This window comes from Allobranchiibius huperziae (assembly GCF_013410455.1).
In the GTDB taxonomy this organism is placed as follows: Bacteria; Actinomycetota; Actinomycetes; order Actinomycetales; family Dermatophilaceae; genus Allobranchiibius; species Allobranchiibius huperziae.
The window spans coordinates 3,191,173-3,416,973 of the sequence record NZ_JACCFW010000001.1; the positions used below are offsets into that span (position 1 = coordinate 3,191,173).

229 protein-coding genes, 1 pseudogene and 1 riboswitch (2 of these 231 cut by a window edge) are annotated in these 225,801 nt (G+C 69.7%); of the genes and pseudogenes, 94 read left to right on the forward strand and 136 right to left on the reverse strand.

Annotated features, from left to right (window positions below; genetic code table 11):
• Positions 1–652, reverse strand: the 5' portion of a protein-coding gene (locus tag HNR15_RS15150; protein ID WP_179483149.1) for an alpha/beta hydrolase. 203 nt of this gene lie to the left of the window's left edge; 652 of the gene's 855 nt are visible here — the first part of the coding sequence; the start codon lies at positions 650–652; its stop codon lies beyond the left edge, outside the window.
• A 53-nt stretch (positions 653–705) separates the two neighbouring features.
• Between HNR15_RS15150 and HNR15_RS15155 the strand changes: the two genes are divergently transcribed.
• Positions 706–1,749 (forward strand): S66 family peptidase, encoded by a 1,044-nt coding sequence (locus HNR15_RS15155; protein WP_179483150.1) that lies wholly within the window; start codon positions 706–708, stop codon positions 1,747–1,749.
• Between the two features lie 57 nt (positions 1,750–1,806).
• On the opposite strand, the gene HNR15_RS15160 is transcribed toward HNR15_RS15155, so the two are convergent.
• From HNR15_RS15160 to HNR15_RS15185, 6 genes are all read right to left on the reverse strand, one after another.
• Positions 1,807–2,241: a heat shock protein transcriptional repressor HspR gene (locus HNR15_RS15160; protein WP_179483151.1), complete on the reverse strand. Its 435-nt coding sequence runs from the start codon at positions 2,239–2,241 to the stop codon at positions 1,807–1,809.
• A gap of 5 nt (positions 2,242–2,246) precedes the next feature.
• Positions 2,247–3,236: a DnaJ C-terminal domain-containing protein gene (locus tag HNR15_RS15165; protein WP_179483152.1), complete on the reverse strand. Its 990-nt coding sequence runs from the start codon at positions 3,234–3,236 to the stop codon at positions 2,247–2,249.
• Between the two features lie 117 nt (positions 3,237–3,353).
• Positions 3,354–4,091, reverse strand: coding sequence for a nucleotide exchange factor GrpE (locus HNR15_RS18900; protein WP_179483153.1), 738 nt, complete (start codon positions 4,089–4,091; stop codon positions 3,354–3,356).
• Entirely contained in the window at positions 4,088–5,977 is a 1,890-nt protein-coding gene (gene dnaK, locus HNR15_RS15175) for a molecular chaperone DnaK (RefSeq protein ID WP_179483154.1), read from the reverse strand. The genes HNR15_RS18900 and dnaK overlap by 4 nt, the downstream gene beginning before the upstream one ends.
• 312 nt (positions 5,978–6,289) lie before the next feature.
• Complete coding sequence (locus HNR15_RS15180; RefSeq protein WP_179483155.1) at positions 6,290–7,525, reverse strand: cysteine desulfurase-like protein; 1,236 nt, start codon at positions 7,523–7,525, stop codon at positions 6,290–6,292.
• Between the two features lie 47 nt (positions 7,526–7,572).
• Positions 7,573–8,046, reverse strand: coding sequence for an iron chaperone (locus tag HNR15_RS15185; RefSeq protein ID WP_179483156.1), 474 nt, complete (start codon positions 8,044–8,046; stop codon positions 7,573–7,575).
• Between the two features lie 232 nt (positions 8,047–8,278).
• Here HNR15_RS15185 and HNR15_RS15190 point away from each other — a divergent pair, with 232 nt between their 5' ends.
• From HNR15_RS15190 to HNR15_RS15200, 3 genes are all read left to right on the forward strand, one after another.
• Complete coding sequence (locus HNR15_RS15190) at positions 8,279–8,734, forward strand: nuclear transport factor 2 family protein (RefSeq protein WP_179483157.1); 456 nt, start codon at positions 8,279–8,281, stop codon at positions 8,732–8,734.
• Between the two features lie 35 nt (positions 8,735–8,769).
• Positions 8,770–9,909, forward strand: coding sequence for an epoxide hydrolase family protein (locus HNR15_RS15195; protein WP_343048615.1), 1,140 nt, complete (start codon positions 8,770–8,772; stop codon positions 9,907–9,909).
• A 96-nt stretch (positions 9,910–10,005) separates the two neighbouring features.
• Complete coding sequence (locus HNR15_RS15200; RefSeq protein ID WP_179483159.1) at positions 10,006–10,440, forward strand: VOC family protein; 435 nt, start codon at positions 10,006–10,008, stop codon at positions 10,438–10,440.
• A gap of 21 nt (positions 10,441–10,461) precedes the next feature.
• Here HNR15_RS15200 and HNR15_RS15205 read toward each other — a convergent pair whose 3' ends face one another.
• Positions 10,462–11,316 carry a PRC and DUF2382 domain-containing protein gene (locus HNR15_RS15205; RefSeq protein WP_179483160.1) on the reverse strand — a complete coding sequence of 285 codons (855 nt, stop codon included), beginning with the start codon at positions 11,314–11,316 and terminating at the stop codon, positions 10,462–10,464.
• A gap of 154 nt (positions 11,317–11,470) precedes the next feature.
• Between HNR15_RS15205 and HNR15_RS17970 the strand changes: the two genes are divergently transcribed.
• Complete coding sequence (locus tag HNR15_RS17970) at positions 11,471–12,568, forward strand: hypothetical protein (RefSeq protein WP_218883752.1); 1,098 nt, start codon at positions 11,471–11,473, stop codon at positions 12,566–12,568.
• Positions 12,569–12,580: 12 nt separating this feature from the next.
• Here the strand turns inward: HNR15_RS17970 and HNR15_RS15215 are convergent, their stop codons facing one another.
• The gene (locus HNR15_RS15215) at positions 12,581–13,153 is read right to left on the reverse strand and encodes a hypothetical protein (protein WP_179483161.1); all 573 of its coding nucleotides are present in this window, start codon (positions 13,151–13,153) and stop codon (positions 12,581–12,583) included.
• A gap of 132 nt (positions 13,154–13,285) precedes the next feature.
• On the opposite strand from HNR15_RS15215, the gene HNR15_RS15220 reads away from it, so the two are divergent.
• Positions 13,286–14,851, forward strand: coding sequence for a nucleobase:cation symporter-2 family protein (locus tag HNR15_RS15220; RefSeq protein WP_179483162.1), 1,566 nt, complete (start codon positions 13,286–13,288; stop codon positions 14,849–14,851).
• Positions 14,852–14,885: 34 nt separating this feature from the next.
• Here HNR15_RS15220 and HNR15_RS15225 read toward each other — a convergent pair whose 3' ends face one another.
• From HNR15_RS15225 to idi, 9 genes are all read right to left on the reverse strand, one after another.
• Entirely contained in the window at positions 14,886–15,212 is a 327-nt protein-coding gene (locus HNR15_RS15225; protein ID WP_179483163.1) for a lycopene cyclase domain-containing protein, read from the reverse strand.
• On the reverse strand, positions 15,205–15,567 hold the full coding sequence (locus HNR15_RS15230) for a lycopene cyclase domain-containing protein (RefSeq protein ID WP_179483164.1): 363 nt from the start codon (positions 15,565–15,567) through the stop codon (positions 15,205–15,207). Before HNR15_RS15230 ends, HNR15_RS15225 begins: the two co-directional genes overlap by 8 nt.
• A 90-nt stretch (positions 15,568–15,657) precedes the next feature.
• Entirely contained in the window at positions 15,658–16,536 is an 879-nt protein-coding gene (locus tag HNR15_RS15235; protein WP_179483165.1) for a phytoene/squalene synthase family protein, read from the reverse strand.
• Positions 16,533–18,014: a phytoene desaturase family protein gene (gene crtI, locus HNR15_RS15240; RefSeq protein WP_179483166.1), complete on the reverse strand. Its 1,482-nt coding sequence runs from the start codon at positions 18,012–18,014 to the stop codon at positions 16,533–16,535. The genes HNR15_RS15235 and crtI overlap by 4 nt, the downstream gene beginning before the upstream one ends.
• Positions 18,011–18,700: a DUF998 domain-containing protein gene (locus HNR15_RS15245; RefSeq protein ID WP_179483167.1), complete on the reverse strand. Its 690-nt coding sequence runs from the start codon at positions 18,698–18,700 to the stop codon at positions 18,011–18,013. Before HNR15_RS15245 ends, crtI begins: the two co-directional genes overlap by 4 nt.
• Complete coding sequence (locus tag HNR15_RS18905) at positions 18,697–19,818, reverse strand: cytochrome P450 (protein WP_179483168.1); 1,122 nt, start codon at positions 19,816–19,818, stop codon at positions 18,697–18,699. The genes HNR15_RS15245 and HNR15_RS18905 overlap by 4 nt, the downstream gene beginning before the upstream one ends.
• Positions 19,815–20,894, reverse strand: coding sequence for a glycosyltransferase family 2 protein (locus tag HNR15_RS15255; RefSeq protein ID WP_179483169.1), 1,080 nt, complete (start codon positions 20,892–20,894; stop codon positions 19,815–19,817). The genes HNR15_RS18905 and HNR15_RS15255 overlap by 4 nt, the downstream gene beginning before the upstream one ends.
• Entirely contained in the window at positions 20,891–21,547 is a 657-nt protein-coding gene (locus HNR15_RS15260; protein WP_179483170.1) for a 1-acyl-sn-glycerol-3-phosphate acyltransferase, read from the reverse strand. The genes HNR15_RS15255 and HNR15_RS15260 overlap by 4 nt, the downstream gene beginning before the upstream one ends.
• A complete protein-coding gene (gene idi, locus HNR15_RS15265) occupies positions 21,544–22,170 on the reverse strand; it encodes an isopentenyl-diphosphate Delta-isomerase (RefSeq protein WP_179483171.1) in 627 nt (208 codons plus the stop codon). The genes HNR15_RS15260 and idi overlap by 4 nt, the downstream gene beginning before the upstream one ends.
• Positions 22,171–22,377: 207 nt before the next feature.
• Here idi and HNR15_RS15270 point away from each other — a divergent pair, with 207 nt between their 5' ends.
• Positions 22,378–22,884 (forward strand): tetratricopeptide repeat protein, encoded by a 507-nt coding sequence (locus tag HNR15_RS15270; RefSeq protein WP_179483172.1) that lies wholly within the window; start codon positions 22,378–22,380, stop codon positions 22,882–22,884.
• A 151-nt stretch (positions 22,885–23,035) separates the two neighbouring features.
• A complete protein-coding gene (locus tag HNR15_RS15275; protein ID WP_179483173.1) occupies positions 23,036–23,443 on the forward strand; it encodes a COX15/CtaA family protein in 408 nt (135 codons plus the stop codon).
• A gap of 21 nt (positions 23,444–23,464) precedes the next feature.
• Here the strand turns inward: HNR15_RS15275 and HNR15_RS15280 are convergent, their stop codons facing one another.
• Positions 23,465–24,040 carry a GNAT family N-acetyltransferase gene (locus HNR15_RS15280; protein WP_179483174.1) on the reverse strand — a complete coding sequence of 192 codons (576 nt, stop codon included), beginning with the start codon at positions 24,038–24,040 and terminating at the stop codon, positions 23,465–23,467.
• Positions 24,041–24,156: 116 nt separating this feature from the next.
• Here HNR15_RS15280 and HNR15_RS15285 point away from each other — a divergent pair, with 116 nt between their 5' ends.
• The 4 genes from HNR15_RS15285 to HNR15_RS15300 all read left to right on the forward strand — a co-directional run bounded on the left by HNR15_RS15285 (position 24,157) and on the right by HNR15_RS15300 (position 27,943).
• Positions 24,157–25,290: an ABC transporter permease gene (locus HNR15_RS15285; RefSeq protein ID WP_179483175.1), complete on the forward strand. Its 1,134-nt coding sequence runs from the start codon at positions 24,157–24,159 to the stop codon at positions 25,288–25,290.
• A gap of 111 nt (positions 25,291–25,401) precedes the next feature.
• A complete protein-coding gene (locus HNR15_RS15290) occupies positions 25,402–25,710 on the forward strand; it encodes a DNA cytosine methyltransferase (protein ID WP_179483176.1) in 309 nt (102 codons plus the stop codon).
• 1,236 nt (positions 25,711–26,946) lie between these two features.
• Positions 26,947–27,510, forward strand: coding sequence for a hypothetical protein (locus HNR15_RS15295; protein ID WP_179483177.1), 564 nt, complete (start codon positions 26,947–26,949; stop codon positions 27,508–27,510).
• A 106-nt stretch (positions 27,511–27,616) separates the two neighbouring features.
• Positions 27,617–27,943, forward strand: a complete 327-nt coding sequence (locus tag HNR15_RS15300) for a hypothetical protein (RefSeq protein ID WP_179483178.1) — start codon at positions 27,617–27,619, stop codon at positions 27,941–27,943.
• A gap of 6 nt (positions 27,944–27,949) precedes the next feature.
• Here HNR15_RS15300 and HNR15_RS15305 read toward each other — a convergent pair whose 3' ends face one another.
• Positions 27,950–28,132 (reverse strand): hypothetical protein, encoded by a 183-nt coding sequence (locus HNR15_RS15305; RefSeq protein ID WP_179483179.1) that lies wholly within the window; start codon positions 28,130–28,132, stop codon positions 27,950–27,952.
• A gap of 616 nt (positions 28,133–28,748) precedes the next feature.
• Between HNR15_RS15305 and HNR15_RS15310 the strand changes: the two genes are divergently transcribed.
• From HNR15_RS15310 to HNR15_RS15320, 3 genes are all read left to right on the forward strand, one after another.
• The gene (locus HNR15_RS15310) at positions 28,749–29,264 is read left to right on the forward strand and encodes a hypothetical protein (RefSeq protein WP_179483180.1); all 516 of its coding nucleotides are present in this window, start codon (positions 28,749–28,751) and stop codon (positions 29,262–29,264) included.
• Between the two features lie 627 nt (positions 29,265–29,891).
• The gene (locus tag HNR15_RS15315) at positions 29,892–30,326 is read left to right on the forward strand and encodes a hypothetical protein (RefSeq protein WP_179483181.1); all 435 of its coding nucleotides are present in this window, start codon (positions 29,892–29,894) and stop codon (positions 30,324–30,326) included.
• A 12-nt stretch (positions 30,327–30,338) separates the two neighbouring features.
• On the forward strand, positions 30,339–30,929 hold the full coding sequence (locus HNR15_RS15320) for a hypothetical protein (RefSeq protein WP_179483182.1): 591 nt from the start codon (positions 30,339–30,341) through the stop codon (positions 30,927–30,929).
• A 117-nt stretch (positions 30,930–31,046) separates the two neighbouring features.
• On the opposite strand, the gene HNR15_RS15325 is transcribed toward HNR15_RS15320, so the two are convergent.
• A complete protein-coding gene (locus HNR15_RS15325) occupies positions 31,047–31,535 on the reverse strand; it encodes a MarR family winged helix-turn-helix transcriptional regulator (RefSeq protein WP_179483183.1) in 489 nt (162 codons plus the stop codon).
• 99 nt (positions 31,536–31,634) lie between these two features.
• Between HNR15_RS15325 and HNR15_RS15330 the strand changes: the two genes are divergently transcribed.
• On the forward strand, positions 31,635–32,183 hold the full coding sequence (locus tag HNR15_RS15330; RefSeq protein ID WP_179483184.1) for a YceI family protein: 549 nt from the start codon (positions 31,635–31,637) through the stop codon (positions 32,181–32,183).
• Between the two features lie 85 nt (positions 32,184–32,268).
• Here HNR15_RS15330 and HNR15_RS15335 read toward each other — a convergent pair whose 3' ends face one another.
• The 4 genes from HNR15_RS15335 to HNR15_RS15350 all read right to left on the reverse strand — a co-directional run bounded on the left by HNR15_RS15335 (position 32,269) and on the right by HNR15_RS15350 (position 34,468).
• Positions 32,269–32,892 carry an MSMEG_1061 family FMN-dependent PPOX-type flavoprotein gene (locus HNR15_RS15335; protein ID WP_179483185.1) on the reverse strand — a complete coding sequence of 208 codons (624 nt, stop codon included), beginning with the start codon at positions 32,890–32,892 and terminating at the stop codon, positions 32,269–32,271.
• A 100-nt stretch (positions 32,893–32,992) separates the two neighbouring features.
• Positions 32,993–33,331: a tetratricopeptide repeat protein gene (locus HNR15_RS15340; protein ID WP_179483186.1), complete on the reverse strand. Its 339-nt coding sequence runs from the start codon at positions 33,329–33,331 to the stop codon at positions 32,993–32,995.
• Positions 33,332–33,377: 46 nt separating this feature from the next.
• The gene (locus HNR15_RS15345) at positions 33,378–33,899 is read right to left on the reverse strand and encodes an OsmC family protein (RefSeq protein WP_179483187.1); all 522 of its coding nucleotides are present in this window, start codon (positions 33,897–33,899) and stop codon (positions 33,378–33,380) included.
• A gap of 38 nt (positions 33,900–33,937) precedes the next feature.
• Positions 33,938–34,468: a MarR family winged helix-turn-helix transcriptional regulator gene (locus HNR15_RS15350; RefSeq protein WP_179483188.1), complete on the reverse strand. Its 531-nt coding sequence runs from the start codon at positions 34,466–34,468 to the stop codon at positions 33,938–33,940.
• Between the two features lie 49 nt (positions 34,469–34,517).
• Between HNR15_RS15350 and HNR15_RS15355 the strand changes: the two genes are divergently transcribed.
• Complete coding sequence (locus tag HNR15_RS15355; RefSeq protein WP_343048558.1) at positions 34,518–35,390, forward strand: dioxygenase family protein; 873 nt, start codon at positions 34,518–34,520, stop codon at positions 35,388–35,390.
• Positions 35,391–35,411: 21 nt separating this feature from the next.
• On the opposite strand, the gene HNR15_RS15360 is transcribed toward HNR15_RS15355, so the two are convergent.
• Both HNR15_RS15360 and HNR15_RS15365 read right to left on the reverse strand, forming a co-directional pair.
• Positions 35,412–36,950, reverse strand: coding sequence for a S53 family peptidase (locus HNR15_RS15360; protein WP_179483189.1), 1,539 nt, complete (start codon positions 36,948–36,950; stop codon positions 35,412–35,414).
• A gap of 108 nt (positions 36,951–37,058) precedes the next feature.
• Complete coding sequence (locus HNR15_RS15365) at positions 37,059–37,862, reverse strand: DeoR family transcriptional regulator (protein WP_179483190.1); 804 nt, start codon at positions 37,860–37,862, stop codon at positions 37,059–37,061.
• 312 nt (positions 37,863–38,174) lie between these two features.
• Here HNR15_RS15365 and HNR15_RS15370 point away from each other — a divergent pair, with 312 nt between their 5' ends.
• The 4 genes from HNR15_RS15370 to HNR15_RS15385 all read left to right on the forward strand — a co-directional run bounded on the left by HNR15_RS15370 (position 38,175) and on the right by HNR15_RS15385 (position 42,857).
• Positions 38,175–39,257 (forward strand): ABC transporter substrate-binding protein, encoded by a 1,083-nt coding sequence (locus HNR15_RS15370; RefSeq protein WP_208052626.1) that lies wholly within the window; start codon positions 38,175–38,177, stop codon positions 39,255–39,257.
• Between the two features lie 71 nt (positions 39,258–39,328).
• On the forward strand, positions 39,329–40,885 hold the full coding sequence (locus HNR15_RS15375) for a sugar ABC transporter ATP-binding protein (RefSeq protein ID WP_179483192.1): 1,557 nt from the start codon (positions 39,329–39,331) through the stop codon (positions 40,883–40,885).
• Positions 40,882–41,856, forward strand: a complete 975-nt coding sequence (locus HNR15_RS15380) for an ABC transporter permease (RefSeq protein WP_179483193.1) — start codon at positions 40,882–40,884, stop codon at positions 41,854–41,856. Before HNR15_RS15375 ends, HNR15_RS15380 begins: the two co-directional genes overlap by 4 nt.
• On the forward strand, positions 41,853–42,857 hold the full coding sequence (locus HNR15_RS15385) for an ABC transporter permease (RefSeq protein ID WP_233766051.1): 1,005 nt from the start codon (positions 41,853–41,855) through the stop codon (positions 42,855–42,857). Before HNR15_RS15380 ends, HNR15_RS15385 begins: the two co-directional genes overlap by 4 nt.
• A 16-nt stretch (positions 42,858–42,873) precedes the next feature.
• Here the strand turns inward: HNR15_RS15385 and HNR15_RS15390 are convergent, their stop codons facing one another.
• A complete protein-coding gene (locus HNR15_RS15390) occupies positions 42,874–44,163 on the reverse strand; it encodes an MFS transporter (RefSeq protein WP_179483808.1) in 1,290 nt (429 codons plus the stop codon).
• Between the two features lie 102 nt (positions 44,164–44,265).
• On the opposite strand from HNR15_RS15390, the gene HNR15_RS15395 reads away from it, so the two are divergent.
• Entirely contained in the window at positions 44,266–44,922 is a 657-nt protein-coding gene (locus HNR15_RS15395; RefSeq protein WP_179483194.1) for a hypothetical protein, read from the forward strand.
• A gap of 89 nt (positions 44,923–45,011) precedes the next feature.
• Positions 45,012–45,548: a hypothetical protein gene (locus HNR15_RS15400; protein WP_179483195.1), complete on the forward strand. Its 537-nt coding sequence runs from the start codon at positions 45,012–45,014 to the stop codon at positions 45,546–45,548.
• A gap of 101 nt (positions 45,549–45,649) precedes the next feature.
• On the opposite strand, the gene HNR15_RS15405 is transcribed toward HNR15_RS15400, so the two are convergent.
• Positions 45,650–47,917, reverse strand: a complete 2,268-nt coding sequence (locus HNR15_RS15405) for a heavy metal translocating P-type ATPase (RefSeq protein WP_179483196.1) — start codon at positions 47,915–47,917, stop codon at positions 45,650–45,652.
• 145 nt (positions 47,918–48,062) lie between these two features.
• Between HNR15_RS15405 and HNR15_RS15410 the strand changes: the two genes are divergently transcribed.
• On the forward strand, positions 48,063–49,739 hold the full coding sequence (locus HNR15_RS15410; RefSeq protein ID WP_179483197.1) for a fatty acid--CoA ligase: 1,677 nt from the start codon (positions 48,063–48,065) through the stop codon (positions 49,737–49,739).
• Between the two features lie 85 nt (positions 49,740–49,824).
• Here the strand turns inward: HNR15_RS15410 and HNR15_RS15415 are convergent, their stop codons facing one another.
• The 6 genes from HNR15_RS15415 to HNR15_RS15440 form a co-directional block, all read right to left on the reverse strand.
• Complete coding sequence (locus HNR15_RS15415) at positions 49,825–51,291, reverse strand: FtsX-like permease family protein (protein ID WP_179483198.1); 1,467 nt, start codon at positions 51,289–51,291, stop codon at positions 49,825–49,827.
• Positions 51,288–52,022, reverse strand: coding sequence for an ABC transporter ATP-binding protein (locus HNR15_RS15420; protein WP_179483199.1), 735 nt, complete (start codon positions 52,020–52,022; stop codon positions 51,288–51,290). The genes HNR15_RS15415 and HNR15_RS15420 overlap by 4 nt, the downstream gene beginning before the upstream one ends.
• Positions 52,019–52,555 carry a PadR family transcriptional regulator gene (locus tag HNR15_RS15425; RefSeq protein ID WP_179483200.1) on the reverse strand — a complete coding sequence of 179 codons (537 nt, stop codon included), beginning with the start codon at positions 52,553–52,555 and terminating at the stop codon, positions 52,019–52,021. The genes HNR15_RS15420 and HNR15_RS15425 overlap by 4 nt, the downstream gene beginning before the upstream one ends.
• Positions 52,556–52,658: 103 nt before the next feature.
• A complete protein-coding gene (locus HNR15_RS15430) occupies positions 52,659–53,078 on the reverse strand; it encodes a DoxX family protein (RefSeq protein ID WP_179483201.1) in 420 nt (139 codons plus the stop codon).
• Between the two features lie 146 nt (positions 53,079–53,224).
• Positions 53,225–54,709 (reverse strand): putative sodium/potassium/calcium exchanger, encoded by a 1,485-nt coding sequence (locus HNR15_RS15435; protein WP_179483202.1) that lies wholly within the window; start codon positions 54,707–54,709, stop codon positions 53,225–53,227.
• A 167-nt stretch (positions 54,710–54,876) separates the two neighbouring features.
• Complete coding sequence (locus tag HNR15_RS15440) at positions 54,877–56,073, reverse strand: S53 family peptidase (protein WP_179483203.1); 1,197 nt, start codon at positions 56,071–56,073, stop codon at positions 54,877–54,879.
• Positions 56,074–56,311: 238 nt separating this feature from the next.
• On the opposite strand from HNR15_RS15440, the gene HNR15_RS15445 reads away from it, so the two are divergent.
• Complete coding sequence (locus HNR15_RS15445) at positions 56,312–57,106, forward strand: thioesterase family protein (protein WP_179483204.1); 795 nt, start codon at positions 56,312–56,314, stop codon at positions 57,104–57,106.
• A gap of 45 nt (positions 57,107–57,151) precedes the next feature.
• On the opposite strand, the pseudogene HNR15_RS18430 reads toward HNR15_RS15445, so the two are convergent.
• The 4 genes and pseudogenes from HNR15_RS18430 to HNR15_RS15460 form a co-directional block, all read right to left on the reverse strand.
• A pseudogene (locus HNR15_RS18430) lies at positions 57,152–58,135 on the reverse strand (phosphatase PAP2 family protein); the annotation flags it as partial.
• A complete protein-coding gene (locus HNR15_RS15450) occupies positions 58,101–59,108 on the reverse strand; it encodes an ABC transporter ATP-binding protein (protein ID WP_179483205.1) in 1,008 nt (335 codons plus the stop codon). The pseudogene HNR15_RS18430 and the gene HNR15_RS15450, both read right to left, overlap by 35 nt.
• The gene (locus tag HNR15_RS15455; protein ID WP_179483206.1) at positions 59,108–60,766 is read right to left on the reverse strand and encodes an ABC transporter permease; all 1,659 of its coding nucleotides are present in this window, start codon (positions 60,764–60,766) and stop codon (positions 59,108–59,110) included. The genes HNR15_RS15450 and HNR15_RS15455 overlap by 1 nt, the downstream gene beginning before the upstream one ends.
• Before the next feature lie 10 nt (positions 60,767–60,776).
• A complete protein-coding gene (locus HNR15_RS15460) occupies positions 60,777–61,838 on the reverse strand; it encodes a thiamine ABC transporter substrate-binding protein (protein WP_343048560.1) in 1,062 nt (353 codons plus the stop codon).
• A gap of 17 nt (positions 61,839–61,855) precedes the next feature.
• Positions 61,856–61,959: riboswitch (TPP riboswitch) on the reverse strand.
• 88 nt (positions 61,960–62,047) lie between these two features.
• Between HNR15_RS15460 and HNR15_RS15465 the strand changes: the two genes are divergently transcribed.
• On the forward strand, positions 62,048–62,368 hold the full coding sequence (locus tag HNR15_RS15465; RefSeq protein ID WP_179483207.1) for a DUF4235 domain-containing protein: 321 nt from the start codon (positions 62,048–62,050) through the stop codon (positions 62,366–62,368).
• 12 nt (positions 62,369–62,380) lie between these two features.
• Here HNR15_RS15465 and HNR15_RS15470 read toward each other — a convergent pair whose 3' ends face one another.
• The 10 genes from HNR15_RS15470 to hutH form a co-directional block, all read right to left on the reverse strand.
• On the reverse strand, positions 62,381–62,686 hold the full coding sequence (locus tag HNR15_RS15470) for a hypothetical protein (RefSeq protein WP_179483208.1): 306 nt from the start codon (positions 62,684–62,686) through the stop codon (positions 62,381–62,383).
• Between the two features lie 39 nt (positions 62,687–62,725).
• Complete coding sequence (locus tag HNR15_RS15475) at positions 62,726–63,616, reverse strand: oxygenase MpaB family protein (RefSeq protein WP_179483209.1); 891 nt, start codon at positions 63,614–63,616, stop codon at positions 62,726–62,728.
• Positions 63,617–63,686: 70 nt separating this feature from the next.
• Positions 63,687–64,502, reverse strand: coding sequence for a hypothetical protein (locus HNR15_RS15480; RefSeq protein WP_179483210.1), 816 nt, complete (start codon positions 64,500–64,502; stop codon positions 63,687–63,689).
• A gap of 262 nt (positions 64,503–64,764) precedes the next feature.
• Positions 64,765–65,934, reverse strand: a complete 1,170-nt coding sequence (locus tag HNR15_RS15485; protein ID WP_179483211.1) for a serpin family protein — start codon at positions 65,932–65,934, stop codon at positions 64,765–64,767.
• Between the two features lie 214 nt (positions 65,935–66,148).
• Positions 66,149–66,529 (reverse strand): ankyrin repeat domain-containing protein, encoded by a 381-nt coding sequence (locus tag HNR15_RS15490; RefSeq protein WP_179483212.1) that lies wholly within the window; start codon positions 66,527–66,529, stop codon positions 66,149–66,151.
• Positions 66,530–66,550: 21 nt separating this feature from the next.
• Complete coding sequence (hutI, locus tag HNR15_RS15495; RefSeq protein WP_179483213.1) at positions 66,551–67,714, reverse strand: imidazolonepropionase; 1,164 nt, start codon at positions 67,712–67,714, stop codon at positions 66,551–66,553.
• On the reverse strand, positions 67,711–69,030 hold the full coding sequence (locus HNR15_RS15500; protein ID WP_179483214.1) for a formimidoylglutamate deiminase: 1,320 nt from the start codon (positions 69,028–69,030) through the stop codon (positions 67,711–67,713). Before HNR15_RS15500 ends, hutI begins: the two co-directional genes overlap by 4 nt.
• Positions 69,027–70,199, reverse strand: coding sequence for an allantoate amidohydrolase (locus tag HNR15_RS15505; protein ID WP_179483810.1), 1,173 nt, complete (start codon positions 70,197–70,199; stop codon positions 69,027–69,029). The genes HNR15_RS15500 and HNR15_RS15505 overlap by 4 nt, the downstream gene beginning before the upstream one ends.
• Positions 70,200–70,238: 39 nt before the next feature.
• Positions 70,239–71,894 carry a urocanate hydratase gene (hutU, locus tag HNR15_RS15510; protein ID WP_179483215.1) on the reverse strand — a complete coding sequence of 552 codons (1,656 nt, stop codon included), beginning with the start codon at positions 71,892–71,894 and terminating at the stop codon, positions 70,239–70,241.
• A gap of 52 nt (positions 71,895–71,946) precedes the next feature.
• Complete coding sequence (hutH, locus tag HNR15_RS15515; RefSeq protein ID WP_179483216.1) at positions 71,947–73,506, reverse strand: histidine ammonia-lyase; 1,560 nt, start codon at positions 73,504–73,506, stop codon at positions 71,947–71,949.
• A gap of 112 nt (positions 73,507–73,618) precedes the next feature.
• On the opposite strand from hutH, the gene HNR15_RS15520 reads away from it, so the two are divergent.
• On the forward strand, positions 73,619–74,386 hold the full coding sequence (locus tag HNR15_RS15520; RefSeq protein WP_343048561.1) for an IclR family transcriptional regulator: 768 nt from the start codon (positions 73,619–73,621) through the stop codon (positions 74,384–74,386).
• Between the two features lie 88 nt (positions 74,387–74,474).
• On the opposite strand, the gene HNR15_RS15525 is transcribed toward HNR15_RS15520, so the two are convergent.
• Positions 74,475–74,843 (reverse strand): DUF427 domain-containing protein, encoded by a 369-nt coding sequence (locus HNR15_RS15525; protein ID WP_179483218.1) that lies wholly within the window; start codon positions 74,841–74,843, stop codon positions 74,475–74,477.
• A gap of 56 nt (positions 74,844–74,899) precedes the next feature.
• The gene (locus HNR15_RS15530) at positions 74,900–75,367 is read right to left on the reverse strand and encodes an SRPBCC family protein (RefSeq protein ID WP_218883754.1); all 468 of its coding nucleotides are present in this window, start codon (positions 75,365–75,367) and stop codon (positions 74,900–74,902) included.
• A 120-nt stretch (positions 75,368–75,487) separates the two neighbouring features.
• On the opposite strand from HNR15_RS15530, the gene mobA reads away from it, so the two are divergent.
• Positions 75,488–76,060 (forward strand): molybdenum cofactor guanylyltransferase, encoded by a 573-nt coding sequence (gene mobA / locus HNR15_RS15535; protein ID WP_179483220.1) that lies wholly within the window; start codon positions 75,488–75,490, stop codon positions 76,058–76,060.
• Positions 76,057–77,034: an NAD(P)H-quinone oxidoreductase gene (locus tag HNR15_RS15540; protein ID WP_179483221.1), complete on the forward strand. Its 978-nt coding sequence runs from the start codon at positions 76,057–76,059 to the stop codon at positions 77,032–77,034. Before mobA ends, HNR15_RS15540 begins: the two co-directional genes overlap by 4 nt.
• Before the next feature lie 25 nt (positions 77,035–77,059).
• Here the strand turns inward: HNR15_RS15540 and HNR15_RS15545 are convergent, their stop codons facing one another.
• From HNR15_RS15545 to HNR15_RS15555, 3 genes are read right to left on the reverse strand one after another with little or no spacing between them, the layout of a single operon-like run.
• Positions 77,060–77,572: an NUDIX domain-containing protein gene (locus HNR15_RS15545; protein ID WP_179483222.1), complete on the reverse strand. Its 513-nt coding sequence runs from the start codon at positions 77,570–77,572 to the stop codon at positions 77,060–77,062.
• Positions 77,573–77,575: 3 nt separating this feature from the next.
• On the reverse strand, positions 77,576–78,760 hold the full coding sequence (locus HNR15_RS15550) for an AI-2E family transporter (RefSeq protein ID WP_179483223.1): 1,185 nt from the start codon (positions 78,758–78,760) through the stop codon (positions 77,576–77,578).
• Positions 78,761–78,788: 28 nt separating this feature from the next.
• A complete protein-coding gene (locus HNR15_RS15555; protein WP_179483224.1) occupies positions 78,789–80,456 on the reverse strand; it encodes an FAD-binding dehydrogenase in 1,668 nt (555 codons plus the stop codon).
• Between the two features lie 100 nt (positions 80,457–80,556).
• Between HNR15_RS15555 and HNR15_RS15560 the strand changes: the two genes are divergently transcribed.
• On the forward strand, positions 80,557–81,390 hold the full coding sequence (locus tag HNR15_RS15560) for a hypothetical protein (protein WP_179483225.1): 834 nt from the start codon (positions 80,557–80,559) through the stop codon (positions 81,388–81,390).
• 27 nt (positions 81,391–81,417) lie between these two features.
• Here HNR15_RS15560 and HNR15_RS15565 read toward each other — a convergent pair whose 3' ends face one another.
• The 3 genes from HNR15_RS15565 to HNR15_RS15575 all read right to left on the reverse strand — a co-directional run bounded on the left by HNR15_RS15565 (position 81,418) and on the right by HNR15_RS15575 (position 83,921).
• Complete coding sequence (locus HNR15_RS15565) at positions 81,418–82,233, reverse strand: hypothetical protein (RefSeq protein ID WP_179483226.1); 816 nt, start codon at positions 82,231–82,233, stop codon at positions 81,418–81,420.
• A gap of 208 nt (positions 82,234–82,441) precedes the next feature.
• Positions 82,442–82,969: a hypothetical protein gene (locus HNR15_RS15570; protein WP_179483227.1), complete on the reverse strand. Its 528-nt coding sequence runs from the start codon at positions 82,967–82,969 to the stop codon at positions 82,442–82,444.
• A gap of 46 nt (positions 82,970–83,015) precedes the next feature.
• A complete protein-coding gene (locus tag HNR15_RS15575) occupies positions 83,016–83,921 on the reverse strand; it encodes an alpha/beta fold hydrolase (protein WP_179483228.1) in 906 nt (301 codons plus the stop codon).
• 28 nt (positions 83,922–83,949) lie between these two features.
• Between HNR15_RS15575 and rraA the strand changes: the two genes are divergently transcribed.
• Positions 83,950–84,426, forward strand: a complete 477-nt coding sequence (gene rraA / locus HNR15_RS15580) for a ribonuclease E activity regulator RraA (protein ID WP_179483229.1) — start codon at positions 83,950–83,952, stop codon at positions 84,424–84,426.
• 76 nt (positions 84,427–84,502) lie between these two features.
• Here the strand turns inward: rraA and HNR15_RS15585 are convergent, their stop codons facing one another.
• Positions 84,503–85,156, reverse strand: a complete 654-nt coding sequence (locus tag HNR15_RS15585; RefSeq protein WP_179483230.1) for a histidine phosphatase family protein — start codon at positions 85,154–85,156, stop codon at positions 84,503–84,505.
• Positions 85,157–85,304: 148 nt separating this feature from the next.
• On the opposite strand from HNR15_RS15585, the gene HNR15_RS15590 reads away from it, so the two are divergent.
• Both HNR15_RS15590 and HNR15_RS15595 read left to right on the forward strand, forming a co-directional pair.
• Positions 85,305–85,595: a hypothetical protein gene (locus HNR15_RS15590; RefSeq protein WP_179483231.1), complete on the forward strand. Its 291-nt coding sequence runs from the start codon at positions 85,305–85,307 to the stop codon at positions 85,593–85,595.
• Between the two features lie 65 nt (positions 85,596–85,660).
• Positions 85,661–86,356: a histidine phosphatase family protein gene (locus tag HNR15_RS15595; RefSeq protein ID WP_179483232.1), complete on the forward strand. Its 696-nt coding sequence runs from the start codon at positions 85,661–85,663 to the stop codon at positions 86,354–86,356.
• 21 nt (positions 86,357–86,377) lie between these two features.
• Here the strand turns inward: HNR15_RS15595 and HNR15_RS15600 are convergent, their stop codons facing one another.
• Positions 86,378–88,150, reverse strand: coding sequence for a long-chain-acyl-CoA synthetase (locus HNR15_RS15600; RefSeq protein WP_179483233.1), 1,773 nt, complete (start codon positions 88,148–88,150; stop codon positions 86,378–86,380).
• 266 nt (positions 88,151–88,416) lie between these two features.
• Between HNR15_RS15600 and HNR15_RS15605 the strand changes: the two genes are divergently transcribed.
• From HNR15_RS15605 to HNR15_RS15620, 4 genes are all read left to right on the forward strand, one after another.
• On the forward strand, positions 88,417–89,997 hold the full coding sequence (locus HNR15_RS15605) for an ABC-F family ATP-binding cassette domain-containing protein (RefSeq protein ID WP_179483234.1): 1,581 nt from the start codon (positions 88,417–88,419) through the stop codon (positions 89,995–89,997).
• Positions 89,998–90,088: 91 nt separating this feature from the next.
• Positions 90,089–90,970: a multinuclear nonheme iron-dependent oxidase gene (locus tag HNR15_RS15610; protein WP_218883755.1), complete on the forward strand. Its 882-nt coding sequence runs from the start codon at positions 90,089–90,091 to the stop codon at positions 90,968–90,970.
• A complete protein-coding gene (locus HNR15_RS15615) occupies positions 90,954–91,418 on the forward strand; it encodes an SCO6045 C-terminal-like domain-containing protein (RefSeq protein WP_179483235.1) in 465 nt (154 codons plus the stop codon). Before HNR15_RS15610 ends, HNR15_RS15615 begins: the two co-directional genes overlap by 17 nt.
• Complete coding sequence (locus HNR15_RS15620; protein ID WP_179483236.1) at positions 91,415–91,732, forward strand: hypothetical protein; 318 nt, start codon at positions 91,415–91,417, stop codon at positions 91,730–91,732. Before HNR15_RS15615 ends, HNR15_RS15620 begins: the two co-directional genes overlap by 4 nt.
• Before the next feature lie 15 nt (positions 91,733–91,747).
• Here the strand turns inward: HNR15_RS15620 and glmS are convergent, their stop codons facing one another.
• Both glmS and HNR15_RS15630 read right to left on the reverse strand, forming a co-directional pair.
• Positions 91,748–93,568, reverse strand: coding sequence for a glutamine--fructose-6-phosphate transaminase (isomerizing) (glmS, locus tag HNR15_RS15625; protein ID WP_179483237.1), 1,821 nt, complete (start codon positions 93,566–93,568; stop codon positions 91,748–91,750).
• A 12-nt stretch (positions 93,569–93,580) separates the two neighbouring features.
• Positions 93,581–93,841, reverse strand: a complete 261-nt coding sequence (locus HNR15_RS15630; protein WP_243757915.1) for a hypothetical protein — start codon at positions 93,839–93,841, stop codon at positions 93,581–93,583.
• A gap of 143 nt (positions 93,842–93,984) precedes the next feature.
• Here HNR15_RS15630 and ligD point away from each other — a divergent pair, with 143 nt between their 5' ends.
• Complete coding sequence (gene ligD / locus HNR15_RS15635) at positions 93,985–94,959, forward strand: non-homologous end-joining DNA ligase (protein ID WP_179483239.1); 975 nt, start codon at positions 93,985–93,987, stop codon at positions 94,957–94,959.
• On the opposite strand, the gene HNR15_RS15640 is transcribed toward ligD, so the two are convergent.
• Together HNR15_RS15640 and HNR15_RS15645 are read right to left on the reverse strand one after the other, a co-directional pair.
• On the reverse strand, positions 94,960–95,814 hold the full coding sequence (locus HNR15_RS15640; RefSeq protein WP_179483240.1) for a dolichyl-phosphate beta-glucosyltransferase: 855 nt from the start codon (positions 95,812–95,814) through the stop codon (positions 94,960–94,962).
• Between the two features lie 37 nt (positions 95,815–95,851).
• Positions 95,852–97,942, reverse strand: a complete 2,091-nt coding sequence (locus HNR15_RS15645; RefSeq protein WP_179483241.1) for an ArnT family glycosyltransferase — start codon at positions 97,940–97,942, stop codon at positions 95,852–95,854.
• A gap of 238 nt (positions 97,943–98,180) precedes the next feature.
• On the opposite strand from HNR15_RS15645, the gene HNR15_RS15650 reads away from it, so the two are divergent.
• Positions 98,181–98,585 (forward strand): hypothetical protein, encoded by a 405-nt coding sequence (locus tag HNR15_RS15650; protein ID WP_179483242.1) that lies wholly within the window; start codon positions 98,181–98,183, stop codon positions 98,583–98,585.
• 58 nt (positions 98,586–98,643) lie between these two features.
• On the opposite strand, the gene HNR15_RS15655 is transcribed toward HNR15_RS15650, so the two are convergent.
• The 6 genes from HNR15_RS15655 to HNR15_RS15680 form a co-directional block, all read right to left on the reverse strand.
• Positions 98,644–99,519 carry an SDR family NAD(P)-dependent oxidoreductase gene (locus HNR15_RS15655; RefSeq protein ID WP_179483243.1) on the reverse strand — a complete coding sequence of 292 codons (876 nt, stop codon included), beginning with the start codon at positions 99,517–99,519 and terminating at the stop codon, positions 98,644–98,646.
• A 30-nt stretch (positions 99,520–99,549) separates the two neighbouring features.
• A complete protein-coding gene (locus tag HNR15_RS15660; RefSeq protein ID WP_179483244.1) occupies positions 99,550–99,855 on the reverse strand; it encodes a DUF1905 domain-containing protein in 306 nt (101 codons plus the stop codon).
• Positions 99,856–99,872: 17 nt separating this feature from the next.
• Entirely contained in the window at positions 99,873–103,133 is a 3,261-nt protein-coding gene (locus HNR15_RS18910; RefSeq protein ID WP_179483245.1) for an SNF2-related protein, read from the reverse strand.
• A 136-nt stretch (positions 103,134–103,269) separates the two neighbouring features.
• Entirely contained in the window at positions 103,270–103,767 is a 498-nt protein-coding gene (locus tag HNR15_RS15670) for a hypothetical protein (RefSeq protein ID WP_179483246.1), read from the reverse strand.
• On the reverse strand, positions 103,751–105,796 hold the full coding sequence (locus HNR15_RS15675) for an NAD(+) synthase (protein WP_179483247.1): 2,046 nt from the start codon (positions 105,794–105,796) through the stop codon (positions 103,751–103,753). Before HNR15_RS15675 ends, HNR15_RS15670 begins: the two co-directional genes overlap by 17 nt.
• 196 nt (positions 105,797–105,992) lie before the next feature.
• The gene (locus tag HNR15_RS15680) at positions 105,993–106,547 is read right to left on the reverse strand and encodes a DoxX family protein (RefSeq protein ID WP_179483248.1); all 555 of its coding nucleotides are present in this window, start codon (positions 106,545–106,547) and stop codon (positions 105,993–105,995) included.
• A gap of 188 nt (positions 106,548–106,735) precedes the next feature.
• Between HNR15_RS15680 and HNR15_RS15685 the strand changes: the two genes are divergently transcribed.
• Positions 106,736–107,953, forward strand: coding sequence for an MFS transporter (locus tag HNR15_RS15685; RefSeq protein ID WP_179483249.1), 1,218 nt, complete (start codon positions 106,736–106,738; stop codon positions 107,951–107,953).
• Positions 107,954–107,989: 36 nt separating this feature from the next.
• Entirely contained in the window at positions 107,990–108,487 is a 498-nt protein-coding gene (locus tag HNR15_RS15690; protein WP_179483250.1) for a GNAT family N-acetyltransferase, read from the forward strand.
• A gap of 69 nt (positions 108,488–108,556) precedes the next feature.
• Here HNR15_RS15690 and HNR15_RS15695 read toward each other — a convergent pair whose 3' ends face one another.
• From HNR15_RS15695 to HNR15_RS15720, 6 genes are all read right to left on the reverse strand, one after another.
• Positions 108,557–109,117, reverse strand: a complete 561-nt coding sequence (locus HNR15_RS15695; protein ID WP_179483251.1) for an NUDIX domain-containing protein — start codon at positions 109,115–109,117, stop codon at positions 108,557–108,559.
• Positions 109,114–109,905, reverse strand: coding sequence for a crotonase/enoyl-CoA hydratase family protein (locus HNR15_RS15700; protein ID WP_179483252.1), 792 nt, complete (start codon positions 109,903–109,905; stop codon positions 109,114–109,116). Before HNR15_RS15700 ends, HNR15_RS15695 begins: the two co-directional genes overlap by 4 nt.
• A 4-nt stretch (positions 109,906–109,909) precedes the next feature.
• Positions 109,910–111,184 (reverse strand): low temperature requirement protein A, encoded by a 1,275-nt coding sequence (locus HNR15_RS15705; protein ID WP_218883757.1) that lies wholly within the window; start codon positions 111,182–111,184, stop codon positions 109,910–109,912.
• Positions 111,185–111,223: 39 nt separating this feature from the next.
• On the reverse strand, positions 111,224–111,673 hold the full coding sequence (locus HNR15_RS15710) for a cysteine dioxygenase (RefSeq protein WP_179483253.1): 450 nt from the start codon (positions 111,671–111,673) through the stop codon (positions 111,224–111,226).
• A gap of 224 nt (positions 111,674–111,897) precedes the next feature.
• On the reverse strand, positions 111,898–112,512 hold the full coding sequence (locus HNR15_RS15715; protein WP_179483254.1) for a nitroreductase family protein: 615 nt from the start codon (positions 112,510–112,512) through the stop codon (positions 111,898–111,900).
• Between the two features lie 9 nt (positions 112,513–112,521).
• Positions 112,522–113,280 (reverse strand): dienelactone hydrolase family protein, encoded by a 759-nt coding sequence (locus HNR15_RS15720; RefSeq protein ID WP_179483255.1) that lies wholly within the window; start codon positions 113,278–113,280, stop codon positions 112,522–112,524.
• Positions 113,281–113,390: 110 nt separating this feature from the next.
• Between HNR15_RS15720 and trxA the strand changes: the two genes are divergently transcribed.
• Positions 113,391–113,747, forward strand: coding sequence for a thioredoxin (gene trxA / locus HNR15_RS15725; protein ID WP_179483256.1), 357 nt, complete (start codon positions 113,391–113,393; stop codon positions 113,745–113,747).
• A 6-nt stretch (positions 113,748–113,753) separates the two neighbouring features.
• Here the strand turns inward: trxA and HNR15_RS15730 are convergent, their stop codons facing one another.
• The 9 genes from HNR15_RS15730 to HNR15_RS15770 form a co-directional block, all read right to left on the reverse strand.
• Complete coding sequence (locus HNR15_RS15730; RefSeq protein ID WP_179483257.1) at positions 113,754–115,349, reverse strand: APC family permease; 1,596 nt, start codon at positions 115,347–115,349, stop codon at positions 113,754–113,756.
• Positions 115,350–115,563: 214 nt separating this feature from the next.
• Positions 115,564–116,115: a type 1 glutamine amidotransferase domain-containing protein gene (locus HNR15_RS15735; RefSeq protein ID WP_179483258.1), complete on the reverse strand. Its 552-nt coding sequence runs from the start codon at positions 116,113–116,115 to the stop codon at positions 115,564–115,566.
• A 76-nt stretch (positions 116,116–116,191) separates the two neighbouring features.
• The gene (locus HNR15_RS15740; RefSeq protein ID WP_179483259.1) at positions 116,192–117,283 is read right to left on the reverse strand and encodes a CaiB/BaiF CoA transferase family protein; all 1,092 of its coding nucleotides are present in this window, start codon (positions 117,281–117,283) and stop codon (positions 116,192–116,194) included.
• Positions 117,284–117,312: 29 nt separating this feature from the next.
• Positions 117,313–117,651: a DUF2599 domain-containing protein gene (locus HNR15_RS15745; protein ID WP_218883759.1), complete on the reverse strand. Its 339-nt coding sequence runs from the start codon at positions 117,649–117,651 to the stop codon at positions 117,313–117,315.
• 106 nt (positions 117,652–117,757) lie between these two features.
• Complete coding sequence (locus HNR15_RS15750; RefSeq protein WP_179483261.1) at positions 117,758–118,369, reverse strand: class I SAM-dependent methyltransferase; 612 nt, start codon at positions 118,367–118,369, stop codon at positions 117,758–117,760.
• On the reverse strand, positions 118,369–119,430 hold the full coding sequence (locus tag HNR15_RS15755; RefSeq protein WP_179483262.1) for a prenyltransferase: 1,062 nt from the start codon (positions 119,428–119,430) through the stop codon (positions 118,369–118,371). The genes HNR15_RS15750 and HNR15_RS15755 overlap by 1 nt, the downstream gene beginning before the upstream one ends.
• Positions 119,427–120,137: a class I SAM-dependent methyltransferase gene (locus HNR15_RS15760; RefSeq protein ID WP_179483263.1), complete on the reverse strand. Its 711-nt coding sequence runs from the start codon at positions 120,135–120,137 to the stop codon at positions 119,427–119,429. Before HNR15_RS15760 ends, HNR15_RS15755 begins: the two co-directional genes overlap by 4 nt.
• Positions 120,134–121,384, reverse strand: a complete 1,251-nt coding sequence (locus HNR15_RS15765; RefSeq protein WP_179483264.1) for a glycosyltransferase — start codon at positions 121,382–121,384, stop codon at positions 120,134–120,136. The genes HNR15_RS15760 and HNR15_RS15765 overlap by 4 nt, the downstream gene beginning before the upstream one ends.
• A 90-nt stretch (positions 121,385–121,474) precedes the next feature.
• Positions 121,475–122,977: a flavin-containing monooxygenase gene (locus tag HNR15_RS15770; RefSeq protein ID WP_281373897.1), complete on the reverse strand. Its 1,503-nt coding sequence runs from the start codon at positions 122,975–122,977 to the stop codon at positions 121,475–121,477.
• Between the two features lie 187 nt (positions 122,978–123,164).
• Here HNR15_RS15770 and HNR15_RS15775 point away from each other — a divergent pair, with 187 nt between their 5' ends.
• Complete coding sequence (locus tag HNR15_RS15775; RefSeq protein ID WP_179483265.1) at positions 123,165–124,292, forward strand: geranylgeranyl reductase family protein; 1,128 nt, start codon at positions 123,165–123,167, stop codon at positions 124,290–124,292.
• Between the two features lie 17 nt (positions 124,293–124,309).
• Here the strand turns inward: HNR15_RS15775 and HNR15_RS15780 are convergent, their stop codons facing one another.
• The gene (locus HNR15_RS15780) at positions 124,310–124,987 is read right to left on the reverse strand and encodes an alpha/beta hydrolase (RefSeq protein ID WP_179483266.1); all 678 of its coding nucleotides are present in this window, start codon (positions 124,985–124,987) and stop codon (positions 124,310–124,312) included.
• 113 nt (positions 124,988–125,100) lie between these two features.
• Between HNR15_RS15780 and HNR15_RS15785 the strand changes: the two genes are divergently transcribed.
• From HNR15_RS15785 to HNR15_RS15810, 6 genes are all read left to right on the forward strand, one after another.
• Positions 125,101–125,781 (forward strand): NADPH-dependent F420 reductase, encoded by a 681-nt coding sequence (locus HNR15_RS15785; RefSeq protein WP_179483267.1) that lies wholly within the window; start codon positions 125,101–125,103, stop codon positions 125,779–125,781.
• Between the two features lie 85 nt (positions 125,782–125,866).
• Positions 125,867–126,355 (forward strand): GNAT family protein, encoded by a 489-nt coding sequence (locus tag HNR15_RS15790; RefSeq protein ID WP_179483268.1) that lies wholly within the window; start codon positions 125,867–125,869, stop codon positions 126,353–126,355.
• 153 nt (positions 126,356–126,508) lie between these two features.
• Entirely contained in the window at positions 126,509–127,996 is a 1,488-nt protein-coding gene (locus HNR15_RS15795) for an FAD-linked oxidase C-terminal domain-containing protein (RefSeq protein WP_179483269.1), read from the forward strand.
• A gap of 6 nt (positions 127,997–128,002) precedes the next feature.
• The gene (locus HNR15_RS15800; RefSeq protein ID WP_179483270.1) at positions 128,003–129,202 is read left to right on the forward strand and encodes an FAD-binding protein; all 1,200 of its coding nucleotides are present in this window, start codon (positions 128,003–128,005) and stop codon (positions 129,200–129,202) included.
• Positions 129,203–129,265: 63 nt separating this feature from the next.
• The gene (locus HNR15_RS15805; RefSeq protein WP_179483271.1) at positions 129,266–130,648 is read left to right on the forward strand and encodes a heterodisulfide reductase-related iron-sulfur binding cluster; all 1,383 of its coding nucleotides are present in this window, start codon (positions 129,266–129,268) and stop codon (positions 130,646–130,648) included.
• 58 nt (positions 130,649–130,706) lie between these two features.
• On the forward strand, positions 130,707–132,488 hold the full coding sequence (locus HNR15_RS15810; protein ID WP_343048562.1) for an L-lactate permease: 1,782 nt from the start codon (positions 130,707–130,709) through the stop codon (positions 132,486–132,488).
• Positions 132,489–132,557: 69 nt separating this feature from the next.
• On the opposite strand, the gene HNR15_RS15815 is transcribed toward HNR15_RS15810, so the two are convergent.
• Entirely contained in the window at positions 132,558–133,043 is a 486-nt protein-coding gene (locus HNR15_RS15815; RefSeq protein ID WP_179483273.1) for a GNAT family N-acetyltransferase, read from the reverse strand.
• Between the two features lie 191 nt (positions 133,044–133,234).
• Here HNR15_RS15815 and HNR15_RS15820 point away from each other — a divergent pair, with 191 nt between their 5' ends.
• Positions 133,235–134,248: a hypothetical protein gene (locus HNR15_RS15820; protein ID WP_179483274.1), complete on the forward strand. Its 1,014-nt coding sequence runs from the start codon at positions 133,235–133,237 to the stop codon at positions 134,246–134,248.
• A 20-nt stretch (positions 134,249–134,268) separates the two neighbouring features.
• Here the strand turns inward: HNR15_RS15820 and HNR15_RS15825 are convergent, their stop codons facing one another.
• The gene (locus tag HNR15_RS15825) at positions 134,269–134,928 is read right to left on the reverse strand and encodes a Type 1 glutamine amidotransferase-like domain-containing protein (RefSeq protein ID WP_179483275.1); all 660 of its coding nucleotides are present in this window, start codon (positions 134,926–134,928) and stop codon (positions 134,269–134,271) included.
• A gap of 155 nt (positions 134,929–135,083) precedes the next feature.
• Positions 135,084–136,022, reverse strand: a complete 939-nt coding sequence (locus HNR15_RS15830; RefSeq protein WP_179483814.1) for a zinc-binding dehydrogenase — start codon at positions 136,020–136,022, stop codon at positions 135,084–135,086.
• A gap of 250 nt (positions 136,023–136,272) precedes the next feature.
• Between HNR15_RS15830 and HNR15_RS15835 the strand changes: the two genes are divergently transcribed.
• Entirely contained in the window at positions 136,273–136,671 is a 399-nt protein-coding gene (locus HNR15_RS15835; protein ID WP_343048563.1) for a MerR family transcriptional regulator, read from the forward strand.
• Between the two features lie 60 nt (positions 136,672–136,731).
• On the forward strand, positions 136,732–137,556 hold the full coding sequence (locus HNR15_RS15840) for an SDR family NAD(P)-dependent oxidoreductase (RefSeq protein WP_179483277.1): 825 nt from the start codon (positions 136,732–136,734) through the stop codon (positions 137,554–137,556).
• Positions 137,557–137,638: 82 nt separating this feature from the next.
• Here HNR15_RS15840 and HNR15_RS15845 read toward each other — a convergent pair whose 3' ends face one another.
• The gene (locus tag HNR15_RS15845) at positions 137,639–139,036 is read right to left on the reverse strand and encodes a glucose-6-phosphate dehydrogenase (RefSeq protein ID WP_179483278.1); all 1,398 of its coding nucleotides are present in this window, start codon (positions 139,034–139,036) and stop codon (positions 137,639–137,641) included.
• A 75-nt stretch (positions 139,037–139,111) separates the two neighbouring features.
• Entirely contained in the window at positions 139,112–139,879 is a 768-nt protein-coding gene (locus tag HNR15_RS15850) for an alpha/beta fold hydrolase (protein ID WP_179483279.1), read from the reverse strand.
• A 205-nt stretch (positions 139,880–140,084) separates the two neighbouring features.
• Between HNR15_RS15850 and HNR15_RS15855 the strand changes: the two genes are divergently transcribed.
• The 3 genes from HNR15_RS15855 (at position 140,085) to HNR15_RS15865 (ending at position 143,945) form a co-directional block, all read left to right on the forward strand.
• Positions 140,085–141,107: a 6-phosphofructokinase gene (locus HNR15_RS15855; RefSeq protein ID WP_179483815.1), complete on the forward strand. Its 1,023-nt coding sequence runs from the start codon at positions 140,085–140,087 to the stop codon at positions 141,105–141,107.
• 175 nt (positions 141,108–141,282) lie between these two features.
• A complete protein-coding gene (locus tag HNR15_RS15860) occupies positions 141,283–143,253 on the forward strand; it encodes a S53 family peptidase (protein WP_179483280.1) in 1,971 nt (656 codons plus the stop codon).
• Between the two features lie 131 nt (positions 143,254–143,384).
• Positions 143,385–143,945 carry a dienelactone hydrolase family protein gene (locus HNR15_RS15865; RefSeq protein WP_179483281.1) on the forward strand — a complete coding sequence of 187 codons (561 nt, stop codon included), beginning with the start codon at positions 143,385–143,387 and terminating at the stop codon, positions 143,943–143,945.
• 10 nt (positions 143,946–143,955) lie between these two features.
• On the opposite strand, the gene HNR15_RS15870 is transcribed toward HNR15_RS15865, so the two are convergent.
• Positions 143,956–144,528 (reverse strand): GNAT family N-acetyltransferase, encoded by a 573-nt coding sequence (locus HNR15_RS15870; protein WP_179483282.1) that lies wholly within the window; start codon positions 144,526–144,528, stop codon positions 143,956–143,958.
• Positions 144,529–144,557: 29 nt separating this feature from the next.
• A complete protein-coding gene (locus HNR15_RS15875; RefSeq protein WP_179483283.1) occupies positions 144,558–145,934 on the reverse strand; it encodes an NAD(P)/FAD-dependent oxidoreductase in 1,377 nt (458 codons plus the stop codon).
• Positions 145,935–146,034: 100 nt separating this feature from the next.
• Between HNR15_RS15875 and HNR15_RS15880 the strand changes: the two genes are divergently transcribed.
• Positions 146,035–146,358 carry a histone-like nucleoid-structuring protein Lsr2 gene (locus HNR15_RS15880; RefSeq protein ID WP_179483284.1) on the forward strand — a complete coding sequence of 108 codons (324 nt, stop codon included), beginning with the start codon at positions 146,035–146,037 and terminating at the stop codon, positions 146,356–146,358.
• A gap of 18 nt (positions 146,359–146,376) precedes the next feature.
• Here the strand turns inward: HNR15_RS15880 and HNR15_RS15885 are convergent, their stop codons facing one another.
• Positions 146,377–146,973, reverse strand: coding sequence for a LysE/ArgO family amino acid transporter (locus tag HNR15_RS15885; protein ID WP_179483285.1), 597 nt, complete (start codon positions 146,971–146,973; stop codon positions 146,377–146,379).
• A 57-nt stretch (positions 146,974–147,030) separates the two neighbouring features.
• Between HNR15_RS15885 and HNR15_RS15890 the strand changes: the two genes are divergently transcribed.
• The gene (locus HNR15_RS15890) at positions 147,031–147,669 is read left to right on the forward strand and encodes a nucleoside/nucleotide kinase family protein (protein ID WP_343048564.1); all 639 of its coding nucleotides are present in this window, start codon (positions 147,031–147,033) and stop codon (positions 147,667–147,669) included.
• Positions 147,670–147,671: 2 nt separating this feature from the next.
• Here the strand turns inward: HNR15_RS15890 and HNR15_RS15895 are convergent, their stop codons facing one another.
• Complete coding sequence (locus HNR15_RS15895) at positions 147,672–148,151, reverse strand: nucleoside deaminase (protein WP_343048565.1); 480 nt, start codon at positions 148,149–148,151, stop codon at positions 147,672–147,674.
• A 1-nt stretch (position 148,152) separates the two neighbouring features.
• Positions 148,153–149,619, reverse strand: coding sequence for a cytosine permease (locus HNR15_RS15900; protein WP_218883767.1), 1,467 nt, complete (start codon positions 149,617–149,619; stop codon positions 148,153–148,155).
• A 76-nt stretch (positions 149,620–149,695) separates the two neighbouring features.
• Here HNR15_RS15900 and HNR15_RS15905 point away from each other — a divergent pair, with 76 nt between their 5' ends.
• Together HNR15_RS15905 and HNR15_RS15910 are read left to right on the forward strand one after the other, a co-directional pair.
• On the forward strand, positions 149,696–150,478 hold the full coding sequence (locus HNR15_RS15905; RefSeq protein WP_179483286.1) for a PIG-L family deacetylase: 783 nt from the start codon (positions 149,696–149,698) through the stop codon (positions 150,476–150,478).
• 142 nt (positions 150,479–150,620) lie between these two features.
• Entirely contained in the window at positions 150,621–150,770 is a 150-nt protein-coding gene (locus HNR15_RS15910; RefSeq protein ID WP_179483287.1) for a GPGG-motif small membrane protein, read from the forward strand.
• Between the two features lie 88 nt (positions 150,771–150,858).
• On the opposite strand, the gene HNR15_RS15915 is transcribed toward HNR15_RS15910, so the two are convergent.
• Positions 150,859–151,683: a transglutaminase-like domain-containing protein gene (locus tag HNR15_RS15915; protein ID WP_179483288.1), complete on the reverse strand. Its 825-nt coding sequence runs from the start codon at positions 151,681–151,683 to the stop codon at positions 150,859–150,861.
• A 126-nt stretch (positions 151,684–151,809) separates the two neighbouring features.
• Positions 151,810–153,399 carry an MFS transporter gene (locus HNR15_RS15920; RefSeq protein ID WP_218883768.1) on the reverse strand — a complete coding sequence of 530 codons (1,590 nt, stop codon included), beginning with the start codon at positions 153,397–153,399 and terminating at the stop codon, positions 151,810–151,812.
• A gap of 125 nt (positions 153,400–153,524) precedes the next feature.
• On the opposite strand from HNR15_RS15920, the gene HNR15_RS15925 reads away from it, so the two are divergent.
• Both HNR15_RS15925 and HNR15_RS15930 read left to right on the forward strand, forming a co-directional pair.
• On the forward strand, positions 153,525–154,103 hold the full coding sequence (locus HNR15_RS15925) for a TetR/AcrR family transcriptional regulator (protein WP_218883769.1): 579 nt from the start codon (positions 153,525–153,527) through the stop codon (positions 154,101–154,103).
• A 20-nt stretch (positions 154,104–154,123) separates the two neighbouring features.
• Positions 154,124–154,870, forward strand: a complete 747-nt coding sequence (locus HNR15_RS15930) for a Type 1 glutamine amidotransferase-like domain-containing protein (protein ID WP_179483290.1) — start codon at positions 154,124–154,126, stop codon at positions 154,868–154,870.
• Positions 154,871–154,972: 102 nt separating this feature from the next.
• Here HNR15_RS15930 and HNR15_RS15935 read toward each other — a convergent pair whose 3' ends face one another.
• From HNR15_RS15935 to HNR15_RS15945, 3 genes are read right to left on the reverse strand one after another with little or no spacing between them, the layout of a single operon-like run.
• Entirely contained in the window at positions 154,973–155,551 is a 579-nt protein-coding gene (locus HNR15_RS15935) for a HutD family protein (RefSeq protein ID WP_179483291.1), read from the reverse strand.
• Positions 155,548–155,850 carry a cold shock domain-containing protein gene (locus HNR15_RS15940; protein ID WP_179483292.1) on the reverse strand — a complete coding sequence of 101 codons (303 nt, stop codon included), beginning with the start codon at positions 155,848–155,850 and terminating at the stop codon, positions 155,548–155,550. Before HNR15_RS15940 ends, HNR15_RS15935 begins: the two co-directional genes overlap by 4 nt.
• A gap of 35 nt (positions 155,851–155,885) precedes the next feature.
• Positions 155,886–156,503, reverse strand: a complete 618-nt coding sequence (locus HNR15_RS15945) for a TetR/AcrR family transcriptional regulator (protein ID WP_343048566.1) — start codon at positions 156,501–156,503, stop codon at positions 155,886–155,888.
• A gap of 70 nt (positions 156,504–156,573) precedes the next feature.
• Between HNR15_RS15945 and HNR15_RS15950 the strand changes: the two genes are divergently transcribed.
• Both HNR15_RS15950 and HNR15_RS15955 read left to right on the forward strand, forming a co-directional pair.
• Positions 156,574–156,756 carry a hypothetical protein gene (locus tag HNR15_RS15950; RefSeq protein ID WP_218883770.1) on the forward strand — a complete coding sequence of 61 codons (183 nt, stop codon included), beginning with the start codon at positions 156,574–156,576 and terminating at the stop codon, positions 156,754–156,756.
• On the forward strand, positions 156,756–157,676 hold the full coding sequence (locus HNR15_RS15955; protein WP_179483293.1) for an LLM class flavin-dependent oxidoreductase: 921 nt from the start codon (positions 156,756–156,758) through the stop codon (positions 157,674–157,676). Before HNR15_RS15950 ends, HNR15_RS15955 begins: the two co-directional genes overlap by 1 nt.
• Here HNR15_RS15955 and HNR15_RS15960 read toward each other — a convergent pair.
• A complete protein-coding gene (locus HNR15_RS15960; RefSeq protein WP_179483294.1) occupies positions 157,658–158,158 on the reverse strand; it encodes a GNAT family N-acetyltransferase in 501 nt (166 codons plus the stop codon). The genes HNR15_RS15955 and HNR15_RS15960 overlap by 19 nt on opposite strands.
• 107 nt (positions 158,159–158,265) lie before the next feature.
• Between HNR15_RS15960 and HNR15_RS15965 the strand changes: the two genes are divergently transcribed.
• On the forward strand, positions 158,266–159,222 hold the full coding sequence (locus HNR15_RS15965) for a quinone oxidoreductase family protein (protein WP_179483295.1): 957 nt from the start codon (positions 158,266–158,268) through the stop codon (positions 159,220–159,222).
• A gap of 73 nt (positions 159,223–159,295) precedes the next feature.
• Here the strand turns inward: HNR15_RS15965 and HNR15_RS15970 are convergent, their stop codons facing one another.
• Positions 159,296–160,258, reverse strand: coding sequence for an SGNH/GDSL hydrolase family protein (locus HNR15_RS15970; RefSeq protein ID WP_179483296.1), 963 nt, complete (start codon positions 160,256–160,258; stop codon positions 159,296–159,298).
• A gap of 157 nt (positions 160,259–160,415) precedes the next feature.
• On the opposite strand from HNR15_RS15970, the gene HNR15_RS15975 reads away from it, so the two are divergent.
• Together HNR15_RS15975 and HNR15_RS15980 are read left to right on the forward strand one after the other, a co-directional pair.
• Positions 160,416–160,922, forward strand: coding sequence for a DUF1203 domain-containing protein (locus tag HNR15_RS15975; protein WP_179483297.1), 507 nt, complete (start codon positions 160,416–160,418; stop codon positions 160,920–160,922).
• Positions 160,919–161,539: a maleylpyruvate isomerase N-terminal domain-containing protein gene (locus HNR15_RS15980; protein WP_179483298.1), complete on the forward strand. Its 621-nt coding sequence runs from the start codon at positions 160,919–160,921 to the stop codon at positions 161,537–161,539. The genes HNR15_RS15975 and HNR15_RS15980 overlap by 4 nt, the downstream gene beginning before the upstream one ends.
• Before the next feature lie 40 nt (positions 161,540–161,579).
• Here the strand turns inward: HNR15_RS15980 and HNR15_RS15985 are convergent, their stop codons facing one another.
• The gene (locus tag HNR15_RS15985; protein WP_179483299.1) at positions 161,580–162,152 is read right to left on the reverse strand and encodes a DinB family protein; all 573 of its coding nucleotides are present in this window, start codon (positions 162,150–162,152) and stop codon (positions 161,580–161,582) included.
• Between the two features lie 120 nt (positions 162,153–162,272).
• Here HNR15_RS15985 and HNR15_RS15990 point away from each other — a divergent pair, with 120 nt between their 5' ends.
• Together HNR15_RS15990 and HNR15_RS15995 are read left to right on the forward strand one after the other, a co-directional pair.
• Positions 162,273–163,259: an aldo/keto reductase gene (locus HNR15_RS15990; protein ID WP_179483300.1), complete on the forward strand. Its 987-nt coding sequence runs from the start codon at positions 162,273–162,275 to the stop codon at positions 163,257–163,259.
• Positions 163,260–163,400: 141 nt separating this feature from the next.
• Positions 163,401–164,807 carry a hypothetical protein gene (locus HNR15_RS15995; RefSeq protein WP_179483301.1) on the forward strand — a complete coding sequence of 469 codons (1,407 nt, stop codon included), beginning with the start codon at positions 163,401–163,403 and terminating at the stop codon, positions 164,805–164,807.
• A gap of 77 nt (positions 164,808–164,884) precedes the next feature.
• On the opposite strand, the gene HNR15_RS16000 is transcribed toward HNR15_RS15995, so the two are convergent.
• Positions 164,885–165,790 (reverse strand): LLM class F420-dependent oxidoreductase, encoded by a 906-nt coding sequence (locus tag HNR15_RS16000; protein ID WP_179483302.1) that lies wholly within the window; start codon positions 165,788–165,790, stop codon positions 164,885–164,887.
• A 233-nt stretch (positions 165,791–166,023) separates the two neighbouring features.
• On the opposite strand from HNR15_RS16000, the gene HNR15_RS16005 reads away from it, so the two are divergent.
• From HNR15_RS16005 to HNR15_RS16025, 5 genes are all read left to right on the forward strand, one after another.
• Positions 166,024–167,271 (forward strand): GAF domain-containing protein, encoded by a 1,248-nt coding sequence (locus HNR15_RS16005; RefSeq protein WP_179483303.1) that lies wholly within the window; start codon positions 166,024–166,026, stop codon positions 167,269–167,271.
• A 136-nt stretch (positions 167,272–167,407) separates the two neighbouring features.
• A complete protein-coding gene (gene adh, locus HNR15_RS16010) occupies positions 167,408–168,931 on the forward strand; it encodes an aldehyde dehydrogenase (RefSeq protein WP_179483304.1) in 1,524 nt (507 codons plus the stop codon).
• Between the two features lie 162 nt (positions 168,932–169,093).
• Positions 169,094–169,429, forward strand: a complete 336-nt coding sequence (locus HNR15_RS16015; protein ID WP_179483821.1) for a DUF779 domain-containing protein — start codon at positions 169,094–169,096, stop codon at positions 169,427–169,429.
• A 45-nt stretch (positions 169,430–169,474) separates the two neighbouring features.
• The gene (locus tag HNR15_RS16020) at positions 169,475–170,095 is read left to right on the forward strand and encodes a class I SAM-dependent methyltransferase (RefSeq protein ID WP_179483305.1); all 621 of its coding nucleotides are present in this window, start codon (positions 169,475–169,477) and stop codon (positions 170,093–170,095) included.
• Positions 170,096–170,164: 69 nt separating this feature from the next.
• Complete coding sequence (locus HNR15_RS16025) at positions 170,165–171,280, forward strand: YihY/virulence factor BrkB family protein (protein WP_343048568.1); 1,116 nt, start codon at positions 170,165–170,167, stop codon at positions 171,278–171,280.
• Positions 171,281–171,339: 59 nt separating this feature from the next.
• On the opposite strand, the gene HNR15_RS16030 is transcribed toward HNR15_RS16025, so the two are convergent.
• On the reverse strand, positions 171,340–172,332 hold the full coding sequence (locus tag HNR15_RS16030; protein WP_179483307.1) for a TIGR03557 family F420-dependent LLM class oxidoreductase: 993 nt from the start codon (positions 172,330–172,332) through the stop codon (positions 171,340–171,342).
• 131 nt (positions 172,333–172,463) lie between these two features.
• Here HNR15_RS16030 and HNR15_RS16035 point away from each other — a divergent pair, with 131 nt between their 5' ends.
• Complete coding sequence (locus HNR15_RS16035) at positions 172,464–172,901, forward strand: SRPBCC family protein (protein WP_179483308.1); 438 nt, start codon at positions 172,464–172,466, stop codon at positions 172,899–172,901.
• Positions 172,902–172,954: 53 nt separating this feature from the next.
• Here the strand turns inward: HNR15_RS16035 and HNR15_RS16040 are convergent, their stop codons facing one another.
• The 4 genes from HNR15_RS16040 to HNR15_RS16055 all read right to left on the reverse strand — a co-directional run bounded on the left by HNR15_RS16040 (position 172,955) and on the right by HNR15_RS16055 (position 176,582).
• Positions 172,955–173,527 (reverse strand): LOG family protein, encoded by a 573-nt coding sequence (locus tag HNR15_RS16040; RefSeq protein WP_179483309.1) that lies wholly within the window; start codon positions 173,525–173,527, stop codon positions 172,955–172,957.
• Between the two features lie 81 nt (positions 173,528–173,608).
• Positions 173,609–174,511 (reverse strand): oxidoreductase, encoded by a 903-nt coding sequence (locus tag HNR15_RS16045; protein WP_179483310.1) that lies wholly within the window; start codon positions 174,509–174,511, stop codon positions 173,609–173,611.
• A gap of 13 nt (positions 174,512–174,524) precedes the next feature.
• Positions 174,525–175,283 (reverse strand): cupin domain-containing protein, encoded by a 759-nt coding sequence (locus tag HNR15_RS16050; protein ID WP_218883771.1) that lies wholly within the window; start codon positions 175,281–175,283, stop codon positions 174,525–174,527.
• A gap of 198 nt (positions 175,284–175,481) precedes the next feature.
• On the reverse strand, positions 175,482–176,582 hold the full coding sequence (locus tag HNR15_RS16055; RefSeq protein WP_179483311.1) for a transferase: 1,101 nt from the start codon (positions 176,580–176,582) through the stop codon (positions 175,482–175,484).
• Between the two features lie 48 nt (positions 176,583–176,630).
• Here HNR15_RS16055 and rfbC point away from each other — a divergent pair, with 48 nt between their 5' ends.
• Positions 176,631–177,191 (forward strand): dTDP-4-dehydrorhamnose 3,5-epimerase, encoded by a 561-nt coding sequence (rfbC, locus tag HNR15_RS16060; protein ID WP_179483312.1) that lies wholly within the window; start codon positions 176,631–176,633, stop codon positions 177,189–177,191.
• 13 nt (positions 177,192–177,204) lie between these two features.
• Here rfbC and HNR15_RS16065 read toward each other — a convergent pair whose 3' ends face one another.
• From HNR15_RS16065 to HNR15_RS16080, 4 genes are read right to left on the reverse strand one after another with little or no spacing between them, the layout of a single operon-like run.
• Positions 177,205–178,224 carry an NAD-dependent epimerase/dehydratase family protein gene (locus HNR15_RS16065; protein WP_179483313.1) on the reverse strand — a complete coding sequence of 340 codons (1,020 nt, stop codon included), beginning with the start codon at positions 178,222–178,224 and terminating at the stop codon, positions 177,205–177,207.
• Between the two features lie 43 nt (positions 178,225–178,267).
• Complete coding sequence (locus HNR15_RS16070; RefSeq protein WP_179483314.1) at positions 178,268–178,921, reverse strand: PIG-L deacetylase family protein; 654 nt, start codon at positions 178,919–178,921, stop codon at positions 178,268–178,270.
• A complete protein-coding gene (locus HNR15_RS16075; RefSeq protein ID WP_179483315.1) occupies positions 178,921–179,733 on the reverse strand; it encodes a glycosyltransferase family protein in 813 nt (270 codons plus the stop codon). The genes HNR15_RS16070 and HNR15_RS16075 overlap by 1 nt, the downstream gene beginning before the upstream one ends.
• Positions 179,730–181,043 (reverse strand): class I SAM-dependent methyltransferase, encoded by a 1,314-nt coding sequence (locus HNR15_RS16080; protein ID WP_179483316.1) that lies wholly within the window; start codon positions 181,041–181,043, stop codon positions 179,730–179,732. Before HNR15_RS16080 ends, HNR15_RS16075 begins: the two co-directional genes overlap by 4 nt.
• A 408-nt stretch (positions 181,044–181,451) precedes the next feature.
• Between HNR15_RS16080 and HNR15_RS16085 the strand changes: the two genes are divergently transcribed.
• Together HNR15_RS16085 and HNR15_RS16090 are read left to right on the forward strand one after the other, a co-directional pair.
• Positions 181,452–182,330 carry a glycosyltransferase family 2 protein gene (locus HNR15_RS16085; protein WP_179483317.1) on the forward strand — a complete coding sequence of 293 codons (879 nt, stop codon included), beginning with the start codon at positions 181,452–181,454 and terminating at the stop codon, positions 182,328–182,330.
• On the forward strand, positions 182,327–183,349 hold the full coding sequence (locus HNR15_RS16090) for a glycosyltransferase (RefSeq protein ID WP_179483318.1): 1,023 nt from the start codon (positions 182,327–182,329) through the stop codon (positions 183,347–183,349). Before HNR15_RS16085 ends, HNR15_RS16090 begins: the two co-directional genes overlap by 4 nt.
• A gap of 7 nt (positions 183,350–183,356) precedes the next feature.
• Here HNR15_RS16090 and HNR15_RS16095 read toward each other — a convergent pair whose 3' ends face one another.
• From HNR15_RS16095 to HNR15_RS16130, 8 genes are all read right to left on the reverse strand, one after another.
• Complete coding sequence (locus HNR15_RS16095) at positions 183,357–183,542, reverse strand: hypothetical protein (protein WP_179483319.1); 186 nt, start codon at positions 183,540–183,542, stop codon at positions 183,357–183,359.
• 97 nt (positions 183,543–183,639) lie between these two features.
• Entirely contained in the window at positions 183,640–184,698 is a 1,059-nt protein-coding gene (gene alc, locus HNR15_RS16100; RefSeq protein WP_179483320.1) for an allantoicase, read from the reverse strand.
• Positions 184,695–186,092, reverse strand: coding sequence for an allantoinase AllB (gene allB, locus HNR15_RS16105; RefSeq protein WP_179483321.1), 1,398 nt, complete (start codon positions 186,090–186,092; stop codon positions 184,695–184,697). The genes alc and allB overlap by 4 nt, the downstream gene beginning before the upstream one ends.
• A 2-nt stretch (positions 186,093–186,094) precedes the next feature.
• Entirely contained in the window at positions 186,095–187,222 is a 1,128-nt protein-coding gene (locus HNR15_RS16110) for a glycerate kinase (RefSeq protein ID WP_179483322.1), read from the reverse strand.
• Entirely contained in the window at positions 187,222–189,003 is a 1,782-nt protein-coding gene (gene gcl / locus HNR15_RS16115) for a glyoxylate carboligase (RefSeq protein WP_179483323.1), read from the reverse strand. The genes HNR15_RS16110 and gcl overlap by 1 nt, the downstream gene beginning before the upstream one ends.
• Entirely contained in the window at positions 189,000–189,884 is an 885-nt protein-coding gene (locus tag HNR15_RS16120; protein WP_179483324.1) for a 2-hydroxy-3-oxopropionate reductase, read from the reverse strand. Before HNR15_RS16120 ends, gcl begins: the two co-directional genes overlap by 4 nt.
• Positions 189,881–190,744 carry a hydroxypyruvate isomerase family protein gene (locus HNR15_RS16125; protein ID WP_343048570.1) on the reverse strand — a complete coding sequence of 288 codons (864 nt, stop codon included), beginning with the start codon at positions 190,742–190,744 and terminating at the stop codon, positions 189,881–189,883. Before HNR15_RS16125 ends, HNR15_RS16120 begins: the two co-directional genes overlap by 4 nt.
• Before the next feature lie 121 nt (positions 190,745–190,865).
• On the reverse strand, positions 190,866–192,113 hold the full coding sequence (locus HNR15_RS16130; protein WP_179483326.1) for a DUF6986 family protein: 1,248 nt from the start codon (positions 192,111–192,113) through the stop codon (positions 190,866–190,868).
• A 200-nt stretch (positions 192,114–192,313) separates the two neighbouring features.
• On the opposite strand from HNR15_RS16130, the gene HNR15_RS16135 reads away from it, so the two are divergent.
• The 11 genes from HNR15_RS16135 (at position 192,314) to HNR15_RS16185 (ending at position 205,425) form a co-directional block, all read left to right on the forward strand.
• On the forward strand, positions 192,314–193,078 hold the full coding sequence (locus HNR15_RS16135) for an IclR family transcriptional regulator (RefSeq protein WP_179483327.1): 765 nt from the start codon (positions 192,314–192,316) through the stop codon (positions 193,076–193,078).
• Between the two features lie 139 nt (positions 193,079–193,217).
• Positions 193,218–193,730 carry a 2-oxo-4-hydroxy-4-carboxy-5-ureidoimidazoline decarboxylase gene (uraD, locus tag HNR15_RS16140; RefSeq protein ID WP_233765645.1) on the forward strand — a complete coding sequence of 171 codons (513 nt, stop codon included), beginning with the start codon at positions 193,218–193,220 and terminating at the stop codon, positions 193,728–193,730.
• Positions 193,727–194,062, forward strand: a complete 336-nt coding sequence (uraH, locus tag HNR15_RS16145) for a hydroxyisourate hydrolase (protein WP_179483328.1) — start codon at positions 193,727–193,729, stop codon at positions 194,060–194,062. The genes uraD (HNR15_RS16140) and uraH overlap by 4 nt, the downstream gene beginning before the upstream one ends.
• Positions 194,063–194,069: 7 nt before the next feature.
• On the forward strand, positions 194,070–194,972 hold the full coding sequence (gene pucL / locus HNR15_RS16150; protein ID WP_179483329.1) for a factor-independent urate hydroxylase: 903 nt from the start codon (positions 194,070–194,072) through the stop codon (positions 194,970–194,972).
• Positions 194,973–195,199: 227 nt separating this feature from the next.
• Positions 195,200–197,116, forward strand: a complete 1,917-nt coding sequence (gene uraD, locus HNR15_RS16155; protein WP_179483330.1) for a 2-oxo-4-hydroxy-4-carboxy-5-ureidoimidazoline decarboxylase — start codon at positions 195,200–195,202, stop codon at positions 197,114–197,116.
• Between the two features lie 214 nt (positions 197,117–197,330).
• The gene (locus tag HNR15_RS16160; RefSeq protein WP_179483331.1) at positions 197,331–198,839 is read left to right on the forward strand and encodes a xanthine dehydrogenase small subunit; all 1,509 of its coding nucleotides are present in this window, start codon (positions 197,331–197,333) and stop codon (positions 198,837–198,839) included.
• Positions 198,836–201,289, forward strand: coding sequence for a xanthine dehydrogenase molybdopterin binding subunit (xdhB, locus tag HNR15_RS16165; protein WP_179483332.1), 2,454 nt, complete (start codon positions 198,836–198,838; stop codon positions 201,287–201,289). Before HNR15_RS16160 ends, xdhB begins: the two co-directional genes overlap by 4 nt.
• Positions 201,290–201,294: 5 nt before the next feature.
• Positions 201,295–202,128 (forward strand): xanthine dehydrogenase accessory protein XdhC, encoded by an 834-nt coding sequence (gene xdhC, locus HNR15_RS16170; protein WP_179483333.1) that lies wholly within the window; start codon positions 201,295–201,297, stop codon positions 202,126–202,128.
• On the forward strand, positions 202,125–203,402 hold the full coding sequence (locus HNR15_RS16175) for a guanine deaminase (RefSeq protein ID WP_179483334.1): 1,278 nt from the start codon (positions 202,125–202,127) through the stop codon (positions 203,400–203,402). Before xdhC ends, HNR15_RS16175 begins: the two co-directional genes overlap by 4 nt.
• A 248-nt stretch (positions 203,403–203,650) precedes the next feature.
• Positions 203,651–204,466, forward strand: a complete 816-nt coding sequence (locus HNR15_RS16180; RefSeq protein WP_179483335.1) for a CHAP domain-containing protein — start codon at positions 203,651–203,653, stop codon at positions 204,464–204,466.
• 17 nt (positions 204,467–204,483) lie between these two features.
• Positions 204,484–205,425, forward strand: coding sequence for a peptidase inhibitor family I36 protein (locus tag HNR15_RS16185; protein ID WP_179483336.1), 942 nt, complete (start codon positions 204,484–204,486; stop codon positions 205,423–205,425).
• A 91-nt stretch (positions 205,426–205,516) separates the two neighbouring features.
• Here HNR15_RS16185 and HNR15_RS16190 read toward each other — a convergent pair whose 3' ends face one another.
• From HNR15_RS16190 to HNR15_RS16200, 3 genes are all read right to left on the reverse strand, one after another.
• A complete protein-coding gene (locus HNR15_RS16190) occupies positions 205,517–206,038 on the reverse strand; it encodes an FBP domain-containing protein (protein WP_179483337.1) in 522 nt (173 codons plus the stop codon).
• 118 nt (positions 206,039–206,156) lie between these two features.
• Positions 206,157–206,813 (reverse strand): flavin reductase family protein, encoded by a 657-nt coding sequence (locus HNR15_RS16195; protein WP_179483338.1) that lies wholly within the window; start codon positions 206,811–206,813, stop codon positions 206,157–206,159.
• 26 nt (positions 206,814–206,839) lie between these two features.
• Positions 206,840–208,162 (reverse strand): purine-cytosine permease family protein, encoded by a 1,323-nt coding sequence (locus tag HNR15_RS16200; RefSeq protein WP_425484550.1) that lies wholly within the window; start codon positions 208,160–208,162, stop codon positions 206,840–206,842.
• Between the two features lie 295 nt (positions 208,163–208,457).
• On the opposite strand from HNR15_RS16200, the gene HNR15_RS18915 reads away from it, so the two are divergent.
• Positions 208,458–209,111 carry an FCD domain-containing protein gene (locus tag HNR15_RS18915; protein ID WP_179483339.1) on the forward strand — a complete coding sequence of 218 codons (654 nt, stop codon included), beginning with the start codon at positions 208,458–208,460 and terminating at the stop codon, positions 209,109–209,111.
• Positions 209,112–209,160: 49 nt separating this feature from the next.
• Here the strand turns inward: HNR15_RS18915 and HNR15_RS16210 are convergent, their stop codons facing one another.
• Complete coding sequence (locus HNR15_RS16210; RefSeq protein WP_179483340.1) at positions 209,161–210,081, reverse strand: MBL fold metallo-hydrolase; 921 nt, start codon at positions 210,079–210,081, stop codon at positions 209,161–209,163.
• Positions 210,082–210,241: 160 nt separating this feature from the next.
• Between HNR15_RS16210 and HNR15_RS16215 the strand changes: the two genes are divergently transcribed.
• Positions 210,242–211,903, forward strand: a complete 1,662-nt coding sequence (locus tag HNR15_RS16215) for an alkaline phosphatase family protein (RefSeq protein WP_179483341.1) — start codon at positions 210,242–210,244, stop codon at positions 211,901–211,903.
• Between the two features lie 88 nt (positions 211,904–211,991).
• Here the strand turns inward: HNR15_RS16215 and HNR15_RS16220 are convergent, their stop codons facing one another.
• From HNR15_RS16220 to HNR15_RS17975, 3 genes are all read right to left on the reverse strand, one after another.
• Positions 211,992–213,482, reverse strand: a complete 1,491-nt coding sequence (locus tag HNR15_RS16220; RefSeq protein ID WP_343048572.1) for a phospholipase D family protein — start codon at positions 213,480–213,482, stop codon at positions 211,992–211,994.
• Positions 213,483–213,714: 232 nt separating this feature from the next.
• A complete protein-coding gene (locus HNR15_RS16225) occupies positions 213,715–214,809 on the reverse strand; it encodes a DNA glycosylase AlkZ-like family protein (RefSeq protein ID WP_179483343.1) in 1,095 nt (364 codons plus the stop codon).
• Positions 214,810–214,842: 33 nt separating this feature from the next.
• The gene (locus HNR15_RS17975) at positions 214,843–215,343 is read right to left on the reverse strand and encodes a DUF2853 family protein (protein ID WP_218883780.1); all 501 of its coding nucleotides are present in this window, start codon (positions 215,341–215,343) and stop codon (positions 214,843–214,845) included.
• Positions 215,344–215,494: 151 nt separating this feature from the next.
• Between HNR15_RS17975 and HNR15_RS16235 the strand changes: the two genes are divergently transcribed.
• Positions 215,495–216,256, forward strand: a complete 762-nt coding sequence (locus HNR15_RS16235; RefSeq protein WP_179483344.1) for a GNAT family N-acetyltransferase — start codon at positions 215,495–215,497, stop codon at positions 216,254–216,256.
• Between the two features lie 159 nt (positions 216,257–216,415).
• Complete coding sequence (locus HNR15_RS16240; protein ID WP_179483345.1) at positions 216,416–216,841, forward strand: hypothetical protein; 426 nt, start codon at positions 216,416–216,418, stop codon at positions 216,839–216,841.
• Positions 216,842–216,859: 18 nt separating this feature from the next.
• Here the strand turns inward: HNR15_RS16240 and dnaB are convergent, their stop codons facing one another.
• The 3 genes from dnaB to HNR15_RS16255 form a co-directional block, all read right to left on the reverse strand.
• The gene (gene dnaB, locus HNR15_RS16245) at positions 216,860–218,227 is read right to left on the reverse strand and encodes a replicative DNA helicase (protein ID WP_370639669.1); all 1,368 of its coding nucleotides are present in this window, start codon (positions 218,225–218,227) and stop codon (positions 216,860–216,862) included.
• A gap of 624 nt (positions 218,228–218,851) precedes the next feature.
• The gene (locus HNR15_RS16250; RefSeq protein ID WP_179483347.1) at positions 218,852–219,820 is read right to left on the reverse strand and encodes a C40 family peptidase; all 969 of its coding nucleotides are present in this window, start codon (positions 219,818–219,820) and stop codon (positions 218,852–218,854) included.
• Positions 219,821–220,346: 526 nt separating this feature from the next.
• Entirely contained in the window at positions 220,347–221,063 is a 717-nt protein-coding gene (locus tag HNR15_RS16255) for a C40 family peptidase (RefSeq protein ID WP_243757924.1), read from the reverse strand.
• A gap of 370 nt (positions 221,064–221,433) precedes the next feature.
• On the opposite strand from HNR15_RS16255, the gene HNR15_RS16265 reads away from it, so the two are divergent.
• Positions 221,434–222,762: an MATE family efflux transporter gene (locus HNR15_RS16265; protein WP_218883782.1), complete on the forward strand. Its 1,329-nt coding sequence runs from the start codon at positions 221,434–221,436 to the stop codon at positions 222,760–222,762.
• Positions 222,763–222,869: 107 nt separating this feature from the next.
• Complete coding sequence (locus HNR15_RS16270) at positions 222,870–223,448, forward strand: TerD family protein (protein ID WP_179483349.1); 579 nt, start codon at positions 222,870–222,872, stop codon at positions 223,446–223,448.
• A gap of 157 nt (positions 223,449–223,605) precedes the next feature.
• Here HNR15_RS16270 and rplI read toward each other — a convergent pair whose 3' ends face one another.
• The 5 genes from rplI to HNR15_RS16295 all read right to left on the reverse strand — a co-directional run.
• Positions 223,606–224,055, reverse strand: coding sequence for a 50S ribosomal protein L9 (rplI, locus tag HNR15_RS16275; protein ID WP_179483350.1), 450 nt, complete (start codon positions 224,053–224,055; stop codon positions 223,606–223,608).
• Between the two features lie 17 nt (positions 224,056–224,072).
• Positions 224,073–224,309, reverse strand: a complete 237-nt coding sequence (gene rpsR, locus HNR15_RS16280; RefSeq protein ID WP_013494395.1) for a 30S ribosomal protein S18 — start codon at positions 224,307–224,309, stop codon at positions 224,073–224,075.
• Positions 224,310–224,464: 155 nt separating this feature from the next.
• The gene (locus HNR15_RS16285) at positions 224,465–225,055 is read right to left on the reverse strand and encodes a single-stranded DNA-binding protein (protein ID WP_179483351.1); all 591 of its coding nucleotides are present in this window, start codon (positions 225,053–225,055) and stop codon (positions 224,465–224,467) included.
• A gap of 47 nt (positions 225,056–225,102) precedes the next feature.
• Entirely contained in the window at positions 225,103–225,390 is a 288-nt protein-coding gene (gene rpsF, locus HNR15_RS16290; protein WP_179483352.1) for a 30S ribosomal protein S6, read from the reverse strand.
• A gap of 215 nt (positions 225,391–225,605) precedes the next feature.
• On the reverse strand, positions 225,606–225,801 hold the 3' end of the coding sequence (locus HNR15_RS16295) for a hypothetical protein (protein ID WP_179483353.1). Its footprint extends 1,148 nt past the window's final position; 196 of the gene's 1,344 nt are visible here — the last part of the coding sequence; its start codon lies beyond the right edge, outside the window — the gene reads right to left on this strand; the stop codon is at positions 225,606–225,608.

Consider the following 225,801-nt stretch of genomic DNA (forward strand, 5'->3'; position numbering starts at 1 on the left):
TGTTGCGGTCGAAGTCCGCGGCGTCGTCGAACGCCCCGGCCGGGGTCTGACCCGCGGACAGCCACAACGCCGGTGACGCCGACGCGACGGCACGCACCATGGTCGGGTAGCGGGTGGCGAGCAGCATCGCGCCGTACCCGCCCATCGACAGCCCGTAGAGCCCGACCCTGCCTGTCGACATCCCGCGCTGCGCGAGATGCGGCAGCAACTCCTGCATGACCATCGCGCCGGCGTCGGTGCCGTCCGCGCGTCGGTGGAAGTAGCCGTCGGCACCGCAGTCGACCGTGACCAGAGCCAGCGGCCGGCGGGCCGAGGCGGACGCGGTGTCGACGGCGGCCTGCGCGTGCAGGCCGACGATCGAGGTGTGGTCGCCGCCGCGCCCGTGCAGACCGATGACCACGCCGGCCGCAGCGATCGAGGTCAACTTCGAGGGCAGCACGATCTGGTAGGTCGGTGTCGACTTCAGGTACGTCGAGGCGAAGCGGCCCTGCAGGGCGAACGTCGTCCGGCTGGTGCCACTGCTGCTCAGCACCCGCGCGGTGGGCGTCGATCCGGTTGCGCCGGAGGAGCATCCGGCGAGCGCCGCGACGGCTGCGCCGCCCAGCAGACCACGTCGGGTGAGGCGGGACGAGACGTGTGCAGGCGCCGGCATGTCCGCATTGTGCGTCATGAGAATCCGGTGGACGCGGCTTATAGCGTTCCGGCATGGACATCACCTCGCCGCGCAAGGCCGGCCCGGGGGAGAAGATCGCGGTGCTGTCGCCGTCGTTCGCCGCCCCGGCCGTCGCTCCCGCGGTGCACGAGCAGGCTCTGCAGCGTTTGCAGTCGGTCACCGGCCTGGTGCCCGTCGAGTTTCCGACGACCCGCCGCCTCGGCGCACCGGCCCGCGAGCGGGCCGATGATCTGAACGCCGCGTTCGCCGACCCGCAGATCCGCGCCGTGATCGCCACCATCGGCGGCGACGACCAGATCACGGTCATCCCGCATCTCGACGCCGGGCTCGTCACGCGCGACCCCAAGCCGTTCCTCGGATACAGCGACAACACGAATCTGCTGAACTGGCTCTGGACCCACGGCGTCGCCGGTTACTACGGCGGCTCCACGCAGATCCACCTCGGACCGGGGCCCGGGGTCGACCCCATCCACGAGGCGTCCCTGCGGGCGGCGCTGCTGACCGGGGACCGGCTGGAGCTCATCGATCCCGGAGAGTCCGAGGACTTCGGGTACGACTGGAGCGACCCTCGCGCCCTCACGCAGTACGGCGATCGCGAACCGACCGAGCCGTGGGCCTGGTCCGGGCCCGCACGCTCGGTGACCGGCCGCACCTGGGGCGGGTGCATCGAGGTCGTGCAGTGGTTGCTGACAGCCGGCCGATTCCCGACGGACGCCTCCGTCCTCGACGGCGCGGTCCTGCTGCTCGAGTCGTCGGAAGAGCTCATCCCGGCGCGCGAGTTCGGTTACATCGCCCGGTCGCTCGGCGAGCGAGGGATCCTCGCGGCGGTCGACGCGGTCGTCGTCGCCCGGCCGCCCACGTCGGACTTCACCACACGGCCGTCGGCCGACGAGCGGCGCGCGAAACGCGACGAGCAACGCGACACGATCATCGGCGTCGTGCGCGACTACAACCCGGATGCGATCGTCGTGGTCGGGCCGCCCTTCGGGCACACCCGGCCGCAGTGGATCCTCCCGTACGGCGGCCACGTCACGGTCGGCGGCGCCACCCGGCGAGTGTTCGCGGACTACAGCTGAGTCCGGCGCCCGGCGGCTGCGCGATCGACGGCGCGCAGCCCGCCGACGCCAGGAGTGTCAGGTGCGCTGGCCCCAGACGACCAGGGACGTGCCCGACCGCGGGCGGTCGGCGCGCTGCCCCGGACGCAGGGCGACGATCTGACCGTCCGGCCCCACGGCGAACGTGCGGGCCTGCGCCACGACCCGCGCGTCGTCCAAACGCTCGGTGAGCTGATCTACCTGCCGCTGAAGGGTCTCGACCTGTTCCTCCAGCTCCAGGATCCGGGCGATGCCGGCGAGGCTGATGCCCTCCTCCTGCGAGAGCCGCTGCACCTCCCGCAGGAGCGCCACGTCCCTGCTGGAGTAGCGCCGGCCACCGCCACCGGTGCGTGACGGGGTCACCAGACCGAGCCGGTCGTACTGGCGCAGCGTCTGCGCGTGCATGCCCGCCAGCTCGGCGGCGACCGAGATGACGTAGACCGGGGTGTCCTCACCCGGACGGTTGGATGCCATGACGGTTAAGCGCGGGCCTTCGCGAACAGCTCCGCGCGCGGGTCGCCGTCGGCGTCCGTGGCGAGCGTCTCGATGGCGGCCCGGGTCTCGTCGGTGAGCGTGGTCGGTACGACGACCGAGACCGTGGCGATCAGGTCCCCGGTCGTGGACGAGGTCTTCACGCCGCGGCCCTTGACCCGCAGCTTGCGGCCGGACGGCGTCCCCGCGGCGACCTTGACCTTCACCGGTGCCCCTTCGAGCGTCGGCACGGAGACCGTGGCGCCCAGCGCCGCCTCCGCGAACGTGACCGGCAGGTCCACGGTCAGGTTGTTGCCGTCCCGGCCGAAGACCGGGTGCGGCTCGACGGTGACCCGCAGCAGCAGGTCCCCGGCGCCCGCCTCGCCGGGCTGGCCCTTGCCGCGCAGCCGGATCGTCTGGCCGTCCTTCACCCCGGCGGGGATGCGCGTCTTGATGGTCGCGCCGTCCGCCGCCTGGAGCGAGACGGTCTGGCCCTCGGCCGCGGACCGGAAGCTGAGCGTCGTACGCGCCTCGAGGTCGGCTCCGCGGCTGGGTGCACCGAAGCCGCCGTACCCGCCACCGCCGAACGGCGATCCACCCCCACCGAACCGGCCCAGGATGTCGTCGAGGTTGATCTGCTGGCCCCCGGCGCCACCACCCGAGGTGCGGGCACCGCCGAACTGGGAGAAGAGGTCCTCGAAGCCGCCCGCTCCGCCGCCGGGCATCCCGCCCGGGCCGCCGGCCGTGAAGCGCGCGCCGCCACCGACCATCTGACGCAGCTGGTCGTACTCCTTGCGCCGATCGGGGTCGGACAGCACCGAGTTGGCCTCGCCGATGTCCTTGAACTTCTGCTCGGCCGCGGTGTCACCGGGGTTCTGGTCCGGGTGCCACGTGCGCGCCAGCTTGCGGTAGGCCTTCTTGATCTCCGCGTCCGACGCGTCCTGCGAGACGCCGAGAATCGCGTAGAAGTCCTTTTCCAGCCAGTCCTGACTCGCCATCCTCAGCGCTCTCCTTCCGTTGTCTGCTTCACCGAGCGGAGGGGTCCGGTCCCGAGTGGAGGGGTCGTGACCCCTCCGCCCGAGTGTGAACCCCTCCGCTCGACGGGGTGGGTGTTACTACTTCGGGTCGGCGACGGCGACCCGGGCCGGCCGGACGACGCGGTCGCCGATCCGGTAACCGGGCTGCATCACCTGGACGACGGTGGTGGCCGTGGTGCCGTCCGGAAGGTCGGCCTCCACGTTCATCAACGCCTCGTGCTGTGCGGGATCGAACGCCTCACCGGGCTCGCCGAAGCGCTCCAGGCCGTGTCGGCCCAGGGTCGTCTCCAGCTTGTCGGCGATCTTCTCGAACGGCGTGCCCGCCAGGTCACCGTGCTCACGCGCCAGGTGGAAGTCGTCGAGCACGGGCAGCAGGGACTCCACGATCCGCGCGGTCTGCGCGTCCCGCTGGGTCTCGCGGTCCCGGTCGACCCGGCGCTTGTAGTTGACGTACTCCGCCTGCACCCGTCGGACGTCCTCCAGCCGCTCCCGGGCGAGCACCGTGTCAGGGTGCTCGTCGGTCAGGGACGAGGCGTCGTCCGGCACGACGAATGACGGGTCCGTCGGCACGCCGGCGTCCTGCGGGGACGACGGCTGCTTGCCGCCGGGCAGGTCGTCGCCGACCGCGCCACCGAAGGCGCTGTCGCCGCCGGCAGTCTCTTCCGAGTCGTTACTCACTGAATCTCCCTGCGCTTGCTGACCGCCCCGCACCTCCCCCGTCTTCGGGTCGAAGCGACGCTTGTCGCGGATGACGACCGGCTCGTCCGGTCCGTCCTCCTTGCCGGAGGACGGACCCGGACGGTCCTGGTCGGTCACTTGGTCTCCTCGTCGTCGACGACCTCGGCGTCCACGACGTCGTCGTCGGCGCTGCTCGCACCGTCGGCGGCACCCGTGGCACCGGCGCCCTCGGCTCCGGTCGCGCCGTCGGCGCCCTCGGCCTGCGACGCGGCGTACATGGCCGCACCCATCTTCTGGGAGACCTCGGAGACCTTGGCGCTCTTGGCCGAGATGTCCTCCGCGGAGGCGTACTCGTCCTTCAGCGCGGCCTTGAGGGCGTCGTTGGCCTCGGTGACCTCGGTCTTGGTCTCGGCCGGGATCTTGTCGTCGTTGTCGGCGAGGAACTTCTCGGTGGAGTAGACCAGCTGCTCCGCGGTGTTGCGGGCCTCGGTCTCCTCACGCCGCTTCTTGTCCTCGGCGGCGTGCTCCTCGGCCTCCTTGACCATCCGCTCGATGTCCTCCTTCGGCAGGGCGGACCCACCGGAGATGGTCATCGACTGCTCCTTGTTGGTGCCGCGGTCCTTGGCGGACACGTGCACGATGCCGTTGGCGTCGATGTCGAAGGTGACCTCGATCTGTGGCACGCCACGCGGGGCGGGAGCGATGCCGGACAGCTCGAAGTTGCCGAGCGGCTTGTTGGCCTTCGCGATCTCGCGCTCGCCCTGGTAGACCTGGATCTCCACCGACGGCTGGTTGTCCTCAGCGGTGCTGAAGACCTCCGAGCGCTTGGTCGGGATCGCGGTGTTGCGCTCGATGAGCTTGGTGAACAGCCCACCCTTGGTCTCGATGCCGAGGGACAGCGGCGTCACGTCGATGAGCAGGACGTCCTTGCGGTCGCCCTTCAGCACACCGGCCTGCAGCGCCGCGCCGACCGCGACGACCTCGTCGGGGTTGACGGTCTTGTTCGGCTCCTTGCCGCCGGTCAGGTCCTTCACGACGCTGGCCACGGCCGGCATACGCGTCGAACCACCCACGAGGACAACGTGGTTGATGTCGGAGATGGAGACCCCGGCGTCCTTGATGACGTTGTTGAACGGCGCCTTGGTGCGCTCCAGCAGGTCCTTGGTCATCTGCTCGAACTGCGCGCGGGTGATGGTCTCGTCCAGGTGGATGGGGCCGTTCTCGCCCATGCTCAGGTACTGCAGCGAGACGTTGGTGCTGGTCGAGGAGGAGAGCTCCTTCTTGGCCTGCTCCGCCGCGTCACGCAGCCGCTGCATGGCGATCTTGTCCTTGGCCAGGTCGACACCGGTGGTGTTCTTCACCGTGGTGAGCAGGTGCTCGACGATGCGCTGGTCCCAGTCGTCGCCACCGAGCTTGTTGTCACCGCTGGTCGCCCGGACCTGGATGGTGGAGAAGCCGTCCTCGGGGTCCTTGCCGACCTCCAGGAGGGACACGTCGAACGTGCCGCCACCGAGGTCGAAGACCAGGATGAGCTCGTCCTCCTTGCCCTTGTCCAGGCCGTAGGCGAGCGCGGCGGCGGTCGGCTCGTTGACGATGCGCAGCACGTTGAGGCCCGCGATCTCACCGGCCTCCTTGGTGGCCTGACGCTCGGCGTCGTCGAAGTACGCCGGCACGGTGATGACCGCGTCGGTGACGTCCTCGCCCAGGTAGGACTCCGCGTCCCGCTTCAGCTTCTGCAGGATGCGCGCGGAGATCTCCTGCGGCGTGTAGGTCTTGCCGTCGATCTCGGTGGACCAGTCGGTCCCCATGTGGCGCTTGACCGACCGGATGGTCCGGTCGACGTTGGTGACGGCCTGGCGCTTGGCGATCTCGCCGACCAGCACGTCGCCGTTCTTGGCGAACGCGACGACGGACGGCGTCGTACGCCCGCCCTCGGCGTTCGCGATGATCTCCGGGTCGTTGCCCTCCAGGACGGCGACCGCGGAGTTGGTGGTGCCCAGGTCGATACCTACCGCACGTGCCATGTTCGGTGCTCCTTGTTGCTCGGTGCGACCGGCTCTTCCCGCGGTCGCGGTTTCGTCTGATGCGCCGGGTGCCCGGCGAGCGCTCAGCCCACCGGCTCCGGTGGGTTGACTGCCTCTGACTCAACTCCGCGGTGGCCCCTCTTGTCAACTCGGGGCTGCGTTAAGTTGCGTCTACTTGACTCAACCCTTCGGAGCGGCGTGATGTTCCCGCTGCAGGGCCCGTTCTGACGGGTGTTCCAGATGTCGGTTTCGGGGGGGGGGGGGTCGGTGGGTCCGCGGACCGTCTGAAACCGACATCTCGCCCGACAGCGATCAGCCGGCGGTCGAGGTCCCCGATGCGAGGTAGCCCGTGATGCCGTCGACGAGCCGGTCGACGTCGTTCTCGTCGTTGTACGGCGCCACCCCGATCCGCAGGCCGCCGGCGGCGCCGAGCCCGAGGTGGTGCGAGGCCTCCCACGCATAGAACGAACCCGCCGGCGCACTCACGCCGAGTCCGGCCAGGTGGGTGCTGATCGACGCGCACTCGTGGCCGTCGAACGTGACGAGGAGCGTCGGTGTACGCCGTGCGGCGCGGGAGTGGATCGCGACGCCGGGCAGCTCGCTCAACGCGCTCTCGAGGATGCCCCGCAGGCGGTCCTCGTGCAGCTCCATCGCGTGGGTGCTGCGCGCCAGCGCCTCGCGTCGGCTGCCCTCACCGGGCACCGCACCGGCGATGAAGTCGACCGCGGCCGTCGTGCCCGCCATCAACTCGTACGGCAGCGTGCCCAGCTCGAACCGCTCGGGCACTCGGTCCGCCGAGGGCAGCAGCTTGTCCGGCAGCAGCCCCGCCAGCAGGTCGGCCCGGCCGGTCAGCGCGCCGCAGTGCGGGCCGAAGAACTTGTACGGCGAGCACGCGAAGAAGTCCGCGCCCAGGGCCTCGACGTCCACGAACGAGTGCGCGGCGTAGTGCACCCCGTCGACGAACAGCAGCGCTCCTGCAGCGTGCACCAGGGCGGCGATCGCGGGGATGTCCGGCATCGTCCCGATCAGGTTCGACGCGGCTGTCACTGCTACCAGCCGGGTACGCGAGGTGAGCAGCGCACCGATGGTGTCGGGTTCGAGCTCCCCTGTGAGAGCGTCGAACCCGGCCCAACGCACCGTCACTCCCGCGGCGCCGGCCGCGAGGACCCACGGGCGGATGTTGGCATCGTGGTCCAAGCGGCTGACGACGATCTCGTCACCGGGCGACCAGGTGGCCGCCAGGGTGCGGGCCATCTCGAACGTCAGGGCGGTCATGCTGCGCCCGAAGATGACGGTGTCGCCCGGCACCCCCATCAGGTCACCCAACGCGGCGCGGCACTCCTGCACCACCCGGTCGGCCCGGCGCTCGGGGCCGGTGTTCGTGCCGCGGTTGGAGATGTCGCTGAGCATGGTCCCGGCGACGGCGCGGCCGACCACGTCCGGTGTCTGCGATCCGCCGGGCCCGTCGAAGTGCGCGGTGCCCTCTCGCAGCGACGGGAAGTGCGCGCGCAGGGCGGAGAGGTCGAGGTCTGTCGTCGTGGTCGTCACATCGCCACGCTAGCGAGCCACCTCCCCGCGCTGCCCGCGCCGGGCGGTCACTGACGCGTCGCGCGTTCGATGAGCTTGGTGAACTGCTTGATGTCGGAGTCGGTCAACCGGGTGACCGCGTACTCCGTGGGCCAGACGTTGCCGTCGTCGAGGGTCGCGACGTCGCTGAACCCGACCGTCGCGTACCGCGCGCCGAACTTCTCGGCCGGCTTGAAGAAGCAGATCACCTTGCCGTCCCGCGCGTACGCCGGCATGCCGTACCAGGTCTTGGAGTCCAGGTCGGGGGCCACGTCGGCGATGATCGCGTGGATTCGTTCGGCGAGCGACCGGTCGTCCGGGCCCATCTCGGCGATCTTGTCCAGGCAGGCCTGTGCCTCCTCCGCCTTCTTCTTGCCACCGCGCCCGCTGGATCGCAGCTCTTCGGCGCGCTCCTTCATGGCCGCGCGCTCGGCGGCGGTGAACCCGGACGCAGCCCCCTCGGTCGAGTCGGTCTTCTTCGTCGCTGCGGTCGTGTCGGCCATGCCGGCTCTCCTCGAATGTCGTTGTGATGGTGACGAACACGCTACTCAGCATCGATGACGCTGCTTCTCGATTCCTGACCGATTCGACATCCCGCCCGACGCGGGTCGACGGTGGCGAGCCCGGCAGCAGCGCGAGCGCCCGGCGCGAGGAAGGAGTCGGCGATCGCGTCGAACGGAGACGATCGTGGGCACCGTTCCTCCCGCGGTTGACGGCAGCGGCTACTTTCGACACATGTCGAGCACCGCCGGGACCGACCCAGGGGATCTGGAAGAGATCGACGAGATCGTGCGCGTCTACTTCGACGCGTTCACCTCGGGCCCGGACGTGGTGGCCCGCCTCGCACGGATGCGAGCCCTGTTGCTGCCCGAAGCGGTCATCGTGCGGACGTGCGGCATGACACCGGCCGTCTACGACGTCGAGGGCTTCATCGCTCCGCGACGCGAACTGCTGACGAGCGGCGCGTTGGTGGACTTCCGGGAATGGGAGGTGTCCGGCCGCACCGAGATCTTCGGTGACATCGCGCAGCGGTGGAGCACCTACGCCAAGGCCGGTGTGCAGGAGGGTGTTCCGTTCACCGGTCGTGGAGCGAAGACGCTGCAGTTCGTGCGGACACCGGACGGTTGGCGGATCAGCGCGGCCGCGTGGGACGACGAGCGAGACGGGCTTCGGCTCGACGAGGAGAAGTGACCGTGGATGCGAAGGTGACACTCGCACCGACCTCCGTGCGCTTCGACCCCGCTGTCATGACGGACCTGCGGAACCGGCTCGATCGCACCCGACGAGGCCCCGTGTCCGACGAGGACTGGGCCCGCGGCGTTCCCGGCACGTGGCTGGACGGCCTCCTCACCGAATGGCGCGACCTGGACGTGACCGCGCTGCAGGAGCGCCTCGCGCAGGTGCGTCACCTGCGCGCCGACATCGACGGTCGCGGCGTGCACGTGGTCATCGCGGAAGGTCGTGGACCGGACCCGTTGCCGTTGCTGCTGTGCAACGGATGGCCCAGCTCGTTCCTGGAGTACCTCGAGGTCCTCCCCCTGCTGACCGACCCGGGCGCGCACGGCGGCGACCCGGCAGACGCGTTCACGGTCGTCGCGCCCGCCCTGCCCGGTTTCGGTCTCTCCGACCCGCCGCCACCGGGCGGATCGGGTCAGGCGCAGACCGCGCAGCTGTGGCACGACCTGATGAGCTCGGGTCTCGGGCACCGCCGGTACGTCGCGCACGGCAGCGACCTCGGCGCCGGGGTCGTCATGCAGCTGGCACGTGCGCACCCGGACGCGGTCGCCGGCATCCACCTGGCGACACCGGGCCTGCCCCTTGCGGCGAAACCGTGGACGGAGGCCGAGGCGGACTATGCGCGCGCCGTGGAGTCGTGGACGGCCGCCGAAGGCAGCTACGCCCACCAGCACGCCACCAAGCCGAACACCGTCGCGGCCGCGCTGCAGGACTCACCGGCGGGCCTGGCCGCGTGGATCGCGGAGAAGATCGTGGCGTGGAGCCCGCAGACGAACGCCGGCGACACGACCTTCCCACGAGACCTTCTGCTCGCGACCCCGACCCTCTACTGGGCGACCGGCAGCATCGGCTCCTCGATGCTGCCCTACTGGAACTACATGCACGGCGGCCGCGTAATGCCCGACCCGGAGCAGCGGCCCGCGGTTCCGACGGCCGTGACCAACTTCGGCGGCGAGCGCCTCCCGTTGCCGCCTGCGCCGAGGGACCTCGCGGAGAGATACGTCGAGGTGTCCGACTGGCGCGAGTACGAGAGCGGTGGACACTTCCCCGCGGCCTGCGAACCACAGCTCTTCGCCGAGACCCTGCGCTCGGTGTTCCGCCCGGCGCGCACAGTCGCCACGCCGTCCTGAGTTTCGCCGAAGCTCGCACGTCGGCAGGGCGATGGGCGAGAGTGGTCGGCAGGGACACCCCTCCCACGAACTCACCCACCCACTCCAGGAGCACTCATGGCCATCGTCTCGTCCGACGGATTCGCCCACGTCCGACTGACCGTCACCGACATCGCACGCTCGAAGGCCTTCTACACGCAGGTCTTCGGCTGGCCGATCGCCGCGGACCAGTCGGACCGGGTGGACGAGCCGGGTGTGCGCGAGTCCCCCGAGCAGATCTACGGCGGGACCATCTTCTCGACCCCCTCGGGTGCGCTTCTCGGCCTGCGTCCGGTCGCCGCCGTGGGCGACACCTTCGACTCCGACCGCACCGGGCTGGACCACGTCAGCTTCATGGTCGCCTCGCGGGCCGACCTCGACTCGGCACGGGACGCCCTGGACGCGTTGGGAGCACCCCACGGCGAGGTCAACGAGCTCACCGATTTCGGCTTGGCGATCCTGTCCTTCTCCGATCCCGACGGCATGCACCTGGAGCTGACGGCGAAACTCTGAGTTTCGGACCCGGCGACGGCGTCAGTCGGCGTCGTCGCCGGCGAGGAACTCGCGTCGTACGTTCTCGCTGACCTGCTGATCGACGGTGACCGTCCGCACGCCGATGCGCACGGTCTCCACCGGTCGGCTCTGCATGATCACCACCGGCACCTCCTCGTGCAGCACGAGGACCCGAGGCGTGTCCGCGAGCGGGTGGACACCCAGACTCCCGTCCGCGCCACCGTCGGCCTCCGCGCCGCGCTCGGTCGCCGGCTCGTGCTCGACGACCAACTCCTCGCGACGAACGGCGACCGTGATCGTGCGCTCCTCGGTCACGACACGGGTGGTGATCCGCGTCCTGCCGGACACGCGTACGCGCGTTCCGACCACGAGGCGCTCCTCCAGGCACGTGGTCTCCACGGGTGCGACGTCGTCCTCGGGCGGAGCCGGGGGGCCCGGCAGCCGGGCGCGCTTCACACCGTCGAGGGGCGGCTTGTCCTCGCCGACCGAATCCGTCTGACCGGCATCAGGTCTCACATCTCCCGCGCGGGCGAACAGATCCAATTCGTCCGCATCATCCAGATCGTCGTACTCCACTCCGTAGTGGTCGTAGAGGCGACGCTCCTGATCGACGTCCAGGTGTTCGCCGGGCGCGAGTCTGGGCGCGCGTGAGATCTGGTCGTGGGTGTAGGGAAAGGCGATCTCGCCGTCGTCGACCCACGCCTCGTGCAGCGGCACGAACTGCGCGCCCGACCCCGACGCGGTCGCGACCGAGACCCAGGTCGGCGTACCGGTGCGGTCGTCGAGGTAGACCTCGCCGACCTCACCGACGACGTGGCCGTCCCGATCGACGGCATCCCTGCCGCCCCATGTCTGCACGTCATCGTCAGTGATCATCGGCCGCCGGTCCTCTACAACACTCACGCGAGCCGCCTTGCCGACGACCCGTATTCACCTCATCCGTCACACCGTCAACACGCGGTGCGACGGTCTCCTAAATATGATGCGCGCAAGGTGCCGTCGGGGTCCTTCGAATACTTATCTTCGAAAGATGCCTGCCAACGAAGACGGAGTGACCCGCCGCGGCGCGCTGGCCTTGGCCGGTGCCGGTGCGCTCACCGCAGCCGGTACGCCGGCCGCACTCGCCGCCAGCACGACGCTGCGCGGGCGCGAGGCCCCGAAGGTCGCGGACCCGGGGATCTGGCACGGCGACCTCTGGTATCCGTACGTCGCCAACGGCACGGTCTTCACCCGGAGCGTCTCCGCCATGCCGCTGGCGACGAACTCCGCGGCGATGGCAGCGCGGATGCCGAACCTGACCCAGAACTCCTACGGCGTGGTCACCTCGCTCAACACCACGTCGTACAACATCCCGACCTACGTCGTGGACTCGACGATCGCCGGGTGCCCGTTCACCACGATGACCGCCAGCAACGCCTCCGCCGGGAGCACCTTGGCGGCCCATGTGAACGGCCGGATCCCGTTGCCGCCGTATGCGACTCCGGCAGGTGGCGGCGACAGCTCGATGGCCGTCTACGACCGCGGCACCGGCATTATGCGCGAGTACTTCCTGTGCCGCAAGCAGTCCGACGGCACCTGGACGGCGGCGACGGGCGGTTACTACGTCGCCGCGCCGCGCTTCACCAACCTGCCCACCGCCAACTACTCGATGGAGCTGACCGAGGGTTCGTCGGCGGTCGTGGCGATGCTCAACCCGCTGATGCAGGTCGGGATCAGCGAGGCTCGCAACGGCGTGATCGGCCACGCGCTCGACTTCACGATCACGAACGCGCGCAGCGGCGTGGTCTCGTGGCCGGCCAAACAGTCCGACGGCACCGACTCCAACGTGGACACGCCCGCCGAGGGCCAGTGGTTCCGGTTCCCGCCGACCCTCGACCTGGACACGCTCGGCCTCCGGCCGTTCACGCTCCTGCTGGCACGGGCCGCTCAGAAGTACGGCGGGATGGCGGGCGACAAGAACCTGTTCTGCCACGCGTTCAACGTGGAGCACCCGGCCACGGAGATCCAACGCACCGGCAGCAACCCCTGGGCGACCGACATCCTGGCCAAGTACGGCTCCCTCGACGTCAACGACTTCCCGTGGGCGCACACCCAGTGGGCGCCGGTCGGGTGGGGCAAGCCCGCCTGAGCGGCTCGAGCCTCACCCCTCGGTCTGCCAGCCGGGGTGTTCGCGCCCCAGCACCACCCGCAGGTCGCGCCAGCCGGCCGCATCCGCAGTACGCAGCGGGAGGAGTCCCGCGGGCCGCCCGCCCGCGAGGCGGTAGCCCCACTGGAAGCCGCCGAGCGGTTGCAGGCGGCGCGTGCGGCTGACGTCGGGCAGTTGCACCAGGAACGTGTCGGCACTCCAGGTCACGTCCCGATCGCCGGGGTTGGCGGGGGCGTCCATAAACGTCGGCAGGTAACCGAAAGCGCAGAACGGCGCCATCCAGTCGACCGCATCGACCGCCCGGTGGATCTCGCCACGCTCGAGCCGCTGGGTCACCAGCTGCACCCACCCGAAGACCCCCGCCGGCCCGACGGCGTCCAGGTGAACCGATGCCGTGACGACCGGGAAACCCTGCAATGCAAGAGGTTCCACGTCGGGCAACAGGCGAGTGTGGCCGGACGCGACGGGATCCTGGTTGCGGTGGACGCCGACCTCGATCGACCCCTCCAGGCCGTGCGAAGTGAACGGCACGGTCAGTCGGGCGCCGGTGACCTCGTAGTCGCTCACGGGCTCAGCGTAGGCAGTGGCGTTGCCGGCCCGTTATCGGAAAGGAACGCCGTCGAAACACGCTGCCGCCATAGTCTCGTAGGTCTCACTTCACGCCCGACCCAGAGGTTGCCGCAGCGGAAAGAGGAACCGATGTCGATACGGACGACGCAGAAGACGGTGGACCCGGTCGACGAGGTGCTGCCCGCGCCGCGCCTGATCGTGCTCGGCCTGCAGCACCTGTTCATCATGTACGCCGGCGCGGTCGCCGTGCCGATCATCGTCGGCGCCGCCCTGGGGCTCGGCAAGACCGACATCGCGATCCTGATCAATGCCGACCTTCTGGTGTCCGGCATCGCGACGATCATCCAGTCCGTCGGCATCTCCAAGATCCTCGGTGTCCGACTGCCGGTGGTGGCCGGAGCGACGTTCACCGTGCTGAACCCGATGATCATCATCGCCACCCAGTACGGCACCAAACCCGGCGCGGACGGTCACATCAAGGGCCTGCAGGTCGTGTACGGCGCGATGCTCGTCGCCGGCGTCTTCGCGCTGATCATCGCCAAGCCGTTCTCGATGCTGGTGCGCTTCTTCCCGCCGCTCGTGACGGGCACCGTGATCGCCGTCATCGGTCTGTCGCTGATCGGCGCGGACGCCTCGCTGATCACCGGCAAGAACCCGACGACGCTGCCGTTCGGCGGTAACGGGGCCGGCATCACCGTCACCGACAAGGCCGAGGGCTTCACGGCCACGACCAAGGCGGGGTCCCAGGTCGTCGTACAGAACGGTGACTACGGCAAGGTCTCCCACATCCTGCTGGCCGGTCTCGTGGTGCTCGTGATCGTGCTCATCTCTCGCTTCTTCAAGGGCTTCATCGGCCAGATCGCCGTGCTGCTCGGCGTCATCGTCGGCACGCTGGTCGCGTGGCCGATGGGCCTGCTCGACTTCTCCAGCGTCGGATCCGCCGACTGGGCAGGGGTGTCCGAACCGTTCCACTTCGGGCCGCCGCAGTTCGCCGCGGCCGCGATCGTGTCGATGTGCATCGTGATGCTGGTGACCTACACCGAGTCCACCGCCGACATGCTGGCGGTGTCGGAGATGGTCGACCGGCCGCTGTCCACCAACGACGTGGCGCGCGGCCTCGCGACCGACGGGTTGTCCGCTGTGCTGGCGGGGTTCATGAACTCCTTCCCGGACACGGCGTACGCCGAGAACGTCGGCCTGGTGGAGATCACGAAGATCAAGAGCCGCTGGGTGGTCGCGGTCTGCGGCGGGTTCCTTGTGCTCCTCGGCCTGATCCCCAAGATGGGCGAGCTGGTCGCGGCACTGCCCGGGCCGGTCATCGGCGGCGCCGGCACGGTGATGTTCGCGATGGTCACCGCGGTCGGCATCCGCACGCTGGCGAAGGTGTCGTTCGTGGACAACCAGAACCTGCTGATCATCGCGGTGTCGTTGTCGATCGGACTGCTGCCGGTCATCGCACCGGACTTCTACCGCAACTTCCCCGACGGTTTCCAGACCATCTTCGGCTCGGCCATCACCTCCACGGTGATCGTGGTCTTCGTGCTCAACCTGATCTTCAACGAGTTCGGCGCGGGCGGGAAGGGACGCGAGAACGACCTGACCGGTGCCGCGGTCGACGCCGGCGCCATCAGCAACCAACCGGAGGACGGCGAGCCGTTGCGGCCCTTCGACGAGGACGACGGCGTACGCCGCTGAGCTCTCGATTGTCAGCGGATCCGTGGTGCCGGCATCAGGAATCCGCTGACAACCGGGCGTCGCGACGCTGCCACCGCACCCAACCGAGCAGCACCGCGGTGCACAGCACGAATCCGAACCCGAAGTCCTCGATCGGGATGCCCGGTGGGCACCGGATCCCGAGGTTCTGCGAATCGTCGTACGCGACAACGGGTCTCGACCCGCGGGTGAGCAGTCCGTCGACGAGCACCTGGAATCCGAGCACGATCGCCATGCTCACCCAGTAGCGCACCGACCGGAAGAGTCCGGTGCGCAACCACGCCAGCTCCAGCACCACCACGACCACCAGGCCGAGCACGACGGAGACGGTGTACTCAGGCATCGTGACCAGCGTCCACTCGCTCGGCCGGCTGCGCACCGCGGCCACGCAGGAGGCGCCCGCAGATGCCCACCGCCTCGAAGGTCAGCAGGGCGCACAGCGGCACCACCAGGAAGAAGAGCACCTCCTCCAACGGCAGCGACCCGAGGTGTACGCCGACCAGGTAGCGCGCGCCGTACGTCCACCAGCCGCGCGCCACTCCGATCAGGTCCCACCCGATGAAGATCAGTGCCGGCGGCACGATCGCGAGCGCCGCCCGCGTCGGCCGGCGCCACACCCGGGCACCGATCACGAACTCCAACGGCAGGGTGAGGACGACGCAACCCAGCAGGATCAGCAGGTAGGTGAGGTGTCGCACCGGGCCAGCCTCTCAGGGCCACCGCGAGTGTCCGCGGTCTCGTCCACCCGTCCGCGCGCATCTGCGGACACTCCGGCTCCCACTCCCGGGTCAGCGCAGCAACGCGACCGGTGTCACCAGCAGCCGCGCCGCCAGCCCGGCCTTGCGCCAGGTCGGGAGCCGCACGCGGGAGGAGAACACGTCGTAGTCGGCGTCCTCGATGAGGTCCAGGATGCGCGCGTAGAGCCGTCGCGCGATCACCACGCAGCGAGCGGACGCCGGCGGCAGGTAGCGCATCCCGGTGTCGGCATGCGCGTAGAGCGCGCGGGTGCGCTGGATCTCGAAGCGCATCAAGGCCTTCCATTCATCTGTGGCGCTCCGCTGGTCGGGGTCGACGCCGAAGCGATCCAGGTCCTCCAGCGGCAGGTAGTGCCGGTCGCGGTCGAGGTCCTCGTCGACGTCGCGCAGGAAGTTGGTGAGCTGGAAGGCCAGGCCCAGGTCGCGCGCCGGCGCGTACGCGCGCGGATCGGTGGGCTCGAGCACCGGCAGCATCATCTCGCCGATGACCGCGGCGGAGCCCTCCATGTAGCCCAGCAGGTCGTCGTACGTCGGGTACGACGTGACCGTCAGGTCGCTCGCCATCGCCCCGAAGAACCGTTCGAAGCACTCCTGGGGGATGTCGCGGCGTTCGGCGGTGTCGGCGACCGCGCTCAGCACCGGGTCGTCGCCGATCCCGGCCCGGTGAGCCCTGAACGAGGCGGCGAAGTCGGCGAGCCGGGTGCCGGTGTCGGCGCGGTGCTCACCGTCGGTGGCGTGGGGCGCGTCCACGATGTCGTCGGCGAGGCGACACAGCGCGTAGACCGAGTAGACGTCGCGGCGCTGAGCTGCGGGCAGGGTGCGGGCACCCCAGTAGTAGGTCGTGCCGTAGTCGCGGGTCAGCACCGCGCTGCGGGCATATCCCTCCTGCAGGACAGCAGGGTCGGCGCTCATCTCGACTCCTCACTCAACTGTGCCAGGGCACGTTGCGCAGCCAGCTTGCCGCTGACCAGGACCATGGGCACCCCCACGCCGGGCGTCGTGCCCGCACCGGCGAAGACCAGGCCGGGCGCGTCGCGCGCGACGTTGGTCGGACGGAAGGGCCCGGACTGGAAGAAGGTGTGCGCGAGCGCGAACGGAGTGCCGGCGGTCAGACCCTGGTCGGCCCAGTCGCCCGGGGTGACCAGCTGTTCACTCACGATGTCGGTCGGATATCCGCTCGTGGCGAGGAACTTCGTGAGTCGCTCCTTCATGGGCTCGCGCATCCGGTCCCAGTCCAGCGAGCCACCCAGGTGCGGCGCGGGCTCGAGCACGTACATCGTCGCGCCTCCCGGCCGGGCACGGGACGGGTCGGTCACCGACGGCACCGACACCAGTCGGGAGGGGTCGCGCATCAGCACGCGCTCGTCGAGCAGCTCATCGAAGGAGTGCGCCCACTCGTGCCCGAAGTGGATGTTGTGATGGCGCACGTCGTCCGGCGCAGGGTCGGCGGTGCCGAGGTGCCATACGACGGCCGAGGGTGAGTACCGCGGACGGCGCAACGGCAGCGGACGGCGTACCCCCGGCAGCAGCACGTCGTACATCGTGGGCAGGTCGCCGGTCGCGATGACCACGTCGGCGGCCACCACCTCGTCACCTGCGACGACGCCGCTGACAGCACCGGACGGCGTACGCCGCAGCCCCGTCACCTCCTGCCGCAGCCGGATCTGCACGCCGGCCGCCTCGGCGGCGCGGGCCAGCGCGCGGGGCACGGCGTGGATCCCGCCCTCGGGGAAGAAGACCCCGCGGACACTGTCCATGTAGGTGATGACCGCGAAGATGCCCATGGCCTGCTGCGGCGAGACGCCGGCGTAGAGCGCCTGGAAGGTGAAGAGCCGGTGCAGCCGCTCGTCGTCGAAACGGCTGCGGATCAGCGGATCGAGGTGGCGTAGCCCGCCCATCCGCAGCAGCTTCACCGCCGGCCCGGGAGGATCGGCGATCTGCCAGGGCCGGTCGAAGTTGCGGTCGATGAAGCGCGGCATCTCCAACTCGTAGAGCTCGCGCAACCACACCACGAACTTCTCGTAGGCCGCCGCGTCGTGCGCGCCGCACGCGGCGCGGATCTGGTCCGTCATCGCCGCGTGGTCGGCGAGCACGTCGAGGGTCGAACCGTCCGAGAAGCGAGCGCGGTACGCCGGGTCGAGCTGCCGCAGGGTCAACTCGTCGGCCAGGCTCGTCCCGGCGGCCCGCAACGCGTCGTCGATGAGGTCCGGCATCGTGAGCACCGTCGGCCCGAGGTCGAAGGTGTAGCCCTCGTCGTGCCGGACTGCGGCGAGGCCGCCGACGCAGCCGCCGCGCTCCAGCACCACCACCTCGTGGCCGCTGCGGGCCAGGTGGCACGCCGCCGACAGTCCCGCGAGCCCCGCTCCGACCACCACCACCCTGCCGGTCATGAGCGCACCGCACGAGTGTCGGCGTCGTGAGTGGACCGGGCCCACGCGTCGTGCCGCACGGCGCGAACGGTCCACGGAACGCTCGCGATCCACGCTGACACGAGCAGAATGCGCAACCTTTCGACCAGTCCCATGTCGACGTTCGCGAGCAGCAGGGCCAGGTCGGCGAGGCCGCACAGCCCGATGCCGGCGGCCAGGACGATGTGCACGCGCATCCATCCGGGGTGTGCGGGGTGGCTCGCCCGTGCGCAGCACGCGGCGCCGATGCCGGCCGCCGCGAATCCGGCCAGTCCACTCAGCGTGTGCCCCACGATCAGCTGGTGCAGCAGGCCGGGCACGCTGTGGTCGCCCAGGTCGCAGGTCGCGCCCGTCCCGGACGCACAGTCCATCGACGTGCTGCCGTCGAGCAGGGATCCGGCCCCGACCACGGCGACCATGACGCACGCCCAGCGCACCGCCGTACGGACGTGACGGTCCGGCCAGCACAGCCAGGCGATCACCAGCAGGGCGAGGCCGGCGAGCACGTCGGACGCGCGGTACCACTCGGCGTACGGAGCGCCGGGGAGTTCGAGCTGGCTGACGAAGTCGGCATGTTGCCCCCGGCGCACGACGTAGGACAGCAGAAACGAGCTGTAGAGGACGGCCGCGACCAGTGCGAGCGGCCAGGCGACCGTCCTGCGGGTCATGCCGCCACCAGTTCCAGCTGCTGCGGACCGGCCGGACTCAACGTGACGCCTGCTCGCATCGCCCCGTCCCCGTCGTGGAAGAGCAGGCGGCGATCGGCGAGCACCCGCAGCACCACGTGCAGCAGGAGCGTCGCGTAGTGCCGCCCGAGGCACGTGCGGGGGCCGGCGGCGAACGGCAGATAGCCCCAGGCGGGCACCTTGTCGGCGAAGCGGTCCGGGTCGAACTCCTGCGGCCGCTCCCACAGCGAGGGGTCGCGATGGGTGAGGAACGGGCTGTACATCACCAGACTGCGCGCGGGGATGGTGCGGCCCTCGAACTCGGCCGGGCGGCGAGTGACCCGGCTGCCCAGCCACCCTGCCGGGTAGAGCCGCAGCACCTCTCTCACGACGTGTCCGTGCCGCTCGGGTGCGAGGTGGGTGGGATCCAGCGCCACGTGTCGCAGCAGCCAGGCCAGCGTGTGCGCCGTAGTGTCGTACCCGGCACCGAGCGCGACCCGCATCTCCGGCACGCCGCCGTGGGCCGCGAACACCTCTGCCAGCGAACCACTTCGGGGATCACGCAGACGTTCGGCCAGCACGGCGTTCATCCGCCGGAAGCGCAGCGGCCGCGGCAGGAACGGCTGCGGCAGCGGCCTGCTCATCGGGTCCAGGAAGTCGTCGAGCACCGGGTGGGTGCCGCCGGTGCCGAGGAAGGTGCGCGACAGGACGGCGCGCACCAGCCGTGAGGACCACGCGACGGCGTCGAAGCGGCCGGCCGGCAGCAGCGTGCGGACGACCTGCTCCATCTGCTCGCTGAGGGAGGCCACCGCGGTCCGGGAGAACCCCGGGTTGAGCGCGGCGCGGCGGTCGGCGTGCTCGGGGAAGTCGGTCTGCACGATGCCGTCACTGAGGTACGGCGACAGGCGGCTCATGCCGCCGCGGCTGCGGAACGTGTCGAGGTCGCCCAGCACCAACCTGTTCCACGCGGGGCTGAACCCGACGTACGCCGTGCGCCACAGCCGCAGTCGGAAGACCGGCCCCAGCGCGGCACCCTCCTGCATCAGGGCCAGCGGGTCGGTGCCCCACCGGCCCAGGTGCCCTGCGACCGGCTCGGTGCGCGGCTGAGGGAAGGTGCTCACGGGTAGGTCCGGCCCTTCCAGTGCTTGGTGCGCCGCACCGCGACCGCGGCGACGGGGATCGCGTAGAGCGGGGTCAGCGGCATGGTGAGCGACTGCCACCACTCACGTCTGCCGGTGGTGGCCTCGACGACGAGGCGCTCCGCGACGGCCAGCGCCCATGGGATCGCCCAGGCCGGCTGACGGCGGATCAGGAACGGCGGCACCGTGTAGGCGAGCAGGTGCCAGGCGGTGTAGACCACGAGCAGCGGCCTGTTGCCCATCACGGCGAGCAGGCCCTTGCCGAGGCCGGCGACGAGTTCGTCGAAGCCCTCGTACATCCGGGTGCTGATCAGGTCTCCGCCGAGCGCGAGGCCGAGGCGGTGTCCGGTGCGTCGGGTGTGCCGGGCCATCGCGAGGTCCTCGACGATCTCGGTGCGGACGGCCGCGAAACCCCCGAGAGCGTCGTAAGAGGCACGCGGGAACGCCATGATCGAGCCGTTGGCAGCGGCCGCGCCCTTGGCCCTCGGCTGCTCCAGCAGCTGGAAGGGCAGGCCGGTCAGCAGCAGGTCGTCGATCAGCGGCATCGTGACGTGCTCGGCGAAGGTCTTCGTCACCTGACGCGGGAAGACCGACATCAGATCCGCACGCTGGGCGTGCAGCTGACCCAGCACCGCGTCGATGGCTCCGTCCCCCAGCGAGATGTCCGCGTCGCAGAAGACGAGCACGTCGCCGAGCGCGGCCTCCGCGCCTTGCGAGCACGCCCACGTCTTGCCGACCCAGCCGTCCGGCATCGGCCGCCCTTGGACCACCCGCACGTGCGGGTGCTCGGCGGCGACGTCGTGCAGCAGCTGCGTCGTACCGTCGGTCGAGCAGTCGTCGAGGAAGATGAGCTCCCGCACCTTCTGAGCGAGCATTCCCGGCAGCCGCGGCGGCAACCTGGCCATCTCGTCGCGCACCGGGACGATCAGCGACACATCGTCACCACCGCCCGTCGACGTCGCGGCGGCGTCGAGTACGGGGAACGATCTCGAGTTCGACAGTCCCACAGCGACCTTCACCGTGATGTACGCCGTGACCACCGCGAGCAGTGCCCTCAACGCTGCACCTTCTCTGCGAGCTGGCCGATCCGTTCGTCGAACGACCGGCGTCCGGACACCACCTGCCGGAATCCCGGCAGCGGCTCGCGCGGGTCGGCGGTCGCGATCAGCTCGTCCAACGCGGTCAGCTGGGCCGCCATCGTCGCCGCGAGATCGGCGCCCTGCACCGGCGCGCCCAGGTCGACGATTGCCTCGGGGTGCTGGTGCCCGCGGATGACGACCCGCAGCGAGACGGGCACGAGCGGCGCCGACGTGTGCTCGGCATACCAGCCGGCTCCGCGGTGCAGAGGGCGCATCGGGCCGGGTCCGAGCAGTTCGCCCTCGGGGAGGATGACGAGCGTGCGGCCCTCCCGCAGCGCGGTGAGACCGGCCCGAGGCTGATCGCTGGGCACCAGGCCGAGCGGTTTGAGGAACCCGAACGACGCGAGGTTCTCCGCGTCCATCACCAGGGTCGCGTCGTGGCGCTCCCCGCGCAGGACGGATGAGGCCACGAACGCGTCCCACCACGAGTGGTGGTTGCCGGCCCAGATGACGGGCGCCGGCGGCAGGGTGCCGCGGACGCTGACCGAGCGCAGGTTGGAGCGGACGAGGCGGTCGAAGCCCGCCAGCAGCATCCGCGCGGACAACGGCGCCGCGCTCGCGGGCAACCTCACCAGCGGACCGCGGCCGGCAACAGGCCCGGCGACGCGTTGGGCCAACGGTCGGGGCTGTCACCCAATCCCGCCAGCGCCTCGACCTGCTCGCGGCACCACGGCGAGACGATGCGTTCGCCGCTCGCCACCTGCGAGGCGAACCGCGTCCACGGCTCCCACTGCAGGTCTGCGACCTCGTCCGGGTCGAGATGGGGCCTGCTGCCCAGGGCGTGGGCGACGAGGACGGGGCACAGCTCGTTCTCGGCGATCGAGTGCATCGAGGCGTAGTACGAGAAGTCGGCCAGCACCAGCCGGGGCAGACCGATCGCCAACCCCAGCTCGCGGCGTACGCGCCGCATCACCGCCGCCCGCAGCGTCTCGCCGGGAGCCGGGTGACCGCAGACGGAGTTGGTCCAGACCCCGCCGAAGGTGCGCTTGTGCAGCGAACGCCGGGTGACCAGCAGGCGATCCCGGTCATCGAAGATGTAGCAGGAGAAGCCGAGGTGCAGCGGCGTGTCCGCGCCGTGCACGGTGTGCTTGTCATGCGAACCGATCGCGTTTCCGGCCGGGTCGACGAGCACCACCTGCTCGGTCTGCACGCCGGTGCCGGGCCGACGTCCGTCATCGTGCTGTCGGGCGTCCATCACTGCATCGTGCACTGCTCACGCCGCTCTCCAGAGAGTGTTCCGATTGGTTCTGCCGACGTTACCAACGCGCGTGTCCCATTCCGTCCGGCAACCTGTTCGTCCACGCGGCCCGCTCGTCGGACGAACCCTCCCTCGTGCTGTACCCATCGATCCGCGGTTCATTCCCCGAGGCGAAGCAGGTCGGGCTGCGGCATCATGCGGCGTGTGGTCATCGACATCGGTCAGGGTCTCGGGATCGACGAGGACACGCTGACGACGGTGGTGATCGACGCCCGCGTCGTACGACGGGAGCTGGTCGGGTCCAGCGACCCGGCAGACCGCGTCGTGGCGGCTCTCGCGATGGGCGACGTGCCGCTGGCCGCGTCCCTGCTGCACTCCATGGACGACGACCGTGGCTTCCGCGCCACCGCTCTGCGGGCCGAGCTCGCGCAGGCCCAGGGCAAGCACGCCGACGCCGTCCGTATCTACAGCGGGCTGTTACGCGACGACACGCTGAGCGACATCCGACGGGCGACGGCGTTGCAACACCTGGGCAAGGCACAGCTGAGGGCGGGTCACGTGCACGGCGCACGACGGAGTCTGCGCGCCGCCCTCGACCTGCGCCGGAGGATCGGTGCGCCCCCGGACCAGATCAGATCCTCGGAACTGGCACTGGCACAGGGAGCGACGCCGCGTGACGGGACGGGGCCGACCGTCGACGACGCCACCTGAATTCGTCCTCAGGGTCTTCTCAGGTTCGGGCGTTGAGTCTGGATGATGCGTGCCAGTGTCGGCGTTCGCCGGTCTCAGCGTCGAGAGCCGGCCCATGCCGTGTCCGCGTTCGTGCGTCTCGTGCCCACTCAAACGTTCCCGGAGGTCTTCGATGTCCGCTCCCACACGTTCGACAACACCCGGCTCCGCCACCCACCACCGAGTCTTCGCCGCCCTCGTCGGGGTGGTGGCAGTGGTCGTCCTCTTCCAGGGCGTCTGGGCGGGCATCTTCATCCGCGAGTCCAAGGAGAACAACAGCAGCTGGGTGCAGGTCCACGCCCGCGGCGCCGACCTCGCCATCCTCCTCGCGATCGTCGCGGTGGTCTGGGCGGTCCTCAGGTTGCGCGAGCGCAAGGATCTGCTCTTCGGCAGCATCGCGCTGGCCGTGGCGCTCGTCCTCGAGGCCTACCTCGGCGGCATCATCGGTGACAGCCCCGGTGTCCAAGCAGTGCACTTCCCGCTCGCCATGGTGCTCATGGGGCTGTGCGTCTGGCTTCCGGTGCGCGCGGCGCGTCACTGACGGGGAGGGCGTCCCGGCCGGTCAGGGTGCGGTGTTGCGGAACCACTCCTCGGCCGTGATCTCGTAGACGACCTCACCCTCCTCGGAGCCCGGCAGCGGGTCGTCCCAGACCCGTACGTCGGTCCGCACGTGCCGCATGCCGATGCGCCGCATGACGCCGCGCGAACCCGCGTTGACCGCCATCGTCTCGGCCCACACCCGCCGCAGCTCCACCGTCTCGAACGCGTGCCGCAGCAGCTCCGCCGCCCCCTCGCTCGCCAGTCCCTGACGCCAGTGGCGTCGTTCCAGACGCCACCCGATCTCCGCCTCGGCGAGGCGACCCGGCGAGCCGGGGGGCGAGTCACTGCGCCCGAGGTCCCACCACCCGAGGAACTCCCCCTCGTGGAACCCCACCCACCAGCCGACCCCCAGCTCGTCAGCAGCCGTGTCGGCGCAGCGGGGGCGCCAGAACTGCTCGATCTCGGCGGGCGTGCGTGCCCTCCCGATCAGGTAGCGCATGACTTCCGGGTCGGAGTCCAACCGGTGCAGCAGGGGTAGGTGCTCCGGCGTCATCGGATGCAGTTCGATCCGTGGGGTGTGCAGTACCGGGCGCGTCATGGGTCCGATCCTGGCCTGAGACAGGGCAGGATCGTGCATTCGTGCGGCACTTCGGCCGCGGGCGTCCGGTATCTTCACGAAGACCGGCCCACACCGGACCGGTGTCGGGAGGGCCCATGAGCACCAGCGAACCGGGGCACGGCGCCACTCGCCGGCCGCCCACGACCGGCCCTCGACCCGGTTACGAGCGCAGCGCCGACGAATCCTTCCGTAGACGACTGCGCGATGTCCTCGGCCCCCGCAGCATCGGCGTGATCCTCGCCGTGCTGCTGGTCCAGCTGCTCTTCATCGCGTCGTACGTGGGCGCCTTTCACAAACCGCAGCCGCACGCGATCGCCGTCGATGTGGTGTCGAGCAACGGTTGGCAGGGCTACGTCGCGAACAAGCTGAACGCCATCGACGGCAGACCGGTCGCCGCCTACGCCTCGAGCGATCGCGCGGAGTCGACCAAGGAGCTGCGCGAGGGTCGGCGGCAAGCGGTCTACCTCTTCAACCCGAACTCGAAGCAGGACACTCTGCTGGTCAACTCGGCCGAGGGATCCTCGATCACCGCCGCCGTCAACGCCATCTTCTCCCAGGTCGCCTCGAGCCAGAACCGCACGCTGAAGACCCAGGACGTGGTGCCGGTCCAGGCCGGCGACAGCCGCGGGCTCACCAGCTTCTATCTCGTGGTCGGCTGGATGGTGGGCGGCTACCTGCTGGCATCGTTCCTCGGCATCCGCCGCGGCACCCGGGCACGCAATTTCCGCCGGATGCTGTGGCGGCTGGTGGGTTGCGCGGCGTACGCAGTCGCCTCCGGCATCGGCGGCGCGCTCGTGGTCGGGCCGATCATCGGCGCTCTGAACGGGCACTTCTGGGCTGTCGCCGGTGTCGGCATGCTGGTCTCGCTGACCGCCTCGGTCTTCACGATGGGGATGGAGGCACTCTTCGGGATCATCGGGATCGGCATCTCGATCCTGCTCTTCGTGGTGCTCGGCAACCCCAGCGCCGGAGGCGCCTACGGCTACGAACTGCTGCCCACCCTGTGGCGGGTCGTCGGGCGCTGGCTGCCGAACGGCGCGGGTGTCGACTCCGTCCGCAGCATCGTCTACCTGGGCGGCGACTCCCTGGGGCTGCACCTGCTCGTGCTCGTCTGGTGGCTGTTGCTCGGACTGCTGACCTTCTTCCTGGTCAGCAACAACACCTACTGGGGCTTCCGGCGCGAGGACCCTTCCCCAGAGGACCCTGCTGCCGGACCGTCAAAGATCTGATTGACGGGAGACGCGTATGCGCTCGTCACCAGCCACTACGGCGAAGGCGGCACACGTCCGGCCACTGAACCGGTCGGCACGGTTACAACCGTTGACCGACAAGCACTGCTCATGCGTAACAACAGCGGGGGCGCCGAAATGGTCACTCCGACCAGCGAGCCCGCGCGCACCATCACCATCGCGGGACACCAGTCGTTGCTCACCGCAGACGACCTCGCCGCGGCCGCCCAGCACGTCGACGACGTCATGTTCCGGATGCTCGAACCATCCGAGTGCAAGCGCGCGATGGCGTTTCCCGCCAAGTACCGGATGCTGGGCACCCGCCCACAACGGGTCCGCCTCGCAGGCAACGCCGTCGCCCCACCCGCAGCGCGCGACCTCATCGCGACCGCTGTCGAAGAGCTCGGCGGCGCCGCATGAACCCCCTGATGCGAGGCAACTTTCCACGAGGCGGAAGCGACCACAGCCTGACCCACGCATCAGCGTCACGACGATGCCGCGTGGGCGATCGACGCCAACGAATATGCAGCACAAGGTCCGACTGCGCTGCATTCTGGTTTTCTGGCCACACGAACACGAAGAGCACCTGGCCAGGTTCGATCCGAGGTACTGACTCCCAGGGGCACTTCACCTTCAGTAGTCGGATCAGGAGTCACTGGAACGGCTTTCGCGATCCCATCACCATCGAACACGACTCTTTTGGCAACACCGTCGCCATCATTCGCGACTGCAACTGTGAAGACGCGGCGATCCATGGTGACGTCAGCGAAGGTCACCACCTCGACTCGATTCTTGAAGGGAATCTGGGGCATCGAGTGGGAGCCGAGACCGAAGTCCGCCTCGCTTCGGTCGCGCCAGCGGAAAAGCCACGTCACCCCCAGCGCACTGAGTGACACTCCCGCGGCTACCCATGACGACACAGTCCCCGCATCCACGGACGCACCCTACTTGCGGGGCACAGAGAGAACTTGAGCTCGCAGGAGAGCACCGCGTGATGACGGCCGACCAGCCCGCACCACCAACACGCCGCCCCTACGCCGACGCCGCACCCACCTACTGGCGCAACGGGTGGCGCGGCATCCTCCCCGTCCCCGCACGCACCAAGCAGATCCGGGTCACCGGGTACACCGGCAACCACGGCGCCTGGCCCCAGCTACCCCGACGTCCAAACGTGGGTCGACGGCCCCGAAGGCGACGGCGACCTTGCCCTCCGCCTCCCCCCGAACGTCATCGGCATCGACGTCGACACATACGACGCCAAACCCGGCGGCCTCGTCTTCAACGCTCTCCAAGAGAAGCACGGCGAGCACCCGCCCCCCCCCCCCCCCCCCCCCCCGACGTAGCGCACCACCTCCCGTGACGACGGGACATCTGGGATCCGCCTGTATCGCATCCCCGAAGGGCTTCGCTGGCCCGGAATCCTCGGCCCCGGCATCGAAACCGTCCGCCACGGACACCGCTACGCCGATCACGCACCAAGCGATCACGTTTCCCTCCCCCCTGTAAGGAGGAGGGAACGGTCGCCCCCACCGCCAACCCCACCTTCTGCAAGCACTGCGGGGCAGACATCACCACCGCAGGCGAGCGAGCAGCGCAGCGCGGATACCGCTGCTACAACCGGGACCACCTCGCCGACGGAACCGAGCGTGACCTCTGATGCCCAAGCGCGAGGGCATGCCCCAGTGGCTGCAAACGCAGCTGATCGCCGACGGCACCATGACCGCCGCACGCATCACCCACCGCCACCAACAGCGCGCGTGCCCCAGCTGCCACTCCGCGCGCACTACCCCGATCCCCGCCTGGGAAGCCGCCGCCGTGTGGCTCGACCCCACACCCCTCGACTCGGGCGGCGAGCTCGCCGCCCTCATGGACGGGGCGACCACGTTCCACTTCTACCCCGACGAGGTAATCGAACGCCGTTTCGCCCACGACATCACAGACGCGCCAGCCTTGAGCGGAATCGTTCTAAGACCAAACATTTGCGGAAAACGCCAACTATCACAACCAACAAAAACAATCAGCACAACAGTTGACCCCCTTTCTGAACAGGAACAACACATGACCACCATCCTCGGTATCGATCCCAGCCTCACCCGCACCGCAGTCGCCGTCATCCAACCGGAAACGTGGCCTTGCGTGACTTCCCGACGAAAGGAGCCAAGGCCGACACCCTCACCGACCGGGCAAACGTCTCCAGCACATTGCCGCACCCATCTGTGACCTGGCCCGCGAATGCACACCCGACCCCATCGTGATAGAGGACCCCTCGTTCGGCCAACGAGCTCAGGCTGGCACCCACGACCGCGCCGGCCTGTGGTGGTGGCTGGTGCGCGACCTAACCGTCGGCTCCGTCTGGCGCGACCACCAGTTCCCCATCGTCGAGGTCCCACCAACCTGCCGGGCCATATATGCCACCGGCAAAGGCAACGCGGGCAAGGACGAAGTCATGCTCGCCGTCGCCCGCCGCTACATGAGCCTCGTTGACGTCGCAAATAACGATCAGGCCGACGCGCTCGTCCTCGCAGCCCTGGGCGCCCGCCAGCTCAGCCAACCCATCGACGACCTACCCCAGACCCACCCGCGAGCCATGATGAAGGTCAGCTGGCCCCCGACGTCGCACGACATCGCACCCACCGTCGGAGGCGCAGCATGACCGCGCTCACCTCACGCGGTAGCGGTCCTTGGTGCCCTCCGGGAACTTCCACTTCGGCACACGGTGCGACGGGTTCACCGAGCACTGCGCAACTTCGTCAGGCTCGCGCGATCCCGTCATCGGGTTCACGAACTCGCGCTCGATGCGGAGCATCGCCGCAGCACACTTCGGGCACTGCGCGTCGGTCACCCAGCGCTTCTCGCCAGTCTGAACAGGCATCTCAGACACCAATCTGTAGTGGGCCTCGGCTTCTCCTCAGCCCCTCACATTCAGTGTCGGAATGGCCGCTACTCCCCCGAGTGCATCGCCCAGCCCGTGCACGCCACGACGGTCGACCCGGCCCATGCGTCGACGGACGGACGTTCGGTCAGCGCACCACGCGCGGGGAGCATGCCCTGGTGCGCCGACCGACCCGGCGAGTTACTCGGTCGGACGCTGCAGGTAGTCGTCCCGCACGTGACGATCGTCGACTCGACAGCATGTCTGCGCGGAGAGCCGGTTCGTGCTGCTGTCCTTCGATGCGACGATCAGCAGTCTCTGGCGGCAGCCTTCCTCTGGGCACCGGACGTCGGTCTCGTGCCGGGCGATCTCTTCGCTGTGGTCCATCTCGTCCTCTCGACTGGGGATCCTCTTCTGGGTTCCCTCACCCCTTCAGAGGAGTTCCGGACGGTTCGACAGGACGGCGCTGCTGTGACCGGCACTCCGTGCCCGAGGTGTGGCCAGGTCCACCCCCGCTGCACCGCGCACAACCGCGCAGGTCAGCCCTGCGGGGGGGGTACCCATGCGCGGCCAAGGCGTGTGTCGCATGCACGGCGGCTCCACACCCACCCATCGTGCCGCCGGCGAACGCCGCGTCGCCGAACAGCAAGCCGCGCGCCTCGCCGCACGGTTCGTCACCCGCAAAGACATCCACCCCGCCGACGCCCTCCTTGTGCTCGTGCAGTGGACCGCCGGCGAGGTCGACTACTGGCGCGCCCAGGTCAATGCCCTCGCCGACGAGCACCTCGCGGGCAACCTCACCACCAAGACCGAGACCGGCACCGACAAGGGTCAAGCCACAGACCTGCGGACCACCGAGGCCGCTACCCACATCGCCGTACGCCTCCTCGCTGAAGCGTCCGACAGGCTCGCCAGGTACGCCGCGGCCGCGCTGAAGGCCGGTGTCGACGAACGCCGCGTCCGCATCACCGAATCCCAGGGCCAACTGTGGGTCTCGCAATCCGGCGGATCCTCGATGCCCTCGACCTGTCACCCACCCAGCAGACTGCGGATCCGCCTCGAGGACGAGATCGCCTCCTGCGTGGAGTGCCACACCGTGTGAGACAACACCCCCGGCGCCGAGCCCTACACATACGCCCGGCTCGTCCTGTGGGTCGAGTGGGCCGCCGAGCACCTCACCGGACCCCGGCACTGGCTCACCGACGACGGCTACCCGGTCGAGTGCACCGAATGCCTCAGCACCCGGCAGCAGGTGGCCGAGCGGCACGCGCCGGCCGGTACCGGTTGCCGGGTGTGCAACGCGCGCACCGTGAGGCGTCCTGACATTGGGCATCGGCACCGCTCAAACTAAGCGTGCTGCCACCAGTGTCTTCGGACCCAGGTGGCGTTTCTCATATCCGTGGTGAGCTTCGGCATGATGAGCCGCATGAAGCTACTTCGCCTGCACATCGTGGTCGATGGCCACGAATTCGCATCCAGGATGTTCAACGGAGATCCCCAGGAAGTCCTGGCATACGGCATCCATTAGACGATCGTGCGGCGGGCAACTCAGGACCGGGGAGTTGTGGGGCTGCTGGTCGACGAGGACCGGACTGTCTACTTCAAGGAAGAGCGCATGTCGGCGTGGTGGGTCGAAGACGCGGAATAAGGGACTCCCGGCTGAGGCGCTGCTGCTTGGCCGTACTCCGGGCACCCTCGCCGTGTCGGTTGTCGCTACTAGCCTTGCACCATGAGCGAAGATTCCACGGGTGAGGCTGAAAGCTCCCAGGATCAACCCGATGGGTGGTCGCCAGAGATCCTTGAAGCCTTCAAGCAGATCAAACAAAGCAACGAGGCGTTTCGGGAGGCGGCCCAGCGCCCTTTCGAGCAAGCAAGGGAAACGCGAGAGCGGCTGCAGCGGATGATGTCGCCGCCACAAGTTATGCCCGTAGCGCGGCTTGACACTCCCAAGATCCATGTTGCCAAGAACCCCCTCATAAGCCCGATGGGTGAGCTTGTGAAGCTGAGTGCCTCGTTACTGGACGAACAGCAGCAAATGCGAACCGAAGCCGCCGCGCGGGACAGAGCTTCGATCAAGTTGAACCGCTCGATCCTTGGCGTAGCCGTCGCCACGCTTGTCGCGTCTGTTCTGGTTCCGTTTCTCATCCTGTGGTTGTCGAACTGACCGGAGCGCCTGATGGCTGACCTCGACTGGGTCGATGCCGCAGCCCGAATGTTCGAACCACCGCGCCGCCGCTGGGAAACGCCCGGCGACGTGGCCGCGCATCTGAACCCCAAGACGGTCCGCACCCCATCGCTGGACCTGATCGACGACGAACTGGTCAGGGCAGCGAACACCCCCGGCTCCCGCCTCATCGTGTGCATGGCGCCGCAGGAGGGCAAGTCTGTCCGGGTCGCTGGCGATTTCCCTACATGGTTGCTCACCCAAAACGCCGACCTTCGGATCGTCACTGCGTCTTATGCGCAGTCGCTGGCCGACCGCAACGGTTGCGCGATCCGCCGCCGCATTACCGACAACGCCGACGACCTTGGCCTGCGTATCGCCCCCGACAATGGGTCCGTCGCTGAGTGGACCTCGACAACCACGAGGGCGGCGTCCTGTCTGTCGGCGCCGGTGTCACCGGTCGCCCCGCGGACCTGCTCATCATCGATGGCCCCATTGAGGACCGCGCCCAGGCCGACTCGGCCCTGTACCGCGACAACGTGTGGGACTGGTGGACCGACGCCGCGTCCGCGCGCCTCGCACCCGGCGCGCCGGTCATCCTGATCCTGACCCGCCTGCACCACGACGACCTCGCCGGTCGCCTGACGGACCGCGACAAGGACGTCGGGTGGAGGATGCTGAACATCCCCGCCCAGGCCGACCACAACCCCGACAAGGGCGTCAGGCCCCGCAGCACAGGCCGCCTTCATCCTCCTGGCCCAACCGGGCGAGCAAGGTGGCGGTGATGTGGTCGAGCTGAGCGATCTCCTGCGGGCTGAGGACGTCGAACATCGCGGCCCGCACCTCGCGGACATGACCGGGGGCAGCGCCCTCCAGCGCGGTGAGGCCGGCGGGGGTGAGCGCGACGAAGGCACCGCGCCGATCCTGCGCGCACTCCTCGCGGGTCACCAGGTCGCGCTTCTCCATCCGCGTGAGGTGGTGGGACAGGCGACTGCGCTCCCACTTGATGCTGTCGGCGAGCGCCACCACCCGCATCCGGCGTTCGGGGGTCTCACTGAGCGTCACGAGCACCTCGAAATCCGGCAGCGAGAGCCGCGACTCCTCCTGCATCTGACGCGCCAGGTGGGCCTGGAGGCGCGAATTGGTCTGCAACCACTGGCGCCACACGCGCTGTTCCTCGTCGTCGAGCCATCTCACACCTGAAGTCATGCAGGCCACTCTACCTGGATAGTTGACACATCACCCAATCTTGAGGAAAGTTGTCCCCAGCACGTCATCCATACGTGAACATCTCGCAGAGGAGCACCCATGAGCACCGCCCTGAAGGACCTGAACGGCACCTACACCATCGACCCCGCGCACTCCGAGCTCGGTTTCGTCGCCCGCCACGCGATGGTCACCAAGGTCCGCGGCTCGTTCAAGGACATCGAGGGGACCGCCACGTCCGGTGCCGGCCTGTCCGACGCGAAGATCGACATCACCATCCAGGTCGCCAGCGTCGACACCCGTGATGAGAACCGCGACGGCCACCTGCGCACCGGAGACTTCTTCGAGGTCGAGAAGTTCCCCACCATGACCTTCCACTCCACCGACGTCACGGCGGTCGACGACGACACCCTGCGCGTGGTCGGCGACCTGACCATCAAGGAGACCACCAAGTCGGTCACCATCGACTTCGACTACAACGGCTCGGCCACGGACCCGTTCGGCAACGAGCGCGTCGGCTTCGAGGGCTCGACCACCATCACCCGCTCGGACTACGGCATCAACTTCAACGCCGCGCTCGAGACCGGCGGCGTGCTCGTCTCCGACAAGATCACCCTGCAGATCGAGATCTCGGCCATCAAGCAGGCCTGAGTTCGACCCTGCTCGACTCAGAACGGAGGGGTACGCACGGCGTACCCCTCCGTTCTGCACACTCCGCGGAATCGTGGGGGCCGGATCAGTAGAGCCCGGAGCTGTACCCGGCGACCTGCTCGCTCTCGGTCTCCCGGATGAACTCATCGAGGGAGCGGGACGCACGACTCGACCCCGGCCCGTCGACGGCTTCCGGCGCCCAGCCGTCCGGATGCCAGATACCCGAGCGCACCAGCGACTTCGCGCAGTGTCCGAAGACCTCCTCGACCTGCACGACGGCAGCCAGCACCGGCCGGCTGCCGCGCACCGTCAACCGGTCGAACCACGGTGCGTCGCTGACGAGCTGCGCGCGACCGTTGACCCGCAACGTGTCGCTGCGCCCCGGGACCAGGAAGATCATCCCTACGTGCGGGTTGGCGAGGATGTTGTGATAGCCGTCCACTCTTCTGTTTCCTGGGCGTTCAGCGATGGCGACGGTGCGCCGGTCGATCACGTGGACCAGCGAGCCGGCCGGATCACCCTTCGGCGAGGCGTCGCACCGACCGTCGGCATCGCTGGTCGCGAGCACACAGAACGGCGATGCCGCCAGCCATCGCAGGTCGGCGTCGGTCAACTCCGTGCGCACCTTGTGACGCGTGCGCTCCGAGGGTCGGCCGATGAGAGCCTCGAGCGCATCGGGAGTGGCTACTCGCGCAGACAGCGGATCCATCCGCCGATTATCGCGCCCCGCGCGCGACCGCACCATGACGGCGTTCGCGTTCGTCGACGGCGTTCGAACACCGTCGACCGTCGCGAACGCCGTCAGCGCGTCACGCGTCGACACCCCAGATCTTCGCCATCTCCAGGAAGTTGCGGGCCTCGGCGTGCCGCGACTGGCGCTGCAGCGTGCGCCCGAGCAGCAGCGCGGCGTACCCCTCGGTGGGGGCGACGGCGAGCACGGCGCGCGCCTCACGTTCGGCGTTGGCCAGCTGCGCGGAGTGGAAGTAGGACCGGGCCAGCAGCAGGCGCGCGTCCGTCGTGCCGTGCGTCACGTCCGAGTGGTCGAGCAGCTTCTCCAGCACCAGGGCGGCCTCGGCGTAGTCCTTCTGCTCGTAGAGACTCTCGGCGTACTGCAGCTGGGAGTAGTCGGGACTGTGCATCTGGGACATCGGTGGCCTCCTGCCTCGATTGTGCAACGCGGACGCGCCGGCGTGCTCACCCCCGCTGCGGTTCGACGCGCGGGGCGGCGGCATCGGCCACCCGCACCACGGCCACGTCCTGACCCTCCACAACGATCGTGGCCTCGATCTTCATCCCACTGCGCAGCGATCGGGCGATGAAGCATTCGCGATGGGCGATCTCGACGAGGCGCTGCAGCTGATCGGTCCTGCTGCCGGCGGCGAGTTCGATGCGGGGCCGCAGTTGGATCAGCTCCACCCACGCCGGGCCGTCGCCCTGTGTCATCAACCCGGCCGCGTCGTCGTCGTACGCGAGGACGTCGAGCCGCGCGCGGGCGGCCACGGCGAGGAAGGACAGCAGCTGACAGCTGCTGGCCGCCATCACGAGCAACTGCTCGGGGTTGCGGGAGGCCGGATCGCCGCCGAAGTGGGGGTCGCTGCTCATCCGCAGCGACTCGCCCGCGACCACGACCTCGTGCTCGCGCGGGTAGCGGTCGTACCCGACCCCGGTCGACCCCGACCAGCGGAGGCGCGCGGCGTACCGGTGCTCGATCACCATCGCCCCAGGTTAGGTGCGCCACGCGGGCGAGCGATGCCCTAGGCCGTCGGCTGGGCCCGCTCGTGGGTGGGTTCGACCTCGATCGGCAGCGGCTCGGTGGCGGAGTCCGGATCGATGCGCGCCAGGATCCGGCCGAGCGAGGCGTGCAGTGCCTGCACATCGCCGGGCTCGAGCGGGTCGAAGACGGCGGCGCGCACCGTCTGCACGTGCAGCGGGGCCGCGCTGATCGTCAGGTCCAGACCGGCATCCGTGAGCCGGACCAGCGTCCCCCGCCCGTCGTCCGGGTCGGGCAGTCGAGCGAGCAGCCCACGCTGCTCCAGCCGGCGTACGACGTTGGACAGTCGGGTCGCGGAGGAGTTGACGACCCGCGCGAGATCGCTGGCCCGCAGGGTGCGGGACCGGCGCTCGGACAGCATGGCCAGCACCATGTACTCGAAGTAGCTGACGCCGGCATCGCGGCCGAGCTGGGCGTCGAGCACGGTGGGGAGTTTCACCACGATGCGCACGATGTTGAGCCACGCCGCGCGCTCCTCATCGTCCAACCAGCGGATGTCCTCGTCAGGTGCCATCCCTCTATGGTATTTTATTCAAGCTTGAACTTTATCAATCGGAGGATCTGTGGACGCCCCTGACCTTCCCGGCGCGGCATTCGACCGATTCCTGGTCTCCACCGCCCCTCGCAGCCGGGACCGCCGGCCCTGGACGACGGCGGACGGAGCGATGCCCGCGCTCTACCTCAGCCATGGCGCGCCCCCTCTCTTCGACAACGCGCGATGGATCGACCAGCTCTTCGCCTGGGCGCAGGCGCTGCCGACCCCACGCGCCATCCTCATCGTGAGCGCGCACTGGGAGTCCGCCCCGCTCACCATCTCGGCCAGCGCGGCCGACACCCCGCTGGTCTACGACTTCGGCGGTTTCGCGCAGCGGTTCTTCCAGATGACCTACGCGACGCCGGACGCGAGCGAACTGGGCGCGAAGGTCGCGTCGCTGATGCCCGACACCGAGCCGGTGCACCAGGACACCCGCCGCGGCCTGGACCACGGGGCATGGGTGCCGTTGAAGGTGATGTACCCCGACGGCGACGTCCCCGTCTTGCAGATGTCGATGCCGACGCACGACCCTCAGCGGCTGATGGATCTGGGCGCGCGCCTGCGCCCGCTGCGCGAGGAGGGCGTGCTCGTCATCGGATCCGGGTTCATGACGCACGGCCTGCCCTACCTGACCCGCGAGGCGTTCTTCGACAACCAGGTGCCGAGCTGGTCGCGAGACTTCGACGAGTGGGCCGCCGACGCGCTGGCACACGGCGACGTGGACCTGCTCTCGGCGTACCGCGACCGGGCGCCCGGCCTGCGGTTCGCCCACCCCACGGTCGAGCACTACACCCCGCTCTTCGTCACTCTCGGCGCCGCGACCGCAGCCGACGCACCTGTGCAGACCACGATCGAGGGCTACGAGTTCGGCCTCTCGAAGCGCTCGTTCCAGGTCGCCTGACCCGCCCGACGAACGTGCGGCTCAGGCGCCCTTGATCCGGGCGAGCAGCGCGTCGCCGACCGGCACACCGAGACCGGTGCAGGCGTCCCAGCCGCGCTTGGCCTGGTAGGCGCCGTTCTTGCCGCTGGTGATGTCTCTGAAGCCCTCCGGCACGACGCCCGCGACCGCACCGGTGTAGAGCGTGGTGTGGACGTCGGTGAAGCGGCGTCCGGTCGCTTGCACCAGGCGTGCCGTGAGCGCTGCCCAGAGCGGTGCGACAGCACTCGTGCCACCGATCACGGTGTCGGTGCCGTCGATCCGCACCTGGTAGCCCGTGGCCGGGTCGGCGACGCCGGCGACATCGGGTACGCCGCGTCCGGCACCCCCGCCCTTGCGAGCCGGAACGCCCACGTTCGCCTGGTACGCCGGCACCGGGAACGCGTCCGAGACACCGCCACCGGTGGCGCCACGTCCTGCCCCGTTGTTCCACACCGTCTCCGAACTGACCGTGGTGTCGGTCGCCTGCAGCGACGTGCCCCCGCAGGACAGGGCGTTCGGACTGGAGCTCGGGAAGTCACAGTGCACCCCCACCCCGCTGTCGGAGGATCCGCTGTCACCCGCGGCCGTGGTGACGACCACTCCGAGCGCCCCCGCGTCGGCGAAGGCGGCGTCCATGGCCGTCCTCGCCTGCGCGGTCCACTGATCCTCGCTCTGACCCCAGCTGATGCTGACCGCCGCGGGCGCGGGTGACGCGTGCACGGCCTCCGTGACGGCGTCGAGGAAGCCGGCGTCGGTGTTGGGGGCGAAGTAGACCCTGATCTGCGATTTCGGTGCCAGCGCGCCGACGACCTCGATGTCGAGCAGCACCTCGCCGTCCGGCCCGTTGGCGTCGCCGGTCGGTGCGTTCTCGGCCCCGTCGACCCCCACCGCGGTCACCGCGGGTGAGCCGACCCCGAGCTTGGTGAAGTAGGCGTCGAGGTCGTCCTGCTGGTAGCCGCCGCCCAACTCGATGATGGCGACCACCTGATCGGTGCCATCGGTGCCCGCCGGGAAGTGGTAGATCTCCCCGAGCTGGATCGGTGTGTACGACGTCGCTGCCGCGCTGGCGTGCACGAACCGCTCGCGCGCCTGGTCACGATCGTCCAGACCCAGCACCGCGATCACCGCTCCGCCGAAGCCCGTCGGCACGGACAGCTCACCGGTGCGCATCCGGAACGACCCGCTGTCGCCGCGCGCCTGGGTCAGTTCGACGCCGAAGAGCTTCTTCAGCACCGCGTACGTGCCCCGCACCATCACACGGCGACCGGCGGGATCCTCCGAGAGCACTTGCGCACCGGCGTCGGTCACGACCGAACGGACGGCCTGCAGATCGGCCGGGTCGGCGCCGTACCGCTCGCCGAGCTCGGCCGCGTCGATCGGATCGGAGGCATGGCCCGCGGCCGGTAGTTCAGCGCGTCGACGCAGCACCAACGTCACGTCGATCTGCTGGTCGTCCGGGACCGGACCGGACGTCGTCACCCCTTCGACGGCATCTCGTCCGCTGCCCTGCACCGTCGACCGGTCACCGGATTGGTTCGCCATAGCGCCCTCCACAGTCATGAGATCGAGCTACTCATAGTGCCCCCGATCACCGACAACGGGTGGACGTTTCGTCAGCTTCTACCGGTGTTCACGACCGGTCAGTTCCGCTCAACCGGTGCTGCCGGCGCCGGTGTCGGCGTCAGCGGTCACCTTGGTCGCGACGTGCACCACCACCCCGCGCTCGCGGAAGGCGGCGACGACGGCGCGATCCGCTCGCCAGTCCGTCACGAGGTGGGTGATCCGGTCGGTGTCCAGCGTCCGGCACATGGTGTCGACGCCCAGCTTCGTGTGGTCGGCGAGTACGACGGCCTCGGAGGCGGCGCTCACGATCGCCCGGTCCGAGCTCGCCACCTGCACGTTCGGGGTCGACAGGCCGTGGTCGACGCTCAGACCGTTGCCCGAGAGGAAGGCCCGGTGCAGACGCAGATCGGCCAGACTGCGCTCCGTCTCGGCGCCCACCAGGGCGAACGTCGAGCCGCGCAACGTCCCGCCGGTGACGATGACCTCGACCGAGCTTCCGGCCAGCTTCTCTGCAACCAGAAGGGAATTGGTCACCACCGTCAGGTCGCGGAAGCCGGTGAGCTGCTGCGCGAACGCCTGCGTCGTGCTCCCCGCACCGAGCAGGATCGCGTCGCCCTCCTGCACCAGACCCGCCGCCGCGACGGCGATGGCGACCTTCTCGTCGGCAGCGACCGACGACTTCTGCAGATAGGACAGCTCGTGGGTCAGACCCCCGGGGAGGACGGCACCGCCGTGGCTGCGGTTGAGCAGGTTCTCCTGCTCCAGGGACCGCAGGTCCCGCCGGATGGTGACCTCCGAGGAGCCCGTCGTCTCGACCAGCGCCCGTAGGGAGACCACCCCCCGGGACCGCACGATCTCCAGGATGGCTGCGCGCCGTTCGGCTGCGATCACTGCCCTTCACCACCTCTCGGACGCTGGATGAGCCGAACGCTACCGGAATTCGGGCGAAAGATGGTTCTTGATCGTATTCGATCGCAATGAAAACACCGCTTCTGCCGCCGAGCGACGCCTGTGTAGCGAGCTGAGGCGACATTGTGGCACTGATTCGCATCGTTAGGTGATCGTTATTGACCGCTCTCGTTCGGGCGAGTTAGATGAGGCTCACGCCGCGACGTGACGGCGATCACAGTGGAAGAGGTGTGCACGATGGTTCGACTGGATGGACGCGGCCCACGGAATCTGAGGTCGGCAGGGGTGGCGGCGGTGGCAGCGGCGTTGGTCCTCGGCACCGCCGGCTGCACGAAGAGCAGCAGCTCGGGGAACTCCTCCTCGGCGAGTGGCGGGAGCAGTAGCAGCGGATCGTCGTCCTCGAGCAGCAACGGAGGTCAGCAGCAGGTCCAGACACAGGCCGGCGGGTCCGGCCCCACCTGCACCTACACCAAGTACGGCGCCCCCAAGCTCGACCTGAAGGGCGTGACGGTGGGCTTCTCGCAGTCGGAGTCGACCAGCAACCCCTTCCGGGCGACGGAGACCAAGTCGATCACCGACGAGGCCAAGACCCTCGGCATCAAGCTGATCCAGCGCAACGCCAACGCCAACGTGTCGCAACAGAACACCGACATCCAGGACATGATCTCCCAGGGCGCCAAGGTGCTGATCGTGGCGCCGGAGAACTCCGACGGGCTCACCCCGGCGCTCTCGGCGGCCAAGGCCAAGCACATCCCGGTCCTCACCATCGACCGCACGGTCAAGGGCACCGCCTGCAGCGACTTCATCGGCTTCATCGGGTCCAACTTCTACAAGCAGGCCCAGATCGCGGCCGACGACCTCGCCGGCGGGATGGGCGGCAAGGGGCAGGTCGCCGTACTGCAGGGCACCTCGGGCAACAACGTCGCGACCGACCGCACCAACGGCTTCACCAGCCAGATCAAGGCCAAGTACCCGAACATCTCGATCGTCGCGTCCCAGACCGCCAACTTCGACCAGGCCACCGGGCAGAAGGTGATGGAGCAGATCCTGCAGAGTCACCCGAAGCTGACCGGGGTCTACGCCGAGAACGACACGATGGCCCTCGGAGCGATCCAGGCCATCCGTGCCGCGGGCAAGACGCCCGGTAAGGACATCAAGGTCGTCGCGATCGACGGCACGCAGCAGTGCGTGCAGGACGTCGCGAACGGCGTGATGGTCGCCGACGTCGAGACCAACCCGCGCTTCGGGCCGCTGGCGTTCGACGCGCTGCAGAAGTTCTACACCTCGGCCGGCGTCGCGACGAAGGTCATCATCGCCGACCACCACTTCACCAAGGACAACGCGAAGGCCGCGCTCTCCAACGGCGACGTGTACTGATCCTCGACCACGGAGGCGATGGGGCGAGGGACCCTGAGGTGCCCCGCCCCATCGCTGCTCGAAAGGCCCTGATGTCCGACTCTTCCGGTGTCGTGCTCCGCCTGGACGGCGTCAGCAAGTCCTTCCCCGGCGTACGCGCGTTGCGTGACGTCTCCCTCGAACTGCGGGCGGGCGAGGTGCACGCGCTCGTCGGTGAGAACGGCGCGGGCAAGTCCACGCTCATCAAGATCTCGACCGGGGTCTACACCGCTGACGAGGGCGAGGTGCGGCTGCTCGACGAGCCCGTCAGCTTCACCGACCCGTTGCAGGCCCAGGCGGCCGGCATCTCGACCATCTACCAAGAGGTCAACCTCATCCCGCTGATGAGCGTGGCCCGCAACCTCTACCTCGGCCGCGAACCACGCCGCTTCGGCCTGGTCGACACGGCCCGGATGAACCGCGACGCCCGAGCCCGGCTGCGGGAGTTCGGCATCGACGTCAATCCCGCGCGACCGCTGCGTTCACTGGCGCTCGGCGCCCAGCAGATGGTCGCGATCGCCCGAGCCGTGGAGATCGACGCCCGGGTCGTCATCATGGACGAGCCCACGTCGTCGCTGGAGAAGCGCGAGGTCGAGACGCTCTTCACCGTCATCCAGCGCCTCGCTGCATCCGGGATCGCGATCCTCTACGTGAGCCACCGGATGGAGGAGCTCTACCGGGTCTGCGACCGGGTGACCGTCATGCGCGACGGGCAGGTCGTCGGCTCCAGCGCGATGGAGGACATCGACCGGCTGCAGCTGGTCTCGATGATGCTGGGACGCGACGCGAGCGATCTGCGCCAACACGGCAGCACCGCGTTCGCCGAGGACCGCGACGTCGAGGACGACGTCGTCCTGCACACACAGGGGCTGAACGTGCGCCACACGCTGGAGGACGTGTCGCTCGACATACGCCGCGGCGAGGTGGTCGGGCTGGGCGGGCTGCTCGGCGCCGGCCGCAGCGAGACCGCCCGGGCGATCGTCGGCGCCCTGCACGCCGAGTCCGGAGAGGTCGCCGTCAACGGCAAGCGCCTCCGGCGTCGTTCGCCCGCCGCCGCGATCCGCGCGGGTATCGCGCTGCTGCCCGAGGACCGCAAACTCGACGGCATCGTGCCCGGCCTGTCGGTGCGGGAGAACATCGTGCTCGCAGCCCTGCCGCGGCTGTCCCGGTTGGGACTGGTGCAGCGCTCCAAACAGGATGAGATCGTCTCGTTCTTCATCGACCGGCTACAGATCAAGGTCTCCAGTCCCTCCCAACGGGTCTCGGACCTGTCCGGCGGCAACCAGCAGAAGGTGCTGCTCGCCCGCTGGCTGTGCCTGCACCCCAAGGCCCTGCTCCTGGACGAGCCGACCCGCGGGATCGACGTCGGTGCCAAGGCCGAGGTGCAGGGGCTCATCGAGGAGCTCGCCCAGGACGGCCTCGCGGTGCTGCTCATCTCCTCCGACCTGGAGGAGCTGATCGAAGGCTCGGACCGCATCGTGGTGCTGCGCGAGGGCAAGGTCGTGGACAACCTGAGCGGTGACGCCGTCACCGACGACAACCTCATGCAGGCGCTGGCCGCCGACCCCTCCATCTCCGACGACGTGCAACCGGCGAAGGACCCCTCATGACCGCCACCCTGACCTCGACGAAGGCCGAGCAGCCCGTGGGGCGCCGGCGCTGGGCGGCGCCGGTCGCCAAGTACGCCGTCTACGCCGGCATCGTCGTCCTCATCGCCGTCAACGCCGTGATGAGCTCCTCCTTCCTCAGCCTGGACAACCTGCGCGTGCAGCTCTACCAGGCCGTCCCGGTGCTGATCGTCGCGCTCGGCATGGCGCTGGTGATCGGCACCGAGGGCATCGACCTGTCGGTGGGAGGCGTCATCGCCCTCACATCCGCGGTGCTGCCGCTCTACCTCGGGTACGGCGTCTGGGTCTCGATCGCCCTGGCGATCCTGGCCGGCGGCGTCTGCGGCGCGATCTCGGGAAGTCTGGTCGCCTTCGCCCGCGTGCAACCGATCGTCGCCACGCTGTCGTTGATGATCGGGCTACGCGGGCTCGCAGTGATCATGAACGGCGCCACGGCCAAACCCCTCAACGACCCCACCCTGCTCAACCTCGGCCTCACCGGATGGCTGGGGCTGCCGCAGATGGCGTACATCGGCGCCGGGCTCGTGGCGATCATCGCCTTCGTGGTCCGACGCACGACGCTGGGCCGCAACCTGGTGGCCGTCGGCGACAACGCGTCGGCAAGCTTCCTCGCCGGGCTGCCCGTGCGTCGCATCCTGCTGTCGGTCTACGTGATGTCGGGCATGCTCGCCGCCGTCGCCGGTGTCCTGATCGCGGGGCACGGGGCCTACGCCGACCCGGCCAACTATGGGCTCAACTACGAGCTGCTCGCGATCACCGCGGTCGTCGTCGGCGGAACTCCGTTGAGCGGCGGTCAGATCAGGGTGATCGGCACGGTCGCCGGCACGATCTTCATGCAGCTCGTCTCCGCGACGCTGATCCAGAACAACGTCAAGAACTCCTACGAGCAGATGATCGAGGCCGTCATCATCTGCATCGCCGTCTTCATCGCCCGGGAGAGTGCGAACCGATGAGCAGCCAGATGACCGCGCCCGCCGAGGATATGGCCGGTGGCGGGGTGACGGAGACCCCGCGCGAGCGGGTGTTCGCGCTGCTGCAGCGCCAGGGCGGCCCGGTCGTCCTGGTGCTCGTGGTGCTGCTGGCCTGCATCTTCTCCTCGGGCTTCGCCTCGAGCGGCAACTTCTCGACCATCCTGGTCGGCAACGCGTACGTCTCCCTGCTGGCACTCGCCGAGACCTTCGTCATCATCTCCGGCGGCATCGACCTGTCCGTCGGATCGATGTTCGCGCTCGGCGGGGTGCTCGCGGCCTGGGGGATGAACCACGGCGGCAGCGGCGTGGCGGTGCTCCTGCCGATCGTGGTCGGCCTGGTCATCGGCGTCATCCAGGGGTCGCTCATCGCGTACGCGCGGCTCGCGCCCTTCATCGTCACCCTGGCCGGACTGCTCTTCGCCCGCGGCCTGCTGCAGGCCATCAGCAACGAGGGGTCGACGACCTACCTGGTGCCCGGTCACTCCGTCTTCGCCTTCCTGGGCGACGGCACGTGGCGGCCGATCCTGACCGCTGTCGCCTTCTTCGCGATCGCCGCGGTGGTACTGGTGCGCACTCGTTTCGGGCAGGCGCTCTTCGCCATCGGCGGCAGCGAGAACGCGGCGCTGCTGATGGGCGTGCGGGTGCGCCGCACGAAGGTGCTCGTCTACATGCTGTCCGGGACGCTCGCCGCGGTCGCCGGGATGCTCAACGCCTCGCGGCTGCAGTCCGGGGTGACGAACATCGGGGTCGGTTACGAGCTCACCGCGATCGCCGCGGTGGTGATCGGCGGCACGATCCTGACCGGCGGTTCGGGATCCATGTACGGCACCGCGGCGGGTGTTCTGCTGCTCGCGGTCATCCAGAACCTCATCGGCGTGCACCTGTCCCAGTACGGTTCGTCGGCCTCGGACCTGGTCAACGGCGCGTTCCTGGCCGTGGTCGTGGTGCTGCAGTCGTTCCTGGCCCGGCGTCGGGCTTTGTAGGGGACTCCGCGACCGGTCAGCCGCCCACCGGCATCGGCGCGGCCGCTTCCCGCACGACCCGGTAGCGCACGAACGCCGGCACCAGCAGCGCCGCGGCGATCACGAGGATCACCACCAGCACCCCACCTCCCGCGGCGGCAGCCGACGTGCCGACGAGGGCCGCGGCCCCGCCGTGCGCGACGTCGGCCAACCGCGGTCCACCCGCGACGACGACGGTGAAGACTCCCTGCAGCCGCCCGCGCACATCGTCGCTGGCTGCGCTCTGCAGCATCGTCGAGCGGAACGCCGCGGACGCCATGTCGGCGGCGCCGGACACGGCGAGCGCCACGAGCGCGACGATCAACAGCACCCCGGCGTGGCTGCCGTGCGCGAAGCCGACGGCCACCCCGAAGACCACGATCCCGAGGCCCCAGACCACGATCGCGACGATGACGGCGTAGCCCTGGCGCTCGGTGCGCGAGACCCACCCGGAGAAGACACCGCCGAGGACGGCGCCCGCGGGGATGGCCGCGAACAGCAGCGCGAAGACCAGCCCACCCTCGGCCGGACCGCCGAACGACTCGTGGGCGATCTGCGGGAAGAGCGCGCGCGGCATACCGAAGAGCATCGCGATGATGTCCACGAGGAAGGACATGAGCAGCACCTTGTGGTTGCGCAGGTAGGCGAATCCGTCGAGGACCGAACGCAGTCCGGCCTTGGGCGCGTTGCCGTCCGGCGGGAGCGGGGGCAGCGCGATGACGGCCCACAGGGTGGCGACCAGGGACAGGGTGTCGAGCAGGTAGAGCCAGGAGAAGCCGAAGACCGGCAGCAGCGCACCACCGACGAGGGGACCGGCGATCGCGCCGAACTGCATCACCGTCATGTTCAGCGAGTTGGCCGCCGGGAGCTCCTCCTCGGGCAGGATGCGCGGGAGCACGGCCGATCGCGTCGGCTGGTTCACCGCGAAGAACGACTGCTGCACCGAGAAAAGCACGAGCAGCACCCACACGTTGTGCAGGCCCATCAGCGCCTGCACCCAGAAGAGGCCGCTGCTCAGGATCAGGCCGACCGTGGTGATGCGCAGCAGTGTCCGCCGGTCCATCACGTCGGCGAGCGAGCCGCCGTACAGTCCGAACACCACCAGTGGGACGAGCCCGAAGACCCCGGTCAGACCGACGTACGCCGAGCTGCGGGTCAGCTCGTAGATCTGCGCGGGGACCGCGACGACCGTCAACTGGGCGCCGATCAGCGTGACGATGCCCGCGGTCCAGAGCCGACGGAACTCCGGTGTGCGCAGTGGCCTCGTGTCGGCCATCAGGGCGCGCATGTTCGCCACGGACCCTCCTCGTCTCTCTTCTGCCATAGCCAATCTATGTGGCCGGTCCGGCGAAGGCTCATCGTGTCCACCGTGGGCCTAGATTGACCTCTCGTGATTGATCCCCGTCGTACGCCCGAGCGCTCGATGCGCCGATGGCCGATCTCGGTCGCCGTGGCTCTGGCGCTCGCCCTGCAGCTCTTCCTGCCCCGGCAGGCGTCGATCGGTCCGGCCTGGCTGATGCCGGTGGCGCAGGCGCTGCTGCTCCTGCCGCTCGTGCTGTCCGATCCGGTGCGGCTGCGGCAGGAGGACACCACGTGGCGGCGGGCCTCGCTGTGTTCCGCGCTCGGCGTCCTGGTCGTCAACGCGCTCGACCTCGCGCATCTGATCATCGCGATCGCGACGGGCGGCAAGGTGTCCGCCCGCGAGATGATCGTCGCTGCGGTCGTCATCGAGGTCACGAACATCGTTGCGAACACAGCGATCTTCTGGGAAATCGACCGCGGCGGGCCGTTCGCCCGCAACCCCGAGCACCCGCACCCGCCCGAGCACCCGGATCTGCTCTTCCCCCAGATGTCCGATGTGAACGACACGTCGTTCCTCACCTGCTTCACCGACTACCTCTTCACCGCGTTCACGCTCGCCACGGCGTTCAGCCCGACCGACACGATGCCCGTCAGCCCGCGCAGCAAGATGCTCTTCATGCTGGGCGGGACGGTGTCGGTGCTGTCCGTCACCCTGGTCGCGGCCCGCGCGGTCAACCTCTTCTGACCCGCGGCATCCCAACCGCTCGAGCGTCCCGTACGTCGTATCGGACAGAACCGCGGCGGGGAGCCGCGGGCTGTCACAGGGGGTAGAACATGTCCACTTCACGTCGCTTCGCACTGTCAGCCGCTGCGGGGATCGTCGCCGCGAGCGGGGTGATCGCCGCGGCGTCCGCCGGTATGGCGGCCACGCCGAGCCTCGCGTCCACCTCCGCCGCCGGCGGATCGCACCTGAGCGTCACCCCGCACATCCACATCTCCGGAACGACGCTGACGATCGACGCGACATTGAAGGGACAGGTGCACTCGCCGAGTGCGGACTACGCCATGGCGGACCTCGGCGGCTACAACGTCGTGATCGACGGGAAGTCCGTGGGCGGCGCCGACCCCGGCGACCTGCAATGCCACGGCTCGGATCCGCTGGTGCCCGTGTCTTTCACTACGCACCCCATCTCAGTAGCGGTCAGCCGGGGCACGCACGTCGTCACGGTGAGCGAGACCTTCTGCGGCGGGGACAGCACCTTCCACACGGCGGTCGCCACTCGTTCGGTGGGCGTGCGCGAGAGCAGCCCGCCCTCCGCGCAGCCGCCCACGCCGTCCCCGGTCACCGCCCGCGTCGTCGTCACCGGCTGACACCGTTCCTCCTCATCGGGGGGTGGGGAAAACGACGAGGGGTGGGGCCGTTGCCCCACCCCTCGCTCGTTTCTCCACCTCTCGACGGAAGGAACGACGCGTCAGCGCAGGGTGCGGAAACGCCGCAACCGCAACGAGTTCAGCACCACGACGATCGAGGAGAGGGCCATCGCGAGCCCCGCCACCATCGGCCCGAGCCGGCCGCTCACGGCCAGTGGGATCGCCGCCACGTTGTAGGCGAACGCCCACACCAGGTTCTGCTTGATCACCCGAAGGGTGCTGCGGGACAACCGGATCGCGTCGGCGACCGCGAGAGGGTCGCTGGATGCCACAGTGATGTCGCCGGCCTCGATCGCCGCGTCTGTGCCACCGCCCATCGCGATGCCCAGGTCGGCCTGCGCGAGCGCCGGTGCATCGTTGACCCCGTCGCCCACCATCGCGACCGCGTGCCCCTGCTCCTGCAGCTCGCGCACGGCCGTCACCTTGTCCTCCGGCAGGACACCGGCAATGACCTGCTCGATCCCCACCTCCGCCGCGACCCGGGCGGCCGCCCCGGCGTTGTCGCCGGTCAGCAGCACCGGGTGCAGACCGAGCGAGCGCAGCCGACGTACGGCGTCCGCGGACGTCGGGCGCACCGTGTCGGCGACCGCGATGACACCGCGCGCAGACCCCTCCCAGGCCACCAGCACCGCTGTGGCACCGTCGTTCTCGAGGCGACGGAGCTCGTCCACCAGCTGGTGCGGGACGGCGACCGACTGCTGCTCCAGCAGGGCGGGGCGGCCGACGAGGACGGTCGTGCCGTCGACCATTCCGGTCACTCCGAGCCCGCTGACGTCCTTGATGCAGTGGGCGTCGACGCGCCCGGACGCCGCCGCGCTGATCGCGCGGGCGACGGGATGGGTGAAGGAGTGCTCGACCGACCCCGCGCGGCTCAGCAGCTCATCGCGGTCCACGCCGTCGGCCGCGACCACGTCGCGCACCGTCATGACACCCGTGGTGAGGGTGCCGGTCTTGTCCAGGAGCACCGTGTCCAGGGTGCGGGAGGTCTCGAGCACCTCGGGGCCCTTGATCAGCAGCCCGGCGCGGGCGCCCCGGCCGGTGCCCACGAGCAGCGCCATCGGGGTCGCGAGTCCGAGCGCGCACGGGCATGCCACCACCAGCACCGAGACGGCCGCCGTGAAGGCCGCGGTGACGGAGCCGCCGAACGCCAGCCAGCCGATCAGGGTGGCGAGCGCAATGAGCAGGACGACGGGGACGAAGACGCCCGCGACGCGGTCAGCGAGCCGCTGCACAGCGGCCTTGCCGGATTGGGCGTCCTCGACGAGCTGCGCCATCTGCGCCAAGGCTGTGTCGCTACCGACCCGGGTGGCGCGGACCACCAGCCGACCTTCGACGGCAAGCGTCCCACCGGCGACGTGATCGCCCTCGCCGACCTCCACCGGCAGTGACTCCCCCGTCATCGCCGAGGTGTCGACCGCCGAACGACCCTCGGTGACAACGCCGTCCGTGGCGATCTTGTCGCCGGGGCGCACGACGAACGCGTCGCCGACAGCGAGCTCCCCGATCGGCACACGACGCTCGCCACCCGACCGCAGCACCGCCACGTCGCGCGCGCCGAGGTCGAGCAGGGCGCGCAGGGCGGCACCGGCGGCACGCTTGGACCGGGCCTCGATGTAGCGACCGGTGAGCAGGAACGCAGTGACCCCTGCAGCGGCCTCCAGGTAGATCGAGTTCGCCCCGCTCGACGCGGACACGGTGAGCTCGAAGCCGTGGCGCATGCCGGGCATCCCGGCGTCGCCGACGAAGAGCGCGTAGAGCGACCACCCGAACGCCGCGAGAGTGCCGAGCGAGACGAGGGTGTCCATCGTGGCCACGCGGTGGCGGGCGTTGGCCCAGGCCGCGACGTGGAAGGGTCGCCCACCCCAGACCACGACGGGCGCGGCCAGGACCAGGGAGAGCCACTGCCAGTTGCGGAACTGCGCGGCCGGGATCATCGCGAGCACGATGACCGGCACCGTGAGGACCCAGCTGACGAGCAGCCGTTGGCGCAGGGATGCCACGTGGTCCGGCACATCGGGCGTGGTCGGTGCGTCCGGCGCGTCCGTGGCCGCCGGCAGCTGCGCCTCGTACCCGGCGTCCTGGACCGCGCGCACCAGCTCAGCACCCGTGACGGCCGGGTCGTGCTGCACCCGTGCCTTCTCGGTGGCGTAGTTGACCTGGGCGTCCACGCCGTCGAGCGAGTTGAGGCTCTTCTCGATGTGCATGGCGCACGAGGCGCAGGTCATCCCGGTGATGACGAGCTCGGTCTCGGCGAGCGCGGTCGCAGCCTGGCGGGTCGTCAGAGTCACCGGCGTGGTGGTCGTGGGCATGGAACCTCCTGGATCATCCTCCACAATACCCCTAGGGGGTATGGCTGAGGCTATGCGGGGGCCCTTCGCGGCCGTTCGTCGCCCATCTCCGCTCATCCTTGGCGAGCCCTACGCGCGAGTCAGTTCGGGGTGAGACGCTGATCACATGAAGAGCACCATGCAGACCACGCCTCTGCTCATCTCCCAACTCCTGCGCTACGGCACCACGGTCCACCGGGACAGCACCGTCTCCACCTGGACCGCCGACGGCGCGCGCACCTCGACGTACGCCGAGGTCGGCCAGGATGCCGCGCGCCTCGCGAATGCGTTGCGCGGCATGGGAATCACCGACGACCAGCGGGTCGGCACGTTCATGTGGAACAACACCGAGCACCTCGTCGCCTACCTCGCGGTGCCGTCGATGGGCGCGGTGCTGCACGCGATCAACATCCGTCTCTTCCCCGAGCAGCTGATCTACACGGCGGTGCACGGCGGCAGCAAGGTCGTCATCGTCGACGACAGCCTGGCCGAGCCGTTCAGCAAGGTGCTGCCCAAGCTGCCGGCGATCCGGCACGTGATCATCAACGGCGACGCGGTCAGCGACGAGGTGCGCACCGCCATCGCTCAGACCGAGCACGTCGAGAGCGTGCGCGGCTGGCGCGAGCTGCTCGATGAGCAGCAGGACACCTTCGACTGGCCGGAGGATCTGGACGAGAACTGCGCGTCGTCGATGTGTTACACCTCCGGCACCACCGGCAACCCCAAGGGTGTCGTCTACTCCCACCGCAGCAACTACCTTCACGCGACCGGCGTGGTGTCCGGTCTCGCGATGCGCCAGGCGGAGAACTTCCTGGTCGTCGTGCCCCTCTTCCACGCGAACGCGTGGGGTTACCCGTACTGCGCGATGGTGTCCGGTGCGTCACTGGTGATGCCCGACAAGTACCTGCAGCCCGAGCCGCTCGCGCAGATGATGGAGCAGTTGAAGGTCACCACCGGCGCCGGCGTCCCCACCGTGTGGAACGCCCTGCTGCAGTACCTCGATGAGCACGAGGACGCCGACGTCTCCAGCTGCCGGATGCTGATGGTCGGCGGATCCGCCGTGCCGCTGTCGCTGATGAGGGCCTTTCAGGAACGCCACGGCATCGAGATCATCCAGGGCTGGGGCATGACCGAGACCTCGCCCGTCGGAAGCCTGGCGGTCCCGCCGGGGCACGCCGAGGAGGGCTCGGACGAATACTGGCGCTACCGGGCCGCGGCCGGTCGACTGCTGTGCGGCGTCGAGGCGCGCATCATCGGACCCGACGGCGACGAGAAGCCGTGGGACGGCGAGAGCGTCGGCGAGGTCGAGGTGCGCGGGCCCTGGGTCACCGGCGCCTACTACTCCAACGGCACCGAGTCCGACCAGCAGTTGGACGACGCGGCCGCCAAGTTCGACGACGGGTGGCTACGCACCGGCGACGTCGGTCTGCTCACCCACGACGGGTTCCTGGTGTTGACCGACCGCTCCAAGGACGTCATCAAGTCCGGTGGCGAGTGGATCAGCTCGGTCGACCTGGAGAACCACCTCATGGGTCACCCGGACGTGGTCGAGGCCTCCGTGGTCGGCGTGCCCGACGACAAGTGGGACGAGCGGCCGCTCGCGGCCGTCGTACTCCGCTCCGGCGCTTCCCCCTCGGCGGACGAGCTGCGCGAGTTCCTCTCCGACAAGGTCGCCAAGTGGCAGCTGCCCGAGCACTGGACCTTCATCGACGAGGTGCCCAAGACCAGCGTCGGCAAGTTCGACAAGAAGGTCCTGCGTCAGCGGTACGCCGACGGCGACCTGGAGGTCAGCACCGTCGGCTGACCCTCATCGACTTCGCCATGCGCGACGGGGCACATCTGCCCCATCGCGCATGGCGAAATTCAACGGGTGCGGACAACCGCGTGGCTCAGGCCGCGCGCAGCTCCGCCAGATCGGTACTACGGCGCAGGAAGAGCAGTGACACGAGCGTCACCGCTGCGGCAAGGAGCAGAGCGCCTCCCGCCACTGTGGCGAGGGCCGCCCATGGCACCGGAATGGCCTCGATCACGGGGCGGTAGTCGATCTGTCCGGCGCCGCCCGCCGGGACGGGAGTGGAGGGGACGTAGACGGTTGCGCTGGATCCGTAGACACCGCGCGCGGCGAGCACTCCCGTCGTTGTGGCGATCAGGACGGTCGGGACCAGGGGGGCGACCATCTCCAGCAGCGTCGCGGTGGCGAGCGTTCGACGCGGGACGCCCGAGGCGACCAGGGCCGCCAGAGTGCGCCGTCGGGCGACCACTCCCTCCGCGGCGACCACCAGGAGGCCCGCCACCGCGATGGCGATCGCGACAGCCAGGACGACGTCCACCAGGTCGAACGCGTTGGCGTAGAAGGGGTCGTCGTTGCCGGCGGTGCGGAGCAGGAAGTCGGCGCGCACACCCTGCGCTGCCGCTCCGATCAGCACCGAGACGACGACGGCGGCGCAGGCCCGGCTGGCGGTGAAGGGCGCGGCCACCATTCGGCGACAGGCGATGAGTGCCGCGGGCCGACGCGCATGTGCAGCTCCCAGCCTTCCGAGGTGGAGCGCGCACGCTGCCGACCCGAGCACCAGGCCGATTCCGGTGCAGAGGAAGAACGCCGTGATCAGAAGCAGGAAAGCACCCTGGCTTCCGTAAAGACGCGCTGGAATCGCCGACCAACCGATCAGACCGATCGCGCCGATCAGGAAGACGATGACGGGAGCGATGGCGGGCGGTCGGTGGATCACCCGGCGGATCACTCCGAACGGCGTGAGCGCCGTACGCCGCAGCGCGAGGAGCCCGAGCAGGGACGCACCGGCCGGCACCGCCAGAAGCACCATGACGAGCAAGACGGGGTGTGGCAGGACGTCCGTGGGGAGCAGGTGGGCATGGTCGGCAGTCTGCTCACCCATCTGAAACCCCCTGCCGGATCCGCCGGTCGAGAACCATCGATGGATCACGAGATACGCCGACGCGGCCACCACCGAGCCCAGGGCGGCAGCGCAGCAGACCTCGAGCGCGAGGACGGTGCGAACGTCCCGTGGCGTGCCACCGGCCATCCTCATCGCGGCCAGCCGCCGGTCGCGGGCCGGCGCACCGACGCGGCTGCACTGCCCCACGAAGGACAGACTCAGAGCGCTGATCGCGATCATCGCCACCACCACTCCCGGGTGCAGACCGGGCTCGGACAGCAGCTTGGTGGTGTAGGGCCCGTCGTGCGGTCCGATGCTGATTACTGCCGCCGCGAGCAGCAGCACGAATGACGCGAAGGCCGAGCCGACCGCGGTGAGCACGATGCGCAGCGCGTCTGCCCGGCCGCCGCGCAGAGCGAGCCGCAGAAGGCTTGCGAACCGTGGCCCGCGCGCGGAGGTCACGACGCCTCCCCACCGATCACCACGTGCGCCGCGTCGACGGCGCCGTCGTAGCCGTCGATCTGTCCGTCGCGCAGTTGGATCTCGCGATCGCCGTACGCCGCGACCCGGGCGTCGTGCGTGACCAGGACGACGCTGGTGCCCGCCTCCCGCACGACACGGCTCATCTGGGTCATCACCTGCTCGCCGTTCAGGCTGTCCAGCGCGCCGGTCGGCTCATCGGCGAAGAGCACCTGCGGCTCGGTGACCATGGCCCGCGCCACCGCGACCCGTTGGGCCTGCCCGCCGGACATCTCCGTCGGTCGCGTGCGGGCCAGCCCGACGACCTCGAACCGCTCCAGCCATGTCGTCGCCGCAGCCATCGCGGCCCCGCGACGCGATCCGTCGAGCAGAAGCGGTAGCGCCACGTTCTCGATGGCTGTGAGCTCGGGCACCAACTGGCCGAACTGGAAGAGCACCCCGAAATCACGCCGCCGCAGGCGAGACCTCTCGGCCTCGCTCTCCATGCTGATCCGGCGCTCCTCATAGAACACCTCACCGGCATCCGGTCGCACGACACCGGCGAGGCACATGAGCAACGTGGACTTGCCTGAGCCGGACGGCCCCGTGACCGCGAGGATCTCGCCACGCCCGAGCTGCAGGCTCACCCCCTTCAGCGCGGGGTTGCGGCCGTACGACGCGACGAGCGAGCGGGCGCTCAATACTGGCGCCTGCGAGCTGGGTTCGGACCTCATGCGTGCATCTCCTTGGTGAGGGCGGTGACCCGCTGCAGGGCGGTGTCCATCCAGCGCAGGTCGGCGTCCAGATGGGAGAGGGCGTAATCGGCGCCGAGCACCTCGTCCAGGGACGACGCAGGATCGACCTTGATCTTGGTGAAGTGCCGCATCCGTCGCAGGTGCGCCTCGCGCTGCCGGAGCAGGTACGCCGTCGCCTGCTGCTCGCTCGTCGCGAGGATGGCGATGGTGACCTTCGTCGCGAGCGGGTTGCTCACGAACGCGAACGGCTCTTCGACCCGATCCAGCCAGCTCTGCAGCTCGGCGGCACCGGCCGCTGTGACGGCGTAGACGGTCCGGTCCGGTCCGTCGACGCGCTGCACCGCCACGGGCTCGATGAACCCCTGGCGGTGCAAGCGCTCCAACGTGGCGTAGACCTGCCCGAACGCGAGCGGTTTCGCTGTCGGGAAACGGTCGTCGTACCCACGCTTCAGGTCATAGCCGTGCTGCTTCCCCCTGCTGAGCAGCCCCAGAAGTACATGACCCGTCGACATTGACGTATCTATTCACACAGTGAATAGATACGTCAAGGGTCGACGATTTCGCCATGCACGGCGAGGCAGCCGTGCCCCGTCGCGCATGTCCAAAAAGAAGGGGTCAGCGGTTGCGCTCGGGCAGACCTGCTGCCCACAGGGCCGCGGCGACGAGGGCCGGCTGGCCGAAGAGACGAAGAAGTCGCTTGGTGTCGGTGTCGAGTCCGAACGCGTCGGTGCGTTCGACGTACTGCGCGATGTTGCCGGGGAAGATCACGACATAGAACGCCGCGAGCGCGAGCCCGGTCTGACGTCGCTGCTCCGGCAGCAGGAGCATCGCCAGACCCAGACTGATCTCGACCACGCCGGATCCGAGCACGACCAGGTCCTGATCCATCGGGAACCAGTCGGGCACCTGCGCCTTGAACTCGCGGCGGGCGAAGGTCAGATGGGAGGTGCCCGCCAGCGTCATCACACCGCCCAGGACCCGCCTGGTCACCGTCTGCGAGGTCGTGGCCGGGCGCGAGGTCGACAAGGAGAACATTCCGCCAGCGTAGGGACTTGCGCGGGGTGGCGTCAGTGGTCGCGCACCGGCAAGGCCGCGGATTCGTCCTGGCACAACACGACGCCCCAGGTGTCCCTGGGGCGTCGTGATCAATTCACGTGTGGTGCACGCGGTGCACCCACGCGCTACCGGTGTGCGGGCGGCTCGCCGGTCTCGCCGTCCCGCAGATGTGTGCGTTCGCCGGTCTCCTCGTCCCAGACGGGACGCTCACCGGCATCCTCCTGCTGGAACTCGGTGCCCTGACCCTCCAGGTGCGACGGCTGACCAGAGGTCTCATCCCGATACGGGTCTTGCTGGCCGGTGCCCTGACCCTCCAGGTGCGACGGCTGACCCGACGCCTCATCCCCATACGGGTCCTGCGGGCCCGCACCCTGCTCACCGAACGCGGTGCGCTCACCGGCGCCCTGACCCTCCAGGTGCGACGGCTGACCCGACGCCTCATCCCCATACGGGTCCTGCGGGCCCGCACCCTGCTCACCGAACGCGGTGCGCTCACCGGCGCCCTGACCCTCCAGGTGCGACGGCTGACCAGAGGCCTCATCCCCGTAGGGAGCCTGCTGGCCGGTGCCCTGCTCACCGAACGCGGTGCGCTCACCGGTGCCCTGACCCTCCAGGTGCGACGGCTGACCCGACGCCTCATCCCCATACGGGGCCTGCTGGCCGGTGCCCTGCTCACCGAACGCGGTGCGCTCACCGGCGCCCTGACCCTCCAGGTGCGACGGCTGACCCGACGCCTCATCCCCATACGGGTCCTGCTGGCCCGCACCCTGCTCACCGAACGCCGTGCGCTCACCAGCGCCCTGACCCTCCAGGTGCGACGGCTGACCAGAGGCCTCATCCCTGTAGGGGTCCTGCTGGCCGGTGCCCTGCTCACCGAACGCGGTGCGCTCACCGGCGCCCTGACCCTCCAGGTGCGACGGCTGACCCGACGCCTCGCCCCCATAGGGAGCCTGCTGGCCCGCACCCTGCTCACCGAACGCGGCACTCTCGCCGGTGCCCTCGTGACCGACCTGAGAAGGCTGGCCGGTCGCCTCGTCCTCGTAGTGGGTCCCGCCGGTGGGAACCGGCCTGGCGTCCGCATCCGAACCATCCTCGTGAAGGGGCGCCGCCGCGCTCGCGCCACGGTCGTCCTCTGCGGCCTGTCGGGCGGGCTCGTCGGAAGAGGAGGTCTGTCCGGCTACGGCCGCGGCGCCCGCGGTGTTGCGTGTGGTGTCCTCGTCGTTGCGCTTGTCATCGCCCACCCGGTTGCCGGCGCGGTCGGTCTGCACGTCGGGGTCGACCTTGTCAGCCCTGCGCAGCGTCTCATCGTGCTCGCGGTGGACGGCCGCCGCGGCCTCCTGCTCGTGCCGCGCCTCGGTCTCCAGCTCCTGGGCGCGCTGCTCCTGTGCATCCGCCGTGGCGCGGGCATCCTGCGCGGTCTCCGTCGCGGTCTGCGCACGATCGTCGGCCCTGGCCACCGTGGCCTGACCGCGCTCTGCACGGTCACGCAGGTGGTGCGCCTCGCGTCGATGTGCCCGCTTGCGCGACCTGCTCATGACCGCGCCGATCACGGCAAGAACGACGACCACCACGACCACCGCAATGATGATCCACCAGATCTTCGAATTCATATTGAGTGATCCTCCTACGTAGGGGTCGATCGGGCCTGCCGTTCGAAACTAGTGGGTAGGCGACGTCGGGCGCACTTATGCGATCGATGCAGTGGCGGCGTTCGTGCCGCGCCGGAGCATCACAACGCCCCGCGGTCGACGTGCGACCGCGGGGCGAAGTGGATGGATCAGAAAGCGGAGGTGCCGTTCGGGGTACCGAGACCGGTCGGGCCGTCCCAGCCGCTCTGCGCGGAGCAGTAGTAGGAGCAGGACCCGTTGCTACCGCTCGTCACGTCGAACAGACCCGAGGTGTGGGCGTAGGGAAGGGTGTTCGCGTAGCCCGCAGTGTTGCCGGACAGCGCGTAGACCGAGGCGACGATCGGCGAGGACAGCGACGTGCCGCCGTACTGCGCCCACGAGGACGAGGTCGAGCTGGTGGGCGCGTAGACCGCGAGACCCGTGTTGGGGTCGGCGACCGCCGACACGTCCGCCATGGCACGGCCGGAGCAGTGCGTGACGGCCGAGTTCTGGCCGCTCGGAGCGGTGTTCAGCGTGGTGCAACCCGAACCGGCGCCGCTCCATGCGGACTCGGTCCAGCCACGGGTGTTGGACGCGGTGTAGAGCGAGGTCCCGCCGACCGCGGTGACGTAGTGCGAGGACGCGGGGTAGCTGGCGCCCTGGTAGCCGTCGTCACCTGTGGAAGCCGTGACCGCGATGCCGGGGTGGTTGTAGTACTTGCCGTAGGTGGAGTCGGAGCTGTCGCCGCCGCCGTAGCTGTTGGAGATCGCGACGACACCGGACTTCTTCGCGGCGGTGTTGACCGCCGTGCCGAGGTTGGCGTTGGAGGCCGAGCTGGCCTGAACGAGGAGGATCTTGCAGTCGGGGCACGCGGCCGACACGGCGTCGAGGTCGAGCGCCTGCTCCTGGTCCCAGCCCACGTCGGTGCTGGGGAGGGAGGTCGTGCTGCCGGACTGGTTCTCGATCGTGAGGCAGCCGTTGGCCTTCGTGCACGACGACAGACCGAACTGGCTGCGGTAGACGCCCAGGTCGCGCTCGGCGTTCGGGTAGCCGTATGCGTCGACGATGGCCACCGTGCGGCCGCCCGAGTTCAGACCGGCGAGCTTGTACGCGCTGCGGATGTCGGTCGGGGTCTTGCCGGAGATGGCCCTCGGGGTGATCGAACGGCCGGCGGCGTTGACCGCGGCACCCTTGGTGTTCTCCAGCTTCACCGCGAAGCAGGTGGCGTAGCCCTTGGCGACCTTCTGCGTACACGAATGTGCTTGCTGCACACCGGATCCGGCTGCAGACGCAGATGGGGTGAGGGCGCCGGTGAGCGCCGAGGCGGATGCCAGGGCGAGCGCGGCGATAACGGGGGACTTGCGCATTCGGGATCTCCTTGTTGCGAGGCCGTGCCGGGAATAACCGGCGAGCCGCAGCTTCTCGGGCCCCTCCACCGAGAACAAGAGTCGACTACATCTCTGCACACTACTTAGAGAACCTCTTGACCAGATCCATAGGGAATTCCCAGGAAAGTCCGTGATCTGGTCCAACCGTGAATGAAATGAAGCGGATTCGCTGATGCCCGCTCCAGGCGGCCGGACGGCTTCTCGTACCGTGCCCCGTATGACGTCCGCCGCCTCGGTGCCTGCCTTCTACACATCTCTCGGGGCGGGGCACTACCGGCCGAGCATCTCGGTGCAGGGCGCCTGGCGCCCCGACGAGCAGCACATGGCGCCGGTGAGCGGGCTGATCACGGAGGAGCTGATCCGGCACGAGCCGCGCGAGGGCATGCGCATCGCCCGGCTCAGCTTCGAGATCCTGGGGCTCATCCCGCTGCAGGACCTGCACATCGAGGTGCGCACCCTGCGCCCGGGGCGCACGATCGAGCTGCTGGAGGCCGACCTGACGATCGGCGGCCGCACCATCGTGCGGGCGCGGGCCTGGCGTCTGCAGCTCAGCGACACCGCCGATGTCGAGGGCAGCGAACTGCCCGCCATGCCGGCCCCGCAGGACTGCCTCGCCTACGCCGAGGGGGGCGCCGAGTGGCAGGGCGCGTTCATCGCGTCGCTGGAGTGGCGCACAGCGTCCGACGGGCGCGAAGGCCGCCGTGGGGTGTGGGTGCGAAGTGCCGCCGCGCTTCTGGAGGACGAACCGGCCGACCCGATGTCGTCATTCGTGATGCTCGTCGACGCCGCGAACGGCAGCGCCACCCGGATGCGACCCACGCAGATGATGTTCCCGAACGTCGACCTGGGCATCCACCTGGTCCGCGCTCCCGATCCCGCGTGGGTGGGACTGGACACTGCGGTGACCTTCGGCGCGGACGGGGTGGGACTGACCTCCACCACCCTCAACGACGTCGCCGGGCCCGTCGGTCGCGCTGAACAGATCCTCACGGTGCGGCACTTCCCCAGCTGATCTCGCGCGCTGCAGCCGGGCGCGCCGCAGCAACCGCCAGCAGACCAGCACGCAGATCGCGAAGGCGACCCCCACCAGCTCGTCGATCACGTAGTGCTCACCCGCGTATATCAGCGAGACCGCCATCAGCAGCGGGTAGCAGACCAGCAGGCACTTGACCCACCAGCGTGCGCCGAAGCAGAAGAAGCCGGCCACGAGGACGGTGAACGCCTCGTGCAAGGAAGGCATGGCGGCCACGAGATTGGCCTGCGCCTGCCCCACGGAGAGGGCGCGGGAGGCGAACTTCAGGTGCAGGTAGTCCCAGCCCTCCCCGCTGTAGCGGCCGACGGGCGCCCCGGAGATGTATCCCTGCTCGGACGCCAGCCACGGGGGCGACATCGGGAAGAGGAAGTAGGTCGCCAGCCCCACGAGAGTCAGCCCGAGCACGCAGTAGACCCACGCACGGAACCGGCCCCGCCACCAGATCCACAGGGCGACTGCGACCAGGGGGGTGACCAGGAAGTGGCTGGTGTAGCTGAGGCTGAAGAGCACGGTGTACCAACGGCTGCCGCCGGGATGGTGCAGGTGGGCCTGGAGCCACTGGGTCGGCAGGGTGCCGCCGAAGAGGAAGCGGTCGGCGTGGATCGGGAAGGTCGTGTGCAGGGGGAGACCGATGATGTTGTGGGCGCCGTCGCGCGGGGCCGTGCCGTCCGTGTCGTACTGGCCGACGAAACCCCGACTGAAGTCGTACGCCAGGAGAAGTCCCTGGAACGGCAGCCAGTCCAGCATCACCTTTCCCCAGGCACGCCACCCGCGGCCGACGACGGCACACGAGACACCGGCGATGATCCACAGCATCAGGCCGACACGGTCCAGTGGCACCCCGAACAGCACGATGTAGCCGATCAGCACCACGAGATACCCGACGACCGCGACCCGTCGCCACCACACCCAGTCGATCGACTGCGTCGTGAGACCGTCCTCCGCCGCTGCCATAGGCGAACAGAATATGGACTCAGTCTGTCCGGGAGGTGACCGACCTGCCGACATCGGGCAGCTTCGCGACCGACGAGGGCTGCACCCGCAGCCGCACCTGCGCCCCGCGCTCAGGCGCGGGCCCGTCGGTGACTGCGGGCAGATCGCCCAGGCCCTCGATCCTGACCATGACCCGTACGCCGTCCGGGTCTGCTGCGCTCGACAGCACCGTGGCCTCGATGGGCCCGTCGCGGTCGAGCCGGAGTGCGTTGCGGCGCAGCGCTATCGGGGAACCGGGGTGTCCCAGCGACAGTCCCGCCTCAGCCGGCAGCACTGTCCGGTAGCCGAGGAAGCGCGCGGCATCGGCATCGACGGGGGCGCGCCAGACCTCCAGCGCGGGCCCGTGCTGGACGACGCGGCCGTCGCGCAGCAGCGCAACGTCGTCGGCGACGGCGAACGCCTCCTCCTGGTCGTGGGTCACCATGATCGCCGTCGTCCCGGTCGTCCGCAGCACGTCCCGCAGCTGGATCGCGAGCTGCTCGCGCAACGCGGTGTCGAGGGCGGACAGCGGTTCGTCCAGCAGGAGGAGTCGTGGTTCGGCGGCGAGCGCTCGAGCCAGTGCGACCCGCTGCTGCTGGCCGCCGGACAGAGAGCCGGGCCGCCGGTCCTGCAGCCCGGCGAGGCCGACGAGGTCGAGCAGCTCCGCCACCCGGGCCCGCACGACCGCCCGCGGGAGCCGGCGACGACGCAGCGCGTACGCCACGTTCTGCGCGACGTCGAGATGGGCGAAGAGCTGGCCGTCCTGGAACATCAGCGCGAACCCCCTGCGATGGGTGGGCGTCTGCGTCAGGTCGACGCCGTCGAAGATCACCCGCCCGCGATCGGGTCGCTGCAGTCCCGCGACCACGCGCAGCAGGGTCGACTTGCCGCATCCGGAGGGGCCGAGCACCGCGAGCGTGTAACCAGTGGACACCGTCAGATCGACCCCATCGACCGCGGGCGACCCGTCGAAGCTGACACTGACGTCCTGGATCTGTAGCTCCCCCATCAGAACCGGCCCACCGATCCCACGCGCAGACTCTCCACCGCGGCCATCACCGCGGCGGTCATGAGGGCGAGCAGGACGGACGCCGCGAGCGCCATCCCGAAGTTGTCGCCGCCCGGATGCCCGATGAGCTGGTAGATGACCACCGGGAGGGTCGGATGGGCCGGGCGCGCCAGGAAACTGGTGGCACCGAACTCGCCCAGCGACACCGCGAAGGCGAAACCGGTCGCCGCGAGCAACGGTCGCCATACGACGGGGAGATCGACGGTGCGCACGACCTGCAGGCGGCCGGCCCCCAGGCTCGCTGCGGCCTGGCGCTGCCGGTCGTCGATGGCGGCCAGCGCGGGTGCCACGGTGCGCACGACGAGGGGAAGCGCAACCAATGCCTGGGCGATGGGGATCAGGATCTGCGAGTCGCGTAGGTCGAGGGGCGGTCGATTCAGAGTGACGATGAAACCGAATCCAACTGTCACCGCTGATATTCCGAGAGGCAACATGAAGACGGCGTCGAGTACGGCGAGTCGACGCCGACGGCGACCGCCTGACCGACCGTTCGGTCGGTAGGCGACGGTGATCGCCACGGCGAGCCCCAGCACCACTGACAACAGCGTGGCGTCGACGGCGATGCGCCACGAGCTGGCGATCGCGTCGCCGACCGGCACCAGCAGCGCACCACCATCACCCGTCGTGCCGAGGCGCCGGTAGTTCTCCAGGCTCCATCCGCCGTCGGCATGCAGCGAACGCACGACCAGGCTCGCGAGGGGCAGCACCAGGAACACCACGACGGCGGCCGTCGATGCGAGGACGGGAAGGTCGCGACGGGTGGGGTGACGTCGCTGTCCCACCCCGGCGCGCGCCGATTGGTGCCGCACGCCGGCGCGAGCGCGTTCGACCACGACCAGGAGCAGGATCACCACCACGAACTGGGCGATCGAGAGGACGGCCGCCGTGCGCAGGTCGAAGACGTCGGTGGTCTGCTGATAGATCTCGGTCTCGATCGTGCTATAGCGCAGCCCGCCCATCGTCAGCACCACACCGAACGCCGTGGCGCAGAAGAGGAAGACGATCGTGACCGCCGACAGGATCGTCGGCGCCAGCGCAGGGAGCGTGACGGTCGCGAAGACCCGCACCGGTCCGGCCCCCAGCGCCGCGGCGGCTTCCTGGGGGCGCGCATCCAGGCCGGCCCAGGCGCTGCCGACGGTGCGCACGACCACCGACAGGTTGAAGAACACCAGCGCCAGGGCGATCGCGATCCAGGTGCCGTCGAGACCGAGGAAGCCGAGGGGCCCGGAGCTCACGAGCAGCGTGCGGAACGCGACGCCGACCACGACGGTCGGCAGCACGAACGGGGTGGCGACCAGCGCCCGCAGCACCCCGGCGCCCGGGATCCGAAGCCGGTAGAGCGCGTACGCGACCGGCAGGCCCAGCAGCGTGGTCACCGCTGTGCCGAGCGTGGCGATGCCCAGGGTGAAGAGGACCACCCGGCGCTCGCGCGGGCGTCCGAAGACGGCGACGGCCTCACCGAGTGCCCAGTGGCCGTCCGGATGCAGTCCGCGGGCGAGCATCCCGCCGACGGGAAGCACGAAGAACACCGCGAGGAAGGCGAGCGGCACCACAGCGACCGCAGCCGGCCACCATCGGTGAAGACCGTTGACTCTCATACTTGGTCGCCTACGAGGTGACGTCCTGCCACTGGCTGATCCACCGGTCCCGCTGCGCGCTGATCTGCGAGGCGGGCAGGCTGAGGGGCTTGCGCGGCGTCTTCACGAAGGACTTCCAGTCGGCCGGCACCGTTGCGCCCCGGTCGACGGGGAAGACATACATGCTGCCCGGCATCGAGGTCTGGAACGTGCGCCCCAGCATGAAGCGGATGAACGCCTGCGCCCCGGCAGTGTTCCTGGCGCCCTTGAGCACCCCGGCGTACTCCTGCTCCTGGAAACAACTGTCCATCAACGCCGAGGTGGTCGACTTACCCGCCGTGACGGTATCGGCCGGAGACGTGTTGTAGGACAGCACGATCGGCCGATCACCCTTGCCGCCGCCAGCCGTGTAGTCGACTCCCCACGCGTCGCTCCAGCCGCTGGTGAGCTTGGCGCCGTTCGCCATCAGCTCCTTCCAATACCCCTGCCAGCCGCCCTGCCCGTACTTCGCGATGGAGGCGAGCAGGAAGGCCAGGCCCGGTGATGAGGTGGCGGCACCCGGGCTGACGAAGAGTCCCTTGTACGCCGGGCTGGTCAGGTCGGTCATGCTGCTCGGCGCCGTGCGGTGGTGCTTGGCGAACCACGCATCGTCGACATTGACGCAGACGTCGCTGTAGTCGATCGGCGTGAGCATCGCGGCCGGCGCACCGCTCAGCGCGTACGTGGCGGCACCGGCTGGTAGAGGCGGCGAATATGCCTGCAGTGCGCCCGAATCCGCCACCCGTGAGGCGAAGGTGTTGTCGATGCCGAAGGTGACGTCGCCGGTGGGGTCGCCCTTGGTGAGCACCAGGGAGTTGGCGAGCTGGCCGGCGTCGCCGGAGGCCTGCACCTTGACCTGGTAGCCGGTCGTCTTGGTGAAGTCGGCGAGGACCGACGGGGGCACGGCCCACGAGTCGTGGGTGACCAGCACCACCTGACGGTTCTTCGCCGAGGTGTGGTCCGGCGGACCGGCGGCCTCACTGCCGCTCACCGCGCAGCCGGCCAGGGCGGGCAGTGCGATGACCGCGCACACGGACATGATGGTGAACTTCACTGGATTCGACCTCCTCTTAACGAGGGGCCCCGACTTCCTACACCGGTACTAACCGGATCAGGTTCGAGGGTCTGCGGCCGATCCGCACTCTCAGCGCTGCTGCGCTCCCCTGTCGTATCCGCCGCTCACGATACGCGCGCGCGGCGGGGCGCCACATTCGCAGGGTAGGTTTGACGAAGGTTTCCGATCCGTCGTCGAAAGGTGGGCTCATGGGTTCGATTGCGTGGAAGGTGCTCTCCGCGGCGACTCGGCTGGCCTCCACCCGGGTCGCGACCAAGGTCACCCAGACCGGGTGGCGCGCCGCGACCGGCAAGAAGGCCCCCTCGGACCGTTACGAGCCCGAGCGCTCGCATGCCGAGGCCACTGCGTTCGCCGTCATCTCGGCCGCGATGCTTGCGGGTGCTACGACCCTGGTCGAGCGCAAGGTCGCCGACTACTACATGCGCTCCACCGGCGAACTCGCCCCGCCAATGCAGAAGGCGATCGACAAGCGCGAGAAGAAGCTTCAGAAGGAAGCCGAGAAGCGCTGACGCTCGGCTGCGTCAGCTGAGCCCGTCCCGGTAGAGCACCTCCACCTCGATGATCCGCTCAGGTGAGGTCTGCTGCACGTGGATGAGCAGGTAGCCGGCCCAGGACGGCTCGAGATCGATCGTCCACGTGTGTGGTTCCCAGGCGCCGTCCGGCCTCGGCACCGTGAAAAAGGTGTCGCAGAACGAATCGCCGCATCCGCACATCTGCGCGAACTCGAGGGTCGGCACCTGATCTGCGAGCGCTGCATAACCGTCCGCACGCAGCAACTCCTCCATCTCGCGGGCGATCTGCGGCCACAGCTCCATCACACGAGTCACGCTCGGATGGTGTCACTCACCGGGACGCGATGGGCGCGTTCAGGCTGCGCGCTCTTCGGCGTCGCGCAACCCGGACATCGCCCAGGTGATCGTGGCGACGCTGAGCGAGCCCGCGACGGTGTCGGCTCGGCGCGCGACGTCCAGCCCGGACTGCCCGAGGCCGCGACGCGCCCAGTTGGGCAGTGCGGCGACTCCACCGCGTGCGACGAGGACGTAACCCGGCTTGGCCGCTCGCGGAAGCGGCGGCTCACGCAGCAGGAAATGACAGGCGTCGACCGCGGCAGGCGTGGACCGTAGGACCGCCCGGTAGGAATGCAGCTGCTCGCGAAGCTCCGTCACGTCGGCCGGCAGATCGCGTGCGCCGAGGAGCGTGGAGGCTGTACGGGCCTGGGAGACATACGTGTCCGCCTCCTGCGCCGAGAGCCGTTCGCTAGCGCCGGCGTACATCTGGAAGGCCGTGAGGAAGCTGTGGATCTCGGCCACGTGGACCCAGCTCAGCAGATCGGGATCGGACGCGGCGTACGGCGTGCCGTCGTCGGTGCGACCGCGGACACGCTCGTGGATCGAGGCGACGTGGGCGATGACCTCCTCGGCGTGCTCGATGGTGCCGAAGGTGGTCGCGGCGATGTAGTAGCTGGTGCGCTGCAACCGACCCCACGGGTCGCCGCGGAAGCCGCTGTGCCCGGCGACCCCGGCCATCGCCGAAGGGTGCAGTGACTGCAACAGCAGCGCCGCCACTCCGCCGGGGAACATCGCGGCGTGCTGGTGGACACGCCAGATCGGGTCGTCAGGGGTGAACCACCGCGGTCCCTCGGCCTCCCAGATGCCCTTGGCCTTGGCGGGGGCGTCGTCACCGGCCACCTTGGAGCGCAACAACCGGCCGAGCGCGCGCTGCGCACCGCCGGTCGGGACTCGCACGAGAGGAAGCATCTCTTCGAGTATGCGGCCCGGTGAGACCGCGCCGTACGCCGACCGGCTCGACGGGCGTTCGGCGGCCCCGTCAGCGCGGGAGGAGCCCTGCCACCGTGGTGGCGAATGCGGAGAGGGACGGGTAATCGCCGGCGTCGATGGTGCCGTTGGAGATCGAGCGGCACCCCGTCTCCGTCAGCCAGAGGGAAGCACGCGCGCCATCGGCGTAGCTGAACGCGACGACGGTGACGGACTCGTCGTCGTTGGGGCAGACGACGCTGCCGCCATCGGTGTGGGCGAGGTCGATCGTGGTCGCGCTGCGCGCCAGCCGACCCGCCTGCGTGGTGTCGAGCCGCGCCCGGGATCGCAGCGCGAACGCTGCACCGTTGAGACCGTTGTAGGAGCAGATCAGCCCGGCCGTCGGTGACCCCGCTGGTAGGAGGGACGAGGCCGGTCCTGGTGTGACGTCACTGGCGCCCCGGTCGCTGCGTGGGCAGCCGCTCGCCACCGTGACAGCCAGTCGGCTGCCGCCTGCGGGAGCGGTGGCCGGGGTGGAGTCCAGCCAGAGTGCGGTCCCGTCGGCGCGCCATACGCTCGCCGACGCGCCAGCCGGAGCGATCCCGATGTCGAGCATCGCGTTCTGCCAGGCGCTGCTCGGCCGATCGTCGGTGTAGGCGGATCCGACGCTCGTCACGACGGAGCCGGAGGTCGAGCTGGCGGAACCTGTTGCGCTCAGGCCGCCCGGCGCGTGCGCAGCGAGCCACCTCTGGGACTGCTGCATGGTCATCGGCACGCGCCAGAACCGTGACGTGTCGATCAACGAGGCCGACCTCGGGGCTCCCATCACCGGACCGGGCAGCGTCGAGGGCGCCCCGGCCATCCGGGCCGCCCCGGCCGGGACCGTCACGAGGTCGATCAGGCGGCGTGTCTCAGCGAGAGTGCGCGCTCTGTTGGTCGACGCCGAGGCGCGAGTGGGACCAGCCGTCGGAGTGGCTACGTGCGTCACCTGGTGCTGATTCGCCGTGCTCGGGCTGCCGGGGCCCCGCGGTGATGTCGAACCGCAGCCCGTCAGTGCCACACACGCGGCGCCCACCACCAGGAATGCCGAGGCGGTACGGACGCTCATCACACTTCTGAGACGCCGCAGCGCGCGTGCCGGTTGACCGTGGTCACTCCTGCGCGTCCTCAGGTTTGCTGATCCATGCGGAGAAGACGGGCAGACCCTCCCACGGATCGTCGGGTTCGGTCCCGTGCGCCGTGGCCACGACGGCGTACGGATGACCGAACCGCAGGGTCGCGGTGCGGTGCAGACCCGACGGCTCCGCTCTGCGAGCACTTGTGGCCATCGCGACGTGGGTGACGGCGGCGGCTTCGAACCCGCGGCGGCCGTACCGGGCGAGCGCGGTCTGCTTGGCATCGATCGGTCCCTTGAGGCGGGCGAGCTGCTGAAGCGCGTGCCCGGCGGCGACGAACCCCAGCTTCGGCTCGGCGGTCAGGTCGTGCGCGCTGTTGGCATGCCACGCAGGTAGCAGCGCATCCACGTGCTCGCCCGGGTTGACCCCCTCCTCCTCGGTGATCGTCCACAGCGCGTGATCGCCCAGAGGAAGATCGAACAGCGACACCGACACTGCGTCCGCGCCGTGCTGGGCCCGGGCGACCGCTACGTCGTGCGCGGCCGCGAGGACATCGCCCGGCGCCGCGGTGGCCTCGGCGATCACCGAGGTGACCACGAGCCCGTCGGCCAGTGCGCGGTGGACGGCGACGCGCCCGGCCCGTTCGGTCTCGGTGATGTACGCATCGTGTCCTGGCAGGCGAGATGCGCGCAGCACCCGGTGCAGGGTGCTGCTCCACGGCCCGCGTAGGTCGGCCGCGTCAGCAGTATCGAACCGTGTCAGCCAGGTGACCCGGGTCGCCAGCGCCGACACGAGCAGGACGGCGAGGTCAGAGGTGTCGACGGGGAACCGGTCGATGAGGCCGAGAGTGTGCTCTCGCGCCCATGAGTCGGCCTGACCCTGGGTCGGAATGGGGCCGGTCTCGACCTCTGCGGGCAGCGTGGACAGCCACGCGTTCAAACCGGGCAGGCCCTCTCGCACCCACGCGGCCGCCGCGGCGGACACCGCCGGATGCGGATGCGCGAGGAGTTCCACCGCCGCACGATGCGCGGCGTCGACATCGGCGCCGAGGGCGTCGGCGATCTCATCCGCCAGCTCGCCGGACGCCGCAGGTGCGGCCAGCGCGAGCACCAGCCAGGCGCCCAACGGTGACGCGACGTGGTGTTCTCCCCGCCCCAATGCGGCGAACCGCTCGGCGTAGCGACACATAAGGTCGGGGAGTGTCATGCGGGCCACTGTGCCCGCTCACCCGGTCCGATACGCGCGAATTGACAGCGTCAGCTGCTTAAAGGCGTGCCGACCAACGGTTCAGTCATCCCAGCGCCCAGGTGAGTGTCGCTCGCGCGGGTTGTCGGCCGTGCGGTCACTTTCCGACGCCGCGTCCAGTACCCAGCGCGGGTTGTAGGCCGTGCGGTCACTTTCCTACGCCGCGTCCCAGCGCTCAGCGCAGCAGGTCGCCTTGGCCGAAGAGTTCTGCCGTCTGGGCTGCGGACGGGCTGCCGGCGTCGACGTCTGCGCCGGCCTCGAGCAGCACCCACACGATGGTGTCCTCACCCTTGAAGACGGCGCCGGCCAACGGCGACTGCCCCCGGTCGTTGAGCCGGTTGACGTCGGCTCCGCGCTCGATCAGCGCCTTCACCGCGGAGGCGTGCCCGTGGTACGCCGCGAGCATCAGCAGCGTGTTTCCCGAGGCGTCGGTGAGGTCCACCGGGACACCCCGGTCGACGTACGCTGCGAGCCGATCGGCGTCGCCGGTCCGGGCGAAGTCCGCGCAGGCGTGACCGATCTCCACCAGGGCGGGGTCGGGAGAGGCGTCGGTCACGAAGGTAAGGCTAACCCGCGCTCAGCGTCCGTCCAGAATCACGTGAGCCAGCGGGACGCCGGGCCGGTAGGGCAGATGTCGATAGCTGGGGGCATCCAGGGCGGTGAGATCGGCCCGGGCACCGACCCGGAGCACGCCGATGTCGTCCCGACGCAGAGCTGCGGCGCTCCCGGCGGTCGCCGCACGGACGGCCTGCGCGGGCGTCATCCCCATCTCGCGCACCGCGAGCGCGATGACGAACGGCATGGAGCTGGAATAGCAGGTGCCGGGGTTGCAGTCGGTGGCGAGCGCGACCCGCACGCCGGCGTCGAGCAGCGCACCCCCGTCGGGGTACGGCGAGCGCGTGGAGAACTCCACACCGGGCAGCAGGGTCGCCACGGTGTCGGAGCCGGCGAGGGCCTCGACATCCTCGCCGGTCAGGTAGGTGCAGTGGTCGACGCTCGCCGCGCCGACCTCGACGGCGAGGAGCACGCCCGGACCGGGTCCGAGCTGGTTGCCGTGCACCCGCGCGAACAACCCGGCGTCCTGCCCCGCACGCAGCACCCGCCGCGACTCCTCCTCGGTGAAGGCGTGCGGGCTGTGCGGCTCGCAGAAGACGTCGATCCAGCGGGCGTGCGGCGCGCAGGCGGCCAGCATGTCGCCCGTCACCAGGTCGAGGTACGCAGCGCGGTCGTCACGCGCGTCGGGCGGGACCACGTGGGCGCCCAGATAGGTGGTCTCGGTGGTGAACTCCCCCGCGATCCGCAACGCCCGCGCCTCGTCGTGCGCGGTGAGGCCGTAGCCGCTCTTGATCTCCACCGTGGTGGTGCCCTGCGCGCGCATCTCGGCGACCCGGCGCCCGACCAGGGCCCGCAGCTCGTCGTCGGTCGCCGCGCGGGTCGCCGCCATCGTGAGAGCGATACCGCCCCCGTCGTACGGCGTGCCGGTCATCCGGGCCTCGAACTCCGCCGAGCGGTCGCCGGCGAAGACGAGGTGGGAGTGGCTGTCGACGAATCCCGGCAGAACGCAGCGGCCTTCGACATCGACGGACCGATCGGCCGCAGGCGCGGCGGATGCGCTGCCGATCCAGTCGATACGGCCGTCGGTCGCGATCAGCGCGGCGTCGTGGACGATGCCCAGCTCGTCGCCGCGGGTGCCGTCGACGGTGACGAGCTCGCCGATGTTGGTGACGACGGTGCTGGTCATGCGAGTCCCTCCCAGAGCGGGTCGATGGCCTCGGCGAGGAGGGTTCCGACGTCACCCAGCACGTGCCGGCCGCCTTCGACGACCATCTCCCCGTCGCGGATGACGGTGTGCACGTCGGCTGCCGTGGCCGAGTAGACGATCTGCGCAGGATCCGAACCGGCCGTACGCGCCGAGTCCGTCGCCGCGGCAACGAGATCGGCTCGCATTCCCCGCGCGAGCGCACCCGCGTCGGGCCACGCCAGACTCCCGTGGGCGACGAGGGCCTGGTGCAGTCCCGTCAGAGTGAAACGGCCGCGTTCGTGGGACATCAGGCGCTCGTGCATCTCCAGCGCCCGCACCTCCTCGAAGAGATCGATCACCGCGTGCTGATCGCTGCCCAGGCTGAGCGGCGCCCCAGCGTCACTGAGTCTGCGGGCCGGGCCGATGCCGTCGGCCAGGTCGCGTTCTGTGGTGGGGCAGAAGCACGCTGTGGTCTTCGCCTCCCCCAGCAGGGCGATGTCGTCCTGGGTCAGATGGGTGGCGTGCACGGCGGTCGTACGTGCCGTCAGAGCGCCGCCATCGTGCAGCAACCGGGTCGGCGTCACGCCGTAATACCGCACGCACGTGTCGTTCTCGGCACGTTGCTCGGAAAGATGCGCGTGCAGCGGCCGGTCACCGGTGGCGGCCACCACGGTCGGGATGGCCTCGCTGGGCACGGCCCGTACGGAGTGGATGGCAGACCCGATCCGGGTGTTGTCGTCCTCGCGCAACGCCCGCATGCGGTCGGCCCAGGCCTCGACGTCCCCGTCGCCGAAGCGCAGTTGCTCGGGGTTCAGCGGCTCGTGTCCGTCGTCGGTCAATCCACCGGCGAGGTAGCACGTGTCGAGCAGCGTGAGGCGGACGCCGGCGTCGCGGGCGGCCTGCCGCAACGCCTCACCCATCGCGTTGGGGTCGTCGTAGGGGCGACCGCCCGGCGCGTGGTGCAGGTAGTGGAACTCCCCCACGCTCGTGATTCCGGCAAGTGCCATCTCGGCGTACGTCGCTCGCGCCAGCCGGAGGTAGCTGTCCGGATCCAGTTGCGCCGCAACGTCGTACATGCCGTCACGCCAGGTCCAGAAGGTCCCGCCACCGGTGTGGGTGCGCCCTCGCAACGCGCGGTGGAACGCGTGGCTGTGGCAGTTCGCGAGACCCGGCAGCACCACACCGGGCAGCCGGTGAGCGTCGCCCTGTGGCTGACCCGGCAACACCGCGGTGAAGCGGCCGTCGTCGATGTCGAAGCGGACGTCGGCGGCCAGCCCGGTCGGCAGCAGCGCGTGCGCCGCCCAGTAGGCGATCATCCGGCCAGGTCCTGCAGGACGGCGGTGAGGGCGCGTACGCCGACGTGACAGTCGGCCTGTTCGGCGAACTCCTCCGGCGAGTGCGAGACGCCGGTGGGGTTGCGGACGAAGAGCATCGCGGTGCTGACGCCCGCATTGGAGAGGATGCCCGCGTCATGTCCGGCGCCCGTGCCGAGCATGGGCACGTCACCGAGGATGTTGTGCAGCCGACCCGCCAACGACGTGTCGAACGCCGTGGTGGGCGTCCACGACTCGCGGCTCACGTCGGCAGCGGCTCGCTCCGACAGCTCCTCGACCATCGCCAGGACGGCCGCCTCGTCGGCACCGCGGGCGTCGAGCCAGGCCGTCACGTGCGAGGGGATGGCGTTGACTCCGTTGGGTTCGACCTGCAGCTTGCCGATCGTCGCGACGCAGCCGTGCTTCTCGGCCAGGCCCCGCGCCTCGGCAACGGCCGTCGCGCACGCGAGCATCGCGTCGTGCCGGTCCTCCAGACGGGTCGTACCCGCGTGGTTGGCGATGCCCGCGAAGTCGAGCCGCCAGCGACCGTGCGGCCAGATGTCGGTGCCGATCGCCACGGCTGCGTGGTCCTGGTCGTAACGGTCGGCGTCGGCCATCGCCCGGCCCTGCTCGACGTGCAGCTCCACGAAGCTGCCGATCCGGCGTACGGCGTCCTCGTCCCTGCCGATCGAGGCGGGTCGTCCGGCCCGCTTCAGCGCCTCCCCCATGGTGACCCCGTCGGCGTCGGTGAGGCGGAGCGCCCGGTCGGCATCGAGCTCGCCGGTGATGACCCGGGACCCGGCGCAGGCAACCCCGAAGCGGGCGCCCTCCTCGTCGCCGAAGTTGACGACCCCGATCGGACGACTGGGTTGGAAGCCGCTGTCCCGTAACGCATCCACCGCAGCGAGGGCGCTGACGACACCGAGCGGGCCGTCGTACGCGCCGCCGTCCGGCACGGAGTCCAGGTGAGAGCCTGCGACGACCCCCGGTGTGGCGTCGGGATCGCCCCACCACGCCCACTGGTTGCCCATCCGGTCCTCGACCAGGTCCAGTCCGCGCGCCGTGCACTCGCCCGCGAACCACTCGCGCAGGGTGTGGTCCTCACGGGTCCACGCGAACCGCCGGTATCCGCCGGAGGAGACCCGGCCGACCGGCTGCAGGTCGGCCCACATCCGGTCGAAACCGGCGTACGACGCGTCGGTCGGCACCGCTCAGCCCTCGCGCATCGGCACGCGCACGCCGCGGGCCTGCGCGACCTCTTCCGCTCGGCCGTAGCCCGCATCGACGTGCCGGATGACGCCCATGCCCGGGTCGTTGGTCAGCACCCGGCGCAGCTTCTCGGCAGCCAGCGCGGTGCCGTCGGCGACGGTCACCTGACCGGCGTGCTGCGAACGGCCGATCCCGACGCCGCCACCGTGGTGGATGGACACCCAGCTGGCACCGGACGCGGTGTTGACCATCGCGTTGAGCAGCGGCCAGTCGGCGATCGCGTCGGATCCGTCTGCCATCGCTTCGGTTTCGCGATAGGGCGACGCGACCGAGCCGCAGTCGAGGTGGTCGCGACCGATGACGATCGGCGCAGACACCTCACCACTGGCGACGAGGTCGTTGATGGCGAGGCCCGCCTTGTCGCGCTCGCCGTACCCCAGCCAGCAGATCCGCGCGGGCAGCCCCTGGAAGGCGATCTTCTCCTTCGCGCCGCGCATCCACTTCTGCAGGCGGTCGTTGTCGGGGAAGAGGTCCATCACGGCCTTGTCGGTCGCGTAGATGTCCTTCGGGTCGCCGCTGAGCGCGACCCAGCGGAACGGGCCCTTGCCCTCGCAGAACAGCGGCCGGATGTACGCCGGCACGAAACCCGGGAACTCGAACGCCCGGTCGTACCCGCCGAGTCGGGCCTCGTCGCGGATCGAGTTGCCGTAGTCGAAGACCTCGGCGCCCGCGTCCTGGAACTCCACCATGGCCTTGACCTGGCGCGCCATCGACGCGCGGGCTCGGTCGGTGAAGTCCTCGGGCTTCTTGTCGGCGTAGTCGTGCCAGTCGCCGAGTTCGACGTCGTCCGGGAGGTAGGAGAGCGGGTCGTGAGCGCTCGTCTGGTCGGTGACGATGTCGATCTCCACTCCGCGACGGAGCAGCTCAGGGAAGACCACAGCCGCGTTGCCCACCACGCCCACGGAGTACGCACGGCGGGCTCGCTTAGCGGCCAACGCCTTCGCGACCGCGTCGTCGAGGTCGTCGGCGACCTCGTCGAGGTAGCGGTGATCCACGCGGCGTCGCAGCCGCGTCTCGTCGACGTCGACGATCAGACACACACCGTCGTTCAATGTGACAGCCAGTGGTTGAGCGCCACCCATCCCACCGCAGCCACCGGTCAAGGTGAGCGTGCCCGCCAGGGTGCCGCCGAAACGCTTCTCGGCCACCGCCGCGAAGGTCTCGTAGGTGCCCTGGACGATGCCCTGGGTGCCGATGTAGATCCAGGATCCCGCGGTCATCTGCCCGTACATCGTGAGGCCGAGGTGCTCCAGGCGACGGAACTCCGGCCAGGTCGCCCAGTCGGGGACGAGGTTGGAGTTGGCGATGAGCACGCGCGGCGCCCACTCGTGGGTCTGCATGACCCCGACCGGTCGGCCGGACTGCACGAGCATGGTCTCGTCCTCGCGCAGTGTCTGCAGGGTGCGCACGATGGCGTCGAAGGACCGCCAGTCGCGGGCGGCGCGGCCGGTGCCGCCGTAGACGACCAGGTCGTCGGGGCGTTCGGCGACCTCCGGGTCGAGGTTGTTCATCAGCATCCGCATGGGTGCCTCGGTCGACCAGGACCGTGCGGAGAGAGTCGTGCCGCGAGGTGCGCGGACCGGGCGTGCGCCTTCCATCATTTCCTCCGTGCCGTGTGGATGTACCTCATGGTTGTTGCTTCGTGGGGTGTCACGCGAGTCTCCCGACGACGCCCTCAGCGTGCCGCACCGCGTCGCCGGAGCCCACCAGCTGCACCGCGGCCTCGATGTCGGGGGCGAGGAAACGGTCGGGACCGGGCCCGGGCAACGCGCGAACGACGGCCGCCGTACCGGGCGAGGATGTGAGAGGTGCACGCAGCGCGATTCCCCGTGCGGCCGTGAGCATCTCGATGGCGAGCACCCGGGTGAGGCCGTCGAGCGAGCGCCGCAGCTTGCGGCCCGCGGACCACCCCATCGACACGTGGTCCTCCTGCATCGCGCTCGACGGGATCGAGTCGACGCTGGCCGGTGACGCGAGCCGTTTCAGCTCGGAGACGATCGCCGCCTGGGTGTACTGGGCGATCATGTAACCCGAGTCCACGCCGGGGTCGTCGGCGAGGAACGCGTGCAGGCCGGCGTTGCGCGCCGGGTCCAGGAAGCGGTCGGTGCGCCGTTCGCTCATCGACGCGACGTCGGCGATCACGATCGCGAGGAAGTCGAGCACGTAGGCGACCGGTGCGCCGTGGAAGTTGCCGTTGGACTCCACCCGGCCGTCGATCGTCACGACCGGGTTGTCGACGGCAGCGGCGAGCTCACGGGAGGCGATCAGCTCGGCGTGCGCCAGGGTGTCGCGCGCAGCCCCGGCCACCTGCGGTGCGCAGCGCAGCGAGTACGCGTCCTGGACCCTCGTGCACGCCGCCGGGTCGCGGTGGCTCTCGCGGATCTCGCTGTCGGCGAGCACGATCCGCAGGTTCGCGGCGCTGAGCTCCTGCCCGGTGTGGGGACGGAGCGCGTGCAGGTCGGCGGCGAAGACGTCGTCGGTGCCGAGCAGCCCCTCGACGCTCATCGCGGCGGAGATGTCGACGGTGGTGAGCAGGAGGCGCAGGTCGACGATCGCCATGCACAGCATCCCGAGCATCCCGTCGGTGCCGTTGATGAGCGCCAACCCCTCCTTCTCCTGCAGCTCGACCGGATCGATGCCGGCCTCGGCGAGCGCCTCGCCGGCGTCCTTGACGTTGCCGGCGGCATCGCGCACCGGACCCTCGCCCATCAGGGCGAGCGCGCAGTGCGCCAGGGGCGCGAGGTCACCGGAGCAGCCGAGGGAGCCGTACTCGTGCACGACCGGAGTGATCCCGGCGTTCAGCATCGCGACGTACGCCGTCAGCGTCTCCTCGCGGATGCCGGTGCGGCCCGTGGCGAGTGTGGAGATGCGCAGCAGCATCGTGGCGCGCACGACCTCACGCTCGACCTCGGGCCCGGATCCCGCCGCATGTGAGCGGATCAGGCTGCGCTGCAACTGTCTGCGCTGCTCCAGCGGGATGTGCTTGGTCGCCAGCGCGCCGAAACCGGTGGAGATGCCGTAGTGCGGGATGGTGTCGTCGGCCAGCCGGTCGATGATGGATCGGCTGGCGCGCACCTCGGCGAGCGACTCCTCGCTGAGGCGGATGGCCGCGCCCCCTCGCGCCACGTCGACGACCTGCTCGATGGTGAGCGGACCGATGCCGACCTCCACCACGTTCTGGGTGTCCTGCTCGACTGCGGTGTCCGTCATGCCCCCATTGCACCGCGCTCGCGGTGGTGAGCACTACGACCGGAGGGCATATGGTGTCTCGGATCCGAGACATAGCCGTCGACACCCGCCGCCTGAGAGGCCCCCCGCGACCGTGACCGCCGACAACGCACTGGCAGCCGGGCAGGTGCTGGCGATCCTGCAGGCGATGGCGGGGCATGCGGAGCCGGTGCCCGCGGCCACGATCGCGCGCGAGGTCGGCCTCCCCCGCTCCACGACGTACCACCTGCTCGCCACTCTTCGCCAGCGCGGTTTCGTCACGCATCTGAGTGAGGAGAAACGCTGGGGGCTCGGCGTTTCGGCGTTCGAGCTGGGGTCGGCCTACAACCGGCAGGCGCCGTTGCAGCGCATCGCCCGCGTGGCGCTCACCCGCCTGGTCGACACCACGACGCACACGGCGCACCTCGTGGTGCTGCACGGTCGTGACGTGCTCTACGTCATCGAGGAGCGCGCTCCTGGCCGTCCTTCGCTGGTGACCGATGTGGGCGTGCGGCTGCCCGCCCAGTTGACGGCCTCGGGGCTGGCCATGCTGGCCGCTCTCCCGGCGGCCCAGGTACGCGCTCTCTACCCCGACCGTGCGGCGTTCGTGCAGCGAGCGGCACGCGGGGCGACGTCACTGACGGCGTTGCGCTCGGAGCTCGCCCAGGTGCGGCAGCGCGGCTACGCGGTCGAGAAGGACTCGGTGACCAGGGGGTTCGCCTCCGTCGCGGCCGCCGTGCTCGACCACAACGCGCACCCCGTCGCCGGAGTCGCCGTCACCTATCCGCACGACAGCCTCGCCGGCGAGACGGTCGACGGGCTGGCGGCATCGACGGTACGAGCAGCAGCAGATCTGTCCCACCGCCTCGGCCACCGCCCCTGACCCTCCCCTCGAGTGGCATACACATGTTTCGAGTGGCGCACTCATACCTACGCCGCTCGACGGGTATGTATGCCACTCGACGGCCTGCTCAGTCCTCGACCGTGAGCTCCACCTTGTCGGGGTAGAAGGCCATGTGCCCCTCGATCGCGGCGACTGCGTCGTGCGGGTGCTCGTAGACCCAGATCGCGTCGTGCACCGTGCCGGTGTCGGTCTCGATGTCGCGGTAGGTCGCATCCCCCTTGTACGGGCAGTGGCTGGTGGTCTCGCTCGCGCGCAGCAACAGCGGGTCCACGTCGCTGGGCGGCAGGTAGTAGGCCGCCGGGTAGGTCGACTCCTGCAGCACGAGGGCCGACCGGGTGTCTGCCACCACGGTGTCCCCTACGCGGACGACGACGTGGCGGGTGGTCGGTTCGACGGTGATGGGGTGGTCCGGGCCGGGGATCAGGACATCGGGCATGGCGCGCTCCCTCTCATGAGAACTGCTGACACCGTCGACGCTAGACCCGTCCCGTGTCACGATTCGGCGAGCCTCTTGAGATTGAGCAGTTGGCGGCGCGCCATCACCAGGTCGCCCACGGACACGAGCGGCGCGATCAGCCGGCCCCGTGCCATCACCACCTTGAGCAGCAGCCGGGTCGACCCGTCGACCGGCACGAGGGCGTACGACATCACCGCGCCCATGATCTGGGCGGTCAACTGCTCGCCGTTCGCGACGGACAGGACCCGCCCCTGCGGCCGTCCGGCCACCGCGGTGAACGGATCCCCGACCACCGGCGGTGGCAGATCGCTCAACCGGTCGGGCGATCGGCGACCGGCGTTGTCGATCCAGTCGTAGGAGTAGGGCGCCAGCCTGATCTGCCCGATCCACGGCCAGACCCGCTCGACGGGCGCATCCACGGTCACGCCGCGCCAGGCCCGCAGCACGGGGTCGGGCACCTCGGCGTCGCAGGGGAAGGGCCGTGCGACCTCCGTAGCGGTCACGCCCCAACGGTCACCGATCACGTCGTCCTCCCCTTCCGCGTGGCATGACAACTCCTGAGCGCGGCCGCGCGCCACAGGCAACATATGTCGGCCCCGGGGGGAGAGGCACAGACTGGGTGCATGCAACCGACGGCGATCGTGCTGTGCGGCGGGCGATCGTCCCGCTTCGGGTCCGACAAGACCCGCGCGCCGCTGCAGGGGCGGCCGCTGCTGGACCATCTGCTCGACGCGCTGCCCGGCACCTGGCCGATCGTGGCGGTCGGCCCGCCGCGCAGGACGTTCCGGGACACCACCTGGGTGCGCGAAGAACCGGCGTTCGCGGGGCCCCTCTCAGCCCTGGCTGCCGGGCTCGCTGACGTCGCAACGCCGACCTTCGTCCTCCTCGGCGGTGACATGCCGTACGCCGCCCGCGCAGCCGTCGCGCTCTCCGACCAGCTGTCGCACGCGCCGCACGACGTCGACGCCGTCCTCGCGCGGACCCCGGACGGACGGCCGCAGCCGTTGCTGCTGGCGGGTCGGACCGAACCGGCACGGGTCGCCCTGCCGCCGGACCCGGTCGGCGCGTCCCTGATGAGCTGGGCCCGTCGGCTGCGCTGCTCGGCGTACGACGTGGACGACGCCGCGGCCCACGACGTGGACACCCCGCAGGACCTCGCGGGGCCGCCCGACGCCCCGACTACGGTCGAAGGATGAAGGCCATCACCCTCCCGAAATTCGGCGACGAAGACGTCATGACCCTCGCCGACGTACCCGACCCCACCCCCGGCCGCGGCGAGGTCGTCGTCGAGGTTGCCGCCGCGGGCATCAACCGCGCCGACCTGATGCAGCGCCAGGGTTTCTACCCGCCGCCGCCCGGCGAGTCCGAGATCGTCGGGCTCGAGGTGAGCGGGCGCATCGCCGAGCTCGGCGACGGGGTCGGGGGCTGGCAGGTCGGGGACGAGGTCTGCGCGCTGCTCGCGGGAGGCGGGTACGCCGAGCGGGTCATCGTCCCGGTCGGCCAGCTGCTGCCCGTTCCGGCCGGGGTGAGCCTGGTCGACGCCGCCGCTCTGCCGGAGGTGGTCTGCACCGTGTGGTCCAACGTCTTCATGGTCGCAGGGCTGAAGAGAGCCGAAACTCTTCTCGTGCACGGTGGTTCGAGCGGCATCGGCACGATGGCGATCCAGCTGGGACATGCGTTCGGTGCGCGGGTGGCCACCACAGCCGGCTCACCGGACAAGCTGGCCGCGTGCCGCGCGCTCGGCGCGGACATCCTCATCAACTACCGCGATCAGGACTTCGTGGACGAACTGGATGCCGCGACCGACGGCCACGGCGCCGACGTGATCCTCGACGGCATCGGCGCCAAGTATCTCCCCCAGAACGTCGAAGCGCTCGCCCCGCACGGCCGCCTGGTGACCATCGGCATGCTCGGCGGTGCCAAGGGCGAGCTCGACCTCGGCGCGCTGCTGCGCAAGTGGGGCACCGTGACCGCCACCGGTCTGCGTGCGCGACCGCGCGACGAGAAGGCGAAGATCGTGGCCGACGTCCGCGCGCAGGTCTGGCCGCTCATCGCCGACGGTCGTGTGCGGCCCATCGTGCACGAGCGGCTGCCGCTGGCCGAGGCGGCGCGGGCGCACCGGATCCTCGGCGAGTCCAGCCACATCGGCAAGGTCCTGCTCACGACCTGACGCCTCTGTCGAGCGGAGGGGTGGCTCAGTCGTCCGCGACCAGGCCGCCCGGTTGCGGCGTCGTACGCGCCCGGAGGGCCCCTTGGAGGATCCGCTCGGTGGACTCGTCCGCCTCGCCCTGCGGCCAGTTCTCCGGGTCGACCCACTCGTAGCCGACGGCCTCGCTCGCGACCCGCACCTTCGGCTCCCGGTCGCATCGCACCCGGTAGATGACGTCGGCGATGCGCGTGCGGGGGTCGAAGACGGTCGCGAACGCGTCACCGGGCGTGATCCGCAGGCCGGTCTCCTCCCACACCTCCCGCACGACCGCCTCGCTGGGGTGCTCGCCACGGTCGATGTGACCGCCCGGCAGCGACAGCCCGATGCGATGGGTCTGGCGCAGCGCGAGCACCCGACCGTCGTACTCGATGAGTGCGACCGCGCCGAACCCCCACGACGGCAGCACCGCCCGCGTCACGACGTGACTGGGTCCGGCCGGCAGCACGCGGTACGCACGCAGCGCCAATCGCCGCAACGGCCCGGGATGCGCGTGCGACATCGATCAGGCCCTCTGTTCGGGCTCGCGACTGTTGCGGATCGCCTTGATCCCGTTGTTCAGCACCGCCACCAGCGGCACGGCCACGAAGGCGCCGAACGCCCCGGCGAGCAGCGTGCCCGCCGTGACGGTCACCAGGATGGCGAGCGGGTGCAGGTCGACGGCCTTGCCCAGGATGATGGGGTTCACGATGTTGCCGAAGAGCTGCACGATGAGCACCAGGACCACCGCCATCACGATCGCGGTCGCCACTCCCTTGGTGACCAGGGCGATGAGGCAGACGATCACTCCCGCGACGATGACCCCGATGAGCGGCACGAGCGAGCCGAGGAAGATCAGTACGGCGAGCGGCGCCACGAGCGGCAGCCCGGCGATCCACATCGCGGGCACCATCGCCAGGGCGTTGAGGCCGCCGAGGATCACGAGGCTACGCATGTACGCCGTGAGCGTGCTCCACGCGGCCGCGCCGGCGGTCGCGACGTGGCCGCGGCTGTGGACGGGGGCAAGCCGGACCACCCAGCGCCACATCGAGCCGTTGTCCAGCAGCATGAAGAGCGTCGCGAAGAGGCAGAGCACCGCACCGGAGAGGATGCCGAGGGCCCCACTCGCCTGCGACGCGACCCCGGAGAGGATGTTGCCCTGGTTCTGAGCCAGGGTGTCGCCGAGGTTGGTCGTGTACTTGTCCGCCTGCTTGGGCGCGACGTGCAGCGGCCCGTAGACGAGCCAGTGCCGGATGGTCACCGCGGCGTCCTGCACCTGATTGACCAGCACGTCCTTGGCGTCCGCGATCTGCGAGAGCGCGTACCAGGTCAGGAACGAGATGGCGGCGATCCCGAGCACGAAGACCAGGAACGCGGCCAGTGGGCGGGGCAGTCCGATCCTGCGCAGGACGCGCACGGCGGGCTCGAGCAGCGCGCACAGCATCACCGCGATGGCGATCGTCACGGTGACGAGGTAGACGTGCGTGAGCAGCGCGCCGATCGCGGTGATCGCGGCCAGGATCAGCAGCACGCACAGTGACCACCAGGCGGCGACCTGCACGCCGAAGCTGACGTCGTCGATGGGCCGTTTGGGGCCGTCGCCCGCACCGGACGCACCGTCGGTCAACCGCTCGGCGACTCCCTCGGGCTCGGCGGTCCGGGGCGCCTCCCCGTCACCGTGCGCCCACGGCGGGGCCCAGCGCGTCGTCATAGCGGGAGCATCCCACGCAGTGGCCCCGTCACCCGACGGCAGCCGCCGCGGCGCGCCCGGCGGCGCGGCCGGAGAAGATGCACCCGCCGAGGAAGGTGCCCTCCAGGGAGTTGTACCCGTGCACCCCGCCGCCCCCGAAACCGGCCGCCTCGCCCGCGGCGTACAGGCCCGGCACGGGAGCGCCGTCGTGCCCGAGCGCACGTGAGGAGAGGTCGGTCTGGATGCCGCCGAGCGACTTGCGGGTGAGGATGTGCAGCTTGATGCCGATCAGAGGTCCCGCGGCCGGGTCGAGGATGCGGTGCGGAGCGGCCACTCGCGCGAGCCGGTCGCCGCGGTACCGGCGAGCGGCGTTGATGGCGGTGACCTGCGCGTCCTTGGCGTACTTGTTCGCCACCTCGCGGTCGCGCGCCACCAACTGCCGCTCGATCAGGTCGTGCTCCAGCAGCGGCTCGTCGGTGAGCTTGTTCATTCCGTCGACCAGCTCGCGCAGCCCGTCGGCCACCACGAAGTCCGGCCCCTTGTCCATGAAGGCCTGCACCGGCGGCGGTGCCGCGGAGGTGACCCGGGAGGCCAGCGCGCGCAGGTCGCGGTCGGTGATGTCGGGGTTCTGCTCGGAGCCGGACAGGCCGAACTCCTTGGCGATGATCTTCTGGGTGACGATGAACCAGGAGTGGTCGTGCTCGGCGAGGTCGGGCGTCGTACGCAGGTGCCGCAAGGTGGACAGCGTGTCGAAACCCGGCCAGCAGGGCATCGGCAGCCGCCGCCCGAGGGCGTCGAACCACATCGGCGAGGGGCCGGGCAGGATGCGGATCGCGTGCTGGGGCCAGACGGGCGCGTAGTTGGCGATGCCCTCGGTGTAGTGCCACATCCGGTCGCGGTTGACGGTGCGGGCGCCAGCATCCTCGGCGACCTTGATCATCGCGCCGTCGACGTACGCCGGCACGCCGGTCAGCATGTGCTTCGGCGCGGTCCCGAGCCGCTGCGGCCACCACTCCCGAACCATGTCGTGGTTGCCGCCGATGCCGCCGGTCGTGACCACGACGGCCTGCGCGGTGAGCTCGAAATCGCCGACGACCTCCCTGCTGCTGGGAGCACCGCGTGGGGCGTCGTCGGGCGCGAGCACGTCGCCGCGTACGCCGGTCACCGCCCCGCCCTGCGTGACCAGCTCGGTCACCCGGTGCCGGTGGTGGAAGGTGAGCCGCCCGGCCTCGGCGGCTTGCAGGGCCGCGTCGACGAACGGTTTCACCACGCCGGTTCCCGTGCCCCAGGTGATGTGGAAACGAGGCACCGAGTTGCCGTGCCCGTCCGCGCGCCCGTCGCCGCGCTCGGCCCAGCCGACCAGCGCCAGCCAGCCCATGCCCTTGTCCTTCAGCCAGGAGCGCTTCTCGCCGGCGGCGAAGTCGACGTACGCGCGGGCCCACTTCTGCGCCCAGGAGTCCTCATCGCCCAGCCGGTCGAACGCGGCGCTGCCCTGCCAGTCCTGCCAGGCCAGGTCGGCCGAGTCGTGCACGCCCATCCGACGCTGCTCGGGAGTGTCGATCAGGAAGAGCCCTCCGAACGACCACCAGGCCTGCCCGCCCAGGTTGGCGGCGTTCTCCTGCTCGACGACGGCCACCCGCTTGCCGGCCTCGACCAGCTCACCGGCGGCCACCAGGCCCGCGAGTCCGGCACCGACGACGATGACATCAGCATCCATGCCGCAAACCTACGTCGCGCGTGTCGCCGGTTCCCCGTTTCGGGCCGCGTCCGTGCCCGAAGATGCCCGGGCGGCCGCCCGGAAGCGCCAAGATGGGTGCGTGGCCGCCCCGACCCTTCCTGACGCGGTCGCCCAGCTGTACGCCGGGCCGCCGGCGGACTTCGTGCGCTCCCGCGACGCGCTGGTCGCTGCAGCGAAGAAGGCGCAGGACCCCGACCTCGCCAAGCAGATCAAGGCGCTGCGCCGACCGAGCGCCGCCGCGCACCTGATCAACCGGCTGAGCGCGTCGGGCGATCTCGGCGAGCTGGCCTCCCTCGGCGAACGGCTGCGGGCCGCGCAGTCGCAGCTGGACGCATCGGCCATGAAGACCCTGGGCGTCGAGCGTCACCAGCTGATCGACGACCTCACCGAGCGTGCCTGCGCCGAGGAGTCGTCTGTGACGTCGGCCGTCCAAGAGCAACTGCGCGCCACCTTCACGGCCGCGCTCGCCGATCCGCAGGCGGGCCGGGCCGTCGAGAGCGGCGCGCTGGTGACGGCCCTCAGCTACAGCGGATTCGGAGAGGTCGACCTGTCCGACGCGCTCGCGACTCCGCTGACGTTGCTGCAGGGAGGCAGGGGCGAGGACGCGCCCGACGGGGACGAGGCGGCATCGGACGACGACCGGCGCAGGACGGCCCAGCAGGACGCCGCGCGCCGGGCCGCCGCCGCTCGGTCGGCGCGCGAACAGGCCCGCCTGGAACGTACCGAGGATGCCATCGAGGCGGCCCAGCAGGCGGTCGACCGGGCCCAGGCCCGGCTGGACGAGGCCCGCTCGGCGGTGCGCGACGCCAAGGCCACGCTGCAGCGGGCGGAGGCCGACCGGCGTACGGCGCAGGAGCGCGTGGCGCAGGAGCGCGTGGCGCAGGCGGAGCAGGTGGACCCTGACCGCTCCTGACCGAGGCGCCGGCCGACCGTCACGTCCTCAGCAGGTGACCGTCAGGTAGAACGGGACATCGGCGAACGACGTGCCGGACTCGGCATAGACGAACACCCCGTCGGCGTTCCCGGAGCGAGGCTGCGCCCCGACCGTGTAACCCACGTAGAAGGGCGTGACGGCGTAATCGCACCCGGATACCTTGCGGTCGAAGTCGATCTCGTACTGCCCGGTCGCGAGGTGCTGGGTGGCAGTCACCCGGTTCGCCGCGGTGGGGTCGAGGGTGCCGTCGAAGTTGATCTTGGCGCGCAACGGCTCGACGTAGTAGCCGGTGATGTCCAGGATGACGCCGGTGTTGCTGACACTGCTCCGGATCGACGCGAAGCTGGAGTGTGCGAGCGGGATCACTCCGCCGCTCGAGGCCGCGAAGCTGGTGCCGAAGTTCATGTACGAGGTCGCGGGCGCGGACGTGCCGTACGACCACGCCTTCAGGTAGCCGTTGTGGGTGGCGAGCGTAGTGATCGTGGTGGCCACGGCGGTCGCGTTGGCCGGCACTCCGCACCCGGTCGATGACCCACCCTGCGAGGCGAAGCTGGTCGTACCGACCACGCGGAAGTTGCGGGTGGTGTTCGCGGCGAGCGGACCGCCGCCGTAGCGGGTGTCCGCCGCGCGACACGGTACGATCGGCGTGAACTTCGACTCGACGGTGTTGTCCACGGGTTGCGCGACCACAGCCGGGTGCGCTCGCCCGGCCGGCTGGTGATGTGCACCTGCAGCGCCGCCATCCCCGGCAGCCCACGCGACTGCGCTGGTCCCGGCGACGGACAGACCGGCGACGGCGCCGATCAACAGGAAACGGTTCATGACATGACCTCCATCAGGGGTTGGGCCGGCGGGCGGCCACCCGTGATGTTCGGGGTGGGACATGTCGGGAGGTCGGGGGTCGACGAGCGTCGGCTCCTGGTGCCGGTGCTCGACATCATGGCCCTGGTCAGACCCCGATACCAGACTTTTTCCAGGGAAACATGTTATACGCCCATCGGTCCCCGCCCTGCTGACGCAGGGCTCGTGGTCAGCTGACGACCTTGCCCTGGCAGTAGCTGACGAGGGCCTTGCTGTCGCGGTTGAGCGCGGCTCCGGAGGCGGTCTTGCCCGCGGAGCTCAGGTCGGCCAGCGTCTCCATGTCCTTGGAGACCGCGCCGATGTGCGCGGTGTAGGTCTTGTCCGCCGCGCTCTTGGTCGTCGTGCGGACCGCGGCGGCCGTGGTGCGGTAGTTCTCGGCGGCCGGCCGGATCACGCTGGACTTCTTGGTCAGCAGGGCGGCATTCCACCGGATGGTGGCGGCGGCGACGCGCGCGGTCGAGGTCACGCACGCCTTGCTGAGGGCGGTGTTGGCCGTCGAGGTGGGGCTGGGGGTGGTGGTGGAGGAGCTGCTCGGGCTCGGGCTCGGGGCCGACGACGAAGTCGAGCTCGTCGCGACCGCCGAGCTGCTCGCGGCGGTGCTGCCGCCGTCGTTGCACGCGGACAGAGCCAGCGTTCCGGCGATGGCGGCGAGGGGGAGGGAAGGCACAGCGATGGTGCGTCGCAGGGATCGGGACATGCCTCCACTGTGCACAGACGCGTCGTGCGCGGCCAAATCCGCGGCCTCAGGCCCCGGCGGGCGCCCCCAGCCCAGGGCGGGCGTCCAGCCAGGTCAGGATCTGGCCGGCGGTCCAGTCCGGAAAATCGAACATCGGTGTGTGCCCTATGCCTTCGCCTTCCACGTAGGTCCAGGACGGGTTGCGCTTGGCGAGGGCGCGGGCCGAGCGCACATTGATGAGCTTGTCGTGGTCGCCGTGCAGCAGCAGCACGGGCTTCGCGATCCTGCCGACGACGCTGTAGTAGCGCTTGCGGTGGCCGAGCATGGTCAGCAACGACCGGCCTGCGACCTCGAAACTCGCGCCCGCGCCGCGTTGCGACATGCGGCGTTCGGACAGGCGCACGTGCCGCTCGATCAGCTCCGGGTCGATGTCGTCGTACCGGGTGGTCACCATGCGGATGGTGCGCTCCACCTCGTCCCGCACGGTGCTGGCCGCGAGCCGCTTGGCGGCGATCCGGGACAGGCCGGGCAGGGTGGTCATCGCGAAGTCCCTCACGACGTCGCGATGCGGGTATCCCCGGAAGACCAGCGGGATGGCCGGGTCGATCAGGACGGCGCCCGCGACGGCACCGGGGTCACGCGCGGTGAGCTGGGCGGCGAGCAGGCCACCCATCGAGTTGCCCGCGACGATCGCCGGCCGACCGACCATCTTCGCCGTGAACCGTTGCAGCAGCGCCAGATTCGCGGGGACCGCGGCGTCGCGGGGATGCACCTGGGTCAGGCCGAAACCACCGAGGTCGAGGCTGAGCACCGTGCCCCGCGCGGCGAGCATCGGCGCCACCGCTCCCCAGTTGTCGAGCGAGCCGCCGAGACCGTGCACGAGCACGAATGCCGGCCCGTCCGCGGGCCCCTCATGCCGTTCGTAATGCACCCGCGTGCCGTCGAGATCCACATAGTCGTCGCTGCCCGTCACGGTCCCATCTAAGCGGCATACTCCCCGCATGACCGAAGTCACCTGCACCGCAGATCTTTTCGATGAGCGTGGCGCGGAGCTCGACTCGTGCGAGCTGCAGCTGCGCCAGTACGGCGGTCGGGCGGCGTTCACCGGCACCGTGGTGACGATCCGGTGCCTGGAGGACAACGCCCTGGTGAAGTCGACGCTGGCGTCGCCGGGCGAGGACAAGGTGCTGATCGTCGACGGCGTGGGCTCGCTGCGTACCGCCCTGATGGGCGATCTCATCGCCGGATCCGCGGTCGAGAACGGCTGGGCCGGCGTGATCCTGCACGGCTGCGTGCGCGACGTAGTGGCGCTGCGGTCGCTCGATCTGGGGGTCAAGGCGCTCGGCAGCAATCCCCGCAAGAGCTCCAAGACCGGTGCCGGCGAGGTCGACGTGCCGGTGTCGTTCGGTGGCATCACGTTCCACCCCGGCGCGCAGCTGTGGAGCGACGACGACGGAATCCTCGTCACGCGGAGCTGATGGCCCGATGCGCGCGGTTGTCAGCGGATCTGTGGCGCCGACGCCTCCTACCCGCTGACAACCGACGGGAAAGTCGTCAGCCGGCGCCGGTCGGGTCGGCCTCGGCGGTGTCGGGCAGGTCGTCCACCAGGCCGCCCGCCGGGGTCTTCTGCCACGAGACGAGTCGCCAGCCGGAGCTCTGGTCGCCCTCCAGGGTGACGATGCCGGTGTTGTCCAGCGGCTCCGCCGCCAGGTCGCCGGTGCCCGTGCAACGCAGGCCCGACCAGGTGCGGATGAGCGCGCCGTGGCTCACCAGGACGGCAGACTCCAGGCCACGGTCGCAGACCGAACCAACCGCCGCATCAACGCGTTTGAGCATCTGGTGACCGTCCTCACCACCGGGTGTGGACGCGTCCAGATCGCCGTCGCGCCACAGCTGCAGCGTCGTGATGTAGGCCGTGATGCTGGTCTCGTCGGTACGCCGCTCGAGGGCGCCCGCCTGCACCTCGAACACGCCGGGCAGCACCTGGACCGGGAGGCCGCGGGCTGCCGCCAGCGGCTGCGCGGTGAGCTGGGCGCGGGTGGCCTCGGAGGCGAAGACTGCCTGCACGTCCTGACCGGCCAGCGCCTCGACCAGGGCCTCCGCCTGGCGAGCGCCGAGATCGGTCAGGCCGGGTCCGGGGAGAAAGGTGTCCAGGGAACGCTCGACGTTCGCGGGGGTCTGTCCGTGCCGCACCAGCATCAACCGCATGCGCTCATCGTCGCAGGCGAGCCGGATCCGGCCGAGTGCGGACCGCCTTGGTCAGTTCGATCTCGTTGACCGACAACGAAGTCGGCATCATCCCCGCGTCACCGGAACGGCACAGCAACCCCACAGACTGCGCCGCCAACCTCTGCCCATGAACACTTCTCCCGCCGCAGGCGCCACCACCACTTCCCTCTCGTTCAACCGGCTGCGCCGCACCCTTGCCGCCGTCGCCGCCGGCGCCGGCGTCGCCGTCGTCGGTATCTCCGCGATGCCCGGCACTGCACACGCCGCCGGGGTCGCCACCGGCTACCGCTACGTGCCGGCGTCGTCGGACCGGGCCGCCTCCTCGGTCACGCCCACCTCGCTGCCCGCGCAGAACCTCGAGAGCTCCGCCGTCCTGCGCTACACCGTGACCGCCGACGGGTCGCTGCGCCGCATCTGACCCGCGCTCAGCGGCACCCGGGTGTCTGCGGCGATGGCCGCGTGCCCGATGTCATCATCTGCCGTATGACGCGCTCGGTCTTCCTGGTCCGCCACGGGCAGGCGTCGTTCGGCAAGGCCGACTACGACCAGCTCTCCCCAATCGGGCGCCAGCAGGCACGGGCGCTGGGCGAGTCCTTCGAGCGGCGGGAGTTCCGCCCGGACCGGATCGTCTGCGGGTCGATGAAGCGCCACCAGCAGACCGTCGCCGAGATCATGGCCGGCGCCCAGCTGGAGGACCTCGAGGTCGACAGCGACCCGGCCTGGAACGAACTGGACCACGTCGAGGTCATCACCGGCTACAAGCCGGCCTACCGCAACATGCTGGTCCTGAAGGCCGACATGGTCCGCACCCTGCGGCCGCGCGCCGCGTTCGAGGACATGTTCGTCAACGCGATCCTGCGCTGGGCGGGAGGGGAGCACGACGGCGACTACCGCGAGACCTTCGCGGCGTTCACCGACCGGGTCGCGGGCGCGCTCGACGGGCTGGCGGCGTCCGTGGAGGAGGGTGAGCGCGTGCTCGTCGTGTCCTCGATCGGCGTCATCGCCTGGGTGGTCACACGACTGCTCGGCGGCCAGACGGACCCGACCTGGCGCGAGCTGTCGATGGCCGGCTACAACACCGGTGTGACCCGCCTGCAGATCGACAGGTCGGGCCCGCACCTACTGACCTTCAACGAGATCAGCCACCTCGAGATCGCCCGGCTGCTCACCCACCGTTGACGACGCGTCGAGCGCACGCGATCAGCGCAGCTTGGGCGCCTTGCCTGCCGCGACCTCGTCGGAGTACCCGTCGTAGAGCGGCACGTACTCCGCCTTGCCGAGCACGTAGACCTCGTCCTCGCCGGCGTCCTGGAATCCCTGGTCGCGCAGCTCGACCTTGCGGCTCTTGAAGGTGCTGGTGTGCTCCAGGGACGCAACCAACCGGATGAAGAGCGGCACGGCGTACGGCGGGAGGCTGTCGATCAGGTGGTCGGCCATCGCCCGCCCATCGAAGCTCGCGCCCTCGACGAGCTGCACGGCGGCCATACCGGCCTTGCCGTCGGTGCCCGGCACCTCGACACCGTAGACCGAGCAGTCCTCGACGTCGTGCGCGTGCCCGAGCGCCGCCTCGACCTGGGTGGTAGCGACGTTCTCACCCTTCCAACGGAAGGTGTCGCCGACCCGGTCGACGAAGGCCACGTGCTGCATGCCCTGCTTGCGCACCAGGTCGCCGGTGTTGAACCAGCAGTCGCCGCTCTTGAACCCGTTGCGCACCAGCTTGCGCTCGGACGCGTCGTCGTCGGTGTAGCCGTCGAACGGCTGCCGGTCGGTCACCTTCGCCAGGAGCAGCCCGACCTCGCCGACCCGCACCGTCTCGAGGCGGCCGCGCGCGTTACGACGCGGCTCGCCGGTCTCGTTGTCGTAGGCCACCACCTTGTGCGGCAGCGGGCACATGCCGGCCGTCTCGTCGACGTCGAGCGCGTTGATGAAGGCGATGTTGCACTCGCTGGCGCCGTAGAACTCGGCGATGCGCTTGATCGCGAAGCGCTCCTGGAACTCCTTCCAGATGTCAGCGCGCAGACCGTTCCCGACGATGACGCGGATGTTGTGCCGGGTGTCGTCCGGGGACGGCTTCTGGGCGAGCAGGTATCGGCACAGCTCGCCGATGTAGACGAACGACGTTGCGTCGTAGTGGCGTACGTCGTCCCAGAACCTGCTGGCCGAGAACTTCGGCGCGACCGCCATGGCCGCACCCCCGTGCAGGACGGCGCCGAGGGCGACCGTCACGGAGTTGTTGTGGTAGAGCGGCAGGGAGCAGTAGAGCGTGTCCTCGCCGTTCAGCCGGACGCCGAGCGCGCCCAGGCCGCCGTACGACTTCAGCCAGCGGAAGTGGCTCATCACCGATGCCTTCGGCATGCCGGTGGTGCCCGAGGTGAAGATGAAGTACGCGCGTTCGTTGGCGACGATCTGGGCGGTGACCTTGGGGTCGTCGCTGGAGGCGCCGGCCGACATCTGCTTCAACTCCGACATCGTCATCACGTGCTGGGAGTCGACGATGTCGCCGGCGGTCGCGAGGTCGTCGCGCAGGTCGTCGCCGATGACGACCACGCGCGCCCCGAGGATGCCGATGCTGTGCGCGAGCACCTCGCCGCGCTGGTTGTAGTTGAGCAGTCCCGCCACCGCGCCGAGCTTCACGACCGCCAGCATCACCAGCAGGTTCTCGATGTCGTTGGCGGCCATCAGGCCGACCACGTCGCCGCGCTGCACGCCCTCGCCGATCAGGGTGTACGCGTACCGGTTGATCTGCGCGTTCGCCTCGCCGTAGGTCACGACGCGGTCGCCGCCCTTGAGGAACGGGCGGTCCGGGTGCGCCGCCGCCTCGTCCTGGAAGACCGAGCCGATGGACATCACGGCGGTCGGCTTGAGGGTCAGGCCCGGACCCTTGGTGATGGTGTGGCGCAGCTCGGGGAGCGCGCGCAGGCTGCCCTTGGCGAAGTCGAGGAGGGTGACACGCTGACGAGTGGTGGTGCTCATGAAATTCCTTCGCGAGACGCGGGGGCACAGTGCAGGTTACGGATCAGTAACCTAAGCGATGTTAGCTGGATCACTGTGCCATAGCGAGCCGCTTCGGACAGTCGAAGTCCGATGCGGCGCCCGGCCGGGGCCGGATATCCGGTTGCGGCGGCGGGTTCAGCGCTGGGACCGTGGTGCTCATCATGAAGCTGTGAGTCCCTTCCCGCTCGCGCCCGCGGCCGCTGCCCGGCGAGCACCGAGTCCCATCGCCCCGAAGGGCATCTCTCTTGGCCTCCCCGCTCCTGCTGAACGACATCGTCAAGACGTACCCCGACCGCGTCGTCCTGCCCGGCATCACCGCGTCCGTGCCACCGGGCGCCCGGGTCGGGCTGATCGGTGAGAACGGGTCGGGCAAGTCGACATTGCTGCGTATCGCCGCAGGCGCCGATGACGATTTCGCCGGCTCCGTGCAGCGTCCGGCCGATCTCGGCTTCCTCGCCCAGGACACCGGCCTCCCTCCGGACGCGCGCGTGGGTGAGGTGCTGCACGAGGCGCTGGCTCCGCTCCACCGCGGCGTGGCCGAGCTGCAGGCCGCCGCGGAGGGGCTGAGCGGCAAGGATCCGGTGACCGCCGCGGCGTACGACGAGGCACTGGCCTGGGTCCGGTCGCACGACGCGTGGGACGCCGACCGGCGCGCGACCCTCGCGGCGGCCCGTCTCGGTCTGGCCGCCATCGACCCCGGTCGCGCGGTCGGCAGCCTCTCCGGAGGCCAGCGCACCCGACTCGCGCTGGCCGCGCTGCTCACCCGCAGGCCCGACGCACTGCTGCTGGACGAGCCGACCAACCACCTGGACGACAAAGGACTGGCGTTCCTGCAGAGCCAGCTGCGCGAAGCCGCGGGCGCTGTCCTCGTCGCCAGTCACGACCGGGTCTTCCTGGACGCCGTGTGCACCAGCACCCTCGATCTGGACCCGTCGCACTTCGGCACCGACGGCGAGGGTGGCCGGATGCACGCGGGCGACTACACGGCGTACCGATCGCTCCAGCGCGCTGCCCGCATCCGATGGCAGGAGCGGTACGAGGCGCAGCAGGAAGAGCTCCGCGGGCTGCGCCAGGCCGCTCGGACGGTCGAGGCCGACGTCGCGCACGACCGCGGCCCGCGGGACGGCGACAAGTTCATCTACGGCTTCAAGGGAGCGCGGGTCCAGGCCACCGTCAGCCGGCGACGACAGCAGGCCGAGCGCCGCATCGAGTCGCTCGAACGGGAGCGGATCCCCAAGCCGCCGCTACCGATCCGCTTCGCCGGTCGCTTCGACACGACGACCGCGGGCCGGGTGCGGCTGCGCGACGTGACGGTCCGCGGACGGCTGCACATCGCTCGACTCGACGTCGATCCGGGCGGCAAGCTGCTCGTCAGCGGTCGCAACGGCGCCGGCAAGTCGACCCTGCTCGCAGTGCTCGCCGGGACCATCCCCGCCGACCAGGGCGTGGTGGACGTCCACGCCGCCCGGATCGGGCTGCTCGCCCAGGACGTGAGCCTGCCGGACCCGGACCTGACGCCGCTTCAGATGTACGAGACGCAGGAACCGTCGATCCCGTTGCGGGATCTGGGCCTTCTGCACCCTCGGCTGCTGAACGTGCCGTTGCTGACCCTCAGCATCGGGCAGGTACGCCGGGTCGAGCTCGCCGGCCTCATCGCCACTCAGCCGGACCTGCTGCTGCTCGACGAACCCACCAATCACCTCTCGCTGCAACTCGTCGACGATCTCGAGTCCGCCCTGCAGGACACCCCCGCGACGGTCGTCCTCGCCTCGCACGACCGCTGGCTGCGGGCGCGCTGGACGGGTCGGGTGACGCACCTGCCCTGAAACGAACTGCCCGAACCGCGTCGTCGATGGAGCCGCACGAGCCGCAGACCCGTCGTACTGTGCACCCACGACGCGACCGAAGGGGGCTGACGTGGACGAGCTGAGCGGTACGGCGATCGCGTGGCGGCCTCCGATCGCGCGGGCTCTGCTGGGGCTACGTCGGGCGGGGTCGCTCGCCTTCACCGAGGTGGTCGCGGAGAACATCGACCCGCGGGCGATCCCGGCGCAGCTGCGAGCGCTGCGCGACGCCGGCACCACCGTCGTCCCGCACGGCGTCACCCTCGGGCTGGCCGGCGCCGACGCGCCCCGGGGGGAGTCGCTGGAGCGGCTCGCCGAGCTCGCCGTCGCGTTCGACGCGCCGATCGTCAGCGAGCACGTGGCGTTCGTCCGCGCGGCCTCCACCGCGGATCCGCTGCACGGCGACGTGCTGGAAGCGGGGCACCTGATGCCACCGGCACGGACCAGGGACGGCCTCGACGTCCTGGTCGCCAATGTCGAGGCTGCACAACGGGTTCTGCCCGTGCCGCTCGCCCTGGAGAACATCGCCGCCCTGCTCTCGTGGCCGGAGGACGAGTACGACGAACCGGAGTTCCTGACCGAGCTCACCGACCGCACCGGCGTCCTCCTGGTGCTCGACATCGCCAACCTCTACTCCAGCGCGATCGCCCAGGGCCGGGACCCGTACGCCGAGCTCGCCCGCTTCCCGCTCGACCGGGTCGCTTACGTGCACATCGCCGGTGGCGAACACCGCGACGGGTTGTACCTGGACGCCCACGCGGCCGCCGTCGTGCCTGAGGTGCTCGATATGCTGAGCGCGTTCGTCGCAGCGGCCGTGCGCCGGCGCACGGACGGGCGCCGCCCCGGAGTGCTGCTCGAACGTGACAGCGACATCAGGACAGCCGCTGTGCTCGCGGACCTGGAGGCGATCGACCGGGCGGTCGAGGACGGGGCCGCGCGTGCGCTCGCTCGATGAGCAGCGTGCCGCCCTGCGCGGCAGGCAGCACGAGGTGACGGCCGCGCTGTTGCGCGGTGAGGCGCCTCAGGGATTCGGGCAGGTCGCAGCACGGCATACGTCGCGCATCCTGCTCGGCAAACGCGCCGACGACGTCGCGGACGGGTGCCCCGAGCTCACCGAACTGCCCGGCTGGCGGGCGCGGTTCGCGCAGTACGCCGGCTCCCATCCCGCGCAGGGATGCGCGCACACGCAGCTGTCGGATTTCACCCGGTGGCTGCGGGTCGCGCCGGACCTCGGCCCGCCCGAACGCGAGTGGCTACGGGTCGCAGATGTGCACGCGTCACGAAAACGCGCGACTATCGCCCAGATTCGCGGTCGGCGCACGATACTCATCGGGCTGGGCCGCCAGGTCTGGCGACTGTCACTTCCGGCGCGCCCGCGCCGTCATCCGGGGGGATTCGAATGACTGCTCTGATCGTCGGAGGTTTCATCACGCTGATCTCCATGGCCGTGATCGTCGTGTTCGTGGTGATCCTGGTCGTGGTGGCCAAGAACGTCGCGGCCGGCAGGAAGAAGGCGCCCCCAGGCCCCGCTCGGGGCCGCCGGTGGACGGACACCGGCACGAGCGGTGCCGGCTTCGTGGACGGCGGATCGCACCACGGCGGCGGCAGCCACCACTCTTGCTCCTCCAGCTCGTGCTCGTCGAACTCCTGCTCCTCGAGCTCGTGCGGAGGTGGCTCCTCCTGCGGTGGCGGCGGATCTTCCTGTGGCAGCAGCTGATCCGCACCGCGCGCATCACTCCACGGTGACGGACTTGGCCAGGTTGCGGGGACGGTCGATGTCCCGGCCCAGCGCCGCCGCCGCGTGATAGGCCAGCAGCTGCAACGGGATCGTCAGCACGATCGGGTCCAGCTCGACCTCGCCGTGCGGTACGACGATCCGCTCGGCCGCGAGGTCGCCGAACTCCACGCCGGGGTGGGTGACGGCGATGACCGGACCGCTGCGGGCAGCGATCTCGTGCAGGGCGCCCAGGTTGCGCTCGACCAGTTCGTCGTCGGGCACGATCGCCACCGTCGGCATCTGCGGTGAGATCAGCGCGAGCGGCCCGTGCTTGAGTTCGCTCGCCTGGTAGGCCTCCGCGTGCTGGTAGCTGATCTCCTTCAGCTTCTGCGCGCCCTCGCGCGCGACGGCGTACCCGCGCACTCGGCCGATGAAGAACGACGACGGAGACTGCGCCAATCCCTTGGCGACGACGGCGATCTCGTCCTCGCTGTCCAACATCTGCTGCACCTGACCGGGCAACGCCCGCAGCCCGGCGACGATGCGCGCACCGTCGGCGTAGGACAGGTCGTGCACCCTGCCGAGCAGCAGCGCCAGGAGCGCGAACCCCACTCCCATGTGGGTGAGGACCTTGGTGGATGCAACGCTCACCTCGGGCCCGGCGTGCAGGTAGATGCCGCCGTCGCACTCGCGGGCGATCGACGAGCCGACCACGTTGACCAGCCCCACGACGCAGCCGCCCTTGCGCTGGATCTCGCGGACGGCGAAGAGGGTGTCGGCGGTCTCGCCGGACTGACTCACCGCGACGTAGAGGGTGTCCGGCTCGACGATCGGATTGCGGTAGCGGAACTCCGAGGCCGCCTCGGCGTCCGCCGGGATGCGCGCCAGGTCCTCGATCATCGACGCGCCGAGCTGTCCGATGTAGAAGGAGCTTCCGCAGCCGATCGCCTTGACCCGCCTGAAACCGCGCAGTTCCCGGGCGTCGATCCCCAGGCCGTCGAGTCGTGCGGTGGCGAACCGGTCGTCCAGCCGGCCGGACAGCATCCGCTCCAGCGAGGTCGGCTGCTCGTGGATCTCCTTGTGCAGGAACGTGTCGTGGCCCTCCAGCTGCAGCTCGTCCGCCCGCAGGGTCAGCTCCTCGGGCTGCTTGGAGGTGCGAGCGCGGTCGGCGGTGAAGGTCTCGTACCCGCCGGCCGCGACGATGGCAAGCTCCCCGTCGTCCAGGTGGACGACCTGCGAGGTGTGCCGGACGAGTGCCGACGCGTCCGAGCCGACGAACATCTCCCGGTCACCGATGCCGATGATCAGGGGCGAACCCTGGCGGGCGACCACGATCCGGTCGGGCAGCTGAGCGTCCAGGACTGCGACGGCGTAGGTCCCGGTGATCCGCTGCAACGCCTGGATGACCCGGTCCTCCAGGGCGGGTGCCTCGGAGCGGCCGATGAGGTGCGCGAGCACTTCGGTGTCGGTGTCGGAGGTGAACTGCACTCCGTCCGCTTCGAGCTCAGTGCGGAGGACGGTCGCGTTGTCGATGATCCCGTTGTGCACGAGCATGATCCGCCCGTCCGCGCTGCGGTGCGGGTGCGCGTTAGCCTCGGTCGCCGGACCGTGGGTGGCCCATCGGGTGTGACCGATCCCGACCTTGCCGGACAGCCGCTTGGGCAGTGCGGCCTGCAGGTCGCGGACCCGACCCACCGCGTGGGCGACCTTCGGCCCCGACCCGGTCAGCACCGCGATGCCGGCTGAGTCGTAGCCGCGGTACTCCAGCCGCGTCAGGCCCTCCAGCAGGATGGGCGCCGCCTGCTCCGATCCGACGTATCCAACGATTCCGCACATGTTGCTCAGGTCCTATCCGTAGATCATCCGGCGCAGCTGCCGGGCTGAGAGCGAGGGTGGCGCGACGTTGCGATCGGCCAGTTCGGCGGCGATGAGATCGAAGATCTCCTCGTTGCGCCGGCCGTACGTCTGGTGGTGCGCGTGCCGCCGTCGCACGAAGTCCTCCACCGGCTCGGCGTACCAGGCGATGACGTCGTCGACGACCCGAGCCGCCTCCGAGGGCGAGAGCCCGGTCGTCTCGACGACGCGACGTACGAGCTCGGTATCGGGCACGTCGAGCATCATGGACCACGGCCCCTCGGAATGCACGTTCCTGCCCGTAATCGGGCAGATCCGAGGCAGTTGTGGGGCCTAACCTCGGTGCCACGTCCCGTCTGCGCAGTCCGCGGGGCGAAGGAGCGCTAGGTTCGGCAGGTATGGCGAGCAAGGGCAGTCCCGCGGTCGAACTCGAGGTGGGCGACAAGACCGTCCGCATCTCCAACCCCGACCGGGTCTACTTCCCGGCGCGCGGTGAGACCAAGCTCGACCTGGCCAACTACTACCTGTCGGTCGGCGACGGCATCGTGCGCGCGCTGCGCGACCGGCCGTGCATGCTGCACCGGTTCCCGACCGGCGTCGAGGGCGAGAAGGTGCACCAGAAGCGGGTGCCGCGTGGCGCGCCGGACTGGTTGGAGACCGTACGGATCCACTTCCCCCGCTGGAACCGCACGGCCGATGAGTTATGCGTCACCGAGCTCGCCAGCGTCCTGTGGGCGGTGCAGATGTCGACGGTCGAGTTCCACCCCTGGAACTCCCGGCGCGCCGACACCGAGCGCCCCGACGAGTGGCGCATCGACCTCGATCCGATGCCGCAGGCGTCGTTCGCAGCGATCCGACGCACCGCGCACACGGCCCACGAGGTACTGGACGAGCTCGGCATCCGCGGCTTCCCCAAGACCTCCGGTGGCGACGGGCTGCACGTCTACGTGCGGATCGAGCCGCGGTGGGAGTTCGGGGAGGTACGCCGTGCGGCGTTCGCCTTCGCGCGCGAGATCGAGCGGCGGATGCCGCAGGAGGTCACCACCACCTGGTGGCGCAAGGACCGCGACCCGGAAGCCGTCTTCGTGGACTACAACCAGAACGCCCGCGACCACACGATCGCCAGTGCGTACTCGGTGCGCGGCAATCCCGAGGCCACCGTCTCGGCGCCGATCGAATGGGGCGAGATCGACGACGTCGAGCCGGGTGACATGACCATCGCGACGGTGCCGGAGCGCTTCGCGCTCCTCGGTGACCTGCACGCGCAGATCGACGACACGGCGTACAGCCTGGACACCCTGCTCGAGTGGGCCGACCGCGACGAGCAGGCTCCCCCGGAGAGCTCCGAGGGCACCGACGGCGACGCCGACTGATCAGCCGGCCTGCGGCAGCGGCTCATCCAGCCCTGGCAGGCTCACCCGTCCTCGCCCCATTCGAGCCTTGATCCCCGCCAGGCGGGTGTCGTCCGCGGCACGTCCGCGGCGCATCCTGCGTACGCCGCGCAGGTCGTCGATCGCCGTGCTGACCACGTCGACGCGGCTGTCCGGGTCGTCGTACCAGTCGACCGGCACTTCGTGGATCCGCAACCCGGCGCGCTCGGCGAGCACGAGCAGCTCGGTGTCGAAGAACCAGCTGTCGTCCTGCACCAGCGGCAGCAGCTCGCGCGCGACGTCGGCTCGAATCGCCTTGAACCCGCACTGCGCGTCAGTGAAGCCGGCGCGCAGCGACACCCGCAGGAGCCGGTTGTAGCCGCGCGAGATGACGTCTCGCCTGAAGCCGCGGACGACGTGCGCGCCGTGCGCGAGCCGGCTGCCGATGGCGAGGTCGGAGTGGCCCGACATCAGCGACGCCACCAACGGCGCCAGCGCGTCGAGATCCGTGGACAGGTCGACGTCCATGTATGCCAGCACGAGCGCGTCCGACATCGACCAACTCGCCCGCAGCGCCCGGCCGCGACCCTTCTGGTCCAGGTGGAAAGCCCGGACCCCGACGAGCTCCTGCTCCAGCCTCCGCCCCACCGCCAGGGTCGCGTCGGTGGACGCGTTGTCGGCGACGGTGATCCGGAACGCGTAGGGGAAGTGCTCCTGCAGGTACCCGTGCACCGTCTCGACGCAGGCGGCGAGCGACTCCTGCTCGTTGTGGACCGGGATGACCACGTCGAGCACGGTCGTCGGCAGTCCCGCCGAATTACGTTGCCGCGTGCTGTGTTCGGAGATGAAGGTCGTCATGGCCGTGTCCGCCTCGTCCCTGTCGTCCTTGTACATCTCAACTCGAACTCGTGGGCTGAGTCAGGTCGTAGAACGTCGTGCTGCCGATCGTGACCTTCGTGTAGTGGGCCTCGACCCAGGAGGTGATCGAGCTTCCCGAACCGGACCCGCCGCCCATCCCGCCGCCACTGCTGGCGAGGAAGTAGTGGATCCGCCCGGCCTTCACATAGGCCTGGAACTGGGCCAGGGTCGGCGACGGGTCGCTGCCGTTGAAGCCGCCGATCGGCATCACCGGCTCCCCGCTGCCCAACTGCAGGCCCGCGGCGTTCTGGCTGCCGATCGCCGCCGCCGCCCAGGTGTACTTCGAGGCGTTCGACTGCAGCGCGGCGACGACCTCGGTGCTCGGCGTCGAGGCGTCGAGCAGACCGCCCATCCCGCCGCCGGTCCGGGTGCCCGCGGTGGCGCCGCCGGGCGCACCGCCCGCCGTCGCCCCGCCCGTCGTACCTCCGGGTGCGCGACCCGCGAAACCACCCGTGGTCCCGCCGGCGCGCGCCGCTGCGCGTGCGCCACCCGCGAAGCCACCGCCCATGCCGCCCATCCCCGACCCGCTGGGGCCGGCGACCACGATCGAACCGCTGTGGCCGACCGCCAGGGTGGACACGGTGTACGCCGTGGGACCGGCCAGACCCGCCGCGACGGCCGCCGCGATCACGAACGGCACGAACCTGGCGTGCATCCATCGAATCGCGAGCAGCAGCAACGCGGCTGCCATGCCGACCGCCAGGATCGAGACGCGCAGCCAGTCGCCGTACGCCGTGACGCGGGTGAGCAGGACGAACGACCAGATCGCGGCGGCGGCGGTCGCGGCCGCCAGGGTGACGGTGCCGAGCACGGTGTGCCGCCGCTCCCACATCTCGATCGCGCCCGCGCCGACGAGGGTGGCGACGGCCGGTGCGAGCGCGACCGTGTAGTACTGGTGGAAGATCCCGGCCATGAAGGAGAAGGTCAGTCCGGTGACGATCAGCCAACCGCCCCAGACCAGATAGAACGCGCGGCGCAGGTCGGTGCGCGGCCGCCAGCCACGCACGACGAGGCCGACACCGAGCAGGATCAGTGCGGTCGGGATCAACCACGAGATCTGGGCGCCGACCTCGCTGCCGAACATCCGGGTGATCCCGGTCGTGCCCCACTGCCCGCCGGCGTTGCCGCCGCCTCCACCTCCGCCGACCGAGCCGGTCTCGTTGCCGGACAACCGGCCGAAGCCGTTGTAGCCGAAGGTGAGGTTCCAGAACGAGTTGTCCTGGCTGCCCCCGATGTAGGGCCGCATGCTCGCCGGGGTGAGGGAGACGATCGCCACCCACCATCCCGCGGAGACCACCATCGCGGCGAGACCAGCTACGGCGCCGACGATCCGGCGGCGCAGCGTGGTGTTCGCGGCGACGAGGTAGGCGATCCCGAAGAACGGCACGACCAGGAAGACCTGGAAGGTCTTGGTCAGGAAGCCGAAGCCGATGAAGACACCGACCGCGATCATCCACTTGGCCGAACCCCTCTCGATTGCACGCATGGTCGCCCAGCCGCCGAGGGCCATCAGCAGGGTGAGCAGCGCGTCCGGGTTGTTGAAGCGGGACATCAGCACCGCGATCGGGGTGAGAGCGAGCACTGCGCCGGCGAGCAGCCCGCCCACAGCGCTGAAGTAGCGCTTCACCGTCGCGTACACGACCGCGACCGCCCCGACCCCCATGAGCACCTGGGGCATCAGGATGGCGAACGAGTTGAGCCCGAAGACGCGCACCGACAGCGCCATCACCCAGAGCGCGGCCGGCGGTTTGTCGACCGTGATCGAGTTCGCGGCATCGGAACTGCCGAAGAGGAACGCCTCCCAGTTGACCGAACCCGCCTGCGCCGCAGCCGAATAGAACGAGTTGGCCCATCCGCTCGCGGTCAGGTTGTAGAAGTACGCGGCCGCCGTGACAACGAGCAGGCCGAAGAGTGCCGGCCGCGCCCACGTGGGGTCGCCGTCCGGGCCGCGCCACACCCGCCCGAAGCGGTCAGCGGCGAATGACGAGCGTGACGCACCGACACCGGACCGGCCGGTCGGTGCGTTCGCCGTGTGGGAGGAGCGCAGATGCGCTGTCACGGAGTTCATGCGTGGAACCGTGACGGCACGCTCTGTGTGGTTGCTGTGCCGTGACTCTTGCCTCCCGATGTGAGCCACGTGACCGCTGACGCGCGGCGGGAGTGCACCGCACCACCCTGCGCCACACATGTACGAATACCGCTGTCGACAGGACGAATCCGGATGACGGCGGAGCCACAGCCGGCCCACAGAAGCCCCCGCCACGATCGGCGACGTCAGAAGCCCCTGAGCAGGTGAGGAGTGCGTGATGTCGCACGAGCCCGAACGTGTCGGTCCGTCCGAGGACGACCCGACCCGACCGATGCCTGCGGCGTCACCCGGGTCGCGCCCGCACCCGGTCGGGACGGCGCCCGCCCTGCGCCGGCCGCGCTGGTCCGGAAAGAAGAGCGCCGTGGTCGCCGCCCTCGCGATCGGCCTGTCCTCGGCAGGTGCCATCGGCGCGGCGGCGGCCTCCCCCGCCGGCCAGTCCGGCGGAGGAGGAACGGCCCGCTGGGCACCCGGCGGCTTCGGCGGGACCGGTACCCGAGGTGGCACCGGCACCCACGACGGGACCGGCACCCGAGGCGGGGCACGCCCCCAGGGCGGAGGCAGCGCCGGTCAGGCGACGCCTCCAGCTCCGGGGATCGGCACGGGCGCAGGCACGACCACCTGAGGCGCGTGCGGCTACGGCCCGGTTCTCCCTCGGGGGAAGGACCGGGCCGTTCGGGTCGTCACTTGGAGCGCTGAGCCATCCTGGCCTGCATCTTGGCCACCAGCGGTGGGATCGCCGGGCCGCCCTTCGCGAGACTCTTTCCCGCGCGCTTCATCGTCGCTGTGTAGACCGGACGGCTGAATCGCTTGCTGTTGTAGGCGATCCGCCCATCAGGGTCGGTGAGCACGATGAACTTGCCGGCTTTCATCCCGGCGTACGCCGCAGCGGCGACCTCGACGGCGCCGCGAGGAGCCTTGGTGATCAGATCGACCGCCGTCTCCTCCATCTCGACGTCCTTGCCCTGCAGGGAGGACGCCAGGTTGGTGCGGAAGAAGCTCGGGCAGATGACTGTCACGACGATGTTCCATGGTGACAACTCATGCAATAGTGTCTCGGACAGAGCCACCACGCCCGCCTTCACCGAGTTGTACGACGCCATCGCCGGGGAGTGCACGAGTCCGGCGAGCGATGCGGTGTTGACGATCTGGCCGCCCCGCTGCTCTTTGAGCATCGGGGTGAACGTGCGGCACCCGCGGACGACACCGAGCAGGTTGATGTCGACGATCCACTTCCAGTCGTCCATCGATGTCACATCGATCCGGCCGCCCGCCGCCACGCCGGCGTTGTTGACCAGCAGGTCGAGCCCCTGCCAATGGGTCTCTACCCACACTCGGGCCTCGTCCCACTGCTCATCGGACCGGACGTCGAGCTGCCGGTACTGCACCCCGAGCGGAAGGGTGCCCGCAGGCGCCTCCTCGTGCACGTCTCCGACCAGCACCCGGGCGCCCTCGGCGACCAGCAGCTTGACGAGTTCGAGGCCCAAGCCGCTGCACCCACCGGTCACCAGGGCCCGTGCGTCGGCGTACGAGCGCAGGTTCGTGCGTGAATTTCTCATGGCCGCGACCCTACTCGCGCGTAACCCTGATCACACCCAGCGACCGGACCGCACCGCCACGGTCACCTCGAAGTGTGCGGAGTCGCCGTCGCCCACACCCTCCGCCTCACGGACCTCCGCCTTCAGCGGCAGCGCGTACCGCCCCTCCCTGGGGAAGAGGGACGTCTCCCATGCGGTGTCGCCGAGCCGTGCGTGCACCGGGATCATCCCCCACCCGTAGCTGACCTCCTTCGCCAGCTCGCGCAGGTCTGCGCCGTCCTGCTCGGGAAGGTTCACGAAATAGAACGGCGCCGGGCCCTTCCAGTACCAGATCTCCGCGTCGAATTCCGACTTCATCGCAAGGACAACACCTTTCACTCCAAGAGGGCTGCGATGTCCGCCGCGGTGACAGCGCCCGATACGGCGCCGCCGGCATCCATCACCGAGGCGAAGAGATCGCGCTTGCGCTCCTGCAACGCCACGACCTTCTCCTCCACGGTGCCCTGCGAGACCATCCGGTAGACGGTCACCGGTCGTTCCTGCCCGATGCGGTGCACCCGGTCGATCGCCTGCGCCTCGGTGGCCGGGTTCCACCACGGGTCGAGCAGGTAGACGTAGTCGGCCTCAGTGAGGGTGAGTCCCACACCGCCGGCCTTGAGCGAGATCAGGAACGCCGTCTGGTCGCCGGATCGGAACCCGTCGATGACATCCTGCCTGCCCCGGGTGGATCCGTCGAGGTACGACGTGCGCACCCCGGCCGCATCCAGCGCGTCGCGCGCGAGGGCCAGGTAGGAGGTGAACTGGCTGAAGACCAGGGCGCGGTGGCCCTCGTCGGCCAGCTCGGTGAGGTGCTGGGCCAGCAGGGTCAGCTTGGCGGACTGCTCGGCGGCGGGGTAGTCGTCGTCGACCAGCCGCGGGTCGAGCGCCAACTGCCGCAGCCTGGTCAGCGACGCGAGGATCGCGACACGGTTGGTGTCGGCGTCCTCCAGCAGTCCGAGGATCCGCTGGCGTTCGCGCTGCAGGTGCCGGCGGTAGGTCGCCTCGTGACGAGCGGACGGCTCGACGTGCAGCAGCTGGATCTGCTTGGCGGGCAGATCGGCGGCGACGGCCTCCTTGGTGCGCCGCAGCATCAGCGGCCGGATCCGGCGACGCAGCTGTTCCAGCAGCTCCGGTGCCTTCCCGCTCTCGATCGGGCGACGGTAGCGCTGCCCGAACACCTCCGGATCGGGATAGAGCCCCGGCACGGCCAGGGCGAACATCGACCAGAGATCCATCAGCGAGTTCTCCAGCGGGGTGCCGGTGATCGCCAGTGTGAACGGCGCGTCGAGCCGCTTGGCGGCCTGGAACGTCTTGGACCGGTGGTTCTTCACCCACTGCGCCTCGTCGAGGATCAGCCCGCTCCACCCCAGGGCGTGGAAGTTCTCGGCGTCGAGGCGCAGCACGGCGTAGGACGTCACGACGATCCGCGCGTCACCGATGGTGTCGGCGAGCGACCGCCCCCGCTTGCCGGAGGTCTGCGGCAGCGCCACGATCGGGACGTCGGGAGCGAACCGGGCGGCCTCACCGACCCAGGTGCCGACCACCGAGGACGGCGCGACGACGAGGACGGGCTCGGTCAGGTCGCCGCGCTCGTACGCACGCGCCAGCATCGCCAGGGTCTGCACGGTCTTGCCGAGGCCCATGTCGTCGGCCAGCACACCGCCGAGACGGGCATCCCACAACGTGCTCAGCCACGCGAATCCCTCGCGCTGGTAGGGCCGCAGCTGCGCCCGGAAGCTGTCCGGCAATCTCGGCGGCTCGAGCCGCCCGACGTCGCGCAGACCGCTGACCGCCTCCGCCCACCGGGTCGACTGCCGGCCGGGCACTCCCAACGCGACCAGTTCGTCGTAGAAGCCGACCTGGAAGCGACCCACCCGAAGGCCCTCCCCGGGCTCCCGGTCGACCAGGTCGCGCGCCTCCTCGATCAGCTCGCGCAGCCGGTGCAACGACGGGTCGTCGAGGGTGAACCAGGTGCCCGACTGCAGCAGCATGCTCTCGTCGCCACGGACGAGCGCCGCGAAGAGCGGCTCGAAGGGCACCTCCTCCCCGCCGATGCTGACGCTCACCCGCAGGTCGAACCAGTCGGTGCCGTCCTCCCGATCCTCGGTGCCGATCTCGATCAGCGGGGTCTCGGTGACCTGCTCGTACGTCGGCAGCTCACCCTCGAGCACCACCTGGAGGTCCTCGTGCTCACTCCACTGCGGCAGGGCCGCAGCGATCCGCACGGCCTCCCACCCGCTCAGCGTGTGCTCCGGGCGCGGCCACCAGCCGAGGCCGCCGACCGCCTCGAGCAGCCCGGCCGACCGCAGCAGCGGTCCGACCCGCTCGACCAGCTCCCGCTCGGCGATGCGATCGCGCCCGACCTGCGACCAGCCGAGCGTGACGGGGTGCAGGCGCCGCGCGTCGTACCGGAACCCGGCTCGCACACGGATCTGCTGGTCCGCCGGACTGTCGAGCGTCAGCTGCAGACGCAGCGGCTCGGCCGGGTCGGCGGCGTGCGGCACCCGGGGAAGTTGTCCGCTGTCGGTGAGCCGGGGCAGCGCCTCGGACCGGAACTCCGCGGCGTCCTCGGCGGGCACCCGCAGACCTCCGGACCGCAGCAGTTCCTCCATCGCGGGGCGCACCGGCGCGGTGAAGCCGGCGAGCGTCATCGCGCCGCCGCGCTCGATCACGGCGACGCCGTGCGCCGGCGATCCGATGAAGATGCGTTCGCCCTCGGGCAACTCGGGCAGCGCCGGCGCGAGCACCAGATCGGCCTCGTCGTCGTCCTGCACCACCTGCAGCTGCGGCGTCACCGGGTACGGCGCCACCTCCAGGCCCGCGGAGACACCGAATCCCTGCATGATCGCCACGCCTGCATCCGAAGCCTGGGCGAGCGCCGGCCACAGCGTGGCGGCGAACTGGTCGAGGTGCAGCTCGCTCGGCAGCAGGCCGCCGTCGGCGATCCGGTGCAGTGCCTTCAACGCGCGGTGCTGAGCGGGGTCCCACGGACGCACCGGGCTGTCGTAGAGCACGTCGTGCCAGGCGGCCTCCTTCACCCACCGCCCGGCCTTGCCGAGGTAGGTCGGCACGATCGCGATGCGCCGCGCGGGGGTACTGTCGTGGATGGTGGACGGGCGGGTGACCGGCACCATCCGCAGCCCGAGGCGGCGTGTCGCCGCAGCCGGCTCGTCGGCGTACTCCTGCACGAACCGGCGCCACGACGCGGACCGGTCGACCTCGACCTTGCCGCCGAGCGACTCTCGCGCGACGAGCAGCAGGGTGGCCACGTGCTTGCACCGCGCCTGCATCGGGCAGGAGCACCGCGAGGTCCATTGCGGGCGCGGGCCGGTGTCCTTGGTGCGGGTGACCAGCGTCGTGTAGTCGCGGTCGCGGCTGCCGCCGATGACCCCGAGCAGCATCCGACCCTGGTCACCGGTGTTGATCGAGATCACCCGCTCGGCGTCGACGTAGCCGAGGGCGCGCTCGAACGCCTTGTCACCGACGTACGCCTCGATATCGACGTCGGAGACCTCGCGCAGCCACTCGGCGCCGCGCACCTGGAAGGCGTGCGCGTGCTCGTACGCCGGGTGGTCACCGCCGAAACCATCCGCCACGCGGTACCCACCCCTTCACGGCCACGACGTTACCGGCCGGGTCCGACAGCCGACGTGCTCCGGCCGGCCACCGTGGCGCAGGTACGCGCGAGGGACACGGGTAGACCTGTGTCCCTCGCGCGCACCTGTGTCACCGTCACACCGTGGTGGCCTGGAACGGCACCCCGTGCTCCTCACTCACTGTCCGCAGCCGCTCGGCGATGCCGTCGCCGTCGGGTTTGTCGAAGATCACCAGTGCCACGAACGCCGTGTCGTACGGATCGTCGTGCCGGCTGACCTCGACGTGCGCCACCGGTCGGGAGAACGCCGAGCGGGGCCGCACGAACTCCACGCCCGCCATCTGCGACCACGCCACGGAGTGCGACTTACCGCGGTGCATGCCGACCAGTCCGTCGGACGTCGCACGCAGATCCCGCCGGCCGCCGGACCGGCGCAGGTCCCACACCACCAGCACGATCAGGGCGGCCGCGACCGGCAGAATCCACCACAGCCGGAAGACGATGCCCGTGCCGATCGCGCCGACCAGGATGATCGCCACCCGCGGCCAGACACCCAGGGGCACCCCGCCCCGCGGCGCCGCGATCACCGAGACACCGGAGCCTTCGGTCGGGGCCACGTCAGGCGTCGGGGACATTGCGGCGCAGCTCCTCCAGCCACACCGTGGCGTTGCCGTCGGAGGGGGCCCGCCAGTCACCGCGCGGCGAGAGTGCGCCTCCCGCGACGACCTTCGGCCCGTTGGGCAGGGCCGAGCGCTTGAACTGGCTGAAACCGAAGAAGCGCTGCAGGAAGACCTCCAGCCAGTGCCGGATCTGACCCAGGTCGTACGCCGTCCGGTCACCCTCGGGGTACCCCGCCGGCCATGCGCCCTGGGACACGTCCGACCACGCGTGCAGCGCGAGGAACGCGATCTTGGACGGCGCGAAGCCGTAGCGCAGCACGTGGAAGAGGGTGAAGTCCTGCAGCTCGTACGGACCGATGACGGCCTGCGTCGACTGCGGCTTGGCACCCTCGGCGGCCGGCACCAGCTCGGGGCTGATCTCGGTGGTGAGGATCGAGGAGAGCGTCGACCCGACGGCCGACTCGAACTGCTCCGAGCTGACGACCCAGCGGATCACGTGCTGTATCAACGTCTTCGGGATGCCGGCGTTGACGTTGTAGTGCGACATCTGGTCGCCGACGCCGTAGGTGCACCAGCCGAGCGCCAGCTCCGACAGGTCGCCCGTACCGAGCACGATGCCGCCCTCGTGGTTGGCGATCCGGAAGAGGTAGTCGTAGCGCAGACCGGCCTGCACGTTCTCGAATGTGACGTCGTAGACCGGCTCACCGCGCCCTGCCGGGTGACCGAGATCGCGCAGCATCTGGGTCGCCGCGGGGCGGATGTCCAACTCGGAGAACGTGACTCCCAACTGGCCCGCGAGCGCCACGGCGTTCGCCTTGGTCTCGTCGCTCGTGGCGAAGCCGGGCATCGTGTAGGCGAGGACGTCGCTGCGCGGCCGCCCGAGGCGGTCCATGGTGCGCGCGGCGATGATCAGCGCGTGGGTGGAGTCCAGGCCGCCGGACACCCCGATGACGATCTTCGGCTGGCGGATCGCCCGCAGCCGCTGCATCAGGCCGGACACCTGGATGTTCCACGCCTCGTAGCAGTCCTGCGCGAGTCGTGCGGGGTCGTCCGGCACGAAAGGGAACCGGTCGACCGGGCGACGCAGTCCGATATCGCGGGTCGGTGCGTCGAGCGTGAAGGGAATGGTGCGGAACGAACTGACCCGGTCGTCGTACGTGCGGGCGTTGTCGTCGAGCGACCCGTCGCGCTGCCGGTCCTGCCGCAGCTGGTCCAGGTCGACGTCCGCGACGGTACGACGCGCGCCGTCCGGGAAGCGCTCACCCGCGGCCAGCAACCGGCCGCCCTCGTAGACCATCGTCATGCCGTCCCAGGACAGGTCGGTGGTCGACTCGCCCTGCCCGGCCGCGGCATAGACGTACGCCGCGAGACACCGGGAGGACTGCGCCTGCGCCAGCATCCGCCGGTCGTTCTCGCGGCCGACGGTGATGGGGCTGCCGGAGATGTTGAGCAGCACGGTCGCGCCTGCGAGCGCGGCCAGGGAGCTCGGCGGCACGGGCACCCACATGTCCTCGCACACCTCGACGTGCACCGCGAGACCGCGCACGTCGACCGCGTCGAAGACGAGGTCGGGACCGAAGGGAATCTGCCTGTCGCGCAGCGTGATCCACTCGCCGGTCTGGTCGTCGCCGGCGGCGAAGTAGCGCTTGTCGTAGAACTCCCGGTACGTCGGCAGGTAGGCCTTGGGAGCCACTCCCAGGATCCGCCCGCAATGCACGACGACCGCGCAGTTGTAGACGCGGTGGCCCTTGCGCAGCGGCGCACCGATCACGACCAGGGGCAGCAGGTCGGAGGTGGCGGCCACGACGCGGTCGAGCGCGACCAGGACCGCGTCGAGCACCGCGTCCTGCAGCACCAGGTCGTCGATGGCGTAGCCGGTGAGGCACATCTCGGGGAAGGCCGCCACCGCGACCGCATCGTCGTGACATCCGCGGATCTGCTCGATCACGGTGTCCGCGTTGGCGATCGGATCGGCGATCGAGGTGGGCACGGTGCACGCCGCGACCCGCGCGAACCCGTGTGCGTACGCCGAGGTGAAGTCCACGGCGTCAGTCTCCCAGACCCCACCCCCGGCACCGACCGATCGGCTCGCTCCGAGTCTCGACAGCACGAAGCGTGGGTGCCGTGTCGAGACGCGGCCCACAACCGGGCGACGACAGGACGTCACTGCTTAGATCCGAAAAAAGACGTGCCGGGCGGGGCGACTGCGCCCCGCCCGGCACGTCCGGGGTGGTGAGAGATCAGGCTGCGGACCCGGTGCCGTCCTCGGGCGCGTCGGCCTTCGCCGCCTCGGCGGAGGCGACGGCCTTGCTGCGGCGGTTGATGACGAACGCGGCGGCGGGCACGACGGCCGCCATCGCCACGGCCCGCATCCACGGACGGTTCAGGGCGTGCCCGAGCGCGTGGTCCAGCGAGAGGGTGCCGGGGCCGGTCAGAGCCAGCGTCGCGGCGATGAGGCCGACCGTGGCGGGCAGCTCGTAGCCGCCGTTCTGGCCGAAGAACCCGTTCGACGCGTGCACGGAGCCCGCGACCGCCATGGTCCCGGTCACCGCGCCGGCCGCGGCCGGGGTCGCGAGACCGAGCGCGAGCAGCGCACCGCCGCCGGCCTCGCCGAGGCCCGCCGCGTACGCGTTCGCCTTGCCCGGCTTGAAGCCCATCTGATCGAAGAAGGCGCCGGTGCCCTCGATGCCGCCGCCGCCGAACGCGCCGAAGAGCTTCTGGCTGCCGTGGGCCGCCAGGGCGCCTCCGACGCCGAGTCGAAGGGCGAGCAGGCCGATGTCGCGTGATGAAGTCATGGCCCGATCATATCGGTGACACGTCACCTTTCTCTATCCGCAGCGGTGTGACCTCCGTCTCCCCCAAGCGTGCAAATCCTGTGCAGCCGGCAGCGGCGGCCCGGTCACCGGGCCGCGCCGGGCGCGGGGTTCCCCTCGGAATCGACCCAGGTACGACACGCGCGACCGGGACCGGGCACGCTGTGGGCATGCGCCTCCTCGCCCGCAACCCCTGGATGCGGGTGGCCCTCATGCTGTTCGCCGTCGGATGGGGCGCCAACCAGTTCGCTCCGCTGCTGCTGGTCTACGAAGCCCATCAGCACCTGACCGAGCAGGTCACGTCGGCGATGTTCGCGGCGTACGTCATCGGCCTCATGCCGGCGCTGCTGCTCTCGGCGCGGCTGGCGGGGCACTTCGGGCACCGCGCGATCATCCGGCCGGTGATGCTGCTCGCGATGGTGTCGTCCGGGGTGCTGCTGCTCGGGCACTGGAGCGAGGCGGCCCTCTTCGTGGGCCGGGTGCTCTACGGCGTCGCCACGGGTGCGGCCATGGCGCCGGGCACGACCTGGGTCAAGGAGCTGTCCGCGGACTCCGCGCCCGGCACCGGTGCGCGACGGGCCGCCATGTCGCTGTCCGCGGGATTCATGGGCGGCCCCCTCGTGAGCGGCCTGGTCGCGCAGTGGCTCCCTGCGCCGGAGATCCTCGCGTACGCCGTGCACATCGTCCTGATGGCGGGGGTGACGGTGCTCGCCTGGACCACTCCGCAGACCGGCTCGACCACCGACGCGGGGGACCACCGGGAGCACCCGACCCGGGTCCGGCACACCGCTCTGAGCCGAGCGTTCTGGGCCGGCATCGCCCCAGCCGCGCCGTGGGTCTTCACCTGTGCGTCGATCAGCCTCGTCGTGCTGCCCAACGTCGTGCGCGGCTCCGTGAGCAGCTGGGAGGTCGCGTTCAGCGGCATCATGGCCGGCCTCACGCTGGGCACCGGGGTGCTGATCCAGCAGCCGGCGCGCGGGTTCGAGGCCCGTCGCCCCGGCATCACGACGCTGGCCGGGATGGGCTGCGCCATCGCCGGGTCGCTGCTGGCCCTGCTCGTCGCGCAGGTGAGCGGATGGGCGCTGGTGCCGGTCGCCGGGATCGTGCTCGGCGCGGGATACGGGCTGGTGCTCGTCGGCGGACTGACGGCGGTCGAGCGTCTCGCGCCGCCGCACCAGCTGGCGATGACGAACGCCGTCTTCTACTGCCTGACCTATGTCGGCTTCTTCATGCCCACGGTCATCGCCACTCTGGTGAAGCACTTCCCCACCACCGAGGTGCTCGGGCTCGTGGTCGTCCTGGCCGTCCTCACCACCGCGTGGGTGGCCCTGCGGGGCCGCCGGGACGCGCTCTCGGAGGCCGGGGCGGCATCCACCACGGCGCCCTGAACGACGCGCCGGCATCCGAGCGGCGACACTGTCGGGATGGGCGTCTTCCTCCGGCCGCAGATCCCAGCCGACCTTCCGTCGCTGACAGGGGGCGAGAGCCCGTACGACGATTTCGGCCCACGCGCGGCGCACACGTCGCCGAGGCCGCCGGAGCTGGACGCTCCGGGTGCCTTGTCCGTCGTTGTCACGGAAGACCGATCGCTGGCCGGCACCGTGAGCTGGATCTGGCAGCACTGGGGACCGAACGCCGCGTCGCGCAACCCGATGATCGGCATCTGGCTGCGCCCGTCCCACCGCGGCCGGGGCATCGGCCGCGACGCGCAGGCGCAGCTCGTCGACCTGTTCTTCCGACACACCACCGTCAACCGCGTCGAGGCACACACCGACGTGGACAACATCGCCGAGCAACGCGCGTTGGAGGCGGCCGGGTTCCAGCGCGAGGGAGTGACCCGGGGCGCCCAGTGGCGCGACGGCAGCTTCCACGACGGAGTGCTCTACGCGATCCTTCGTGCCGACCCGCGCCCCCCGCGGTGATCACCCCGGCACAGTCCTAGCGCCGACGCTGCGTGCCTGCCTCACCACTCGGGCCGGTAGCCGAGATCCTCAGCTCTCGCCAGGCAGTCCGGGGCGGATGCCCCGGCGGTGCAGGTCCGCGTACATCAGCGCCGCCACGCTCTCACCGTCGGTGATGGCCCCGCCCGCCACGAGCTCGAGTGCCTGCGACCAGGGCACGGACACCACCTCGTGGATGCCTTCCTCGACGCGCCCACCGAGGTCACCGACCTCAGTGAGTCCCGTTGCCAGATAGACGTGTTCGGGTGCACGGCAGATCCCGTTGAGGGCGTTCATCCGCCCGATCGCGGTCCACTGCCGCGCCTGCAGGCCCGTCTCCTCACGCAGTTCCCGTCGCGCGGCCTCCAGCGGCGGCTGGTCGTCGCACGCGCCGGCCGGCACCTCGAGCGACGGCCCGGTCGTGTAACGGGTCATCCGGACCAGCACGACCTGGTCCGCGTCGTCGATCGCGACGACGAAGACGGCGGGCTGGCGCACCTGCACCACCCCGTAGATCCCGCGTTCACCGTCGGGCCGCACGACGCGGTCCTCGGTCACCTCGATCCAGCGGTTCCGGTAGACGGTCCGCGAGGACAGCTGCTCCCAGCTCATCGTCCCCGCGGCTCGTACACGGGTGTCTGGCGGGCGAACGCCGCCGCACGGGCGATCTTGAAGTTGCGCCCGGTCATCAGCCGCACCTGCTCGATGCGCTCGCGGGCGAAGGTACGGCGGGGTCCGGAGTTCCAGCGCGTCTCGAAGAGCCGCTTGGCCGCGGCCAGTGCGTCCGGCGAACGGGTCGCGAGCTGGTCGGCGAGGGAGCGGGCGTCGGCGTACGGATCGGCGCCGACCGCTCCCACCAGTCCGATCTCGCGGGCGCGGTCGCCGGAGAAGATCTCAGCAGTCATGGTGAGCCGTTTGGCCTGCTCGATGCCGACCAGCTGGGCCAGCGACCGGATGCCGCTCATGTCGGGGATCAGCCCCCATTTGCCTTCCAGTACAGACCATCTCGCGTCTGCGGTGGTGATGCGGAAGTCGGCGCCCAGCGCGATCTGGACCCCGCCGCCGAAGCAGTGCCCGTGCACGGCCGCGATCACCGGCACCGGCAGGCGTCGCCAGACCCAGCACGCCTCCTGGAAGGTGTTGGTGCCCCATCGGGGGCGGGGCACGACCGCCTTGGTCACCTCGCGGCGCTGGCCGAAGGCTTCGGCGAAATCCAGTCCGGCACAGAAGGAATCGCCCTCGCCGGAGATGACCACCGCGCGGACGGACCGGTCCGACCGAAGGGCGCGACCGGCGTCGACCAGTCCCCGCAGCATCGGCAGGGTGAGGGCGTTGAGCTTCTCCGGGCGGGCGAGACGTACGTCGGCGATCCCGTCGGCGACGTGGCAGGTGACGGACATGCGCCTACCCTACGAAGGCCCTCCGCCCGGGTCGGACGCCCGGCATCTCGATACCGGCCACGGTGACGAACGGCGACAGCATCACCACCAGCACGCACGCCGCGAGATCCACGTGCACCACCGCCAGCACCACCGCGACCAGCAGGACGGCGAGGCTGAGGGCAAGCAGGGCGACGTCGCCCGCGGTGGATCCGAGGAGGTAGGCCCGGATCGCCCAGACCGCCACCAGGAAGACGGCCACCGGGACGGCCACGACCGCGAGCGCGGTGGTCTCACCTACGGCTTCATGCCCGTCTCCACCGGCGCGCGCGGCGAGCTGCGAGCCGGCCACGTGCAGGCCGGCGCCCGTCGCGGCGATGGCGGCGAAGAGCGGCACGTGGCCGTAGCCGAAGACGAACTGCCCGGCCGGGCGCCTGCGCAACTGCCCGGCCACGTCCGCGGCGAAGTAGATCCACCACATCGCGAAGGTGAGGCCGATGCCCGCCACGACGACCGCGACCGCCTGCCAGGTCCACCCGGCGACGCCCGGCCGGTGCAGCGCGAGCGACGAGGACGCGACCGTCCCGACCACCGCCTCCCCCAGGGTGATGATCGTGAAGAGCCCGTAGCGCTCGGCGATGTGAGCGGGGTGCCACGGCGTGACCGAGCGCCGCTCGACCAGCACCGGGATCGCCACCTCGAGCAGGCCGAGGAGCACGAAGACGGGCCCGGCGACGGTCCAGGACGGCGCGAGCAACGCGAAGACGACCCAGCACACCTGCGCCAGGACGACCAGGAGGGCGTAGTGGCGGGCCTTGGAGCGCTCGGTGGCCGATTGTCGCCCTGCCCGAACCCACTGCGCCACCAACGCGACCCGCATCACGACGTAGCCGGCGACCACTCCGGTGCCATGGAAGGACCCCTCGCGGGTGACCGACTCGAAAAGCCGCGGGATCCCGAGGGCGAGGACGACCACCCCGATCATCTGCACCATCGTGAGGATCCGGTAGAGCCAGTCGTCGGTGTCGAACGCCGAGGCGAACCAGGTGAAGTTGATCCACGCCAGCGCCGTCGCGAACATCGCCATCACGAACGCGCACAGGCCGGTGAGCAGGTGGCTCTCGTCGATGCTCGTGGCGAGGTACCCCGCGGCGTTGCCGACCGCGATCACGAAGGTCAGATCGAAGAGCAGCTCCAGCGGTGAGGAGACCCGCTCGCGTTCGTCGGGGTCGCGCCCGGTCATCCGGGCGAGCGGGTGGGCCCGCGCCACCCGGACGCCGGAGGTCCTCGCCTCGGTCATCGGGTCAGTGTGGCAGCGACCGCAGTACGAGGCGGTGGCTCAGGTGATGATCGGCTCCGGGCGACCGGCACGCCATACGTGCGGGGTCATCTCCGACAGGCCCGGCGAGTATGCGTGCACGGTGAGCGCCAGATCGTCGCCGATGTTGGTCATGTTGTGCACCAGGCCCGGGGTGAAGCTGTACTCGTCGCCCTCGCGCAGGTCGCTCTCGGTGAGCCGGCCGCCGCGCCACGTCTCCTGGGTGAGGCCTCCGCGGACCACGTGGAACGCGCCGCTGGCGCCGCCGTGGTCGTGCCAGCCGGTCGTCGTACCCGACGGCCACACCATGAGCCACACCTCGAGGTAGGCGGTGGTGTCCAGCTCGATGCGCACCCGCTCGGTCGCGTCGGGGTCGACGCGGGTCAGCAGGTCGTCGTTGCCGGCGAAGAGCCGGGTGATGCGCAGCAACTGCTCGTCGCTGAACGTGCGGATGCCTAAGGAGGCTGTCATCTGGTGTCTCCGGACGGGAAGGGCGCCGGGCGGGCCGGCGGGCTGTCGGACGAGTGAACGGGTGGGTTCAGGCGCGACAGCGATGCCACATCGCCGAGCGCGCGGTGCGGCGCATCGGCTGATGAATGGCTGTGTGGAACATGGCTTCACTACATCACGGCGGGGCTGGCAGCGACAAATAGTTTCGCTGTGCGAACGCTGTCTCTTCCGGCTGACCGCGGATCTCAGTCGTGCGGATGCAGCGGCAGCGGCTCGCCGAACCGGCTCCCGAAGGCGAACTCCGAGAAGGGTTTGCGATGCCGCTCCCGCAGCTCGCGTTCGGCGGTGGAGGGATCCACACCCGAGCGTTCGCGCACCGGCCAGGGCCGCCCGACGGCGATGCCCGAGACGATGCTCCACTCGTCCGGCACCTCGTACGCCGCGGCCAGCGCCTCATGGTCGAATCCGCCGAACTGGTGCACGCCCAGCCCCATCGACGCGGCCTGGACGCACAGGTGCGCGACGGCCTGGCCGAGGTCGTACCGCGCGTAGTCGGCGAGCGCGGGCTTGCGCTCCGGGGTCGTCCGGGCCGCGGTCACCAATACGGCACTGGCGGGCGGGACCCACCCCGAGTTGCCGCGGCTGAGCGAGCCCACCAGGACCTCATGGGCCGCGTCGCCGCGCCGAGCGACCACGAACGCCCACGGCTGCGCGTTGCCGTTCGACGGTGACCAGCGAGCCGCCTCCAGCAGGGAGGCGAGCTGCTCGTCGGACAGCTCGTACGTCGGGTCGAAGACGGAGGGCGATCTGCGCTCGCGCAGGAGATCCAGGATCTGCGGCGAGGTCGGGGAGGCCGTCATCGCAGAAGCCTAGGCGTCCACTTCGAGGCGCCGGCGCAGGAACGCCAGCACCGCGTCGACGCCCTCCTGCTGACGGTGTGCGGTGAGGGTCGCGTGCTTGGAGCCGGGGAACTCAACGGCGGTGAACGCGTCCCCCAGCTCACGATGCAGGGTCGCGAAGCGGGTGCCGGTCGCCCGGTCACCGGCGTACCGCAGCCCCAGCACCGGGCAGCCTCCGGCCGCCCGCGCCTTGACCGCCGCGAGATCGTCCGGGCTGAGCGCCAGGTCGGCCGAGCGGCGTCTGCCGATGGCGAACGGCGTGGAGGGCTGGGCCACGACCGGCGCCGCGACCGAGTCGTCCACCATCATCGCGAGCGCGAAACCGCCGGTGAAGCACATGCCGACCACGCCGACGCCGGGTCCGCCGAGCTCGTCGTGCAGCGAGCGGGACAGTGACCGCAGCCATCCGGCGATCGGGCTGGTCCGGCCCGTCGCGAACGTCGTGAACTCCTTGCTGACACACAGCTGCGGAACGATCGCGGCGGCGTACCCGGCGCTCAGCTCGCGGCCCGGGACGCCGAACAGATGGGGCATGACCACGGTGCACCCGGCCGCGACGACCTCGTCGGCGAACTCGATCACCTCCGGGGTCATCCCGGGGATCTCGTGGATGACGATGACTCCCGGCCCGGTGCCCCGGCGGTAGATGTCGTGGGTGCGCCCGTCGGCGTCGTACTCCGCCCTCGTCCAGCCGTCGAGGGGTGAACCGGTCCGCGCGAGAGTCGCCATGGCGCCATCATCGCGGTCGCCACGCGCCGAGGACAGGCCCTCGGAATCTTCCGGGCCCCGCGTGCGCTGAACCGGGTGAGCAAGAGACCGACACACCGCAAGGAGCGCTCATGAGCACCCAGACCCTGACCACCGACACCTTCACCGACGCCGTCAAGAACGACGGCATCGTGCTGGTCGACTTCTGGGCCGACTGGTGCGGCCCGTGCAAGCAGTTCGGCCCGATCTTCGAGCAGACGTCCGAGGAGCACGAGGACATCACCTTCGCCAAGGTCGACACCGACGCCGAGCCGGCGCTCGGCCAGGCCCTCAACATCAGCTCCATCCCGACGGTGATGGCCTTCCGGGACGGCGTGATGGTCTTCGCGCAGCCCGGCGCCCTCAGCAAGCCGATGCTGTCGGACCTGATCCAGCAGGTGCGCGCTCTGAAGATGGACGAGGTGCGCGCCAAGCTCACCCAGAGCTGAGGGCTGCTAGACGGTCGGCGGGAGTTCCAGTTCGGGCTCGTCGCGCACGAGCGTCGGGGTGTCCCGGTTGAGGGTCTTCCCCTGGAAGAACGCCGGGATGGTGCGCATCAGCACGAGCATGATGATCACGCCGACGATCATCGTGCCGACACCCAGGACGAACGCCCCGCCGATCACCCAGTGCAACCCGGGCACCGTGAAGCCGGTATAGCTGGCGGCCGTGTCCTTCGCGGGGCTCAGCCAGTCGTCGTGCAGGCTCCAGATCAGCGCGAAGTACATGATGATGCCGCCGAGGGTGGGGATGATGCCGCGCATCCACAGGTCGCGCGCGGAGTTGCCCAGCGTCTTGCGGTAGTACCACGCACACGCGAACCCGGTCAGGCCGTAGTAGAACGCGATCATCATGCCGAGAGCGGTGACGCAGTCGGCGATGACGTCGGCGGCGTTCGAGGTGTAGTTGAGGATCGCGTAGAGCACGATCGAGATGCCACCGAAGCCGAGCGTGGCGACCGTGGGGGTGCGGAAGCGAGGGTGCACGTCGGCGAACCGGCGGGGCAGCGCCCGGTAGACGCCCATCGAGAGCGCGGTGCGGGCCGTCGGCAGGATCGTGGTCTGCGTCGACGCGGCGGCGGAGGTCAGGACCATGAAGATCAGCAGGTGCGACATGATGCTGCCCACGTGGCCCGCGCCGAAGACCGCCTTGCCCAGCACCGAGATCACGTCGCTGGAATTGTCGGTGTTGCCGAGCCCGATTCCCTTGCCGCCCACCCCCGCGAACGACTGTGCCGCGATGGTGACCAGCGTGTAGGTGACCACCAGCATCACCGTCGAGATGATGGCGGCCCTGCCCGGCGTACGGCCCGGGTCGGCGGTCTCCTCGTTGACCGAGACGGCGCTGTCCCAGCCCCAGTAGATGAACAGCATCAGCAGCAGACCGCGGAAGAAGGTCGAGAAGCTGTCGATCTGCATCGGGTTGAACCACGACCAGTCCAGGTGGATGGAGCTGGCCACCCCGTGACCGGTGTAGACCCGGGCCAGCGCGACGACGGAGAAGATCAGGAGCACGAACAGCTCGACGGTGAGCAGCACCTGCTGCAACCGGGCGGAGAGTTCGACCCCGATGTAGCAGATCGCCGTCATGATCACGATCCAGAGGATCCCGACGAGCAGCACCCACCCGCTGGTGGGGTTGGACCCGATGCTGTCGGCACCGACCAGGAGGAAGACGTACTGGCCGGCCACCTGCGCCAGGCTCGCCATCACCAGGATGTCGGCGGCGATGATGCCCCAGCCGCCGAGCCAGCCGGTCTTCGGCCCGAACGCCCTGGTGGCCCAGGTGAACGTCGTACCGCAGTCCGGGTCGGCCTTGTTGAGCTCCTGGTAGCCGATCGCCGTGAACAGCATCGGCACGAACGCCAGGATCACGATGATCGGCGATTGCAGGCCGACGCCTACGACGATGAAGCCGAGCGTCGCCGCCAGGCTGTAGGCCGGAGCGGTCGAGGCCACTCCGATGACGACGCTGGCGATGATCCCGAGGGCGCCTCCGCGGAGGCCCTTGTCGGCGGATTCGGACGCTGCGGGGGGTGCGGTGCTGGTCATCGGCTGCCTCTCGTCGAGCGGTGAACGCACTCAAGCTAGGGCACAGACGAGCGAATCGATGGAACAACGAGCCTGATGTGCGGAAAACAATGTCGATCGGTCGCCGACCTACGAAATCCGCAGCCGCACGTCGGGTAAGGGGCCCGTTCGACGCCGAGCACCCGCGTATCAGGGATACGCGGGTGCTCGGGTGGTACGACGGATCGGCGTTCGGTCAGCCGAGCGCGTCGACGATCGCCGGGACGAAGTCGCCGAGGTCATCGGGGTCGCGCGAGGTGATCAGGGTCCAGCCCTCGGTCGGGCAGACCTTGACGGACTCACCGACCCAGCTGCCGCCGGCGTTGCGCACGTCGGTCTGCACCGAGGCGAACGACGTGAGGGTCTTGCCCTGCAGCACACCCGCCTCGACAAGCACCCACGGCGCGTGGCAGATCGCCGCGATGGTCTTGCCGGCGCCTGCGAACGCCTTCACGAGATCGGTGGCCTTCTCCTCGGTCCGCAACGTGTCGGCGTTGATGGTGCCGCCCGCGATCAGCAGCGCGTCGTAGTCCGAGGCGTCCGCGTCCGAGAGGGCGATGTCGGCCTCGACGTCCTTGCCTGGGTCCTTGTCGCCGACCAGGGTCTTGATGGTGTCCTTCTCGACGGCGGCGATGGTGACCTCGGCGCCCGCCTCCTTCAGCTTCTCGACCGGGACGACGAGCTCGTCCTGCTCGATGCCGTAGTTGGTGACGATCGCGAGGACCTTCTTGCCTTCGATGCCTGCCATGGCTCTCCCTCGTGGTGATGGGACGTTCCTGATGTCCCAGTCTTACCCGACGCGCTCGTCACCCATTCGGCAGACGTCAACCGCCCAGCGCGGGCGGGGCGCTGCGGTAGGTCGCAGGGGTCGCGGACAGGCCGATGGGGTTGGCGACCTGCCGTACCCCGGCACACTCCACGATGGGTGACAGGCCCACGCCTTCGGCGTACGCGAACGCCTCGGCGAGGTCGTTGACCGGTCCGGCCGGTACGCCGACAGCGGACATCCGCTCGTACCAGTCCTGCGCGTCCGCCGCGGCCAGCAGGTCGTTGACGACCGGGACCAACTCCTCGCGGTGTGCGACCCGCTGCGGATTGGTGGCGTAACGCTCGTCGTCGGCCAGGTCCGGCTGACCGAGCACCTCTGCCAGGGAACGGAACTGGCGATCGTTGCCGCACGCGATGACGATCGGCTTGTCGCGCGCCTGGAACACCTCGTAGGGGACGAGTGACGGGTGCCGGTTGCCCATGGCCTGCGGGACCGCGCCCGCGAGCAGGTAGCCGCTGGACTGGTTCACCAGGCTGGACAGCAGGCACGACATCAGGTCGACCTCGACCCGCTGCCCCTCGCCGGTGCGGTCGCGATGGCGCAGGGCCGCCAGGATGCCGACCGCGGCGTGCAGGCCGGTGATCACATCCACCACGGCCACCCCGGCTCGGGTCGGCTCCCCCGGCCGCGGGCCGGTCATCGACATCAGCCCGCCCACGGCCTGCACCACGAGGTCGTATCCGGGCAGCGAGCTGTCCCGGCCGAATCCTGTGACGCTGCAATAGACCACGCCGGGGTTCGTCGCGCGTACGTCGTCGTACCCGAGCCCCAGCCGGTCCATCCCGCCGGGCAGGAGGTTCTCGACCACCACGTCCGCGCGGGAGACGAGGGCAGCCGCCTGCGCGCGGTCGCTCTCGTCGCGCAGATCGAGAGCGAGACTGCGCTTGTTGCGGTTGACCGCCTGGAAGTAGGTCGCGACCCCGTCGGCGTCGAAGGGCGGCCCCCACTGCCGGGTGTCGTCTCCACTGCCCGGGCGTTCGATCTTGACGACCTCGGCGCCCAGATCGGCCAGCAGCATGGTGGCGTACGGCCCGGCGAGCACCCGCCCGAAGTCGGCGATGAGCAGTCCGTCCAGGGCACCCGTCATGCGGGCGACGGTATCGCCGCCGTCGTACGTCACTCCTCGGCGCCACCGGGGTTGCAGCGGGTGTCGAACATGATCTGCGCGCTGACCACCGGTCGCCAGGTCTCCAGGTTCCACGACGGCTTCGACCGCTCGGCGATGCGCGCGTAGTCCCAGTGACAGTCGAACTGGGCGCGCATGGTGACGGTGTCGGCTGCCGGGGCGAGGCGCACGACCTGCTGCCAGGCGGCCGCCCGCGCACTCGGTTCCTGCGTCGCCCGGGCCGCCGCGGTCGGGTAGACCCGCAGGCTGCGACCTCGCGAGTCGGGCACCCACCGCACCCGCGCGACGTACGCCGGCGAGCGAGCGGGACCGACGGACCGCGTCGTCACGGCCGTGGTGGACGTCGGCAGGGCTGAGTCCGCGATCGACCGCGTCGTCCCCTCCGCACCCCGCGAACACCCCGCGAGCGACACGGCGCCCGAGAGGAGCGCGGCGCTAAGGGCGACGCAGCACGCGGAGCGAACCATGCTCGGCCACCTGCTCGAAACCGTGGGCGAGCGCGGCCTGGACGACGTGCCAGGGCGCCTGGCCGCCGTCGGCCGGGTCGGGGAAGACGTCGTGCACCAGCAGCAGCCCGCCCTGCTCCACGTGCGGGGCGAAGGCGCGGTAGTCGTGCTGCGCGGTCTCCTCCGTGTGATTGCCGTCGAGGAAGAGCAACCGCAGCGGGGCTGTCCACCACTGCGCGACGACCTCGGTGCGTGCCACGACGGCCGAGCACACGTCGTCCAGCTCGTCGAGCACCGGCCTGAAGTACGGCAGCGTGTCCAGCCGGCCGCTGCGCGCGTCGACCATCGAGGTGTCATGCCACTCCCAACCGGGCTGGTTCTCCTCCGAGCCGTGGTGGTGGTCGACGGTGACGAGGCGCGCGCCCGCCACCCGAGCGGCATTCCCCAGCAGGTACGTCGACTTGCCGCAGTAGGTGCCGATCTCCAGCCAGGTGCCCGGCCCGGCCGCGCACGCCACGTCGTAGAGCGCCGCGCCCTCGTCGACGGGCAGGAAGCCGGTGATCTCCGCGACGCGCTGCGCGACGTCCGGTGGCACGGCCATCAGCTGGCCGCCCCGTCCGCGACGCCGTCCCGCACGAGGCAGGATCCCGCGTCGCGGAAGATGGCGGCGCCGCCCGTCGTCTGAGTCAGCGCGTCGGCGGCCAGCAGGATGGCGGCGGCCGACCAGCCGGTCTGCTCGATGGGGTAGACCTCGTCGTTGGGGATGTTCTTGCCGGTCCAGTAGCCGCCGGACTCCTCGTCCCGCAAGAACTGCACCTGTTCGAACATCGCTGTCGCCGCGGCGTTCTCGCCGAGCGCGTCCAGAGCGGCGATGAGCTCGGCCGTCTCCGCAGCGGTCACCCACGGCTCGTCGGCGACGCATCGACAGCCGCGCCCGTCCCACACGAACCGGTCGGACGACTGCTGAAGTCGGGCCAGACCCGCCGCGCCGCGGACGATCCCGCACAGCACCGGGTAGTACCAGTCCATGGAGTAGCGGTCGCGGTCGGCGAACGCGTCGGGTCGCTCGCGCAGCGCACGGTGGATGCCGTCGCGTGCCCACCGCCAGTCGGTGCGATCGTGGCCCAGCCGTTCGGCGATCAGCACCGCGCACTCCAGCGACTGCGCCGCGCTGGCACTCCCGGTCACCAGCGCGAAGTCCTGCACGGCCCCCGCCTTGGAGACTGCCCACGCGAGCGCTCCGGACGGCAGCATCGCCGTCAGAGCGAAGCGCACCGCCCGCTCGACCGTGGGCCAGAAGCGCGCCAGCACGTCGGTCTGCCCGGTCACCAGGTAGTGGTGCCACACCCCGGTCGCCACGTAGAGAGACTGGTTGGTATCGGCGGCGGCCTCCTCGACGCGGCCCTCACGCGTCGCCATCGGCCAGGAACCGTCCGCCCGCTGAGTGCGCGCCAGATAGTCGTACGCCGCGACCGCACCTGCGTGGTGGCCCGTCACCGACAGCCCCATCGCCGACTCGACGTGGTCCCACGGGTCCAGGTGACTGCCGACGAACCATGGGATCGCGCCGTCGGGGGCCTGCTGGCGCACGATGAACTGCCCTGTCCTCGCGACCTGTTCGGCCGAGAGGACACCGGGCACCGCGAGGCGCGCGAGCGTCATACCGGCTTGCGCAGGTAGACCACGAAGCTCTTGCCCATCACCGGGTTCAGCGCGCGCTCGGCGACCCGGGTCACCGCGGGCGCCCGCATCATGTCCCACACCAGCAGGCGGTGGTAGCCGCGCGTGAGCGCGTTCTCGCGCTCTGTCCCGGAGGCGCACTTGATCCACCAGTACGGCGAGTGCAGGGCGTGCGCGTGGTGCTGCCCGATCGGCTCGAGCCCGGCCGCGGTGAGGCGCCGGACGAGGTCGGTGGCCTTGAAGATGCGCACGTGGCCGCCCTCGACCTCGTGGTATTCGTCCGACAGCTTCCAGCAGATCTGCTCGGGCCAGTTGCGGGGCACGGTCACGGCGACCAACCCGCCGGGCTTGGCGATGCGCGCGATCTCGCCGATCGCGACGTCGACGTCCGGGATGTGCTCCAGGATCTCCGAGGCCAGCACCCGGTCGAAGCTGTCGTCCGCGAAGGGCATCTGCGTCACGTCACCGTGCTGCACCTCCGCGGATCCGCCCGGGCCGCCCTGGCCCTCGGCCTCCATGGCACCGAACATCGTCTTGACGTCCGCGAGATCGGACTCGTTCAGGTCGAAGGCCGTGACCCGCGCGCCGCGGCGGTACGCCTCGTAGGAGTGACGGCCCTGGCCGCAGCCGACGTCGATGAACGACATCCCCGGATGCACGTCGAAGGTGTCGAACCTGATCGTGATCATGCTGCATTCTCCTTGGCGCGGGGGCTCGTCGCACGACGGGCCGCGCGCACCTGCTCGTAGACGTCCGCGGTGGCCTCGGCCACCGCGCGCCAGCTGTAGGTCGACACGGCCCGCGCGCGGCCGGCGGCACCCATCCGGGACCGCCGGTCCGGCGCTGCGAGTACGTCGATCAGCGCCCGCCCCAGCGCCGGCGCGTCGCCCGCCTCGACGAGCACCCCCGCGTCGGTGCCGACGAGCTCCGGCAGCGCCCCCACGCTGGACGCGACGATCGGGGTACCGCACGCCATCGCCTCGACCGCGGGCAGTGAGAACCCCTCGTACAGAGAGGGAATGGCATGCACCTCAGCGGAGGCGAGCAGCTCCGCGAGGTCGGCGTCGCTCAGGTCGTGGCGGAAGTGCACCCGGTCCAGCAGACCCGCCTGCGCCAGCGACGTGCTCGTGCGCTCCGATGCGCGCCCGACCACGACCAGCTCGCTCCAGGCCGCCGGGTCCGCGACGGCCAGGGCCCGGATCAGCACGTCGAGCCCCTTCAGCGGCACATCGGCGCTGGCGATGGTCACGATCCGACCCGGCACGCGCGGCTGCGTCGGCGGGACGAAGGTGGCGACGTCGACACCGACCGGCACCACGGCGAGACGTTCGGCGGGCACCTTGAAGTCCTGCTCGATGTCCGCGGCGGAGTTGTGGGAGACGGTCAGCAGGTGGGTGCTGCGTCGCGCGACCCTGGCCTGCATCTGCACGAAGCCGTACCAACGGCGCTTGGTCAGCCGCTGCAGACCGCGCGCCGCCGCCAGCTCCAGTCGCCGGTCGCGACTGATCGGGTGGTGGATGGTTGTGAGCAACGGCAGGCCGCGACGCTCCAGGTCGAGGATGCCGGGGGCCAGCGTCTGGTTGTCGTGCAGGATGTCGAACTCGCCGACCCGGTCCCGAAGCAGCCGAGAGAGGCGGGCGCCGAACATGCGCGGCTCGGGAAACCCGCTCGTGCACATCGTGAGGTACTCCAACACGTCCAGATCCGAATGGAATTCGGACGGCCGCGGGTGGTGGAACCGGTCCGGGTGCCGGTAGAGGTCGAGGCTCGGCACCCGTGTCAGCGTCACCCCGCGGTCGAGATCCGGGTAGGGCGGACCGCTGAAGACGTGCACGTCGTGCCCGAGCGCGACCAGCTCCCGAGACAGGTTGCGCACGTAGACGCCCTGGCCGCCGGAGTGCGGCTTGGAGCGGTACGACGAGAGCGCGACCCGCACGTCAGACCTTTGCCATCTGCCGGCTCCGCGCGCCCCACTCCGCTACGGCCGCGTGCTCGCTGCGCTCGCCCGCAACTTGCGCTGCGCGGGTCACGCTGCGCCGGAGGAGGGGTGCAGGTCGCCGTTCGGGGTCCGCACGTCTCCCACCGCCACGTAGGTCATGTCCTGCGTCAGGTCGGCCCGCTTGGTGTCGCGGTTGTCCAGCACGTAGTTCTGCCGCAGGAACCACGGTCGCCGGTCGCCCTGCTTGGGGAAGTCGGCGATGGAGCGTTGCACGTAGCCCGACTGCAGGTCGATCGCCGGCCGGCTGCGCATCGCCTCGTGGGCGGTCGGGTACCCGTACGCCGATCCGGACGTGCTGACGTGGTTGACGAACTTGCAGAAGTACTGGGCCGACAGGTCGGCCCGCAGCGTCCAGGACGCGTTCGTGTAGCCGATGCAGATCGCGGCGTTCGGCACGCCCTCGACCATCATCCCGCGGTAGATGTAGCGCTCGCCGAAGTCGACCTTCTCGCCGTCGACCGTCAGCTGCGCGCCACCGGCCGCCAGCATGTTCAGCCCGGTGGCGGTGACGATGATGTCGGCGGGCAGCACCCGCCCGGACGACAGCTTGACGCCTTCGGGGGTCCACCGGTCGATGGTGTCGGTGACGATGTCGGCCGTGTGCTCCCGCAGCGCCTTGAAGAGGTCGCCGCGCGGGACCACACAGAGCCGCTCGTCCCACGGGTTGTACTTCGGCTGGAAGTTCTCGATGCCGACGCCGCTGCCCTTGAGCTGGGACTCGGTCGCCTTGCGCAGCGCCTTCTTCGCGGTCTTCGGCATCCGGCGGCAGAACTGGTAGAAACCCTGCGTCGCCAGCACGTACCTCCAGCGGATGATGCTGTGCGCGCGTTCGGCCGACAACCGCTTGCGCAGCTTGGCGGCCGAACCGTCACGGTCCGGCTGGGCGATGACGTACGACGGGGAACGCTGCAGCATCGTGGGGCGCGCACCGAGCTCGACCAGCGAGGGCACGAGCGTCACCGCGGTCGCGCCGGACCCGATGACGACGACGTCCTTGCCCTTCACGTCCAGGTCCTCGGGCCAGAACTGCGGGTGGACCACCTGCCCGGTGAAGTCCTCCCGGCCGGGGAATTCCGGCGTGTAGCCCTGCTCGTAGTTGTAGTAACCCGAGCACATGTAGACGAAGTTCGCGGTGACCTCGCGTGCGCCGCCCGCGGTCTGCACGGTGAGGGTCCAGACGGCGTCCTCGCTGCTCCAGTCCGCGTCGGTCAGCTTGGAGTCGTAGGAGATGTGCTCGTCGATGCCGTACTTGGCGGCCGTCGACTTCAGGTAGTCCAGGATGTCGGCCGCGTCCGCGATCGACTTGTCACCGGTCCACGGCTCGAACGGGAAACCGAGGGTGTACATGTCCGAATCGGACCGCACGCCAGGGTATTTGAACAGGTCCCAGGTGCCTCCGAGCCCGTGCCGCGCCTCCAGGATGACGTAGTCCCTCCCGGGGCACATCGTCTGCAGCCGATACCCGGCATCGATCCCGGACAGACCGGCGCCGACCACGACGACGTCATAGTGATCCTTCAGGTCAGGCATCGATCCTCCACTACAGCTGTTGTGTAACTACCTGCCGGTAACCATATGGGACGAATACCGCCCACGTCCGGGATCGCCTCGCCATTCTGCCCGTCGCCGCCCGACGCCCGGCCCCGCGCCCGGGGGCGACCGACCCTCCCGCCGCCCGGACGCACGCAGCGCCCGCGACGCCCGGCAGACTGACCCGATGCCGTACGACGTGATCGTGGTGGGCGCGGGGCCGGCCGGTTCCAGCGCCGCGCACGCAGCCGCCGATGCCGGGGCTCGGGTGCTGGTCCTGGATCGGGCCACGTTCCCCCGCTACAAGACGTGCGGGGGCGGCCTCATCGGTCCTACGCTCGCGGCGCTTCCCCAGGACCTGCAGCTGCCGTCGCGCGCCGAGATCCACCGCGCGACGCTCACCCTCGCGGGCGGCCGCTGGGCCGACCGCCGCAGCGACCGCCGCCTGCTGCGCCTGGTCGACCGCGCATCGTTCGATCACGCGCTGCTGCGCTCCGCCCAGGCCGCGGGGGCACAGACCCACGAGGGCGTGACCGTCACCGGCGTGGAGCAGGACGAGGACCTGGTCACCCTGCAGACCTCGGAGGGTCCGCTCACCGCGCACTACGTCATCGGCGCGGACGGGTCGGCGAGCCGGGTGGCCCGGCACGTCGGCGTACGGACGGACGGTGTCGACCTAGGGCTCGAGGTGGAGCTGGAGACGGGCGACCAGGCGCACCGATGGGAGGGCCGCGTGCACCTGGACTGGGGCGCCGACCCCGGCACCTACGCCTGGGTCTTCCCCAAGGGTGACACTCTGACTGTCGGCGTCATCCAGTCCAGAGGCCATGCCGCGGCGACCCGTGCCTATCTCGCGAGCTTCGTCACCGACATGGGCTTGTCGGGTCTGCGAGAGATCCAGTCGTCGGGCCACCTCACCCGATGTCGGACGGTGGATTCTCCGTTGTCACGCGGCCGCGTCCTCGTGGCGGGCGACGCCGCCGGCCTGCTCGAACCCTGGACCCGCGAGGGCATCTCGTACGCCGTCCGCTCCGGCCGGTTCGCCGGTCGAAGCGTCGGTGCCGACGGTGCGGACCCCGCGGCTGTGCGCGCGGCGTACGACGCGGCCGTCGAGAGCACACTGGCCCGCGAGATGGCGGCCGGGCGCATCGCGCTGCGGGCGTTCGAACGATCGCCGGCACTGATGCACCACATCGTCGCCCGCACCGGACGGGGCTGGCGGGAGTTCGGCCGTCTGACCGGCGGGGACGCGACGCTGGCCGACGCCCTCGAGCACCGTTCCGTCCGTTGGGGACTGCGCGCGGTCGGTCGCTGACGCCTTCACAGCGGCGGTCAGATCCGGATGGCGGTCTCGCCGGCGAGCACGCGACCGACCGTCCCGCTCGGCGATGTCCCGAGCAGCGTTGCCAGCGTGAAATCCGCTGCCAGCCGCTCGAATTCGCTTCCATGGCGCAGCATCGCGTGCTTGCCGCCGGTGATGGTCACGTAGCCGACCTCCGCCGTACCCGCCATGGTGGCGGCGACAGCCGCCGAACTCGACGGCTTGGCCACCCGGTCGCGGGAGCCGTGCACGAAGAGGATCTGGCGCCCGGAGGCGTCGAGGCCGTGGGCGTCGTTCGGGTAGACCCAGGGCGCGAGCGCGACGATGCTGCGTACGCCGTTCGCGTCCGCCGACAGCAATGCCGCGCGGCCACCGAGGGAGTGTCCGATCAGGCAGATCGGGAGCTGCTCCCCGAATCGCTGGCGCAGCTGCTCCAGCGCCCACTGCACGTCCTGCACGGGAGTGTGCTGGGTGTCCCAGCCCCGGGATGAGTTCAGCAGGCGGAAGACGGCCAGGCGGCCGGAGCTCTCGCGAGCCACCCGCGCCGCGATGGGGATCATCCGAACGACGGAGAGCTGCGTCGGGCTGACCGCGACCTCGCCGCGCCGCGCGGCACCGCCGTGGAGCACGAGCACCAGTCCCGCGGGGTCCTGAGGGGCAGCGGTCTCGATCAGGCGTGGTTGCGGCACCACCCCATCCTGCCCTGCCCTGCGCGGCCGCCCGCAGCCACCGCCCGTGCAGAAGCCCGCCGTGGATGAACAGGCCCGGGAATATTCACCTTCCGGTGGAGCTTGCCGCTTTCATGACCACCATCGGATTCATCGGAAGCGGCAACATCGGCGGCACCCTCGCCCACCTGGCAGTCGACGCCGGCTACGACGTCGTCGTGTCCAACTCACGTGGCCCTGAGACGCTGGCCGATCTGGTGCAGAGTCTCGGGCCCAAGGCCCGCGCCGCGACCTCGTCGGAAGCCGCAGCAGCCGGCGACATCGTCGTCGTCACCATCCCGCTCGGCAAGATCGAGCAGGTGCCAGCGCAGGCCGTGGCCGGCAAGGTCGTCATCGACACCTGCAACTACTACCCCGAGCGCGACGGTGCGATCGCTGCCCTCGATGAGAAGCAGACCACGACCAGCGGGCTCGTCCAGCAGCACCTGGCGTCGGCGAAGGTCGTGAAGGCCTTCAACAACATCTTCTTCGGGCACCTCGGTTCGATGCAGCGCCCTCGCGGTGCTGCCGACCGCAACACGCTGATGATCGCCGGTGACGACGCTGCCGCCAAGCGGACGGTCTCCGACTTCATCGACGCGATCGGGTACGACGTCTTCGACACCGGCAGCCTCGCCGACAGCTGGCGCTTCCAGCGTGACCAGCCCGCGTACGCCGGTGCCTACGCGGAGGGCGGCGACTTCAACAAGCCCAAGCGCGCTGACCGTGCCGAGTTGCAGGGCCTGCTCGACCAGGCGGACGCAACGATCCGATAAGCCCGCTTGCCACACGTCGCCGGCAGTCCGAGGGTCTCCGTTCGGTGAGGAGATCTGGGCTGCCGGCCGGCGTACGTTGCTGCTGATGATCCGCGAGAGACGTCAGCAAGACCTCGACCTGCTGTGCGAGATCGCCGCGGCCCTGGACGTTGCCCCGAGTTCGATGTCGGGGACGGATCCCAGGGCCTGGTTGGAGCGGGACGCCGTCGAGCTCGCGTGGGTCTACGACATGGCGCCGGTGCACGTCGCGCCGACGACGAACGTCGTGGGGCACGTGCAGCTCTACCGCCCCACCGAGGCGTCGTCCATCCCTGCCCTGGCCGTGTGCACCGGACGACCGGCCGGCGCATTACTGGCCATCGGCAGATTCCTCATCAAGCCGCAGGCGCACGACTACGGGATCGCCCGGCACCTGTTGAAGCAGTCGCGCTCCTACATCCAACGGCAGGGCAAGACCGCCGTGCTGGACCTGAACGCCAACAGCTATCTGACCGCCGAGTTCTGCGAGAAGTACGGGTTCGTCGACCTTCCCTGCGAGGACCCGGCTGTCGCTCCGATGATCTACGTCGGCTGACTCAAGCCTCACTCGCTCGAGTCTGCTCTTGCGGCTTCGTTCTTCACCCGCGGCGGTCTTCTGTGAAAGTGTCGGTGTGATCCAGGTCACCGCACAGCATTCGCCTTCCGGCAAAGACTCTCCGTCCGGCGGAGAGCATTCGAGGAGCGCTCGATGAGTGTCACCGCCCAGACACAGCCGTCGCGGCAGGTCGCCGGCGCCCTGCGGTCGCAGCTCGTGGCCGCCATCGGGGAGTCAGGTGTGATCACCGATCCCGGCGAACTACGCACGTACGAATGTGACGGGCTGACCGGCTACCGCACGATCCCCGCCATGGTCGTCCTGCCGCGCTCCACTCAGGAGGTCGCCGCGGCCGTGAAGCTGTGCGCGCAGCATGGCGTGCCGTTCGTTGCCCGCGGCGCCGGGACAGGACTGTCCGGAGGAGCGCTGCCGGTGAGTGACGGCATCGTGATCGGGCTGTCCCGGATGCGCGAGGTCATCGGAATCGACCCGGACAACGCGCGGATGACGGTGCAGCCCGGTGTCACCAACGCCGGCATCTCGGTGCTCGCCTCGCCCTACGGGCTCTACTTCGCTCCCGACCCGTCGAGCCAGATCGTCTGCACCGTCGGAGGCAACGTCGCCGAGAACAGCGGCGGCGCGCACTGTCTCAAGTACGGCTTCACCTCCAACCACGTGCTGGGGGTGACGTTCGTGACCCCCGACGGCAGCATCGTGCACCTCGGTGGCGACAACGCGGACTCCATCGGGCCCGACCTCCTCGGGGTGATCGTCGGCTCAGAGGGCACGATGGGCATCGTCACCGAGGTCACGGTCCGGTTGCTGCAGCGCCCCGAGTCGGTGCGCACGCTGGTCGCCGACTTCGCCTCGGTCGAGCAGGCCGGTCACGCCGTGGGCGACCTGGTCGCCGCCGGTGTCATCCCGGCCGCCGTCGAGATGCTGGACAACCTGGCGATTCAGGCGTGCGAGGAAGCCACCGGTGCCGGTTTCTCGCGTGACGCAGCCGCGGCCCTGGTCGTCGAGCTGGACGGTTTCGACACCGAGTGCGAAACCGACTTCGACACGGCCCGACGGGTATGTGAGTCCAACGGCACGACGCACATCCGGGTGCCCGAGAGCGCCGACGAACGCGCGTTGATCTGGAAGGGCCGTAAAGCGGCGTTCGCGGCGATGGGCCGGATCAGCCCGGACTACTTCGTCCAGGACGGGGTCATCCCGCGCAGCAAACTGGGTCCGGTCCTGACCCAGATCGCCGAGATGGCCGACGAGGCCGGACTGCGGGTGGCCAACGTCTTCCACGCCGGCGACGGCAACCTGCACCCGTTGGTGCTGTACGACGCACGCCACGAGGGTGAGGCCGACGAGGCGGAGCACCTCGCGACCGCGATCGTCGAACTGTGCGTCCGCACCGGAGGGTCGATCAGCGGCGAGCACGGAATCGGCGCGGACAAGGCCTGCTCGATGATGAAGATGTTCACCCCCGACGATCTGGCCGTGATGAAGCGGGTGCGCCAGGCGTTCGATCCCGACGGCATCTGCAATCCGGGCAAGATCTTCCCCACTCCTCGGCTGTGCGGCGAGTTGCCGGGGCCCTACCGCCCGCATCCGTTGGAAGCCGCCGGCGTCATCGGACGGGGGTGACCGCCGGTGAGTGAAACGGCTCAGAAGGTTGCGCCCCGCGACCTGGAGGAAGCCAGCAGAGTCCTGCGCAAGAGCGAATCCGACGGCCACACAGTGTTGTTCACCGGCGGCGGCACCAAGGCGCAATGGGGTGGGATCACAGATCCGACGGACCTCCAGATCAGCACGGGTCACCTGAACGTCCTCATCAGCCACCACCCCGGGGAGATGACAGCCGCGGTCGGCGCCGGCATGCCGCTGCAGACCTTGCAGACCCAACTGGCGGAGGAAGGGCAGTGGCTGGCCCTGGACCCGGCCACCGAACGCCACGGCGCGACCATCGGCGGGCTGCTCGCGACCGGCGATGCCGGACCGCGTCGGCTGCGCTTCGGGACGATGCGCGACCTCGCCATCGGCACGACCCTGCTGTTGGCCGACGGGACCATCGCGCACAGCGGTAGTCACGTCATCAAGAACGTCGCCGGATACGACCTCACCAAGTTGTTCTACGGCTCTCTCGGAAGCCTCGGACTCATCGGTGAGGTCATCGTGCGGCTGCATCCCCTGCCCGCGTCGAGCGCGACGGTGCTGGCGAGCGCCACCGCACACCAGGCCACTGTGGCCGCAGCGGCACTGAGGCGTTCCGGCGTGGAGCCCACCGCTGTGGAGTGGCTCGATCGTGCCGGTCTCGAGGACGAACCGACGCTGCTCGTCCGGGTCGACGGCAGCGCCGATGGCACGGCGGCAGGGTCGGCTCGGGTGGCGAAAGTCCTGACCGACGAAGGTCTTTCGCCGCACGTCCTGGACCAGGACGAGGCCGACCGACGATGGGCGGCAGTGGCCGAGGCCGCGACCGGCGGCCCCGACGACACCGTCGTACGGGCCGGGGCTTTGCCCGACAGATCGCCGCAGCTCATCGAATCGCTGCATGCGATCGCCGACGAACACGGGGTGTCCGCCTCGGTCGCGAGCAGCACCGGGCTCGGGCTGCACACCGCGGTCCTGCGCGGCTCCGCAAGAGCACAGGCCGACGTCGCGCGGCGGTGGCGCGAGGGCGTCGAAACCCTGGGCGGCAGCTGCTCACTGCGATCTCGACCCGCTGCGGTCGCCGACCGACTCGCCCCGTTCGGCACGCCGCCGTCCTCCGCGGCCCTGCTGCGCGCGGTCAAACTGCAGTTCGACCCACTCGAACGATGCGCACCCGGGCGGTTCCGTGGCTGGCACTGAACCGTGTCCTGCGCCCGCCACCCCGGTACGAACACCCACACCCGGCCCGAACGGACCCACGGCATGAGCGATCAGACAACGTCCTCGCACGACACCACGCCTGCGGCAGCGCACCAGCAGCCCGACACCGCTCTGCAGGTCGAGGACCACGGGGACACGGGAGTCTTCGACGCCTTCCATCCGCCCACCGACGCGATGATCTCGGACTGCGTGCACTGCGGGTTCTGCCTTCCTGCCTGTCCGACGTACACCCTGTGGGGGGAGGAGATGGACTCCCCGCGCGGTCGCATCTACCTGATGAAGGCAGGCCGCGAGGGCACCGTGGAGATGGACGAGACCTTCACCGGCCACTTCGACGCGTGCTTGGGCTGTATGGCGTGCGTCAGCGCGTGCCCGAGCGGGGTGAAGTACGACCAGCTGTTGGAGGCGGTGCGGCCTCAGATCGAGCGCAACTACTCCCGCGACCGCAGCGACCGGCTGTTCCGCGCCGCGATCTTCTCCCTCTTCCCCTACCCGAACCGGCTGCGAGCCGCCGCGGTGCTCGGCACCCTGTATCAACGCTCCCTGCGCAAGCCACTGCACAGGACGGGGCTCCTGGAGAAATTGCCCGGCCGGCTGCGGGCCCTCGAGGCGCTGTTGCCGCCGATGGCTCTGCGGGACATCCGGACCCGCCTCGACGAGCACACCCCGGCGGTCGGTCCGACGCGTCATCGGGTGGCGATGCTCACCGGGTGCGCTCAGCAGGTGTTCTTCTCCGAGGTGAACGCCGCCACCGCACGCGTGCTCGCAGCGGAAGGCTGCGACGTCCTCGCGCCGGCGGACCAGACGTGCTGCGGTGCCCTCTCGGTGCACGCGGGACGGGAGCCAGAAGCCCTCGACCGTGCCCGCGCGCTGATCGACCGGTTCCTTGCTCTCGAGATCGACAGCATCGTGGTCAACGTGGCCGGCTGCGGCTCGACCATGAAGGACTACGGCGCGTTGTTGCGCGACGACCCGCAGTACGCCGAGAAGGCCGCGCGCTTCTCCGCCAAGGTCCGGGACATCAACGAGCTGCTGGACGAGCTGGGGCCGGTCGCGCCGCGTCACCCGATCCCGGGCCGCGTCGCCTACCACGACGCGTGCCACCTCTCCCACGCCCAGCAGATCCGGTCGCAGCCGCGCGCCGTGCTGGGCACGATCCCGCAACTGCAGGTCCTCGACATCCCCGAGACGGACCTGTGCTGCGGGTCCGCAGGGATCTACAACCTCGTGCAACCCGAACCGGCCGAGGAGCTGGGCCGCCGCAAGGTGGCGAACATCGTCAGCGTCGAGCCGGACATGATCGCCACCGCGAATCCCGGGTGCTTGTTGCAGATCCGGCGATACCTCGACCCCGCCGTCAAGCTCTACCACCCCGTCCAACTCGTGGATTTCTCCATTCGCGGGATCAACCCCCTGGCGCCCTAGGACCGCCGGACTCACCGGTACGCCGTCGCTCGTCCCGTCTGATTCCCCGCACCCGGAGGTGTCCACCTTGTACGACCAGATCTTCGATCCCGTCCATCACTCCCTGGGCCTGTCAGCGATCTTCGCGGCGCTGCCGCTGCTCACGGTGTTCGTGCTGCTCGCCGTGTTCAAGCTGCCCGCCCAGTGGGCCGCCCTAATCGCCCTGGTTGTGTCCATCGTCGTTGCCATCGCCGTGTACTCGATGCCCGTGGGGCAAACGTTCTCCGCGGCCGGGGAGGGCGCCGCGTTCGGCCTCTTCCCGATCATGTGGATCGTGGTCAACGCGATCTGGGTCTACACGATGTCGGTGACGACGGGGCACTTCGACGTGCTGCGGCGTTCGTTCGCCACCGTGTCCCCGGACCAGCGGATCCAGGCGATCCTCATCGCGTTCTGCTTCGGCGCCCTGCTGGAGGCGCTCGCCGGTTTCGGCACCCCCGTCGCCATCACGTCGGTCATGCTGCTCGCGCTCGGCTTCTCCAAGCTCAAGGCGGCGACGGTGGCCTTGGTGGCGAACACCGCTCCGGTCGCCTTCGGTGCGATCGCCGTGCCGATCACCACGCTCGCGAAGATCAGCAACCTGCCCGAGCAGGACCTGGCCTCCGTCGTCGGGCGTCAGACCCCGGTGCTGGCGATCTTCGTCCCCTTGGCCCTGGTCTTCATGGTCGATGGCAGGCGCGGACTCAAGCAGACCTGGCCGGTCGCTCTCCTCGGCGGCGCCATCTTCGGGCTGCTGCAGTTCCTCTGCTCCAACTACATCTCGATCCCGCTCACCGACATCGTCGCGTCGCTCGGCTCGGCGATGGCTGTCGTACTGCTCGTGCGCGTGTGGCAGCCGAGTGAGGTGCTCGCTGCAGACAGCATGAGCGAGGAGGACGTGCAGACCCATCTCGCGGCGGCGACGGCGTCCGCGCATGCGGTGGAGTTGGGCGGCGGCCGAGGTGCCGGTGCGGACCGGTCGTCCACGACCTCGGGGGCACGCCAGACCGCATCTGCTGCCGCGGGTGGGCCGGACGGAGGATCGGATGCGGCCGGCACGCCGGATGGGACGGTGGCCGATTCCCGCGGCGACATCTTCCGGGCGTACGCGCCGTACCTGATCATCATCGTGGTCTTTGCGGTCGCCCAGATCGGCTTCGTCACCAAGCTGCTGGCCAAGGGAGCCACCAAGTTCGCCTGGCCCGGGTTGCACATCCAGACACCGGCCGGGAAGACCCCGTCCGCCGTCACGTTCGCCTTCGCCTGGCTTCCCGCCGCCGGCACGCTGCTGCTGATCTCCGGACTGCTCACGATGATCGTGCTCGGGGTGAAGCCCGCGGCGGCAGCGCGCGACTACCTCAAGACCCTGGATCAGCTCAAGTGGGCCATCCTGACCGTCGCCGGCGTGCTGGCCCTCGCCTACGTGATGAACCTGTCCGGGCAGACCATCACGATCGGCCGGTGGATGGCCGGCGCCGGCGGGGTGTTCGCCCTCCTGGCGCCCATCCTCGGGTGGCTCGGCGTCGCGGTCACCGGATCCGACACCTCCTCCAACGCCCTCTTCGGCACGCTGCAGGTCTCCGCCGCGCAACAGGCGCACCTGTCACCGACCCTGATGGCGGCAGCGAACAGTTCGGGCGGCGTCCTCGGCAAGATGATCTCTCCGCAGAACCTGGCCATCGCCGCCGCATCGGTGGGCCTGGCCGGACAGGAGGGCGTCATCCTGCGCAGGATCCTCGGGTGGACGGTCGGCTTCCTGCTCTTCATGTGCCTGCTTGTCTATTTGCAGTCCACGAGCGTGCTGTCGTGGATGCTTCCGTGATCTGAGTCGGCGCCGACGGCGAGCAGGGAAGCAGCAGGCTGGGCCACGGCTCCTACGCGCGCCGCCAGGTCAGAGGACGACCTCGAAGAGATGGAGGTCGCCGTCGGCGCCGATCTGCGTGAACCCTGCGTGCTCGAGCGTTCGCCGCGAAGCGATGTTGGCCTTGTCCGTATCGGCGACGACACGCGTGAGCCCGTGCTCGCGTGCGAGAGCAACGAGAGAACGAGCGGCTTCGGCCGCGTAGCCGTGTCCTCGAGCAGAGGGCGCGAGGCCGTATCCGATCTCGCCGCAACCGTTCTCAGGCCGTCCCTTGAAACCGGCGCTGCCGATCGCCTGCCCGTCCGAGGCTCGGATGACCACGTAGTGACCGAAGGGCTGTTGGTCACCATGTGCGGCGGTGGCGCGCAGGAACATGGTGGCGCCGATGACGTCGCCGTCGAAGGGGAAGTCCCCCGCCCAGGACTCCTCAGGGTCCGGTCGACCCGCGACGATGCGTTCTGCCTCGGCGGTGTCGACGGGATGCAGGATGAGGCGCTCGGTGTGCAGGTCGGTCACCGGTACAGGGAACCAGACGTCTGTCACCACCGCCACCGGATTGCGGTCCCGGTGACGCATGCTCGGTGGCGCGATCCGCGCGCTGCGGAGGCCGTCCCGTTCACCGGAACCATCACCCCCACGTCCGATGCGCCCTCGGTTCCGAACACCGTGCGTGGCGGCGCCACGTGGCGACGCGAAGGAGGTTGCTGATGCGTGTTCAGAAGTCTTCGGTCACCCCGCCGGCGGGCGCCGCGACATCGGACGGCGGCGACGCGGCCACCGATAGGTCGTGGGGGCTCCCGCTGGTGCGATGGCGCCGTACATTGCTCTGGGCCCTGGGGTTGTTGTGGCTGCTGGATGCCGCACTGCAGTTCCAGCCGTACATGTTCACCGGAGCGTTCCCTCGCGAGGTGATCCGACCCACCGCCGAGGGCAACCCAGGTTGGGTCCATGGCCCGGTCGAGTGGTCAGCCACCCTCATGGCCCATCACATCGTGGTGCTGAACGCCGTGTTCGCCACCGTCCAGCTGCTCATCGCGCTGGGTCTGTTCTGGCACCGCACGGTCAAGCCGGCATTGTCCGCCTCGATCGTGTGGGCGCTCCTGGTCTGGTGGCTCGGCGAAGGCCTCGGCGGGATTCTGACCGGGCCGGTGTCGCCCCTGGCCGGTCTACCCGGCGCCGTCGTGCTCTACGCCGTGATCGCGGCCCTCCTGTGGCCGCCGACCCACCCTGCGGTGCACAGCCCGCGACCACCGATCAGCGTCGCGACCAGCAGCCCACTCCGCGCGGCCGCGACCGGGGTCTGGCTGCTCCTTTGGCTCGGTTTCGCCGTCGAGGCGCTCCTTCCTGCCAACCGTGCCCCGGGCGCCGTCCACGACCTGCTTGCGGGACTGAGCGACGGCGAACCCCACTGGATCGCCGACATCGACGCGTGGGCCGCGCGTTCCGCTATCGGGCACGACACGGGGATCTCGATCATCCTTGCGGCATGTTGCGTTCTGATCGCGCTCAGCGTCCTTGCCTCCCCCGCCCTGGCCCGAGCCGGTGTAGCCCTGGCGATCCTGCTGTCGATGGGCATCTGGGTGGTCGCCCAAGACTTCGGGGGGATCGCGACAGGGCAGGGCACCGACCCCAACAGCGGCCTGGTCCTGGCCGTACTCGCGCTGTGCTTCTGGCCGATCCACCTCACCGCACGTGACATCAGACCCGCTACGTCGGAGTGAGCACGTGAGCCGCGCTTCGGTCAAGCCCCTACCAGCTCCCATCGACCCTCTGAGATCACATCGACTTCGCCGTCGACGACTCTTATAGCTGTCTGGTCGTCGATGGCGTAGGTCGGAGACGACAGCCGGCCGGCCCACCGCTCGATCTCTGCGAGGGCGGCATCGGGCATATCCGGGTGGTCGAGGTGCGGGTAGATCGCGAACTGGACCAGTCCGATTGCCTCAGCGACCCCGACGGGCTCGTCACGGCCGTCGTAGTCGTCCCCGACCGCGCCGACGGCGACGCTTCCACCGCTCACGCCCACGTAGACGCTGTCGAGCGACGGGAGGAGGTCTGCCAGCCCGGATCGACGCATCCACCTGCAGAGGAACATCGGATCGCCGCCGCCGACCAGCAGGGCGTCGGTCTCGCGCAGCCGCGGGACCCAGTTCTCCAATCGGACGGTCGGCAACACGCTGAGCTCGAGTACCCCCAGCGACTTCCACCCCAACCCGGACAAGGGACTCGTGGCGGTTCCGTCGATCAGCCTCAGGGCCAGGTCCGGACCGTCAGGGAAGCTGTATGCGGCTGTGGGAATGAGGAGCGCGCTGCACTCGGAGATCGGCTTGCCCAACAGGTCCACCAAGGCGTTGCGGAGGCTCGCATTGGTGATTCCGCACGATGTGAGCAACAGCTTCATCGCGTCTCCTCTGCCCGTCGGGACACACCAGCAGCGAAAAGCCTAGGCGGTTCCTGACGCAGCGCACCGCGCCGGGATGCAGGCGATCAACCATCCCTCACCGGCACCAGGGAACGGATGCACTCACCCACCTTCTCGGTCGCAGGGTGGTCCGTTCAGCGGTGCAGGTGCAGCACAGCCTTGCCGGTGAATGTCCGGTTCATCAGGCCGTGCGCGATGTCGCCGATGTCCTCCCAGCTGCCTTCGGCCTCGATCGGGATGCGCAGTCGCCGGTCCGCGACCAGCTCGGCGAGCAGCCGCAGGTCCTCGCTGGCAGGTCGGATCAGCAGCTCGTTGTACATCCGCAGGCCGTAGAGAGTGCCGCCGCCGACGGCCAGGAACTCCTGCAGGTCCAGTTCGACGTGCGCAGACACCGACCAGCCGAAGGAGACGCACGTGCCGCCGGGCACCAGCATCCCCATGGCGTGCGCGAGCGCAGCCCCACCCAGCGACTCCACGACGAGGTCGTAGGGGCCGAACGCACGTGCAGAGGAGAGGTCGTCACCCACGACGACCTCGTCTGCACCGAGATCCCGCACGACGGTCTCGTGGCGCGGCTGCCGGGAGGTTCCGACGACGAACGCGCCGCTGCTCGTGGCGAGTTGATGGGCGAACAGGCCGACACCGCCGGTTGAACCGGTGATCAGCACCCGCTTGCCCAGGAGCGATCCACCCTTCTCCACCGCCCGGTGGGCGGTGAGTCCGGCGGTCGGCAACGTCGATGCCTGTGCGAAGGACACTGCGTCGGGCAACTCGGCCAGTCGATCGGTGGCGATGGCTACCTGCTCGGCCCATGCTCCGGAGTCGAGCAGACCGACGACGCGGCTGCCCGCCGTGGGCCCGGTGCCGTCCGCGGCCGCGGCGATCACCGTTCCCGCGAGGTCGTGCCCGGGCCGCCAGCCGGCCTCGGCGACCTGCACGGCGAGCAGGTCACCGCGGTTCAGCGAGGTCGCTTCGACCTGAACCAGAGCTTGGTGCGGGCCCGGTTCGGGCCGGTCGACCTCGGCAACGCCGAGCCGCTGCCTGAGATCGGGGTCGACGACGATCGCGCGCATTGAACTCACAACTGTTCCTCTTCCGTGAGGGCCTGACCACGCTGTCAGTGGCCTGCGATGTCAGAGCACCGGAACCGGGTCTCATCGCGTATCCATCACGCTAGAATCTAGAGCGCGCTCTAAGTCAAGAGCTGACCTCGCACGAGCGGTCGACGGTGCCTCGAGCACGGGTCGGCACGCGGACGGGATGAACATGGGCAGTCAGCCTCGGCAAGACCTCGATTCCCCCACCGCGAGGCCGGACGACGGGGTGTCCATCGCTGAGGCCGCCCGCCTCAGCGGTGTCAGCGTGCACACCCTGCGCTACTACGAGCGCTCCGGAATGATGCCCACGACGCCGATGCGCACCAGCGGTGGGACGCGGCGGTACGGAAGCGCCGAACTCGAGTGGATCCACACGTGCAAGAAGCTGCGGAGCCTCGGCATGTCGACGGACCTCATCCGCCGCTACGTCGACCTCGTGCGTGCCGGGCCGGGCAACGAGGCCGACCGTCTGCACCTGCTCGAGGCACAGCGCGAGCGCGTGCTGGCTCAGCAAGCCCAGTTGTCGATGGACCTGGAGATGATCAACGGCAAGATCCAGGCATATCGCGAGCGCCTCGAGCAGGGATCGGCCGACAAGATCTGGTCCGTTCCACGTGAACCATGAGATGCGGCGGCGACCGGGCGTGTCGCGGGGGCCGCGTGCACGGGCGGCAGGATGGCCGGTATGACGATTTCTGAGCCGTCCACACCGCCCCGCCGCGGCGTCCTGGTCACCGGAGCATCGCGCGGGGTCGGCGCCGAGGTGGCGCGCGTCTTCGCGTCCGTGTGCGGCGACCGAGTCGCCGTGCACTACCGCTCCTCACGCGCCGAGGCCGAGGCCGTGGCCGCCGGACTCGAAGGCGACGGGCACACCGTGGTGCAGGGCGACCTGGCCGACCCGCAGCAGGTCGAGCGTCTCGTCGGGGAGGCCGCCGCTGCTCTCGGGCGGATCGATGTGCTCGTGAACAATGCCGCGCTGTTCGCCGAGGACCCGTCCACGCAGGGCAGGCGACTGGACCTGAGCGTCGAACACTCGTCATACGAGGACTGGGTGCAGGGATGGCGCCGCACGACCGACGTCAACCTGCTGGGCACGGCCAACGTCACCTATCTCGTGGCGCGGCACATGATGGAGGTCGATCCCGCTCACGACCTGCCCAGGGGGCGCATCGTCACGGTCGGGTCGCGGGGTGCCTACCGGGGTGAGCCGCAGGTGCCGGCCTACGGCGCGAGCAAGGCCGGGGTGCATGCGATGACCCAGTCGCTCGCCGTCGCGTTGGCACCCCACGGGATCGCGTGCGTCGGCATCGCACCCGGATTCATCGCCACCGACATGGGAGCAGCCGTGCTCGACGGACCGCAGGGCGATGCCGTACGCGCCCAGAGTCCCTTCGGCCGGGTGGCCACCCCACAAGAGGTCGCGGCTGCGGTCATGACGCTGGCCGAGCCGGGAGCCGAATGGGCCTCGGGCGCGATCGTCGACTTCAACGGCGCGTCGTACCTGCACTGACCCGCGAACCGGTGGCGTCGAGGACTTGCCCCGGCCGGGGACGTGATGCTCCGGCCGAACGTCGGCCCGCAGCTGATGCGCCTCAGCCGACGACCGAGTCCGAGGGCAGCCAGTTCTCCGGACCGGCCGAGCCGGCGGCGTAGTCCTCCAGCGGCACCCGGTCCTTCGCCCACGCCTTGAGGACGGGATCCATGATGTGCCAACCCAACTCGGCTGCATCCGCACGCACGGAGAGCAACGGGTTGCCGTCGAGGATGTCGCGCAACACCTCTCCGTACGCCTGCATGCGGGCGGCCGTCAGGTCGGCGTTCAGCACTTTCTGCTCCAGACCGAGCGGATCGCCCTCGGCGTTCATCGTCAGTTCCAGGGAGACCGCACCGGGCTTGAGGTTGATCACCAGCCTGTCAGCCTGCGCGTCCCCGTTGAACCCCTCGGGGACGTGATCCACAGGACGGAAGTAGCAGACGATCTGTTTGCGGGCAGCGCCGAGCGCCTTGCCGCTGCGCAGCGTGATGGGCACACCGGACCACCGGCTGTTGCGCACCTCGAGCTTGACCTGGGCGAGGGTCTCGGTGCCGTTCTTGGGATCCACTCCCTCCTCGTCGACGTACGACGGGATCTTCTTGCCGTCCAGGGTGCCGGCCGTGTAGCGGGCGCGTCGCGTGGCGCGCTTGGGCGAGTCCTGCCACAGGTGGGTGGCACGCAGCACCTGCGCCTTCAGGTCGGCCAGCTCCTGCGGGTGCAGTTGGGCGATGGGCTCCATCGCGAAGATGGACATCACCTGCAGCAGGTGGCTCTGCAGCATGTCGCGCAACGCGCCCGCGGTGTCGTAGTAGCCCGCGCGGCCCTCCAGTGCCAGTGCCTCGTCGTAGAGGATCTCCACACGCTCGATGTGCTCGGAGCTCCAGATCGGGCCCATCACCCGGTTGGCGAACCGCAGACCCACCAGGTTCAGCACGGTCGCGGTGCCCATGAAGTGGTCGATGCGGAAGATCTGGTCCTCCGCCACCACCCGGTGCAGCTGCGCGTTGAGCGCCCGCGCGCTCTTCTCGTCCTCGCCGAACGGCTTCTCCAGCGCGAGCCGCAGGTCCGCCGGCACGTCCAGCTTCTCCAGCAGCGCGCAGATCTTGATCGACACGGCCGGCGGCAGCGCGAAGTAGATGACGACCGGCCCGTCGGAGCACTGTTCGAGCAACCACTTGAGGTGATCGCCCTGCGTCGCGTCAGCGGTCAGCCAGCGCGCCGACTTCACGACCTGGTCGGTACGCCGCTTGGTGACACCGGTCTCCTGGAACGCCGTTCGGATCCGACGGTGCCACTCGGCGTCGTCCAACCCGGTACGGCCGACCCCGAAGAGTTCGACCTTCCGGTCCGGCTCGATGTGCAGCAGACTCCCGAGTCCGGGCAGCAGCAGTCGCTGGGTCAGGTCGCCGCTGGCGCCGAGGATGAGCAGGGTGACGGGATCGTCCGTGGTGGCCATGCCGTCAGCATTCCACGCCGCCCGGCCGAGCACGTGCGACCTCGCACATGCCCGTCGCACGAGCCGCGGCCGGGCTCAGCCCGGGACGGACGACAACTGGCGTACGCCGACCCGTGCGGTGGTCTCGCGGATAACGCTCGCGATCAGCTCGGGGTGGTCGACCATCGGCACGTGGCCACAGTCCGGCAACGGCACGTGGGTGACGCTGGGCAGCTTCCGCGCGGCGCGGCCGGCCTGCCGCGGGAGCAGCAGCCGGTCCTTCTCACCCCACGCGATAGTGCTCGGCACGAGCGGAATCTGCTTGTACGACAAACCGATCCCTCGGATGAAGCAGGGCCAGAACCCCTTGGCCCGGCGCAAGTTGTACGTGTCGCCGATCGCCTCCTCGGTGCTGAGGTGCTCCGGGTGCACGTAGAGCGAGCGCATCGAGATCGCCCGCAGCCGCTCGTTGCCGCAGACGGCCTCGATGACCGGACCGGGCGCGTAAGACGACACCTTCAGCGCGAGCAGATTCATCGCGAGGAGTCCGAGCTCCGCCTTGGACCAGAACCCGGCGGGCGAGAACGCCGCGCAGCTCTGCACGCTTCCGCGGGCCGCCAGCTCCAGTGCCAGGATCCCGCCGAGGGAGTTGCCGGCCACGTGCGGCTGGGTCACTGCCAGTTCCCGCAGCAGTTCCTCGACCTGATCGGCGTAGCTGGTGATCGTGTAACCCGCCGGCTTGCCCGGAGCAGGCGACCTGCCGTGCCCGGGAAGGTCGATGTTGATCACGTCGAAGTCCGGCGCCAGCAGTTCGGGCACCCGATTCCACGCCTCCCGGCGGTGCCCGATGCCGTGGATCAGCACGATGGGTTCACCGGATCCGGTACGCGACTACGAGATGGTGCTGGTCATCGTCACTCCTCGCCTGGGGGCTGTCAGCGCGACCTTACCTTGGGGTAACTTGCGGCGAAACGGTTTGGCACGATCCGATGACCCTCGGAGAACGACGACGAGCCGCGGCCCGTCGTCCCGCCCGTACGTGCCCTCACCAGAAATGAGCAGTGAGTCCGTGACCATCGGCATCCTGACCAGCGGCGGCGACTGCCCCGGACTCAACGCAGTGATCCGCGGTGCGGTCATCAAGGGCGATCGCATCTACCAGGAGAGGTTCGTCGGCATTCGGGACGGATGGCGGGGCATTGTCGAGGACGACGTCGCCGACCTGCCGCGCCACGACGTACGCGGCCTGTCCCGCCAGGGCGGCACCATCCTCGGCACTTCGCGCACCAACCCGTTCGAGCACGGCGGGTCCGAGCGGGTGCGCGAGGTGATGCAGCGACACTCCATGAACGCGTTGATCGCGATCGGCGGCGAGGGCACCCTGACCGCCGCGCGTCGCCTGTCCGACGACGGGCTCCCGGTCGTCGGCGTCCCCAAGACCATCGACAACGACCTGTCCGCCACCGACTACACCTTCGGCTTCGACACCGCCGTGGCGATCGCGACCGAGTCGATCGACCGGCTGCGCACGACCGCGGAGTCGCACCACCGCTGCATGGTGGTCGAGGTGATGGGCCGGCACGTGGGATGGATCGCACTGCACGCCGGGCTCGCGTCCGGGGCCCACGCGGTGCTGATCCCGGAGATCCCGGTGTCGCTGGACCAGGTGTGCGAGTGGGTGCGCAGCGCCCAATCCCGAGGTCGCGCACCGGTCGTCGTGGTCGCGGAAGGATTCATCCCGGCCGGCGAGGAGCGTGCGACCGCGCCGCGGGGACTGGACGCCTTCGGCCGGCCGCGCCTCGGCGGCATCGGGGAGACGATCGCCCCGATGATCGAGGAGCAGACCGGCATCGAGACACGCACGGCACGCCTCGGCCACCTGCAGCGCGGTGGGGTGCCGACTGCGTACGACCGGGTGCTCGCAACGCGGTTCGGGGCGGCCGCGATCGACGCCGTCATCGCCGAGCGGTGGGGGTCGATGGTGTCGCTGTCCGGGGAATCGATCGTGCACGTCGACCTGCACGCGGCGACCACGGTGTTGAAGACCGTCCCGCGCGAGCGGTGGGACGAAGCGGCGATCCTATTCGGCTGATACGGCCGCGCGTCGCGAATCCGACTGATTCGCAGCAGAAATTGCGGACCAAGGGTAAATATCCAGTCAATCTTCTGTCTACCCGTTGCGGTTCCTGTGCACGTGTGTCCAAGGTGAACCATCCTCTCGCGTCGGCTCAAACAGGGTCCGCGAGCATGTTTCCGGAAGGATTCACATGAAAAAGGCACTCACCGTAGCGGGGGCGGTGGCACTCGCCGCCGGCGCCGCCACCAGCGTGATCCCGACCTCCGCGGCCGCCCAGCCGTCCGCGGCACGCAAGGTCGTCGCCCGTTCCGTTGCCTCACCGGGCAAGGTGATCGGCTCGCCCAGCGCGAGCGCCGCTTCGACATTCATTGTCACCCTGCAACCGCGCAACGCGGCTGGACTGCAGTCGTTCGTACGCGCGGTCTCCGACCCCTCAAGCGCGTCGTACCGCAAGTTCATCACCCCCGGCCAGTACGCCGCGCGGTACTCCGCGACCTCCGCGGAGGTCGCCCAGGTGACGGCGTGGCTGCGCAGCCAGGGCCTCAAGCCCGGCAAGGTGTCCCCGACCCGCACGTTCATCACGGTGAGCGGTTCCACCTCCGCGGTGCAGAAGGCCTTCGCGACCAAGATCCACTCGTACAAGACCGGTGCGCGCACCTTCACCGCGCCGGCGACCTCCGTCACCGTCCCCGCGAACCTCGCCGGGTCGATCGCGGGCGTCGTCGGCCTGGACCAGTCGCGACTGCTGCACACCACCAACGTGCGCCCGGACACCACGTCCAAGAAGGCGACCCCCAACCTCAAATCGTTGGGCGCCACGACCTCCGCGAAGTCCGGCACCAGTGACGCCTGCTCCGCGTACTACGGGCAGTACACGCTGCCCTACATCCCGGCGGGCAAGGCTCCACTGAACAAGAAGCTCCCCGGCTCGATGTGCGGCTACACCCCGCAGCAGATGCAGGCCGCACGCGGCATCAACAAGGTGAAGTCCACCGGCAAGGGCATGAAGGTCGGCATCACGCTGTGGTGCAACGACCCGCGAATCTTCAACGACACCAACACCTGGGCGGGTGACCTCGGCTACCAGAAGCTGAAGTCCAGCCAGTACCAGGTGCTGGCACCGGCGGGCGGCTACAACTCCGACTACTGCGACAACACCGACTCCGGCGGCGTGAACGTCGAGCAGGCTCTGGATGTGCAGTCGATCCACGGCGCCGCCCCGGACGCCAACATCGTCTACTCGGCGGCGGCCGCGCCACTGGACGACTCGCTCCTCACCGCGCTGCACGCCCTGGTGGACGGCAACAAGGTCGACGTCATCACCGACTCCTGGGGTGGCAGCGAGACCAACGACGCGGCGACGAACGACGCGTACAGCTCGGTCTTCATGCAGGCCGCGGCGCAGGGCATCCCGGTGCTCTTCTCCTCCGGCGACGAGGGCGACAACACGAACGGCAATCAGAAGGTGACCCCGCCGAGTCCGGACTACCCGGCCGCGAACCCGTGGGTCACGGCCGTCGGCGGAACGTCGCTCGGCACGTCCAACGTCTCCGGTTCGAAGGTCGGCTGGGAGCAGGGCTGGAACACCGAGCGCAGCATCCTGTCCAACGACACCTGGGGTTCTTGGACCTACCGGTACGGCGGTGGCGGTGGCACGAGCAACTACCACGCGCAGCCCTACTACCAGCAGGGCGTGGTCCCGACCCGCTTCGCCGGAGTCGACCCGCACCGGGTCTACCCCGACCTGGCCGGCGCGGCCGACCCGTACACCGGATACCTGATCGGGTACCACGACGGATCGACGGCTTCGGGTGACTTCACCCTCAGCAAGATCGGCGGGACCAGCTGGTCCTCGCCGTGGACTGCCGGCACCCTCGCGCTGGCCGGGAAGCGACTGGGCTTCCTGAACCCGAAGATCTACGGTGCGGGCCACGCCGGCCTCACCGACATCGCGGGCAACCAGCTCACGCACGGCTTCGAGCTGAAGGCCAACTTCGTCAACAAGACGACGGGTGCGATCTACCAGGCACTGACCACGGTGAGCGTCAACTCCCAGAACCTCGAGGACCAGACGCTGACCTCGGACAAGGGATACGACAACCTGACCGGGTTCGGTGTGCCGACGTCGACCAAGGCGTTCCTGGCAGCACTGCTGAAGTAGCACGACCTGCGATCGGTCGATCGCATCAGACGGGGGCTCCGGTATGCCGGGGCCCCCGTCCTGTGCGTCCGGACGCGTCTCATCCGGCCCGGTCACCCGATCTCTCGACCCACCGATGAGAGGGTGGCCCGATGGCCGAGATCCTGCTGCTCCACTCCGCTCTCGGGCTGCGCCCCGCCGTCGAGGAGTACGCCGACCTGTTGCGCGCCGGCGGACACCTCGTACGGACCCCCGACTTCTACGACGGACACGTCTTCGACATCCAGGCCGAAGGCATCGCCTACCGCGACGAGGTAGGCGGCAGAACGTTGCTCGCGCGGGTGAAGGACCAGCTGGGCGACCTGCTGGACGACGCCGTGCTGGCCGGGTTCTCGCTCGGCGCGGCATTCGCGCAGCATCTGAGTGCCGCCCGTCCGGCGGCGCACGCGACGATCCTGCTGCACGCGGTCGGGCCGGTGCGCGGCGACTGGCCGGGGATGCCGGTGCAGGTGCACCGGTACGCGTCCGACCCGATCATCGAGGAGAGCGACGTGGTCGCCCTCGGCGCCGCCGTACGCGCTTCGGGAGCATCCTTCGAGGACGTGGTGGTCCCCGGCAGCGGGCACCTCTTCACCGATCTCGGGGTCGCCGACGGCGACCGCGACGCGCGCGACCGCAGTGTCCACCGCGTGCTGGATCTCCTGTCCTCCTGACCGGTTCCGCTCAGGTCGTCCCGCCTGCCGAGACCCACGCGCCGAGCGGCTCGGCCGGCCGCTCCTCCTCGGCCGTCGCGCGAGCCACCACCTCGAAACCCCGGGCGCGGTAGTTGGCCAGGGCGTGCGGGCCGTCGAGGTCGCAGGTGTGCAGCCAGACGCGGCCGGTCGCCGGCAGGGCGTGCCGATCGGGCAGCGTCCACCCGGCCTCGATCGCGTACGTGAGCAGCGCGCGGCCGAGGCCGCGTCCGACGGCGTGCATGAGCAGCCCGAAGTGCAGGATCTCCACCGAGGAGGCGTCGGCCTCGACCACCGCTGCCAGCTGCGCGTACCCGGCCGGCGCGCCATCGACGTACAGCACGTGCAACTCGGCACCGGGCCGAGACAACTCCTCGGCCCATTGCTCGCGCGTCCACTCCAACCGGTCGGTCCAGCGCCACGGGCCGCCCACGGCGGCGTAGAGCCAGCGCGCGAATTCCGGTGTCGTGGTGCCGACCCGGTCGATCCGGGCGCCTGGCGGCAGCTCGACGGTGCGCGCCGGAGGCCAGATGGTGATCTGCAGCGTCGTCGTGGTCACCAGCACCCAGCGAGGATACGACCGGGATCCGTGGGTCAGGGCTTGCGGGAGACCACGTCGGCCACCCGAGCGATCGCCGAGGACCTCCCTGTCGCGAGCTCCCGCTGGTCGGCCCGCCGGTACGCCGCGTACAGGCCGCGAACCCCCAGCCACCGCAACGGTTCCGGCTCCCAGCGCTGCACCGTGCGGTTGACCCAGGGCAGCCGGGTGCGCTCGGTGTCCTCGCCGGTCACCAGCTCGGCGAGCGTGCGCCCGCCGAGCGACGCCGCGGTGACTCCGTGCCCGACGTATCCACCGCTGTACCCCAGACCCGTCGAGGCGTCGTACGACACGGTCGCCGACCAGTCCCGCGGCACGCCCAGCACCCCGGACCACGCGTGCGCGACGGGCACGTCCCGGGTGGCCGGCAGCAGCCGGTGCAACGCCGCGGCCAGCTGGGTGACGGTGGCCTCGTGGGTGGTGCCGTCGTTGTCGGTCCGCGACCCGTAGCGGTAGGGGACGCCCCTGCCACCGATAGCGATCCGGTCGTCGGCGGTGCGTTGGGCGTAGATGTAGACGTGCGCCTCGTCGCCCAGCACCTCGCGGCCCTCCCACCCGATCCGCGCCCACACCTCGGCCGGGATCGGGTCGGTCGCGATCATCGAGGAGTTCATCGGCAACCAGGTGCGCCGCTCCCCCGGCAGTCCCGCGGTGAAGCCCTCGGTGCACCGCAGCACCTGCTGTGCGCGGACCGTGCCGTGGTCGGTGTGCACGGCGTGCGGCGCGATGGAGGTCACGGCGGTGTCCTCCACGATCGAGACCCCCAGCTGCTCCACCGTCCGCGCCAGCCCTTTGATGAGCTTCGCGGGATGGATCCTGGCGCAGTGCGGGGTCCAGATCGCCGCACGCACCCCGTCGATCGCGATCCGGGCGGACGCCTGTGCCGCGTCGAGCCATTCGTCGTCCGGGACCTGCCAGCCGCGGTCCTCGTCGTAGGCCGCCCGCAACCGGCCGGTCTGAGCCGGCGTGGTCGCCACGGTCAGCTCGCCGCCCTTGACGATGTCCGCGTCGATGTCCGATTCGGCGCACACCGCGATCACCTCGTCGACCTGACGGCGCAGCTCGGCCTCGAAGTCGATCACGCCCGTCCGTCCCGTGGGGCCCTTCGCGAGGACGGCGCGCGACCCCGGGAGCGCGGCGGTGAGCCAGCCGCCGTTGCGGCCGGAGGCGCCGAATCCGGCGAATTCGCGCTCGACCACGACCACGTCGAGGGAGGGGCGGATCTGCTTGAGGTAGAACGCTGCCCACAGACCCGTGTATCCGGCGCCGACGATGCAAACGTCCGCGTCACGATCGCCGTCGAGTGCAGGGCGCCGCACCGGCGGGCCGCCGAGAGTGGACCACCAGTGAGAGACCGCGCCGTTGACCGTCATTCACCAAGCCTGTCAGGTCGAATGCCCGAGATGTCGACGGTCCGGCGCGGAGCAGGCCGAGGTCCCAGGTTCGCGACCGGGCGGCTGCGATGATCCCGGCATGACGCAGCGTGTGGTGACCGTGTTGGAGGACGACCTCGACGGCGGTCCGGCGGTGGAGACGGTCCAGTTCGGTCTGGACGGTGTGACATACGAGATCGATGTGTCGAAGGCTCACGCCGAGCAGCTGCGGTCGACCCTGGGGACGTGGCGTGAGCATGCCCGTCGCGCGGGGACGAAGCACCCCGCGGTCCCGCGCCAGGTGGAGACCCCGGTCGACCCTCGCGCCGTGCGCGCCTGGGCCACGTCGCGGGATCTTCCTCTTCCCTCCAAGGGCCGCATCCCCGATGCCGTCGTCGAGCGGTTCCGCGCCGCCGGGAACTGAGCCGGCCCGTCCGACGCCTCAGCTCGTCACCAGGACGACGGCGATCACGATCATGGTGATCCCGATCAGCACGTCGAGCACCTGCCAGGTGCGCGGCCGCACGAGCCAGCGTGCACTGGCGGCAGCGCCGTACCCGATGGAGCAGAACCACACGACGCTCGCGAGGGCCGCACCGCTCGCGAACCACCAACGCCCCTGCGATCCCTGCTGATTGGCGATGTTGCCGAGCATCAGGACGGTGTCGAGATAGACGTGCGGGTTGAGGAAGGTGAGGGCGAGGGTGGTCGCGACCACCGATCGCGCTCCGGACAGGACCACCGGTCCGAGCCCGGAGGGGTGCCGCGCCGCGAGCAACGAGCGCACGCCGAACCACAGCAGGTACGCCGCGCCCGCGAACTTCAGCAGCGTCAGCACCGTCGGGTGCGAGGCGACGAGAGCGCCCACTCCACCGACCCCTGCCGCGATGAGCACGGCGTCGCTCAGGGCGCAGATGGCGACGACGACCGCGACGTGGTCGCGCGCGAGTCCCTGGCGTAGCACGTACGCGTTCTGCGCCCCGATCGCGACGATCAGCGACAGGCCGGTCGCGAAACCGGTGAACGCCGACGTCAACATGAGGCGATCAGCGTACGAGCGACCGATCCGGCCGCCGTACACCCCTAGCCTGTCCGGGTGAGCACATCGGTGGGCCTCGAGCACGCCTGGGACAGGCTGCGACCGCGACTGGACGCGGGCCGCATCGTCCTCGGCATCACCGGTCCTCCCGCTGCCGGCAAGTCGACGGTCGCCGAACGGGTGCACGGCTGGGCGATCGCGGCCGGGATCCGCGCGGTCGTCGTGCCGATGGACGGCTACCACCTGGCGCAGGCCGTGCTCGACGCCCGCAGCTGGGCCGACGTCAAGGGCGCTCCGCACACCTTCGACGCAGCGGGCTATGCCGATCTCCTCGGCCGGGTGCGGGCCCAGGCGGCGAGCGATTCGACGGTGTGGGCACCCCGGTTCGATCGCTCCCTCGAGGACCCGATCGCCGGAGCCATCGCCGTCGCACCCGACGACAGACTGATCATCACGGAGGGCAACTACCTTCTGCTGGAGCAGGACCCGTGGCGCGCGGTGCGAGCGTGCCTCGACGAGTGCTGGTACCTGGAGCTGCCGGACGGCGTACGCCGCGAGCGCCTGACCCGCCGCCACCAGGACTTCGGGCGCTCCCCGCAGGAGGCAGCGCACCGGGCACTCGGCACGGACGAGGTCAACGCCCGGCTCGTCGCCGCGTCGCGCCGGGCCGCCGACGTCGTCGTACGCGCCGACTGAGCTCAGTCGGCGCCGATGTCCTCGTGCCACAGCGCCGGGTGAGCGGCGATGAAGTCGGTCATCAGCCCGACGCACTCCGGATCGTCGAGCAACACCACCTCGACACCGTGCTCGGCCAGCCAGTCGTGGCCGCCGTGGAAGGTGCGAGCCTCCCCGATCACGACCCGGGAGATGCCAAACTGCCGCACCAGGCCGCTGCAGAACCAGCACGGCGACAGCGACGTCACCATGGTCGTGCCGCGGTAGGTGGACTGCCGTCCGGCGGCCTTGAACGCCGCCGTCTCCCCGTGCATCGACGGGTCGCCGTCCTGGACGCGCCGGTTGTGCCCGCGCCCGAGCACCGAGCCGTTCGCCGCGACGAGTGCTGCGCCGATGGGTATGCCGCCCTCCGCCAGCCCGAGCCGCGCCTCGGCGACGGCGATCCCCAGCAGTTCCCGATCGTCCCCGCGGGTGGCCCGCGGGTCGGTCCCGCCTGCGCTCACCTCAGGCTGCCGGCGCGGGCTCGGTGTCGGCCGGCCGTACGTCGGCGCGCGGCTGTCCGGCCATGGCCTTGTAGAGCACGCCGTAGATGACGGCCGCGATCAGGAAGCCGACCACCGGCGTGATGTCGCCGACCACCGGGTGGTGCTTGGGGATCGGTCCGAGGTACTTGGTCTGGTTGGAGAACAGGAAGATCGACACGGCTCCGCCGACGAACATCGCGATGGGACCCGCCCAGTTGCGGTGCCTGCGATCCAGGACCAGGGCGTTGATGTCCTGGCCCCGACGCAGCAGCCGGTCCAGCAGCACGACGCCCAGCCAGGGGGCGATCCAGTAGGAGATGATCAGCAGGAAGTTCTCGTACTTGCTGCCGGCGTCGTCCAGGCCGAAGTAGGCGAGCACGAAACCCGCGACGCCGAAGACCATGGCCACGACCATCCGGGCGCGGTGCACCGGCAGGCGCACCCCGAGTGCCAGCGCCGACATCGCGCCGGAATAGATGTTGAGCGCGTTGGCCGCGACGGCGCCGACGGCGATGCCGAGCAGGGTCAGCTTGCCGAGCCAGGTGGGGAACATGCTGGTGTAGACGCCGGGGTCGACGGCGGGCTTCGCGACGACGAACACCATGGCGGCGCCCGCGCACTCCAGGACCACGCAGGACAGGAAGACACCGAGTCCGGCGTACCCGCCGGTCCGCGCGCGGTTGACGGAGCGCGGCAGGTAGCGGGTGTAGTCCGACGCGTACGGGTTCCAGCCGCACGCGTACCCGAATGCCGCAGCCGCCTCGATCAGGAACGCGCCGGTGACAGACAACGGCGGGAAGAGGGTCTTGCCGGTGCGCAGCTCACTCAGGTGGGACGTGCTGAGGTCCGCCTTGTGGAAGGCGATGACCGCGCCGATCACGAAGACGACGGCGAGAGCCGGAAGCACGAACTTCTCGAAGCTGTGCACGAGGTTGTGCCCGAACGCCGCGACCGTCAGCTGCGCGGCGACGATGATCAGCAGGCACAGCCATCGGGGGATGCCGCCCGCGAGTGCATGCAGCGCCAGCGCGCCGCTGACGCTGTTGACGGCGAACCAGCCGACACCGGCGACCAGCGCGTTCAGGCCCGCCGGAAGGATGTTGCCGATCCAGCCGAATCCCGAGCGGCTGAGCACCATCTGGGCCAGCCCGCTCAGCGGCCCCCAGCTGGACAGCACGCCGTGTGTGGCCGAGCCCAGGGCGGTACCCACCACGATCGCCGCCGCCGCCTGCCAGAACGACAGACCGAAGAAGAGGGGACCGATGATGCCCACGGCGATCGTCGCGAACTCGAGGTTGGGAGAGGTCCACGTCCACAGCATCTGCAGGGGACGGCCGTGCCGTTCGCTGTCCGGGATGTACTCCACACCCCCTGGTTCGAGGGCGACGGTCTTGCTCCCGTAGTGCTCCTCGGCGATGGGGTTGGCGACAGTGCTGGATGCGCTCACGGGGCCAGTCTGGCGCCTCGAGGCGGTGGCGATGGTTTCGCCGACGTAAATCCTGGGCGATCGGCATACTCACGGGGTGAGCACACTGGTTTTCCTGCACGCCCACCCCGACGACGAGGCCAGCTCCACCTCCGGCAGCATCGCCCGCGCGGTGCACGACGGGCATCGCGTCGTGATCGTCTTCGCCACCAACGGTGACCACGGCGAGGCCGCGGGGGATCTCGCCGAGGACGAGACGGTGCCGATGCGGCGACACCGCGAGGCAGCCGAGTCCGGGCGGGTGCTCGGCGTCGATCGGATCGAGTGGCTCGGGTACGCCGACTCCGGGATGACCGGGTGGGCGCAGAACGACGCCGAGGGCGCGTTCGCGCGGGCGGACGTCGAGGAGGCGGCCGCCAAGGTCGCGCGGATCCTCGACGACGAGGACGCCGACATCCTGATCGGCTACGACTGGCACGGGGCGTACGGCCACCCCGATCACGTACGGGTGCACCACGTCGCGCACCGGGCCGCGGCCCTCGCACGCCGTACCCCGCGAGCGTTCGAGGTCACCATGAACAGGGACGCGATGCGCGCGCTGATGGCGCACGCTCCGGGGGGTCAGGGTTTCGACGTCGACGGGCCGATGGACGACGGCAACCCGATGGGTCTACCGGAGAGCGAGATCCACTGGGACGTCGACGTGTCCGACTTTCTGGAGGTGAAACGGGCGTCGATGCAGGCTCACGCGAGCCAGGTGAGCGACATCGGGATGTTCATGGCGATGTCGCCGGAGGTGTTCGCGGGATCGTTCGGGCACGAGTACTACGTCGAACCGGGCCGGCCCGCCGGGATGACGCAGGGGTGGCCGTTCGCCTGACCGTCGCCGCCGGCGGGCGCAGGCGGTGCTCAGCGCACCGGCACGGCATCCACCGGGAGATGAATTCCTGGGTATAGCCTGACAATTCGCGTCTCAGACGCGCGCGGGCAACCGCGTCGCGACAAGCAAAGGAGCAAGTGTCGTGGGCTTTCTGTTGTGGATCCTGGCCGTCATCCTGGTGATCGCCGGCATCGTGGTCCTTCTCAAGGGCAGCATCATCCTGGGCATCGTGCTCATCGTGGTCGGCCTCGCCGTAGGACCCGGCGGCTGGAGCGTCCTCAGCAAGCGCTGACCGTTCCTCGTGCCGAGTGGCATACATATGTTTCCGGTGCACCCCCTAGGAGTGCGCCACTGGACACATAGGTATGCCACTCGGTGTTTCAGGCCTGTGTAGCTCTGCTCTCTTGTGCCGTGACGCTCATCATCTGCAGCCACGGAGCGCCGTACGTCGTCACGAGAGCCACGTCGGCGGCGTCCCGGCCGCGGCCGATCACCACCCGCCCTTTGCGCGTGCGGTCGTGCCGCGCGTCGAAGTCCCACCAGCGGTCGCCCAGCCAGACCTGGGTCCAGGCGTGGAAGTCCATCGGTCCGGTGTTGATCGGCGGATCGATGTCCGGCATGTAGCCGAACACGTAGCGCGCCGGGATGTTGAGAGCCCGGCAGAACGTGATGAGCAGGTGCGCGAAGTCGCGGCACACGCCTTGCCCGGTCGTCCACGCGTCCACCGACGTCGACAGCGAGTTGGTGGATCCGATGGTGTACGTGAGGTATTCGTGCACGTAGGTGCACAGCGCCGACACCCGGCCGTACCCGCGAGGGTGATTGCCGAACTGCCGCCACGCGTGGGTGCCGAGCACGTCCGGCTGGCAGAAGCGGCTGGAGATCGTGTACTGCAGCACCTCATCCGGCAGGTGCTCCGGAGAGATCTCGGGTGCGTCGGTGTCGACGTCCTCCGGTGCGTCGGGCACCTCGGCACGCACCGCGTACTCGAACGTGGTGATGCCCTGCGGCAGGACGAGCCGGGTGCAGGTGTTGCCGAACGCGTCACGGAAGTCGTGACTGTCCACCGCCGCGGAGTTGGTCCACGACTCCCTCGAGAGGGTGACCTTCGCATTGTCGGTCGGCTTCACCTGGAAGACCGCCGCCGTCGGCGCCAGTGAGGAGTAACGGAAGGTGCACCCCAGGTCGAGCGTGCGGGTGTTCATCGGTGTGGTCGTCCTCGCTCGAGCAGGGGCACGGTGACAGCGAACGCTACCGGCAGGGGCACGCAGAACCGCCGCGCACCCTGGAGTGGGTGCGCGGCGGCTCGACTCCCCCGTATGTCGGCTGCGTCAGTCGGTGACCGCAGCAGCCCGGTCGCGTTCGGCGACCTCGGCCTCGGCGAGCACCAGCTCGTCCGCCTCGGGCAGCTGGGGCCGACGCATCACGGTCAGCACCAGCAGGAACGCGACGATCAGCAGGCCGCCCGCGACCACGAATCCACGGTCCGCGCCCCGCACGAAGACCTCGAGTGCGGCGCGCCCCGCGGAGGAGGTCTCCGCCGGGCCCTTGCCGGCGGTGGCGAAGACGCTCACCAGCACCGCGAGCCCGAGGGCGCCGCCGAGCTGCTGGGTCACGCTCACCAGGCCGGACGCCACCGAGGTGTCCTTGGGCTCTACGCCGGCGATACCGGCGGTGGTGAGCGGCACGAACGCGATGCCGTTGCCCAGTCCGAAGACCACCAGAGCGGGCACCATCGTGGCGTAGGTGCTGCCGACGTCCAGGATCGACATCCAGGTCAGGCCGATGCCCGAGAGCAGCAGACCCGTCGAGGCGATCGCCTTGGTGGAGAAGCGCTGCGCGAAGACCCGCGAGACGAGCTGCGAGGCCAGGAAGACCGACACCGGGATGGGCAGGAACGCCAACCCGGACTCCCACGGGGTCCAGCCGAGCACGATCTGCATGAACTGGCTCATGAAGAAGAACGTGCCCATCGATCCCGCGACGAGCAGGGTGCGGGCGACGTACGCGATCGAGCGGTCCCGGTGCGCAAAGAGGTGCAGCGGGGTGATCGGCGCCTTGGCGCTGCGCTCGACCAGGATGAACGCGGCCATCATCACCAGGCCGACGGCGAACGACGCGAGCGTGCGAGTGTCGCTCCATCCGTCGGAGGCGGCGCGGATGAAGCCGTAGACGAGGGTCGACATACCGGCCGTGACCAGCACGGCACCGGCGACGTCCACGGAGCCCTTGATCATCTTGGAGATCGGCAGGGCCCGGATTCCGAGCGCGAGCACGACGATGCCGATGGGCACGTTGACGAAGAAGACCCAGCGCCAGGAGGCGACCGAGGTGAGCACGCCGCCGGCGATCAGGCCGATGGCCGCGCCGCTCGCGGAGACGACGGTGTAGAGGCCGATCGCGCGGGTCTGCTCACGGCCCGGCTTGACGCTCGACATCAGGATCGCGAGCGCGGAGGGCGCGAGCAGGGCCGCACCGACGCCCTGCAGGCCGCGAGCGGCGAGCAACAGGGCGGAGTCCTGGGCGATGCCGCCGAGGAAGGACGCCAGGGTGAAGATCGCGAGTCCCGCGAGGAACGCGCGACGCCGGCCGAAGAGGTCGCCGGCGCGGGCACCAAGCAGCAGCAGGCCACCGAAGGCGAGCGTGTAGGCGTTCACCACCCAGGACAGGTTGGCGGGGTTCATCTTGAGCTGGGTCTGGATGTCCGGCAGCGCGATGTTCACGATCGCGGCGTCGAGGACGATCATCAGCTGGGTCACGAGGACCACGACCATGATGAGTCCAGGGTTGGCAGGGCGCGCAGAACGGTCGGCGGAGCGGCGGCCCCACCGGCCGCGGCTGCGAGCGCCGACGGGCGCGGTGGTCGACGTGCCGCCCGGGGCGGACTGCGTCGAGGATGACGGCGAGGTGGTGAGTGCCATGGAGTGGTCCTAAGAGTCAGAGGAGTAGTACCCTCGTACTGGAAACGGAGAAGAACTCCGCTTGCACGACTATACGGAGGGTTCCTCCGGTTGTGCAAGTGGGTCGGCAAGAGAAGGTGGATCACGTGTCCGTTACGGCGAAGAAGCCGCTGCGCGCCGATGCCGCACGCAACCGTCGGCTGCTGATCGACACCGCCGCTGACGCATTCGCGGCGAACGGCGTCGATGTCCCCCTCGATGACATCGCGCGGACCGCCGGGGTCGGCATCGGCACCCTCTACCGCCACTTCCCCACCCGCGAGGACCTCGTCCTCGCCGTCTATGCCGCTCGCGTCGACGACCTGGCGCAGCGCTCGGATGAGCTTGCGCGGCGCCCGGATTCGGGTGAGGCCCTGCATGAGTGGATGCGCGAGTTCGTCGACTTCTACGCCGTCAAGCGCGGCATCATCCACCTGCTGCGGTCGATGATGAACACCAATCACGAGCCGTTCGAGGCAATTCGCGCGAAGCTGCTGCACTCCGCCGACGTGGTCCTCGCCCCCGCCATCGCGGCGGGCGTGATCCGCGCGGACACCAGCGCGACCGAGCTCACCCGCGCACTCGGTGGGATCTGCCTGGCGAGCACCCAGCCGGACGCCGACCAGGTGTCGATGAACCTGGTCGACCTCATCTACGACGGTCTGCGCTACGGCACCAGAGCCTGAGCAGTCGGCATACTCGGCGGGTGACCACCGACGAGCCGACGATCCTCGCGACCTCCGGCGGTCTGCGGCCCGGTGAGCGCACGTACTTCGAGTTCACCCCGCTCACGCAGTACGCCGTCGACCTCGCCGGCGTGGCAGGGCGCGCTCCGCGGGTCTGCACCGTCACCACGGCGGGCGGGGACGCGGCGCACGTCATGCACGGGCTTGCCGAGGCGGGGCGTATCGCCGGATACGAGCACACCAACCTGCAGCTCTTCGGAATGCCCAACGTCGCGGACGTCGAAGCCCACCTCCTCTCCCAGGACGTCATCTGGGTGATGGGCGGCTCGGTCGTCAACCTCCTCGCCGTCTGGCGGGCCCACGGACTCGACGCGATCCTGCACCGCGCATGGCAGGCGGGCGTCGTCCTCACCGGGGTGAGCGCCGGGTCGATCTGCTGGTATCAGGGCGGTACGACGGATTCGTTCGGCCCGCAGCTCGCGCCGGTGACCGACGGGCTGGCCTTCCTGCCCTACGGCAACGGTGTGCACTACGACAGCGAGGAGCGGCGCCGTCCCCTGATCCACCGCCTGGTCGCCGACGGCACGCTAGGCCCGACCCACTGCACCGACGACGGGGTCGGACTGCTCTACAGCGGAACGGAACTCGTCGAGGCGGTCGCCGAGAGCGGTGCGGGCGCGTACGTCGTGCAGCGCGACGGCGACACGGTGCGTGAGGATGCCCTGGACGTACGCCGCCTGCCCGCCCGAGCGGGCGGCCGCAGGTGAGAATACGGCCGCGCCGAGGTGCGCGGCGCACGACGGCACCACCTGGTCCCTCCCGGGCGCGGGCGGCCCACCCGAGTGTCCACGACGACATCGCGTGGGCCCTTAGGTCGGCGCGATGCGCACCACCGCCACCGTGGAATCACCGTCCACCGCGATGTCGCGGCCCGGAGTCGCGAGAAGGCAGTCCAGCGGTAGGAGTGCGGCGACGCCATCACCGACCGTGACGACGGGTGAACCGTCCAAGGCGACGACCGCGAGTAACGCGGGTGCCGTACCGGCGAGCACAGCGGACCCCTGAATGCGCACCGTCCCGAGGCTGCTGGTCGCCCGCCCGCGACCCGTCATGACATTGAGGTCGTAGCCGTTCGCGTGCAGCGCGCGCACGGCGTCCTCACCGCGGAACGAGACCACCTCGTGGCGGGGCACCGTGACCGGGTCGTCGCCGACCACCAGCGAGAGAGGACCGTCGCCGAGATTCATGAGCCGCCTGTCCACACCCGACAGCGCCGAGAAGTCGGACGCCGCCGCGATGGTCGCGATACTGAGGCGCCAGACGAGCGCGCCGTCCGTCGTGCGGTACGCGGCGAGCTCACGGGTCTCCCCCAGACCGTTCGCCCACGGGGACACCTGCAGGTCCTCGAACCGAAGGATCCGCGCCGCCCCGCCTTCAGCCGCTGTCACCCTTCCTCATCCCAGCTGATGGACACGCTGCTCCCGTAGGCGGGACCGGGGACGTCGGAGGCGGGAGACTCGTTCGGCTCCTTCCCGACGGGCCAGGCCCGGACGGCCCGGAAGGAGTACCCGTCCTGGCCCGGCGCCTCCCACTCCAGTTCCACGAGCTCGCCGGCGGTGAGGGACTTGAACCCCTCGACGGCAACGTGGCTGAAACTGGTCCAGCAGCCGCCCGGGGTGTCCGGAGAATCGATGACTCCCCACCCCTCGTCGTCGGACCAGAAACGCACGGTGCCCGGTGTCCTCATCCGCCCAGGATGACCTAGGGCCGCCCGCGTGCGGGTCAGGTAGGCGACGAGCGTCGTAGCCCGGTGATGAGCAGGCCGACCATCCGGTGCGCGTCGTACGCCGCGTCCCCGCCGCTCTCGACACCGATGCAGAGGTTGCCGGCGGCGTGCATGAGCGTGAGGGCGTCGACGTCGCTGCGTGTCTCGCCTGCCTGAGTCGCCGCATCGAGCAGCGAGGCGCAGGCCGGGACAAGCCGGTCGAGGAAGTAGGCATGGAGCGAGTCGAAACTCGCCTCCTCCGACCGCAGCGCACCGGCCAGTCCGTGCTTGGTGACGAGGAAGTCCACGAACCCGTCCATCCATGCCGCGAGGGCGTCTGCGGGCGACGCGAGATCGGCGAGCAGCCGCGGCGCGGCGTCCACGAGCGCCTCGATCTGGTGGCGGTAGACGCCGATGACCAGGTCCGCACGGGTCGGGAAATGCCGGTAGATCGTGCCCATCCCGACGCCGGCCTCCGCGGCGATCGCCCGGACGGGGGCATCGACGCCGCGCGCCACGAAGACCGCGGCGGCCGCGTCGAGCAGCGTCTGCTCGTTCCGGCGCGCGTCCGCACGCTTGCGCACGGTCGACGACGTCACCTCGTCGCTCACCTCGATCTCCACCACCCTCTTCACAACCGGAACGCTGCTCCGTATAGTGTCGGAGCAACGTTCCGTTTCCATCATGCCACCAGAGGAGATGCTCATGCGGTACCGCCCACTCGGCCGGACCGGTGTCCAGGTCAGCACACTGTCGCTCGGTGCGATAAAGTTCGGCGCGAACGGCCGTACGACGCAGGAGGACGCGTCCGCGATCCTCGACGCCGCGCTCGAGGTGGGGATCGACACCCGCCCGTCCATCGCCGATGCCTCGCCGCGGCGCCGCTGATGGCCACCACAGCACGACCGAACTTCGGGATCATGACCCCGCCGATGAACGTCGGCTACGACGACCTCCTCCGGGTGTGGCGCGAGGCCGACGACATCCCCGCGATCGAGCACGCGTGGCTGTTCGACCACCTCATGCCCATCGGGGGTGACCTGGACGGCCCGATCTTCGAGGGGTGGACGCTGCTGTCAGCGCTCGCCGCTCAGACCAGCCGCCTGCGACTCGGCCTGATGGTCACGAGCAACCGGTTCCGGCCGCCGGCGGTGCTGGCGACGATCGCGACCACCGTCGACATCGTCTCCGGCGGCCGACTCGACTTCGGCATCGGCGCCGGATCGCGGCCGAGCGTCCCGATCGCCCGGCGCGAGTACGTGGCTCACGGGCTGCCGTACCACGACTCGGCCCACGCGGTCGGCAGTCTGGCCGAGGCGTGCACGATCATCCGGCAGCTCTGGACGCAGGACGCCCCGTTCGATTTCGACGGCGCCTACCACCACCTGGAGGGCGCGTTCGGCAACCCCAAGCCCGTGCAACGGCCGGGACCGCCCATCGTCATCGGCGGGCGTTCGATCGCGACCCTGCGAGTCGTCGCGGAGCACGCCGACGTCTGGAACATCCCGGGCGGAGACATCGCCGATGCGCGCGACCGCAGCGCGATGCTCGACCGGTTCTGTGCCGAGATCGGCCGTGACCCGGCCGAGATCACCCGTTCCGTAGTGCTCTCCGCCTCCTTGGACGAGCCGCACACGACACGCGACGCGATCGCCGAGGCGTTGGGAGGCGGCTTCACGCACATCGTCCTCAGGCTCGGTGCGCCGTACGGCGACGGCATCGTGCGGCGGGTCGTCGAGGAGATCATCGGGGACTTCGCTCCGGGCGGCTCGGACGGCTCAGCACAGGATCAGGGCAGCGGCCGGTAGAGCACACGTAGTCCGACGCGGCCGCGGGTCGGGGACTCGAACGCGCCGGGGACGGTGCCGATGGTCACGAATCCCAGGTCGGCGTACAGCCGCTCTGCGGCCTCGTTCCCCTCGACGACCGCGTTGAACTGCATCCCCGCGAACCCGGTCACGGTCGCCCACCGCAGAGCGTCCCGCACCAGGGCCCGGCCCACGCCTCGGCCCCGAGCTGAACGCGCGACCATGAAACTGCCGCTGGCGATGTGGTGACCCGGCCCCGGCCGATTCGCGTACATGTTCGCGGTGCCGACGACGCGACCGCCCGAACGCGCCACCGTCGTCCGCCCGGGAGGTCCCACGATCCACATCGAACGCGCCGCGCGTTCGGACATCGCGGGGTCGTAGGCGAACGTCTCCTGCTCCAGAGCGACCTCATGAACGATGGGCCACACCTGCTCCCAGTCCCGGGTCGTGAACGTCTTGATCTGCGGCGAAGAGGTCACGGCCCCAGCCAAGCCTCGAGCGAGGACCACCGCCAGGTGTTTTCGAGAGGACGCTCCAGGACACGCCCGGCCGAGGCGGCCGCGCCGACCAGGGCTTGAATGAAGACATGACAGACAACACGCAGCACACCGCCCAGCACTGGGTCGCCACGGACTACGGCGATCTCGACGTGCTGCGGTTGGAGGAGACCGACGTGCCCGCACCCGCCGAGGGCGAGGTCACCATCGACGTACGGGCCGCCGGGATGAACCCGGCCGACTACAAACACATCGCCCGCAGCGGCGACCGGGATGCGTTGCCGGTGGCCATCGGCTACGAGGTCGCCGGTGTCATCTCGGCGTTAGGACCGAACACTCAGATCGCTTCCGGCGCCGGGGCCGTCGGGGATGAGGTGCTCGCCTTCCGGGTCGCGGGCGGGTACGCGTCGAGTATCACGGTCCCTGCCCGCGACGTCTTCGCTAAACCAGCCGGACTCTCGTTCCCCGAGGCTGCCAACCTGCTGCTCGCCGGGACGACGGCATCGGAGATGTTGCATGTCACGGGAGTCGCGAGAGGCGACACCGTCCTGGTGCACGGTGCGTCCGGAGCCGTCGGGGTCAGCCTGCTGCAGCAGGCGCGACTGATCGGCGCGCGCGTGATCGGCACCGCGGGCGAGAAGAGCGTCGACACCGTGCGGCGGTTCGACGGCATTCCGGTCGCCTACGGCGAGGGACTGCAGGACCGCGTGCGCGACCTGGCCCCCGAGGGCATCGCCGCAGCGCTCGACTGTGTCGGCACCGATGAGGCCGTCGATGTCTCGTTGGCCCTCGTCGAGGACCGGGATCGCATCGTCACCATCGCCGCCTTCGACCGCGCCGAGCAGGAGGGCATCCGTGTCATCGGCGGAGCCATGCCGGCGAGCGCGACATACCGGGACGGGGTGCGCGCGCACCTGATTCGACTCGCGGGCGACGGCGATCTGGTCGTGCCCATGGCAGGCACCTACCCGCTGGCGGACGCGCTCCAAGCGCTGGAACTGCTCACGTCGGGGCACCCGGGCGGCAAGCTGGCGCTGCTGCCCTGAGGCGGCGTGCGCTCGTCACGGGGCCGGGCCGGAGCCGCGACTGGCGGCGTACCCCGGCCCCGCAACGGGTCACTCAGCGGTAGGACTTCTTGACGCTCGCCTCGACGGTGTGGGCCAGCACGTCCTGGCCGGCGACGCTGGGGTGCACCCCGCAGCCGCTCTGGGCACCGCTCGACGTCGCAGTCTGGTGCGGGAACAGCTGCGTCAGCAGACCTGCCGCGCAGCTGTCTCCACCGGAGTGCAGTGCGGCGTTCTGGAACGCGGCGTACCCGTCGGCGATCCGGACGCCGTACGGCTTGGCGGCCGTGTCCATGACCTGGTTGAGCGCCACGCTGCCCGCGCTCGCGGTGGCCGAGGAATAGTTCGTCGAGTAGTAGTTCACGATCACGATCTGGCCGGAGTAGCGCGCCTGCTGGCGCAGGGTGGACAGGATCGTGCTCACGTTCTTGCTGATCCCGGCGAGCGTGGTCGCCAACGCCGTGCCGGTGCAGGTGCCGCCGTGCTGCGCCTGGCACAGGAACGCGTCGTTCGCGCCGATGCCGAGCGTCACCAGGCGGGTGTTGTGGTGCTTCTTCAGGAAGTCCACCGCGAAGGTCAGCTGGCTCTCGGTCTTGCTGCGGTAGGTCACGTGCAGCGGGAAGTTGGTGCGGTATCCCGCGGGCGTCTCGCACGCGTAGCTCGGGGTGGCCGTGTTGATGAGACTGCCGGAGGTCTCACCCGGGCAGGTGGCATTCGTGACCCGCACCCCGAGCGCGGTGCCGACCTCCTCGGGGTAACCGACGAAGCTCGTGGGGTCCAGGTAGTTTGGCGGCGGGAAGGTCGTGGGCTCGCGGTAGCCGAAGGCCACCGAGTCGCCCAGGGCCAGATAGTCCGAGCCCGGCACGACGGGCCGCTGGTGCGAGGAGCCCCAGTGGGCCGGTTGAGCCGGGTGTGCCGTCGCCGCGAGGGACGGCACGGCGACCCCCACGCTCAGCGCCGCCGTCGCGGTCAGAGCGAGGATGTTCCGCCGAGAATGCCGAAGGACTGGAACGCGCATGAATGCCTACTCTCCGTAGAACCGATGTGCCCCGAACCGTTTCGGAAAGTAGCACGGCCACCTGCCTGGACAGCCCCGAACCGGCGACTTCCGGACCCTGAACGCAATGTCGATTTTCCGCCAGCGCAGCTCCCGTCCGGCTGCCACAGTGGGACACATGGACACCGCCACCGACCTGCTCGTGCGGGCCATCGACCGCACCCGCCTGGACGAGGTGCGCCGCAACGATGCGGACGGGCACGGCAACCAGGTGGCCCCGTTCGCCGCCACCGGACAGGGCGAGCCCCTGCGCTGCTGCCTGCGCTACGCCGAGCCAGGAGAGCACATCGCCCTCATCTCGTACGCGCCGTTCGACCATCCGTCGGTATGGACCGAGGTCGGGCCCGTCTACATCCACGCCGCGCCCTGCGACGGCTATCCGACGTCCGAGCGGCTTCCCGCGCAGCTGTCGACCGGTCCGCGACTGCTGCGCACCTACCGCGCGGACGACACCAAGAACTACGAGCACAACACGGTCGTGCCGGACCAGGTCGCGCTCGAGCCGATCATCCAGCGACTGTTGTCGCACGCGGATGTCGCGACGGTGCACGTGCGCAACCTCGACTCGCAGTGCTTCATGTACGCGGTCGGCGCGGGTCACGCTTCGGGAGACGATCCGGCGTGAGGACGCAGAACGCCGAGAGCTATCTGCAGGCCGCAGCCTCGGTGGTCGACCTGGTCGGGCGGATCGGTCCCGATGCCTGGGACGGTCCCGGGCTCGGCGACTGGGACCTGCGCTCACTGGTCGGCCACACCGGTCGAGCGCTCACCACCGTGTTGACCTACCTGCACCAGCCCGCCGAACGCATCGACCAGGCCTCACCGGAGGCCTACTTCGCCCAGGTGCTGCTCAGCGGCCGGCAGGTCGATCCGGAGGCCGTCCTCGAGCGGGGTCGTCAGGCGGGGCGGGCCCTCGGCGACGATCCCGCAGCGGGGTTCGGCGCACTCGTGGACCAGGTCGGCGCCGAGCTCGCCTCGGCCGACCCGGCCGCGGTGATCACGACCATCGCCGGCGGGATGACCGTCGACGCCTACCTTCCGACCCGCACGTTCGAGCTGGTGGTGCACGGCCTCGACATCGGCGCCGCGGCCGACCTGCCGACCACCTTCACACCGGCGTCGCTGAACGAGACGTGCGCGTTGGCCGGTCGCATCGCGGCCCGCGCCGGCCGCGGCCCGCAGATGCTGCGCGCGCTCACCGGACGGGCTGACCTGCCACCCGGATTCAGCATCGTGGCCTGAGCGCCCCGACCCACGGAGCGACGGGGGCGGAGGCGGAGTCTCACGCACCACTCACGTGAGCCACGACCTGCCGGATGTCCTCGAGATGGTGCTGCCCCTCGTGTGCGGCCTGGCGCACCAGCCACAGAGCGGTGCGGCTCTCACCGGGCAGCCGCGTGATGCGCCGATCCCAATGCTCCGGCCCGGTCCGCGCCACTTCTTCGCGGAACCCCGTGGCCGTCGCCTGCAGTTCCGCGATCACCGCGTCGACGTCGAGGTCGTTGTAGCGAAACCTGCGGGCCCGCAGATCGTTCAGCATCGGCTCCAGCACCGGCTCGTCCTCGGTACGCGCGCGGTGCAGCCGGATCGTGTACGCGGCGTACACGTCGCGCAGGTGACACACGTACTCCGTGACCGACCACAGCCCCGGCCCCGATCGGCGCCGCCGAGCCTCAGGTGACAACGGAGCCACCGCTCTCCTCACCAGATCGGGCACCCCCGCGATCAGCGCGACGGCTCGGTCGAGCGACACCTGCGGGTAGCTGAGGCCGCACCGCTCGCAGGTGAAGTCCTCGCCGGCCAGCGGCGGCAGCGTGCCCCCGAGCCCGGCCCGCGCTCGGTCGTCGGCGCTCATGAGCACCATCATTCCCCGCCCGGCGGGTCCCCGGACGGAGCATCCGGGCCGGGCGGCGGACCCCGCCGGGGGGCCCGCAGCCCGGTCGCGCAACGGCGCCACCGGGGCTAGCGTCGATGCATGGAACATCGCGAACTGGGAACGCAGGGTCTGCGGGTCGGCGCCATCGGCCTCGGCACGATGGGTATGACGATGGCGTACGGCGCCGGCGACGAGCCGGGCGGCACGGCCACCATCCACCGGGCGCACGAGTTGGGGGTCACCCTGCTGGACACCGCCGAGTTGTACGGCGGCGGCAGCGGCAGCAACGAGAAGATCGTCGGCGCGGCGGTGCGCGACTTCCGCGACGAGATGGTGCTGGCCACGAAGTTCGGGTTCGTCCTGCCCCGCACCAACGACGGCGGGCGCGAGTTCGACAGCCGCCCGGAGCACATCCGGGAGGTCGCGGACAACAGCCTGCGCTACCTGCAGACCGACCACATCGACGTGCTCTACCAGCACCGCCCCGACCCGGACGTCCCCATGGAGGACGTCGCGGGGGCCGTCAAGGAACTCATCGACGCGGGCAAGGTCCGCTACTTCGGCCTGAGCGAGGCGGGCCCGGAGCAGATCCGCGCCGCGCACGCCGTGCAGCCCGTCTCGGTGCTGCAGACGGAGTACTCCATCTTCGAGCGCGCGGTCGAGGCCGAGGTGCTTCCGGCCGTGCGCGAGCTGGGGATCGGCTTCGTCGCGTACTCACCGCTCGGTCGCGGCTTCCTCACCTCCACGGTGAAACCGGCCGCGGAGTACCCCAAGGACGACATGCGCAGCTGGGACGACCGCTGGCAGCCGGGCAACTACGAGAAGAACGTCGAGGCGATCCACCAGCTGACCGACCTGGCCCGCGAGAAGGGCGCCACCGTGACACAGCTTGCCCTCGCCTGGCTCCTCGCCCAGGGCGAGGACATCGTCCCGATCCCCGGCACCCGGAGCCCGGAGCGGCTGGCGGAGAACGTCGCCGCGGCCGACCTCACGCTCAGCACCGCCGACCTGGAGCGGGTGGCGCGGATCCTGCCGAGGGGCGCGTACGGGAGCCGCTACCCCGCGGAGATGATGCCCCGCTGGTGACCCCGCGGCGTCCGTCGGGCAGCCGACCGGACGAGCACCGCAAGTCCCTACCCCGATTCGGGCTGCCGAAGCACCTGCAGACGCTAGGTTTCGGCACGGATCGCCACGGCGGCGGTCCGCACTCGGGGGAAGGACCCACACGTGTCACGCAGAATCGCAGCACCGCTCCTCGCCATCGCGCTCGCAGGCTCCGCCTGGGCCGCAGCACCGACGTCAGCGCACGCCGCCACGCCCGGAGCGATGGGGACCTACCACCCGAGCACCACGGCGCGCGTCGCCGACACCCAGTCTGGCTGGGGCGGCAGGACCGGCTACGTCTCCAGCAAGAACTCGGTCACCTACACCGTCACCGGGAGGAACGGCATCCCGTCGACCGGGGTGTCCGCCGTCGTGGTCCAGCTGACGGCGTTCGACCAACACGGCAACGGCGCGTTCGTCGCCTACGCCGCGGGCACGTCGCGCCCGGCCGCTGTCAGCTTCGCGTACGGCGGTCGCAGCACCCAGGTCGGCAAGGTGACCGTGCCCGTGAGCTCGACCGGCCGGATCTCCGTGGCGGGCGCGGGCGCGTACCAGGCGCACCTGCGCATCGACGTCGTCGGCTGGTACGCATCCTCATCGTCGACGGCGCCCGCCGGCGGGCTCTACCTGCCGAGCGACCTCGAGCTCACCGACGACACGAGGATGTCCGGCGCCCGTCTGCAACCGGGCGACCAGCTCGAGGAGGACCTGGAGATCGGGTTCGGTTCGGACGACCCGAACTTCCAGGCACCCACGGTGGTCGCGCTCGACCTCAACATCAGCGCCCTCAGCCCGAGCGGCACCGGCGGCCTCACCGCGTGGAGCGGCACCGGTCGCCGGCCCTACGTGCCGTCGCTCGAGTTCGGCAACCACGACTCGGTCAGCAGCTCGGTGATCGTGCCGGTCACGTTGGTCAGCAGCCAGTCCGAGGGCGGCGGCACCGTCGCGACGTACAAGTTCGTCGTCGGCGCCTTCGGCGGCTCGACCGACGTGGCGCTGTCCATCGGCGGGTTGTACGACCAGGGCCGGGACGCCTTCGGCGCGGCCTACCGACCCACGGCACCTCAACTCGCGATCAACACGGTCACCGGCCTCGGGATCACGAAGGGTCGCCTCGGCGCGGACAGCGCGCGACTGGCGACGCTGCCGTCCGCGGCGATCGACGACGGCACCGTCGCGGTCAACATGACCACGGCCGCGGTCGCCCCCACCGCCGGCACCTGGGTCGCCCAGACCACCGACCTGCTGAACACACGCAGCACCAGCATCATCAACACCCTTGCCGGTGCTACCCGTTCGGGCACCCTCACCGCCGAACTCGACTCTGCGATGAACAGCGATCTCCCGCAGGTGGGCTTCTACAACGGCAAGGGCAGCATCGACGTGCAGGCCTGGACGTACGGCCGGTTCGACTTCACCGACGACGGCGTCGTGGGTGCGAAGAACCTGTCCGCTCGGCAACTTGCCAAGCGCGTCCTGTCGCAGCGGCCGACGATGCGCCTCAAGCACAAGGTCATCCGGGCGCACTGACCTCCCGCGTACGGCGACCGGCCGGACCCGCACCCCGTGAAGGTGCGGGTCCGGCCGGTCGTGTCGTCGGGGGCAGGTCAGAGAGGCTCGACCTGACGGACGACCTCGGCCAGCAGCGGGTAGACGGCCGGGTCGTTGTTGTCCGCCATTCCGACGATCGCCACATCGGTGCCGATCTCGGCGAGCGCGCCGAGCTTGTCGACGGCCTGGGCGACGGTCATCGCCGGGCCGCCACGCTCGCGCTCCTCACCACCGCGCTCCGACAGCGACAGCTGGGTGATGACGGTCTTGGTGATGTCCTCATAGGGACGACCGAGACGCTCGCAGTGCGCGGCGAGCACGTCGTACTTCGCGCGCACCCCCTCGGGACCGAGGTCGAAGATGTTGCACGCGTCGGCGTACTGCGCCACCATCCGCAGCGTCTTCTTCTCTCCGCTGCCGCCCAGCATGATCGGCGGGTGGGGTCGGCTGATCGACTGCGGCACGTTGAGCGGGCGCTCCAGCTGGTAGTGCTGTCCGGCGTACGCCGTCTCGTCTCCGGCCCACATCTGCAGCGCGATCTGCAGGGTCTCCTCCAGCCGCTCGAAGCGCTCCTTCATCGGTGGGAACGGCACACCGAGGCCGCGGTGCTCCTGCTCGTTCCACGCGGCGCCGATGCCGAGCAGCGCGCGGCCGCCGGACAGCACGTCGAGGGTCGTGACGGTCTTCACCAGCAGGCCCGGGTGGCGGTAGGTCACGCCGGTCACGAGAGTGCCCAGCGAGATCCGCGAGGTCTGCCCCGCGAGGAACGCCAGGGTCGCGTAGCCCTCGAGCATGTCCAGCTCGGGCGGCCCGATCATCTCGATCTGGAAGAAGTGGTCCATCACCCACAGACTGGAGAGGCCGGCGTCCTCGGAGTCCCGCGCGATCCGACCGAGCGTCGGAGCGATGGATTCCGGGGCACCCGGCCAGGAGAAGTACGGCACTTGCTGTCCGATGCGCATCTCCCCATCCTGCACCTCCCGTCAGCGCGCGGGTACGCGCGCCGGAAGGCACCGATGGCATCCGCCGTTGTCCGTGCCAGGGGGCGCGGCGACGCGTATCGTGGAATTTCCGCCGTCCTGGAAGCTGCCCGATGGTCCGCACTGCCGCGCCCACGCCCTTCGTCGATGGCACGCGCTCCGAGGTCGTATCGGCCGACCCGCGGCGCTCCACGGCCCAGCTGCCATGAGTGCCCATGTCTGACCGTGACCGGCGCGACCGACTCCGCAGCGTGGCGGAGGCGCGCGACCGTTTCGTCAGCACCGGTGAGACTCCCGAGGGTCTGCGGCCCGTCGTACGCAGTTCCTGGCAACGCAGCATCCGTGAAGGGCTGGATCCCGACCACTCCAGTCCACCCGTCGACCTGCTCGACGACGACCTGGAGGCCTGGCGGGCGGGCCACCCGCTCGCGGACGCGATGCCGGTCATTCGCCGCCTGCTCGTCGACGACGCCCGCGAAGCGGGGATGCTCGTCGCGGTGAGCGACGCGGCGGGGCGCCTGATGTGGGTCGAGGGACCGACCGCGCTGCGCCGCCGGGCCGAGGGCATCCACTTCGTCGAAGGCGCCCTCTGGTCCGAGGCGGCGGCCGGCACCAACGCACCCGGCACGGCCCTCGCCCTGGACCAGCCGTTGCAGATCTTCGCGGCCGAGCACCTGGCCAGGCCGGTCACCGCATGGAGTTGCTCGGCGGCTCCGATCCACGACCCGGACACCGGCGCGGTGCTCGGCGCGCTCGATCTGACCGGTGGGGACGACGTAGCGGCGCCGCACACCCTGACCATCGTGAAGGCGACCGTCGCGGCCGTCGAGAGCGAGTTGCGCCTGCACCGACTCACTCGCGCCTCGGATCGCCAAGGCGCCGGGATGCTGCTCCGGTCGCTCGGTCGCGAGAGCGGCGGGGCGCTCGAGGGCGGCCACGGCATCACCCGGATGTCCGGACGGCACACCGAACTGCTGGTCCTGCTGGGCCAGGCGCGCGACGGCATCTCCGGCGACCGCCTGGCGGTCGAGTTGAGCAGCGACGACCACGCCGCGGTCACCGTGCGCGCGGAGTTGTCGAGATTGCGCACCGCGCTCGCGCCGCTCACGTTGACCTCACGTCCCTACCGGCTCGACCCCCACCTGGTGACCGACGTCGAACAGGTCCAGGACCTGCTACGCGGGCACCGGATCGCCGCCGCACTCAATCTCTACCGCGGCCCGCTGCTGCCCACGTCCGATGCACCCGGCATCTGCCGGCTGCGCGACCAGCTGCACCGCCAGGTACGCGACGCGCTGATCCGCACCGGCGACCCCGACCTGCTCCTGCGGTTCGCCGACACCGCTCACGGGTACGACGACGAGCAGGTCTGGCGTGCGGTGCGCGATTGCCTGCACCCCGGCTCTCCCCGCCACGACGGCGTCCGCGCACACCTCGCGCGGTTGGACCGAGAGCTCGGCTGAGACCGGTCACAGAACGCTCGACGACCCCCACATCGCAGGCACAGCCGGTGCAACGTTCGCGCAACGTGTCTGTGATTAGCGTCACAGGCAAGTCTGGCCAGAGCCAGACGCACAGCACCTTCGGATGGAGATGTCGATGAGCACGTACGCGCAGCCGGGGCAGGACGGTAGCCCCACCACCTATAAGAGCCGCTACGACAACTGGATCGGCGGCGAGTGGGTCGCCCCGGTCAAGGGCCAGTACTTCGAGAACCCCTCTCCCGTCACCGGCAAGACCTTCTGCGAGGTCGCCCAGTCCACGGCGGAGGACATCGACCTGGCACTGGACGCCGCCCACAAGGCCGCCCCCGCATGGGGCAAGACCTCGGTGGCCGAACGTGCAGCGGTCCTCAACCGGATCGCCGACCGCATCGAGCAGAACCTGGAGATGCTCGCGGTCGGGGAGACCTGGGACAACGGCAAGCCGGTGCGCGAGACGATGGCCGCCGACCTGCCGCTGGCGGTCGATCACTTCCGCTACTTCGCCGGTGCCATCCGCGCGCAGGAAGGCCACCTGTCCCAGATCGACGAGGACACCGTGGCCTACCACTTCCACGAGCCGCTCGGCGTCGTCGGGCAGATCATCCCGTGGAACTTCCCGCTGCTGATGGCGACCTGGAAGCTGGCGCCCGCGCTGGCCGCCGGCAACGCCGTCGTCCTCAAGCCCGCCGAGCAGACGCCGGCCTCGATCATGCTGCTCATGGAGCTGATTGCCGACCTGCTCCCGCCGGGCGTCCTCAACGTCGTCAACGGTTTCGGCGTCGAGGCGGGCAAGCCGCTCGCCAGTTCCAGCCGGATCCGCAAGATCGCCTTCACGGGTGAGACGACGACCGGCCGGCTGATCGCCCAGTACGCGAGCCAGAACCTGATCCCGGCCACCCTCGAGCTCGGTGGCAAGAGCCCCAACGTCTTCTTCGACGACGTGATGAGCGCCGACGACGCGTTCCAGGACAAGGCGCTCGAAGGGTTCGCGATGTTCGCGCTCAACCAGGGCGAGGTCTGCACCTGTCCGAGCCGCGCGCTGATCCAGAACAGCATCTACGACCCGTTCCTGTCGGCCGCGACCGAGCGCACCAAGAAGATCCAGCAGGGCAACCCGCTCGACACCGACACGATGATCGGTGCGCAGGCGAGCAACGACCAGCTGGAGAAGATCCTGTCCTACATCGACATCGGCACCCAGGAGGGCGCCCGGATCATCACCGGTGGCGAGCGCGTCGACCTGGGCGGGGACCTGTCGGGCGGCTACTACGTCGCTCCGACGATCTTCGAGGGCACCAACAAGATGCGCATCTTCCAGGAGGAGATCTTCGGACCCGTCGTCTCGGTCACGAAGTTCAACGACTACGACGACGCCATCAGCATCGCCAACGACACCCTCTATGGGCTCGGGGCGGGCGTCTGGTCGCGCGACACCAACACGGCGTACCGCGCCGGTCGCGACATCCAGGCCGGCCGGGTGTGGACGAACTGCTACCACGCCTACCCGGCGCACGCCGCGTTCGGCGGCTACAAGTCCTCGGGCATCGGCCGGGAGAACCACCTGATGATGCTCGACCACTACCAGCAGACCAAGAACCTGCTGGTGTCCTACTCCCAGAACGCGCAGGGCTTCTTCTAAACCGCCCCGTACGACGGAGTCGGCGCAACGCCGTCTCCTGCAACACTTCGCGGGGACCCCGCAAAGGGTCCCCGCGAAGTCGGCGAAAGGTGCACCGTGTCGATCGATGAAAGTGCTTCCGAGGTACGTGAACAGGTCGCGGTCACACCGGCCGCCGCCGAGATGATCCGTGACCTGCGCGAACGCAACGGGCCACTGATGTTCCACCAGTCCGGCGGCTGCTGCGACGGATCGGCACCGATGTGCTATCCCGACGGCGATCTGATCCTGGGCGAGAACGACGTGCACCTCGGTGATCTCGACGTCGGCGAGGGCGACCCGGTGGCGGTGTGGATGACGCGCGAGCAGTACGAGGCGTGGAAGCACACCCACATCACCATCGACCTCGTGAAGGGCCGCGGTGCGGGCTTCTCCCTGGAGGCGCCGACCGGGCACCGATTCCTCATCCGCTCCCGCCTCATGCCTACCCCCACCGACACCACCGCCTGCCCCATCTGAGGAGAGGTCACGGCGTCCTCGCGGGCGCCTGGCAGGCTGCGCGGTATGCATGCACACCGCACCACCCGCTGGGAATCGTCGGACCATCGCGACTACGGGCGCACGTTCGCCGACCTGCGCTCCAGCGGCGCGGACATCACCGGCGAAGCGCGGCTGGCTGACGTCATCGCACCTCGGCACGCGAGGATCCTCGACGCCGGCAGCGGGATGGGCCGGATAGGTGCTGCTCTGCAGGATCGCGGTCACGACGTCGTCGGCGTCGATCTCGACGCTGCCCTGCTGGAGCAGTCCCGCGAGAGTTACCCCCATCTACCGGTCGTCGAAGCCCGGCTCGACGAGCTGACCCCCGAAATCCTTGAGGCAGAAGGTCATCCGACCACGTACGACGTGATCGTGTGCGTCGGGAACGTGATGATCCTGCTCGCACCCGACACCGAGCGGGAGGTGCTGGGACGTCTGCGCGCTCTTTTGGCGCCGGAAGGCCGCATGCTCGTCGGCTTCCACCTGCAGGCGAAGCCGCGCAGCTCACGCACCTACCCGGCGCAGGAGTTCATCGCCGATGCTCACGCAGCCGGGCTGCGTGTCGAAGCCCGCTTCGCGTCGTACGACCTGCTGCCGAGCAGCGAGGAGGCCGACTACGCCGTGTTCCTCCTGCGCGCCCTCTAGCACCGAGGAAACGACCCGGTTCGCCGGTACGCCGTCCGCACGCTCATGATCCTCCGTCACCATAGGGGTGTGACGGATGCTGGCTCGACGCCGACGAAGGAGCCGAGTCGGCGCACGCTCTGGCTCGACGACTTCCAACGCCGACACCGGATCGTGGGTTTCCCCATCGCTGTCGTCTACAAGTTCTTCGACGACTCGGGCAGCTATCTCGCGGCGCTGATGACCTACTACGGGTTCGTGTCGCTCTTCCCGCTGCTGCTGTTGCTCAGCACGGTGCTCAGCTTCGTGCTGCGGCACTACCCGCAGCTGCAACAGGAGATCGTCAACTCCGCCGCCGGGCAGTTCCCGATCGTGGGCAAGCAGTTGCAGGACCCCAAGCGGCTCAGCGGCAGCCTGGGCGGAGTGCTGGCCGGACTGGCGATCGCCATCTACGGCGGGCTGGGCATCGGGCAGGCCGTCCAGTACGCGATGAACACCGCATGGGCGGTGCCGCGCAACGAGCGACCCGATCCCTTCTCGGGTCGACTGCGCAGCCTCCTGCTCATCGGCGTCACCGCGCTCGTGCTGCTCGCGGCCACGGCCGCCTCCGCGATCGTGGGCCTCATCAACGGTCAGTGGTGGGTGCTGATCATGCACTGGGCACTGCCCCTGGTGCTGGACACGCTCCTCTTCATCCCCATCTATCGCCACGGTGCGTCGCGGAAGTTGAAGATCCGGCAGGTGCTGCCAGGAGCACTCATCGCAGCCGTCGCGCTGACTCTGTTGCAGACCTACGGCGTCCGCTACGTCAGCCGGGTGGTGGATCACGCGAAGAACAGCGAGACCAACGTCATCTTCGCGACGGTGCTCGGGCTGCTGGCGTTCATCTACCTGGCCAGCGTCATCACGGTCTTCTGCACCGAGATCAATGTCGTGATCGACAAGAAGCTCTACCCCCGGGCCCTGCTCACGCCGTTCACCGACAACGTGCAACTGACCGGCGGCGACCGGCGCACCTACGTCGCGTTGGCGAAGGCACAGCGGCACAAGGGATTCGAGAAGATCGACGTCACCTTCGACCAGCCGCCACCGTCGGAGCCGGGCGCTGCGGCCGACTCCGGTGCCCACGCCCACGCCGACCGGCAGGACAGCCCCACGGAGCCCATGCCGGAACGGCCCGTCGAAGAACGACGGTGGCTCAGGTAGGTCCGAGAGACTCAGGACGACCTGTGGCTCTCGGACTCACCTGAGTCGCGGTCACGATCTCAGCCGGCGGCTGCGCGCAGCTTCTCCAGCAGCGGACCGGCCGCCTCGTCGAGGAACCGCTGCTGCAGTTCGTCGCCGACCTGTACGACCGCCACGTCGGTGAAACCGGCCTCCCAGAACGGCGCGACCTTCTCGACCAGCTCGTCGAGATCCGGGCCGCAGGGGATGGTGTCGGCGACGTCCTCGGGACGCACGAACTTCGACGCCCCCGCGAAACCGGACGTCGTGGGCAGGTCGGAGTTGACCGCCCATCCCCCCGCGAACCAGCGGAACTGCTCGTGCGCAGCCTTCATCGCCTCCTCCTTGCTCGAGGGGTGCCATGAGATCGGGATCTGCCCGATGGCCCTGGCACCGCTGCCGATCGCCGCCACATCCTCCAGCCCGTTCCAGGCCTTCACCAGCTCGGCATCGGGCTCCGTCGCGATGAGGTGGTCCGCGAGCGGGGCGAACCGCGCGATCGCCTTGGGGCCGCCCGCGGCGACGGCGATCGGGACGCCGCCGTCGGGAGCGTCCCAGATGCGTGCGGAGTCGACCCGGAAGTACTCGCCGTCGTAGGTCACCAGGTCGCCCCCGTGCAGCTCGCGGATGATCTCGACGGCCTCGGACAGCATGTCCTGGCGCTGGTCGATCGGGGGCCAGCCCTCGCCGGTGACGTGCTCGTTCAGGTTCTCCCCCGAACCGAGCCCGAGGGTGAATCGCCCGTCGGCCAGGATCTGCAGCGTCGCGGCCTTCTGCGCGACCACGGCCGGGTGGTAACGCTGGATCGGGCAGGTCACGTACGTCATCAACTCGACGCGGCTCGTAGCGTGCGCGACCGCGCCGAGCACCGTCCAGGCGTACGGCGCGTGCCCCTGCGCCGCCAGCCAGGGCGAGTAGTGGTCGCTGCTGACCTCGAAATCGAAACCGGCGTCCTCGGCCGCCTGCGCGTAGCGCACCAGCTCCTTGGGTCCGCTCTGCTCGGTCATGAGGGTGTATCCGAAGTGGGTCGTCATGCGCTCACCCTCGCATCCGGCGCGGTGCCCGCGCAGCCCCCGGCCGAGGCGTCGCACATGGGCTGCGCCGACGTTCGTAGAGTGAGGAGACCACGGCCCCGGCCGCCACCGCTCTCACAGCAAGGACAGCCATGGTCCACGTCATCCGCACCTTCGAGGTGCAGGTCAATCCGTCCGTCGCGATCGAGTACCTCAAGGACTTCGCGCACGCCGAGCAGTGGGACCCCGGCACCGTCTCGTGCACCCGCATCGGGGTCGACACCGATCCGGTGCAGGTCGGCTCCCGCTGGCACAACGTGTCCAAGCTGATCGCCATCAAGACCGAGCTGGAGTACGAGCTCGTGCAGATCGAGCCGCAGCGGGTGGTCTTCGTGGGCACGAACAAGACCGCCACCTCGCGCGACGACATCAGGGTCGAGCCGTCCACGACGGGCGCCAAGGTCACCTACGAGGCGACGGTCACCTTCAACGGGCTCGCGAAGCTCAGCGAGCCGGTGATGAATCTGATCTTCCTGAAGCTGGCCAAGGACACCGTGCGCGACCTGACCAAGACCCTCGAGACCCTCTGATCGACCCGATCGTCAGCGGTTCTGTGGCGACCTCGCCACGGATCCGCTGACGATCAGGGAGCAGGGGGCGACCAGCGCTGCGCGACGGGCCTCCAGCGGGCGATCCCGGCCAGCAGGGCGTCCGGGTCATCGACTTGGATCAACTGCTCCGCGACCTCGGCCCGCAGGAATCCGGCGTCGACCATCGAGGTGACGAGGGTGCGCATCGGCGCCCAGAAGTCCTCCACGTCGTACAAGGCGACGGGCTTGGCGTGGATGCCGAGCTGCAGCCAGGTCCACACCTCGAAGAACTCCTCCATGGTGCCGATCCCACCGGGGAGTGCGACGAACGCGTCGGCCAGCTGCGCCATCCGGGCCTTGCGCTCGTGCATGGTCTCGACGACCTCGAGGTGGCTGAGCGCGCCGTGCGCGACCTCGGCGTCCGCCAGGGACCGTGGGATGACGCCGATGACGTCGCCGCCCGCCTGCAGCGCGGCGTCCGCGACGACGCCCATCAGCCCGACGTGACCGCCGCCGTAGACGATGCCCACCCGCCGCTGCGCCAGGTGGGTCGCGAGTACGGCCGCGGCATCGGCGTACGCCGGATCGTTGCCGGGTGAGGAACCGATGAAGATCGCGACGCGCATCCCGCCACGCTAACCCGCTCCGTCGAGGGGTGCGGATCTCCTCGAGGGGTGGGCTCATACGTCCACCTCTCGACGACGTCCCTACCCCTCGACGGGGAAAGGGATGCCGGTCAGCTCTTCGCTCACCGACCACAACCGTGCGGCAAGACTCTCGTCGCGCGCGAATCGACTCTGCTTCGCCTCGCCCACGGGGCCGCGCACCTCACCTGGCCCCTTCGGTCCGGTGTAGGTCCCCGGTGCGGCATCGGTGGCGGCGTAGAGCACCGGCCGCGCCCCACCCGCCCCACCGGGAAGCACCACCCGCATGAGGATCGGGAGCACATGGCGCACGACGGGGTTGTGGCCCAAGCCGTCCGGATCGGCGACCAGGCCCGTCGAGGCGACACCGGGGTGCGCCGCGGTCGAGGTGAGAGCCAGACCGGCCCGGTCGGCGCGTCGCTGCAGCTCCAGCGCGAAGAGCAGGTTGGCGAGCTTAGACTGCCCGTACGCCGTGCCGGGCACGTAGGTCTGCGGCGGGTTGCCCTCCAGCACGGCGTCGTTCCCGCGGAAGTGGGCGATGGAGGACACCGTCGTCACTCGCGGCGCGGCCGCCTGCAGCAGTCGCGGCAGCAGCAGCGCGGTCAACGCGAAGTGGCCCAGATGGTTGGTGCCGAACTGCAGTTCGTGACCGTCGACCGTCTCGCGGTAGCGCGGCGGCTCCATCAATCCGGCGTTGTTGACCAGCAGATCCACCGGCTCCTCGATGCCGTCCGCGAACGCGCGCACCGACGCTAGGGACGCCAGGTCCAGGTGTGCGATCCGGACGTCGCCCTTCATCCCCTCCGCGGCCGCGCGGCCGGAGTCGACGTCGCGTACGGCGAGCACCACCCGAGCGCCGTGTTCGGCGAGCTGGGCGGCTTCGTGCCGACCGATGCCCGAGTTCGCACCGGTGACGACCGCGGTACGTCCTGACAGGTCGCCGATCTGGCGGGGGTTCCATCCCATGCCCGTCAGGGTGTCACTCCCTCTGCACGAACCAGATGGCACGCGCCGGTTCGTTGCCGGAATTGTGGAAACGGTGCGGAATGCTGGAGTCGAAGGAGATCGAGTCGGTCGGGCCGAGGACGTGCGTCTCGAACCCCAGCGTGAGGGTCAACTCACCGCTCAGGACGTAGCCGTAGTCCATGCCGTCGTGTCGACTCATCTTCGTACCGGTGGTCGAGGTGCCGCCGACCTCGTAGGTGACGAGCAGGAACTCGGCGGGGGTGGACGGGGCCGACGAGAGCTGCTCCCAGACCACGCCGGTCTCCAGTGCCAACCGCCGCCGTGCTCCGGCGTGCACGACGAGGCCGTCCGCGTCGGTCCGTCGGCGTGCGTCGTCGCCACCCGCCGGAGGCGAGGTGCGTGCGGCGCGCTCTCGGTCGATATCCTGCGATCCGGCCAGGTGGGGCGCCTCGGGAGGCTCCGTCCGGGCCGGCGCATCGAGTGCGATGCACGCCGCGAACAACTCGTCGAACGTCACGGCGAGGGCGTCGCAGATGGCCACGAGGGTTGCTACCGAGGGCTGGGACTTGCCGTTCTCCAGTTGGGAGATGAACGACGCCGACACCCCCAGCTGCCGGGCGAGCTCGCGGAGCGACAGGCCCCTGGCCGTCCGGTGCGAACGCACCCCGCTGCCGACGCCTTGGAACGCCACGCGCTGCGCCGTACTCTGCGCAGGATCGGGCGAGAAGGTGTCCGGGCCGACCTCGGACTTCTCGGGCAACACGCCTGTCACGACACTCCCCTCACCGGGTGTTGGAGCGTGGCCTGACCGCGATCACCGGCCGTCCTCATCGGACGTCGGCACCCCCGGGTTCTCGGTGATTCCGCAGTACACGCACGCTGTGCCACCAGTGTGCTCCCGCGAACCGCACGATGCCCGCGGATTGGCCTGAATTCGCCGGCCCTGTGGGCGTGCTGTGGCCGGTCGGTGTCAGGACGGTGGCGGCGGCTCGCCTGGTCGCCATCGTCCCGCAAGCCCCGGGAAGGAGCGCTCCACCTCCGGAAGCAGGTCCGGCAGGAAGAGCAGCACGTCGTCCGGGTCGGCGCGCAGCAGTTGTTCGGGAGAGACGATCGGGATGTCCGTCCCCGGCATCCGGCGCCCCTGCTTGCCCGCGCCCGCGTCCGCGACCGCCGGGAGCAGCGTCGCATCGACCCGAGCCGCCGCGAGCAGACCCGCAGCGCGGGATGCGGCTCCGTAGCCGAGGACGGTGCGCCCTGCGGCGCGCCGATCCGCCAGATCCCCTCGCAGCCACGCGATGTGTCGATCGACCTGGCCCTGCAGGCTGGCGAGCACCGCAGGATCAGACATCCCCGATGCCCGGTCCCGCTCGGCGAGCAGCGAGACCGACCGGTGCACCGGGTACCCGTCCGTCGTGCGCATCACGGCCAGCAGCACGGTGCCGCCGTAGAGGTCGAAGTCCCACGCTCGCACCGCCTCCAGGCCCTCCTGGGCGAGCAAGGGCTGCAGCGACAAGAGGCTGTAGTAGCCGAAGTGACCGTGCCGCAACGCGTTCCACGCGCCCTGGGTCACGATGCTGTCCAACGACTGGTACTGCAGCAGCAGCACTCCACCCGGCGCGAGCCGCTCGACGCGGCGCTGTATGCCGACCGCCTGGTCACGCTCGTGCATGATCCCGAAGCTGTCGACGATCACGTCGGCCACTACGTCGGCGACCACCGTCGGGCCGTACGCCGCCGCGTCCTGCAGCCAGCTGCCGCCGTGCGGCGACGGGAACTCACTCACGCTCTTACGGCCATCGAGCAGACCTGCGGCGGCGACCCGCGCCAGGGCCTCCCTGGCCTGCAGCACCAGGGCCTGCGGTTCGAGACCGCGCGGCTCCTCTGTGCTCGTGTCGTCAGCGGCGAGCTGGGCGAGGTGGCAGTCGGCGCACCACCACATCGACAACGCGAACCGGGGGTCGGGGCCGGGGTCGTCCGCAGGCGGGAAGTGATCTGCCGCGGGCTGCTTGCCGAGGTCGAGGATCGTCGTGCCGCGCCGGCCGCCGCACGCCCGGCACCTGTGTCCCCGCATCAGATCTCCTTCGCCCTCAGAAACCGTCGAACTTGCTTAGATGACTCCGTGCGCGTGACGTCCTTCGATCTGCCCGGCCCCGTGCTCTTCACGCCCGAGCCGCACTTCGACGCGCGCGGCTTCTTCACCCGCACCTTCGACGCCCAGGTCGCGGCCGAGCACGGACTGGACCCGACAGCGTTCATCCAGGACTCCCAGTCGCGCTCGTCGCGCGGCGTCGTCCGTGGCATGCACGGCCGTTCCGGCGCCGGGGAGGGCAAGCTGGTGCGCTGCGCGCACGGCGCGATCCTCGACGTACTGGTCGACATCCGCACCGGGTCGGCCACCTTCGGGGAGCAGGTCAGCATCCGTCTGGACGACCAGACCTTCGCCCACCTCTACGTCCCACCGGGCTTCCTGCACGGCTTCCAGGTCCTCGGCGAGGTGGCCGACGTCTGCTACCGCATCGACCGTGCACACGACCCGAGCGAGGATCTGGCGGTCCGTTACGACGACCCGGAGCTGGCGATCGACTGGCCGGTGCCGGTGGGCACGATGAGCGAGCGCGACCTGTCCGCAGGGACCTTCGCGGCACTGCAGATCCTGCTCAAGACGCGCGAACGAGACTGAGGACACGTCGCATTCACCTCGGCCGGAAGTCCGCGTCGAGCAGACCGGCCTCCTGTTTGCGCTGCAGCACCGCGAGCCGCACGAAGTCGCGGTCGAACCCCTCCCGGGTGAGCGGAGCCGATCGGTATGCCGCCGCGAGCTCGCGCGCCCCGTCGGCGATCGACCACGTCGCCTCGTAACCGGGCAACGCCGCCCGGATCGCACTGAAGTCGACCCGGTAGGACCGCGGATCCGATCCCGTCTCCCCGGTGATGTCCAGCTCCGAGCCGGGCACCGCACGCTGCGCCTCCTGCGCGATCTGCGCGACGGTGGCGTTGTTCATCTCGGCGCCGACGTTGAACGCCATGGCGTGCACCGCCTCCCGCGGGGCGGTGAGGCAGCGGGAGAACGCCTCGGCGATGTCCCGGGCGTGCACCAACGGACGCCAGGGCGTGCCGTCGGACATCACCAGCACCCGTCCGCTCAGCATCGCGTGGCCGACGAGGTTGTTCAGCACGATGTCCGCACGCAGTCGCGGCGAGGCGCCGAACGCGGTCGCGTTGCGCAGGAAGACCGGTTCGAACTCGCCGTCGGCCAGGTCGTGAACGTCGCTCTCGACCCGCACCTTGGACTCGGCGTACGGCGTCACCGGACGCATCGGCGAGTCCTCCGTCACGGCGTCCGCACCCGCCGCGCCGTAGACCGAGCACGTCGAGGCGTAGAGGAAGCGGCGCACGCCGGCCTCCTTCGCGGCCTTCGCCAGACGCACCGACGCGTGATGGTTGATGTCGTGGGTGATCTGCGGCTCGAGGGCCCCCAGCGGGTCGTTGGACAGCGCGGCCAGATGGATGACGGCCTCGAATCCCTCCAGGTCGCCCGGCACCACGTCGCGGATGTCCTTCGCGATCGTCGGCGGATCCGTCGGCGCCGGCCCGAGCACGCTGTCGGCGTACAGCCCGGTGTCGTATCCGACGACGTCGTGGCCCGCCGCCTGCAGGAGGGGGACCATCACCGAGCCGAGATACCCCTGGTTACCGGTCACTAGCAGTCTCAACGTCAGCCGTCCTTCGTCGTCGCGGGGAGCGGTGCGCGGCCGTTCACCGGCTGCGTCCGATCCCCAGGGTGGTCTTGGGTGCGACGAACGCCTCGGCGTACGGCGCGTGGCACTGCACCCCGCGGACACGGGCCAGGCCGAGGAACGCCTCGTCGTCGAACCAGTCGTGATGCGCCTGGCTGGGGTAGCTCTCCTGGATCACCGCGAGCTTCGCGCGCATCGTGGCGCGATCCAACGGCTGGTACGCGGTGACGGCAGGAAGGTCGCTCTCCCACTTCAGGATCTCGTAGTGCAGGACCAGGTGGTCCCGGAAGACGGTCGGCGCGATCTCGCCGACCGCACGGTGGTCCTGATGGGCGTCGGCGATCTGGGGCGCGAGGACGAGTCCGCCCGCGCCGGACTCGCGGGCCGCGACGATCGCGTCCTTCGCCACGTCGAAGTAGGAGGGCACCCGGCCGTCGGGCAGGTCGAGCACGGTGAGACGCAGATCGGCTTCGGGGCACATCCGGTGGAACGCGGCGCGCTCCTCGGCCTCGCGCGGTCCGCCCCCGCCGGTGAGGACCACGGCATCGACCCGCAGGTCGGGCCGGGCGGCCGCGAGCAGGAGGATCGTGCCGCCCGCTCCGATCGCGAGGTCGTCACAGTGCGCGGCGAGGAGCACGACTCGATCGATCGGGCCGGTCGTGAGCTCGAGCATCAACTGGTCCTGGGGTGCGACGCGGGCTTGCCCGGATCGGAGCCGTTCCACAGTGCCCACGGAGCGTCGTAGGTGTCCCAGGCGTGATCGAGTTCGGCACGCTCCTTGAAGGTGTCGGCCGGCTTCCAGTACCCCGAGTAGGGGTAGGCGAGCAGCCGGCCCTGCGCGAGCAGGGCCTCGAAGACGTCGCCGACCAGATCGCCGTTGACCGGCAGGTGGTCGAACACCGCCTGCGTGAGCACGAAGTAGCCGCCGTTCTCCCAGATCGACATCACGCCGACCTGCTCCAGGTCGCGCACCCGGTGCTGCTCGTCGAACTGCACCACATGGAACGAGGACTGGGGCGGGACCGCGAGCAGCGCTGCGGCGCAGTCGGTTCCCTTGAACTCATCGATCATCGCGTCGAGCGGCAGGTTGGTGAGGACGTCGGCGTAGTTGGCGAGGAAGACCTCGTCGCCCTCCAGGTGGGGACGCACCCGACGCAGGCGCTCGCCGATCGGTGAGTTGAGCCCGGTGTTGACGAAGGTGATCGTCCAGTCGGCGATGTCGGTGTCGAGCAGCTGCACCTTGCCGTCCCGCAGGACGAAGTCGTTGGAGGCGGTCTCCTCGTAGTGCAGGAAGTAGTCCTTGATCTGGTCGGCCCCGTAGCCCAGGCAGAGGATGAACTCGGTGTGGCCGAAGTGCGCGTAGTAGCGCATCACGTGCCAGATGATCGGCCGTGGGCCGACCAGGTGCATGGGCTTGGTGAGGACGTCGTCGGTGCTGCCACGCATCCGCATCCCGTACCCGCCGCAGAAGAGGACGACCTTCATGCCTGCACCCCCGTCGTACGGGCCATGTCGACCTGCCCAGACGGATCAGACGAACCCGACGGGTCGAGCACGGTCAGTTCGGGCAGCGCGAACACGAGCCGCCCGCCCCACTGCGCGACGTGCGCGAGCGAGGAGGTCAGCTCGGTGCGCAGGTTCCAGGGCATCACGAGCACCAGGTCGGGTCGGTCGGCGTCCAGATACTCCGGCGGATAAATCGGGATGCGGGTGCCGGGAGTGAACCGGCCGTGCTTGTACGGGTTGCGGTCCACGGTGTAGGCGAGCAGGTCCGGACGGATGCCGCAGTAGTTCAGCAGGGTGTTGCCCTTGCCCGGTGCGCCGTAGCCGGCCACCCGCAACCCATCGCGCGCGGCGTCGAGCAGGAAGCGCAACAGATCCTGTCGGATCGCGGCCGTGCGCGTCGCGAGTGCGTCGTACCCGGCCGGATCGTGAAGTCCTGCTTCCTGCTCCACGGCCAGGATCCGCGCCACGGCATCGGACGGCTCGCCGCTCACCGGGGCCGGCCGTGCCCAGATGCGCAGCGATCCGCCGTGCGTCGGGATAAATTCCGCGTCGACGACGGCCAGGCCCGCGGTCGCGAGTGCCCGCGTCGCCGAGAGCAGCGTGTAGTACTGGAAGTGCTCGTGGTAGATCGTGTCGAACTGCGCGTACCGCACCAGATTGAGCGCGTGGTGCACCTCGATCGACACCGTCCCGTCGTCGGCCACCAGCCCGCGCAGGGCGCGGGTGAAGCCGAGCAGGTCGGGGATGTGCGCGTAGACGTTGTTGGCGACCACGAGGTCGGCCGGGCCGTGCTCGCGACGCACCTGCGCCGCGACCTGCTCGTCCAGGAAGTCCGTGCGGGTCGGCACGCCCCGGTCGCGCGCCGCCGCACCGACGTTGACCGACGGTTCGATGCCCAGACAGGGCACGGATCCCAGGAAGTGCTGCAGCAGGTACCCGTCGTTGGAGGCGACCTCGACCACGAAGGAGTCGCCCGTGAGCCCCAGCCGGTCTTCGGCCTGCTGCACGTACGAGCGCGCGTGCTCGACCCATGAGTCGGAGTAGGACGAGAAGTAGGCGTAGTCGGTGAACGTCTCATCCGGGGTGATGAGCGCTGGGATCTGCAGCAGCAGGCACTGCTCGCACAGCCGCAGGTGCAGCGGGTACGTCGACTCCGGACGGTCCAGTTCGTCGGAAGTGAGGAACGACTCGCACGGCGGCGTCGCCCCCAGGTCGAGCACGCTGCGCAACCTGGTGCTGCCGCACAGACGGCAGGCAGAGGGCGCCGAGTCGGTGAGCTGCTCCTGCATGGCGATCCGTGTCCCCCTCGTCGGTGGCGAGCGTCGCGCGCGGGCGCGGCAGACACCCGGCTGAGCAGGCCGGCCGACTGCGCGCGCTGGTGCCGACTCTAGGCCCGAGGACGACTTCATACGGGGGAAATGCGTAAGTGCTAAGTGCTGCTCAACACTGTTCAGCGGGTGTAAAGCGTTGGTAAAGACTTCGTAATGGCACGACCCTTGTGGTGGCAAGTTACGTGCTGTCAAGTAGTTGCACGACCCAATATTCCCGCTCCATCACTGGGAACTCAATGGTTCGATCCGCTATACAAGTCCAAGATTCAAGTAATGGGGGGTATCGTCCTCGCAGAGTCCGCCCGCACCGAAGAAGCACCGCATTCACACTTGCTCAGCATCATTACGTCACCGGGGAAAGCACTCATGTATCGCAACTCGCCACGTTCGCTCGCCGAGGGTTCCACCTTCGAGCAGCGCACCTTGGAAACCGATCGAGGCCGCGCCAGCCGGCAACCGACGATCACCGTGGTCGTGCCCGCGAAGAACGAGGCCGACAACCTGCGAGCCGTGCTGCCGACGTTGCCTCCCGTGCACGAGGTCATCCTCGTGGACGGCAATTCGACCGACGGCACCGTCGAGGTCGCACGCCAGGTCATGCCCGACATCAAGATCGTCAAGCAGACGCGCAAGGGCAAGGGGAACGCCCTGGCGTGCGGCTTCAAGGCTGCCACCGGCGACATCATCGTCATGTTCGACGCCGACGGATCGGCCGATGCCCGGGAGATCCCGGCGTACGTCGACGCGCTCATCAACGGCGCCGACTTCGCCAAGGGCAGCCGTTTCATCAAGGGCGGCGGCAGTGACGACATCACCCTCCTGCGGCATGTGGGCGCCACCGGGCTGCACGTCCTGGTCAATCTCACGTTCGGCCAGCGCTTCAGCGATCTGTGCTACGGCTACAACGCGTTCTGGACCGAGCTGGTGCCGGCGCTCGGCCTGCCCGACATCGACGCGCCCGTCCCGCCCGGCGGGATGATCTGGGGCGACGGCTTCGAGATCGAGACCGTGATCAACCTGAGGATGGTCGGCGCCGGGGTCCAGATCCGCGAGGTGCCGAGCATCGAGCGTCCCCGCATCCACGGCGAGAGCAACCTGCGCACCTTCAAGGACGGGTTCCGGGTGTTGCGCACGATCGTGTCCGAGCGACAGAGGGCCACCGCGCTGCGGCGTCGTGGCGCGACCGTCCTGACGACGACGACCGCTCCTGCCGAGCAGGTCCGCCGGCCCAGCATCAGCGCGTGAGGACCATCGCGGAGCCGACGTTCTCGGTCATCGTCTGCGCATACACCGAACGGCGATGGCAGGACCTGTGCGAGAGCGTCCAGTCGGTGCTCGAGCAGACCCTGCCCCCGATCCAGCTGCTGGTGGTCGTGGACCACAACGACGTGCTGCTGCAGAAGGCGCGTCAGCGGTTCGGTGCCCTGAAGCCCGATCACATGGCGATCTCGGTCGTCGCCAACGCCCACCTGCCCGGCCTGTCCGGAGCTCGCAACACGGGAATCGAAGCCGCCCACGGTGAGGTCCTGGCATTCCTCGACGACGACGCCACCGCCGACCCGCGATGGCTGGAATCGATGGTCGCGCACTACTCCGACGACCATGTGATGGGCGTCGGCGGATCGGCCCAGCCGTTGTGGCCGGTCGGTGTCCGTCGCCCCGCCACACTGCCCGCGCCACGCGGCGGTGAACGGGGCGAGTTGGACTGGGTCATCGGGTGCACCTACGAGGGTCTGCCGGCCGACGCGGCCACGGTGCGCAACCTGATGGGGTGCAACATGTCGATGCGCGCCGAGGTCTTCGGGCAGGTCGGGATGTTCAGCGAGGATCTCGGCAGGATCGGTCGTACCCCGCTGGGGTGCGAGGAGACCGAGATGTGCATCCGTATCGCGCAGTCGGTGCCCGATTCCTCCTTCGTCTTCGAGCCCCGCGCGCGAGCCGCCCACCGGGTGAGCCCGGATCGGCTGACCTGGTCCTACCTGTTCTCCCGGTGCTACGCCGAGGGCGTGTCCAAGGCCGCAGTGTCCCGGATGGTCGGGCAGGACGCGGCTCTGGCGTCCGAACGCCGCTACGTCGCCGCTGTGCTCCCGCGTGCAGTGCTGCGCGAACTGTTCAACGTCAGTCCGCGCCATCTGCTCGGCGCGGGAGCGATCCTCGCCGGCACAGCGACGACGGTGGCCGGTTACGTGCGTGGCAAGGCGGCGAACTACACCCCCACCACGACGCGACCTGCTCCGGCCGACACCGCCGTACCCGCCGCCTGACCCGACGTCATCGGCGGCCGGTCCACCACCAGCGCTGAACGATCTCCACCGGCCCCTTGGGCTCGGCGGGGCGGAAGCGCAGGCACCCGCACTCCCGACGGAACGCGCAGTCGGTGCCACGCCGCAGGTGCTCGTGCGAATCGAACGTATGCCCGCACATGCATCCTCGTTGTGCATCGACGTTCGGTGCCATGGCAGCAATTTTATGGTGTGGACCTCCCAGGGTGGGCACGGACCTCCCCTCGGCGCGTGAATCGCGGGGACTCCCGGGGGTGCTCGACGTCACACCCTCACTGTGCCATCACACCGCCGGCATTGCGCCACCGCGCGCCGATGTCGGACCGGCCACGATCGGTCAGCGGTCCCCACAACCGCACCCGCGCCATCCCACCGTCCGGGAAGACCTCGAGCCGGGCCGCGACGATATCCGGGCTGTTCTGTCCCTCCAGCCCATCCAGGCCATCCATGCCATCGATGGCCGAAACCCGGAACCGGTGACGGGTGTCCGGCTGCAGGCGCGTGCGGGGCAGGATCTCGACCTGCTGGCCGTCGACCGAGGTGCCGGTGAGACGCGCCCACCCCGGCGCGTTGCCGACGAAGTGCCGCGTGTCGAGTTCGACGATGCGGACGGCGCCCGGTCCGGCGAGCGCGAACTGCACCCAGTCGTGGCCGTCGTCGCGCCGGCGGGAGGTCTCCCACCCCTCGCCCATCGAGCGTGCCTCCCCGGGCAGGATGAGGTTGGCCGGCGCCGAGTAGAACATGTTCGAGCAGTCGGTGACCTTGCCGCCGAGTTCGACGGCCACCAGGTCGACCTGACCCTGCGCCACCAGACGAGGGTCGGGCACGACCTCACCGTGCACCCGCAGGCGCGCGATGCCGCCGTCCGGGTGCATCCGCAGCCGCACGTGCGACACCAGGCGACGCTGCGACACCGTGAACGGATTGACGCTGTCCCCTTCGACCGGCTGCACCCCGACCAGCTCGAACCAGTCGGCGTCGGAGAGTTCGTCGGGCGCGGGGTAGCCGTCGATGTACGCGCCCTGCAGCGACACCTGCGGCGGGTAGTTGCCCGTGAAGAACGAGGTGTCGACCAGGACGCCGTGCACGATGCCCGGCGAGCCGAGCCGGATCACGGCCCAGTCGATCCCGGGCTCGCGGCGACGCCGGGTCTCCCACCCGTCGTACACCTGACCCTTGTTGCCGAAGGTGAAACTGGCGTACGTCGGGGCGTCGGCCTTGATGAGGTTCTCCTTCTCGGCGAACAGCTCGTCGCTGGCCGCCACCACCCCTGCTCCCAGACGGCGCGAGGCCAGGTCGGGCAGTCGGGTGAAGTCCGGGGCGTCGTTCATGGCGTCTCCTTGGGGTCGTGCTCACGGCTCGTTGCGATGCGGGTCGGGGCAGGGGTGTCGCTGCGGACGAGGAAGCGGCCATCCGCGTGTGCGGTGCTCGCCTCGCGCCCTCCTAGCCAGGTACGCCGGGCTGCCCCGCGCAGGGTGATCCCGTCGTACGCCGTGAGCTTGTTCTTGTGGTGCAACCGCCGGGCGTCGACGGTCAGGCTCTCCTCTGGTGCGAAGGCGACCAGATCGGCACGTCGGCCGACGTCGATGCCGCCCTGCTCGGTCAGGCCCACGACGGCGGCCGGCCTCGTACTCATCCAGTCGACGACGCGCGCCAGCTCGATGCCCCGCTCACGGGCACCCGTCCAGACGGCCCGCAGGGCGACCTCGACGGATGCGACGCCGCCCCAAGCGGTGCCGAGGTCCCCGGAGTCGAGCTGTTTGAGGTCCACCGTGCAGGGGGAATGGTCGCTCACGACCATGTCGATCGTGCCGTCACTCAGTCCCTCCCAGAGCTCGTCGCGATTGCTCTCGCCACGGATCGGGGGGCAGCACTTGTGCGTGGTGGAGCCGTCGCGGATGGTCTCGGCGGCGAAGGTCAGATAGTGCGGACACGTCTCGACGGTCAACGGCAGACCCTCCGCCTTGGCGGCGCGCAGCTCATCGAGGGCGGCGGCGCTCGACAGGTGCAGGATGTGCGCACGGGCGCCCGTGCTGCGGACGGCCTCGATGACGGTGTGGATCGCGGACACCTCGCTGGAGTCCGGGCGGGAGGCGACGAAGTCGGAGTACTGCCGACCGCGGGCCTGCGGAGCCGCCGCGATCACGTCCGGATCCTCGGCATGCACGATCATCAGCGCACCGAGCTCGGCGACGCGCTGCATGTACTGGACCAGTTCGCTGCTCGACAGTGGCGGAAACTCCGGCACCCCGGAGTCGATCAGGAAGCACTTGAAGCCGAACACCCCGGCGTCGTGCAGCGGCCCGAGCTGGTCGAGATTGCCCGGGACCGCGCCGCCCCAGAACCCGACGTCCATGAAGCACTGACCCCCCGCCGCGTCCTGCTTGACCCGCAATGCCTGCAGCGTGGTCGTGGGCGGCAGGCTGTTGAGCGGCATGTCCAGCAACGTGGTGGTCCCGCCGCTGAGGGCAGCACTCGTCGCGGACGTGAAGCCCTCCCAGTCGGTGCGGCCGGGCTCGTTGACATGCACGTGCGTGTCGACAATCCCCGGCACCAGCACCTCGTCGTCGGCCAACCGGATGCGTTCGCCGCTCCAGTCGGCGTCGGCGTCGACCGTCCCGACCGCGGCGATGGTCCCGGCGCGGACACCGACGACGGCCGGCCGCTCGATCCCGGCGACGACGGCCCGGGATGCCACGAAGATCTGATCGAATGCCTCGGGCATGGTCAGCGGGTCCTTTCCAGCACGTCGGTGAGCAGCGCCGCGGCGCGGCGTTCCAGCAGCGGGCCGGCGTCCTTGATACAGGTCGCGACGTCGGGCTCGATGTCCGTCAGCGCGTAGGCAGCGTCGATACCGGCGAGATGCAGTTCCTCCGCTGAGACCGTCACCCGCCCGGCGACGGCGTGCACGGGGATGCCGGCCGTCCGTCCCGCGTTCGCCACTCCCATCGGCGTCTTCCCGCGCAGACTCTGTGCGTCGAGGGATCCCTCCCCCGTGATCACCAGATCGGCTCCGCGCAGCGACTCGGTGAACGAGGTGATCTCCAGGAGCGTCTCGATGCCGGACCTCAGCCGGGCGCCGAGCAGCAGGGCGGCGTATCCCGTTCCGCCGGCCGCCCCCGCGCCCGGACGACGTGCGAGCGTGCGGTCACCCAGCGACGCGAAGTGTGCGAGCGCGTCGTTCAGGACGCGCACCTGGTCGGGGTCGGCGCCCTTCTGCGGGCCGTACACGGCGGCGGCACCGTGCTCACCCGTCAGCGGATTGTCCACGTCGCAGGCGAGTTCGAGACGGACCCCGGCCAGGCGCGCGCGGGCCGCGGTCAGGTCGACCCGGCGTACGTCGATCAACGCGCCGCCGCCGGGGCCGACAGGACGTCCCGCGGCGTCCAGGATGCTCGCGCCGAGCGCCGACAGCATCCCGGCACCGCCATCGGTGCTGGCACTGCCACCGACGCCGACCACGAGGCGACCGCACCCGGCGTCCAGAGCCGCGCCCATCACCTGTCCGAGGCCCCGGGTCGACGAGGTCATGGGCGCCGCCGCACCGCTCGGGAGCAGTTGCAGGCCGCAGGAGTTGGCCAGTTCCACCACGCAGGTGACGCCGCTTCGCTCCGCGAGCATCGCGTACCTCGCCTCGACCGGTGCACCGGTGGGTCCGTCCACGGTGACCGTGCGAGAGTCGAAACCCGCGTCGATCGCGGCATCGACCGTGCCGTCGCCGCCGTCGGCCGCCGGTGCGGTGACGACCTCGATCGAGGGATCCACCGACCGCAGGCCCGCGGCGATGCGAGCCGCGGCGTCCCGAGCGGTCAGCGAGCCCTTGAACTTGTCGACGGCGACGACGATGCGCATCATCAGTCCAGCAACGCCACGACCGCACCGGGCGCGTCCTCGCCCCGGGCGGCCAGCTCTTCGAACTCCACGATGTTGTCCAGTTCGGTACCCATCGACACGTTGGTCACGCGCTCCAGGATGACCTCCACGACGACCGGCACGCGGAATTCGTCGCGAAGTTTCTTCGCGTCCTCCAGCGCGTCCCGGATGGCGTCCGGTTCGGTCACGCGGATGGCCTTGCAGCCCAGTCCTTCCACGACTCGGACGTGATCGACGCCGTACCCCTTCACGGTCGCGTTCGCACCCTCCTCGGCGTTGATGTTGTCGAAGGCGAGCTGCACGCAGTAGTCCATGTCGAAGCCGCGCTGACTCTGCCGGATCAGGCCGAGGTAGGCGTTGTTCACCACGACGTGGATGTAGGGGATGTTGAACTGCGCGCCCACGGCCAGCTCCTCCAGCAGGAACTGGAAGTCGTAGTCGCCCGAGAGCGCGACGACGTTGGCGTCAGGGCTCGCCGTGGCCACCCCGAGTGCCGCCGGGAGCGTCCAGCCGAGCGGACCGGCCTGCCCGGCGTTGATCCAGTGCCGGGGGTGGTAGACGTGCAGCAGCTGCGCGGCCTGGATCTGCGACAGCCCGATCGTCGAGACGTACGTCGCGTCGGTCCCGAACGCGGCGTTCATCTCCTGGTAGACCCGCTGCGGCTTGATCGGCACCACGTCGAAATTGGTCTTGCGGTGCAACCGGCCGCGACGTTCGCGACACTCCTGCGCCCAGGCCGAGCGGTCGGGCAGCCGGCTCCCCTGCCCGACCTCGATCAGGCGGCGCAGCGCGGCGCCCGCGTCCGAGACCACGCCGTAGTCGGGAGCGAAGACGCGGCCGATCTGGGTGGGCTCGATGTCGACGTGCACGAAGGTGCGCCCGGCGGTGTAGGTGTCGATGCCGCCGGTGTGCCTGTTGGCCCACCGGTTGCCGATGCCGAGCACGAAGTCCGCGGCGAGCAGGGTCTCGTTGCCGTAGCGGTGCGACGTCTGCAGACCGACCATCCCGGCCATCAGGGGGTGGTCGTCGGGGATGGCGCCCCACCCCATGAGGGTGGGGATGACGGGGATGCCGGTGAGCTCGGCGAACGCCACCAGGTCCTCGGCCGCGTCGGCCGTGACGATGCCACCGCCCGCGACGATCACCGGACGCTCGGCGGCGGCCAGCATGTCGAGGATCCGCTGCGCCTGGGCGGCAGTGGCCTCGGGTCGGGCCACCGTCAGCGGCTCGTAGGTGTCGATGTCGAAGTCGATCTTCGCCATCTGCACGTCGATCGGCAGGTCGATCAGCACGGGCCCGGGACGCCCCGATCGCATCAGGTGGAAGGCCTTGCTGAAGGTGCCGGGCACCTGGCCCGCCTCCATCACCGTGACGGCCCACTTGGCCACCGGTGCGGCGATCGCGGCGATGTCGACCGCCTGGAAGTCCTCCTTGTGCAGCTTGGCCACCGGTGCCTGACCGGTGATCGCGAGCATCGGGACGGAATCGGCGGAGGCGGAGTACAGCCCGGTGATCATGTCGGTGCCGGCCGGCCCCGACGTCCCCACGCAGACGCCGATGTTGCCGGCGGCCGCGCGGGTGTAGCCCTCGGCCATGTGCGAGGCGGCCTCGACATGACGGGCCAGCACGTGCCTGATCCCGCCGTGGTCGCGAACCGCGCTGTAGAACGGGTTGATGGCGGCGCCGGGCAGCCCGAACAGCTGTGTCGCGCCCTCCTTCTCCAGGATGAGTACGGCGGCGTCGACCGCCCGCATGACCGTCACTTGGAACCTCCGGAGAGTCGTTCGACACCCTGCAGCAGCGCCGAATGGTCCAGGCCGCCACCGCCGCACGCGCGCACCGAGGCGACCAGCTGAGCCGCGAGCGCGCCGAGCGGCAGCACGACCCCGGCCTCCCGCGCGGCGGAGGTGACGATGCCCATGTCCTTGTGGTGCAGGTCGATCCGGAATCCCGGCTCGAAGCTGCGGGTGGTCATGTTGTCGCGCTTCTGCTCGAGCACGGCGCTTCCCGCGAGGCCGCCGCCGAGCACGTCGAGCGCGGCCTTCGTGTCGACGCCGTACGCCTCGAGGAAGACCAGGGCCTCGGCGACGGCCTCGATGTTGATCGCCACGATCAGCTGGTTGGCGGCCTTGACGGTCTGGCCGGCACCCGACGGACCGACGTGGACGACGGTCTTCCCGACGACGTCGAGCAGCGGCTGGGCGAGCTCGAAGTCCTCCGCCGAGCCGCCGACCATGATCGACAACGCGGCGTTCTTCGCACCCGCCTCGCCGCCTGAGACGGGAGCGTCGATGATCCGCAGGCCCCGAGCCTTCGCGGCCGAGGCGAGCTCGGCCGTGACGTCCGGGCGGATCGAGGAGAAGTCGATGATCAGCGCATCGGACGCGGCGGAGTCGAAGACCCCGCCCTCGTCCTGCAGCACCGATGCGACGTGCGGGCTGTCGGGCACCATCACCGCGATCACCTCCGCGTCGCGGATCGCCTCGGCGGCGGAGCTCGCGGCGCGACCTCCCGCGGCCACCAGGGCCGCCGTCTTGTCCGGCGTGGGGTCGTATCCGGTCACCTGGTGGCCGGCCTCCTGCAGATGAACTGCCATCGGGCTGCCCATGATGCCCAGGCCGATGAAGGCGATGCGCGTGCTCATACGGTGCTCCTGTCGTTGGTCTCGCGGACGTTGTCGGCGCCGGTCGCGCCTCGTTCGCCCCTCGGCAGCCAGCCGTCCAGGCCGGCTTCGGTGGTGGAGGCGGTCTTGTACTCCAGCGCCACGTAGCCGCGGTATCCCGCGTCCTGCAGCCGGCGTACGTACCCCGCCAGGTCCAGCCGACCGGTGCCCGGTTCACCACGCCCGGGATCGTCGGCGATCTGCACGTGGCCGACGCGGTCGCCGTACTCACGGACGACCGCGTCGAGGTCGTCGCCGTTCGCCGCGAGGTGGTAGAGGTCGCAGAGGAACTGCACGTTGTGGACGCCGGTCTGCCGCCGGACCCGATCGATGACCGCGAACACGTCGGCCGCGGTCTTGAGGGGGTAGTCCGGACACCCGCTCACCGGCTCCAGGAGTACGACGCCGCCGATCTCGGCGACCGCCGCGGCCGCCGTAGCGAGTGCCCGGACGCCGGCCGCGTCGCTCGCGGCGACGTCGGCACCGGGCACGCGGTTGCCGTAGAGGGCGTTGAACGCGCGGCACCCGCTCCGGCGGCCGAGCTCGACGACGACCGGGATGTTGGCCAGGAACTCCTGCTGCCGTTCCACCCAGCTGACCAGGCCGCGCTCGCCGCCCGGCATGTCGCCGGCGAAGAAGTTCAGGCCGATGAGCCGCACTCCGGCGTCCTGCACGGCACGGATGAAGTCGTCCTGCTCCTTCTGGGTCGGCGTCGCCGTCTCCCACGGCCACCAGCACTCGATGGCGTCGAAGCCGGCGGCCCGCGCCGCGACGGGACGCTGCAGGAAGGGGATCTCGGTGAACAGGATCGAGATGTTCACCGCGTACCGGGTCGAAGTCACCGTCATTCTCCTTGTTCCGCATCGTGGAAGGCGTATTCCGCGATTCAGAATAGCTGGAGGAAGGCACATCCGTAAACCCCTTCGGCCGGAAGGCCCCTCTCTGCCGCGAACCGCCGCGAAGTCAGCGGGTGAGGTCGACCAGCTGCTCGACCGAGAGACCTGCCAGCTGCTGTACCTCGTCCTCGTCGACTGCGCCGCAGCGGACGCCGCGCAACAGCGCCGACGCGAGCATCCGGGCGGTGGCCGGCTCGTCCATCACGCCGCCCTCGACCCGCCCGACGTACGCCGCGAGCCTGGCCGCCGCCGGGCGCAGGACCTCGCGGAAGAAGAGGTAGGTGGCGACGTAGCGGGAGACCAGATGGCCCGGGCACATGTCCCAGCCCTGGTAGATGCCCCACCGCAGCGAGCGGAGCACGAGCGCGGTGTGCAGTGCCCAGGTCGCGCCCGCCGCCTCGGCCGAGGTGAAGTCGACGACGTTCGTGGCACCGTCCGAGACGGTCACGCCGGTCTGAGCGGCGGCGACCTGCATGACGGCCTTGGCGTGATCGGCCACCGGGTGGTCGGGTGCCTGGTAGGGCGCCGCCACACCGAGGCCCGCGCTGTAGTCGAACGTGCCGTACACGAGGCTCGTCGCGCGCCGACCGGACGCATGCACCATCGTCGCCACCGCCGCAGTGCCGTCCGCTGCCAGGATCGCCTGCGCGGTCTCGATCTGGATCTCGAATCCGATCGAGCGGGCGGGAAGGCCGAGCGTGACCTCGATCCGTTCCAGCGCCAGCGCCATCGCCCGCACCTGGTCGACGGACGTGACCTTGGGCAGCGTGAGGGTGAGCCCGTCCGGCACCCGACCCCCCGTGCAGGTCTGCTCGAGGAACCGCGCCAGGGTGCGTACACCGCGTTCGCGGGTCGGCGCTTCGAACGCCTTGAAGCGGATCCCCCACCACGCGGGGCGGGTGCCGTCCGCGCGCTGGCTCTCGTACGCCGCGAGCGTGCGTGCGAGATCCCCGTCCTCGACGCCCTCGGCACGTCGGCCGTAACCGTCCTCGAAGTCGACCCGCAGATCCTCGATGGGCTCGCGGGCGAGCTTGGCTCGCACCCGGTCGTAGACGTCGGCGAGCCGCTCGGGTGCCAGCCCGGTGGCGCCCGCGAGTGCGTCGGCGGTCGGCGCGTAGTCGTCGAGCAGCCGCAGGGCCTCCCGACCCCAGGCCTGCGGCGTGCCGGCGTCGTACCGATCGGCGGGCACGTAGACGGTGTGCACGGGTACGCGATCCACCCGGTCCCCGGGGTAGCCCGCCGTCAGGTCCCGGTCGGCGCCCGCGAGCAGGTCATCCAGCTCGGCGATCAGGTCTTCGGTGGCGTCATCGGCCATCGGTCTCTCCTCCAGCTCACTTTGGAAGATAAATTTCGTATGCCGGAACGTAGCAGCTGATATCGCCCGGCGGGGACGAGCACCAACTACGCTTGGGACCCGAATCGGCGGTCGCACGATCCTGCGCCGATCCACCGTGTGCGTCCGACGTCGAGCGTGACAGCGTCGCACCGATCTCGCACCACACCCGAGGAGAGTTCATGGCTGACGGCGGCAGAAGCGGTGGCGTGCAGTCGGTGGGACGTGCCCTGGACATCCTGGAGGCCATCGACGCCGCAGGCGGTGAGATGGCTCTGGTCGAGATGAGCAACGTCTCCGGCCTGCCGATGCCGACCATCCACCGGATCGTCCGCACCCTGGCGGATCGCGGGTACCTGCGACAGCTGCCCGACCGCCGGTACGCGCTCGGCTCGCGGCTGATCCCGCTGGGCGCGACCGCCCTGATCGCGTTCGGCTCCCGGAGCGCGCCCGAGTTGAGCCGCATCGTGCAGGAATTCGGCGAGACCGCCAACCTCGCGACGCTCGACAGCGACCAGCTCGTGTACGTGGGGCAGGTGCCGTCGCCGCGTGCGCTGCGGATGTTCACCGACCTGGGCCGGCACGTCCCGCCCCACTGCCGCGCCGCGGGCAAGGCGCTGTTGGCGCAGCTGCCCGATGAGGAGGTCCTCGCGATCCTGGGGCGCGCCGGCATGCCCGCGATGACCGACAAGACCATCACCGATCCCGACGTGATGCTCACCGAGTTGGCCCGCATCCGCAAGAACGGGTACGCCACGGAAGACGGCGAGATGGAGCTCGGGGTGACCTGCATCGCCGTCGCCGTGCCCAGCGCCACCGCCCTGATGTCGGTCTCGATGTCCGCACCGTCCAGCCGGATCACCGGCGCGGTGCGCAAACGCGCGATCCCGTTCCTGCAGGACGTCGCCGCGCGCCTCGCGAGCGACCTCGACAGCGCCACCGCGTAGCGGCAGCGAGCGGCCGAGAGCGGGCGGCGCTGTCCGGGCACGATGCCCACCGCCGTTCGCACCAGCTCTTGACGGCCGACGTGACGAGTGTCATATTCCTTATCGCGGAATATATATTTCGCATGACGAAAGAGACCATGTGACCGACATCCACTCGCTCCCGGCAGGGGTCTTCGACGACCTCGCGGCCGACCGCGCGTCCGATCTGCTGCGGACGTGCTGTGCAGCGCCGAGTTGGGTGCGCCGAATGGTGCAGGGCCGCCCGTACGGCGATCGCGATCGCCTGCTCAGTGCCTCCGACACCGCCTTCGCAGCCCTGACCGAGCAGGATGTGGCGGACGCCCTCGCCGACCACCCTCGGATCGGCGAGCGCCCGGCCGGCTCCTCCGCGTCCGGGCACTTCTCCCGAGCCGAGCAGGCTTCGGTCACCGATGCCGACGACCAGGTCCGACACGACCTCCTGCAGGGAAACCGCGCCTACGAGCGGCGCTTCGACCGGGTCTTCCTCATCCGCGCCGCCGGTCGCACGCCGGCCGAGATCCTCGCCGAGCTGCACCGCAGGATGGACAACGACGAGCAGACCGAGCTCGCCGAGGTCATCGAGCAACTGCGGATGATCACCCGTCTGCGCCTGGAGGCGATGGTCCGATGAGCACCCTGTCCACCCACGTGCTGGACGCCGTACGCGGTGTGCCGGCCGCCGGCATCCCCGTCGAGGCCTTCGCACGCGGCACCGAGAACGACTGGCACCGCGTCGGATCGGGGATCACCGACGACGACGGCCGCGTCACGAGCCTTGCCGACACCCCGCTCGACCCGGGCACCCACCGCATCGTCTTCGTGACCGGCGACTACTTCGCCGCGCACGACGTCGAGGCGTTCTACCCCGAGGTCTGCATCACCTTCGTCGTCACCGACGAACGGCACTACCACGTGCCCGTCCTACTCAGTCCGTTCGCCTATTCGACCTACCGAGGGAGCTGAACCACCCATGTCCTACGTCTTGGGTCACAACCAGTACGGCAAGGCCGAGGTGCACGTCGTGCGTGTCTTCCGCGAGAGCCGCGAGAGCCGCCACGACATCGTCGACTACAACGTCAGCGTGGCGCTGAGCGGTGATTTCGCCGACGCGCACATCACCGGCGACCAGGCCAACGTCCTCACCACCGACGCGTGCAAGAACACCGTCAACGCGTTCGCGAAGGAGGCCGGTGACGCGGTCCGCGCGCCGGAGTCCTTCGCGGTCGCGCTCGCCGACCACTTCGTCGACGACGTGCCCCAGGTCGCATCGGCCACGATCACCGTCGAGGCCTTCCCCTGGCAGCGGATCGGCGATCAACCGCATGCGTTCCGCCGTGTCGACGACTACGTGCGCACGGTGACGGTCCGTCGGGGCAACGACGGCGACCGGCCGGCCAGCGTCGTCAGCGGCCTCACGGGGTACGTCGTCCTGAAGACCACCGATTCGGAGTTCCACGGCTTCTACCAGGATCGCTACACCACCCTGCAGCCCACCAACGACCGCGTGATGGCGACCGCCGTGACGGCACGGTGGGCGCACGAGTCGAACGAGAACGCCGACTGGAACGGCGCCTTCGACACCGTCGTCGACGCGCTCACGACCGCCTTCGCCGACTCCTACAGCTACGCGCTGCAGCAGACGATCTGGGAGATGGGCCAGAAGGCCCTCGACGCCGCGCCCGGCGTCGCCGAGATCCGGCTCAGCTGCCCCAACAAGCACCACTTCGTCATCGACCTGTCACCGTTCGATCTCTCGAACGACAACGAGGTCTTCCACGCCGACGACCGGCCGTACGGCCTGATCGAGGCCACCGTGAAGCGCTCGGCCGATGTCGACATGTCAGCTGCCTATGACCCCGGGCAGGCCTGGTAACAGGTCTCCCCCAGTCCCGGGGCGCCGATCGCGCCGTACAGCCGGGACACTCCGATCTGGCACGAAAACCCCTGTGCCAGCGTCAATTCCAAGTAACAGCCCGACGCGTCCACCCCGCGTGCGCTGGTGCCGACAAATCCTTGACGTGACCTGAGTCACTGTCTAGCATTTCGCATCACGGAATATTAGTTACGTCTAGCGGAATATAAGCAGTCCAAGGAGCACCGATGACCGCAACAGCCGCACCCGCCTCCACCCGCCCACCCGTTCACCCGGTCGACGAGGTCCTGCCCGCACCGCAGCTGGCGATCTACGGCATCCAGCACGTTCTGGCCTTCTACGCCGGAGCGGTGATCGTCCCGATCCTGCTCGCGAGCGCCATCAAGCTGAGCACGCCGGACCTCATTCATCTGATCAACGCCGACCTGTTCACCTGCGGAATCGCCAGCATCATCCAGTCGATCGGCTTCTGGAAGGTCGGCGTCAGACTGCCCCTGCTGCAGGGGGTGACCTTCACCGCGGTGGCGCCGATGATCTCGATCGGCGTCAGTCACGGCGGTGGCGTCAACGGCCTGCTCTACATCTACGGCTCGGTGCTCATCGCCGGCCTCTTCACGCTGGCGATCGCTCCGTTCTTCGGCAAGTTGATCCGATTCTTCCCGCCGGTCGTGACCGGCTCGGTCATCACCATCATCGGTCTGTCGCTGCTGCCGGTCGCTGCCGGGGACGCGGTGATGAACCCGCTCACCGGCAGATCCGAGCCCAGCAACGGTCGGTGGATCCTCTACGCGATCGGCACCGTGCTGCTGATCGTCGCGATCCAGCGCATCTTCCGCGGTTTCATCGCCACGGTCGCCGTCCTCATCGGGCTGATCGTCGGCACGGTGATCGCCTGGAGCCTGGGCGACGCCAAGTTCAGCGACGTCGGCAGCTCCCACATCGTCGGAGTCACCACGCCGTTCCACTTCGGCACGCCGAAGTTCGCGGTGGCCGCGATCATCTCGATGATCATCGTCATGCTCATCACCGCGGTGGAGACCACCGGCGACGTCTTCGCGACCGGCGAGATCGTCGAGAAGCGGGTGGGCGGCGAGGACGTCACCCGCGCGCTCCGTGCCGACGGTCTCGCGACCGTGATCGGCGGCGTCCTCAACTCCTTCCCCTACACCTGCTTCGCCGAGAACGTCGGTCTGGTGCGCCTGACCCGGATCAAGAGCCGGTACGTCGTCGCCGCCGCCGGCGGGTTCATGATCATCCTGGGCCTGCTGCCCAAGGCCGGCGCGGTCGTGGCCGGCATCCCGTCACCGGTGCTGGGCGGCGCGGGTCTGGCGATGTTCGCCACGGTCGCGGTCGTCGGCATCCAGACCCTGACGAAGGTGGACTTCAACGACCACCGCAACGTCATCATCGTCGCGAGCAGCCTCGGGCTGGCCACCTTCGTCACCGCGCAACCGGACGTCGCCAAGTCGCTGCCCGATTCGCTGCAGGTCTTCCTGGGCAGCGGCATCACGATCGGCAGCATCGCGGCGTTCGTCCTCTACATCGTCTTCTTCCACCTCGGATCGGGCCTCGGCCCGGCCGTGGCAGGCGCCCCGGGGCACCTGGTGCGCCTCGAGCAGGTGAACGAGATGACGCAGGAGGAGTTCGTGCAGACCTTCGGAAGCCTCTTCCAGGGTCCGTCGTGGATGGTCGAGCGCGCCTTCGGGCAGCGACCGTTCAGCGACAGTCGGGACCTGCGCCAGGCGTTCCAGGAGGCTCTCTTCGCCGCGACGTCGGCCGAGCAGGTCGAGCTGGTCAACGCCTACCCGCGCCTCGGGCAGGCTCTGGGAGGTGACGCCCCCGTGGAGTCGCTGGAGGACCAGGGCACCCGCGGCCTGACCCACCTGGGCGAGCAGGACCAGTCCGACCTCGACGAGCTCACCGCGGCGTACGAGGAACAGTTCGGCTTCCCACTGGTCATCTGCGTGCGCGACGAGGGCAGTTTCGACGACCTCATCCGCCATGGCTGGGTCCGGATGCGCAACTCCTCGGTGCAGGAGCACAACATCGCGCTGGTCGAGATCGCCAAAATCGCCGGCTACCGCTTCGACCGCCTCGTGGCGGACGCGAACCCGATCAACTCGGCGCGCGTCCGCGCGTACTGACCGTGGTCGGGGCAGGGATGACGTACGTCGTGCCGTGCGCAGATCACGTCGGTGGTGCTCCCCGGGACACCGGTCGGCGTCCTGGCGATGTGTCTACACTCACACCAGCGAAGGGCCTGTTCTGCATGGATAACCGGGCCCGTGTACTGCCGTCGAACCATGCTTTGCCAGATCATGGCAAGAGCCTTCGCGACCACGCAGTCAGGAGCCGGCGATGACGAACTCCCCTTCGCAGAGCCCACAGATCACCGTCAACGGGACCCGCCGGTCCCTGGCCCGGACCCCCTCCTATCTCAGCCTGCTGGACTATCTGCGCGGGCAGGGTCTGACCGGCGCGAAGGAGGGGTGCGCCGAGGGCGAGTGCGGCGCCTGCTCGGTGCTCGTGTCCCGGCCGGACGGTGCGGGTTCGTCCTGGGTCGCGGTGAACGCGTGCCTGCCGCCAGCCGTCGGGTACGACGGCCAGGAGATCGTGACGGCCGAAGGTCTCGGCGGGAGCGACGGACTGCACCCCGTGCAGGAGGAGATGGCCCACCGCGGAGGCTCCCAGTGCGGTTACTGCACACCGGGATTCGTGTGCAGCATGGCCGCCGAGTACTACCGCGCGGATCGTGCGCCGACGGCGCACGGCGCCGACTCGGCGACCTCTTCGACGACCGTCGCGATGGACACCGGCGCCGAGACCGCCACCGATCACGAGCACGGCCCGAACGGCTTCGACCTGCACGCGCTCTCGGGGAACCTGTGCCGGTGCACCGGGTACCGCCCGATCCGCGACGCTGCGTACGCCCTGGGCCGGCCGTCGGCGCAGGACCCCCTCGCGCACCGCCGCAATGAACCGGCGCCCGAGGCCGTCCCGACCCGCGTCACCGACGGGATGCACGAGTTCGTCCGCCCGTCCACGCTGCACGAGGCCATGACCCTGCTGGGCGACGACCGGGAGACCCGGCTGGTCGCGGGATCGACCGACTGGGGGGTCGCCGCCAACCTGCTGATGGCGCGCTCACCCGTGCTGGTGGCCATCGACCGGCTCCCCGAGCTGCGTGAGCTGCACGAGGGCCCCGACCACGTCGAGATCGGCGCCGCGCTCACCCTCTCCGAGATCGAACGACGGCTCGACGGCCGCGTGCCGTTGCTGGCCGAGCTCTTCCCGCAGTTCGCCTCCCGTCTGATCCGCAACGGAGCCACCCTGGGGGGCAACCTCGGCACCGGTTCGCCCATCGGCGACAGCCCTCCGGTCCTGCTGGCCCTGGAATCACAACTGGTGCTCGCCAGCACCCGGGGTGAGCGGGTCGTGCCGCTGGCCGACTACTTCACGGGGTACCGGCAGACGATCCGGGACAGCGACGAGCTGATCAAGGCCGTCCGGATCCCGTTGCCGCTGGCCGCGTCCGCGGCGTTCCACAAGATCGCCAAACGCCGGTTCGACGACATCTCCAGCGTGGCCGTGGCGTTCGCGGTCGACATCGAGGACGGCGTCGTACGCCGCGCACGGATCGGGCTCGGCGGCGTTGCCGCGACCCCGCTGCGCGCCTACGAGACCGAGGCCGCCCTGGAGGGCCGGCCGTGGACCCTGCAGACCGCGCAGGCCGCGGCCCGGGTGCTCGGCGCGACCGGCACACCCATGGACGACCACCGGGCCAGCAGCCGGTACCGCGCGGCGATGCTGCGTACGGCGCTGCTCAAATTCCACTCGCAGACCGCGACGCAGGAGGTCGACGCATGAGCTCACTCTCCGAACGTCCCGCCAACCCTGTTGTCGGGCACCCGATTCCGCACGAGGCTGCCGACCTGCACGTGACGGGGAGGGCGCTCTACACCGACGATCTCGTCGGTCGCACCAAGGACTGCCTGCACGCCTGGCCGGTGCAGGCCCCGCACGCCCATGCCGCGGTCACCCGGGTCGACACCTCTCCGGCGCTCGACGTCGAGGGCGTCGTCCGCGTGCTCACGGCCGACGACGTGCTGGGCGTGAACGACGCGGGGGTGAAGCACGACGAGCCGCTCTTCCCGACGGAGGCCATGTTCTACGGCCACGCCATCGTGTGGGTGCTCGGCGAGACCCTCGAGGCCGCCCGGCTGGGTGCCGCGGCCATCGAGATCGACTACGAACCGCTCCCCTCGCTGATGACGGCCCGGGAGGCGATCGCCGCTGAGGCCTTCCAGGGCGCCCAGCCCCACATGGAGCGGGGCGACATCGACCGCGGGCTGCAGGACGCCGCGCACGTCTTCCACGGCGAGTTCGAGTTCAAGGGCCAGGAGCACTTCTACCTGGAGACCCACTGCGCGCTGGCCATGGTCGACGAGAACGGTCAGATCTTCGTACAGAGCAGCACCCAGCACCCGAGCGAGACGCAGGAGATCGTCGCCCACGTCCTCGGTCTGCACTCTCACGAAGTGACCGTCCAGTGCCTGCGGATGGGCGGCGGCTTCGGCGGCAAGGAGATGCAGCCGCACGGCCTCGCGGCGATCGCCGCTCTGGGTTCGGTGCTCACCGGGCGCCCGGTGCGCTTGCGCCTGAACCGCACCCTCGACATGTCCATGACCGGCAAGCGGCACGGTTTCCACACCCAATGGCGGGTCGGCTTCGACGCCGACGGTTCGCTGGTCGCGCTGGACGCGACGCTCACCGCCGACGGTGGCTGGAGCCTGGACCTGTCCGAACCGGTGCTCGCGCGGGCGGTCTGCCACATCGACAACGCGTACTGGATCCCCAACGTGCGGGTCAACGGTCGCATCGCCCGGACCAACAAGACCTCGCAGACGGCGTTCCGCGGGTTCGGGGGGCCTCAGGGGATGCTGGTGATCGAGGACATCCTCGGCCGGTGCGCCCCGCTGCTCGGCAAGGACCCGGCCGACCTGCGCCGACAGAACCTCTACGGCCCGGACCAGACCACACCGTACGGTCAGCCGGTCCGACAGTGGGACCGGCTGGAACGCGCCTGGGAGCAGGTGGTCACCGACGGTGACATCACACGACGGCAGCAGGAGGTCGCCCGTTTCAACGCGACGCACGCCGACTCCAAGCGGGGGCTCGCGCTGACGCCGGTGAAGTTCGGCATCTCCTTCAACCTCACGGCCTTCAACCAGGGCGGCGCGCTCGTGCTGGTCTACAAGGACGGATCGGTGCTCATCAACCACGGTGGCACGGAGATGGGCCAGGGCCTGCACACCAAGATGCTGCAGGTCGCCGCGACCGCGCTCGGCGTACCCCTGACCACCGTCCGACTCGCTCCCACACGGACCGACAAGGTGCCCAACACCTCTGCCACCGCTGCCAGTTCGGGTGCCGACCTCAACGGTGGCGCCATCAAGAACGCGTGCGAGCAGATCAAGGAGCGGCTCACCCAGGTCGGCTCTCAGCACTTCGGGGTGAGCCCGGCCGACATCCGGTTCGAGGACGGGGTGGTGTCGGCGATCGGGAGCAGAGCCGAGCCGATGCTGTGGGCCGATCTGACCCAGCGCGCGTACTTCCAGCGCGTGCAGCTGTCGGCGGCCGGTTACTACCGCACCGAGGGGCTGCACTGGGACTCCTCGATCATGCAGGGCGAGCCGTTCAAGTACTTCGCCAACGGAGTGGCCGCGACCGAGGTCGAGGTCGACGGTTTCACCGGCGCGTACCGCACGCGGCGCGTCGACATCGTGCACGACGTGGGAGAGAGCCTCTCTCCGCTCGTCGACATCGGGCAGATCGAAGGCGGCTTCGTCCAGGGCGCCGGTTGGATGACCCTCGAGGAGCTGGTCTGGGACGAGAGCGACCGGCCGACCCGCGGCAAGTTGGCGACGCAGGCTGCCAGCACCTACAAGCTGCCGAGCTTCTCGGAGATGCCCGAGGTCTTCAACGTCGCGCTGCTGCAGCAGGCCCACGAGGAAGGTGCGGTCTACGGCTCCAAGGCCGTGGGCGAACCCCCGCTCATGCTCGCCTTCAGCGTGCGCGAGGCACTGCGCCAGGCCGCCGCCGCATTCGGTGCGCCCGGCGGGAGCGTCGAGCTCGGATTGCCCGCGACCCCCGAGGCGGTCTTCTGGGCGATCGAGGACGCGCGATCCGGTCGCACCGACGGCGGCGTGGAACGCGGCTCGCGCGCCCAACAGCACGTGCCGGACCAACCGGGTCCCGATGCGCACCCGATGCACCCGCGCTCCGAAGAGCTCGCGAGCGAACCGGCCAAGGCCTGATCGCGATGCATTGGATCGACGCCATCGCACGCTTACGCGCCGGGAGAGAGCCCGGCGTCCTCGTGACGCTCACCTCCGTGCGCGGTCACGCCCCTCGCGAGGCCGGCGCCAAGATGGTGGTGTCCGCCGCAGAGGAGTTCGGCACCATCGGAGGCGGCAACCTCGAGGCCACCGCGGTGGCCCGTGCCCGTGCCATGCTCGCCGACGGTGCCCGATCGCCGCAGTCGTTGGAGCTGGCGCTCAACGAGCGCGCGCCGGTGCAGCACGGCACACAGTGCTGCGGTGGCGAGGTGCAGATGCTGTTCGAGCCGCTGCCGGTGGTTGCGTCCGTCGCGATCTTCGGGATGGGCCATGTCGGTGTGGAGCTGTCGCGCATCCTCTCCCGGCAGGACCTGGAGCTGCACCTGGTCGACTCGCGCGCGGCCTACGCCGTGCCCAGACTGCCTGCTGTGTACGACGATTCGCCGGCCACGCTGCACTGGCACCACTCACCGGTGCCCGAACTGGTGCTCGGTCAGGTGCCGGCCGGCACCCACGTGCTGGTGATGACGCACGACCACGCCGAGGACGCGGCCCTGTGCGACACCGCGCTGCGCTGCACCCACCTGGGCTCGATCGGACTGATCGGATCGTCGGCCAAATGGCGCCGCTTCGAGAAGCGGTTGCTCAAGGAGGGCCACTCGCCCGAGTCGCTGACGCGGATCACCTGCCCGGTCGGGATCCCCGACCTGGTCGGCAAGGAACCGGCGACGATCGCGGTGTCGGTCGCCGCCGCGCTGCTGCAGACCGTGGCGGCCGAGGCTGCTGCCGCCCGCCCCACCTCGAGGACGCGCACGTGACGCTCTACCGGGCCACCGTGCTCGACACCCCCCAGGATCCCTTCGCCGGTGGCCGGCTGCGCGCCGAGCAGGACGGTGGACTGCTCGTCCGCGACGGCACGATCCTCGCCCGCGGCGGTTTCGCGCAGCTGCGGCGGGACCACCCGGGCGAGCCCATCGAGACCCTCGACGGGGGACTGCTGCTCCCAGGCTTCGTCGACACCCACGTGCACTACCCGCAGGTGCGTGCCATAGGCGGCCTCGGTATGCCGCTGCTGGACTGGTTGCAGCGCTGCGCGCTGCCGGAGGAGGCCCGACTGGCCGACCCGTCGTACGCCGTGGCGACCGCCGACGACTTCGTGCGATCACTGGTGCGCTCCGGCACCACGAGCGCGCTGGTCTTCGGCGCGCACTTCGCGCCCGCCGTGGACGCGCTCTTCAGCCGGGCGGCCGCGACCGGACTGCGCATCACCAGCGGGCTGGTGCTGAGCGACCGGATCCTGCGCGATGACCTCCTGACCTCGGCCGACGTCGCTCTCGAGCAGAGCCGCGCCTTGGCGGACCGGTGGCACGGCACGGGTCGTGCGAGGTACGCCGTGACCCCGCGGTTCTCCCTCTCCTGCGGCGACGATCTCCTCTCGGTGTGCGGTGAGCTGCTCGATGAGATTCCGGGCGGCTGGATGACTACCCACGTCAACGAGAACACCGTCGAGGTTGCGCAGGTGGAGGAGTTCTTCGGCACCAGCTACGTCGGCAGTTACGACAAACACGGACTCGTCGGCCGCAGGAGCGTCCTCGCGCACAACGTGCACGCCACCGACGAGGAGCTGCGGTTGCTCGCCGATCACGGCGCGGGGGTCGCGCACTGCCCGACCAGCAACTCCTCCCTCGGCAGCGGGAGCTTCCCGCTCCGGCGGCATCTGGAGCACGGCGTACCCGTGGCCCTCGGCACCGACGTGGGTGGGGGCACCGGTTTCTCGATGTTCAAGGAGGGGCTGCAGGCCTACTTCATGCAGCAGCTGCTCGGCGCGGACGGCGTGCCGCTCACCGCGGCACACCTGCTGCACCTGGCGACCTCGGCCGGCGCCGCCATGCTCGGCCTGGACGACGTCGGCGACCTGTCCGTCGGCAAACGCTTCGACGCGGTGTGGTTACGCGGCGCGGACGACGGCGCGTTGCAGGTGAACCTGCGCAACGCGCTCGACCCCGACAACGCACTGGCGAAGGCGTTCGCTCTGGGGACCGACGCCGACGTGGCGGGAGTCTGGATCGACGGCGAGCGCGTCACCGACTGACTTTCGCCCTGCACATCGGGGCACATCCGCCCCGCCATGCATGTCCGAATCCAGGCTCTCGTCGACTGTCAGAGAAACCTGGCGTTGTCAGATCTGACCGGTGTCTGCGCAGGTCAGAGGCCTGCCCGGTTGCCTCGCTGTCAGGGGACACCTGATGCCTACCGGACACCCGCACCTCTCCCGCACGGTGATTCCAGGCGACGGCTCCGCTCCGGGGCGCGCCCCACACCACCACGGAGGGACATCTGATGAGGAACCTGCACAAGACCCTGACCCTGGCCGGCGTCGCGGTCGCGATCGCCACCCCGACCCTGGCGTGCGCGAGCCCGGCCCAGGCCGCGTCGCGGGACGGCAAGTGCAACACCGGCGAGTTCTGCCTCTACTTCAACAGCAACGAGGGTGGGTCGGTCTCCGACTTCACCGGCCCGATCGCCGACTACGGCGCGACCCAGCCCAGCTGCTACGTCTTCAAGGGAGCCGGCAACGGCAAGGGCAAGTGCGTCAAGAACAACGCCGCGTCGGTCTGGAACCGCACCGGCAAGACGATGCGGGTCTACTTCAACAGCAACTACGGGGGCGCGTCACAGTCCTTCGCGGCCGGCGCGAAGGGAAATCTGAACGCCACGCTGAAGAACAACAACGCCTCCCACGGCGCGCCGAGCACCTCGACCGGAGCGCAGACCCCGCGCAACGACTACGACGGCAACCCGCGCGGATTCGCCCAGGACAACTGCACGGCGTTCGCGGCGTACCGGATCGCCAGCCGGCTGCACACGCCGAAGTTCAACAACTACTGGAAGGGCGTGCACTGGGGCGACGCCGGCAACTGGGACAACGCCGCCCGCGCGGCCGGAGTGAAGGTCGACAAGACGCCAAAGGTGGGCGCCATCGCGGTCAACGACGTGCACAAGGTCGGGCACGTCGCGTACGTCAACAAGGTGTACTCCGACGGGTCGTTCGACGTGGAGGAATACAACTGGAACAACAAGCTGCGCTACGGCACCCGCTCGCACGTGCGGGTCAACAGCGGCCAGGCCTCCTTCCAGTGGATGCTCCACTTCTAGGCCGCTGAGGACATCTCATGAAGAAGACCTCACGCACGGCACTCGCCGCGATCGCCGGTACGACGATGGTCCTGGGCGGCGGGATGGCCCTGTCCTCCCCCGCCCATGCGGCCTCGCGCAACGGCAGCTGCGACAGCGGCGACTTCTGTTACTACTTCGACAGCAATCAGAAGGGATCGGTGTCGGACTTCACCAGCTCGCTGGACGACTACGGCACCACCCAACCCACCTGCTACCAGTTCAAGGGCGCCGGCACCGGGAAGGGCAGGTGCGTCAAGAACAACGCGGCATCGGTCTGGAACCGCAGCGGGCACACGGTGCGGGTGTACTTCAACAGCAACTACGCGGGCGCGTACCAGGACTTCAAGCCGGGCACGAAGGGCAACCTGAAGCCAGGGCTGAAGAACAACGACGCATCCCACCAGTTCCTACGCAGCACACCGCCGGTGACCGGGTGCAAGACCGACGGCACGGACACCAAGCTGCCGAGCTCGATCCTGGTCTACCGGACCGGGAGCGGGCGGGTGGAGCGGGTGGCGTTCAAGACGTACGTCAAGAACGTGCTACCCAACGAGTGGGTCTCCAGTTGGCACTCGGCCTCGTTGAAGTCCGGCGCCATCGCGGTGAAAAGCTTCGGCTGGTACTTCGCGCTGCACTCGGAGTCCAAGACCCCGAGCGGTCATTGCTACGACGTCCGCGACGACACCGGGAGCCAGGTGTACCGGCCCGGTTCGGCGACGGCCGCGACCAACAGCGCGGTCGATGCGACCTGGGGCACCAGGATGACCCGCAGCGGCAAGATCCTGCAGGCGCACTACTGCTCCTCGCCGTCCGTCTGCAGCGCCTGGGTCGCCGGTGACTGGATGTCGCAGAACGGCTCGCAGAGCTTGGCGGCGAAGGGGGACAGCTACAGCTCGATCCTGCGGCACTACTACCGCGATATCGCGCTCACGTCCTGACACCGACGTCGCAGGCGCCCACCGTGGTCGGTACGCCGACCGCGGTGGGCGCACCGGTGCCTCGCCGCCGGGACGTGGCAGGACGACGGCCTCATTCGGGCTCGTCCTCGTCGCTCTCGCTGCACACGTTCGCCGCGAACCGGGCGGATCGCTCCTGCAGACCCTGGATCCGCCGCTCGATCAGCGCGGCGCGGTCCACAGGATCGTCGCTGCCGACCTCTTCGATGCTCGGCGTGCGCCGCACGTTGCGCGAGCACCGGAAGTCCGCGCAGATCAAGGTCCCGACGGTGTTGCCGCGCCTGCCGAGGGCACCGGCGCGCCGGGCGACGTACATGTGGGCGTCCTCGGTGGCGGCGAGGTCCTGGCACCAGGCGCACATCGCCTTGCGGCGCACGGCGGAGCGGGCCGCAGTGCGCAGCACGATCCCTACCGGCCCCTCGCCCGTGGGGAGCACGACGTAGGACATCTGGGGGCGCTTGGCATCGGTCCAGCCCAGGTAGTCCAGGCGCTCCCAGTCCAGGGGCTCGAGGTCGGGCAGGGTCGCCTGGGCGACCTCGCGTCGGGAGGCGTTGACGAACGACGCACGCAGGTCGGTCTCGGTGAGGGGGTGCATGAGGATGACGTCCGGTAGGGGGCAGGGGCGCGGCCGACGTCGGTCAGGCCGCCCGTCACCTTCGCACGACGCCGGACGAGGCGCACATCGATTTTCGCCCGCGAACACGACTAAAGAGTTAGCCCGCGGCGCCCTCAAGACCGTCGGCCGCTGCGCCGGAAGCACCGGGGATGCGCATCTCGAAGGTGTCTTTGACGACCGTGTAGTCGTAGTAGCCCATCCGCGCGATGGGCTGGACGCGTGAGATGTCGAGCTTTCCGTCGAGAGTAAGGACATCGTCGGCGACGTGGATGCGTTCCACGCTTGCGAAAACGATGTCGATCGTGCCGACTGCAGAGTTGCCAACGAGGCGGTGAGTAGACATGTACTTGCACTCGAAATGGCAGGGGCTCTGCGCGACCATCGGCACGGAGCAGAGATCCGCGGCGTCTCTGCGCAGGCCCGCCCGCTCGAACTCGCTCTCGTGAGGGGGGAGCGCCATCGCGCTGATGTTGACGGCGTCACGCAGTTCCCACGTCGCCATGTTCCACACGAACCAGCCGGTCTCCTCGGCGTTGACCACGGTGTCCTTGCGGCGACCGTCGGGGTATTGATTGGCGGAGAACATCACCATGGGTGGGTCGAAAGTGAGGTTCTGCCATTGGCTGTACGGCGCCAGGTTCTCCACTCCGTCTGCGCTGATGCTGGAGAGCCAGCCGATGGGTCGCGGGACCGTGCAGGCCTTGAACGGGGAGTAAGGGAGCGGATTCTGTTCGGTAGCGGGGCTGTACTTCATCGGTGGTCCTTCCGGTCAGTGGATCGTCAGAGGACTGGGGCGGTGGCGGCGGCCGGCCTGGTGTCGGCCTCGGCCGTACCGTGGTGGCGAACCTTCGCTGAGAGGGCGTAGTAGAGACCGCCCGCGACTACAAGTCCGAGCACCCAGGCGACCTCTGCTCCCCCTAGCCAGTTCGCGACTGGGCCGACATACAGGCTGCTGTTCATGAACGGGACCTGGATCAGGACGCCGACGATGTAGGCGATGAACGCGCCGCGGTTCATCCGGCCGTAGATGCCGCGGGCCTTGAAGAGTTCCTCGATGCGGTACTGCTCGCGGCGTACCCAATAGAAGTCCACAAGGTTGATGGCCGACCAAGGGGTCATGAAGTAGAGCAGGAAGAGTAAGAAGTTGGTGAAGCTGGTCAGAAAGGTGTCGGTGGCTGCAAGGGCGATGCCCAACGCCGCGACGGAGATGACAACGACATAGATCGTCCGGTGCCGCGGCTTGACCGTGGTCTGCTGGGTCAGGCTCGTGACGATCGTGGCAACCGACATGTACCCGCCATACGCACTCAGGGTGTCACCGGTGAGTTTGCCGGCGATCACGGCCAACAGCACCACTGCGGACAACACGCCGCCGAGGTCGGACAGATAGCCGACCTGGTCACCCAGGAACGCTGTGCCGCCGATTGCGGCCACAAGGGCGCCCAGACCCATGGCCAGGGATCCGCCAGCGACACTGCCAAGGAAGGTCCAACCGATCGTCGCGGATTTGGGAGTGTCCTGCGGAAGGTATCGCGAGTAGTCGGCGACGTAAGGGCCGAAGGTGAGCTGCCACGAGGCTGCTAGCGAGATACCGAGGATGAATGGCGCCGCGGCGAACGCGTGGTGACCGAAGGCCAAGCCGATGCGGTCATCGAAGCCGATGCGGACGAACAGGCCGAGGAACACCACCCCGCTGAGGACGGCGGCGACGTGGGAGAAGCGGTGGATATGCCGATATCCGAAGATCGCGAGCACCGTGGACAGGACCGCGAACAGGATCGCGCCGACGCGCGGGGAGACGTGCAGCAGGTTCGCGAGGGCCTGACCGCCCAGCACCAGCCCGGTGGCATAGAAACCGAGGAAGATCATCAGAGCCAGCATGAGCGGGAGGATCGCTCCCAGATAACCGAACTGAGCCCTGCTCTGGATCATCTGCGGCACGCCGAGCCGAGGCCCCTGCGCCGAGTGCAGCGACGTGAAGAAGCCACCGGCGACGTTGCCGAGCACGATGGCCGGAATTGACCAAAGCGCTGTATTGCCTAGAACGATGAACAGCGCACCGGTCACGACTGCGGTGATCGAGGTGTTCGCGGCGAACCACACGAAGAACAAGCTGCGCGCCGACCCGTGGCGCTCCGCTGCCGGAACGTAGTCGATGGATCGCTGTTCGACGGCCGGGGACCTGCTCATGCTGAACCTTCCAGGAACGGGGATCGCGCGGCGGGCGCCGCGGAGAAGACGTCGATTCCACCAACTGATCGCGCCTTGAGCATCAGTATGCAACCGATATATCAGTTGGACAAGAGGTGCCTTGCATAGCTTTCGCTTCTTCCGGGCTGCGGTCACCTGACGGCGCGATCCGTCGGCCTACGATCGGGGCCGCAGACGGAGGTGACACGTGGAGAAGATCGGCAAGGCCGCGCAGGCGTACCGCGAAATCGAGCGGATGATTGTGCTCGGGCATTTAGCCCCCGGTTCCCTGGCGTCGGAGTCGCTCTTGATGGAGCGCACCGGGCTGGGGCGGACGCCAGTCCGGGAAGCGCTCCAACAGCTTGCCCGCAACCGAATGGTCGAGATCCACCCCAACAAGGGCCTGCTGATCCCCCCGACGTCGGTGGAGGCCGAACTGCGAATGCTCGAACTGCGTCGCGTGCTCGAGGCTCTTGCGGTCCGGCTTGCCTGCCATCGTGCTGGCGAGGAGGTGCGCGCCGGAATGGCTGCCATGGTCGATCAGCTCACCAAGGAGACCTTCACATTGGAGGCGTACGCCGAGACGGTGAAAAGGACGCACGAACTGATCGTGACCGGGTCAGGAAACGACTACCTAGCCGATTCCATCGCGCCGCTGCACGGACTGTCGCGGCGGTTCTGGTTTACCCACGTCGTGGATCAGCAGGGCGAGATCAATACCGGGTCCGCCCTGCACATCCGGATCCTGCGCGCGATCCTCGACCGCGACTCGGACGCGGCCGAGACCGCGTCTCTCGCGCTGAACGACTACCTCGTGGAGTTCTCGCACGCGACGCTGAGGTCAGCGGTGCACGACCGCTGACGGTCCGTCGCCCACTGCGCCAACCAGCAGCAGCCGATCGGCACGACATTCAGCCGGTGCCGCGGACGCGACGCGCGGCCGTCGCAAGCACCATCCGCAGGATCGGCCCACGACAGGGACCAATCCACAGATGCATCGGCTCTCCGCGCACCACTCCGCTCCGCCCGGCCGCGTCGTGCGCCAGTTCTCGCAGTCGCCGCAGATCGGACACCGTCAACGGCAGGGGTCGCTCGTCCTCGTGGAGTCGCGTGCCGACCGGGTGCTGCCCGCCGTCGGCCCCGAACTCGATGTGGCCGCCCAGGATCGTCTCGGCTCCGGCACGCTCGGCCAGCGCCAGCATCCGGTCGAGGCTTTCCTGCAGCGCCCGCAGGTCCTGCACGTAGAGGCGACCTGGGTAGGCCGTGTCGCCGCTCAGCAGGAGCCCGCGCGACGGGTCGGCGACGACGATCGACCGGGCGTCGTGCCCCGGGATCCCGGACACCAGCAGCTCACGATCGCCGAGATCGAAGGACGCGACACCGCCGGGCCACGGATCGATCCCGAAGGACGACCGCACCGAGTCCTGGTCGACCCCGACGACCGTGATCCCCTCGCGACCGGCGAACTGGCCGTCGCCACGGACGTGATCCCGGTGCCCGTGCGAGTGGGCCACCACCAGGCGGTAGTCGCTCAGAGCGTGCCGCGCCACCCAGTCGTCGACCAGCGCGCTGACCGTCGGCTGCAGCGGCATCTGCTCGACGTCGGCGACGTTGCCGGTGTCGAGCAGTAGAGCCCGACGCGTGCCGAGCAACAGGTAGAGGAAGGGCGCCTCCCAGGTGGCGCGCATCGACTGCCGCAGCACGAACGTCGCGTCGTCGACGCGCCGTACCTGCAGGACCGGTCCGGGATCCGCACCGCGCCGGCTCCCCCGGATCCACGGCCGATCAAGAGGCTCGTCGTCCAGAAGCACCTGCGGGGGCAAGGTCGGCATCGTCGAACCCTCCCACGGGGGCCGCCGGATCGTCAGCGGCTCCACGGCGAGGGGTCTTCGTCTGCGGTTCACGTGGAGTTCGCCGTCTTCGAAGGGAGCTCTCAGTTTGGACCGATGGGCTGGATAGGTCCTCGGGAACCGTTCTGCCAGAGAGAGATCCATGACCTTTCGAACTCGCCCTGCCGCCGTCGCCGTGGCCACCGCCGCCGCTCTCGCCGCGGGAGGCGCCGCGGCGTACGCCGCACCGGGTCACGCGCCCGCGCCGCATGCCCAGAAGCACGTGCTGCTGCTGTCCGTAGACGGTCTGCACCAGAGCGACCTGCAGTGGTACGTCGCGCACCATCCGGCATCCGCACTCGCGCGGCTCGTCGACTCCGGTACGTCGTACACGCACGCGAGGACGCCGTTCCCGTCGGACTCCTTCCCGGGTCTGGTCGGTCAGCTGACCGGTGGCGACCCGCGCACGACGGGCGTCTACTACGACGTCACCTACAACCACGCGCTGTTTCCGGCGGGTACGACGCACTGCAAGGGTGCCGCGCTCGGCGCGGCCGTCAACTTCGACGAGACGATCGACAAGGACTCCACCCGCCTGGACGCGGGTCAGGGCCTCGCGGGTCTGCCGGGCTCGATCCTGAACATGACCGGGCACCCGAGCACGCTGATCAACCAGGCCGCGCTGCCGGTCGACCCGGCGACCTGCAAACCGGTGCAGCCCAACCAGTATCTCGAGGTCAACACCGTCTTCGACGTGCTGCACCGCGACAAGCTGCGCACGGCGTGGTCGGACAAGCACCCGGCGTACAGCATCCTGCAGGGCAGGAACGGCAACTCGATCGATGACCTCTTCACCCCGGAGATCAACAGCGATGCCCCGGCCGGCGGTGACTGGACCACCGACAACGCCTCGACGCAGCAGTACGACCACTACAAGACCGAAGCGGTCCTCAACGAGATCAACGGCTTCGACCACTCGGGCAAGCACCGGGTCGGCACGCCCGCGCTCTTCGGGATGAACTTCCAGTCCGTCTCCACCGCGCAGAAGCTGCCGAAGTCCGACGGTCTGGCCGGCGGCTACCTCCCGGGCACTCACACCCCCGGCCCGCTGCTCAGCAAGGCGCTGAACTTCGTCGACACCGAGGTCGGTTCCCTGGTCACGCGCCTGCAGAAGGACGGCCTGGCCTCGAGCACGACCGTCATCCTGTCGGCCAAGCACGGCCAGTCGCCGATCGATCCGACGCAGCTGACGCGGATCGACGACGGCCCGATCATCGACGGTATCGACAAGGCATGGGCGGCACGCCACCCCCAGAACACGTCATTGGTGGCTCAGAGCCTCGACGACGACGGCATGCTGCTGTGGCTGTCGGATCGCTCGGCGGCCGCGACGGCGTTCGTCAAGGCGTACCTGCTCGCCCACCCCGCGACGGGCAACACCGTCACGGGCGGGTCGCGCACGCTCCCGTCCTCGGGCCTGACCGCGGCGTACGCCGGTGCCGGCTCGGCCGCGTACTTCGGTGTCCCGCAGAGCGACCCGCGGCACCCTGACGTGCTGGGCATCGCCCACCAGGGTGTCGTCTACACCGGCGGCACCAAGAAGATCGCCGAGCACGGCGGCGCCTCGGGTGACGACCGCGACGTCCCGCTGATCGTGGCGTCCGCGGCCGAGAAGGGCCGCGGCCGCTCGATCGGCTCCCAGGTCGAGACCACCCAGATCGCGCCCACGATCCTGACGGTCCTCGGTCTCAACCCCCGTCAGCTGCAGGCAGTGGACATCGAGCACATGCGAGTGCTGCCCGGCATCCGCCACCACCGCGACTGATCCGGTTCGGTGACGCGGTCACCGGCGGCACCGAGCGTGCCAGCCGGTGACCGCTTGGTCGTCGCGGGTCCATCGAGGCCGTGTCCGGTCAGAAGCGCCGGGCATAGCGCATCCGCAACGGGCGCCCGTCGGGGTCGTAGACGACCCGGTAGAGCGGTGTCGCCCAGGCCAGGGTGCGACGCGTCAGGTGCGGTCGCCGATAGGGCCGCAGCCTTCCTGGTGGCCGGTCTCCGACGGCACCTGCGTCGTGCCACGACTGCAGGCGTGCGGCACTCGCGGCGAACGCCTCGAACGCTCGCGACGGATCGATCAGGTCGGTGTCGTCGTCCAGGTCCAGGTGCTCGCGACCGAGCTCGAGTCGCAACGAGCGGGCGAACGCGCGGGCACCGTGACCGAAGCGGTCGAGCATCTGCGGCTCGCGGGTGTCGCGAGCATCGTCCACGACCGCGCACGCCAACTCCGAGTCGTGCGTCCAGGACCGGCGGTTGATGTTGTCCGAACCGACGCTGGCCCACACATCGTCGACGACGCAGACCTTCGCGTGCACGTACACCGGCGTCCCGGCCGGATTCTGGACGCCGTAGACGGCCACGCGGTCCGGAGCCGCGTCGTACAGCGTGTTCAGCGCCGCCTGCCGTCCCACCAGGTTCGGCGGCATCGACAGCCGCCCGTCCTGGTCGGGGTAGTGCGGGATCACCGCGATGAGGTGCAGCGACGGTCTGCTGCGCAGCGCCTCCGCGAAAGGGGCGACGATCTCGGAGTTCCAGAGGTACTGGTCCTCGACGTAGATGATCCGCTCGGCCCGCCGAACGGCCTTGGTGTAGGCACGCGCCACACTGCGCTCGCCCTCGGGAGCGAACGGATAGCCGGGGTGCCGGTTGCCGTAGGTGCGGGTCAGCTGGATGTTCGCACTGCCCCGCGGTCCGGGGTCCGGGTGCTGGGTGGGCAGTGGGCCGGCCGTGCGGGTGTCGTGACGTAACCGCTCGCTCAGCACGTTGACCGGGTTGCGGCTGAGCGGGGCCGGGTCCTCCCAGCGCTCGCGGAAGGTGGCCTCCACGTCAGCCACCGCCGGACCGTGCACCATCAGCTGGATGTCGTGCCAGGGCGGACGCTCGCCGTAGACCGCCGCCATCGGCTGCTTCTGCGGATCACCCTCGTGCCGTGCGTCGTCGCGTCTGCTGTGGCACAGGTCGATGCCGCCGACGAACGCGACGTCGAGCTCGGGACGGTCGAGGTGACGCAGTACGACGAACTTCTGATGGTGGGACGCGCCCGGGCGCACCCGCATATCGAGGAGGCATTCGCCCCCCGCGGCCTCGATCTCCTCACCGAGGTGGCGGTTCTGCTGTTCGCTGAACGAGAGCTTGTCCAGGTGCGAACGCCAGACCAGCCCCTTGACCACGACCCCTCGACCGGCCGCCTCGGAGAGGGCTGTCGTGACCTCGAGACCGTGCTCGTCGAGACGCTGATCGGGGTCGCCGCGCCAGTCGGTGAACATCACCAGGTCACCCGGGCGCATCTGGACGAGACAACTCACCAGCCGGTCGAAGTACGTCGCCCCGTGAACGAGAGGAACCACCTCGTTCCCCGACGTCCACGCCAGACCGTCTGCATGGCGACGGTCCAGACGGGTTGCAGGATTGCCGCGCTCAGAAGGGCTGAGGAACCACTCGGCGACATCCATGGCCCCATCCAACAGTGCCGCTGGGGTGCGGTGTGCCATCCGGGCCGAACCCGCCGAGACCTGCAGACCTGCAGGAAGAGCTCGTCGAGGGCGGCACCGCGGCGTACGCCGGCGCAGTGCACGCCGGTCAGAGCGTCTGCACCCTCAGCCGGCTGCCGAGTACTGCGGACAAAGACTGTGCCGCCTTCCGGAGTGACGCCGTGGCGCCGGCCGACTCGCCATCGAGCCACCGCACCCGCACGGTGTCGCCGGCGCGCTCCCACGTGCCGCTGAACCTTCCTCCGATCAGCACCGTATTGGCTCCTCGGGTAGCAAGGACCCGGTGCTTCGGCGGCACGACGTGCGTGTCCGACGTGCCCGCACCCATGACCCACTGGTCGTAGCCCGGCAGGAGGACCACGTCGCGGGTCGGCGTGGCACTCACGATGTCCGCCGCGTGCTCGGTCAGGCACAGCGCCGCGTCACCGTCGATGACCAGTTCGGTCAGCTCGTCCGCCATGTCCTCTATCCAGTGCGCCAGCCTCCTGCGCCCGGCGCTGAGCCCCTGCGCCAGCCAGTGGTCGATGTGGTCGCGCGTCGCGGGCCCGTACGCCGCGAGGTAGGCCCGGATCGCCGACGGTCCCGCGTCGTCGACGTCTTCGAGCCCACGCCACGTCGGGATCGAATCGAACGAGCGGAAGGTCGCGGCCCCGTCACGCGAGGGCGCGAAACACAGGTCGCCCTGCCAGCAGAAGGGTTTGAGGAAGGTGTGCGACCGGTCCTCGAAGGCCTGCAGCAGGTGCCGGTGCGCCGGGCGCTTCGCCACCGCCTGCGCCAGTTCGTGCTGGGTGAGCGGCCCGTCGCTCAGCGCCTCGCGCACGGCGGCCCGCAGGCGCGGCCAGTCGCCAGGTTCCAGACCGTAGAACGTGCGCCAACTCGCGAGCTCCCATTGCCGGCCGGCACCGCGTACGGACATGTGCGCCGCGGCGTTGTCGGGCGTCATGAGATGCGTGGCGCCCCGGAAGGCGTAGACGCAGACGACCCGGCCGGCGGCAATGGCGGCGTCGACATCACCCTTCTCGGAATCACCGAGGCGTAGTCGGATGGCGGTCGACGCATCCCCGAGCCACGCGGGCACCGCCACGAGGCGCCCCACCACGTCCTCGACCGACCCCGCCGGATCAGCTATCAGGTGGTGACGCCGCAGGCGCCAGCCCAGAGCCGCGGCCCAACTCGACGCCACCGCTGACGCGAGATGCGAACGGGCCCTGGAGTGTCAGCCCTTGAAGACGTCGAGCTTGTCGAACTTCTCCGCCAGCAGGTAGTACACCGCCAGGCGCGGGTTGGCCTTGCCGTCCTTCATCTGGGCCAGCACGTCCTTGATCGCCGCGTCGAGTTCGGCGTCGCTCTGCTTCAGGCCGAGCTTCTTCTTCAGGAAGTTCTCCCGGACGGTCTTGAGCTCGGCGGGGTCGCTGGCCGACACCAGCGACGCATCGCGGTTGCTGAGAACGAGGCGATAGGTCGAGGCCATCTTGTCGATGATCTCTTTGTCGGCATGCGGTGCGTAGGCGTGAACGCTTTCGTGAGCAGTGGCCACAGCAGTTCCTCCATTGAAAGAGACCTGGTTCCTTCTTTGTGAGAGTAGCGCTGTTCCTGCTGCGCCGACATAGCTGCGATGGAAGTGCTGGTGGCTGTGCAGTGCCTGGATCCGCGCTGGTCGCACGGTGGTTCCCAGGCGATTCCGTTGCGCAGGCGCCGGTGCGATCAGTGCTTTCACGCAGCAGAGAGCGGAACCGGCATACCGCCGCCCGACAGGCGGCCCGGGAGACCCGGCAGTCACCCGGGCAGCCGTCAATTCTGCATAGGAATGACGTCAAAGGTCCGTCAGGGACCGCTCCGGCGGCGCGTTCGTTCCTAACGTCGATCGCATGGACGATACGACCTGTCGAACGATCAGTCATGCCTCCATCGCGGCGCCCGCCACGGCCGCGAGGCTGCTCACCGACGGCTTCACGATGGTCCGGTACGACCATGGCTTCCGTTACGACGCGGGAGTCTTCGACATCGACTCGACGCTGTCACCCGATGACCTCATCGCCCTCGTGCACCGGCAGGCGCGCTGCTGGGGACGCAGCACGGTGTGGTGGCACGGTGTCAGCCCGGCGACCGGGCCGACCGCCCTGCGGGACGCCCTCGTCGCCGTCGGCGGCGTGGTGGCGGCGCAGCACACAGTTCTGGAGCGAGAGCTGATGCGGCGAGGCCAGGAAGGCGTGCCGGACCCACTGCTCAGCGTCACGCGGTTGCACGCCGGCGCGCTGCCCGGCGTTCGCCGCCTGCTGGCACTCGAGCAGCACGAGGACACCGACCTGGATCTCTCCCGTCGCCATTGCGTCTCGATCCATCCGTCGGAGACGCACGTCCTGGCGCGGCTGCAGGGCAAACCCGTAGGCACCGCGGCCGTGTCGTTCGCCGGCGGTGACGAGGCGCACCTCTGGGGTGCGGCGACCGCGTGCTGGGCTCGGCGCCGCGGTGTCTATCACGCCCTCGTCACCGCACGACTCGACCTCGCCCGCCGGCGCGGGTGCCGGGTGGCCATCCTCCGCGCGCACCCGCGGATGGCCCCGACGCTTGCCGAGATGGGCTTCGGCACGCGGTGCGAGGAGCTGCTGATGCGGACGACCCTGCGCTGAGTCAGGCCGCGAGCATCCGACGGGTCGACGCACCGACCCGCAGAGAACATCGACCGACGCCGCGACTGACATGAGCGGCAAACCGGGAATCTGTGGCGGCGTGGCGCCATCAGCGGGACTATCTGAAGCATTTCCCACTCACCGGACGAAGGATCCGCCATGGCAGACCAAAAGAGTGACGCACCCGGCCACGCCACCCCTCCCCACCTCGATCCGACTCCCAGCCTGCATCCCCATGACGTCTACGTGCAGGCCTACGACCGTTGGGTCGGCGATCACCTCGAGCACGTACGCGCGTACTTCCGGCAAGCAACATCCGACACCTCGCCCATGACCAAAAAGAAACAGGCGGAACTGCTGAAGTACCTCAAGGACGAGTCGAAAGGCATCCAGGCCGACGAGGAAGAGGTCAACAAGCGTCTGGAGTCGGACAAGGCCAAGCTGGAGCACGCCAGCGGCCAGGAAGCCAAGGACCTCAACGAAGATATCGAAGAGATGGGAAAGAAGTCCCGAGAGCTGACCGACGCCAACAACACGACCCAGAACCGGATCCGCGAAGTCGGTGCGATGCACCCCGCCCACTGAGTGGTCAGAATTCCTGGCTCAGAATTCCTTGGCCATGTTGGTGAACCGGCTGTAGTGGCCCTGGAATGCCAGCCCGATGGTGTCGGTGGGTCCGTTGCGGTGCTTGGCTACGATCAGGTCGGCTTCGCCCGGTCGCTCGGAGTCGCGGTTGAAGGCGTCGTCGCGGTGCAGCAGGATCACCATGTCGGCGTCCTGCTCGATCGATCCGGACTCGCGCAGGTCGCTCATCATCGGCTTCTTGTCGGTGCGCTGCTCCGGACCACGGTTCAACTGTGAGATGGCGATGACCGGTACGCCGAGCTCCTTGGCGAGCAGCTTCAGCGCACGGGAGAACTCCGAGACCTCCTGCTGGCGTGACTCCACGCGCTTGCCGCTGCTCATGAGCTGCAGGTAGTCGATGACCACCAGCCGCAGGTTCTCGCGCTCACGCAGCCGCCGGCACTTGGAGCGGATCTCCATCAGCGACATGTTCGGCGAGTCGTCGATGAAGAGCGGCGCCTCGGCGATCCGCCCCATCGTGGACGCCATCTTGGTCCAGTCCTCTTCGCGCATCGAACCCTTGCGCATGTGCTGCAGCTGGATGTTCGCCTCCGCCGACAGCAACCGCATGGTGATCTCCGAGCGGCTCATCTCCAGGCTGAAGACGATCGAGGTCAGCCCGTTCTTGATGGACGCGGCCCGAGCTATGTCGAGGCCCAACGTGCTCTTGCCGACAGCAGGCCTCGCGGCGACGACGATCATCTGACCGGCGTGCAGGCCGTTGGTGAGCTGGTCCAGTTCGGTGAACCCGGTCGGTACGCCGGTCATCTGACCGGCGGTGCTGCTCGCCGCCTCGATCTCGTCGGCGGTCTCCTCGATGACGTCGCCGAGCCGGACGTAGTCCTCCTTGTCCTTGGACCCGGTGACCTTGAAGATCTCCGCCTGCGCCTCGTTGATGACGTCGACGACGGACCCGCCGCCGCTGGCGTAGCCCATCTGAGTGATCCGCGTGCCGGCCTCGACGAGCCGCCGCAGCACAGCCCGCTCGGCGACGATCGTGGCGTAGTAGCCGGCGTTCGCCGCGGTGGGCACCGACTGGATCAGTTCGTGCAGGTAGGCCTGTCCGCCGATCCGGGCGAGATCGCCTCGCTTGCCCAGCTCGTCGGCGACGGTGATCGCATCGGCGGGCTCACCTCGGCCGTAGAGATCGATGACGGCTTCGTAGATGGCCTCGTGAGCGGGCCGGTAGAAATCGACCCCGCGGACGGCTTCGGCCGCGTCGGCGATCGCGTCCTTGCTGAGCATCATGCCGCCGAGCACGGACTGCTCGGCGTGCACGTCCTGCGGGGGGAGCAACGGGTCGCGCGACCCGCCGCCGAACGCACCTTCGAGTTCAGCGATCGACACGCGCATCCCCTTCTCTTTCGGACATACGTCGCACTCCATCACCGAGCACCGACAACGCAACAGAACAGACAGAGCAGATGGAACAGGCAACACGGACAAGACGGCCGAGCCGTACAAGACACCCACGTGACGGGCGCCGACCGACTGCCCGTGCTCGCACCCGCCCGCTGCGAGAGCGGGAGAGCAGACGGCAGCTGCCAGGGATCAGGTGACCGGCGTGACATGTGACGGGCGAACGCCGTTCGGGAGCGGCTGCGTGGACACCGTAGAACCCCTGAGGGGGAGACACCAAAGCGTTGTCCACCTGCCCTCGGGACAACTTGTGGGAAAGCTGGGGAAACCGCCGAAGGGCTGTGTGCACAGGGTGTGGATAACGGTGTGGAAACTCATCGTGGAGTTGCGTCGCACGGCCCTGACCTGCATGGATGTCGTCCACCGGGTGTGGACGAAAAGTAATTTCAGAGGGCGTCCGCATGCTGGCGAGCGCTCCCGGTGCGGTGTTCGGACCGCCCGGAACACCGCCACGGGCATCCCGTGCAGGCGTCCGCACGGCATGCAGAAGCGGCCGCGTACACCCGAAGGTGTACGCGGCCGCGTCTGGTGCTGCGAGCGGTCCTGCGACCGTCAGCGCAGGGTGCCGAAGTTCGAGACGTTGATGTAGGTCTGGATCCGCACGACCGCGCCGGGGTAGGGCGCCGCGATCATCTGGCCGTTCCCGAGGTAGATCCCCACGTGGTAGGCCGGCGATCCGAAGAACACCAGGTCCCCGGGCAGCGGCGAGGACGTGGAGCGCATGTAGGCCTGCTGCGCGGCCGCCGTCCGCGGCAGGGTCAGGCCGGCGTGCGAGTAGGCGTACTGCGTCAGGCCCGAGCAGTCGAAGCCGGCCGGAGTGGAGCCTCCGTAGACGTAGGGCACGCCGAGGTACTGCTTGGCGATGCTGATGACCTGCGAGAGCTTCGCGGTCGTCGTGGTCGACGACCCACCGCCAGAACCACCGCTGACCGGGGCCGTCGTCCCGGGAGGGGTGAGGCTGAGGCCACAGGGCATCCCGCCGAGGGCGCCCCAGGTGGCGCGACCCACGACCCCGCGCCCGTCGGCGGTGATCCCGTACCGGGACTGGAAGCTCTGCACCGAGCTCAGGGTGTGCGGGCCGAAGTCGCCGTCCGCGGTGACGCCGAGCCTGCTCTGCAACGCCGCCACCAGGGAGCCGGATGCGCCGTACCGCACCACCTTGACGGTGCAAGTGGGGGCCGGAGCCGTGCCGGTGGAGGGGAAGCCACCGAGCCTGGCCCACGTCAGCGGGCCGACGATGCCGTCCGTGGCCAGACCGTGGCGTCCCTGGAAGGTCTTCACCGCCATCAGCGTGCGCGGGCCGAAGTCGCCGTCGGCGGTCACGCCGAGACGCTGCTGGGCGATCTTCACCAGGGACCCGCTCGAACCGACCTTCAGGACGACGACCCGTGCGCTGGACGTCGCCGCCATGGCCGGCGCCGACAGAGCGACTCCGCCGACGATGGCCGCGGTGCCGAGCGCGACGCCCCCGACCACGACGGTGCTGCGCGGTGTCAGGACCGGTCCGACCTTGGCAGTCATTCCCGGGCGGTGCCTCATGTGGCGCGGGCTGGTTGTCGTCGTCATCGGAGCCTCTCGGTGGCGTCGGGCCGCGACGGGCTGTAGAGCCCATCGCGGGTACACGGCAGTTCGGTACGCGATGTCGCTCGTCGTCCGCGGTCACGGCCCCGACCGCGACAAGAGGACTATGCCTGGCGTGTGGCCAATGTGAAAGGTGGGATTTCTGCGACTCGCCGCGCAGATGGTTGACAGGAGAAATTCCACGCTTGTGACTTACATCATTGTGTTTTCAGCGGGATTCGCGCGATTCCGGGATATTCGCCGTCCCTCCCGGCCGTGAAGCCACAGGCAGGTCATTGAATGTTCGAACAACATGCCGAATGAATTTCGATATCAATGCAAGTCCACTATGTGAGACGGTCCTTGACTATCGCGTCCATGAATAGTGCGGACTGAATGATGCAAAGAATTGGCTGGGGACGTGATGAAGGCCCGGCCCCCGAAAGGGCCGGGCCTTCATCAGGTCCCGAATGGATCTCCTAGGAGATCAGACGCGACCGAAGTAGTGCGAGCCCCAGATCGCGTGCACGTGGATGCGCGTGCCCGGCTTGGCGGAGTCGATCATGTTGTTGCCGCCGACGTAGATGCCGACGTGGTGCGCCGGGTAGCCGTAGAAGACCAGGTCGCCGGGCCGCGGCGACGACACGCGCCGGGTCGCGTTCGCCTGGGCGGCGGCGGTGCGGGGCAGGCTGTGCCCGACCTGGCGGTAGACGTACGACGTGAAACCGGAGCAGTCGAAGCCGCGCGGCGTCGAGCCACCGTAGACGTAGGGCACGCCGGTGTACCGCTCGGCGATCGAGACGACCCGCGAACCGGAGGCCGACGGCTGGGGCGCGGTCGACGCGCTGCCGGGGAAGCCACCGAGTGCGCGCCAGGTCTGCGGGCCGACGTAACCGTCACGCGCGAGGTGCTTGATGCGCTGGAAGTTCTTGACAGCGTGCAGCGTGCGCGCATCGAAGCGGGAGGTCTGCGGGATGTGCAGACGCTTCTGCACGACCTTGACGTAGTAGCCGGTCGAGCCCGTGTGCAGGACGACCACGTGGGCGCTCGACGCCGATGCGGTCGAGGCGGTGGTGAGCTCGGTCGCGACCAGGCCCGGCACGACGACCGCAGCGCCGATGCCGACCGCGGCGCCACGGCGACCGACGGAGGACAGGAAGCGGTGGGGCTCGTGCTTGAGATGGCGAGGGGTGTAGGAACCCATGAGGACGTAATCCTTCGACAGTCGGAGACAGGCTGAGACAGCTGACCGGACACGTCCGCGCGGTAGTGCACGGGAGCCCGACGTACCGCGGTCAGAACCCCCGTGCTGGTCCGCGACGGGATGACTATGCCCTAGTTCAAGGCTTCACCAAATTCACTCCGCAGAATGTTCTCGGCCTCTATCGCCGCAGACCGCGGCGAGGCCCCCAGGTCGCCCCGTGACCATTCCGTGACCGATCCCCGGAATGACGGGGCAGGACGCGGTTCGAGACACCGCCTGCCATGCTCGCAAATTCCGTCCGGTCGATGAGATCGGGCTGTCCCAAATGGTGGACGTGGCTATCGAGCCTTCCCCCTCTAGCCTGTCCCGTATGGAGCGCAGCGACACCCGGACGATTTTGCGTCTCGCCGTTCCCGCTCTGCTGTCCCTGATCGCCGAACCACTCTTCCTGCTGGCGGACTCCGCCATCGTGGGGCATCTGGGTGTCGCGCCGCTCGCGGGTCTCGGGGTGGCCAGCGCGGCGCTGCTCACCGCGGCCAACGTCTTCGTCTTCCTCGCGTACGGCACGACCTCCCTCGTCGCGCGGTGGGTGGGCGCCGGCCGGCAGGGCGATGCGCTGGGCGCGGGCGTCGATGGGATGTGGCTCGCGATCGGGGTGGGAGTCGTGACCGCGCTCCTGGTGGCCCTCTTCGCGACTCCCGTGTGCCGCGTCTTCGGCGCCGGTGGCGAGGTGCTGGCGCAGGCTGCCGTCTACCTGCGCATCAGCGCTCTCGGCCTGCCGGCCATGCTGCTGGCCCTCGCGGCGACCGGAGTGCTGCGCGGGTTCCAGAACACCGTCACGCCGCTGGTCGCCACCACCGTGGGGTTCGCCGCCAACCTCGCGCTCAACCTCGTCCTGGTCTACGGCGTGCACCTGGGCATCGCGGGCTCGGCCTACGGCACCGTCATCGCCCAGTGGGGCATGGCCACGGGACTGGCCGCAGTCGTCCTGCGGCGCGCGACGGCCGAGGGGGCCTCCCTTGTTCCACGACCGAACGGGGTCCTGCGGTCGGCCCGTCACGGCGTACCCCTGCTCGTGCGCACCGTCGCGCTGCGCGCCGTTCTGCTTCTCACCACCTGGGATGCCACGGCGCTCGGCGACATCCCCCTCGCGGCACACCAGGTCGCGATGACGGTCTTCGGCTTCCTCAGCTTCGTCCTCGACGCGCTCGCGATCGCCGCGCAGTCCCTCACCGGCACGGCGCTCGGGGCCGGTGACACTGCGCTGGTGCGCTCCCGCACCCGGTTGATGCTGGGCTGGAGCCTGGGCGCCGGATGTGCGGTGGGTGTGCTTCTCGGACTCATCCACACGGTGCTGCCGCCGGTGTTCACGCCGGACGCCGGCGTACGCAGCGCGCTGGCCGCCGCGCTGGTGGTCATCGCAGTTCTGGCACCGGTTGCGGGGGTCGTCTTCGTACTCGACGGGGTGCTCATCGGCGCGGGTGACGGACGAGCTCTGGCGGTGGTGCAGACCGTGCTGCTACTCCTCTACGCACCGGTGGCGATCGTGCTCCACGCGCACGCCGCCGACCTCGCACGGCACGGAGCCCGCACATCGGTCGTCGCGCTGTGGTGTGCCTTCGCGACGTACATGATCGCTCGAATGGCTTTGCTACTGCTGCGTTCTCGCTCGGATCGGTGGCTGGTGCCCGGCGCGTGACAGCACGTGGGCGCACGCATCCGAGCTACCGCCTGAGGCACTCGGGAAGGACGGCTAGTGTGACGTCTTCCACACGGGTCGTGACACAGCAAGGAGTAGCACCGACGATGTCGATCTCACTGAACAAGGGCGGGGCTATCTCGCTCGCCAAGGAAGCTCCGACCCTGACCACCGCCATCGCCGGGCTGGGATGGGACCCGCGCACCACGACCGGTGCCGAATTCGACCTGGATGCCTCCGTCATGGTGTGCGACGCGAGCGGTCGCTGCATCGACGACTCGTGGTTCGTCTTCTACGGCCAACTCCGCTCGCCAGGCGACGCTGTGGTGCACCAGGGCGACAACCGCACGGGCGAGGGCGAGGGCGACGACGAGGTCATCACGGTCGAGCTGCCCGCGCTCCCGCCGAATGCCGCCAAGCTGGTCTTCGTCGTGTCCATCCACGAGGCGGAGGCGCGAGGCCAGAACTTCGGACAGGTGCAGAACGCGTTCATCCGGATGGTCGACGCCAAGACCGACCGGGAGATCGTGCGCTACGACCTCGCCGAAGACTACTCCACCGAGACCGCCATGCTCTTCGGCGAGTTGGTCCGCGAAGGCGGCGACTGGCAGTTCCGGGCCACCGGGCAGGGGTATGCCGGTGGACTGGCCGCGGTCATCCGCAGCTTCGGCCTGACAGTGGCCTGAGGCGGCTTCACCTCCCGCGACCGCTCCCAGTCGCCCACGGCGATATTCGGGGCCGAGGGGGCCCTGACGCGCGCGCGTACCGGCAGTATGCGAGTCGCCCGACGAAGAAGGCCCCGGGACAAAGTCCCGGGGCCTTCTTCTCATGCTGCGTGCGGCGTCACTTCGACGCGACGACGTCCAGCTTCAGGTCGGCCTGCACCTCGGGGTGCAGGCGGACCTGCACAGCGTGGGCGCCGAGCGACCGGATCGGGGTCGTCACCTGGATGGTGCGGCGGTCGACGGTGCCGGCACCGGCGGCCTGCACCGCGTCGGCGATGTCACCGCTGGTGACGGCGCCGTACAGCCGGCCGGAGCCGCCTGCGCGGACCGGCAGCGTGACGGTGGCAGACTCCAGGCGCACCTTGAGTGCCTGGGCGTCCTCGAGGTTCTTGACCGCGCGGGTGGCGCGGGCACGAGTGATCGACTCGACCTGCTTCTGGCCGCCCTTGGTCCACTGGGTGGCGAAACCACGCGGGAGGAGGTAGTTGCGGCCGTAGCCGTCCTTGACCTCCACCACGTCGCCTGCGGCACCGAGCTGGGGTACTTCGTGGGTCAGGATGAGCTTCATGTCTGGTCCCTTTCCGCTCAGCGTGCCGAGCTGGAGTAGGGCAGCAACGCCATCTCACGGGCGTTCTTGACGGCCGTGGCGATGAGGCGCTGCTCCTGGACGGACACACCGGTCACCCGACGCGCGCGGATCTTGCCGCGGTCGCTGATGAACTTGCGCAGCAGCGCAGTGTCCTTGTAGTCGATGTTCTCGACCTTCGCCGCCTTGAGCGGGTTGGCCTTCTTCTTGGGCTTGCGAACTACGGGCTTAGCCACCGTGGTGCTCTCCTTCGTGAGAGCCCGAAACGCGTCTGCGCTCGGGATGGATGGTGATGAATGAACTGGTCACGACGCGTGGTCGAGACCGGAGACCTCGTGGGATGCCGTGGGGCGTCCCACGCGGGTGAGAAGCAGAGAACGAAGTGGGGGACCTAGAAAGGCGGCTCGTCGTACGACGGGCCGGTGTTCCAGCCGCCGCCCTGACCGCCCTGGCCGCCCGCCGGCGCGGAGTTGCCCGCGCCCGCGTTGCCGCCCTGGCCGCCACCGGTGGCCCACGGGTCGTTGGCCGGGGCGCCGCCGCCTGAGGCACCGCCCTGTCCACCGAAACCGCCACCGGCGTTGCCGCCCTGGCCGCCGCCGAAGCCGCCACCACCACCGCGCTGGGTCTTGTTGACCTTCGCCGTGGCGTACCGCAGCGACGGACCGACCTCTTCGACGTCCAACTCCACCACGGTGCGCTTCTCGCCCTCCTTGGTGTCGAAGGAGCGCGACTTCAGCCGCCCCGAGACCAGCACCCGCGAACCGCGGGTGAGGGACTCGGCGACGTTCTCCGCCGCGTCACGCCAGACCGAGCAGCGCATGAACAGCGTTTCGCCGTCCTTCCACTCGTTGCTCTGCCGGTCGAACTGCCGCGGCGTGGAGGCCACGGTGAAGTTCGCGACGGCAGCACCCGAGGGGGTGAAGCGCAGCTCGGGGTCCTGCGTGAGGTTCCCGATGATTGTGATGACGGTGTCGCCAGCCATGGTGTGGTTCCCTGCTTCCTGTCTAGCTTCTCGAGTGCGAAGAGTCGTCAGGCGTCGACGCGCAGGAGCTTGGTGCGCAGGATCGACTCGTTCAGGCCGAGCTGGCGGTCCAGCTCCTTGGCCGTCGCGGATTCGGCCGTCATGGTGACGACGGCGTAGATGCCTTCGGACTTCTTCGTGATGTCGTAGGCCAGGCGGCGACGACCCCAGATGTCGAGGTTGTCGACCTTGCCGCCGTCCTTGGTGACGACGGTGAGGAACTTCTCCAGCGAGGGCTGGACAGTGCGCTCATCGAGTTCGGGATCGAGGATGATCATCAATTCGTACTGACGCATGAATGAACCCACCTCCTTCGGTCTCAAGCGGTCACGGTCTCTCCGTGACAGGAGGGTTGCAGCGTCGTCGTCACATCACCGGTGGCCGCGCCAGCTGGCGAGACCGGTCGGTGTCACCCACCAAGGACCTACCTGGCACGCCACTGTGCCCGAAGGCACCGACAGGGGTGCGCGTTTGTCCACAGGGGGTGTGAAGTGACGAACAGCAGCCGAGTCTAGGCGGGAGTGCTGCTCGCGCGGAAATCCGCGCCGTCACGGGCCGCGGGGCGGCGTACGACGGGACGCATACGGTCGTCCACATCCTCGGCCGACTCCCACGCCGCGGCCGCCAGACCGGCGTACGCCACCAGCCGGATCACGCAGAAGACCGCGTAGCCGGCGGGTGCCAGCGCCTTGCCCGGGTTGGAGGAG

Coding starts and splice junctions, on each gene's coding strand:
- HNR15_RS15155 (WP_179483150.1), top strand. CDS start 706: ATGGACATCACCTCGCCGCGCAAGGCCGGCCCGGGGGAGAAGATCGCG.
- HNR15_RS15160 (WP_179483151.1), bottom strand. CDS start 2,241: ATGGCATCCAACCGTCCGGGTGAGGACACCCCGGTCTACGTCATCTCG.
- HNR15_RS15165 (WP_179483152.1), bottom strand. CDS start 3,236: ATGGCGAGTCAGGACTGGCTGGAAAAGGACTTCTACGCGATTCTCGGC.
- dnaK (WP_179483154.1), bottom strand. CDS start 5,977: ATGGCACGTGCGGTAGGTATCGACCTGGGCACCACCAACTCCGCGGTC.
- HNR15_RS15185 (WP_179483156.1), bottom strand. CDS start 8,046: ATGGCCGACACGACCGCAGCGACGAAGAAGACCGACTCGACCGAGGGG.
- HNR15_RS15190 (WP_179483157.1), top strand. CDS start 8,279: ATGTCGAGCACCGCCGGGACCGACCCAGGGGATCTGGAAGAGATCGAC.
- HNR15_RS15200 (WP_179483159.1), top strand. CDS start 10,006: ATGGCCATCGTCTCGTCCGACGGATTCGCCCACGTCCGACTGACCGTC.
- HNR15_RS15205 (WP_179483160.1), bottom strand. CDS start 11,316: ATGATCACTGACGATGACGTGCAGACATGGGGCGGCAGGGATGCCGTC.
- HNR15_RS17970 (WP_218883752.1), top strand. CDS start 11,471: ATGCCTGCCAACGAAGACGGAGTGACCCGCCGCGGCGCGCTGGCCTTG.
- HNR15_RS15220 (WP_179483162.1), top strand. CDS start 13,286: ATGTCGATACGGACGACGCAGAAGACGGTGGACCCGGTCGACGAGGTG.
- HNR15_RS15225 (WP_179483163.1), bottom strand. CDS start 15,212: ATGCCTGAGTACACCGTCTCCGTCGTGCTCGGCCTGGTGGTCGTGGTG.
- HNR15_RS15235 (WP_179483165.1), bottom strand. CDS start 16,536: ATGAGCGCCGACCCTGCTGTCCTGCAGGAGGGATATGCCCGCAGCGCG.
- crtI (WP_179483166.1), bottom strand. CDS start 18,014: ATGACCGGCAGGGTGGTGGTGGTCGGAGCGGGGCTCGCGGGACTGTCG.
- HNR15_RS15245 (WP_179483167.1), bottom strand. CDS start 18,700: ATGACCCGCAGGACGGTCGCCTGGCCGCTCGCACTGGTCGCGGCCGTC.
- idi (WP_179483171.1), bottom strand. CDS start 22,170: ATGGACGCCCGACAGCACGATGACGGACGTCGGCCCGGCACCGGCGTG.
- HNR15_RS15275 (WP_179483173.1), top strand. CDS start 23,036: ATGTCCGCTCCCACACGTTCGACAACACCCGGCTCCGCCACCCACCAC.
- HNR15_RS15280 (WP_179483174.1), bottom strand. CDS start 24,040: ATGACGCGCCCGGTACTGCACACCCCACGGATCGAACTGCATCCGATG.
- HNR15_RS15285 (WP_179483175.1), top strand. CDS start 24,157: ATGAGCACCAGCGAACCGGGGCACGGCGCCACTCGCCGGCCGCCCACG.
- HNR15_RS15290 (WP_179483176.1), top strand. CDS start 25,402: ATGCGTAACAACAGCGGGGGCGCCGAAATGGTCACTCCGACCAGCGAG.
- HNR15_RS15295 (WP_179483177.1), top strand. CDS start 26,947: ATGCCCAAGCGCGAGGGCATGCCCCAGTGGCTGCAAACGCAGCTGATC.
- HNR15_RS15310 (WP_179483180.1), top strand. CDS start 28,749: ATGCACGGCGGCTCCACACCCACCCATCGTGCCGCCGGCGAACGCCGC.
- HNR15_RS15315 (WP_179483181.1), top strand. CDS start 29,892: ATGAGCGAAGATTCCACGGGTGAGGCTGAAAGCTCCCAGGATCAACCC.
- HNR15_RS15320 (WP_179483182.1), top strand. CDS start 30,339: ATGGCTGACCTCGACTGGGTCGATGCCGCAGCCCGAATGTTCGAACCA.
- HNR15_RS15325 (WP_179483183.1), bottom strand. CDS start 31,535: ATGACTTCAGGTGTGAGATGGCTCGACGACGAGGAACAGCGCGTGTGG.
- HNR15_RS15330 (WP_179483184.1), top strand. CDS start 31,635: ATGAGCACCGCCCTGAAGGACCTGAACGGCACCTACACCATCGACCCC.
- HNR15_RS15335 (WP_179483185.1), bottom strand. CDS start 32,892: ATGGATCCGCTGTCTGCGCGAGTAGCCACTCCCGATGCGCTCGAGGCT.
- HNR15_RS15340 (WP_179483186.1), bottom strand. CDS start 33,331: ATGTCCCAGATGCACAGTCCCGACTACTCCCAGCTGCAGTACGCCGAG.
- HNR15_RS15345 (WP_179483187.1), bottom strand. CDS start 33,899: ATGGTGATCGAGCACCGGTACGCCGCGCGCCTCCGCTGGTCGGGGTCG.
- HNR15_RS15350 (WP_179483188.1), bottom strand. CDS start 34,468: ATGGCACCTGACGAGGACATCCGCTGGTTGGACGATGAGGAGCGCGCG.
- HNR15_RS15360 (WP_179483189.1), bottom strand. CDS start 36,950: ATGGCGAACCAATCCGGTGACCGGTCGACGGTGCAGGGCAGCGGACGA.
- HNR15_RS15375 (WP_179483192.1), top strand. CDS start 39,329: ATGTCCGACTCTTCCGGTGTCGTGCTCCGCCTGGACGGCGTCAGCAAG.
- HNR15_RS15380 (WP_179483193.1), top strand. CDS start 40,882: ATGACCGCCACCCTGACCTCGACGAAGGCCGAGCAGCCCGTGGGGCGC.
- HNR15_RS15385 (WP_233766051.1), top strand. CDS start 41,853: ATGAGCAGCCAGATGACCGCGCCCGCCGAGGATATGGCCGGTGGCGGG.
- HNR15_RS15390 (WP_179483808.1), bottom strand. CDS start 44,163: ATGCGCGCCCTGATGGCCGACACGAGGCCACTGCGCACACCGGAGTTC.
- HNR15_RS15400 (WP_179483195.1), top strand. CDS start 45,012: ATGTCCACTTCACGTCGCTTCGCACTGTCAGCCGCTGCGGGGATCGTC.
- HNR15_RS15405 (WP_179483196.1), bottom strand. CDS start 47,917: ATGCCCACGACCACCACGCCGGTGACTCTGACGACCCGCCAGGCTGCG.
- HNR15_RS15410 (WP_179483197.1), top strand. CDS start 48,063: ATGAAGAGCACCATGCAGACCACGCCTCTGCTCATCTCCCAACTCCTG.
- HNR15_RS15420 (WP_179483199.1), bottom strand. CDS start 52,022: ATGAGGTCCGAACCCAGCTCGCAGGCGCCAGTATTGAGCGCCCGCTCG.
- HNR15_RS15425 (WP_179483200.1), bottom strand. CDS start 52,555: ATGTCGACGGGTCATGTACTTCTGGGGCTGCTCAGCAGGGGGAAGCAG.
- HNR15_RS15430 (WP_179483201.1), bottom strand. CDS start 53,078: ATGTTCTCCTTGTCGACCTCGCGCCCGGCCACGACCTCGCAGACGGTG.
- HNR15_RS15435 (WP_179483202.1), bottom strand. CDS start 54,709: ATGAATTCGAAGATCTGGTGGATCATCATTGCGGTGGTCGTGGTGGTC.
- HNR15_RS15440 (WP_179483203.1), bottom strand. CDS start 56,073: ATGCGCAAGTCCCCCGTTATCGCCGCGCTCGCCCTGGCATCCGCCTCG.
- HNR15_RS15445 (WP_179483204.1), top strand. CDS start 56,312: ATGACGTCCGCCGCCTCGGTGCCTGCCTTCTACACATCTCTCGGGGCG.
- HNR15_RS15450 (WP_179483205.1), bottom strand. CDS start 59,108: ATGGGGGAGCTACAGATCCAGGACGTCAGTGTCAGCTTCGACGGGTCG.
- HNR15_RS15455 (WP_179483206.1), bottom strand. CDS start 60,766: ATGAGAGTCAACGGTCTTCACCGATGGTGGCCGGCTGCGGTCGCTGTG.
- HNR15_RS15465 (WP_179483207.1), top strand. CDS start 62,048: ATGGGTTCGATTGCGTGGAAGGTGCTCTCCGCGGCGACTCGGCTGGCC.
- HNR15_RS15475 (WP_179483209.1), bottom strand. CDS start 63,616: ATGCTTCCTCTCGTGCGAGTCCCGACCGGCGGTGCGCAGCGCGCGCTC.
- HNR15_RS15485 (WP_179483211.1), bottom strand. CDS start 65,934: ATGACACTCCCCGACCTTATGTGTCGCTACGCCGAGCGGTTCGCCGCA.
- hutI (WP_179483213.1), bottom strand. CDS start 67,714: ATGACCAGCACCGTCGTCACCAACATCGGCGAGCTCGTCACCGTCGAC.
- HNR15_RS15500 (WP_179483214.1), bottom strand. CDS start 69,030: ATGATCGCCTACTGGGCGGCGCACGCGCTGCTGCCGACCGGGCTGGCC.
- HNR15_RS15505 (WP_179483810.1), bottom strand. CDS start 70,199: ATGTGGGCCGACCTGCAGCCGGTCGGCCGGGTCTCCTCCGGCGGATAC.
- hutU (WP_179483215.1), bottom strand. CDS start 71,894: ATGGAAGGCGCACGCCCGGTCCGCGCACCTCGCGGCACGACTCTCTCC.
- hutH (WP_179483216.1), bottom strand. CDS start 73,506: ATGACGGACACCGCAGTCGAGCAGGACACCCAGAACGTGGTGGAGGTC.
- HNR15_RS15525 (WP_179483218.1), bottom strand. CDS start 74,843: ATGCCCGATGTCCTGATCCCCGGCCCGGACCACCCCATCACCGTCGAA.
- mobA (WP_179483220.1), top strand. CDS start 75,488: ATGCAACCGACGGCGATCGTGCTGTGCGGCGGGCGATCGTCCCGCTTC.
- HNR15_RS15540 (WP_179483221.1), top strand. CDS start 76,057: ATGAAGGCCATCACCCTCCCGAAATTCGGCGACGAAGACGTCATGACC.
- HNR15_RS15545 (WP_179483222.1), bottom strand. CDS start 77,572: ATGTCGCACGCGCATCCCGGGCCGTTGCGGCGATTGGCGCTGCGTGCG.
- HNR15_RS15550 (WP_179483223.1), bottom strand. CDS start 78,760: ATGACGACGCGCTGGGCCCCGCCGTGGGCGCACGGTGACGGGGAGGCG.
- HNR15_RS15555 (WP_179483224.1), bottom strand. CDS start 80,456: ATGGATGCTGATGTCATCGTCGTCGGTGCCGGACTCGCGGGCCTGGTG.
- HNR15_RS15565 (WP_179483226.1), bottom strand. CDS start 82,233: ATGAACCGTTTCCTGTTGATCGGCGCCGTCGCCGGTCTGTCCGTCGCC.
- HNR15_RS15570 (WP_179483227.1), bottom strand. CDS start 82,969: ATGTCCCGATCCCTGCGACGCACCATCGCTGTGCCTTCCCTCCCCCTC.
- rraA (WP_179483229.1), top strand. CDS start 83,950: ATGACCGAAGTCACCTGCACCGCAGATCTTTTCGATGAGCGTGGCGCG.
- HNR15_RS15585 (WP_179483230.1), bottom strand. CDS start 85,156: ATGCGGTTGATGCTGGTGCGGCACGGACAGACCCCCGCGAACGTCGAG.
- HNR15_RS15590 (WP_179483231.1), top strand. CDS start 85,305: ATGAACACTTCTCCCGCCGCAGGCGCCACCACCACTTCCCTCTCGTTC.
- HNR15_RS15595 (WP_179483232.1), top strand. CDS start 85,661: ATGACGCGCTCGGTCTTCCTGGTCCGCCACGGGCAGGCGTCGTTCGGC.
- HNR15_RS15600 (WP_179483233.1), bottom strand. CDS start 88,150: ATGAGCACCACCACTCGTCAGCGTGTCACCCTCCTCGACTTCGCCAAG.
- HNR15_RS15620 (WP_179483236.1), top strand. CDS start 91,415: ATGACTGCTCTGATCGTCGGAGGTTTCATCACGCTGATCTCCATGGCC.
- glmS (WP_179483237.1), bottom strand. CDS start 93,568: ATGTGCGGAATCGTTGGATACGTCGGATCGGAGCAGGCGGCGCCCATC.
- ligD (WP_179483239.1), top strand. CDS start 93,985: ATGGCGAGCAAGGGCAGTCCCGCGGTCGAACTCGAGGTGGGCGACAAG.
- HNR15_RS15640 (WP_179483240.1), bottom strand. CDS start 95,814: ATGACGACCTTCATCTCCGAACACAGCACGCGGCAACGTAATTCGGCG.
- HNR15_RS15645 (WP_179483241.1), bottom strand. CDS start 97,942: ATGAACTCCGTGACAGCGCATCTGCGCTCCTCCCACACGGCGAACGCA.
- HNR15_RS15650 (WP_179483242.1), top strand. CDS start 98,181: ATGTCGCACGAGCCCGAACGTGTCGGTCCGTCCGAGGACGACCCGACC.
- HNR15_RS15655 (WP_179483243.1), bottom strand. CDS start 99,519: ATGAGAAATTCACGCACGAACCTGCGCTCGTACGCCGACGCACGGGCC.
- HNR15_RS15660 (WP_179483244.1), bottom strand. CDS start 99,855: ATGAAGTCGGAATTCGACGCGGAGATCTGGTACTGGAAGGGCCCGGCG.
- HNR15_RS15670 (WP_179483246.1), bottom strand. CDS start 103,767: ATGTCCCCGACGCCTGACGTGGCCCCGACCGAAGGCTCCGGTGTCTCG.
- HNR15_RS15680 (WP_179483248.1), bottom strand. CDS start 106,547: ATGACTTCATCACGCGACATCGGCCTGCTCGCCCTTCGACTCGGCGTC.
- HNR15_RS15685 (WP_179483249.1), top strand. CDS start 106,736: ATGCGCCTCCTCGCCCGCAACCCCTGGATGCGGGTGGCCCTCATGCTG.
- HNR15_RS15690 (WP_179483250.1), top strand. CDS start 107,990: ATGGGCGTCTTCCTCCGGCCGCAGATCCCAGCCGACCTTCCGTCGCTG.
- HNR15_RS15695 (WP_179483251.1), bottom strand. CDS start 109,117: ATGAGCTGGGAGCAGCTGTCCTCGCGGACCGTCTACCGGAACCGCTGG.
- HNR15_RS15700 (WP_179483252.1), bottom strand. CDS start 109,905: ATGTCCGTCACCTGCCACGTCGCCGACGGGATCGCCGACGTACGTCTC.
- HNR15_RS15705 (WP_218883757.1), bottom strand. CDS start 111,184: ATGACCGAGGCGAGGACCTCCGGCGTCCGGGTGGCGCGGGCCCACCCG.
- HNR15_RS15710 (WP_179483253.1), bottom strand. CDS start 111,673: ATGACAGCCTCCTTAGGCATCCGCACGTTCAGCGACGAGCAGTTGCTG.
- HNR15_RS15715 (WP_179483254.1), bottom strand. CDS start 112,512: ATGACGGCCTCCCCGACCTCGCCGCAGATCCTGGATCTCCTGCGCGAG.
- HNR15_RS15720 (WP_179483255.1), bottom strand. CDS start 113,280: ATGGCGACTCTCGCGCGGACCGGTTCACCCCTCGACGGCTGGACGAGG.
- trxA (WP_179483256.1), top strand. CDS start 113,391: ATGAGCACCCAGACCCTGACCACCGACACCTTCACCGACGCCGTCAAG.
- HNR15_RS15730 (WP_179483257.1), bottom strand. CDS start 115,349: ATGACCAGCACCGCACCCCCCGCAGCGTCCGAATCCGCCGACAAGGGC.
- HNR15_RS15735 (WP_179483258.1), bottom strand. CDS start 116,115: ATGGCAGGCATCGAAGGCAAGAAGGTCCTCGCGATCGTCACCAACTAC.
- HNR15_RS15740 (WP_179483259.1), bottom strand. CDS start 117,283: ATGACGGGTGCCCTGGACGGACTGCTCATCGCCGACTTCGGGCGGGTG.
- HNR15_RS15750 (WP_179483261.1), bottom strand. CDS start 118,369: ATGGCCGTGCCACCGGACGTCGCGCAGCGCGTCGCGGAGATCACCGGC.
- HNR15_RS15755 (WP_179483262.1), bottom strand. CDS start 119,430: ATGACGCTCGCGCGCCTCGCGGTGCCCGGTGTCCTCTCGGCCGAACAG.
- HNR15_RS15760 (WP_179483263.1), bottom strand. CDS start 120,137: ATGATCACGATCAGGTTCGACACCTTCGACGTGCATCCGGGGATGTCG.
- HNR15_RS15770 (WP_281373897.1), bottom strand. CDS start 122,977: ATGCCTGACCTGAAGGATCACTATGACGTCGTCGTGGTCGGCGCCGGT.
- HNR15_RS15775 (WP_179483265.1), top strand. CDS start 123,165: ATGCCGTACGACGTGATCGTGGTGGGCGCGGGGCCGGCCGGTTCCAGC.
- HNR15_RS15785 (WP_179483267.1), top strand. CDS start 125,101: ATGACCACCATCGGATTCATCGGAAGCGGCAACATCGGCGGCACCCTC.
- HNR15_RS15790 (WP_179483268.1), top strand. CDS start 125,867: ATGATCCGCGAGAGACGTCAGCAAGACCTCGACCTGCTGTGCGAGATC.
- HNR15_RS15795 (WP_179483269.1), top strand. CDS start 126,509: ATGAGTGTCACCGCCCAGACACAGCCGTCGCGGCAGGTCGCCGGCGCC.
- HNR15_RS15805 (WP_179483271.1), top strand. CDS start 129,266: ATGAGCGATCAGACAACGTCCTCGCACGACACCACGCCTGCGGCAGCG.
- HNR15_RS15820 (WP_179483274.1), top strand. CDS start 133,235: ATGCGTGTTCAGAAGTCTTCGGTCACCCCGCCGGCGGGCGCCGCGACA.
- HNR15_RS15825 (WP_179483275.1), bottom strand. CDS start 134,928: ATGAAGCTGTTGCTCACATCGTGCGGAATCACCAATGCGAGCCTCCGC.
- HNR15_RS15830 (WP_179483814.1), bottom strand. CDS start 136,022: ATGCGCGCGATCGTCGTCGACCCCGATCTCAGGCAGCGGCTCGGCGTT.
- HNR15_RS15840 (WP_179483277.1), top strand. CDS start 136,732: ATGACGATTTCTGAGCCGTCCACACCGCCCCGCCGCGGCGTCCTGGTC.
- HNR15_RS15845 (WP_179483278.1), bottom strand. CDS start 139,036: ATGGCCACCACGGACGATCCCGTCACCCTGCTCATCCTCGGCGCCAGC.
- HNR15_RS15860 (WP_179483280.1), top strand. CDS start 141,283: ATGAAAAAGGCACTCACCGTAGCGGGGGCGGTGGCACTCGCCGCCGGC.
- HNR15_RS15865 (WP_179483281.1), top strand. CDS start 143,385: ATGGCCGAGATCCTGCTGCTCCACTCCGCTCTCGGGCTGCGCCCCGCC.
- HNR15_RS15875 (WP_179483283.1), bottom strand. CDS start 145,934: ATGACGGTCAACGGCGCGGTCTCTCACTGGTGGTCCACTCTCGGCGGC.
- HNR15_RS15880 (WP_179483284.1), top strand. CDS start 146,035: ATGACGCAGCGTGTGGTGACCGTGTTGGAGGACGACCTCGACGGCGGT.
- HNR15_RS15885 (WP_179483285.1), bottom strand. CDS start 146,973: ATGTTGACGTCGGCGTTCACCGGTTTCGCGACCGGCCTGTCGCTGATC.
- HNR15_RS15915 (WP_179483288.1), bottom strand. CDS start 151,683: ATGAACACCCGCACGCTCGACCTGGGGTGCACCTTCCGTTACTCCTCA.
- HNR15_RS15920 (WP_218883768.1), bottom strand. CDS start 153,399: ATGGCACTCACCACCTCGCCGTCATCCTCGACGCAGTCCGCCCCGGGC.
- HNR15_RS15940 (WP_179483292.1), bottom strand. CDS start 155,850: ATGAGGACACCGGGCACCGTGCGTTTCTGGTCCGACGACGAGGGGTGG.
- HNR15_RS15950 (WP_218883770.1), top strand. CDS start 156,574: ATGCGGTACCGCCCACTCGGCCGGACCGGTGTCCAGGTCAGCACACTG.
- HNR15_RS15955 (WP_179483293.1), top strand. CDS start 156,756: ATGGCCACCACAGCACGACCGAACTTCGGGATCATGACCCCGCCGATG.
- HNR15_RS15965 (WP_179483295.1), top strand. CDS start 158,266: ATGACAGACAACACGCAGCACACCGCCCAGCACTGGGTCGCCACGGAC.
- HNR15_RS15970 (WP_179483296.1), bottom strand. CDS start 160,258: ATGCGCGTTCCAGTCCTTCGGCATTCTCGGCGGAACATCCTCGCTCTG.
- HNR15_RS15975 (WP_179483297.1), top strand. CDS start 160,416: ATGGACACCGCCACCGACCTGCTCGTGCGGGCCATCGACCGCACCCGC.
- HNR15_RS15985 (WP_179483299.1), bottom strand. CDS start 162,152: ATGAGCGCCGACGACCGAGCGCGGGCCGGGCTCGGGGGCACGCTGCCG.
- HNR15_RS15990 (WP_179483300.1), top strand. CDS start 162,273: ATGGAACATCGCGAACTGGGAACGCAGGGTCTGCGGGTCGGCGCCATC.
- HNR15_RS16000 (WP_179483302.1), bottom strand. CDS start 165,790: ATGCGCATCGGACAGCAAGTGCCGTACTTCTCCTGGCCGGGTGCCCCG.
- HNR15_RS16005 (WP_179483303.1), top strand. CDS start 166,024: ATGTCTGACCGTGACCGGCGCGACCGACTCCGCAGCGTGGCGGAGGCG.
- adh (WP_179483304.1), top strand. CDS start 167,408: ATGAGCACGTACGCGCAGCCGGGGCAGGACGGTAGCCCCACCACCTAT.
- HNR15_RS16015 (WP_179483821.1), top strand. CDS start 169,094: ATGATCCGTGACCTGCGCGAACGCAACGGGCCACTGATGTTCCACCAG.
- HNR15_RS16020 (WP_179483305.1), top strand. CDS start 169,475: ATGCATGCACACCGCACCACCCGCTGGGAATCGTCGGACCATCGCGAC.
- HNR15_RS16030 (WP_179483307.1), bottom strand. CDS start 172,332: ATGACGACCCACTTCGGATACACCCTCATGACCGAGCAGAGCGGACCC.
- HNR15_RS16035 (WP_179483308.1), top strand. CDS start 172,464: ATGGTCCACGTCATCCGCACCTTCGAGGTGCAGGTCAATCCGTCCGTC.
- HNR15_RS16040 (WP_179483309.1), bottom strand. CDS start 173,527: ATGCGCGTCGCGATCTTCATCGGTTCCTCACCCGGCAACGATCCGGCG.
- HNR15_RS16045 (WP_179483310.1), bottom strand. CDS start 174,511: ATGGGATGGAACCCCCGCCAGATCGGCGACCTGTCAGGACGTACCGCG.
- HNR15_RS16055 (WP_179483311.1), bottom strand. CDS start 176,582: ATGCGGGGACACAGGTGCCGGGCGTGCGGCGGCCGGCGCGGCACGACG.
- HNR15_RS16070 (WP_179483314.1), bottom strand. CDS start 178,921: ATGCTCGAGCTCACGACCGGCCCGATCGATCGAGTCGTGCTCCTCGCC.
- HNR15_RS16075 (WP_179483315.1), bottom strand. CDS start 179,733: ATGAAGGTCGTCCTCTTCTGCGGCGGGTACGGGATGCGGATGCGTGGC.
- HNR15_RS16080 (WP_179483316.1), bottom strand. CDS start 181,043: ATGCAGGAGCAGCTCACCGACTCGGCGCCCTCTGCCTGCCGTCTGTGC.
- HNR15_RS16085 (WP_179483317.1), top strand. CDS start 181,452: ATGTATCGCAACTCGCCACGTTCGCTCGCCGAGGGTTCCACCTTCGAG.
- HNR15_RS16095 (WP_179483319.1), bottom strand. CDS start 183,542: ATGGCACCGAACGTCGATGCACAACGAGGATGCATGTGCGGGCATACG.
- alc (WP_179483320.1), bottom strand. CDS start 184,698: ATGAACGACGCCCCGGACTTCACCCGACTGCCCGACCTGGCCTCGCGC.
- allB (WP_179483321.1), bottom strand. CDS start 186,092: ATGCCCGAGGCATTCGATCAGATCTTCGTGGCATCCCGGGCCGTCGTC.
- HNR15_RS16110 (WP_179483322.1), bottom strand. CDS start 187,222: ATGATGCGCATCGTCGTCGCCGTCGACAAGTTCAAGGGCTCGCTGACC.
- HNR15_RS16120 (WP_179483324.1), bottom strand. CDS start 189,884: ATGAGCACGCGCATCGCCTTCATCGGCCTGGGCATCATGGGCAGCCCG.
- HNR15_RS16130 (WP_179483326.1), bottom strand. CDS start 192,113: ATGGCCGATGACGCCACCGAAGACCTGATCGCCGAGCTGGATGACCTG.
- HNR15_RS16135 (WP_179483327.1), top strand. CDS start 192,314: ATGGCTGACGGCGGCAGAAGCGGTGGCGTGCAGTCGGTGGGACGTGCC.
- uraH (WP_179483328.1), top strand. CDS start 193,727: ATGAGCACCCTGTCCACCCACGTGCTGGACGCCGTACGCGGTGTGCCG.
- pucL (WP_179483329.1), top strand. CDS start 194,070: ATGTCCTACGTCTTGGGTCACAACCAGTACGGCAAGGCCGAGGTGCAC.
- uraD (WP_179483330.1), top strand. CDS start 195,200: ATGACCGCAACAGCCGCACCCGCCTCCACCCGCCCACCCGTTCACCCG.
- HNR15_RS16160 (WP_179483331.1), top strand. CDS start 197,331: ATGACGAACTCCCCTTCGCAGAGCCCACAGATCACCGTCAACGGGACC.
- xdhB (WP_179483332.1), top strand. CDS start 198,836: ATGAGCTCACTCTCCGAACGTCCCGCCAACCCTGTTGTCGGGCACCCG.
- xdhC (WP_179483333.1), top strand. CDS start 201,295: ATGCATTGGATCGACGCCATCGCACGCTTACGCGCCGGGAGAGAGCCC.
- HNR15_RS16180 (WP_179483335.1), top strand. CDS start 203,651: ATGAGGAACCTGCACAAGACCCTGACCCTGGCCGGCGTCGCGGTCGCG.
- HNR15_RS16185 (WP_179483336.1), top strand. CDS start 204,484: ATGAAGAAGACCTCACGCACGGCACTCGCCGCGATCGCCGGTACGACG.
- HNR15_RS16190 (WP_179483337.1), bottom strand. CDS start 206,038: ATGCACCCCCTCACCGAGACCGACCTGCGTGCGTCGTTCGTCAACGCC.
- HNR15_RS16195 (WP_179483338.1), bottom strand. CDS start 206,813: ATGAAGTACAGCCCCGCTACCGAACAGAATCCGCTCCCTTACTCCCCG.
- HNR15_RS16210 (WP_179483340.1), bottom strand. CDS start 210,081: ATGCCGACCTTGCCCCCGCAGGTGCTTCTGGACGACGAGCCTCTTGAT.
- HNR15_RS16215 (WP_179483341.1), top strand. CDS start 210,242: ATGACCTTTCGAACTCGCCCTGCCGCCGTCGCCGTGGCCACCGCCGCC.
- HNR15_RS16235 (WP_179483344.1), top strand. CDS start 215,495: ATGGACGATACGACCTGTCGAACGATCAGTCATGCCTCCATCGCGGCG.
- HNR15_RS16240 (WP_179483345.1), top strand. CDS start 216,416: ATGGCAGACCAAAAGAGTGACGCACCCGGCCACGCCACCCCTCCCCAC.
- HNR15_RS16250 (WP_179483347.1), bottom strand. CDS start 219,820: ATGACTGCCAAGGTCGGACCGGTCCTGACACCGCGCAGCACCGTCGTG.
- HNR15_RS16255 (WP_243757924.1), bottom strand. CDS start 221,063: ATGGGTTCCTACACCCCTCGCCATCTCAAGCACGAGCCCCACCGCTTC.
- HNR15_RS16265 (WP_218883782.1), top strand. CDS start 221,434: ATGGAGCGCAGCGACACCCGGACGATTTTGCGTCTCGCCGTTCCCGCT.
- HNR15_RS16270 (WP_179483349.1), top strand. CDS start 222,870: ATGTCGATCTCACTGAACAAGGGCGGGGCTATCTCGCTCGCCAAGGAA.
- rplI (WP_179483350.1), bottom strand. CDS start 224,055: ATGAAGCTCATCCTGACCCACGAAGTACCCCAGCTCGGTGCCGCAGGC.
- HNR15_RS16285 (WP_179483351.1), bottom strand. CDS start 225,055: ATGGCTGGCGACACCGTCATCACAATCATCGGGAACCTCACGCAGGAC.
- rpsF (WP_179483352.1), bottom strand. CDS start 225,390: ATGCGTCAGTACGAATTGATGATCATCCTCGATCCCGAACTCGATGAG.